The organism is Mesorhizobium sp. B2-3-2 (assembly GCF_006442295.1).
Taxonomy (GTDB): Bacteria; Pseudomonadota; Alphaproteobacteria; order Rhizobiales; family Rhizobiaceae; genus Mesorhizobium.
Genome location: NZ_VFWA01000006.1, coordinates 1 through 227936, shown reverse-complemented (window position 1 = coordinate 227936; position 227936 = coordinate 1). Strand labels below are relative to the sequence as shown.

Annotated in this window: 209 protein-coding genes and 4 tRNA genes (1 of these 213 running past the window's edge); 97 read left to right on the top strand and 116 right to left on the bottom strand. The window is 63.4% G+C overall.

The genetic code is table 11. From position 1 onward, the window contains the following. The 3 genes from FJ964_RS17320 to FJ964_RS17310 all read right to left on the bottom strand — a co-directional run. On the bottom strand, window positions 1–147 hold the 5' portion of the coding sequence (locus FJ964_RS17320) for a homoserine dehydrogenase (RefSeq protein WP_140551501.1). The gene continues 1167 nt to the left of window position 1, outside the view; the window shows 147 of its 1314 coding nt (coding positions 1–147); it begins with the start codon at window positions 145–147; its stop codon lies beyond the left edge, outside the window. A 48-nt stretch (window positions 148–195) separates the two neighbouring features. Next, window positions 196–1413, bottom strand: a complete 1218-nt coding sequence (locus tag FJ964_RS17315; RefSeq protein WP_140551500.1) for an LL-diaminopimelate aminotransferase — start codon at window positions 1411–1413, stop codon at window positions 196–198. Between the two features lie 74 nt (window positions 1414–1487). Continuing rightward, a complete protein-coding gene (locus FJ964_RS17310) occupies window positions 1488–1880 on the bottom strand; it encodes a hypothetical protein (RefSeq protein WP_140551499.1) in 393 nt (130 codons plus the stop codon). Between the two features lie 98 nt (window positions 1881–1978). Between FJ964_RS17310 and phaC the strand changes: the two genes are divergently transcribed. The 6 genes from phaC to FJ964_RS17285 all read left to right on the top strand — a co-directional run bounded on the left by phaC (window position 1979) and on the right by FJ964_RS17285 (window position 10571). Next, on the top strand, window positions 1979–3814 hold the full coding sequence (gene phaC / locus FJ964_RS17305) for a class I poly(R)-hydroxyalkanoic acid synthase (RefSeq protein ID WP_140551498.1): 1836 nt from the start codon (window positions 1979–1981) through the stop codon (window positions 3812–3814). Between the two features lie 216 nt (window positions 3815–4030). After that, window positions 4031–5275: a D-Ala-D-Ala carboxypeptidase family metallohydrolase gene (locus tag FJ964_RS17300; protein WP_140551497.1), complete on the top strand. Its 1245-nt coding sequence runs from the start codon at window positions 4031–4033 to the stop codon at window positions 5273–5275. A 294-nt stretch (window positions 5276–5569) separates the two neighbouring features. Continuing rightward, the gene (locus FJ964_RS17295) at window positions 5570–8956 is read left to right on the top strand and encodes a formylglycine-generating enzyme family protein (protein ID WP_140551496.1); all 3387 of its coding nucleotides are present in this window, start codon (window positions 5570–5572) and stop codon (window positions 8954–8956) included. Continuing rightward, window positions 8953–9087, top strand: a complete 135-nt coding sequence (locus FJ964_RS31670) for a hypothetical protein (protein ID WP_263493364.1) — start codon at window positions 8953–8955, stop codon at window positions 9085–9087. The genes FJ964_RS17295 and FJ964_RS31670 overlap by 4 nt, the downstream gene beginning before the upstream one ends. 98 nt (window positions 9088–9185) lie before the next feature. Then, window positions 9186–9260 (top strand) — tRNA-Glu (locus tag FJ964_RS17290). A gap of 168 nt (window positions 9261–9428) precedes the next feature. Continuing rightward, window positions 9429–10571, top strand: a complete 1143-nt coding sequence (locus FJ964_RS17285) for a hypothetical protein (protein ID WP_140551495.1) — start codon at window positions 9429–9431, stop codon at window positions 10569–10571. A gap of 43 nt (window positions 10572–10614) precedes the next feature. On the opposite strand, the gene FJ964_RS17280 is transcribed toward FJ964_RS17285, so the two are convergent. The 4 genes from FJ964_RS17280 to FJ964_RS17265 all read right to left on the bottom strand — a co-directional run bounded on the left by FJ964_RS17280 (window position 10615) and on the right by FJ964_RS17265 (window position 12237). Beyond that, complete coding sequence (locus tag FJ964_RS17280; protein ID WP_224713341.1) at window positions 10615–10974, bottom strand: DUF6074 family protein; 360 nt, start codon at window positions 10972–10974, stop codon at window positions 10615–10617. 44 nt (window positions 10975–11018) lie between these two features. Next, the gene (locus FJ964_RS17275) at window positions 11019–11315 is read right to left on the bottom strand and encodes a DUF982 domain-containing protein (protein ID WP_140551494.1); all 297 of its coding nucleotides are present in this window, start codon (window positions 11313–11315) and stop codon (window positions 11019–11021) included. A 178-nt stretch (window positions 11316–11493) separates the two neighbouring features. After that, window positions 11494–11730 carry a hypothetical protein gene (locus FJ964_RS17270; RefSeq protein WP_140551493.1) on the bottom strand — a complete coding sequence of 79 codons (237 nt, stop codon included), beginning with the start codon at window positions 11728–11730 and terminating at the stop codon, window positions 11494–11496. A gap of 108 nt (window positions 11731–11838) precedes the next feature. Beyond that, on the bottom strand, window positions 11839–12237 hold the full coding sequence (locus FJ964_RS17265; protein WP_140551492.1) for a hypothetical protein: 399 nt from the start codon (window positions 12235–12237) through the stop codon (window positions 11839–11841). A gap of 208 nt (window positions 12238–12445) precedes the next feature. On the opposite strand from FJ964_RS17265, the gene map reads away from it, so the two are divergent. The 9 genes from map to FJ964_RS17220 all read left to right on the top strand — a co-directional run bounded on the left by map (window position 12446) and on the right by FJ964_RS17220 (window position 21444). Beyond that, complete coding sequence (gene map / locus FJ964_RS17260) at window positions 12446–13273, top strand: type I methionyl aminopeptidase (protein ID WP_140551491.1); 828 nt, start codon at window positions 12446–12448, stop codon at window positions 13271–13273. Window positions 13274–13385: 112 nt separating this feature from the next. Next, the gene (radC, locus tag FJ964_RS17255; protein ID WP_246676193.1) at window positions 13386–14111 is read left to right on the top strand and encodes a DNA repair protein RadC; all 726 of its coding nucleotides are present in this window, start codon (window positions 13386–13388) and stop codon (window positions 14109–14111) included. 254 nt (window positions 14112–14365) lie between these two features. Further along, window positions 14366–15547 (top strand): PfkB family carbohydrate kinase, encoded by a 1182-nt coding sequence (locus FJ964_RS17250; protein ID WP_224713342.1) that lies wholly within the window; start codon window positions 14366–14368, stop codon window positions 15545–15547. A 36-nt stretch (window positions 15548–15583) separates the two neighbouring features. Further along, window positions 15584–16360, top strand: coding sequence for a glutamine amidotransferase (locus FJ964_RS17245; protein ID WP_140551489.1), 777 nt, complete (start codon window positions 15584–15586; stop codon window positions 16358–16360). Between the two features lie 27 nt (window positions 16361–16387). Then, window positions 16388–17158 carry an ATP-binding cassette domain-containing protein gene (locus FJ964_RS17240; protein WP_140551488.1) on the top strand — a complete coding sequence of 257 codons (771 nt, stop codon included), beginning with the start codon at window positions 16388–16390 and terminating at the stop codon, window positions 17156–17158. Between the two features lie 31 nt (window positions 17159–17189). Further along, window positions 17190–18176, top strand: a complete 987-nt coding sequence (locus tag FJ964_RS17235) for an autoinducer 2 ABC transporter substrate-binding protein (RefSeq protein WP_140551487.1) — start codon at window positions 17190–17192, stop codon at window positions 18174–18176. A 48-nt stretch (window positions 18177–18224) separates the two neighbouring features. After that, window positions 18225–19172 carry an ABC transporter permease gene (locus tag FJ964_RS17230; RefSeq protein WP_224713343.1) on the top strand — a complete coding sequence of 316 codons (948 nt, stop codon included), beginning with the start codon at window positions 18225–18227 and terminating at the stop codon, window positions 19170–19172. Beyond that, window positions 19169–20125 carry an ABC transporter permease gene (locus FJ964_RS17225; protein WP_140551486.1) on the top strand — a complete coding sequence of 319 codons (957 nt, stop codon included), beginning with the start codon at window positions 19169–19171 and terminating at the stop codon, window positions 20123–20125. Before FJ964_RS17230 ends, FJ964_RS17225 begins: the two co-directional genes overlap by 4 nt. Before the next feature lie 2 nt (window positions 20126–20127). Further along, window positions 20128–21444 (top strand): ArgE/DapE family deacylase, encoded by a 1317-nt coding sequence (locus FJ964_RS17220; RefSeq protein WP_140551485.1) that lies wholly within the window; start codon window positions 20128–20130, stop codon window positions 21442–21444. Between the two features lie 24 nt (window positions 21445–21468). Here FJ964_RS17220 and FJ964_RS17215 read toward each other — a convergent pair whose 3' ends face one another. The 7 genes from FJ964_RS17215 to FJ964_RS17185 all read right to left on the bottom strand — a co-directional run bounded on the left by FJ964_RS17215 (window position 21469) and on the right by FJ964_RS17185 (window position 29934). Further along, window positions 21469–22347 (bottom strand): SMP-30/gluconolactonase/LRE family protein, encoded by an 879-nt coding sequence (locus FJ964_RS17215; protein WP_140551484.1) that lies wholly within the window; start codon window positions 22345–22347, stop codon window positions 21469–21471. Between the two features lie 41 nt (window positions 22348–22388). Further along, window positions 22389–23351, bottom strand: coding sequence for a 3-keto-5-aminohexanoate cleavage protein (locus tag FJ964_RS17210; RefSeq protein ID WP_140551483.1), 963 nt, complete (start codon window positions 23349–23351; stop codon window positions 22389–22391). Continuing rightward, window positions 23348–24295: a 3-hydroxyacyl-CoA dehydrogenase gene (locus tag FJ964_RS17205; protein ID WP_140551482.1), complete on the bottom strand. Its 948-nt coding sequence runs from the start codon at window positions 24293–24295 to the stop codon at window positions 23348–23350. The genes FJ964_RS17210 and FJ964_RS17205 overlap by 4 nt, the downstream gene beginning before the upstream one ends. A 10-nt stretch (window positions 24296–24305) precedes the next feature. After that, the gene (locus FJ964_RS17200) at window positions 24306–25112 is read right to left on the bottom strand and encodes an SDR family oxidoreductase (protein WP_140551481.1); all 807 of its coding nucleotides are present in this window, start codon (window positions 25110–25112) and stop codon (window positions 24306–24308) included. Window positions 25113–25125: 13 nt separating this feature from the next. Beyond that, window positions 25126–27192 carry an ABC transporter permease gene (locus FJ964_RS17195; RefSeq protein WP_140551480.1) on the bottom strand — a complete coding sequence of 689 codons (2067 nt, stop codon included), beginning with the start codon at window positions 27190–27192 and terminating at the stop codon, window positions 25126–25128. Further along, window positions 27189–28730: a sugar ABC transporter ATP-binding protein gene (locus tag FJ964_RS17190; RefSeq protein WP_140551548.1), complete on the bottom strand. Its 1542-nt coding sequence runs from the start codon at window positions 28728–28730 to the stop codon at window positions 27189–27191. The genes FJ964_RS17195 and FJ964_RS17190 overlap by 4 nt, the downstream gene beginning before the upstream one ends. Before the next feature lie 76 nt (window positions 28731–28806). Further along, on the bottom strand, window positions 28807–29934 hold the full coding sequence (locus FJ964_RS17185; protein WP_140551479.1) for a sugar ABC transporter substrate-binding protein: 1128 nt from the start codon (window positions 29932–29934) through the stop codon (window positions 28807–28809). 213 nt (window positions 29935–30147) lie between these two features. On the opposite strand from FJ964_RS17185, the gene FJ964_RS17180 reads away from it, so the two are divergent. After that, entirely contained in the window at window positions 30148–30828 is a 681-nt protein-coding gene (locus FJ964_RS17180; protein ID WP_140551478.1) for a GntR family transcriptional regulator, read from the top strand. A gap of 43 nt (window positions 30829–30871) precedes the next feature. Here FJ964_RS17180 and FJ964_RS17175 read toward each other — a convergent pair whose 3' ends face one another. Together FJ964_RS17175 and tig are read right to left on the bottom strand one after the other, a co-directional pair. After that, on the bottom strand, window positions 30872–31390 hold the full coding sequence (locus tag FJ964_RS17175) for a hypothetical protein (RefSeq protein WP_140551477.1): 519 nt from the start codon (window positions 31388–31390) through the stop codon (window positions 30872–30874). A 163-nt stretch (window positions 31391–31553) separates the two neighbouring features. Further along, window positions 31554–33029: a trigger factor gene (gene tig / locus FJ964_RS17170; protein WP_140551476.1), complete on the bottom strand. Its 1476-nt coding sequence runs from the start codon at window positions 33027–33029 to the stop codon at window positions 31554–31556. A 456-nt stretch (window positions 33030–33485) separates the two neighbouring features. Here tig and FJ964_RS17165 point away from each other — a divergent pair. Then, window positions 33486–33570 (top strand) — tRNA-Leu (locus FJ964_RS17165). Window positions 33571–33637: 67 nt separating this feature from the next. Here FJ964_RS17165 and FJ964_RS17160 read toward each other — a convergent pair. The 3 genes from FJ964_RS17160 to FJ964_RS17150 form a co-directional block, all read right to left on the bottom strand. Continuing rightward, a complete protein-coding gene (locus FJ964_RS17160; RefSeq protein ID WP_140551475.1) occupies window positions 33638–33856 on the bottom strand; it encodes a hypothetical protein in 219 nt (72 codons plus the stop codon). Between the two features lie 200 nt (window positions 33857–34056). Then, the gene (locus FJ964_RS17155; RefSeq protein ID WP_140551474.1) at window positions 34057–34641 is read right to left on the bottom strand and encodes a GDYXXLXY domain-containing protein; all 585 of its coding nucleotides are present in this window, start codon (window positions 34639–34641) and stop codon (window positions 34057–34059) included. Next, window positions 34638–35756, bottom strand: a complete 1119-nt coding sequence (locus FJ964_RS17150) for a DUF2157 domain-containing protein (protein WP_140551473.1) — start codon at window positions 35754–35756, stop codon at window positions 34638–34640. The genes FJ964_RS17155 and FJ964_RS17150 overlap by 4 nt, the downstream gene beginning before the upstream one ends. A 236-nt stretch (window positions 35757–35992) precedes the next feature. Between FJ964_RS17150 and FJ964_RS17145 the strand changes: the two genes are divergently transcribed. The 5 genes from FJ964_RS17145 (at window position 35993) to FJ964_RS17125 (ending at window position 38798) form a co-directional block, all read left to right on the top strand. Next, the gene (locus FJ964_RS17145) at window positions 35993–36133 is read left to right on the top strand and encodes a DUF1127 domain-containing protein (RefSeq protein ID WP_013531315.1); all 141 of its coding nucleotides are present in this window, start codon (window positions 35993–35995) and stop codon (window positions 36131–36133) included. Window positions 36134–36181: 48 nt separating this feature from the next. Next, on the top strand, window positions 36182–36322 hold the full coding sequence (locus FJ964_RS17140) for a DUF1127 domain-containing protein (protein WP_013531314.1): 141 nt from the start codon (window positions 36182–36184) through the stop codon (window positions 36320–36322). 392 nt (window positions 36323–36714) lie between these two features. Then, complete coding sequence (gene trmFO, locus FJ964_RS17135) at window positions 36715–38124, top strand: methylenetetrahydrofolate--tRNA-(uracil(54)-C(5))-methyltransferase (FADH(2)-oxidizing) TrmFO (protein ID WP_140551472.1); 1410 nt, start codon at window positions 36715–36717, stop codon at window positions 38122–38124. Between the two features lie 67 nt (window positions 38125–38191). After that, complete coding sequence (locus FJ964_RS17130) at window positions 38192–38482, top strand: type II toxin-antitoxin system ParD family antitoxin (protein ID WP_140551471.1); 291 nt, start codon at window positions 38192–38194, stop codon at window positions 38480–38482. Further along, window positions 38469–38798, top strand: a complete 330-nt coding sequence (locus FJ964_RS17125; protein ID WP_140551547.1) for a type II toxin-antitoxin system RelE/ParE family toxin — start codon at window positions 38469–38471, stop codon at window positions 38796–38798. The genes FJ964_RS17130 and FJ964_RS17125 overlap by 14 nt, the downstream gene beginning before the upstream one ends. 17 nt (window positions 38799–38815) lie before the next feature. Here FJ964_RS17125 and FJ964_RS17120 read toward each other — a convergent pair whose 3' ends face one another. From FJ964_RS17120 to yajC, 6 genes are all read right to left on the bottom strand, one after another. Beyond that, complete coding sequence (locus tag FJ964_RS17120; RefSeq protein WP_181172505.1) at window positions 38816–39766, bottom strand: sterol desaturase family protein; 951 nt, start codon at window positions 39764–39766, stop codon at window positions 38816–38818. Then, window positions 39766–40200 (bottom strand): hypothetical protein, encoded by a 435-nt coding sequence (locus tag FJ964_RS17115; RefSeq protein ID WP_140551469.1) that lies wholly within the window; start codon window positions 40198–40200, stop codon window positions 39766–39768. The genes FJ964_RS17120 and FJ964_RS17115 overlap by 1 nt, the downstream gene beginning before the upstream one ends. A gap of 82 nt (window positions 40201–40282) precedes the next feature. Continuing rightward, window positions 40283–41098, bottom strand: a complete 816-nt coding sequence (locus FJ964_RS17110) for a phytoene/squalene synthase family protein (protein WP_140551468.1) — start codon at window positions 41096–41098, stop codon at window positions 40283–40285. Between the two features lie 25 nt (window positions 41099–41123). After that, window positions 41124–41513: an Mth938-like domain-containing protein gene (locus FJ964_RS17105; RefSeq protein WP_140551467.1), complete on the bottom strand. Its 390-nt coding sequence runs from the start codon at window positions 41511–41513 to the stop codon at window positions 41124–41126. 30 nt (window positions 41514–41543) lie between these two features. Then, entirely contained in the window at window positions 41544–44096 is a 2553-nt protein-coding gene (secDF, locus tag FJ964_RS17100) for a protein translocase subunit SecDF (protein ID WP_140551466.1), read from the bottom strand. Window positions 44097–44147: 51 nt separating this feature from the next. Next, window positions 44148–44486 (bottom strand): preprotein translocase subunit YajC, encoded by a 339-nt coding sequence (gene yajC, locus FJ964_RS17095; RefSeq protein WP_027024896.1) that lies wholly within the window; start codon window positions 44484–44486, stop codon window positions 44148–44150. Between the two features lie 278 nt (window positions 44487–44764). Between yajC and FJ964_RS17090 the strand changes: the two genes are divergently transcribed. Further along, complete coding sequence (locus FJ964_RS17090) at window positions 44765–45640, top strand: ATP-binding protein (protein ID WP_140551465.1); 876 nt, start codon at window positions 44765–44767, stop codon at window positions 45638–45640. Between the two features lie 85 nt (window positions 45641–45725). Here FJ964_RS17090 and FJ964_RS17085 read toward each other — a convergent pair whose 3' ends face one another. From FJ964_RS17085 to FJ964_RS17015, 14 genes are all read right to left on the bottom strand, one after another. Continuing rightward, window positions 45726–46031: a hypothetical protein gene (locus FJ964_RS17085; RefSeq protein WP_140551464.1), complete on the bottom strand. Its 306-nt coding sequence runs from the start codon at window positions 46029–46031 to the stop codon at window positions 45726–45728. Between the two features lie 238 nt (window positions 46032–46269). Beyond that, complete coding sequence (locus FJ964_RS17080) at window positions 46270–47802, bottom strand: LysM peptidoglycan-binding domain-containing M23 family metallopeptidase (protein WP_140551463.1); 1533 nt, start codon at window positions 47800–47802, stop codon at window positions 46270–46272. Window positions 47803–47980: 178 nt separating this feature from the next. Beyond that, window positions 47981–48634 carry a protein-L-isoaspartate(D-aspartate) O-methyltransferase gene (locus tag FJ964_RS17075; protein ID WP_140551462.1) on the bottom strand — a complete coding sequence of 218 codons (654 nt, stop codon included), beginning with the start codon at window positions 48632–48634 and terminating at the stop codon, window positions 47981–47983. Next, complete coding sequence (gene surE / locus FJ964_RS17070) at window positions 48631–49389, bottom strand: 5'/3'-nucleotidase SurE (RefSeq protein WP_140551461.1); 759 nt, start codon at window positions 49387–49389, stop codon at window positions 48631–48633. Before surE ends, FJ964_RS17075 begins: the two co-directional genes overlap by 4 nt. Before the next feature lie 229 nt (window positions 49390–49618). Then, window positions 49619–50926 (bottom strand): serine--tRNA ligase, encoded by a 1308-nt coding sequence (serS, locus tag FJ964_RS17060; RefSeq protein ID WP_140551460.1) that lies wholly within the window; start codon window positions 50924–50926, stop codon window positions 49619–49621. A gap of 375 nt (window positions 50927–51301) precedes the next feature. Beyond that, the gene (gene tatC, locus FJ964_RS17055) at window positions 51302–52165 is read right to left on the bottom strand and encodes a twin-arginine translocase subunit TatC (protein ID WP_140551459.1); all 864 of its coding nucleotides are present in this window, start codon (window positions 52163–52165) and stop codon (window positions 51302–51304) included. Continuing rightward, complete coding sequence (gene tatB / locus FJ964_RS17050; RefSeq protein WP_140551458.1) at window positions 52162–52917, bottom strand: Sec-independent protein translocase protein TatB; 756 nt, start codon at window positions 52915–52917, stop codon at window positions 52162–52164. The genes tatC and tatB overlap by 4 nt, the downstream gene beginning before the upstream one ends. A gap of 85 nt (window positions 52918–53002) precedes the next feature. Continuing rightward, on the bottom strand, window positions 53003–53224 hold the full coding sequence (locus FJ964_RS17045; protein ID WP_015317533.1) for a twin-arginine translocase TatA/TatE family subunit: 222 nt from the start codon (window positions 53222–53224) through the stop codon (window positions 53003–53005). A gap of 179 nt (window positions 53225–53403) precedes the next feature. Next, window positions 53404–54159, bottom strand: coding sequence for an SMC-Scp complex subunit ScpB (gene scpB, locus FJ964_RS17040; protein WP_140551457.1), 756 nt, complete (start codon window positions 54157–54159; stop codon window positions 53404–53406). Then, complete coding sequence (locus FJ964_RS17035; protein ID WP_140551545.1) at window positions 54156–54959, bottom strand: ScpA family protein; 804 nt, start codon at window positions 54957–54959, stop codon at window positions 54156–54158. The genes scpB and FJ964_RS17035 overlap by 4 nt, the downstream gene beginning before the upstream one ends. A gap of 60 nt (window positions 54960–55019) precedes the next feature. After that, a complete protein-coding gene (nagZ, locus tag FJ964_RS17030; RefSeq protein ID WP_140551456.1) occupies window positions 55020–56039 on the bottom strand; it encodes a beta-N-acetylhexosaminidase in 1020 nt (339 codons plus the stop codon). 126 nt (window positions 56040–56165) lie between these two features. Next, the gene (locus tag FJ964_RS17025; RefSeq protein ID WP_140551455.1) at window positions 56166–59564 is read right to left on the bottom strand and encodes an SPOR domain-containing protein; all 3399 of its coding nucleotides are present in this window, start codon (window positions 59562–59564) and stop codon (window positions 56166–56168) included. Window positions 59565–59667: 103 nt separating this feature from the next. Next, on the bottom strand, window positions 59668–61425 hold the full coding sequence (argS, locus tag FJ964_RS17020) for an arginine--tRNA ligase (RefSeq protein ID WP_140551454.1): 1758 nt from the start codon (window positions 61423–61425) through the stop codon (window positions 59668–59670). Window positions 61426–61487: 62 nt separating this feature from the next. Continuing rightward, entirely contained in the window at window positions 61488–62702 is a 1215-nt protein-coding gene (locus FJ964_RS17015; RefSeq protein ID WP_140551453.1) for a deoxyguanosinetriphosphate triphosphohydrolase, read from the bottom strand. Window positions 62703–62787: 85 nt separating this feature from the next. On the opposite strand from FJ964_RS17015, the gene erpA reads away from it, so the two are divergent. The 4 genes from erpA (at window position 62788) to FJ964_RS16995 (ending at window position 64719) form a co-directional block, all read left to right on the top strand. Beyond that, on the top strand, window positions 62788–63135 hold the full coding sequence (gene erpA, locus FJ964_RS17010) for an iron-sulfur cluster insertion protein ErpA (protein ID WP_140551452.1): 348 nt from the start codon (window positions 62788–62790) through the stop codon (window positions 63133–63135). A 7-nt stretch (window positions 63136–63142) separates the two neighbouring features. After that, window positions 63143–63535: a VOC family protein gene (locus FJ964_RS17005; protein WP_140551451.1), complete on the top strand. Its 393-nt coding sequence runs from the start codon at window positions 63143–63145 to the stop codon at window positions 63533–63535. 7 nt (window positions 63536–63542) lie between these two features. Next, window positions 63543–64337: an exodeoxyribonuclease III gene (gene xth, locus FJ964_RS17000; RefSeq protein WP_140495757.1), complete on the top strand. Its 795-nt coding sequence runs from the start codon at window positions 63543–63545 to the stop codon at window positions 64335–64337. A 64-nt stretch (window positions 64338–64401) separates the two neighbouring features. After that, window positions 64402–64719 carry a hypothetical protein gene (locus tag FJ964_RS16995; protein WP_181172504.1) on the top strand — a complete coding sequence of 106 codons (318 nt, stop codon included), beginning with the start codon at window positions 64402–64404 and terminating at the stop codon, window positions 64717–64719. A gap of 125 nt (window positions 64720–64844) precedes the next feature. Here FJ964_RS16995 and FJ964_RS16990 read toward each other — a convergent pair whose 3' ends face one another. The 5 genes from FJ964_RS16990 to FJ964_RS16970 form a co-directional block, all read right to left on the bottom strand. After that, on the bottom strand, window positions 64845–65693 hold the full coding sequence (locus FJ964_RS16990) for a tetratricopeptide repeat protein (RefSeq protein ID WP_140551449.1): 849 nt from the start codon (window positions 65691–65693) through the stop codon (window positions 64845–64847). Further along, window positions 65680–67404 (bottom strand): dihydroxy-acid dehydratase, encoded by a 1725-nt coding sequence (gene ilvD / locus FJ964_RS16985; RefSeq protein ID WP_140551448.1) that lies wholly within the window; start codon window positions 67402–67404, stop codon window positions 65680–65682. The genes FJ964_RS16990 and ilvD overlap by 14 nt, the downstream gene beginning before the upstream one ends. A gap of 304 nt (window positions 67405–67708) precedes the next feature. Then, the gene (locus FJ964_RS16980) at window positions 67709–68929 is read right to left on the bottom strand and encodes an OmpP1/FadL family transporter (protein ID WP_140551447.1); all 1221 of its coding nucleotides are present in this window, start codon (window positions 68927–68929) and stop codon (window positions 67709–67711) included. A 361-nt stretch (window positions 68930–69290) separates the two neighbouring features. Further along, window positions 69291–72074: a valine--tRNA ligase gene (locus tag FJ964_RS16975; RefSeq protein ID WP_140551446.1), complete on the bottom strand. Its 2784-nt coding sequence runs from the start codon at window positions 72072–72074 to the stop codon at window positions 69291–69293. 255 nt (window positions 72075–72329) lie between these two features. Further along, window positions 72330–72827, bottom strand: a complete 498-nt coding sequence (locus FJ964_RS16970; protein WP_140551445.1) for a MarR family winged helix-turn-helix transcriptional regulator — start codon at window positions 72825–72827, stop codon at window positions 72330–72332. A 43-nt stretch (window positions 72828–72870) separates the two neighbouring features. Here FJ964_RS16970 and FJ964_RS16965 point away from each other — a divergent pair, with 43 nt between their 5' ends. Both FJ964_RS16965 and FJ964_RS16960 read left to right on the top strand, forming a co-directional pair. After that, window positions 72871–74391, top strand: coding sequence for an FAD-dependent oxidoreductase (locus FJ964_RS16965; protein WP_140551444.1), 1521 nt, complete (start codon window positions 72871–72873; stop codon window positions 74389–74391). Continuing rightward, a complete protein-coding gene (locus FJ964_RS16960; protein WP_140551443.1) occupies window positions 74388–75641 on the top strand; it encodes an MFS transporter in 1254 nt (417 codons plus the stop codon). The genes FJ964_RS16965 and FJ964_RS16960 overlap by 4 nt, the downstream gene beginning before the upstream one ends. 43 nt (window positions 75642–75684) lie before the next feature. Here the strand turns inward: FJ964_RS16960 and FJ964_RS16955 are convergent, their stop codons facing one another. The 4 genes from FJ964_RS16955 to FJ964_RS16940 form a co-directional block, all read right to left on the bottom strand. After that, window positions 75685–76518 (bottom strand): PopZ family protein, encoded by an 834-nt coding sequence (locus tag FJ964_RS16955; protein WP_140551442.1) that lies wholly within the window; start codon window positions 76516–76518, stop codon window positions 75685–75687. Window positions 76519–76775: 257 nt separating this feature from the next. After that, window positions 76776–78155 (bottom strand): TolC family outer membrane protein, encoded by a 1380-nt coding sequence (locus FJ964_RS16950; RefSeq protein ID WP_140551544.1) that lies wholly within the window; start codon window positions 78153–78155, stop codon window positions 76776–76778. Between the two features lie 178 nt (window positions 78156–78333). Then, window positions 78334–79002, bottom strand: a complete 669-nt coding sequence (locus tag FJ964_RS16945) for a protein-L-isoaspartate O-methyltransferase (RefSeq protein ID WP_140495747.1) — start codon at window positions 79000–79002, stop codon at window positions 78334–78336. Between the two features lie 89 nt (window positions 79003–79091). After that, window positions 79092–79165, bottom strand: a tRNA-Cys gene (locus FJ964_RS16940). A gap of 221 nt (window positions 79166–79386) precedes the next feature. On the opposite strand from FJ964_RS16940, the gene FJ964_RS16935 reads away from it, so the two are divergent. Continuing rightward, entirely contained in the window at window positions 79387–79638 is a 252-nt protein-coding gene (locus FJ964_RS16935) for a hypothetical protein (RefSeq protein ID WP_140551441.1), read from the top strand. A 52-nt stretch (window positions 79639–79690) separates the two neighbouring features. On the opposite strand, the gene FJ964_RS16930 is transcribed toward FJ964_RS16935, so the two are convergent. Then, on the bottom strand, window positions 79691–79951 hold the full coding sequence (locus FJ964_RS16930) for a hypothetical protein (protein WP_140551440.1): 261 nt from the start codon (window positions 79949–79951) through the stop codon (window positions 79691–79693). Window positions 79952–80172: 221 nt separating this feature from the next. Between FJ964_RS16930 and FJ964_RS16925 the strand changes: the two genes are divergently transcribed. Beyond that, window positions 80173–80247, top strand: a tRNA-Asn gene (locus FJ964_RS16925). A 449-nt stretch (window positions 80248–80696) separates the two neighbouring features. On the opposite strand, the gene FJ964_RS16920 is transcribed toward FJ964_RS16925, so the two are convergent. From FJ964_RS16920 to FJ964_RS16910, 3 genes are all read right to left on the bottom strand, one after another. Then, window positions 80697–81383: an ABC transporter permease subunit gene (locus FJ964_RS16920; protein WP_140551439.1), complete on the bottom strand. Its 687-nt coding sequence runs from the start codon at window positions 81381–81383 to the stop codon at window positions 80697–80699. Window position 81384: 1 nt separating this feature from the next. Next, window positions 81385–82107 (bottom strand): ABC transporter permease subunit, encoded by a 723-nt coding sequence (locus tag FJ964_RS16915; protein ID WP_140551438.1) that lies wholly within the window; start codon window positions 82105–82107, stop codon window positions 81385–81387. 73 nt (window positions 82108–82180) lie between these two features. Further along, entirely contained in the window at window positions 82181–83212 is a 1032-nt protein-coding gene (locus FJ964_RS16910; RefSeq protein WP_224713344.1) for a transporter substrate-binding domain-containing protein, read from the bottom strand. Window positions 83213–83545: 333 nt separating this feature from the next. On the opposite strand from FJ964_RS16910, the gene FJ964_RS16905 reads away from it, so the two are divergent. Beyond that, window positions 83546–84808 (top strand): amidase, encoded by a 1263-nt coding sequence (locus FJ964_RS16905; protein WP_181172502.1) that lies wholly within the window; start codon window positions 83546–83548, stop codon window positions 84806–84808. 64 nt (window positions 84809–84872) lie between these two features. Further along, the gene (locus tag FJ964_RS16900; protein ID WP_224625463.1) at window positions 84873–85967 is read left to right on the top strand and encodes a LysR substrate-binding domain-containing protein; all 1095 of its coding nucleotides are present in this window, start codon (window positions 84873–84875) and stop codon (window positions 85965–85967) included. Window positions 85968–85973: 6 nt separating this feature from the next. On the opposite strand, the gene FJ964_RS16895 is transcribed toward FJ964_RS16900, so the two are convergent. Next, a complete protein-coding gene (locus FJ964_RS16895; protein ID WP_246676191.1) occupies window positions 85974–87179 on the bottom strand; it encodes an aminotransferase class V-fold PLP-dependent enzyme in 1206 nt (401 codons plus the stop codon). Continuing rightward, window positions 87121–88323, bottom strand: coding sequence for an ornithine cyclodeaminase family protein (locus tag FJ964_RS16890; protein WP_140551436.1), 1203 nt, complete (start codon window positions 88321–88323; stop codon window positions 87121–87123). The genes FJ964_RS16895 and FJ964_RS16890 overlap by 59 nt, the downstream gene beginning before the upstream one ends. A gap of 231 nt (window positions 88324–88554) precedes the next feature. Between FJ964_RS16890 and FJ964_RS16885 the strand changes: the two genes are divergently transcribed. The 4 genes from FJ964_RS16885 (at window position 88555) to FJ964_RS16870 (ending at window position 91321) form a co-directional block, all read left to right on the top strand. Then, a complete protein-coding gene (locus FJ964_RS16885) occupies window positions 88555–89691 on the top strand; it encodes an FAD-dependent oxidoreductase (RefSeq protein ID WP_140551435.1) in 1137 nt (378 codons plus the stop codon). A 65-nt stretch (window positions 89692–89756) separates the two neighbouring features. Beyond that, entirely contained in the window at window positions 89757–90107 is a 351-nt protein-coding gene (locus FJ964_RS16880) for a RidA family protein (RefSeq protein WP_140551434.1), read from the top strand. Window positions 90108–90214: 107 nt separating this feature from the next. Beyond that, window positions 90215–90646, top strand: coding sequence for a cupin domain-containing protein (locus FJ964_RS16875; protein ID WP_140551433.1), 432 nt, complete (start codon window positions 90215–90217; stop codon window positions 90644–90646). Between the two features lie 228 nt (window positions 90647–90874). Beyond that, window positions 90875–91321, top strand: coding sequence for a hypothetical protein (locus FJ964_RS16870; protein WP_140551432.1), 447 nt, complete (start codon window positions 90875–90877; stop codon window positions 91319–91321). 67 nt (window positions 91322–91388) lie between these two features. On the opposite strand, the gene FJ964_RS16865 is transcribed toward FJ964_RS16870, so the two are convergent. Next, window positions 91389–91844: a carboxymuconolactone decarboxylase family protein gene (locus FJ964_RS16865; RefSeq protein ID WP_140551431.1), complete on the bottom strand. Its 456-nt coding sequence runs from the start codon at window positions 91842–91844 to the stop codon at window positions 91389–91391. 117 nt (window positions 91845–91961) lie between these two features. Further along, entirely contained in the window at window positions 91962–92390 is a 429-nt protein-coding gene (locus tag FJ964_RS16860; protein WP_140551430.1) for an SRPBCC domain-containing protein, read from the bottom strand. 199 nt (window positions 92391–92589) lie between these two features. On the opposite strand from FJ964_RS16860, the gene FJ964_RS16855 reads away from it, so the two are divergent. Together FJ964_RS16855 and FJ964_RS16850 are read left to right on the top strand one after the other, a co-directional pair. Continuing rightward, entirely contained in the window at window positions 92590–93348 is a 759-nt protein-coding gene (locus FJ964_RS16855; RefSeq protein WP_140551429.1) for a copper homeostasis protein CutC, read from the top strand. Further along, on the top strand, window positions 93345–93839 hold the full coding sequence (locus FJ964_RS16850) for a GNAT family N-acetyltransferase (protein ID WP_140551428.1): 495 nt from the start codon (window positions 93345–93347) through the stop codon (window positions 93837–93839). Before FJ964_RS16855 ends, FJ964_RS16850 begins: the two co-directional genes overlap by 4 nt. A gap of 155 nt (window positions 93840–93994) precedes the next feature. Here FJ964_RS16850 and FJ964_RS16840 read toward each other — a convergent pair whose 3' ends face one another. The 5 genes from FJ964_RS16840 to FJ964_RS16820 form a co-directional block, all read right to left on the bottom strand. Further along, on the bottom strand, window positions 93995–95374 hold the full coding sequence (locus tag FJ964_RS16840) for an OFA family MFS transporter (protein ID WP_140551427.1): 1380 nt from the start codon (window positions 95372–95374) through the stop codon (window positions 93995–93997). 239 nt (window positions 95375–95613) lie between these two features. After that, on the bottom strand, window positions 95614–96636 hold the full coding sequence (locus FJ964_RS16835; protein ID WP_140551426.1) for an acyltransferase: 1023 nt from the start codon (window positions 96634–96636) through the stop codon (window positions 95614–95616). A gap of 192 nt (window positions 96637–96828) precedes the next feature. Further along, window positions 96829–97626: a xanthine dehydrogenase family protein subunit M gene (locus tag FJ964_RS16830; RefSeq protein WP_140551425.1), complete on the bottom strand. Its 798-nt coding sequence runs from the start codon at window positions 97624–97626 to the stop codon at window positions 96829–96831. Between the two features lie 113 nt (window positions 97627–97739). Then, on the bottom strand, window positions 97740–100088 hold the full coding sequence (locus FJ964_RS16825) for a xanthine dehydrogenase family protein molybdopterin-binding subunit (protein WP_140551424.1): 2349 nt from the start codon (window positions 100086–100088) through the stop codon (window positions 97740–97742). Window positions 100089–100200: 112 nt separating this feature from the next. Next, complete coding sequence (locus FJ964_RS16820; protein WP_140521053.1) at window positions 100201–100689, bottom strand: (2Fe-2S)-binding protein; 489 nt, start codon at window positions 100687–100689, stop codon at window positions 100201–100203. A 305-nt stretch (window positions 100690–100994) separates the two neighbouring features. Here FJ964_RS16820 and FJ964_RS16815 point away from each other — a divergent pair, with 305 nt between their 5' ends. Both FJ964_RS16815 and FJ964_RS16810 read left to right on the top strand, forming a co-directional pair. Next, on the top strand, window positions 100995–102131 hold the full coding sequence (locus tag FJ964_RS16815; protein ID WP_140551423.1) for an FIST signal transduction protein: 1137 nt from the start codon (window positions 100995–100997) through the stop codon (window positions 102129–102131). An 8-nt stretch (window positions 102132–102139) separates the two neighbouring features. Further along, on the top strand, window positions 102140–103480 hold the full coding sequence (locus tag FJ964_RS16810; RefSeq protein ID WP_140551422.1) for a hybrid sensor histidine kinase/response regulator: 1341 nt from the start codon (window positions 102140–102142) through the stop codon (window positions 103478–103480). Window positions 103481–103489: 9 nt separating this feature from the next. On the opposite strand, the gene FJ964_RS16805 is transcribed toward FJ964_RS16810, so the two are convergent. Further along, window positions 103490–104173: a response regulator transcription factor gene (locus FJ964_RS16805; protein ID WP_140495724.1), complete on the bottom strand. Its 684-nt coding sequence runs from the start codon at window positions 104171–104173 to the stop codon at window positions 103490–103492. Window positions 104174–104399: 226 nt separating this feature from the next. Here FJ964_RS16805 and FJ964_RS16800 point away from each other — a divergent pair, with 226 nt between their 5' ends. The 3 genes from FJ964_RS16800 (at window position 104400) to FJ964_RS16790 (ending at window position 106929) form a co-directional block, all read left to right on the top strand. Beyond that, the gene (locus FJ964_RS16800; protein WP_140551421.1) at window positions 104400–105098 is read left to right on the top strand and encodes a fumarylacetoacetate hydrolase family protein; all 699 of its coding nucleotides are present in this window, start codon (window positions 104400–104402) and stop codon (window positions 105096–105098) included. Between the two features lie 4 nt (window positions 105099–105102). Beyond that, window positions 105103–105753 (top strand): maleylacetoacetate isomerase, encoded by a 651-nt coding sequence (maiA, locus tag FJ964_RS16795; RefSeq protein ID WP_140551420.1) that lies wholly within the window; start codon window positions 105103–105105, stop codon window positions 105751–105753. 135 nt (window positions 105754–105888) lie between these two features. Beyond that, window positions 105889–106929, top strand: coding sequence for a zinc-dependent alcohol dehydrogenase family protein (locus FJ964_RS16790; RefSeq protein WP_140551419.1), 1041 nt, complete (start codon window positions 105889–105891; stop codon window positions 106927–106929). Here the strand turns inward: FJ964_RS16790 and FJ964_RS16785 are convergent. Then, a complete protein-coding gene (locus tag FJ964_RS16785; protein WP_140551418.1) occupies window positions 106926–107825 on the bottom strand; it encodes a DMT family transporter in 900 nt (299 codons plus the stop codon). The two genes, FJ964_RS16790 and FJ964_RS16785, sit on opposite strands and share 4 nt — an antisense overlap. A 108-nt stretch (window positions 107826–107933) precedes the next feature. Between FJ964_RS16785 and FJ964_RS16780 the strand changes: the two genes are divergently transcribed. Continuing rightward, window positions 107934–109334, top strand: a complete 1401-nt coding sequence (locus FJ964_RS16780) for a PLP-dependent aminotransferase family protein (protein WP_140551417.1) — start codon at window positions 107934–107936, stop codon at window positions 109332–109334. Window positions 109335–109357: 23 nt separating this feature from the next. Here the strand turns inward: FJ964_RS16780 and FJ964_RS16775 are convergent, their stop codons facing one another. Next, window positions 109358–110248: a LysR family transcriptional regulator gene (locus tag FJ964_RS16775; protein WP_140551416.1), complete on the bottom strand. Its 891-nt coding sequence runs from the start codon at window positions 110246–110248 to the stop codon at window positions 109358–109360. Between the two features lie 130 nt (window positions 110249–110378). Here FJ964_RS16775 and FJ964_RS16770 point away from each other — a divergent pair, with 130 nt between their 5' ends. After that, the gene (locus tag FJ964_RS16770; RefSeq protein WP_140551415.1) at window positions 110379–111875 is read left to right on the top strand and encodes an MFS transporter; all 1497 of its coding nucleotides are present in this window, start codon (window positions 110379–110381) and stop codon (window positions 111873–111875) included. A 34-nt stretch (window positions 111876–111909) separates the two neighbouring features. Here the strand turns inward: FJ964_RS16770 and FJ964_RS16765 are convergent, their stop codons facing one another. From FJ964_RS16765 to FJ964_RS16755, 3 genes are all read right to left on the bottom strand, one after another. Beyond that, window positions 111910–112407: a MaoC family dehydratase gene (locus tag FJ964_RS16765; RefSeq protein WP_140495716.1), complete on the bottom strand. Its 498-nt coding sequence runs from the start codon at window positions 112405–112407 to the stop codon at window positions 111910–111912. 219 nt (window positions 112408–112626) lie between these two features. Beyond that, window positions 112627–113055, bottom strand: coding sequence for a phasin family protein (locus tag FJ964_RS16760; protein WP_140551540.1), 429 nt, complete (start codon window positions 113053–113055; stop codon window positions 112627–112629). Between the two features lie 71 nt (window positions 113056–113126). Then, entirely contained in the window at window positions 113127–114422 is a 1296-nt protein-coding gene (locus tag FJ964_RS16755; RefSeq protein WP_140551414.1) for a DUF445 domain-containing protein, read from the bottom strand. Between the two features lie 396 nt (window positions 114423–114818). Between FJ964_RS16755 and rirA the strand changes: the two genes are divergently transcribed. Beyond that, complete coding sequence (gene rirA, locus FJ964_RS16750) at window positions 114819–115280, top strand: iron-responsive transcriptional regulator RirA (protein ID WP_140551413.1); 462 nt, start codon at window positions 114819–114821, stop codon at window positions 115278–115280. A gap of 58 nt (window positions 115281–115338) precedes the next feature. Here the strand turns inward: rirA and FJ964_RS16745 are convergent, their stop codons facing one another. Genes FJ964_RS16745 through hemP form a run of 5 tightly spaced genes read right to left on the bottom strand, consistent with a single transcriptional unit; the run spans window position 115339 to window position 119451 of the window. Next, a complete protein-coding gene (locus tag FJ964_RS16745; protein ID WP_140551412.1) occupies window positions 115339–116130 on the bottom strand; it encodes a heme ABC transporter ATP-binding protein in 792 nt (263 codons plus the stop codon). A 9-nt stretch (window positions 116131–116139) separates the two neighbouring features. Further along, the gene (locus FJ964_RS16740; RefSeq protein WP_140551411.1) at window positions 116140–117240 is read right to left on the bottom strand and encodes an iron ABC transporter permease; all 1101 of its coding nucleotides are present in this window, start codon (window positions 117238–117240) and stop codon (window positions 116140–116142) included. Between the two features lie 5 nt (window positions 117241–117245). Further along, window positions 117246–118154 (bottom strand): hemin ABC transporter substrate-binding protein, encoded by a 909-nt coding sequence (locus FJ964_RS16735; RefSeq protein ID WP_140551410.1) that lies wholly within the window; start codon window positions 118152–118154, stop codon window positions 117246–117248. A gap of 10 nt (window positions 118155–118164) precedes the next feature. Then, complete coding sequence (locus FJ964_RS16730; protein ID WP_140551409.1) at window positions 118165–119226, bottom strand: hemin-degrading factor; 1062 nt, start codon at window positions 119224–119226, stop codon at window positions 118165–118167. 18 nt (window positions 119227–119244) lie between these two features. Beyond that, the gene (gene hemP / locus FJ964_RS16725; protein WP_023757683.1) at window positions 119245–119451 is read right to left on the bottom strand and encodes a hemin uptake protein HemP; all 207 of its coding nucleotides are present in this window, start codon (window positions 119449–119451) and stop codon (window positions 119245–119247) included. 201 nt (window positions 119452–119652) lie between these two features. Between hemP and FJ964_RS16720 the strand changes: the two genes are divergently transcribed. From FJ964_RS16720 to FJ964_RS16710, 3 genes are all read left to right on the top strand, one after another. Further along, window positions 119653–121842 (top strand): TonB-dependent hemoglobin/transferrin/lactoferrin family receptor, encoded by a 2190-nt coding sequence (locus FJ964_RS16720; protein ID WP_140551408.1) that lies wholly within the window; start codon window positions 119653–119655, stop codon window positions 121840–121842. A gap of 2 nt (window positions 121843–121844) precedes the next feature. Then, window positions 121845–122288: a hypothetical protein gene (locus FJ964_RS16715; RefSeq protein WP_140551407.1), complete on the top strand. Its 444-nt coding sequence runs from the start codon at window positions 121845–121847 to the stop codon at window positions 122286–122288. A 107-nt stretch (window positions 122289–122395) separates the two neighbouring features. Next, window positions 122396–122710, top strand: coding sequence for an antibiotic biosynthesis monooxygenase (locus tag FJ964_RS16710; RefSeq protein ID WP_027043825.1), 315 nt, complete (start codon window positions 122396–122398; stop codon window positions 122708–122710). A 27-nt stretch (window positions 122711–122737) separates the two neighbouring features. Here the strand turns inward: FJ964_RS16710 and putA are convergent, their stop codons facing one another. After that, a complete protein-coding gene (gene putA, locus FJ964_RS16705) occupies window positions 122738–126349 on the bottom strand; it encodes a bifunctional proline dehydrogenase/L-glutamate gamma-semialdehyde dehydrogenase PutA (RefSeq protein ID WP_140551406.1) in 3612 nt (1203 codons plus the stop codon). 163 nt (window positions 126350–126512) lie between these two features. On the opposite strand from putA, the gene FJ964_RS16700 reads away from it, so the two are divergent. Continuing rightward, complete coding sequence (locus tag FJ964_RS16700) at window positions 126513–126965, top strand: Lrp/AsnC ligand binding domain-containing protein (protein WP_140551405.1); 453 nt, start codon at window positions 126513–126515, stop codon at window positions 126963–126965. Between the two features lie 4 nt (window positions 126966–126969). Here FJ964_RS16700 and FJ964_RS16695 read toward each other — a convergent pair whose 3' ends face one another. The 4 genes from FJ964_RS16695 to FJ964_RS16680 form a co-directional block, all read right to left on the bottom strand. Beyond that, on the bottom strand, window positions 126970–127284 hold the full coding sequence (locus FJ964_RS16695) for a helix-turn-helix transcriptional regulator (protein ID WP_140551404.1): 315 nt from the start codon (window positions 127282–127284) through the stop codon (window positions 126970–126972). Further along, window positions 127281–127430 carry a type II toxin-antitoxin system RelE/ParE family toxin gene (locus tag FJ964_RS31355; RefSeq protein WP_246676190.1) on the bottom strand — a complete coding sequence of 50 codons (150 nt, stop codon included), beginning with the start codon at window positions 127428–127430 and terminating at the stop codon, window positions 127281–127283. Before FJ964_RS31355 ends, FJ964_RS16695 begins: the two co-directional genes overlap by 4 nt. A gap of 228 nt (window positions 127431–127658) precedes the next feature. Beyond that, window positions 127659–128855, bottom strand: a complete 1197-nt coding sequence (locus tag FJ964_RS16685) for a cytochrome c peroxidase (RefSeq protein ID WP_140551403.1) — start codon at window positions 128853–128855, stop codon at window positions 127659–127661. Between the two features lie 7 nt (window positions 128856–128862). Beyond that, a complete protein-coding gene (locus tag FJ964_RS16680) occupies window positions 128863–129312 on the bottom strand; it encodes a FixH family protein (RefSeq protein WP_140551402.1) in 450 nt (149 codons plus the stop codon). 152 nt (window positions 129313–129464) lie between these two features. Here FJ964_RS16680 and FJ964_RS16675 point away from each other — a divergent pair, with 152 nt between their 5' ends. Then, window positions 129465–130385 carry a sugar kinase gene (locus FJ964_RS16675; protein ID WP_140551539.1) on the top strand — a complete coding sequence of 307 codons (921 nt, stop codon included), beginning with the start codon at window positions 129465–129467 and terminating at the stop codon, window positions 130383–130385. A gap of 3 nt (window positions 130386–130388) precedes the next feature. On the opposite strand, the gene FJ964_RS16670 is transcribed toward FJ964_RS16675, so the two are convergent. The 3 genes from FJ964_RS16670 to FJ964_RS16660 all read right to left on the bottom strand — a co-directional run bounded on the left by FJ964_RS16670 (window position 130389) and on the right by FJ964_RS16660 (window position 134132). Then, window positions 130389–131411, bottom strand: coding sequence for an aldose epimerase family protein (locus tag FJ964_RS16670; protein ID WP_140551401.1), 1023 nt, complete (start codon window positions 131409–131411; stop codon window positions 130389–130391). 84 nt (window positions 131412–131495) lie between these two features. After that, window positions 131496–132953, bottom strand: a complete 1458-nt coding sequence (locus FJ964_RS16665) for an NAD-dependent succinate-semialdehyde dehydrogenase (protein WP_140551400.1) — start codon at window positions 132951–132953, stop codon at window positions 131496–131498. Window positions 132954–133181: 228 nt separating this feature from the next. Then, the gene (locus tag FJ964_RS16660; RefSeq protein ID WP_140551399.1) at window positions 133182–134132 is read right to left on the bottom strand and encodes an AEC family transporter; all 951 of its coding nucleotides are present in this window, start codon (window positions 134130–134132) and stop codon (window positions 133182–133184) included. Between the two features lie 250 nt (window positions 134133–134382). Between FJ964_RS16660 and FJ964_RS16655 the strand changes: the two genes are divergently transcribed. From FJ964_RS16655 to FJ964_RS16630, 6 genes are all read left to right on the top strand, one after another. Continuing rightward, a complete protein-coding gene (locus FJ964_RS16655; RefSeq protein WP_140551398.1) occupies window positions 134383–134931 on the top strand; it encodes a histidine phosphatase family protein in 549 nt (182 codons plus the stop codon). A 302-nt stretch (window positions 134932–135233) separates the two neighbouring features. Then, entirely contained in the window at window positions 135234–135515 is a 282-nt protein-coding gene (locus FJ964_RS16650) for an acyl carrier protein (RefSeq protein ID WP_010909964.1), read from the top strand. Between the two features lie 17 nt (window positions 135516–135532). After that, window positions 135533–136720 carry a beta-ketoacyl-ACP synthase gene (locus tag FJ964_RS16645; protein ID WP_140551397.1) on the top strand — a complete coding sequence of 396 codons (1188 nt, stop codon included), beginning with the start codon at window positions 135533–135535 and terminating at the stop codon, window positions 136718–136720. Window positions 136721–136762: 42 nt separating this feature from the next. Then, window positions 136763–138034, top strand: a complete 1272-nt coding sequence (locus FJ964_RS16640) for a beta-ketoacyl-ACP synthase (RefSeq protein WP_140517231.1) — start codon at window positions 136763–136765, stop codon at window positions 138032–138034. Window positions 138035–138071: 37 nt separating this feature from the next. After that, the gene (locus FJ964_RS16635; protein WP_140551396.1) at window positions 138072–139100 is read left to right on the top strand and encodes a zinc-binding dehydrogenase; all 1029 of its coding nucleotides are present in this window, start codon (window positions 138072–138074) and stop codon (window positions 139098–139100) included. Between the two features lie 12 nt (window positions 139101–139112). Beyond that, window positions 139113–140081 (top strand): lipid A biosynthesis lauroyl acyltransferase, encoded by a 969-nt coding sequence (locus tag FJ964_RS16630; RefSeq protein ID WP_224713347.1) that lies wholly within the window; start codon window positions 139113–139115, stop codon window positions 140079–140081. A 46-nt stretch (window positions 140082–140127) separates the two neighbouring features. Here FJ964_RS16630 and FJ964_RS16625 read toward each other — a convergent pair whose 3' ends face one another. Then, window positions 140128–140556, bottom strand: coding sequence for a L,D-transpeptidase (locus FJ964_RS16625; RefSeq protein WP_140551394.1), 429 nt, complete (start codon window positions 140554–140556; stop codon window positions 140128–140130). Window positions 140557–140773: 217 nt separating this feature from the next. On the opposite strand from FJ964_RS16625, the gene FJ964_RS16620 reads away from it, so the two are divergent. The 5 genes from FJ964_RS16620 (at window position 140774) to FJ964_RS16595 (ending at window position 147374) form a co-directional block, all read left to right on the top strand. Next, window positions 140774–142048, top strand: coding sequence for an acetylornithine deacetylase/succinyl-diaminopimelate desuccinylase family protein (locus FJ964_RS16620; RefSeq protein ID WP_140551393.1), 1275 nt, complete (start codon window positions 140774–140776; stop codon window positions 142046–142048). 158 nt (window positions 142049–142206) lie between these two features. Then, the gene (locus tag FJ964_RS16615) at window positions 142207–143685 is read left to right on the top strand and encodes an ABC transporter substrate-binding protein (RefSeq protein WP_140551392.1); all 1479 of its coding nucleotides are present in this window, start codon (window positions 142207–142209) and stop codon (window positions 143683–143685) included. 256 nt (window positions 143686–143941) lie between these two features. Beyond that, window positions 143942–144889 carry an ABC transporter permease gene (locus FJ964_RS16605; protein ID WP_140551390.1) on the top strand — a complete coding sequence of 316 codons (948 nt, stop codon included), beginning with the start codon at window positions 143942–143944 and terminating at the stop codon, window positions 144887–144889. After that, a complete protein-coding gene (locus FJ964_RS16600) occupies window positions 144886–145755 on the top strand; it encodes an ABC transporter permease (RefSeq protein ID WP_140551389.1) in 870 nt (289 codons plus the stop codon). The genes FJ964_RS16605 and FJ964_RS16600 overlap by 4 nt, the downstream gene beginning before the upstream one ends. Continuing rightward, window positions 145752–147374 (top strand): dipeptide ABC transporter ATP-binding protein, encoded by a 1623-nt coding sequence (locus FJ964_RS16595; protein WP_140551388.1) that lies wholly within the window; start codon window positions 145752–145754, stop codon window positions 147372–147374. Before FJ964_RS16600 ends, FJ964_RS16595 begins: the two co-directional genes overlap by 4 nt. A 96-nt stretch (window positions 147375–147470) precedes the next feature. Here FJ964_RS16595 and FJ964_RS16590 read toward each other — a convergent pair whose 3' ends face one another. After that, window positions 147471–147902: a TerB family tellurite resistance protein gene (locus tag FJ964_RS16590; RefSeq protein ID WP_140551387.1), complete on the bottom strand. Its 432-nt coding sequence runs from the start codon at window positions 147900–147902 to the stop codon at window positions 147471–147473. A 185-nt stretch (window positions 147903–148087) separates the two neighbouring features. Here FJ964_RS16590 and FJ964_RS16585 point away from each other — a divergent pair, with 185 nt between their 5' ends. From FJ964_RS16585 to FJ964_RS16575, 3 genes are all read left to right on the top strand, one after another. Continuing rightward, a complete protein-coding gene (locus FJ964_RS16585) occupies window positions 148088–148873 on the top strand; it encodes a TSUP family transporter (protein WP_140551386.1) in 786 nt (261 codons plus the stop codon). A gap of 89 nt (window positions 148874–148962) precedes the next feature. Then, entirely contained in the window at window positions 148963–149802 is an 840-nt protein-coding gene (locus tag FJ964_RS16580; protein ID WP_140551385.1) for an AraC family transcriptional regulator, read from the top strand. 84 nt (window positions 149803–149886) lie between these two features. After that, complete coding sequence (locus tag FJ964_RS16575; protein ID WP_140551384.1) at window positions 149887–150309, top strand: VOC family protein; 423 nt, start codon at window positions 149887–149889, stop codon at window positions 150307–150309. Here the strand turns inward: FJ964_RS16575 and FJ964_RS16570 are convergent, their stop codons facing one another. Together FJ964_RS16570 and FJ964_RS16565 are read right to left on the bottom strand one after the other, a co-directional pair. Then, a complete protein-coding gene (locus FJ964_RS16570; RefSeq protein WP_140551383.1) occupies window positions 150310–151785 on the bottom strand; it encodes a cobyric acid synthase in 1476 nt (491 codons plus the stop codon). Window positions 151786–151788: 3 nt separating this feature from the next. Further along, window positions 151789–152403 carry a dimethylsulfonioproprionate lyase family protein gene (locus tag FJ964_RS16565; protein WP_140551382.1) on the bottom strand — a complete coding sequence of 205 codons (615 nt, stop codon included), beginning with the start codon at window positions 152401–152403 and terminating at the stop codon, window positions 151789–151791. 144 nt (window positions 152404–152547) lie between these two features. Between FJ964_RS16565 and FJ964_RS16560 the strand changes: the two genes are divergently transcribed. The 3 genes from FJ964_RS16560 to mmsB are packed head-to-tail and all read left to right on the top strand — an operon-like array spanning window position 152548 to window position 155058. After that, window positions 152548–153714, top strand: a complete 1167-nt coding sequence (locus FJ964_RS16560) for an isobutyryl-CoA dehydrogenase (RefSeq protein ID WP_140551381.1) — start codon at window positions 152548–152550, stop codon at window positions 153712–153714. A 47-nt stretch (window positions 153715–153761) separates the two neighbouring features. After that, the gene (locus FJ964_RS16555; RefSeq protein ID WP_140551380.1) at window positions 153762–154130 is read left to right on the top strand and encodes a four helix bundle protein; all 369 of its coding nucleotides are present in this window, start codon (window positions 153762–153764) and stop codon (window positions 154128–154130) included. 43 nt (window positions 154131–154173) lie between these two features. Beyond that, window positions 154174–155058, top strand: coding sequence for a 3-hydroxyisobutyrate dehydrogenase (gene mmsB, locus FJ964_RS16550; protein ID WP_140551379.1), 885 nt, complete (start codon window positions 154174–154176; stop codon window positions 155056–155058). A 271-nt stretch (window positions 155059–155329) separates the two neighbouring features. On the opposite strand, the gene FJ964_RS16540 is transcribed toward mmsB, so the two are convergent. The 7 genes from FJ964_RS16540 to FJ964_RS16510 form a co-directional block, all read right to left on the bottom strand. Beyond that, a complete protein-coding gene (locus FJ964_RS16540; protein WP_140551378.1) occupies window positions 155330–155974 on the bottom strand; it encodes a cytochrome c oxidase assembly factor Coa1 family protein in 645 nt (214 codons plus the stop codon). A gap of 137 nt (window positions 155975–156111) precedes the next feature. Next, complete coding sequence (locus FJ964_RS16535; protein ID WP_140551377.1) at window positions 156112–157491, bottom strand: aspartate aminotransferase family protein; 1380 nt, start codon at window positions 157489–157491, stop codon at window positions 156112–156114. 50 nt (window positions 157492–157541) lie between these two features. Continuing rightward, window positions 157542–157682 (bottom strand): capsid protein, encoded by a 141-nt coding sequence (locus FJ964_RS16530; RefSeq protein ID WP_140551376.1) that lies wholly within the window; start codon window positions 157680–157682, stop codon window positions 157542–157544. Between the two features lie 67 nt (window positions 157683–157749). Next, complete coding sequence (locus FJ964_RS16525) at window positions 157750–159810, bottom strand: prolyl oligopeptidase family protein (RefSeq protein ID WP_140551375.1); 2061 nt, start codon at window positions 159808–159810, stop codon at window positions 157750–157752. A 104-nt stretch (window positions 159811–159914) separates the two neighbouring features. Next, window positions 159915–161075: an MFS transporter gene (locus FJ964_RS16520; protein ID WP_140551374.1), complete on the bottom strand. Its 1161-nt coding sequence runs from the start codon at window positions 161073–161075 to the stop codon at window positions 159915–159917. A gap of 94 nt (window positions 161076–161169) precedes the next feature. Beyond that, window positions 161170–162345, bottom strand: coding sequence for an MFS transporter (locus FJ964_RS16515; protein ID WP_140551373.1), 1176 nt, complete (start codon window positions 162343–162345; stop codon window positions 161170–161172). A gap of 164 nt (window positions 162346–162509) precedes the next feature. Next, window positions 162510–164399: a phospholipase D-like domain-containing protein gene (locus FJ964_RS16510; protein WP_140551372.1), complete on the bottom strand. Its 1890-nt coding sequence runs from the start codon at window positions 164397–164399 to the stop codon at window positions 162510–162512. 212 nt (window positions 164400–164611) lie between these two features. On the opposite strand from FJ964_RS16510, the gene FJ964_RS16505 reads away from it, so the two are divergent. From FJ964_RS16505 to FJ964_RS16490, 3 genes are all read left to right on the top strand, one after another. Further along, a complete protein-coding gene (locus FJ964_RS16505) occupies window positions 164612–166189 on the top strand; it encodes a trimethylamine methyltransferase family protein (RefSeq protein ID WP_140551371.1) in 1578 nt (525 codons plus the stop codon). A gap of 474 nt (window positions 166190–166663) precedes the next feature. After that, window positions 166664–169234 carry an FAD-dependent oxidoreductase gene (locus FJ964_RS16495; RefSeq protein ID WP_140551370.1) on the top strand — a complete coding sequence of 857 codons (2571 nt, stop codon included), beginning with the start codon at window positions 166664–166666 and terminating at the stop codon, window positions 169232–169234. A 9-nt stretch (window positions 169235–169243) separates the two neighbouring features. Then, a complete protein-coding gene (locus FJ964_RS16490; protein WP_140551369.1) occupies window positions 169244–170599 on the top strand; it encodes a Xaa-Pro peptidase family protein in 1356 nt (451 codons plus the stop codon). On the opposite strand, the gene FJ964_RS16485 is transcribed toward FJ964_RS16490, so the two are convergent. Further along, the gene (locus tag FJ964_RS16485) at window positions 170564–171394 is read right to left on the bottom strand and encodes a PhnD/SsuA/transferrin family substrate-binding protein (RefSeq protein WP_140551368.1); all 831 of its coding nucleotides are present in this window, start codon (window positions 171392–171394) and stop codon (window positions 170564–170566) included. The two genes, FJ964_RS16490 and FJ964_RS16485, sit on opposite strands and share 36 nt — an antisense overlap. Before the next feature lie 91 nt (window positions 171395–171485). Then, window positions 171486–172493 (bottom strand): fatty acid desaturase, encoded by a 1008-nt coding sequence (locus FJ964_RS16480; RefSeq protein WP_140551367.1) that lies wholly within the window; start codon window positions 172491–172493, stop codon window positions 171486–171488. 228 nt (window positions 172494–172721) lie between these two features. Here FJ964_RS16480 and FJ964_RS16475 point away from each other — a divergent pair, with 228 nt between their 5' ends. Beyond that, complete coding sequence (locus FJ964_RS16475; RefSeq protein WP_140551366.1) at window positions 172722–173579, top strand: helix-turn-helix transcriptional regulator; 858 nt, start codon at window positions 172722–172724, stop codon at window positions 173577–173579. Window positions 173580–173694: 115 nt separating this feature from the next. Continuing rightward, window positions 173695–174717, top strand: a complete 1023-nt coding sequence (gene bmt / locus FJ964_RS16470; protein ID WP_181172501.1) for a betaine--homocysteine S-methyltransferase — start codon at window positions 173695–173697, stop codon at window positions 174715–174717. Between the two features lie 15 nt (window positions 174718–174732). Here the strand turns inward: bmt and FJ964_RS30995 are convergent, their stop codons facing one another. The 6 genes from FJ964_RS30995 to FJ964_RS16440 all read right to left on the bottom strand — a co-directional run bounded on the left by FJ964_RS30995 (window position 174733) and on the right by FJ964_RS16440 (window position 181265). Continuing rightward, entirely contained in the window at window positions 174733–175002 is a 270-nt protein-coding gene (locus FJ964_RS30995) for a hypothetical protein (protein ID WP_181172500.1), read from the bottom strand. 202 nt (window positions 175003–175204) lie between these two features. Then, window positions 175205–177319: a VWA domain-containing protein gene (locus tag FJ964_RS16460; RefSeq protein ID WP_140551364.1), complete on the bottom strand. Its 2115-nt coding sequence runs from the start codon at window positions 177317–177319 to the stop codon at window positions 175205–175207. A gap of 2 nt (window positions 177320–177321) precedes the next feature. After that, a complete protein-coding gene (locus FJ964_RS16455; RefSeq protein ID WP_140551363.1) occupies window positions 177322–177885 on the bottom strand; it encodes an RNA polymerase sigma factor in 564 nt (187 codons plus the stop codon). Window positions 177886–178068: 183 nt separating this feature from the next. Continuing rightward, window positions 178069–178806, bottom strand: a complete 738-nt coding sequence (locus FJ964_RS16450; RefSeq protein ID WP_140551362.1) for a dienelactone hydrolase family protein — start codon at window positions 178804–178806, stop codon at window positions 178069–178071. A 105-nt stretch (window positions 178807–178911) separates the two neighbouring features. Continuing rightward, window positions 178912–179601 carry a 4Fe-4S dicluster domain-containing protein gene (locus FJ964_RS16445; RefSeq protein ID WP_140551361.1) on the bottom strand — a complete coding sequence of 230 codons (690 nt, stop codon included), beginning with the start codon at window positions 179599–179601 and terminating at the stop codon, window positions 178912–178914. Window positions 179602–179690: 89 nt separating this feature from the next. Continuing rightward, window positions 179691–181265, bottom strand: a complete 1575-nt coding sequence (locus tag FJ964_RS16440) for a trimethylamine methyltransferase family protein (RefSeq protein ID WP_140551360.1) — start codon at window positions 181263–181265, stop codon at window positions 179691–179693. Window positions 181266–181554: 289 nt separating this feature from the next. Between FJ964_RS16440 and FJ964_RS16435 the strand changes: the two genes are divergently transcribed. The 11 genes from FJ964_RS16435 (at window position 181555) to FJ964_RS16380 (ending at window position 191856) form a co-directional block, all read left to right on the top strand. Then, the gene (locus tag FJ964_RS16435) at window positions 181555–182253 is read left to right on the top strand and encodes a B12-binding domain-containing protein (protein WP_140551359.1); all 699 of its coding nucleotides are present in this window, start codon (window positions 181555–181557) and stop codon (window positions 182251–182253) included. A 290-nt stretch (window positions 182254–182543) separates the two neighbouring features. After that, window positions 182544–183170, top strand: a complete 627-nt coding sequence (locus tag FJ964_RS16425; protein WP_140551358.1) for a DUF1638 domain-containing protein — start codon at window positions 182544–182546, stop codon at window positions 183168–183170. A gap of 254 nt (window positions 183171–183424) precedes the next feature. Beyond that, window positions 183425–184000: a DUF4893 domain-containing protein gene (locus FJ964_RS16420; RefSeq protein ID WP_140551357.1), complete on the top strand. Its 576-nt coding sequence runs from the start codon at window positions 183425–183427 to the stop codon at window positions 183998–184000. 93 nt (window positions 184001–184093) lie between these two features. Continuing rightward, window positions 184094–184876, top strand: coding sequence for a formyl transferase (locus tag FJ964_RS16415; protein WP_140551356.1), 783 nt, complete (start codon window positions 184094–184096; stop codon window positions 184874–184876). A 202-nt stretch (window positions 184877–185078) separates the two neighbouring features. Beyond that, window positions 185079–185381, top strand: coding sequence for a virulence factor (locus FJ964_RS16410; protein WP_140551355.1), 303 nt, complete (start codon window positions 185079–185081; stop codon window positions 185379–185381). Next, on the top strand, window positions 185374–185997 hold the full coding sequence (locus FJ964_RS16405) for a methylenetetrahydrofolate reductase C-terminal domain-containing protein (protein WP_140551354.1): 624 nt from the start codon (window positions 185374–185376) through the stop codon (window positions 185995–185997). The genes FJ964_RS16410 and FJ964_RS16405 overlap by 8 nt, the downstream gene beginning before the upstream one ends. Next, on the top strand, window positions 185994–187085 hold the full coding sequence (locus tag FJ964_RS16400; protein WP_140551353.1) for a methylenetetrahydrofolate reductase: 1092 nt from the start codon (window positions 185994–185996) through the stop codon (window positions 187083–187085). The genes FJ964_RS16405 and FJ964_RS16400 overlap by 4 nt, the downstream gene beginning before the upstream one ends. An 81-nt stretch (window positions 187086–187166) precedes the next feature. Then, on the top strand, window positions 187167–188141 hold the full coding sequence (locus FJ964_RS16395) for a methyltetrahydrofolate cobalamin methyltransferase (RefSeq protein ID WP_140551352.1): 975 nt from the start codon (window positions 187167–187169) through the stop codon (window positions 188139–188141). Then, window positions 188092–190221 (top strand): ASKHA domain-containing protein, encoded by a 2130-nt coding sequence (locus FJ964_RS16390; RefSeq protein ID WP_140551351.1) that lies wholly within the window; start codon window positions 188092–188094, stop codon window positions 190219–190221. Before FJ964_RS16395 ends, FJ964_RS16390 begins: the two co-directional genes overlap by 50 nt. Window positions 190222–190443: 222 nt before the next feature. Next, window positions 190444–190629, top strand: a complete 186-nt coding sequence (locus FJ964_RS30990; protein WP_181172499.1) for a hypothetical protein — start codon at window positions 190444–190446, stop codon at window positions 190627–190629. 246 nt (window positions 190630–190875) lie between these two features. Then, window positions 190876–191856 carry an alpha/beta hydrolase gene (locus tag FJ964_RS16380; RefSeq protein ID WP_140551350.1) on the top strand — a complete coding sequence of 327 codons (981 nt, stop codon included), beginning with the start codon at window positions 190876–190878 and terminating at the stop codon, window positions 191854–191856. Here FJ964_RS16380 and FJ964_RS16375 read toward each other — a convergent pair whose 3' ends face one another. Beyond that, a complete protein-coding gene (locus tag FJ964_RS16375; RefSeq protein WP_140551349.1) occupies window positions 191857–192756 on the bottom strand; it encodes a LysR substrate-binding domain-containing protein in 900 nt (299 codons plus the stop codon). It abuts the gene before it with no gap. A 217-nt stretch (window positions 192757–192973) separates the two neighbouring features. Between FJ964_RS16375 and FJ964_RS16370 the strand changes: the two genes are divergently transcribed. From FJ964_RS16370 to FJ964_RS16360, 3 genes are all read left to right on the top strand, one after another. Further along, on the top strand, window positions 192974–193159 hold the full coding sequence (locus FJ964_RS16370; protein WP_140551348.1) for a hypothetical protein: 186 nt from the start codon (window positions 192974–192976) through the stop codon (window positions 193157–193159). A gap of 358 nt (window positions 193160–193517) precedes the next feature. Further along, on the top strand, window positions 193518–193652 hold the full coding sequence (locus FJ964_RS31665) for a hypothetical protein (protein ID WP_127853696.1): 135 nt from the start codon (window positions 193518–193520) through the stop codon (window positions 193650–193652). Between the two features lie 261 nt (window positions 193653–193913). Continuing rightward, a complete protein-coding gene (locus tag FJ964_RS16360; protein WP_140495642.1) occupies window positions 193914–194915 on the top strand; it encodes a GlxA family transcriptional regulator in 1002 nt (333 codons plus the stop codon). A gap of 9 nt (window positions 194916–194924) precedes the next feature. Here the strand turns inward: FJ964_RS16360 and FJ964_RS16355 are convergent, their stop codons facing one another. From FJ964_RS16355 to FJ964_RS16285, 15 genes are all read right to left on the bottom strand, one after another. Beyond that, window positions 194925–195710, bottom strand: a complete 786-nt coding sequence (locus tag FJ964_RS16355; RefSeq protein ID WP_140551347.1) for an ABC transporter ATP-binding protein — start codon at window positions 195708–195710, stop codon at window positions 194925–194927. Further along, window positions 195707–196483, bottom strand: a complete 777-nt coding sequence (locus FJ964_RS16350) for an ABC transporter permease (protein WP_140495640.1) — start codon at window positions 196481–196483, stop codon at window positions 195707–195709. Before FJ964_RS16350 ends, FJ964_RS16355 begins: the two co-directional genes overlap by 4 nt. Window positions 196484–196545: 62 nt before the next feature. Continuing rightward, window positions 196546–197490: an ABC transporter substrate-binding protein gene (locus tag FJ964_RS16345; protein WP_140516347.1), complete on the bottom strand. Its 945-nt coding sequence runs from the start codon at window positions 197488–197490 to the stop codon at window positions 196546–196548. Window positions 197491–197633: 143 nt separating this feature from the next. Next, complete coding sequence (locus FJ964_RS16340) at window positions 197634–197978, bottom strand: peptidase inhibitor family I36 protein (RefSeq protein WP_140551346.1); 345 nt, start codon at window positions 197976–197978, stop codon at window positions 197634–197636. Between the two features lie 210 nt (window positions 197979–198188). Beyond that, window positions 198189–199034, bottom strand: a complete 846-nt coding sequence (locus tag FJ964_RS16335; protein WP_181172498.1) for a DUF1194 domain-containing protein — start codon at window positions 199032–199034, stop codon at window positions 198189–198191. A gap of 101 nt (window positions 199035–199135) precedes the next feature. Beyond that, entirely contained in the window at window positions 199136–201697 is a 2562-nt protein-coding gene (locus FJ964_RS16330) for an FAD-dependent oxidoreductase (protein ID WP_140551344.1), read from the bottom strand. Between the two features lie 147 nt (window positions 201698–201844). Then, window positions 201845–202603, bottom strand: a complete 759-nt coding sequence (locus FJ964_RS16325; RefSeq protein WP_140551343.1) for an FkbM family methyltransferase — start codon at window positions 202601–202603, stop codon at window positions 201845–201847. Then, window positions 202600–203832 carry a hypothetical protein gene (locus tag FJ964_RS16320; RefSeq protein WP_140551537.1) on the bottom strand — a complete coding sequence of 411 codons (1233 nt, stop codon included), beginning with the start codon at window positions 203830–203832 and terminating at the stop codon, window positions 202600–202602. The genes FJ964_RS16325 and FJ964_RS16320 overlap by 4 nt, the downstream gene beginning before the upstream one ends. 11 nt (window positions 203833–203843) lie before the next feature. Continuing rightward, entirely contained in the window at window positions 203844–205274 is a 1431-nt protein-coding gene (locus tag FJ964_RS16315; protein ID WP_224713350.1) for an aspartate aminotransferase family protein, read from the bottom strand. Between the two features lie 105 nt (window positions 205275–205379). Further along, entirely contained in the window at window positions 205380–206387 is a 1008-nt protein-coding gene (locus FJ964_RS16310) for an NAD(P)-dependent oxidoreductase (RefSeq protein WP_140551341.1), read from the bottom strand. Further along, window positions 206384–206833, bottom strand: a complete 450-nt coding sequence (locus FJ964_RS16305) for an EamA family transporter (RefSeq protein ID WP_140551340.1) — start codon at window positions 206831–206833, stop codon at window positions 206384–206386. The genes FJ964_RS16310 and FJ964_RS16305 overlap by 4 nt, the downstream gene beginning before the upstream one ends. Before the next feature lie 123 nt (window positions 206834–206956). Further along, complete coding sequence (locus tag FJ964_RS16300; RefSeq protein WP_140551339.1) at window positions 206957–208309, bottom strand: FAD-binding oxidoreductase; 1353 nt, start codon at window positions 208307–208309, stop codon at window positions 206957–206959. Between the two features lie 2 nt (window positions 208310–208311). Then, the gene (locus FJ964_RS16295; protein WP_140551338.1) at window positions 208312–209745 is read right to left on the bottom strand and encodes a UbiA family prenyltransferase; all 1434 of its coding nucleotides are present in this window, start codon (window positions 209743–209745) and stop codon (window positions 208312–208314) included. A 206-nt stretch (window positions 209746–209951) separates the two neighbouring features. Further along, complete coding sequence (locus tag FJ964_RS16290) at window positions 209952–210215, bottom strand: hypothetical protein (protein WP_140551337.1); 264 nt, start codon at window positions 210213–210215, stop codon at window positions 209952–209954. 153 nt (window positions 210216–210368) lie between these two features. Continuing rightward, the gene (locus FJ964_RS16285) at window positions 210369–212858 is read right to left on the bottom strand and encodes a mechanosensitive ion channel family protein (protein ID WP_140551336.1); all 2490 of its coding nucleotides are present in this window, start codon (window positions 212856–212858) and stop codon (window positions 210369–210371) included. 454 nt (window positions 212859–213312) lie between these two features. Here FJ964_RS16285 and FJ964_RS16280 point away from each other — a divergent pair, with 454 nt between their 5' ends. From FJ964_RS16280 to FJ964_RS16260, 5 genes are all read left to right on the top strand, one after another. Then, the gene (locus FJ964_RS16280) at window positions 213313–214572 is read left to right on the top strand and encodes a sarcosine oxidase subunit beta (protein WP_140551335.1); all 1260 of its coding nucleotides are present in this window, start codon (window positions 213313–213315) and stop codon (window positions 214570–214572) included. 50 nt (window positions 214573–214622) lie between these two features. Continuing rightward, window positions 214623–214919 (top strand): sarcosine oxidase subunit delta, encoded by a 297-nt coding sequence (locus tag FJ964_RS16275; RefSeq protein ID WP_140551334.1) that lies wholly within the window; start codon window positions 214623–214625, stop codon window positions 214917–214919. After that, window positions 214916–217909, top strand: a complete 2994-nt coding sequence (locus tag FJ964_RS16270) for a sarcosine oxidase subunit alpha (protein WP_140551333.1) — start codon at window positions 214916–214918, stop codon at window positions 217907–217909. Before FJ964_RS16275 ends, FJ964_RS16270 begins: the two co-directional genes overlap by 4 nt. Beyond that, on the top strand, window positions 217902–218489 hold the full coding sequence (locus tag FJ964_RS16265) for a sarcosine oxidase subunit gamma (protein ID WP_140551332.1): 588 nt from the start codon (window positions 217902–217904) through the stop codon (window positions 218487–218489). Before FJ964_RS16270 ends, FJ964_RS16265 begins: the two co-directional genes overlap by 8 nt. A 159-nt stretch (window positions 218490–218648) precedes the next feature. Continuing rightward, entirely contained in the window at window positions 218649–220091 is a 1443-nt protein-coding gene (locus FJ964_RS16260; protein ID WP_140551331.1) for an MFS transporter, read from the top strand. Between the two features lie 28 nt (window positions 220092–220119). On the opposite strand, the gene FJ964_RS16255 is transcribed toward FJ964_RS16260, so the two are convergent. Next, on the bottom strand, window positions 220120–220824 hold the full coding sequence (locus FJ964_RS16255; RefSeq protein WP_181172497.1) for a nitroreductase: 705 nt from the start codon (window positions 220822–220824) through the stop codon (window positions 220120–220122). 224 nt (window positions 220825–221048) lie between these two features. On the opposite strand from FJ964_RS16255, the gene FJ964_RS16250 reads away from it, so the two are divergent. From FJ964_RS16250 to FJ964_RS16235, 4 genes are read left to right on the top strand one after another with little or no spacing between them, the layout of a single operon-like run. Further along, on the top strand, window positions 221049–221591 hold the full coding sequence (locus FJ964_RS16250) for an XRE family transcriptional regulator (protein ID WP_181172510.1): 543 nt from the start codon (window positions 221049–221051) through the stop codon (window positions 221589–221591). Window positions 221592–221621: 30 nt separating this feature from the next. Then, a complete protein-coding gene (locus FJ964_RS16245) occupies window positions 221622–224075 on the top strand; it encodes an FAD-dependent oxidoreductase (protein WP_140551329.1) in 2454 nt (817 codons plus the stop codon). After that, entirely contained in the window at window positions 224075–225256 is a 1182-nt protein-coding gene (locus FJ964_RS16240; protein ID WP_140551328.1) for a pyridoxal phosphate-dependent aminotransferase, read from the top strand. The genes FJ964_RS16245 and FJ964_RS16240 overlap by 1 nt, the downstream gene beginning before the upstream one ends. Further along, window positions 225253–227709: an FAD-dependent oxidoreductase gene (locus tag FJ964_RS16235; protein WP_140551327.1), complete on the top strand. Its 2457-nt coding sequence runs from the start codon at window positions 225253–225255 to the stop codon at window positions 227707–227709. The genes FJ964_RS16240 and FJ964_RS16235 overlap by 4 nt, the downstream gene beginning before the upstream one ends. The last annotated feature ends 227 nt before the right edge of the window (window positions 227710–227936 follow it).

Below are 227936 nucleotides of genomic sequence, written 5' to 3'. Positions count from 1 at the left end.
CTTGGGATCACGCGCCGAAACCGCCGCCACGACGATGTCGCGCCCGCACTGCCGTGTCAGCTCCGCCGCCTTGTCGTGCAGCACGCGCGCCACCGACGCGCCGACCGTGCCGAGGCCGGCAATCCCAACACGCAGAGCTTCAGCCATGGCCGGCGATGTCCCCCGAAAGATCAAACGAAATTGTGTGCGGAAAGCTTACCGATGGGCGGAAAGCGGCACGACATTGTTGGGTTGCTTGGCGCTGGTCGCCAGGAAGCGCTTGATGTTGCGCGCCGCCTGCCGGATCCGGTGCTCGTTCTCGACCAGCGCGACACGCACGAAATCATCGCCATGTTCACCGAAGCCGACGCCTGGCGCCACCGCCACGTCGGCATGTTCGATGAGTAGCTTGGAGAATTCGAGCGAGCCGAGATGGCGGAACGGCTCGGGAATCGGCGCCCAGGCGAACATGGACGCAGCCGGAGCCGGAATGGTCCAGCCCGCGCGGCCGAAGGCGTCGACCATCACATCGCGCCGCTTGTGGTAGATGTCGCGCACTTCGGCGATGTCGGCGCCGTCGCCGTTGAGCGCGTGTGCGGCCGCCACCTGGATCGGCGTGAAGGCGCCGTAGTCGAGATAGGATTTCACCCGGGTCAGCGCCGAGATCAGCCGCTCGTTGCCGACGGCAAAGCCCATGCGCCAGCCGGGCATGGAAAAGGTCTTCGACATGGAGGTGAACTCGACGCAGACGTCGATCGCGCCCGGGACCTGCAGCACAGAGGGCGGCGGATTGCCGTCGAAATAGATCTCGGAATAGGCAAGGTCCGACAGGATGATGATGTCGTTCTTCTTGGCGAACGCCACCACGTCCTTGTAAAAATCGAGCGAGGCGACCAGCGCTGTCGGGTTCGACGGATAGTTGAGGATCAGCGCCAGCGGCTTCGGAATCGAATGGCGGATGCCGCGCTCGACCGCCGGGAGGAAACCGTCATCGGGCTCCACCTGCAGCGAGCGGATGACGCCGCCCGACATGATGAAGCCGAAAGCATGGATCGGGTAGGTTGGATTCGGGCACAGGATCACGTCGCCCGGCGCGGTGATCGCCTGCGCCATGTTGGCGAAGCCCTCTTTCGAACCCAGAGTTGCCACCACTTGCGTATCGGGATTGAGCTTCACGCCGAAGCGGCGCTGATAGTAAGCGGCCTGGGCGCGGCGCAGGCCCGGAATGCCGCGCGAGGAGGAATAGCGATGGGTGCGCGGATCGCGCACCACTTCGCACAATTTGTCGACGATTGCCTTCGGCGTCGGCAGGTCCGGATTGCCCATGCCGAGGTCGATGATGTCGGCCCCGCGCGAGCGGGCGCTGGCCTTCAGCCTGTTGACCTGCTCGAAAACATAGGGCGGAAGCCGGCGGACCTTGTGAAACTCTTCCATGGCAGTTCCAGACATCACTTGGCGTTTGGCAAGGCGCGCCGTGTCGGCAAGCGCCTTGGGCGCGCGCTATATACTTATTTGCAGGTGGGGTCGAGGGCAGGGTCGCATTTGCCTTCGATCTGCTTCAGCGTCTGCGCGCCGTGCTTGCTGGCCAGGTCCGTCAGCGCCGCCTGGTTGGTGACTTTGGGGGCGCCGCCATTGGCTGCCTGCGCGCTCTCGTCTCCCTTCAATTCCGCGAGCTTGGCGTTCCTCTCGGCATCGGTGAACTGTTTGGCCGCCACTTTCGGCGGGATGTTCAGGTTCGGAAAGGTTCCGGTATCCTTCGGCCCCGCTGATGTGGCGATGGGCACCGGGCCGCTGGTATCGGTGCTCGAGCAGGCCCCCAGGCACAACAGGGCCATTGCCGCACCGATGCGGCAAAAGCGACCGGCGCCGAAGAAAACAGTCTCGCCAATGTTAATCGTCATATTGTTTCCTTGGCAGCCGGGGTAGAGCGAGGTTGGACCCGTTCGGATGTCCCATGGTAATATGTCAAGAAAACGCTTCGGGAGGAACCCCGCGCACCATGTCCAAAACACCCGATTCGGGCAAAGCGGAAGATGGCGGACCTTCGACGGTCGAGCAATATCTGGTGAAGGACCCGGAGCGCTTCGCCCTGAACATGGCGCGCATGATCGAGCAGGCCGGCAAGGCGGCTTCCGCCTGGGCCGAGCCGCGCGAGAAGGGCGAAGTGCGCGACCATGTCGCCGAACCGGTCGTCGACATGGTGAAGACCTTCTCCAAGCTCAGCGAATACTGGCTTGCCGACCCGCAACGTGCGCTCGAAGCTCAGACGCGGCTGTTCGCCGGCTATATGACGGTATGGGCGAACGCCATCCAGCGCGTCAGCCCCGATGCCGAGCGAACCGAGGACGCGGTCAAGCCGGAGCGCGGCGACAAGCGTTTCCAGGATCCGGAATGGGGCCGCAACGCCTTCTTCGATTTCTTGAAACAGGCCTATCTCGTCACCTCGCGCTGGGCGGCTGAGCTTGTCGAGCACGCCGAAGGCCTGGACGACCACACCCGCCACAAGGCGAGCTTCTACGTCAAGCAGGTGTCCAACGCCATCTCGCCGTCGAATTTCATCCTGACCAATCCGGAACTGTTTCGCGAAACCATCGCCTCGAACGGCGAAAATCTTGTGCGAGGCATGAAGATGCTGGCCGAGGACATCGCCGCCGGCAAGGGCGACCTGAAGCTGCGTCAGGCCGACTACTCGCCCTTCGAGATCGGCCGCAACATCGCCACCACCCCCGGCAAGGTGGTCGGCCGCAGCGACGTCGCCGAGATCATCCAATACGATCCCACCACCGAGACGGTGCTGAAACGGCCGCTGCTGATCTGCCCGCCCTGGATCAACAAGTTCTACATACTCGATCTCAACCCGCAGAAATCCTTCATCCGCTGGGCGATCGAACAGGGCCACACCGTGTTCGTCATCTCCTGGATCAACCCTGATGAACGCCACGGCATGAAGAACTGGGAAGCTTATACAAGGGAGGGGCTGCAATACGGCCTCGACATTATCGAGAAGGCCACAGGCGAGAAGGAGGTCAACGCTATCGGCTACTGCGTCGGCGGCACGTTGCTGGCGGCGGCACTTGCCCTGCTGGCGCAGGAGGGTGACGATCGCATCAAATCGGCGACCTTCTTCACCACCCAGGTCGATTTCACCCATGCCGGCGACCTCAAGGTGTTCGTCGACGAGGAACAGGTCGCGGCGGTGGAAAAGGCCATGAACGAAAAGGGCTATCTCGACGGCACCAAGATGGCGACCGCCTTCAACATGCTGCGCTCGGGTGACCTGATCTGGCCCTATGTCGTCAACAACTACATGCGCGGCAAGGATCCCCTGCCCTTTGACCTGCTCTACTGGAATGCCGATTCGACACGCATGGCGGCGGCTAACCACTCCTTCTATTTGCGCAACTGCTATCTCGAGAACAACCTCTCGCGCGGCAGGATGGAACTTGCCGGCCGCACCGTTTCGCTCGCCGACATCAAGATTCCCGTCTACAACCTCGCCTCCAGGGAAGACCACATCGCTCCCGCGCTGTCCGTCTTCCTCGGCTCGAAATACTTCGGTGGCGAGGTCGAATACGTGATGGCGGGCTCCGGTCATATCGCCGGCGTCGTCAACCCGCCCGCATCGGGCAAGTACCAGTACTGGACCGGCGGCAAACCGGAGGGCGACTTCGGCGAGTGGATCGCCAAGGCCACCGACCATCCTGGTTCCTGGTGGCCGCACTGGCAGAGCTGGATAGAGGCCAAGGACAACAATCGCGTGCCTGCCCGCAAAGCAGGCAAGCATATGAAAACCTTTGGTGATGCCCCCGGCACCTATGTCAAGGTGCGTGTGTAACCGACTGTAATGTCTGGTGAGTTGACGGACCCGTAAAAGCGGGCGAAATGGTGTCGTCAACCATCTTGCCGCCTAAATTCGGCAATTGCCGCAAAAATACTTCCAGGCTTGCTGATTTGACACAGGTCTCGTTTCCGGATCGGAGACAAGGGGCACCTCGACGCAGCCGTTCGGACGCCGCGCCAAGGATATGCCGATCGGATATCGAGGGGGAATTTGACTTTGAAATCAGCAGGGTGGAGCCTCGCGAAGGGAGAACGCCGCACCATTGCGGCGGCGCTCTGTTCCGTGCTCCTGGCCTCCTGCACGTCGGCCGGCGACCCCACAATGTCGGTTGGCATGCCCGGCTACAATGCCTCCGCATCGGACATTAACGCAGCCTCGACAAACAAGCCGATCGTGGCCGGCGATTCGTCGTCGCAGACGGCGACCACGCAGACCACCGTGATGGCGGAAGGCGACACAGCGCTGCCCGAGACGGTCGCCTACGTGCCGATAGCAAACCCGCAAGCGGCCTTCCCGCTCACCGCGCCGGCTGGAGCTGAAACGATTGCCGGGAACACGCCGCAATCGCTGCAGCAACCGGCGCAGACGGCTCAACAGACTGAGGCGGCGGCGCAGAAGATTGCCGCCGCTGACGCGGCCGTGACGGCACCGAAGCCGGCCTCGGCACAGGCGATGAACAATCCCGTCTATGTGACCGCTGGCGAGGCACCGCAAGCGGAGGCGCCGAGGAAAAGAGGGTTCCTGGCCTCGATGTTTGGCGCCACGCCGGCTTCGGCGAAGCCTGCTCCACTAGTCAACACGCGCGCAGGCGAACCGCCGGCCGTGCAGGCCAAGCCCGCCCCGGCGGCAAAGCCGATCATTACACTGGCCTCGGCCGATTCCGCGGCGAAACCGGTGCAACTGGCTTCGCTCGGCGACGACTCAGGTCACATCACCGGTGGCGATGCCCTGCCGGGCGTCCGCCAGACGGCCCTGTTCGAGATCAAGCGCAAATCCGGCCTCGACGACGAAAGCGACGTCGACCTCAACGAGGATGAAGGATCGGGCGGCCTCTACCAGGTAGCCTCCGCCGCGGGCATGGCGCGCCTCGCGCCCAACGGGCTCTTGAAGCAGAACGAGAGCGTCGACGTGGCGTGCCTCAAGCCCTCGCTGGTGCGCGTGCTCAAGACGATCGAAGGCCATTACGGCCGCAAGATGGTCGTCACCTCCGGCTATCGCGACCCCGCCCGCAACCGCCGTGCCAACGGCGCCAAGAATTCGCTGCACATGTATTGCGCCGCCGCCGACATCCAGGTGCCGGGCGTCTCGAAATGGGAGCTGGCGAGCTACGTCAGGACGATGCCCGGCCGCGGCGGTGTCGGCACCTACTGCCACACCGAATCGGTCCACGTCGACGTCGGCCCCGAGCGCGACTGGAACTGGCGCTGCCGCCGGCGCAGCGGTGGCGAAGGCTGACCAGCGCCGGTTCGGCTGGACGCGCTAACACCGTGGTCCAAACCTCCGCGATTGCCCTCCTTCGCAACAGCGAGGTGAGTTCTGGGCTTGGCAAGAGCACACGCAATCTGTTCTTAAGGCTTAGTCATCTCCTTCTTGAGACCTAGCTTAATTATGGCGCGATAGCTTTTGATCCCCGCAGCAAGCAGCCGGGTTTCCCACCTTCCCGCTTACCTCTTTTCTTCAGGTTGACAGCGATATCCTTGAGGGGGAGCTTTTCACTCAGGATTTGTTAATCATGCTCGGGGGGGTGGAATGCACAAGGTCATCGCGGCGATTGCTGTGCTTGCCTTGGTGGCGGCCATGGGCTCGATATCGCCTTCCTTCGCTCAGCAACGCTGCACGGAAATTGAATTTCCGTCAGGCAAGGACACGGCCGTTCTGAGCGGCCTCGCGCCTGTCGATAATTTCAACTGCTATGAGATAGAGGCCCAGACTGGCCAGAAATCCGCACTGAACATCCTCGGTGGCGACAACACGATTTTCGGAGTCGTGGACGCCCAGGGTGCCATGGACGACTTCACATTAGCGGCTCAAAGAACGAACTATGAAATCCATGTCGGGCAAGCGGGCGGAAAGACCGCCGCAGGGGGAGGCTGGACCATTCGGATAGCGTTGGGCCTCCGCCGATTGATGGCCGATCAGGTAGCCGAGGACGGAAGTGCCCGCGTGCAACTTTCCTGCGCCAAGGCTTTCGGCACAGGCTTCATCGTTTCCCTGCACGGCTATGCCGGGGATGGGCTCGGTCGCGACGGCGCTTCCAAATATCCGGTCAAGCTGGTCGTCGCAGACTCCGATGCCGGAAGTCAGAGTTTCGATCTTCGGATGCGGTATTCCGAGCAGGATCAGGTCTGGACGTCCGAAGAAAGTGCTCCCCGCGGCTTCATAAGATCGTTCGAAGCCGGATCGCGGCTGACCCCTGTGAACGGCGACGGCGGCTTCCCCGTGGCGGCCTTCGACCTGCATGGTTCCTCGAAATATGCCAAGGCCGCGCTCATCTACTGTGGCGGCGACAATGCGGTCGTAGCGGCCGGCACGGCCGCTGCCGGGGATGGGAACAAGGTAATCGGTGCTGAGGCCATTTCCGCTGCTGCCGCTTCATCGGACGCCCGGGCCGGAACGCCATTTCGCGATTGCGAACATTGCCCTGAAATGGTCCCGCTGCCTCCGGGCAGCTTCATGATGGGCGCAAGCCAGAAGGAGATGAAGCGGCTCAGATATGTGCAATGGGCGACGCCTCAACATGAGGTAACGATCGGCTATCCGTTTGCCATCGGTCGCTTCGAGATCACCGTTGATGAGTTTGACACCTATGTGAAGGAAACCGGTGCTGGGGTCGGCGGCAAGTGCGGCATACGTATGATCGAAAGCGGCCCGAACAAATTCAAATATAGCGGCACTCCCGCCCCCGGCGGCGACAAGACTGAATCCGCGCCATACGCCATCTATATCGGCGACGGCTCCTACGCGCAGCCGGGATTACCTGTGACAGGACGGCAACCGGCCGTATGCATTTCCCGCAACGAGATGAAGGACTATCTCGACTGGCTCTCCATGAAGGCGAACAAGCACTACCGGCTGCCGACAGAAGCGGAGTGGGAATACGCCTATCGGGCCGGAACGGATACGTTCAATTATTGGGGCGATGACTTCAAGCAGACATGCGACTACGCGAATTTCGCAGACCGCAAGTCTGGTTATCAGGCAGGCATGGCTGCCTCCTGTTCGGAGAAAATACATCCTGACTGGACCGCCGAGGTCGGTTCCTACAAGCCCAACTCATGGGGTCTTTACGACATGGGCGGTAACGCCCAGGAAGCCGTCGAGGACTGCTTTCACAAGAGCTACCAAGGGGCGCCTGCTGACGGTTCGCCTTGGACGGAGCCCGACTGCGTTCTCTTCGCGGCGCGCAGCGGCGACTATGAGCTGACGCAGTTCTCCATGCGTGGGTCAGAGCGGTTGCTGTTCGGATACACCGACGACGCCGATGATGGCATGTGGAACCGGGACGAAGGGTCCGATGAACGCTTCAACGTCATGGGTTTCCGCGTGGCCTTGTCGCTCGACGACAAGAGCTGGGACAAGAGCGCGCGAGCTGCTGCGCCCGAAAAACCGGCAGAAGTGAAGGTTGCGGCCGCTGCATCACCGACCACAACAGACAGTGGTCCGCAATATGACCACCTGCCCGCCGCGGTCAAAACCTACGTCGAGGATATCCGCAACAGTTGCAAGGACTATGACCCGAGCGGCATCCCTGCCAACAAGATGTCGGGCGTCAGACCGATTTCGCTTGTCGACGGCACGCCAGCCCTTCTCATCGAGAATGAAACCTTATGTTCCGGCCATTACTCGGGCGCGAATTGCAGCAATCGCGGGTGCGACGTGGTGGTCATGGTCGAAGGGAACAGCGGTTGGAAGGAAATCTTCCACGAGCATCTATACGACGACACCTTCGACATCGGCGAGGACAAAAAGCTGAACTCGATTTCGGCGACGATCTATGCGGGCGACCCGCATTGTGGTCCCCCTCGGAACGCCAAATTCATGTCCAGCGACAGCTGCGATGTCGTGATTCACTATGAAAACAAGGGCTGGGTTTGGCGAAAAACCCAACATGCGGCGACGTCGCGCGTCACCGGCGGCCAGATAGGGGCGGACACCGCACCTTCGACCACTGAGAATTGCGGCGGCTCATATGTCTTCGTGCAATTGGTCACGTTCCTGTATGATCCTCTGCTCGGCCCGAAAGTGGATCGACAAATGCTCGAGGCAAAGGGTGACGCCGCCTCCTGGTACGACGTGGAATGCGATGCGGCTGGGAGGCCCTCGATCTTTACCCGCTACGAGTTTGGCAAGAAGACCGGTCTGACAGCCGTGGAATACGACGGTCAGTCGAACCATGTGGCGCGGCAGGTCGCCAAAGGTCCGGACGGAAATGTGCTCGATACCAGCGTGATTGCGCGCAATGCAAAGATGCGGCCTGCTAGAATCGAGGTCCTGAATGCAGATGGCGTAGCCGAAAAGGTCGGCCTCTTCAGCTATGGTGATGACTTCGTCGATCTGAACATTACGGAGGTGAAAAGCGGCGCATCACTATGGCATGCTCGTGAATGGTTCGATGACAGCGGAGCCCTTACCCGAGCATATTGGTACTATCCGAGGTTTTGGTACGACTATCACTACGATCCGAAAACGGGCCTTTATCCGGCGCACGACAAGTATGACGGCGACGTGAAATTCGCGACAACGAAGTACGAATACGACGAGTTCGGGAATACCCTGTCCCGCAGGTCTACATGCATTGTGGACACGTGCGACACGGTGACCAGTTTCGGAAAATACGACCACGGCCATCTGGCACACGAAGAGGCGGAACTCAAAAGCGGAGACCAGCTTGTCTGGGAGAACGCGTACGATGCCGAAGGCCGACTGGCGGTGTCGCATCTGAATGCGAACGGGCGTTTCGTTATCAAGTTCGTTGTTGAACGAGATGGACCCTTGGTCAAACAGACGGTTGCCTATTCCCCGAAGGGCAAGAAGCTCTTCGTCTATGATCGCGCGGAGACGGTATACATAACCAGAAACGGATCCCCGGTGAATGGCGGCAAATACAAGCGCTTTACGAAACACGATGTCTGGTGAACAAACCGGTGTCACTGTTGAGCGACATGCATTTGCATCAGGGCCGCTTCCGCAATCGTCTGAAAAGTGCCCGGAAATCCACGCAGCGGCTGGTGACGGCCGCCAGAAAAATTGCCGCCGGCGCTGCGTGAATCACTCGCTTCGGCAGGCAGGAAAAAAGTTGTCCAAGCCGGCACCTGACGGGTTGCCGGTTGCGCACAACGCCAGTATAAGCCGCTTTCATCTGAGCGCGCCCATCGTCTAGCGGTCAGGACACCGCCCTTTCACGGCGGTAACAGGGGTTCGATTCCCCTTGGGCGTACCAGCTTCACTCGATGTCCCCTACGCTCCCTTTCGGCGTCAAGAGCTATCGCGCCGGACAGGGTAACACCCCCTTCCGAAACGTCATTTTACGTGTTGACCATTCCGTCGCCTCGACCTTGTCGAGGGCAAGGCTCGATGGTTAAATCGGCTTTCCCAAGGGGGATGCTAGATGGCAGTTCACCTTTCGGCGGAGGATCGAGCGCCGGCGGCGACGCCGCCACAAAGATATCTCTTTGGCCCGCTGGCGGACTTCCTCATGCTTGGCGGCAGCGCGTTCCTGATTTTGCCAGCCCTGTTCTTCGTGCCGCTCAAATACGAAGGCGCCGTGGCTGCGGTGATGCTTTTCCTGGCTTATCTGATCAACTATCCGCATTTCGCCCACTCCTACCAGCTCTTCTATCGCAATTTTGGAAGCAAGGTGCGCGGCGATGGATACGACAGGGGCCTCCAGGTCCGCTATATCTTCGCCGGCATTGCCGTTCCCCTGCTCATGGGCGGGTTTTTTGCTTACGGCTCGATAACGGCGAACGCCCGGCTGCTCGGAAACGCAGCCAACGCGATGTTCTTTTTCGTGGGCTGGCACTACGTCAAGCAAGGCTACGGCATGTTGATGGTGGACGCCGTGTTGAAGCGCAGGTTCTTCACCAATCCGGATAAGAAAATCCTGCTGGTCAACAGCTATGCCGTATGGCTGTTTGCATGGCTCCAGACGAACACGGCGGTCAGCCAAGCAAAATACTACGGTCTGGAATATTACACGTTTGCCACCCCTGCGTGGCTCAATGCGATCGCGCTGTCGGCCGCGGCCGCTTCCACTGCCGCCACCGTTGTGATGCTGATCAATCGCTGGAGCAAAAATGGCGGCAGCCTGCCGTATAACGGCGTCCTCGCTTACAGCGCGTCCCTGTACCTGTGGATCCTGGTCGTGAGAATAAATCCGCTCTGGCTGCTCGTGGTGCCGGCACTCCATTCGCTGCAGTACCTGGCCGTGGTCTGGCGCTATCAAAGCAATGTCGAGCGTGACGGGCCCGATGCAGAAAGGGTTCCAGACTCCAGAATCCTGTCCATTCTTGGTCCGATCTACAGGATGCGTGTCCTGGGGTTCGTCATCGCCGGCGGGGTCCTCGGCGGTCTCGGTTTCTGGCTGGTCCCGGCGGCACTGACTGCCTTGATCCCTTACGACAAGGAAGTCCTGGGTTCGTCGCTGTTCTTCTTCATAGTGTTGATCTTCATCAACGTGCACCACTACTTCCTTGACAACGTCATGTGGCGACGCGGCAACCCCGAAGTATCAAAATATCTGTTCCGCTAGCGGTTGGCAGGGAGCGGGATGCAGGGACGCCCGCCAAGCACTTTCAGGCGGAAAGAATTGGCATCGGCTCAGTTGCCGCGCCAGCCGATATCTCTTTTTGCACGGCGAAGAAGAACCTGCGCACCTCGTCGCTCGCCGCCGCCCTGTCCCTGCCTGACCTGACGACGAGATCGAACAACTCCGTTGCCTTGGCCCTCCAGAACGAGGTGGCGCTATCGCCATGCAGACTGTCGAGCCTTGTGGCCACCTCCCGAACCAGGAATGCCTGACGGTCGATCGGGAATGCACGGATTTTTTCTGGGGACATCTTCTGAACCACGAGACTGACGCAACGAATCAACCATTGCCGAACAAGCATGGCGTAGCCGCGAAAGTGGAAACGGAAGCTTAATGGCATCGGCATCGATGCGCCGTTCGGCCACGGGAACAAAAGAGCGCAGCGCACCCTCAGGCTTGCAGCCCTCTCGCCTGACCACCGCGCTTGCGCGGTGCCATCATGTCCCGGGCCATCAGCCCGGTCACCCGGCAGAACGCCATGAACGCCCGGCAGGCATCCTCGGTCTTGACGACGTCCACGGTAGCGCCGAAGCAGGCGTTGAAGGCCTTCTGGTAAATCGGGCCTTGCCGGCGCAGCGGCCAGTCCTGGAGGAAATCAAGGGCCTGTTCGACGCTGTAGATCTCCTCGACAGGCAGGCCGGGTCCGGGCGCGATACGCACCGGCACCTCGAATTGCAGTCTGTCCATCCGCCATCTCCCGAACTGTCGTCACCAGCGGCAACGCCATCCGTCGTAAAAAGTTGCTTTGACCGGCCGCTACCGCAGGAATGTGGCGTCTCCGCGGTCATGGACGTTTTGCCGCAGCCGCCGCAAGCAAGCGCCAAGGCGCTCGACCGTGTCGAACGCGGGCGCCTTGGCGATCCGACTACTGGTTGGCGGGATCGGTCTCCGCATCGAAGGCCATGCGCACCGCCGTAAGCAGCACGAAGGCCGACGGCACAGCGAAAATCCCGCCAAGGACAAGCGCCCCTGTCGCCGAAAGGCCGAGCGTCTCCGTCAGCGCCCAATAGACGGTCCCGATACAGATGAGCGCCTGGACGGAAAGGAAAATGGCGGCGCAAGCCGCGCGTGAAAGGCTCTTGAGTGTCTTGATACGTTGCATGGAAACAATCCGGAAATGACGCGCCACACACCGCTGCGCGACCGAGGCCGCCGCACGGATCGCGACGCGAACAGGAAGTGATTTGGGTGAAGGAGCGGTTGAAACCGCTCAGGCCGGAACCGACGGCGGTGCGCGCGGCTGGTTGGCAGTCGCCCAAGATGTACGGGCCAACTCGCCAGCAGCGACGATCTCTGCCGGCGGAACCGACACCAACCAGGAAAAGACGGTGTCCCGAGCCGGCAGGGCCGGATGGCCGCCGGCGAACTTGACCAGAGCCGGCCGGCCGGAACGAACTTCCAGCGCCTGCGCCTTGCCGGTGATGCGCAGCAGCGCCGCCGCTTCGCCGGACCGCTCCACGCCGGCGGTGGCGACGTCGGAGGCTGCTCCGGCAAGGACGGGCACCTCCGCCCGGCCAAGGGACAGCATCGCCAGCAGCACCAGGCTCATCAGCAATGAACAGGCCAACTTCAACGGCGCTTCCGGCAATCTGGCGTGTTTGACCCTCATGAAATCTCCAAAAACCTCCCTCGCCCTACCGCACGGTCGATCGAAAGGGAAGAACGAGCGCGTCAAAGACACCGGGGCGCGCCGAATATCCCTGCCGCATGGTCGCGTCCGGGCAGTTCTTCCTTGAACCTTTTGTCCTCAAGTGCCAAATCTGGGGAGATTTTCACGCCGGCTCCCTTGCGGAGCCACACCGGCAAGACGGACACCAATGGTCACCTATCTCGACGCCGCCACGGCACCGCTCAGAAACACCGGCCAGATTCGCCTCTATGGCGAGGAAGGTTTTGCCGGCATGCGCAAGGCGTGCGATCTCACGGCGCGCTGCCTCGACGAACTGGTGCCGATGGTTGCGCCCGGCGTCACCACCGACACCATCGATCGCTTCGTTTTCGAGTTCGGCATGGATCATGGCGCGCTGCCGGCGACGCTCAACTACCGCGGCTACACCAAGTCTTCCTGCACCTCGATCAACCATGTCGTCTGCCATGGCATCCCCGACAACAAGCCGCTGAAGGATGGCGATATCGTCAACATCGACGTTACTTACATCCTTGACGGCTGGCACGGCGATTCCTCGCGCATGTACCCCGTCGGCACCATAAAACGCGCTGCTGAACGCTTGCTCGAAGTCACCCACGAATGCCTGATGCGCGGCATTGCCGCGATCAGGCCCGGCGCCCGCACCGGCGCCATTGGCGCCGCCATCCAGACCTATGCCGAGGGCGAGCGCTGTTCGGTGGTGCGCGACTTCTGCGGCCACGGCGTCGGCCAGTTGTTCCACGACGCGCCCAACATCCTGCATTACGGCAGCGCCAATGAGGGCATCGAGATGCGGCCCGGCATGATCTTCACCGTCGAGCCTATGATCAACCTCGGACGGCCGCATGTGAAAGTCCTGTCGGACGGCTGGACGGCGGTGACGCGCGACCGCTCGCTGTCGGCGCAGTACGAGCACACGATCGGCGTGACCGACACCGGCTGCGAGATCTTCACCCTGTCCCCCAAAAAGCTCGACCGCCCCGGCCTGCCGGCATAATGTTTCGTCCTGCCGGACCTCGCGGTCGGGAGAGTTGGGGGCAGACGATATGTCAGGTGACGACGACGAGCGCAGTTTCTTTGCAGAAAAGCCTGCGCAGCTTCTCGCGACCATGCACTCTCCTGCGAAAGCCGGGCCTCCCGCGAAGGCCAGGGGGATCGAGGAGAAGCCGCATTATCTCGGCCATCGCGACCGTTTGCGCGAACGCTTCGCCTCGGCAGGTCCGGACGCCCTGCCCGATTATGAGCTTCTGGAACTCCTGCTCTTCCGCCTGATCCCGCGTGCCGACACCAAGCCGGTCGCCAAGGCGCTGCTGGCACGCTTCGGTACGTTGGCCGAGGTGCTTGGCGCGCCCGTCGGCCTCCTCCAGGAGGTCAAGGGCGTGGGCCCGGCGGTAGCGCTCGACCTGAAGGTCATTACGGCGACGGCCCAGCGCATGGCCCGCGGCGAGGTCCATGGCCGCGAAATCCTCTCCTCCTGGCAGCAGCTTCTCGACTATTGCCGGTCAGCCATGGCCTTCGAGGCGCGCGAGCAGTTCCGCATCCTGTTCCTCGACAAGAAGAACACGCTGATTGCCGACGAGGTGCAGCAGACCGGCACCGTTGATCATACGCCCGTCTATCCGCGTGAGGTGGTCAAGCGCGCGCTCGAACTGTCGGCGACGGCAATCATCCTGGTCCACAACCACCCGTCGGGCGACCCTACCCCATCGCGTGCCGATATCGAGATGACCAAGGAGATCATCGACGCGGCCAAGCGGCTGGGCATTTCCGTGCATGACCACATCATCATCGGTCGCAAGGGCTATTCCAGCATGAAGGGCTTGCTGCTGATCTAGATGATGAACTCGCCGACATTGCCGGCGTCAGGCCAGGCCGGTCAATGGAATGAAAGCAGCGAATTCGCCGGCACGGTCTTTCGGCTCAAGAATTTGAAAATCGTTCAATTCTGGAATAATTGCCCGAAATTTGCGACCATGTCGCTATGCTTTTCCAAATACATCTCCAAATTCCCGGGCTTTTAGAAGATAATTCCGTTGAGGGGCGCCATTTCCGTTGATACCGTTTGAAACGCTTCAATTGGAACCTGCCATTGCAACGCAAGCGCCCGACCATAGCGGATGTCGCACGCACCGCCGGTGTCTCCATCGGAACGGTGTCGAACTTCATCAATGGGACTGCGGGCCTGAAGGAGGCCACGCGCGAACGCATCGAAAAGGCGATCGCCACGCTGATGTACCGGCCGAGTTCGTTTGCGCGTTCGCTGCCGGGCCGCGCGCCTCACAGGCCGAAGAATCTCGATCATCTGCCGAGGCTCCTGGTCGCGGGCCGGGTCAGCGTCGACTTTCTCTGCCGCGTGGACGTCCTGCCGCATCGCGACGACCGCATCACAGCCAGCCATATCGAGAAGGCGCTGGGCGGGCCTGCGGCCAATCTCGCGGTTGCCGCCGCCGGTGTCGGGGCGCCCTACGCTCTCGACGTGGAACTGGCGACGGCGGTCGGCGAAGACCCGGAGAGTGACTGGGCGCTCAGCGCGCTTTCCAAGCTGGGCGTCCACGCACTGCCGATCCGCAACACGCCCAACAACCGCCTTTCGCAGGCCATCGTGATCATCGAGCGCAATGGCAGCCGCACGATCATCAGTGAACCGTTCGAACTCGGCGAGATCGATCTGACCGCCAATCTGGACATCCAGCCCGAGCCGCGCCCGGCCTGTCTTCACATCGAAGGCTTCCACTACGAAACGATGACCGCTTCCATCGCACGCTTTCATCAGGCCGGCTGGAGGGTGAGCCTGCATTCGGCCGGCCTGCCCAAGAGTGCGCGCACGCCGGAAACCTTCACGCAGATGGTCAGGCATATCGATCTGACCTTCATCAACGATGTGATGATGCGGGAGATTTTCGACTTTCGCTCCAGGATGGCGACGATGATCGAAGAGGTGCGGCTGATGCTGGCCCGCATCAAGCCGCGCGGAACGGTCGTGCTCACTCTCGGCGAGTTTGGCGCGGTCGTCTTTCCGGCGAATGGCGGACCGCAGATCGAGGTGCCGGCACTGCCTGTCGACCGCGTCGATGCGACGGGCGCCGGCGACAGCTTCGCCGGCATATTCCTAAGCCTCTGGCTGCATGGTGCGTCGCTTGACGACGCCGCCCGCCATGCGGCGATCGGCGCGAGCCTGACGACCACGGTCGAAGGCGCACAGGGCTACATCGCGGATTTCGCGACTTTGAAGGCTGCCGCCTTGGCGAACAACGCCATGTTGGCAAGCTGAACCAACAACTTACGGGAACCCAGGAGAGTATTGATCATGGCGAAAACAAGAGTGCTTCTGGTCGGCGAGAGCTGGATGAGTTCGGCGACCCACTACAAGGGGTTCGATCAGTTCGGCAGCGTCACCTTTCACCTGGGCGCGACGCCGCTGGTCGATGCTTTGAAGAGCAGCGAATTCGACCTCGACTACATGCCGGCCCATGAAGCCGTCGAAAAGCTGCCCTTCACCATGGAGGGCCTGTCGCAATACAAAGCCATCATCCTCTCCGACATCGGCGCGAACTCGCTGCTGCTTCACCCCGATGTCTGGCTGCACGGCAAGACAGTGCCCAACCGGCTCAAGCTTCTGCGCGACTGGACCCGGGCCGGCGGCGGCCTGGTCATGATCGGTGGTTATTTCTCCTTCCAGGGCATCGACGGCAAGGCGCGCTGGCACCGCACGGCCGTCGAGGAGGCGCTGCCGGTGACCTGCCTTCCCTATGACGACCGGCTCGAGATTCCCGAAGGGTTCCGGCCTGAAATCACCGGCCCCAAGGATCACCCGATCTTTGCCGGCATCGAAGGCGAATGGCCGCTGCTGCTCGGCGCCAACGAGGTCATCGCTCGCGATCGCGATGACGTCGAAATCCTCGCACGGTTGCCGCAGGATCAGGGCGGCCATCCGCTGCTGGTCACCGGCCGCCATGGCCAGGGCCGCACGCTGGCCTGGACGTCGGATATCGGCCCGCATTGGCTGCCCAACAGCTTCGTGGAATGGCCGGGCTATGCGCGTCTTTGGACCAACGTGCTGCGCTGGGTCAGCAAGGCCGTCTAGCCGACCAGCAACCGCCGGGGAACCGCCATGACAGAACCGTTTCTTGTCGCCAGAAATATCGCCAAGCGCTTCGGCGCTCTGACTGCGCTTGCCGATGTCGACCTGGAAATCCGCTCCGGCGAGGTGCTGGCGCTTCTCGGCGACAATGGCGCCGGCAAATCCACCTTCATCAAGATCCTGGCGGGCGCCCATCCACCCAGCGATGGAAAGCTTCTCATCGAGGGCAATCCGGTGGCTTTCTCCTCGCCCAAGGATGCGGCGTCGTCGGGGATCGCGACGATCTTTCAGGAACTGGCGCTCTCGGAAAACCTGTCGATTGCCGAAAACGTCTTTCTCGGCCGCGAATTGAAACGCTCCATTTTGGGTATTCCCTTCCTGAAGCGCAAGGAGATGCGCCAGCGCGTCGATGGTCTGTTGAAAGAGCTCGACGCGCATATTTCCGATCCGGAAGCACCCGTCGGCAGCCTGTCCGGCGGCCAGCGCCAAGCCGTGGCCATCTGCCGGGCGCTCAATCTGAATGCGAAGCTGGTCATCATGGACGAGCCGACGGCGGCCCTTGCCGTCGCCGAGACCCGCAAGGTCCTGGCACTGACGCGGCGGCTTGCCGCGCGCGGCTGCGCCGTCGTCCTCATCAGCCACAACATTTCCGAAGTGTTCGAGGTTGCTGATCGCATCGTGGTGTTCCGGCGCGGCCGCAAGGTGGCGGAGCGGCTGGCGGCCGAGACCAGTCACGAGGAAGTCGTTTCGCTCATAACAGGCGCCCATCCCGACGTGCGGGCGCTTGAAAAATCAAACTGAAATGCACGTCCATTCCAGAGAGGATAAACCAATGCTTTCTCAACTCAAAAAAGCGCTCGCGGTTTCCGCGCTGTCATTCCTGGTCGCCACGGCAGCACATGCCGCCGACAAGCACAAGGTCGCCTTCGTCCCGCAATTGATCGGCATCCCCTACTTCAATGCCATGGAAACCGGCGGCAATCGCGCCGCCAAGGATCTGGGCGTCGATTTCATTTATTCCGGCCCCGTCGACACCAACCCGGTCGATCAGCTGCAGATCGTGCAGAACCTGATCGACCAGGGGGTCCAGGCGATCTCGGTCAGCGTGCTGGATGCGTCCAGCATCGCGCCCGTCGTCGAGAGCGCCAAGGCCAAGGGCATCAAGCTTTTCACCAGCGACAGCGATGCACCCGACAGCGGCCGTGCCGTCTATGTGGCGCAGGCGACCGACGAAGGGCTCGGCACGACGATCATCGATGAACTGGTCAAGCGCGTCGGCGGGGACGCCACGATCGGCATCGTCTCCGGCGAGGCGACGGCGTCCAATCTCAATGCCTGGATCGGCTACATGCAGAAAGAGGCCGCCGCCAAATATCCGAAGCTGAAACTGCTCGATCCGCAATTTGCCGGCGGCACGGCCGAGCGCGCCGCGCAGATATCAGGCGATCTCATGGCCGCCAATCCCGACATCAAGGCCATCATCGCCGTCGCATCCTCGACCTGTCCTGGCGTCGCCCAGGCCATCGAGACCGCCGGCAAGATCGGCTCCGTCATCGGCACGGGCTACTGCAGCCCGAACACGGCGCGATCCTACCTGAAGAGCGGCGCCTTCGGCTTCACTGTGCTGTGGGATCCCGAGCAGCTCGGCTATCTCACAGTCTGGGCCGGCAAGCAGCTGATCGACGGCAAGGCCTTCGAAGCGGAAAACAAGATCGCCGGCCTCGAAAAGCCCGCCACCTATGATGCCGCCAAGGGCATCCTGCTGCTCGGACCGCCGGCGGTCTTCACCAAGGACAATGTCGACAAGTTCAACTTCTGAAGCCTTGGGATGAACACGGTGCGACAGTTTGGAAACGACGTTTTGGCCATGAACGGGCGAGAGTGGTCCCTGCTTGCCGCCTGTCTCCTGGCGATCGTCATCTTTTCTGTCGCATCGCCCCACTACGCGACGCCAGGCAATGCGGCGACCGTCCTGCGTAACAGCGTCGAACTGCTGCTGATCGGCCTTGGCATGACCTTGCTGCTGGCCATGGGCGGCATCGATGTGTCGATCGGCATCGTCATGGGGCTGGCGGCCATCGCCATCGGCCGCGTGCTCGGTGCGGATGGCAGTCCGGCGCTGGCGATCATTGTCGGACCGCTGGTCGGTGCGCTGCTCGGCTGCGTGACGGCCGCCGTCGTCGTCCTCGGCCGCGTTCCGGCAATCGTGGGAACGCTGGGCCTGCTTGGCGTCTACCGCACTGCCGTCTTTGTCCTTCTCGGCGGGCAGTGGCTCTCGGGCCTGCCCTCGAGCCTCACCAATCTTCTTGCAACCGCCGTGCTCGGCGTTCCGGTTCCCGCCATCGTCATTGCCGTCGCCTATCTGGTCGTTTGGCTGGCGTTGCGGCGAACCCCCTACGGGCCGCACCTGCTGGCGATCGGCAATTCCGAGGAAAAGGCGCGGCTGTCGGGAATCCCCGTGGTCAAGGTACGCTTCATGACCTTCGTCATCAGTGGCGTCCTGACCGGCATTGCCGCCACGTTCTACGTCGCCACCTACCGCAATGTGGAGATGACGATCGGCAGCACGCTGGCGCTCGATGCCATCGCCGCGGTCATTCTCGGCGGCACGAGCATATTGGGCGGCAGATGCAGCCTGATCGGCACGGTCTTCGGCGTACTGCTTCTGAGAATTCTCCAGAATGGATTGCTCTTGATCGGCGTTCCCTCGCTTTGGCAGCCTGTGGTCACCGGCGTTCTCATCATCGGCGTGCTTGGCTTCGAAGCCGTCTCCAACCGGCTGCCCCTGGCCCAATTCCTGCGAGCCCGCGCATGAACAGGATCCGGAACCTGCAGGGCCCCGCCCTCACCTTGGCTCTGCTGTGCGGTCTCTGGCTGCTCGTCATTGCCGGCCTGCTGGCGCTCAAGCCTTCCGTGTTCAGTCTCGGCACCGTCACCACAATCCTGCAATTCTCGACGATCCTGGCCCTGGTCGGTCTTGGACAGGGCCTGGTCGTCCTGGCTGGCGGCGCGGGCATCGACCTGTCCGTCGGCGGCGCCGTTTCGCTGTCGGCGATCGTTGCCATGCTTTCCCTGAAGCTGGGGTTGCCACCCCTCCTGTTGCCGGTCGTCTGCATCCTGGCCGGCGCCATGCTCGGCGCCCTGAACGGATGGCTGGTGAACGGCCTTGCCCTTCTCCCCTTCATCGCGACGCTCGGAACATTCTTCGTCTATTCCGGCCTGGCGTTGGCGGTCACCGGCGGCGCGGCGCAGTCCGGCGTGCCGGCCTGGCTGCTCGTTTGGGGGCGCGGCGTGGTCATGGGCATCCCCGTGCCTTTCCTTACGCTCGCCGTCCCCTGCTTCGCGCTTGCCGGTCTCGTGCTGCTCTCGACGGCTTGGGGACGCTGGATCTACGCCATGGGCTTCAATGAACGCTCGGCCAAACTGGTCGGCATTCCGGTCGATCGCGTACGCTTCATCCTTTATGTGCTGAGCGGCGCGCTTGCCGGTGCGGCCGGCCTCGTCTCCCTCGCCTGGCTCGGCAGCGGCAGGCCCAATATCGGCCAGAACCTCGAACTGGAATCCCTGACCGCGGCCATGCTGGGAGGCATCGTCATCACTGGCGGGCGCGGTGGCGTCGGTGGCGTGTTCGCGGCCGTCCTGCTGCTGGTCACGCTGAAGACCGGCCTTCTGCAATTGAACATCAACACGGTCTGGCAGGTGGGGATTGTCGGCGCCCTTCTGGTTTTCGTGCTCCTCGCCGACCGACTTTCCCAACGTTGGAGATAAAAATGCCTTCCATGGAAGAGACCATCGCCGCGCGCGTCGAGGCGGCCGCCGAGCGCATCGTCAAGACACTGAGTGATCTCGTGGCCTTCCCTTCGATCGTGAAATCCAATCCCAAAGAGGCTGGCCCTGGCGAGCGTGATTGCCAGCTCTATCTGCAAAAGCGCATCGAAGCGCTCGGCTTCTCGACCGATCTCTGGGATCCGGACGGTCCGGCGCTCTACGAAAAATACAAGGGTCGTGCCGGCGCCAACAAGGGCAGGACCTTCGAGGGCAGGCCCAATCTCGGCGGCGTTTTGAAGGGCAATGGCGGCGGACGCTCCATCATGCTGACCGGCCATATCGACGTCGTCCCGCCGGGTGCCGCCGGCCACTGGACCACCGATCCCTTCCAGCCTGTCCTGAAGGATGGATTCCTGCACGGTCGAGGCACGGTCGACATGAAGGGCGGCGTCGCCTGCATGCTGATGGCCGTCGAGATCCTGAAGGAACTCGATGTTCCCCTGTCCGGAGACGTCGTCTTCACCACCGTCGTCGACGAGGAAATCGGCGGCATGGGGTCGCTCGCCATGGTCGATCGCGGCTTTCGCGCTGACGCCGGGATTATGACCGAACCGACAGCGAACAGGATCGCACCGCTTTGTCACGGCATTCTGTGGGGCAAAATCATCATAGACGGCATAGGCGGCCATGCCGAACTGACGCCCAACGCCTGGTATTCGAGCGGCCCGGTCGACGCCGTCCAGCTCTGCCGGCAGATACTCGACGGCATCGACATCCTCAACCGGCGCTGGATGTTCGATCCCAGGAAGAACCACCCGCTGATGGACCTGCCAAACCAGATCATCGTCACCCAGATCAATGCCGGAGAACATCCGTCCTCCATGGCGGGACGCGGCGAGATCATCATCGACGCACAGTACCTGCCGAGCGAGCATGACGAGTTCAGGCTTGGCGGCAACGTCAAACGCGAAATCGAAGAGCACATCGCCAATGTCTGCCAGGCGGATCCTTATCTGCGAAAGCACCCTGCCCGTGTCGAATGGATCCTCGATGCCGATTGCGCCGAGATCCCGTCGGACAACCCCTTTGTCGGCCTGTTTCAGGAGGCCGTCAAAGCAGCCGACCTGTCGCCGGCCCTGAGCGGCTTCGGCGCGCACAGCGACATCGGCCTGCCGACTGGCTTGGGCAACACCCCGACCGTCAACTTCGGCCCTGGCGATCCGGCGCAGGCGCATCAGCCGAACGAGCGCGTTTCGGTCCGCGATCTCGTCGATTGCACGAAGGCGATTGCGATTGCGGTCGAGAAATGGTGCCGCTAGCAGGCCACAGGCCCGAGCGGCAGATCACCCGCCAAAGCGCGGTTCGGGAACGCCGGTCACGCCAAGGCCGGTGATGGCGAACAGGCTGCCGCGCAGGACGCCGTCGCCGGGGAAGCGTGGCAGCGGCGGCTTGGCCATCGAGGTGACGTAGAGCGTGTCGAGCTTCGGCCCGCCGAACATGACGCTGGTGATCTTTTTCACCGGCATGTCGATGATGCGGTCGACGCTGCCGTCCGGCGCATAGCGCACCAGCTTTCCGTCATAGACCAGCGCGTTCCACAGATAGCCCTGGGCATCGACGGTCGAGCCGTCGGCGGCGCCACCGCGGCTGGTGTCGACGCGCACGAAGGTGCGGCGGTTGGTGGCCGCACCGGTCTCGATGTCGTAATCATAGGCCCAGATCTCGCCGGTCCAGGTGTCGGCGAAATAGAAGGTGCGGTCGTCGGGGCTCCAGCATGGACCGTTGGAGCAGATGATGCCGGAATCAATCCTGGTGACGGAAAAATCCGGGTCGAGCCGATAGAGACCGCCGGACGGCCCCTCCTCCATCGTGTCCATCGAGCCGGCGAAGAAGCGGCCGCGCCGGTCGACCTTGCCGTCGTTGAGACGGTTCATCGGCTTGTCCGGCTCCGGATCATGGATCAGCGTCACCTCGCCGGTGGCGAAATCGAGCAGATGGAAACCGCGCTGCAAGGAGACGACAGCGCCGCCGCCATCCTTGCGCAGCGCCATCGAGCCGATCTTCATCGGCACGTCCCAGGAGCGGATCTCGCACCCGTCGGCGGTCGCGCGGAAGACGCGCCCGTCGAAACTGTCGATCCAGTAGAGACGCTCCTGTTCGACGTCCCAGAGCGGTCCCTCCCCCAGCGTGGTCTTCACGTCCACCACGACTTCGATCTTCATGCCGTCCTCCTCTTTGTTGGCTCGCGCGGCGATTGGCTGTGTCAGAAAGCGACCTTGTCGCCGCCCTTCAGCGAAAGGATCTCGCGCGCTTCGTCCGGCGTTGCCACCTCCATGCCGAGCCCCTCGATGATCTTGCGCGCCAGCACGACCTGCTCGGCATTCGATTTGGCAAGCTTGCCCCTGCCGGCCCACAGGCTGTCCTCCAGCCCGACCCGGATGTTGCCGCCAAGCGCCGCCGATTGCGCGGCGATGCGCAACTGGCTCGCGCCAGCGCCGAGCACCGACCAGCGGAACTGATCGCCGAACAGCCGCTCGGCAGTGCGCTTCATATGCGCGACATCCTCCGGATGCGTGCCGATGCCGCCCAGCAGCCCGAAAACCGACTGCACGAAGAAAGGCGGCTTCACCAGCCCGCGGTCGGCGAAGTGGGCGAGATTGTAGAGATGCGCAATGTCGTAGCACTCGAACTCGAACCGCGTGCCGTTGTCGTAGCAGGTGGCAAGGATGTACTCGATGTCCTTGAACGAGTTGCGGAAGACGAGGTCACGCGTCGCTTCCAGATGCGGCTTTTCCCAGTCGAACTTGAAGGTCTCGTATTTGTCGGCCAGATGGTAGAGTCCGAAATTGATAGAGCCCATGTTGAGCGAGGCCACCTCCGGCTTGAACTGGGCGGCCGGACGCACCCGCTCCTCGACCTTCATATAGGGGCTGCCGCCGGTGGTGATGTTGATGGCGGCATTGGTGCCTTGCTTGACGCGCGGCAGGAAGCGGGCAAAGGCCTCCGGCGTCTGGTCGGGCTTGCCGGTTTCCGGGTCGCGTGCATGGAGATGCAGGATCGCGGCGCCCGCTTCCGCGGCGGCAATCGCCTCCGAAGCGATCTGGTCCGGCGTGATCGGCAAATAGGGCGACATGGTCGGCGTGTGGATCGCCCCCGTCACCGCGCAGGTGATGATGACCTTGCCCCTGGCCGCCGTGGCGCCGGGCTTGCGGCTGGTTTCTTTCATTGTCCGAACTCCTGATCCGATTTCTTCTTGTGCGCCGCCAGCGCCATCAGCCGGCGATCCCGCCATACCTGCCGATCGCCCAGCTTCTCCCTGGGCAAGCGCCTGCTACGCTCGGCCTCGACGGTTTCCATCACCTCGCCCGCCCAGTCGACGCGGCGCAGCATCTGCGGAAAAATGTTGGAATAGATGCCCTGGTAGCGCTCGGCATAGTCGCGCACGCCGCCCGGCGCGTTGAGGTCGATGGTCTCGAACGGCCCCATGAACGACCAGCGCAGCGCCAGCCCGTCGCGGATGCCGATATCGACATCCTCGACGCTGGCATAGCCATCGGCGACAAGCCGGAAAGCTTCCTCCAGCAGCGCCCCTTGCAGCCGGTTCATGATGAAGCCGTCGAGCTCGCGCTTCATCACCAGCGGCGCGTGGCCGGCATCGATGAGGAAGGCGCGCGTCCTTTCGAGCGTCTCGGCGGACGTCCACGGCGCCGGCACCACCTCCGCCGCCGGAATGAGATAGGGCGGGTTGATCGGATGCACGACCAGGCAGCGGTGCCGCCCTGGGAGATGATCGGTGAATTTCGACGGCAGCAGCGCCGAGGTGGAGCTGGCGATCACCGCGTGCGGGTCAGCGAGGAGGTCGATCCGCGAGAACACCTCGCGTTTCACATCGAGGTTTTCCGGCGTGTTCTCCTGGATATGCACGGCACCGGCCAGCGCCGTTTCCATATCTCCCACGACGGCGATACGCTCGAGCACCGCGTGCGGGGACTGGCCGCGCAGCAGGTCGTTCGAAGCGAGATCGCCGAGCACGCCTTCTATGTAGTCGCGGGCACCACCGCTCGCGGCAGGCGATTGATCCCACATCCGCACGTCATGGCCGGCGCGCGCGAAGCTGATCGCCCAGGCCCGTCCGATGAACCCGCTTCCGACGATTGCAACCTTGGTCATGGTTTGCTCCTCAAAGCGTTTCGACGTTGCCGTCGACGCCGAGCGACTGGCCTGAAATGTTGATGCCCGCGTCGGACAGCAGGAAGGCGACCATCGAAGCCACATCATACGGGCTGGTCATGCGACGCAACGAGATGTTCTGCAGATAGCGTTCGGTCATTTCCTGGTGGCTGACGCCGACCTGTTTGGCGCGTGCCGCGATGACGCTCTCGATACGCGGCCCCTCGATGATGCCCGGCAGGATGGCGTTGACCCTGATGCCGTGCGGCCCAAGCTCCTTGGCAAGGCTCTGCGTGAAGCCGATGACGCCGAACTTGGCCGCCGAATAGGGCGTGCGGAACGCATAGCCGTGGCGGCCGGCCGCCGACGACATCGAGACGATCGAACCGCCGCCGGCCGCCTTGATGAGCGGCACGGCGCGCCGTGCGCACAGGAACTGGCCGGTCAGGCCGATGTCGAGACAGCGCCGCCAGTCGGCCGGATCGATTTCGTCGACGCCGCCGGTCGGCCCGGCGATGCCGGCATTGTTGATCAGTGCGTCGAGGCCGCCCAGTTTCTCCTTCACCGCCTCGAACAGCCGGTCGACATCGTCGTCGCGCGACACGTCGGCCTTGACCGCTGCGACAAGCGTCATTTTCTGCGGGGCCGCCGCCAGGGCTTCGTCGGACACATCGCAAACGACGATGCGCGCACCGAGCCGCGACAGGGTTTCGGCAATGGCGAAGCCAATGCCTCCGGCGCCTGCCGTCACCAGGACACGTTGCCCTTTGAGCCCTGCCAGGAATTCGTCGGGCGATTTGGGTGCGCTCGTGCTCATCATTCCATTCCCTTCATTGAATGCGTCTTTCGCGCAGCGCCATGACGGCGCCGAGCACCACCAGCCCGAACAGGATCGCCCGTGTGGCGTAGGGCAGCGTCGTGCCGGCCAGCAGCATCTGCAGCGCCGTCAAGAGCAGCACGCCGCCGAGCATGCCCAGATAATGGCCGCGTCCGCCGGTGATCAGCGCGCCGCCGACTACCACGACGGCGATGGACGGCAGGAGATAGTCGTCGCCCATGCCGAGGCTCGCCTGGCCGGAAAAGCCGGTCAGCATGACGCCGACGAGCGCCGCGCACAGCGCCGACAGAATATAGACGAAGATCAGCGTCCGTCCGACGGCGATGCCCGAAAGCTGGGCCGCGCGCGGGCTGTTGCCGATGCCGTAGACCTTGCGACCGAAGGCGGTGCGGCCGAGCAGCAGCACCGCAAGGACCACGAAGGCGACCATGAACGGCACGACGGGCGTTACTACCCATATCTTGCCGGTCATGAACCAGCGCAGCATCGGCGACGAGAAGCCGGCTGGAGTGCCTTGCGAATAGAGAAGCGCGAAACCTTGCAGGATGCCGTTGGTGGCGAGCGTCATGACGATCGGCGATATGCCGAGGAAAACGATGCCGATGCCGTTCGCCAGTCCGATAAGACAGGCGATGGCGAGCACCACCGGCAGCGCATAGACGAGTGCCGCGTCCGATCCGTTGACCATGCCGGCAAGGAGGATGCCCGACAGGCCGATCGTCCACGGCACCGACAAGTCGAGCCCGCCGGTGAGGATGACGCTGCCCTGCCCGAGCGCAAGCACGGCGAGGAAACTCGACAGCACGAACAGCGAGTTCCAGTAGGTGGGATTGAAGATGGCCCGGCCGAGCCAGATCTGGGTGACGATCATGACGACGGCCAGGCAGACATAGGCCGGCAGCGCGTAGCGAAGCGCCTCGGCATTGCGCACGCGAAAGCCGGGCGCTTGTCCCGGAACGGCGGCCTTGTGTCCGAGGCGCAGCCTGCGGTCGGTTGGATCGAGCTGCGACGGCAGCATGCCGGCTCGCCAGGCGGCGAGCCGCGCGCGCAAGGCGCGAACCTGGTAAGCGAGCACGGAGCCATGCGACAGCGAGCCCGCGAGCACGGCAAGGATCAGGATGGTGCCCTCGGCGATAGTCGAATAATAGGCCGAAACGTTGAGCACGAGCAGGACGTTGACGACCATCATCAGGATGTAGGCGCCGAAGACGGTGCCGAATGGACCGCCCTGCCCGCCGCCGAGCCGCGTGCCGCCGACCACGACGGCGGCGAACATCGACAACAGCAGCGGATTGCCGACCAGCGGGTCGCCGCTGCCGGTCTGGGCGCTGATGAACACGCCGGCAAGCCCGTAGCAGCCGCCGGCGATGACATAGACGAAAAAGCGCACGAGGACGACGCGCACGCCGACCGCGGCAGCGGCGTCCGGATCGCTGCCGACCGCGTAGAGCGCCGTGCCGAACCGTGTGCCCTTCAGCCAGAACCATGCCAGCAGGACCACGCCGATGACGACCAGCGGCATGGGCAACCAGCCCGGGATCGCATCGCCGAGATAGAAGGCGCCGAGATCGGGCGAGACGAAGCCGCCGGGCTTGTCCATGACCAGCAGTGTGATGCCTTGCAAGATGAACATGGTCGACAGCGTGACGACGATGGGCTGCATGCGCAGCACCGCGATGAAGAAGCCGTTGAACGCCCCGACGAGCATGCCGACGCCAATGCCGGCCAGCGTCCACAGCCAGACGCTCGTTCCGGTCGCCATCGGATCCATCGACGTGGCCAGCACCACATTGACCAGCGAAACCACGGCGCCCGCCGACAGGTCGAAGCCGCCGGACAGGATGACGATGGTCTGGCCCATCGCGGCCAGCGCCGAGGTGGCGCCGCCGCTCGACAGGAACGAGATGTCGAAATAGGTGAGCCGCCCGGCGCTGATCAGGTCGACGACGACGAGCAGCACTGCAAAGACGATCGCCGCGATAATAGCGCCGCGATGCCGCGCCAGGAGGCGCACCAGAAATCCGGCCTGTCCGGTTGTTAACGAACCGACCGCGCTCACTGTGCCGCCTCCAGCATATTGCCGCCATGTCCCAGCGCCGGCCGCATGATCGCGCTCTCGGTGATCTCGTCGCCGGCGAGCTCGGCCACCAGCCGTCCATCATAGAGAACGAGCACGCGGTCGCATTGATGGACGAGTTCGGGAATTTCGGTCGAATGCAGCAGGATCGACCCGCCGGCCGCCACATAGTCGCGCATCATCACGTAGAGCTCGTGCTTGGTGCCCACATCGATGCCGCGGGTCGGGTCGAAGAGCAGCAGGATGCGGCTTTCGGCAACCAGCCATTTGGCGATGGCCATCTTCTGCTGGTTGCCGCCGGAAAAGGCGCCTGCCCTTGTCCACAGCGCACGCTTGTCCACCTCGACCGTCGAGAAGGCCGCCTGCACGGCGCGCGCTTCCTCTTCCTCGCGGATCAAGCCGAGTCGGGTGAAGCGGCCGACCACCGGCAGCGATGCGTTCTGCCGACCCGACAATTTCAGGAACAGGCCTTCGGTCTTGCGATCCTCCGGCACCAGCCCGATCGCCATGTTGGGTCTCAGCGCATCGGTCGGCGAGCCGAGCCACACTTTGCTGCCGTCGACCATGACGTGGCCGCGTTCGATCTCGGCCATGCCGAAGCAGGCAAGGAGCAGGTCTAGCTGGCCCATGCCCTGAAGTCCGGCGATGCCGAGGATTTCGCCCTTGCGCAAGTCGAAACTGGCGCCGTCGAGTTTTCTGCCCGCCTTGAGATCGCGCACGCCGAGCACCGGCGGACCGAAGACCGCCGCACCCTCGGGCTTTGGCGGAAAGGTCTGCGCGAGGGCGCGGCCGATGATCTTCTCGATCACATCCTCGTCCGAGATGTCGGCCACCGGTGCCGTGACGATGTGGCGGCCATTCCGAAGGATGGTCAAGGTATCGCAGAAAGCTCGCACCTCGCGCATGCGGTGGGTGATGAACACGACCGTTGTTCCGGCGGCCTTGAGCCGCGCGATGATCGTTCCCAACCATTCGACGTCGCCGCCCGAAAGCGTCGAGGTCGGCTCGTCCAGCAGCAGGATGCGCGGGTTCCGGTAAACGGCGCGCGCGATCTCGATCTTCTGGCGGACTGCGAGATCGAGCGTCGCAACCTCGGCGTCGAGATCGACCGAAAAACCGAGATCGGCAATGTGCCGGCCAACCGCCTTGCGCGCGGCCGACCGCCTGATCAATCCGGTCGGGCCGGATGGCGCATAGGGCAGCAGCATATTGTCGAGAACGCTAAGGTCGCGGACCAGCGTCATCTCCTGGAACGCCGTCTGCACCCCGCGATCGTGCGCGGCGCGCGGCGAACCGAGCGCGGCCGGCGCGCCAAGGATGCTGATCTGGCCCTGATCGGGCCGCACCAGTCCCGATAGGAGCTTGACCAGCGTCGACTTGCCGGCGCCGTTCTCTCCCAGCAAGGCGTGCACGCTGCCGGGCGCGATCGCGAAGGAGACGTCGTCAAGCGCGACGGTCGCTCCAAACGCCTTGCGTATGCCGTTGACGGCAATAGCCGGCACATGCGTTGTTGAAGTCATCATTCCCGGTTCCGGCATGCCATGCCTGCATGCGCGCGGAGCCACACAGCGCCCCACGCGCACGGACTGCTGAAGCTTACTCTTCGGGTTGACCGACGAGCGCCGCGTTGAGACCGATCTCGGGCGTCTGGTCGGAGAAGATCGACGCGAACCAGCCTGGGTTGGAAACCAGCGACGGTTTGAAGGTGTTGCATCCGGCCTTCATTTCCGCCCAGGTGCCCTCGTTGCAAAGCTTGATCGTCTCGTTGGTGACGACCGGCAGCGGCAGGATCGTCGCTTTAGGCACATCCTTGCCCTCGACCGCCTCGATGGCGAGCTTCAAGGCGAGCGCGCCGGAATAAGGCGGCGAGGCATAGGAAATGCGCGGCGCGCCGAGCGGCGCGTAGGGAGAAGCAGCGCCCTCGACCTCCGTGCCTTCCGGCAGCATCTGGATGCGGCCGCCATTGGAGCCTTCGCCGGCGCAAGGCAGAAGCTCGCTGGCCTTCTTGCCCGCCTCGAGCTGCATCGAATTGGCGGTGAAGCAGCCGACCTGCATCCACAGCCCGTTGATATCGCTCCAGTTGCGCGTGGCGAGAATCTTGGAAAGTTCGGTGCGGGCGACCGCCTGGCTCCACATGCCGACAGCCTCGCCGACGATCTTGATGTCGGGGTACTTGGCGAAAACCTCCTTGGCAGCCTTCGTCCGTTGGTCGTCGACGGATGTTCCGGGAACGCCCGTGACGGCGATGATGTTGCCCTTGCCATTGAGCTTCTTCACGAGCCATTCGGCGGTCACCCGGCCCGCTTCCAACTGGTCGATATGGACGTTGTAGGCGCAGGGTTCCGTGATCTCGGCGTCGTAGGCGAAGACCTTGACCCCCTTGTCGCAGGCATTCTTCACGACCTGATTGAGCGCGGTCGGCGAGATCGGATAGACGACGATCGCCTCGGCGCCGCTTTGCACCATGGCGTTGATCTGCTGGATCTGGCGTTGCGCATTGGGCCCGGCGACCTGGACTTGCAGGTCGACCTTGTCGGCAAGGCTTTTGTGAGCGGCCATGGCCTTGACCATGTTGGCCGCCTCGGCCTGCCAATCGTTGCCGATGTAGCTCATGCTGAGAAAAATCTTGTGTTTTTCGGCGGCCTCGGCCGCGGAGATGCCAAAAGCGCAGACAGCCATGCCGGCCAGCAGCGCAAGCCGCCGGGCTTTCAATCCGATACCCATATGAAACTCCTCCCGATCCGAACGATCGGATGCCTCCCAAGGGCACGAGACGTGACCTTGCCATCCGATATGACAACCGTACCACCATTTGATCAAAGATCAATGATGAAATATGCTCAAGACAGGCGACGGCCGGGCGCTTGACGCCGCAGCCGGAAGCCTGCATTCCGGATACGGGCTATGGCGCAGCTTGCGCGGGAAGGTTGAGGGGAGATGGCTGGAGCGGCGTTCAGGAAGCCGGGTGTCGAGATCGCGCCCCTGTCCAAGGAGACCTTGCAGGACAGGGTCTATCGCCATGTCACCGAACTGATCCTCGACGGCAGCATCGTGCCGGGCGAGATGGTAACGGTGCAAAGCCTCGCCGACGCTTTCGGCGTCAGTCCGATGCCGGTCAGGGAGGCGCTGCGGCGGCTGACCGCCGCCAACGCGCTGATGGTGGTTTCAGGCCGCTCGATCGGCATTCCCGCACTCAGCCGCGCACGCCTCGTCGATCTGAGAAACGTCCGCTTCGAGATCGAAGCGATCGCCGCCGCATGGGCGGCCGAGCGCATGGACGAACAAGCCATCGCCCGGCTGCGCCAGCATCTGGACGAACTCGAACAGGCCAACGCGGCGGGAGACGTCAAGTCCTATCTGCGCGCCAACTACGCCTTTCATTTTTCCATCTACCGGGCGGCCGGCTCCGAGAATATTCTCAACATCATCGAGAACCTGTGGCTCCAGATCAGCCCTTATTTCAACATGCTGCACGATTCCGGAAACTATTCGACCGCCAATGCGCACCATCAGGAGATGTTCGCCGCGTTGCGTGACCGGGACGCGGAAGCGGTCAAGGCCGCGGTCCGCGCCGACATCGACGCCGCCTTCGACGTTCTGGTCGGCTTGCTGAAATAGCCAAACGGGTTCCGTCGGCGCCCGAAGCGCGCAGCGGACACGTTCAAGGCATGGCGGCGTTGCAACTGCCGGCTAGCTGGCTGACCGCTTCATCGACGCCGGTCAAGTCGAAATCGGCCTGGCCGCGTCCCGACAGCAGCCCGAAGCGCCACGAAAGTTGGAGCCGGTTCGCGGCGGCAAGGCGCTTTATGCCGTCGGCGCCATCGCGCACCAGCATGCGGCCGCGCGGGCCGACCAACCAGCTCTCGTCGAACTTGTTGTCGCCGTCGACGGTGACCGACATGGTGATCTTGCGATTGGCCGAGACGGTGTCGTTCAATTGCAGCCATTCGGTCCAGCGCGGTTGGCTGTCCGGGCGACAGGCGATGGTCAGGATCGGGCTATAGCTCAGGGCGCCACCGCCGGTGATCAGCTTGTTGGTGGCATGGACCGAAGCCGTGACGAGGCCGTCATCGTCCGTGCCGATGCGCCAGGTGCCGGCATCGGCCTGGGCAAAATCGCAGGCAAAGGCCAGGGCGATCGCCAAGGCGACCACGCGTCGCGTTTCGAAGAATAGGCTCAACCGCCCCTCCAACAACCCTGTGGTTTGCAGCAGAAGCGCAGATAGTGATCAATGCTTGGTATCGACAATGGTCACCATCCGCGAAACGGATCGGCTGTTGCAGTTTCGCAACGAAAAAGGCCGCCTCGAGGGGCGGCCTTCGTCAGTTCCATCAAGTCGGGATTTATTCGGCGTCCTTCGCGGCCTTTTTCTTCGGCGCTGCCTTCTTCTTCGGCTCTTCCGCGTCGTCGCTCTTCTTGTCTTCAGTCTTCTTCGACGCGGCCTTCTTCGCCGGCTTCGCCTTGGTCGCGGTCTCGGCTTCCTCGTCGTCCGCCATCAGCTCTTCCTTGCTGACCTTGACGTCGGTGACCGAGATCTGCCCGAGCAGGTGATCGACGACCTTCTCCTCGAACATCGGCGCGCGCAGCGCATTCAGCGCCTCGGGATTGTTGCGGTAGAACTCGAAGGCTTCCTGCTGCTGGTTGGCCGGGAAGCGGCGAACCTGCTCGAACAGGCCGCGCTGCAATTCCTCGTCCGAGACGGTGACGCCGGCCTTCTCGCCGATCTCGGCCAGCACGAGGCCAAGGCGCACGCGGCGCTCGGCGAGCCGCATATATTCGGCGCGGGCTTCTTCCTCGGTCGTCTCTTCATCGGCGAAGGTGCGGCCGGCCGCTTCCAGATCGCGGTTGACCTGCGCCCAGATGTTGTTGAACTCGGCCTCGACGAGCTTCGACGGCGCCTCGAACGAATAGGCCGCATCGAGCTGGTCGAGCAGCTGGCGCTTGACCTTCTGGCGCGTCATCGAGCCGAACTGGCTCTCTATCTGGCCGCGCACGATCTCGCGCAGGCGTTCCAGCGACTCCAGACCGAGATTCTTCGCGGTCTCGTCATTGATTTCCAGCTCACCCGGCTTGGACACTTCCTTGACCGTGACGTCGAAGGTCGCTTCCTTGCCGGCCAGATGCGCCGCCTGGTAGTTTTCCGGGAAGGTCACGGTGACCTGCTTTTCGTCGCCCGCCTTGCTGCCGATGAGCTGATCCTCGAAGCCCGGAATGAATTCCTTGGAGCCAAGCACCAGCGGCTGATCGGTGCCGGCGCCGCCGGCAAAGGCCTCGCCGTCGATCTTGCCGACATAGTCGATGCTGACGCGGTCGCCTTCGGCCGCCTTGCCGGTCTTCGGCTCGTAGCTGCGCGCCGATTCAGCGACGCGCTTGACCTGCTCGTCGATCTCGGCCTCAGGCACGTCGAACACCTGGCGTGTCACCTTGATGTCGGAAAAATCCTTGATCTCGATGGCCGGGATGATCTCGTAATTGAGACGGAATTCGAAGTCGGCGCCGCCGGCCAGGATCTTCTCGGCTTCCTTCTCGTCCTCGGTCATGATGACTTCGGGCTGCATGGCGGCTTTTTCGCCGCGGCCCGAAATGATCGACCGGGTCGAATCGTTGAGGATCTCGTTGACCACCTCGGCCATGAACGACTTGCCATAGACCTTGCGCAGGTGCTGCACCGGCACCTTGCCGGGACGGAAGCCGTTGATGCGAACCTTGTTCCTGGCGTCGGTCAACCGCGCCATCAGCTTGGCTTCCATGTCACCGGCCGGCACGGTGATCTTGATCTCGCGCTTGAGACCGGAATTAAGTGTTTCGGTGACCTGCATCGTAAAACCTTTGTTTCCACCAATGAGGCTGCCAAACGGCTCTCCGCCGTTCACAGCCTGCCGGTATAATCTTGCCGGGAATGGCTTTTGGTACGGAACCTGGCGATTTGACCGGAAATACGGCTCAAACCCTTCCAAACTGCGTTCCAAAATGTGAATAAGTCTTTGTTTTTCCTACTTCTTATCACATTTTGCAGAAGCGGATCGTCGCGTCCCGTCACATTCGACACGCCTTTTGTCACAGGCGAGGCCAATTTTCAACCATCTTCGCGTTTAGGCGAATAACCATCATTTCGGCCCTGACATTGACAGAATGATGGCTATCGCCGGAACCATGCGGACGTGACGAACCGGCAGGGATGGCGGCCGCCGCGATGTTCAGGGAACGATGCGGTATCTCACCTCACTCCCAAGACCTCGACAAGTCCGGCGAGGCTCTGCTACAGCCCGCCTGAGGCGCGTGTGGTGGAACTGGTAGACACAGCAGGTTTAGGTCCTGCCGCCGCAAGGCTTGGGGGTTCGAGTCCCTTCACGCGCACCACTGAATGCCGGCATGACGATGTTTCGCGGCTAGTCCGCGGCGCCCGGCAAAAAATCAGGAAACCGTCTTAGGCGAGCTTCTTGATGCGCCCCTTGTCGAGGCGGAAGATGCCGTCATTGCCGCCTTGGCGCTGGAAATCATCCTGCAATTCGTCCCATGTGCCAAGATACTGGCCGCAGTCGTCGCACCGGATGCTGGTCGAAGGTTCGGCATCGGCAGGAATCCGCAGTCTTATCGTGCCGCAAAAGGGGCACTCCAACTGGTGGTCCAAGTACCCCGTCGCCATCGGCTTCCATCTTTCTGAATGCCACCGCCAGCGTTGAGCGTATACCCATCATGCAACACAATCCAGTGGCGAGACGCGAATGCCGGAAATGGCCCCTGAGATCGATCGACGTTCAGGACGTTCCAGCCATTCCAAGGCGTGAGCTTCGAGGCCCCCCTTGGCTCTTCAAGCCATGGATGGCGGCCACCCCGTAGCACAGCTTAATATAGCGGCTCCTGAAACAGCGTCTTGTCGCCGTCCACCAGCGCCTTGATCTGGGCGGTGCCGTCGCGGGCCAGCGCAAGACGGATCCCGAACGGGCGCACCCGCATGTCGTTCTGGATTGCCATCCCCTCGCCTTCCGGCAGGTAGAACCGTTCGATGCCGTAATCCGGCGCGATCGTCATTCCCTCGCCGCGAAGATCCCAGCCTTCGGCGACATGACCGCGAATGTCGGCCTCGTCGGCACCGGCCGGTGTCGGCGCCGTGCCGAACCAGGCGGTGCTCGGCGTCCAGTAGCCGTCGGCGTCCTTCTTCAGGCGGACGACGATCGAGGTGTCGTCGCTGGAGAGTTTTCCGGGCGGGATGTTGGCGATCATCTTCACCGGTATGCGCGAGATGTCGTAGCCGAGCATCACATAGTCGCCGCGCAGCAGGTCGCGCGGATCGACCGGCTCGATCTTCAGCAGCACGTCCTTGCCATTGCGCAGGATCGCCGCCCGGCCGGCGATGATCCAGCCCAGGAAGCCGACCTGGACGAGCGCCAGCACCAACGCCGAGATAACAAGCCTCTTTCCGGTGATCATGCCGTGGCTCCTCCGGTGGCCGGACCCTTCATGCGTTTCTCCACTCGGATGATGACGATCGCAAGGATGCCAAGCAGCACCGCCGCGGCAAGGAAGAAGCCGGCCGTGTCGAGCATCGATTGCAGGGTCACGACATAGATCATGGCGAGTTCGAAGGCGAAGCCGAGATAGGCAAGCCAGCGCAGGCCACGGCTGTCGCGCCCTGCGAGCACAATGGCGGCGACGATGCCGGCCAGCGCGACGACCGAGGCAATGGCGAAACCGCTGTTATAGCTGCTTTCGTCGGCCAGTTCGAACTGGATGATGGCCAGCCCGGTGAGGAAGCCAAGCAGGGCATGTAGCGGCAAGCGGCCGCCAAGCTGCACGATCCGGTCGACCGGTTCCGGCGCGAAGACGGCGGCCACGAACAACAATACCGACACGACGACCAGCGGGATCGCCACCGGCAGCGTCTCGTGATCCACGGCGACCAACACAAGATAGAAGAGCAGCGACAGGATGATCAGGTGCCGCGCCGCCTGGCTGCGGGTCCAGAAAGAGACGGCGAACAGCACGAGCGCCATGACGAGGAAGAGATGCGGAAATTCGCTGCGACTGAAATAGTCGAACCCTTTCAGGAACAGCCAGGCGTCGGCGATGCCGACTGCGGCGACGGTCAGCGGATTGGACCGCAGCACCACCGCCGCCAATGCGGTGCCGGCGCCCCAGGTGATCAAGGCCGAGGCCTCGTCGCCCGACAGATGGTACATCTGGCCGATCAGCGCGATCGAACCGCCGAAAGCAGCCGCCGCCACGATCCACAGAGCCTCGCCGGTCGCCGCATGGTCGCGCGTCTTCAGCACAGCACCGCCGACATAGCCGCCAAGGATGACGGCAAAGAGCGCGGCCACCCGCGCCAGCCGCGGAATGGCTTCCCAGTTGGCGGCGACGAAGATCAGGATGGCCGCGCCGAACAGCAGCGCCGCCATCATCGCCAGGATCGAACCGAAGCTCAACGACTGGCGCGCGTTGGCCTCGACGTCGCGCCTCAATGCATCGGCCGTCGGGGCGTCGATCAGTCCGGCCTCGAACCATCGCGCAATGTCCGACCTGACCCGTGTCGCGTAGCCCGCCATGTCTTCCCCCCGCTGCTTGGTCGGTTTTTCAGCTGGAGCTGCCAAACCGTTGACGTCACGGCACTTTCTGATTCTGGCTTCTTTGTGTCAGGTCCGTGAAGGCTTGTTAATGTTGCATTGCACAATTTGCATTGCTGCCATGCAGCCATAGCGCTTTTAAATCGATATGAGCCCGCCTATTTATGGTTCGTACACAAACGGAATGATCCGCAAGAAAAGACGAAACGAGAACTACCATGAACCTGATCCGCAACTACCGCAACTGGCGCCGCTACCGGGACACCGTTTCCGAGCTGAGCCGCCTGAGCAACCGTGAACTGACCGACCTCGGCATCAGCCGCAGCGACATTCCTTACGTCGCTCGCAAGGCGGTCTAATCCTTCGGACCGCGAATGGTCCGAACCAGTTTTGAGAAGAGCATGACAATGAACCTGATCCGCAACTATCGTAACTGGCGCGTTTATCGCGAGACGGTTACCGAGCTGGGTCGCCTTTCCAACCGCCAGCTGCATGATCTCGGCATCGTCCGCGACGAAATCAAGATCATCGCTCGCCAGGCGATCTAACCAACGGAATTTCGCCAGGGTCGACCTCCTCCCCGACCCTGACGAATACGGTCACCCCTTACCTCCTCCCAAGGGTTGACCACCAAAACGGCGCCCGCCGCACCTCCTCCCGCGGCGGGCGTTGTTTCCCCGGAGCAAAATGAATTTTGCTCCAGAGGGTTTGCCCCCTTTCAAATGGCAAAAAGAATTTCGTCAGAGCCGACCTCCTCCCCGGCGATGACGAATATGGTCGGCCTTCACCTCCTCCCGAGGGTCGACCCCAAAAACGACACCCGCCGGACCTCCTCCCCCGGCGGGTGTTGTTGTTTTCGGGGGCAGCTTTCGCCGTCACGGCCACGTCGCCTCAGGAGCGGCAATTGCAATCGTTCCCCCAAGCGATTATTCCGGCGCTCATGAGCAAAAATCCCATCCACATCGTCGGCGGCGGCCTCGCCGGATCCGAAGCCGCATGGCAGGCGGCCCAAGCCGGCGTTCCCGTTGTGCTGCACGAAATGCGGCCGGTTCGCGGCACCGAGGCGCACAAGACCGAGGGCCTGGCCGAACTCGTCTGTTCCAATTCCTTCCGCTCCGACGACGCCGAGAACAACGCCGTCGGTCTTTTGCATGCCGAAATGCGGCTGGCCGGCTCGCTGATCATGAGCGCGGGCGACGCCAACCAGGTGCCGGCCGGCGGCGCGCTGGCCGTGGACCGCGACGGATTTTCCGACGCGGTGACGGCCAGGATCGAGGCACATCCGCTGATCTCCATCCAGCGCGAGGAAGTTCCCGGCTTGCCGCCGGTCGAATGGGACCAGGCCATCATCGCCACCGGCCCGCTGACCGCACCCTCGCTCGCACAGTCGATTGCCGAAGCGACGGGTGCCGATGCGCTCGCCTTCTTCGATGCGATCGCGCCGATCATCCATTTCGACACGATCGACATGGACACCTGCTGGTTCCAGTCCCGCTACGACAAGGTTGGGCCCGGCGGCACCGGCAAGGACTACATCAACTGCCCCATGGACAAGGACCAGTATCTTGCCTTCGTGCAGGCACTGGTGGACGGCCAGAAAACCGAATTCAAGCAATGGGAAGGCACACCCTATTTCGACGGCTGCCTGCCAATCGAAATCATGGCCGAGCGTGGCGTCGAGACGCTGCGCTACGGGCCGATGAAGCCGATGGGCCTCACCAATGCGCACAATCCGACCGTCAAGGCCTATGCCGTCGTGCAGCTGCGGCAGGACAATGCGTTGGGCACGCTCTACAACATGGTCGGCTTTCAGACCAAATTGAAGCATGCCGAGCAGGTGCGCATTTTCCGCACGATTCCTGGCTTGGAGAACGCCGAATTCGCCCGCCTCGGCGGCCTGCATCGCAATACCTACATCAACTCGCCGACCTTGCTCGACGGCTCGCTGCAGCTGAAGTCGCGCCCCGGCTTGCGTTTCGCCGGCCAGATCACTGGTTGCGAAGGCTATGTCGAAAGCGCCGCCATCGGCCTGCTGGCCGGCCGCTTCGCCGCCGCCGAGCGGCTCGGCCACGCGCCGTCGCTGCCGCCGCTCACCACGGCGTTCGGAGCGCTGCTCAACCACATCACCGGCGGTCATATTGTTTCGGATGACGAGCCGGGAAAGCGCTCTTTCCAGCCGATGAACGTCAATTTCGGACTGTTCCCGCCTGTCGAGGTGGTGAAGATCGAAGGCAAACGCCTGCGCGGCAAGGACAAGACAGTTGCCAAAAGGCACGCGATCACGTCGCGTGCTCTGGGTGATTGCCGGCAATGGCTGGGGTTGCCGGCGCAAGCTCAAGCGGCGGAATAACCTTTCAGATTGGCCTGCCGCGGAAAGTAGGATAGTATCCTACTCGCTCGATCATGGGAGTCATCGCATGGAACCAGCCGAGAAACTGTCCGTCACCGTCACGCCCGCCATGGCGCGCATGATCCGCGAAAAAGTCGAGGACGGTTCCTTCGGCTCGGCGAGCGAAGTCATTCGCGCTGCGCTTCGCGCTTTCCAGCGCGAAGAGGACGAGCATGCCGAACGCATGGCGTCGATCCGGGCGCGCGTGAAGGCGTCGCTCGAGGACACGAGGCCGAACCTTTCTGGAGAACAGGTTCGCGACCGGCTTAAGAAATTCGCTGAGCAATATTCGAGCCGTGACGACGATTCGGCGGCTTGAAGTTCAGTATCGCGAAAGCGCCAATAACGATCTTGCTAACATTTTCAAATACATAATCGAATCTGGCGGAAGTCCCGACGTAGCGCTGAGATTCGTGCTGCGCATCGAAGACCGTTGCCAGAGCATCGGCAATGCACCTCGCGGCGGCCGTTCCCGCGATGATATCGTGCCGGGCCTGCGAACCGTTCCGTTCGAGCATTCCGCCCTTATCGCCTATGTGATCGAGAGCGATGTCGTCCACATCCTCAACATCTTCTACGGCGGCCGCGATTACGAGACATTGATGCGCGACGGCGGTTCGAGTGACCCTTCTTAGCTACCGCGACGAAACAGCTACTCCGCCGGCCCGGCGCCCGCCATCGGCAGTCCCGGCTTCCCTGCCTCGCCAGGATTTCGCCTGACATAAGCCGCCTTCAGCGTCTCGGAGGTTTCGCGCGAGCCATCATGACTCCAGCCGGGCGGCTTGATCAGGTAATTCAGCCGGTCGCTCAGGGTCAGATCAGGTGCGAAGGCATCCCTGAACATGCCGATCCATTCGTGGAAAGCCACTTTCAGCGGATTGAAGGTGCCAAGGTTTTTCACGATGCCGTAGCGCGGCCGATCCTCTTCCAACTCCTCGACGAAGGTGCCGAACATCCGGTCCCAGATGATCAGCGTGCCGGCGTAGTTGGCGTCGAGGTAGCGCGGATTGGTGGCGTGGTGGACGCGGTGATGCGAGGGCGTGTTGAAGACGAATTCGAACCAGCCCCACGTCTTGCCGATCGTCTCGGTGTGGATCCAGAACTGCCAGACCAGGTTGAAGCCGAAGGTGAAGGCAATCACCGCCGGATGGAAGCCGAGCAGTACCAGCGGCGCCTGCAGCACGAACATGAAGGTGAACAGACCCGTCCAGCTCTGCCTGAGTGCCGTCGACAGATTGTAGTGCTGGCTGGAATGGTGGTTGACGTGCTCGGCCCACACCCAACGCACCCGATGCGCAATGCGGTGGTAGACATAATAGCGCAAATCATCGAGCAGGAAGGCCGCCAGGAACACCCAGATCGACAGGCCGAGGTCGAAGAAACGGAACTGCCAGAGCCACAGCAGCGCCCAGTAGGAGACGACGCCGAGCAGCAGCCCGGCGACGACATTGCCGGTGCCCATCATCAGGCTGGTCAGCGTGTCGCGCGTCTCGAACGAGCCCTTGGCCCGGCCGGTACGCACCAGCCACAGCTCGATCAGGATCGCGGCGACGAAGAACGGGATGGCAAGCTGAGTAACCTGCGGAAAATTGTAGTCGTCCATCACGCGGCCTCCCTCGTCGAACTCGGATGCTGCGGCTGAAGAATTTTGAGCACAGCGTGCGCGTCGGCAGCGTTGGCGAAGGCGAAGCGGCCGCCTTTCCAAGTGAAATCGGCAAGGCGCAATGCAATCGTGCCGGCACCATCGTCACTCTGTGCCAATACATCGCGCGGCGTGACGATACGCGTCAGGAAACGGTCTCCGATGGTCTGGACGATGCCGAGGCGCCCGCACCCAAGTTCCAGGAACGCGGTCCGGCCATCGGATGCGAGGTGGATGGCGGCCGCCGGTTCATCCGGAAAATCCTCGGCAAAACGCTCGCGCGCCTGCTCCGCATCGGCGAGCCTGGCCTCGCGGCTGCCGCCGGTGAAATGAACGGCGGCGACCGACAGCGCGATGCCGAATACGACGATCACGACCAGCACGGGCAGGCTCATGGACAGGCATCTCCTCCATCCGGCCTGTTGTCTTGGCAACAGTTCCCGGTTGAGCGATTCCTTAGCATAATTGACGTTTACGTCAAAGTGCTGGCCAGCCCACCATCGCGCGACGCAGCATGAGCCAGTGGCGGCGCATGGTCGAGAGTCGCACCGTGCCGTCGAGCGGCGAACCGCGTTCCATTTTCGTCAGATAGGCTTGCGACAGGGCCAGCGGCAGAAAGGCCGGGCGCAGCGAGGCCGGCAGACCCGATGCGCCTTTCTCGAAAGCCGAGAGATGCTCCCGCGCCAGCGCGATCATGGCGGCGACGGCGCGCTGCGCACCTGGCCCACCATCGTCGGTGACGAATTCCTCCGGAGACGAACCCGCCGCGGCCAGGATGTCGGCCGGAACAAAACACTGCCCGCGCCTGCGATGCAGCGGCAGCAGGAGCAACAGTCCCGTAATCGCCTGCGCGCAACCAGCCCTGCCCGCCAGTTCGGCGAAACGTGGCGCTTCTCCCGGATCCAGCACCATTGCCGCCAGTTGAATGAGCGCGGCTGCCGTTTCACCGCAATAGCCTTCGAGATCGGTTCGCGACGGCATCGGGTCGTCATAGAGGTCGAAGATCCGGGCCTCGAGCATATTCTCGAATGCCGGCTTCGGCAGGCTGTACCTGGAAATCGTGGCCTTCAGCGCATCAGCGATCGGATGGCCCGTCTCGGCCCCTTCGGCTGCGATGACATCGCGCCACCATTGCAACCGCACCTCGCCCGGCAAGGCCTCGCGGATACGACCGCGAATGCCCGCTAGTTCGGCATTGAAGGCGTAGAGCGAAAACAGCGCGTCGCGCTTGTCGGTTGGCGCATAGAGCGCGCTGAGATAGCGGTCATGGTCGGCGGCGCGCACGGCGCCCATGACGATTTCGCCCCTGTGGTCCACGTCAGTCGACGGCGATCAGCGCGGCGGCGACCGCGCGATCCTCGGCGAGCAGGACATTATATGTCCGCACCGCTGCACCGGTCGCCATCGGGTCGGCGGCTATGCCCGCGGCCTTCAAGGCGGCGCGAAGCTGCGCCGGCAAGGGTCGTAAATCATTGCCCGTGCCGACCAGCAGGATTTCGATCTTCTCGGCCTGGGCCAGCAGCCGTTCGAAATCCGCCACCGTCAGCGCAGATGGGTCCGCCGGCTCCCAGCCATGGATACCCGACGGCAGGCACAGAAGCGAACCGCGATGCGACATGTCGGCGAAGCGGAAGCCGCCATTGCCATACGCCTCGATAGGGGCGCGGCCGGGGAAATGCGCCTCGCGGATGACGATGCCTTTGGCCATCCTCTGCCTATCCGCCCTTCGGGCCGCGCGTCAGGTCGCAACCGCCTTGCCGCCGCCGACCGGCTTTTCCTCGTCCGAGCTCGTCGCCTGCGGCCGCAGCTTGAACAGGATCAGCAGCGGCGCGGCGATGAAGATCGACGAATAGGTGCCGAACACCACGCCGAACAGCATTGCCATCGTGAACGAGCGGATCACCTCGCCGCCGAACAGCACCAGCGCCAGGAGCGCCAGGATCGTCGTCACCGAGGTCAGCGTCGTTCGCGACAGCGTCTCGTTGATGGCGTTGTTGAGGAGCTGCGGCAGCGGCATCTTCTTGTATTTCCTGAGGTCCTCACGAACGCGGTCATAGACCACGATCGTGTCGTTCAGCGAATAGCCGATGATGGTCAGGATCGCCGCCAGCGACGATTGGTTGAACTCCAGCCCGGTGATGACGAAGAAGCCTATGGTCATGACCACGTCGTGAACGGTCGCCACGATGGCGCCGACCGCGAACTGCCATTCGAAGCGGAACCAGACATAGATCAGGATGCCCACCAGCGCGACCAGCATGGCGATCGTACCTTGCTTGGCCAGTTCCCCCGACACGGTCGGTCCCACCACCTCGACGCGGCGGAAATCGTAATTGTCCTGCAACTCGCCACGAACCTTGTCGATGACGGTCTGCTCGGCATTCTCGCCGCCGTCCTGCGTGCCGACACGGATCAGCACGTCGTTCGGCTCGCCGAACTGCTGCACCTGCACTTCGCCGATATTCAGTTCCGAGAGCCTGGCTCTGATGTCGGCAAGATCGGCATTGCCGCTCTTGGACTTCACCTCGATCAGCGATCCGCCCTTGAAATCGATGCCATAGTTGATGTCGACGGTCATGAACAGCACCACCGACAGGACCGACAGCAGGCTCGACAGCGCGAAGGTCCAGCGGCGGATACCCATGAACGGGATCTTCGTGCCGGGCGGGATGAAGGTCACCGGCGCCCGCGGCAATTCCTTCGGGCGGGCGCGGCGCAGCCAGATGGACACCAGCAGCCGGGTAAAGGTGAAAGCGGTGAACACCGTGGTCAGGATACCGATGGCGTAGGTGATGGCAAAGCCCTTCACCGGACCGGTTCCGAGATAGAACAGCACCACGGTCGCGATCAGTGAGGTGACGTTGGAATCGACGATCGTCGCCAGCGCCTTGCTGAAACCGGTATCGATTGCCTGGATCACGGAGCGGCCGTTTCGCCGCTCCTCGCGGATACGCTCGTAGATCAGAACGTTTGAATCGACGGCCATGCCGATGGTCAGCACGATACCGGCAATGCCCGGCAAGGTCAGCGTCGCGCCAAGCAGCGACAGCAACCCGACGATCATCGCCACGTGCACCGCCAGCGCGATATTGGCGAGGAAGCCGAGGAAGCCGTAGGCAACAAACATGAAGGCGACGACAAGGATAGAGCCGATGATGCCGGCGACCTTGCCGGCATGGATCGAATCCTGGCCGAGGCCCGGGCCCACCGTGCGCTCTTCGATCACGGTCAGCTTTGCCGGCAGCGCGCCGGCGCGCAGCAGGACCGCGAGGTCGTTGGCGCTCTCGGCCGTGAAATTGCCTGATATCTGGCCGGTGCCGCCCAGGATCGGCTCGCGGATCTGCGGCGCCGAAATCACCTGGTTGTCGAGGATGATGGCGAACAGCTTGCCGACATTCTGCGATGTCGCCTGCCCGAACCGTGTCGCGCCGCGCGAGTTGAAGGTGAAGGAAACCACCGGCTCGTTGGTCTGCGAATTGTAGGTTGCGGTCGCCTTGGAGAGGTCTTCGCCGGAAACGATGACGCGGTTTTCGATCAGGTAGGGAACCGGCGGATCGTCCTGCGAATAGAGGATCGACGAACCGGCCGGCGGACGGCCCTTCAGCGCATCCTGCACCGGCATCGACTCGTCCACCATCTGGAAGGTCAGCTTGGCGGTCTGGCCGATGATTTCCTTCAGCCTTTGCGGGTCCTGCAAACCGGGCACCTGCACCAGGATGCGGTCGTCGCCCTGCCGCTGCACGATCGGTTCGGTGGTGCCGAGTTCGTTGACGCGGCGTTCCACGACCTCGATCGACTGCGCCAACGCAGCCGAGGTGCGATACTTTATGCCGGCGTCGGTCACGCTGAACTTGAGCAGGCCGGGCTCGGAATCGTCCAGCGCCATCTCCTGGACGGAGCCGCCGGTGAACAGGCTGGCGGCAACCGGCTCGGTCAGCGGCTTCAGTGCCGTCTTGGCCGCGTCGAGCTGGTTAGGATCCTGTATGCGGACCTGCACGGTCCTGCCCGTGCCCGCCAGGCCCGTATAGCCTATCTTGGCCTCGCGCAGCAGCGTCCGGATCTCGTCGCGCGTCGTCTCCAGCTGCGCCTTGACCAGGTCGTTCTGATCCATCTGCAGCAGGATGTGCGAGCCGCCCTGCAGGTCGAGGCCAAGCGTCATCTGCCGCTTGGGCACCCAGCTCGGAAGCTGCGCCAGCGTGCTTGCAGGAATGAGATTGGGCGCGGCGAGGACCACTGTGGCGGCCACGGCCAGCCAGATCAGGATCATCTTGAAGCGCGAGAAATAAAGCATATAGCGTCGTCCGTCAGAGCGTGTCCGCGGATCGCTCCGCCTGGAATTTGGTTATTTCTTGGCGTTCTGGTTCGCCACCGGCTCGCCCTTGACGCGCACATCAGCGATCGTCGAGCGCAGCGCCGTCACCTTGGTGCCGCCGCCGAGATCGATCTCGAGCTCATTGTCGTCGATCACCTTGGTCACCTTGCCGACGAAGCCGCCGCCGGTGACGACCGTGTCGCCGCGGCGTACCGCGGCAAGCATCTCGCCGCGCTTCTTCAGCTGCGTGCGCTGCGGCCGGATGATGAGAAAATACATGATCACGAAGATCAGGACAAACGGCAAAATGCTGATGAACATATCGGGTGAAGCCCCAATGCCTTGGGCATATGCCGGTGTCACGAACATCGAGGTACTCCTGAATTTTGAAAACAGCCGCCAAAGGGTTCAGTGGATTTGGCAGCCCCGCGAAATTTGGCCGGAATATAGTCGGTAAAGTTGCCAATGCAACTGCGTGGCCGGGCAAATCGGCTGCTTTTCCGGCTTGTTCGCCCGTGTTAGAGCATGGCCGCGAAAAGCGCGAGCGGGTTTTCGCAAAAGATCACGCTCGAACAAACGGTTGCAGCCGATTTCGAAACCGCCGGGGTCGAACCTGCCCCACGCAAGAACCGAAGCAAAGACCAGAGATGACCGATATCAGCATCGACGCCTTGAACCAGAAACTCGACCGTCTGATCGAGGCGGTCAGCCGCCTCGCCCCGTCGCCTGTGCCCGAAACCGACCTTGGCGGGGCCGATTGTTTCGTCTGGCAGGCGGATCCGGGTTACCTGGAGCCGGTGCGCAAGGTGAACCGCGTCGATATCGGCCTGATCCGCGGCGTCGACCGCGTGCGCGACATCCTCGTCGACAACACAGAGCGCTTCGCCGCCGGCTACGCCGCCAACAACGTGCTTTTGTGGGGCGCGCGCGGCATGGGCAAATCGTCGCTGGTCAAGGCTGTGCATGCCGCAATCAACGCCTCGCCGGAACCCGACCGCCCGCTCAAGCTGATCGAGATCCATCGCGAGGATATCGATACGCTGCCGAAGCTGATGACGCTGCTGAAGGCCGCGCCTTACCGCTTCATCCTGTTTTGCGACGACCTCTCCTTCGACCATGACGATACCTCCTACAAATCATTGAAGGCAGCGCTCGAAGGCGGCGTCGAGGGCCGCCCGGCCAATGTCATCTTCTACGCCACATCGAACCGCCGCCATCTTCTGCCGCGCGACATGATCGACAATGAGCGCTCCACCGCCATCAATCCGTCCGAGGCGGTCGAGGAGAAGGTTTCGCTCTCCGATCGCTTCGGCTTGTGGCTTGGCTTTCACAAATGTTCGCAGGACGAATATCTCGAAATGGTCAACGGCTATGCCAACCATCATGGGCTCGACATCGACCCCGAGCAGTTGCGAGCCGAGGCGCTGGAATGGGCGACGACACGCGGCAGCCGCTCGGGCCGCGTCGCCTGGCAGTTCACGCAGGACCTGGCTGGCCGGCTCGGCAAGCCGTTGAAGGACTAGGCGGGATCGACCGAGTGACGGCAGGAGCCGGCCACAAAAGTTTCGTGGCCGACCCCGTCCGGGGACGCTGGTTTCTATATCGTGTTCATTCCCGCACAGGCTTTATGCTTCCCAGGACCATGGGAATATCGGTTTGTATGCCGAGTGTATCGGTCGCCCAGGCTTGCATTTCCGGTGAAGCATCGCCTGATTTCAGGATGGAAATGGCCAGCTTGGACATGTCCGTGGGCGGCTTGGTATTGATCACCGCATAGGAGAAATAACCGGCCAGAGCGGCACATCCGATCGAAATGACCGGCGCGACAATTAAAGCAGTCGCTCGCACATGCGATTGCCAGCGATGGGTTGGACTGGCAGACGGAAGTTCATCCTCTTCGACAAATTCAGTCATTCCACTCTCCTTGCAGAGCGCCGAAAATGACTTTCCTCTATATTAGTTAAAATGCAGATAACCGCTTTTCTGACGGCGCCCCCGAATTTGGAACCGCGACATGTATGGAAACAACGACGTGGATCCCGCAACCAACTGAAAAAGCCCGCTCCTTGCGGGGCGGGCCGAGCCGGCGGGCCGGACTGGAGGTCAGGCGGCCCGCAAATCGCTTTTTTTATTCTATTCGAAATAACCCCGACTATTCGAGATAGCCGGAGGGATCGACCGGGGCCGAGTTCTTGCGCACTTCGAAGTGCAGCTTCGGCGAGTCCGTCGTGCCGCTCATGCCCGACAGCGCGATCTCCTGGCCGCGCTTGACCTTCTGGCCGCGCTGAACCTCGATCGAGCTGGCATGGCCATAGACGGTGACCAGGCCGTTCTCGTGCCGCACCAGCACCGTATTGCCGAATTCCTTGAGGCCGTCGCCGGCATAGATGACGACCCCATTCTCGGCCGCCTTGACCGGCGTGCCCGTGGGCACGGCGATATCGACGCCGTCCTTGCCGGAACCGAAACCGGAGATGACGCGACCACGCACCGGCCAGCGCATCTTGCCGATGCCCGTGGCGTCGGGTGCCGCAACATCGTCGTCCTCGGCCTGCTGAATGACTTTCGCGTCTTTCTTCGGCGGCGTGTAGGACGCCAACGTTTCCGACGGCGTTGCCTTCACGGGAGGCTGCGTGGTGGCCGTGGTTACCGGATCGACCTTCGCCGGCTTGGCGGCGGCGACGGTCGCTGTTCCACCCGCCGGCACCTTCAGGGTCTGGCCGATCTTCAGCAAGCCGTCCTGCATGCCGTTCGCCTGCTTGATGGCGACAACGCCGACGCCGGTCTTCCTGGCGATCGAGGAAAGCGTATCGCCCGATTGCACCGTATAGGTACCGCCGGCGCCGGCCTTGGGCGCGGCGGCGGCCATTTGCGGGGTGGGCTTGTTGTCCTTCGGCTTGTTCGCCGCGGCCGAAGCATCGACCTGCGCGGCCGACTTGCCCTCCTTGAGCTTCGGCTGCTGCGGCAGCACGGCGACCTTGTCCGGCGCGGTGGCCGGCAAGTCGCGCTTGCCGTTGGCGGGCTTGGCATCGGCCATCTTGGGCTCGGCCTTGCTGGAATAGGCGTAGGCCGGAATGATGATCTTCTGGCCGGTCTTCAGTCCCTTGGTCGTGCTCAGCCCGTTGACCTTCATGATCACGTCGGCCGGCACCTTGTAGTGTTGCGCCAGGCCGGAGATCGTTTCACCGTCCCTGACGACGATTTCGGTAGCGTGCCGCGTGCCGGCCATCTTGGCGTCGGGCTGGGCATCCTTGAACGGCTTGGCCGCGGGAGCAACCGTGCCGGTCGTCGTCCGGTCGACATGCGGTGCCGGGCGCACCACAGCGGGCGCCGATGCAACACGCACCGGATTGGCGGCGGGTGCCAGCGCCGGAGCCGGCTGCGCCTGGGCGACCGGCGGCGGCAACGGCCGCGTCGAAACAGGTTCGAGGCTGGAGCGGCTGACCGACTGCGTGTGGCTGCCATCGAGCGGCGCGGCGGCGACATCCCCCGGATAGGGCTGTTGCACGGCATCCTGCTTGTTGATGATGGCGCGCTGGTTGTTTGTCGAGGAGGTGAAGACGTCGTCGACGCCGTTGAACCGCGATACTTGCGAGCTGCACCCAGCCGCAGCGCCCGCGATCATGAGAACAGCGCACCCCCGCGCCAAATTGCGACTGTTTGCCTTCAAAACACTGAGTTGCATCGCACTAACCCGCACAAACTCTGCACCAACTGGACAGGATTAAAGCGCGTTAATGTTACTGGTCGGTTAACCCATTAGAATCAGACGCAAATTTTCTTAAAATATTTGGGGCCGTTCAGACCGCCCACAGAGAGGCACGCGCAGCCGCGGTTGCAGGCCGGCTGAACATGGACAATCCCTAGATAACGGCCGCCAGGCTGCGCAATACCGGCTGCAGGCGCACGAGGCCGATATCCTCTCGCTCGAAACGGCTGCCGACCTTGGTGAGCTTGGCCAGCACCTGCTCGCCCTCCTCCGGTCCGATCGGCGCGATCACGATGCCGCCGCTCGACAATTGGTCGAGCAGGAAGCGCGGCAGGCTGTCGAAGGCGGCCCAGGCGACGATCCGGTCGAACGGTCCTTCGGCAGCCAAACCGGAGGAACCATCCACCTGGCGCGCGATGACGTTGCCGATGCCGAGCGCCTCGAAACGCTGCCTGGCCTGTTCGACCAGCGTCTTGTAGCGGTCGATGGTGACGACCCGGCCCGCCAGGCGCGACATCACCGCTGCCGTATAACCGGAGCCCGTGCCGATCTCGAGCACGCGGTTGCCGACTTCGATGGCGAGTGCGGCGATCACCGCCGCCTGCATGTCCGCACCCTCGATCGCTTCGCCGCACTCGATCGGCAGCATGCGGTCCGACCAGGCGATGGAATGGAATTGGGCGGCGAGGAAGCCGCGCCGCGGCGTCGCCTCGAAAGCCGCGATCAGCGCCTTCGGCACGGTCCCCCTGCCGCGCAGGCGCAGCAGGAAGGCCGCAAATCCTTCTCGGTCATCGATTGGCAGGTTCATGCAAGGGCCTTGCTCAGTTGGTCACGAATCTCATGCGCGGTGAGGTCGAGCTGCAACGGCGTCACCGATACCAGGCGATTGCGCAGGGCAAAAAGGTCGGTGCCTTGCTTGCCCTCGACCGGCTCGCGGCCGAAGCGCAGCCAGTAGTAAGGCAGGCCGCGCCCGTCGCGGCGTTCGTCGACCCACAGGCTGTGCACGAGCTTGCCCTGCGAAGTGACCACCGTGCCGGCGACCTCTTCAGGCAGGCAGTTCGGAAAATTGACGTTGAGCAGCACGCCATCCGGCAACGGCGTCGCGACGAGTTTCTTGAGCAGCGCCGGCGCCAGCGCCTCGGTGGTTTCGTAAGGGACCACGCGGTCCTCGCCGACAGTGCTGTAACCCTGGCTGAGTGCGATCGAGCGTATGCCGAGCAACGCGCCCTCCATCGCGCCGGCGACAGTCCCCGAATAGGTGACGTCGTCGGCGATGTTGGCGCCGGAATTGATGCCAGACAGGATCAGGTCGGGCGCGCCGGGCAGGACCTTCTTGACGCCCATGATGACGCAGTCGGTCGGCGTGCCGCGGACGGCAAAATGCTTCTCGCCGATTTTCCTCAGCCGCAGCGGCTCCGAGATCGACAGCGAGTGCGCATAGCCGGACTGGTCCTGCTCCGGCGCTACCACCCAGACATCGTCGGACAATGTGCGCGCGACGCGCTCGAGCGACGCCAGGCCCTCGGCATGAATACCGTCGTCATTGGTCAGGAGAATGCGCATGAAGCCGCCTTCGCAGAATTGGATTGACGGCAGCGCTCTATGGCGCCCCCCTCTGGCCTACCGGCCATCTCCCCCACAAGGGGGGAGATCGGCAGTTCCATGACCGCCGACTTCCTTGTTACGCCAATAATTGGCGAAAGCCGGGATGAGAGGGCGATCTCCCCCCTAGTGGGGGAGATGGCCGGTAGGCCAGAGGGGGGCGCGAAGGAATGCGACACTGCCAAGCTAGTCACTTCGATGATTCGATCTTTTCCAGCCCGCCCATGTAAGGCCGCAGCACTTCAGGAATGGTTACGCTGCCATCCTCGTTCTGGTAGTTTTCGATGACGGCGATAAGTGCGCGCCCGACAGCGGTGCCCGAGCCGTTCAGCGTATGGACGAAGCGATTGCCCTTGCCATCCCTGTCCTTGTAGCGGGCGTCCATGCGCCGCGCCTGGAAATCGCCGCAGACAGAGCAGGACGAGATTTCGCGATAGGCGTTCTGGCCGGGCAGCCAGACCTCGATGTCATAGGTCTTGCGCGCGCCGAAGCCCATGTCGCCGGTGCACAGCACCATGGTGCGGAAAGGCAGGCCGAGCCGCTTCAGCACTTCCTCGGCGCATTGCGTCATCCGCTCGTGCTCTGCCAGCGAGGACTCCTGGTCCGTGATCGACACCAGCTCGACCTTGTAGAACTGGTGCTGACGCAGCATGCCGCGCGTGTCGCGCCCGGCCGAACCGGCCTCCGACCGGAAGCACGGCGTCAGCGCCGTATAGCGCAGCGGCAATTTCTCATGCGCGGTGATCTCCTCGCGCACCAGGTTGGTGAGCGGCACTTCCGCGGTGGGGATCAGGCCAAGCCTGCCATCTCCATGCGGCGTGAAGAACAGATCCTCCTCGAATTTCGGCAGCTGGTTGGTGCCGAAAAGAACATCGTCCTTGACCATCAGCGGCGGAATGACTTCCTCATAGCCATGCTCGGTCGTGTGCAGGTCGAGCATGAACTGGCCGAGCGCGCGTTCCATCCGCGCCAGCCCGCTCTTCAGCACGGTGAAGCGCGAGCCGGACAGCTTTGCCGCACGCTCGAAATCCATCATGCCGAGCGCTTCGCCGATCTCGAAATGCTCCTTCACCCAGTTCGGGCGAGTCGGCACCTCGCCGACGATATGCTTGACCACATTGTCGTGCTCGTCCTTGCCGACCGGCACGTCGTCGAGCGGCACGTTGGGCAGCACCGCCAGCGCGTCGTTCAGCGCCTTGTCAAGCTCGCGTTCGCGCGCCTCGCCATTCTGGATGAAGGTTTTTATCTCGCCGACTTCGGCTTTCAGTTTTTCGGCAAGGGCCGCATCGCCCGAGCGCATGGCGTTGCCGATCTCCTTCGAGGCGGCGTTGCGGCGTTCCTGCTTGGTCTGCAGCTCGGTGACATGTTCGCGCCGCGCCTCGTCCCTGGCGATCAGGTCCTCGACGGTGGACTGCGCTTCCTCGGCCGACCATGAGCGCTTCGCCAGCGCCTCGACAAGGGCCTTCGGGTTGTCGCGAATCCATTTGATGTCAAGCATGGTCTGAAAGCTCCTGCGGTAGCTTGCCGCCCAAAGCGCACGGCGGTTTGCGCTACGATATGCTCAAGAATATAGCCTCAAACGCATCGCCGGTTCGCGATGCGTTTCAGGCCAGAGGGGGTAAACCGCATCTCTGATCGATGCAAGATCGGGCTTGGGTGACGGCAGGGCCGCGAGCCCGCTTTCGACTGGTGAGGGATAGCGCGACAGTCCAAAAATAAAAAACCCGCCTCGGCGGCGGGTGGTTGGCGCAAATCAGCACCATAGGCAAATATCTACCATAGTGGCGGGCAGGAAGTCAAGAAAAAATTCCTATCGGCGCCGGCCGTGCACCGATTCTGGGCCCGGCAGCCCGCAGGGGCGACGCGGCCTTGCCTATGTGGAGGATGCGTCCGCCGGCTTTTCCGCCACCTCTTCCTCGGACTGCTGCTTCTCTCGCGCCAGGCGCTCGCGCTCCTGGCTGCGCTCGATCAGCCTGGCCGACCAGATGGCGACCTCGTAGAGCAGGATGGTCGGGATGGCGAGCCCGATCTGGCTCATCGGATCGGGCGGCGTCAGCACCGCCGCGACGACGAAAGCGATGACGATCGCCCATTTGCGTTTCTCGGCCAGCGCCTTGGACGACAGCATGCCGACGCGCGTCATAAGGCTGGTCACCACCGGCAGCTGGAACACCAGCCCGAAGGAGAAGATCAGCGTCATGATCAGGCTGAGATATTCCGACACTTTCGGCAGCAGCGAAATCTGCACCTGGTCGTTGGTGCCCGACTGCTGCATGGCGAGGAAGAACCACATCACCATCGGCGTGAAGAAGAAATAAACCAGCGAGGCGCCCATCAGGAACAGGATGGGCGACGCGATCAGGAACGGCAGGAAGGCGTTGCGCTCGTTCCTGTAGAGGCCGGGTGCAATGAACTTGTAGATCTGCGTGGCGATCAGCGGAAAGGCGATCACCATGCCGCCGAACATGGCAAGCTTGACCTGGGTGAAGAAGAATTCCTGCGGCGCGGTGTAGATCAGCTCGACCTTGTGCGGGTCGAGCCCCGCCCATTGGGTCGCCCATTTGAACGGCACGACCAGCAGGTTGAACAGCTTCTTGGCGAAGAAGAAGCAGACCAGGAAGGCGACGAAGAAACCGCCGAGCGACCAGATCAGCCGCCGGCGCAATTCGATGAGATGCTCCATCAGCGGCGCCGACGATTTCTCGATCTCGTCCTTTTCCTTGTCCGAAACGCTCACTTGGCGGCTCCCGCCGTCTTTTTGGCAACCGGCTTCTTCGCCGGAGCCGGTTTCGCCTCGGCCTTGGTCGTGGCCGCCTTGGCTGTTGCCGGTTTGGCAGCCTTGGAGCTTTCAGCTTTTGAAGCCGCTACGGGCTTCGCCGGCGTTTTGGGTGCTGGCGCGGCCTTGGCGGTCGCCGCTTTCCCAGGCGCCGAGGCTTTTGCGCCATTCGCCGAAGCCCTGGCAGGCGCAGGCTTTGCCGCTTTCCCTGCCGCGGGTGCCTTTGGCGTCAGCTCTGTCGGCACTGAAGACGCCACCACCGATTCGTCGGTCATGACCGGGAAGATCGGCGCGGCCGGCGTGGTAGCGGGGTCATTGGGCCCCGCCATGGTGGTCGCGCCGTTCTTCAAAGGTTCGGCCGACTGCGGTACCGAGCCGGCGGGCGCTGCCGTATCGGCGGCCGGCTTCGGCTTCATCGCCGCGTCGACGCCGGAACGCACATCGGCGGCCGCCTGCTCGAACGGATTGAGCTGCTTCCTGATCTCGGCAACCGGGCTGAGCCCCCTGAGCTCGTCGACCGACTTCTTGACGTCGTCGAGCTCCGCTTCCTTCAGTGCCTCGTTGAACTGCTTCTGGAAATCGGCGGCCATGGCACGCAGCTTCGCCGTGGTGCGGCCGAATGTGCGCAGCATGTTGGGCAAATCCTTCGGCCCGACGACCACGATCATGACGATCGCGATCACCAGCATTTCGGTCCAGCCGACTTCAAACATGGCTATCCGTTCCGACTAATGCATGCCGCCCAAAAGTGCGAAGCGGTTTTGGGACAACGACACGCACAAAGCAACAACCCTTGGCTCAGCTCTTGCTGGCCTTTTCCTTCGCTGCCGAAACGGTTTCGTCGGCGCGATGTTCGACGGTCCGCTTGTCATCGGCAACGTCGTCGTCGGCCATGCCCTTCTTGAAGCTCTTGATGCCCTTGGCCATGTCGCCCATCAGCTCGGGTATCTTGCCGCGGCCGAACACCAGAAGCACGATGACCAGCACGATCATCCAGTGCCAAATCGAAAATGAACCCATAGCAACTCTCTCTCGAATGGTTTCCCTGACGATGATCTATGCGTTTTCGCGTTGGGATTCAAACACAACCGCGACAGAGTTTATGAAAGGGTGTCGGATGTCACGCATTTTCGGCGATGCGGTCCGCTACCAATCGGCGCATCTAGCCCGGGAAAGCCTCCAGGAACAGAGGCTTGCGGTCAATCTTCCGTGACGCGCGGCGTCAGCAGGCCGAGTTCCTCGAGATCGATATCGGTCAGCGGATCCTCGTCCTCGGTCAGCGCATCCGGATCGGCCGGCGGCTGCGGAATGGAGAAATTCGACGGCATGCGGCCCGAAAGCAGGCCGGCGCCCTTCAACTCCTCCATGCCGGGGAGATCGCGGATTTCCTCGAGCGCGAAATGGTCGAGGAAGGTTTCGGTGGTGCCATAGGTGACGGGACGGCCGGGCGTCTTGCGCCGGCCGCGCATGCGCACCCATTCCGTCTCCAAGAGCGTATCCAGCGTGCCTTTCGAGGTTTCGACGCCTCTGATGTCCTCGATCTCGGCGCGCGTCACCGGCTGGTGATAGGCGATGATCGCCAGAACCTCGAGCGCCGCGCGCGACAGCTTGCGCTGTTGCACGGTGTCGCGGCTCATCAGGAAGGCAAGATCGCCGGCGGTGCGAAACGCCCAGGCATCGCCGACCCGCACCAGGTTGACGCCGCGGCGCGCATAGATCTGCTGCAGCTCGGCCATCGCAAGCGCGATGTTGATGCCATCGGGAAGGCGCGCGGCCAACTGCTTTTCGCTGACGGGCTCGGCGCTGGCGAAAACGATCGCCTCGGCCATGCGCACCGCCTCCGCCATATGCAGCCGCTCGGCCGGATTCTGAACCGAAGCCTGGTCGATCTCGCCCTCCTCCGGTTCGTTGTCCATCTTGAACGGGATAACCGAAGCGTTGGCGCGTTCGCTCATGATGCCACCTCGACTGCCTTGATTGCCTGTGCGCGGTGGTCGCGCAGATAGATCGGCGCGAACACCTCGTCCTGCCGCACATCCATCTTGCCCTCGCGCACCAGTTCCAATGTCGCCGCGAACGAGCTGGCGATCGCGGTGCGCCGCTCTTCGGGGCTGGACAAGTATCGGACGAGAAAACTGTCGAGCGCCGTCCAGTCCCGCAAGCTTCCGATCAGCCTGGTCAGGATGTCGCGCGCGTCCTTGAGCGACCAGACGCCGCGCCTGGCGATCGTGACATTGGTGATTGCCTGCTTCTGCCGCTGCTGGGCATAGGCGGTGAGCAGATCGTAGAGCGACGCCGAATAGGCATTGCGCTTCTCGATGATGACCATTTCCGGCATGCCGCGCGCGAACACGTCGCGGCCGAGGCGGTTTCGGTTGACCAGGCGTGCCGATGCATCGCGCATGGCTTCCAGCCGCTTGAGCCGGAATTGCAGCACCGCCGCCAGTTCTTCGCCGCTTTCGCCTTCCTCTCCCGGCTGCTTTGGAATCAAAAGCTTCGATTTGAGGAAGGCGAGCCACGCCGCCATCACCAGATAATCGGCGGCGAGCTCCAGTCTCAGTGCCCTCGCCGTCTCGACGAAAGCCAGATACTGCTCGGCCAGCGCAAGGATTGAAATGCGCGCGAGATCGACCTTCTGGTTGCGGGCAAGATGCAGGAGAAGATCGAGCGGGCCTTCGAAGCCCGCGACGTCGACGACCAGCGACGGATCGCCGGTCAGCCGGCTCTCATCGCTTTCGGCCCACAGGCGGTCCATCGGTGCAGCCTTCCCGGCGTTGCTTTCCAATGCTTCCGCCACGTCCCGTTCTTCCCTTTGTCAGGCCACCGCATCGAAATAGGTGGCGAATTCGGCGCGTATCTCGGTTTCTTCAGCCGCGTCGCGTTTTTCTATATAGGTCATTGCCCGGTTTGCGCGCTCCAGCGACTTGCCCTCAAGCCCTTTGGTTCGCGATGCGATGCCCGCCATCTCCTCGAAAACGCCGTTGCAGTGAAGGACCAGATCGCAGCCGGCCGCAAGGATCGAGGCCGCCTTTGTCGGGAAATCCCCAGAAAGTGCCTTCATCGAGGTGTCGTCGCTCATCAAGAGCCCATCGAAGCCGATCTCGCGGCGAATGACCTCGTCGATGACCTTGCCGGAAGTGGTTGCCGGGTTCTTGGGATCGATCGCGCTGTAGACGACATGCGCGGTCATCGCCATCGGCAGGTGGTTGAGTTCCCTGAACGGCGCAAAATCGTGCCGCTGCAGCTCGCTCATCGAAGCGTCGACGACAGGCAATTCGAAATGCGTGTCCGCGAAGGCCCGGCCATGGCCGGGAATGTGCTTCATGACCGGCAGCACGCCGCCCGACATCAGGCCTTCCGCCGCGGCACGACCGAGCTCGATAACCGGGCGCGGCTCCTTGCCATAGGCGCGCGCGCCGATGACGTCGCTCGCCCCTTCGATCGGCACGTCGAGCACCGGCAGGCAATCCGCCGTGATGCCGTAGCGCAGAAGGTCGAAAGCGTGCAGCCGCGCCATCAGCCAGGCGGCGCGGGCTCCGGCGTCGTGGTCGTCGCGCCACAGCGCACCGAGCGCGCCGCCGGCTGGATAGTTCGGCGCCAGCGGCGGCCGCAGGCGCTGCACCCTGCCGCCTTCCTGATCGATGAACACCAGCGCGTCCGGGCGCCCGATGCAGTCGCGCATCTCGGCGACCAGATCGCGGATCTGCTCGGTCTCGCCGATGTTGCGGGCAAACAGGATGAAGGCCCACGGGCATTCATTGCGATAGAAACTGATTTCTTCGCGGGTGAGCGATTTCCCGGCACAGCCGAGGATCATGGATTTTGATTCGGTCATGCCGACGAGTCTAGAATCTTCCACGGCCAAAGGGAATCACGTCGAAAAATCAAAAGAAAACCGGCGCGGCGTTGAGGCCGCGCCGGTTTTCGCACTGCTCTCCTCCAGTACGGGAGAGGTGAATGACTACCTCGACACGAAGCAGTTGCCGCCGGCAGCCTTGTAGCTGGTGCACAGATTGATGGCATCGTTGCGCGACTGCGCAGGCACGCGGACGCGGTAGAAAGTCCCCTTGCCGGCGATCTCCGCCTTGACGATGTTGGCGGTGCGGCCGGAAAGCACGCCGCCGTAGCGGCGCTGCAGGTCCTGATAGGTCGACTGCGCGCTTTCGACCGTCGGCTGCGAGGCGATCTGCATCGACCAAGAACCGCCGCCGGTCGAGGGCGCCGCCGGACTGATGGAGGCAACCTGATCGGGCTTGACCTCGCCGACCACGTCGACCGGCTGGTCGGACGGACGCTGCGGCGCGACCGGAACCTTGGCCGGCGTGTTGGCCGACTGCGCCTTGGCTTCGGTCTTGGGCTCGGCCACCGGTTTCAGGGCCGGCTCATCGTCCGCCTGTGCGGCGGCCGGCGCCACCGTGCCGGTCTGATCGGCATCGGCCTGAGCCGACGGCGCGACATGTTGCGGCGCCGGATCGACCGGCTCCACGGCAGCCACTTGCGGTGCGGCGGGCGCCGGATCCTCACGCGGCACCAGCGACCCGTCCGATTTGACCACCATGGTCCTGACCTTGCGCGGCGCCACGGCGACGACGTCGGGATTCGTTCCCTTGTCGGCATCCTGGAGAACCTGCGCGATGCGATCCTCGGACTTGGCTGCGGGCGCGGCGTTGTCGGCTGGCGCCGCAACGGCGGTTGAAGCATTGCCGCTGTCGCCGTCCGTCACGGCGGCTGCGGTCTGGTCGGGCGAGAGATCGACGGCGCGAGTCGGATCTTTCGCCGCCACGTCGACCGGCTCCTCGACATTGGTGACGAGCTTCTGCTGGACCGGCTCGGCGGGTCTGGCACCCTTGGCCACCGCGTCGTAGACCTTGTTGTCCTGGTTCGGCACCACCGCACCACCCGGGTTTTCCGGCTTGACCTTGATCGGTGCGTTGTCGGCCTTGACCAGGACCGGGGCGTCACTGCCGCCCTCGCCGCCCAGAGACAGCGCGAACGCGCCGAGACCACCGGCGACAACGACCGCACCGACAATGGCGGCGATGAACAGGCCGCGCCTGCGAGACGGCCCGCCGGCCTCGCGTTCGGCGAGACCCGGAACCGACATCGCCTCGTCCAGCTCGGGATCGTAGTCGAGCTCGTCGACGGCAAACTCGTCGGCTTGTGAAACCGGCTGGCTGCCGGGCAAGTCGTCGACGTCGAAGCCATTGGTCGCGTCGGCATAACCTGCCGGCGCTGTCGCGCGGGCAGACATTTCCGCCGGCCGTGCCGCGTAGGTGCGCGCCTCGGGCTGATAGCCCGGCTTGAGCCCCTCATAGCCCGGCTTGAGCGTCTCATAGCCCGGCTTGAGCGTCTCATAGCCCGGCTTGAGAGCCTCATAGCCCGGTTCAAAGGCATCGTATCCCGACTTGAAGCCGGGATTGTAGGAGTCGTCGGCATAGGACGCGCTGGCGTTTGCGGGAGCCGCGGCGACATCCACTGTATTCATCTCGGTCAGCAGATTGGAGAATTCGGCGTCGAGGTCGTCGTAGCCGGGCGCGGCCGGCTCGTCCTCTTCGAAGTGCAATTCCGGAATGTCGAGATCATCCTGAAGCGCCACGACGCGCTCCGGCACATCGACGGTCTCGACGTCGGGCATCTCGTCATCGAAAGGGGACTGCTCGCGCTGCGCCGCGGCCGGCGCCGCATAAGCGGCAGGCTCAGCCGCACGATAGGTCGGGACCGCGGCAGCCGGCGCCGCGGCCATGGGGGCCGCCGAAGCCATCGGCTGGGCGGTAAAACTCGCCTGTTGCGGCTGCGGGACCGGCGTAACCCGGCTCCACGAACGGGCCGGCTCGGGCGGCGTGGACTGCGTCGTCAGCCAATCGAGGGGATCGTCGCGGAAAGTTTCCGGCGCGGCGGGATCCGTGGCGACGCCTTCATCCAGGTCGATGCCTTCGGCCAGGTCGATGCTTGCGGCGAGTTCCGCTTCGAAATCATCGTCCTCAGAGGCAGTGGCATGCGCGCCGAGGTCCTGGTCCTGAAGCTCATCGAGCATGAGATCGTCAAGATCGACGTCAGCGGTCGAGACCGCCTGATGCTGCTGCGCCGCCGCAGGTTCGTCCAAGTTCCAGTCGAGGTCACCGGCCGCCGGTTCTTCGTCGGGTTTCGCGGTCGCGGCGATAGGCTGCTGAACCGCGACCTCCTCCTTAGCCACCGGCACCGGGCGTGCGCTCATAGCGCCCAACAGCGCGTTCAACTCGTCTTCAAGGCTACGCTCGTCGGCAGCGGCATGGACCGGTTCGGCCATAGCCGGGGCGGTCGGCTGAACGGTGGCAGCCTCAGGCTCGGCAGCCGGCTCGTCCGTCGCTTCGGCAAGCGCGTCGTTGAAGTCCTGCTCGAAAGCATCGTCGAGTGGCTCGTCGGCGGCCAGGTCTGCCGCCTCGCCTTCCGCATCCGTCGCCTTGGCGAACACGTCATCCATTTCGTGCGCATCGGCCGTCTCGGCGGTCACGTCGTGCGCGTCAAGCGCATCCGTCTCCGCAGCCACGGGCGCATCGGTCGCGACCGAGTGATCGGCAGCCAGATCGAAATCGATATCCGCCAAAGCGTCGTCGAAAGCCGTGGCGTCATCAAAGCGATCGCCAAAATCCTCTTCGGAAAACGCCTGGTTCGCGTTCAGCGCCGCCTCGACGGGAGGCTCGACCGGAGCCGCGGCCGCTTCAGGCTGCTGCTCCGCCACGTGACCATCGAGCATCAGTTCGTCTTCGCGCGAAAGAGCAAAGCCATCGTCGAATTCATGGTCGACGGCCGGCTCCGCGACAGGCTCCGCCACTTCGGCGGCCAGGGCGGGTTCGGCCGCATCGATCGCGTCATCAAGCCGGAAGTCCTGATCGAGCGATGCCGCAAGCTCGTCCGCCATGGGCAGATCGTCATCGAGCGGCGAAACGCCATCGAGGGAGCTGGCTACCGCATCGTCGAAATCCGTATCGAAAGCGGGATCGACAACTGGCGCGGCCTCGGCGACGACAGCTGCGTCATCGACGCCATGCGCATCGTCGAGCTGCATGTCGTCGAACGCCATGGCGAGTTCGTCATCCGTACCGTCGGTAGCGGCGGCATCGAAGGCCGGCTCATCAACATCGGCCACGGTCGCTGCGTCGCCTTCGGCAAAGTCGAAGTCGCCCATCAATTCCTTTTCGAGATCGATGTCGAAATCGGCCTCCTGCGCCTGCTGATCAGCGGCGGCTTTCGGCTGGGCGGGCGCCTGGGGCCTGACCGGCTGGCGCGGGTCGAACCCCATGATCCTGGTCAGTTCCGCGAACGGATCATCGTTGGCGATGTCGTTGTTGTCGGCTATTCTCAGCTGGGTTCTGTCTGCCATTATTGTTCCCGAACTCGCACTCATTCGGACGCCATGGACGTCGCGCAGGGTTGGCCCTTACCAGCGCAATGTGGGCAAAAGGTGACAGGTTTTTTAGTCAAACCTAACGCATTTCGGTGGGCGCGGCGGCGCCGATCAGCGTCAGGCCGGACGTCAAGACATCCGAAACAGCCTGCACCAGCCCTAGTCTGGCATGCGTCAATTGTCGGTCGTTAACCTTAACAAAACGTAAGTCCGGATTATCGGTGCCGCGGTTCCAGTGCCCGTGGAAGCTTGAGGCCAGATCGTAGAGGTAGAATGCCAGCCGATGCGGCTCGAGCGCAAGTGCCGCCGACTCGATCAACCGTGGATATTCAGCGAGTTTCCTGATCAGGCCGATCTCGCCTTCATCGGTCAGCAACGCCACGGCAGCCGCCAGGCTGTTGCGATCGAAATTCGCTTCGCCCAATTGCTCGCTCGCCTGCCGGAACACCGAATGGCAGCGCGCCGAAGCGTACTGCACATAGAACACCGGATTGTCCTTGGACTGCTCGGTCACCTTGGCGAAGTCGAAATCGAGCGGCGCATCGTTCTTGCGATAAAGCATCATGAAGCGGATGGGGTCGCGTCCGACTTCCTCCACCACTTCGCGCAGCGTCACGAAATCGCCGGACCGCTTGGACATGCGCACCGGCTCGCCATCGCGAAACAGCTTTACCAGGTTGCACAGAAGAACCGTGAGCTTCACATCGTCGCCGGCGATCGCCCGCGCCAGCGCTTCCAGCCGCTTGACATAGCCGCCATGATCGGCGCCGAGCACATAGATCAGCTCGACGAAGCCGCGATCGACCTTGTCCTTGAGATAGGCGACGTCGGCGGCGAAATAGGTGAACGAACCATCCGACTTGACCAGCGCCCGGTCCATGTCGTCGCCGACCGCCGTCGACCGGAACAGGGTCTGTTCGCGATCTTCCCAGTCGTCCGGCCTCTCGCCCTTGGGCGGCGGCAGCTTGCCTTTGTAGATATGGCCCTTCAGCGTCAGGTCGTTGATCGCCGAGCGGATCTTCCTGGCATTGTCGGCGTGCAGCGTGCGTTCGGAGAAGAACACGTCATGATGCACGTTGAGCAGCGCCAGATCCTCGCGGATCATCGCCATCATGGCGTCGATGGTGCGGTCCTTGACGATGGCGAGCGCCTCTTCGTCCGGCATCTGCAGCAAGGACCGGCCGAATTCCTTGGCCAGCGCCTGCCCGACCGGGACCAGATAGTCGCCGGGATAGAGCCCGGCCGGGATCTCGCCGATCTCGTCGCCAAGCGCTTCGCGATAACGCAGCATCACCGAGCGCCCAAGAACGTCGATCTGCGAGCCGGCGTCGTTGATGACATATTCCTTGGTCACGTCGAAACCGGCAAAGGCCATCAGATTGGCAAGCGCATCGCCAACCACGGCGCCACGGCAATGGCCGACATGCATTGGTCCCGTCGGGTTGGCCGATACATATTCGACATTGGCCTTCCTACCGCCGCCGATGCTGGAGCGGCCGTAATTGCGGCCCTCGCCCAGAAGCGTCGTGAGATGTGCCTGCCAAAAACCGTCCTTGAGCCGCAAATTGACGAAGCCAGGGCCCGCAACTTCGGCGGCCGCGACGTCCTTGTCGTCCCGCAGCGCGAGCGCCAGGCGCTCAGCCAGCGCCCGCGGGTTCTGGCCGGTGGGCTTGGCCAGCACCATGGCCGCATTGGTCGCGAGGTCGCCATGGCTGGCATCGCGCGGCGGCTCGACGGCGATGCGCGACAGGTCGGGCGGAACACCGTCATTGTCTTTCAGATCAAGCGTTTCGACGGCTTTTATGATTCGCGCGGTGAAGTCGGCGAAGATGTTCATGGGTATGACTCTGGCGGCTTTGCAGGGAATCCGGCTTGTTGGCCGGCAAAATCGAGCCCGCCCTAGCTCAAATCCGGCGTACGGTCAAACAAACGCCGGTATTCCTTCAGCGCGTAGGTGTCGGTCATCCCCGCCAGAAAGTCGGCCACGCTGCGCGCCTTGATGCGATCCTCGGCCCGGTCGAGCCCCTCGCGCCAGCCGTCCGGCATGGCGCGCGGGTCGGCGAAATAGACATCGAACAGGTCCCTGACGATCCGCTCGGCATCGGCGCGCACGCGCATGACTTCCTTGTGGCGGTAGAGGTGCTTGTAGAGAAAGGCCTTCAGCTCTTTCTCGGCGACGGCCATTTCGGCGGAAAAGGTCACCATCGTCTCGCCCGCCGCCCTCACCGCATCGGCGCTCCGCGGCCCGGTGCGTTCCAGATTGGCGGTGGTCGACCTGATCACGTCCTCGACCATGGCAGTGATCTGGCGCCGCATCAGCTCGTGACCGGTGCGCACCTCGTCGAGATTGGGATAGCGTGCGCGCACCCCCTCCAGGATCGTCCCCGGCAGCGAGACGGCCTTCAGCATGTCCAGCGTCAGCAGCCCCGCCCTCAAACCGTCGTCGATGTCGTGGGTGTTGTAGGCGATATCGTCGGCGATGGCAGCACACTGCGCCTCGATGCCGGCGAACCGGTCGAGTTCGAGGTCGTGCAGTTCCGAATAGTCGCGGATCGCCTGTGGCACCGGACCCTTCAGGCCCTTGCCGTCTGCATCGGTCAGCGGACCATTGTGCTTGACCAGGCCTTCCAACGTTTCCCAGGTCAGGTTCAGTCCGTCAAACTCCGCATAGCGCGCTTCCAGCCTTGTCACGATGCGCAGCGATTGCGCGTTGTGGTCGAAGCCGCCCCAATCAGCCATCTTCTCGTTGAGGGCGTCCTCGCCGGTGTGGCCGAAGGGCGTGTGGCCGAAATCATGGACCAGCGCCACCGCTTCAGCCAGATCCTCGTCGCCGCGCAGCGCCCGAGCCAGGGCGCGTGCGATCTGCGCCACCTCGATCGAATGGGTCAGCCGGGTGCGATAATGATCGCCTTCATGGGCGATGAAGACCTGCGTCTTGTGCTTCAGCCGCCGGAACGCGGTGGAATGGATGATGCGGTCGCGGTCGCGCTGGAACGGTGTGCGGGTCGGGCTTTCGACCTCTTCGAACAGACGCCCGCGCGAGCGCGCCGGATCGCTGGCGTAGGCCGCGCGGGGCCTATACCCGAATCCGATGTCGCCCAACTCGTTGGTCATGGTCGATGCCGCCTGACTTTGGCCGGTTGACTTGGCCCTTCGCGCTTCATACCTATCATGTGAAACTGAAAGCAAGGTGACGCCCATGGGCGCGGATGCCAAGACTGCCATGAAAGTCGAGATGACCGATGCCGCCGCCAGGCGGATCGCCAAGATTGTGTCGGGCGAGGCCGGCAAGACGGCGTTGCGCGTTTCCGTCGAAGGCGGCGGCTGCTCCGGCTTTTCCTACAAGTTCGATCTGGTCGATGCGCGCAACGACGACGATGTCGCCATCGAGAAGGACGGCGCCACGGTTCTGATCGATGATCTGTCGCTGGTCTATATGGGCGGGTCGGTGATCGATTTCGTCGACGACCTGATGGGCCAGTCGTTCCAGATCCGCAACCCGAATGCGGTCGCCTCCTGCGGCTGCGGCACAAGCTTCTCCATTTAGGAACAACATGCCTGCCATTGGCGCGGTCCGTCAGGTCGCACTCTCGGCCGGGCGAGACCTCGACGCGACCCTGGCCTTCTGGCGCGACGTGCTTGGGATGAGCGTGCATGCGCGTTACGATCCGCCGGGCATCGCCTTCATCATGGCCGGGAGCGTGCGGCTGCTGTTCACCGACGGCATTCCGGCCGGAACCGTCTATCTCGACATATCAGGTCTCGAGGATTTCCACGCCGGCGCGAAAGCTGCGGGCGTTCCCTTCACCGCGCCTCCGACGCTTGTTCATCGCGACACCGAGGGCCAGTTCGGCCGGGCGGGGGAAAGCGAGTGGATGGCCTTTCTAAAGGATCCCGCAGGCAATACGATCGGTCTCGTCGAACGTCTTGCCCCGGAAGAACATTGAGGCCGCCATGAAGATCGTCACCTGGAACATCAACGGCATTCGCGCCCGCATCGGCAACCTCACCCATTGGCTGACCGAAAGCGCCCCCGACATCGTCTGCCTGCAGGAGATCAAGACGGTCGACGAGCAGTTCCCGCGCGCCGAGATCGAGGCGCTTGGCTACAATGTGGAAACCCACGGCCAGAAGGGGTTCAACGGCGTCGCCCTGCTGTCGAAACTGCGCTTCGACGAGGTTATCAGAGGCTTGCCCGGCGATGACGCCGACGAGCATGCGCGCTTCATCGAAGGCGTGTTCTCGACCGACAAGGGCGCGCTGCGTGTCGCCTCGCTCTATCTGCCGAACGGCAATCCGATCGATGACGAGAGGAAATTCTCCTATAAGCTGTCCTGGATGGCGCGGCTGGAGCGCTGGGCCGAGGAGCGCCTGAGGCTGGAGGAAGCCCTGGTGCTGGCCGGTGACTACAATGTCATTCCCGAACCTGTCGACGCGAAATTCCCGGAGAACTGGCTGAATGACGCGCTGTTCCAGCCGCAGACGCGGCAGGCGTTCCGCAGGCTGAAGAATCTCGGCTTCACCGAAGCGGTGCGTTCGGTCACCGATGCGGGTGACACCTTCACCTTCTGGGACTACCAGGCCGGCGCCTGGCAGAAGAACAACGGCATCCGCATCGACCACCTGCTGCTGTCGCCCGAGGCCGCCAACCGGTTTTCATCGGCCTCGATCGAAAAGCATGTGCGCGCCTGGGAAAAACCGTCCGACCACGTGCCGGTGGCCATCGATCTTGATTTGCTGCCGGCCTGACGGAGACCCCGAGCCCGCGCTGGACCTCCTATCGCCACAATCAGGCGCATGATGGAAGATCATCATGGCGGCTGGGGTTCCCATGACCATACGACTTGTCCTTTGTCCGATCGGCCTGGCATTCGCCGTGGCCGCTCCCGCGGCGGCTTTCGCCGCTGAGGAATGTCTCGCCAATGGAAAATCCTACCCGGTCGGCCAGGTCGCCTGCCTGACGGTCGCCGACAAGAGCCATCTCGCCCGCTGCGAAATGGTGCTCAACAACACCTCATGGACGAAGGTCGGGGACAGCTGCCCGCAAGACATGTTGGCACCCCACCCGCCGATGACGCCGATCTCGGCGCCCGCTCCCAGCATGGTGCCGACGGAGCCGACCGAGAATTGAGCCAATCTCCCCCTTGTGGAGGAGATTGGCTGTCGCGATCGTTTGCCAATCTCCAATGTCGCGCGGGCAGCCAAGCTGCCAATTCCCCGTCCAAACACCCCTGGGGAGATCAGCAGTCGGACCGCCTACTGGTCCGCGTTGGTACCCTTGGTCAGGATGTCGTCAGCGAGCGAGATCGCGGTGCGGCGGTCGGCTTCGCCGGCGGCGGCAAAGGCCTCTTCCTGCATGCCGCGGATCCAGGGCTGGTCGGCGGGCGCCGCACGTTCGAGTGCTGCCGTCATCATCGCCAGGCCGCGCACGATCTTGCCGCTCTGGAACAGGAGATGGCCGAGCGTCGCCTGCGCGCCGGCATGGCCTTTTTCGGCGGCGAGCTGGAACCAGCGTCCGGCCTGCTTGACGCTGGCCTTCACGCCGCCCTCGCCCTTCAGGAACATCTGCCCCATCTCGAACTGGGCATTCGGATTGCGGTAGTTGGCGGCGGCGCGCATGTAATATTCCTGGGCCGCCACTTCGTTCTCGGTCACCGGGCTGCCGGGAATGCCCTTGCGCAGGTAGTCGCCCAGCGCCACCAGCGCGTCGGAAACGTAGCTTTCTTCCGGTGAGCCGGGCTCGACGTCCTGATCGACGATCTCCGAGAAGAACTTGAACGCCTCGTAATCGTCGCGCGCCACGCCGTCGCCCTCGGCATACATGCGGGCAAGCTTCCAGGTGGCGCCGATCTGGCCGTTTTCGGCGGCGTATTTATAGGCCTCGGCGGCCTGTTCCTTGTGGCCGTTCTTGTAGGCGGAGAAACCGAACTGGAACACCGCCCAGGGGCTCGACTGCGGCTTCACGCCGGTCTTGTCGTCGAACACCTTGTCGTCGAAGGCCATGGCCTGGCCGACGGCGCCAAAGATCGCCAACGCGACCAGTGCCGGAAGGACAGACGACCTCAACAACTCTGGCGTTGACTTCAACAACTCAGATGTCCGCATAGCAGTGTGTTTCTTTCGCACCGCCCGGATGGGTGACCGCGCCGTCGCGGGCGGAACCTACCGTCTGTGCGTATTTCCATATCGCGCCCGACTGATAGTCGGTCGTGCGCGCCTTCCAACTCTTTGCCCTCGCAGCCAGTTCCCTATCGGACAACGCCACATCGATCGTGCCGTTCACGGCATCTATAGAGATCACATCGCCGTCCCTGATGAGGCCGATCGGACCGCCAACGGCTGCCTCCGGCCCGACATGGCCGATGCAGAAGCCGCGCGTCGCGCCCGAGAAACGGCCGTCTGTGATCAGCGCCACCTTGCCACCCATGCCCTGGCCGTAGAGTGCCGCCGTCGTCGACAGCATCTCGCGCATGCCAGGTCCGCCGCGCGGCCCTTCGTAGCGGATGACGAGAACTTCGCCTTCCCGGTAGTTGCGATGCGTCACCGCTTCGAAACATTCCTCTTCCGAATCGAAACAGCGCGCCGGGCCGGAGAATTTCAACTCCGTCATGCCCGCGACCTTCACGATCGCGCCTTCGGGGGCAAGGTTTCCCTTCAAGCCCACGACACCGCCGGTTTGGGTAATAGGTCTGTCGGCCGGGCGGACCACATCCTGGTGTTCATTCCAGGCAACATGCTCCATATTTTCGGCCAAAGTGCGGCCAGTGACCGTCAGGCAGTCGCCATGCAGGTAGCCGTGGTCGAGCAGCGTCTTCATCAACAGCGGGATGCCGCCGGCCTCGAACATGTCCTTGGCGACATATTTGCCGCCGGGCTTGAGGTCCGCGATGTATGGCGTCTTCTCGAAAATCCGGGCGACGTCGAACAGGTCGAACTTGATGCCGGCCTCATGCGCTATGGCCGGCAAATGCAGCGCCGCATTGGTCGAGCCGCCAGTGGCCGAAACCACCGTTGCCGCGTTCTCCAGTGCTTTCAGCGTGACGATGTCGCGCGGCCGGATATTCCTGGCGATCAGTTCCATGATCTTTTCGCCGGAGGCGAAGTTGAAACGATCGCGCATTTCATAAGGCGCCGGCGCGCCGCAGGAATAGGGCAGTGCCAGGCCGATCGCCTCGGCCACGGTCGCCATCGTGTTGGCGGTGAACTGGGCGCCGCAGGAGCCGGCCGACGGACAGGCGGCCTGCTCGATTTCAAGCAGTTCGGCATCGCCGATCGTGCCGACCGAGTGCTGGCCCACCGCCTCGAACACATCCTGCACGGTGATCTGGCGGCCGCGATAGCTGCCGGGCAGGATCGAGCCGCCATAGATGAAGATCGACGGCACGTTGAGCCGCACCATGGCCATCATCATGCCGGGCAGCGACTTGTCGCAGCCGGCGAGCCCGACCAGCGCGTCGTAGCAATGGCCGCGCATGGTGAGCTCGACCGAATCGGCGATGACTTCGCGCGACACCAGCGAAGACTTCATGCCCTGGTGGCCCATGGCGATGCCGTCGGTGACGGTGATGGTGCAGAATTCACGCGGCGTGCCGCTGGCGGCCGCGACGCCCTTCTTGACTACTTGCGCCTGGCGCATCAGCGAAATGTTGCAGGGCGCCGCTTCATTCCAGCAGGAGGCGACGCCGACCAGCGGCTGTGCGATCTCGGCCGCCGACAGGCCCATGGCATAGAGATAGGAACGATGCGGCGCACGCGCCGGACCGACGGTCACATAGCGGCTGGGGAGCTTGGCCTTGGAGATGACTTTGGCGTCCATACTCTTCCTTGCCCCACATCTTCCTCGCAAGGGGCGGTGCGGCCTGCCTCATCGCCGAGCCTTTTGGCGCGTATCCCGAGACAAGATCGAGGTGCGCCGGGTTTATGGCGGGAAATGGGCAATTTCCTCGGCCTGACTTCTAGCGCAGGGGTTGTTCAGAAAGTGTTGCCAAAACATCACAACGACACGAGGCGGAGCCGGCGCGGTTTATCTGCAACGCAGCCCTGGGGCCGACAGGCTCGGCCATAGCCCGCAACGAAAAAGGCCGGGCATTGCCCGGCCTTTCATTCGATTTTACAGAGACTTAGAACTTGATCTTCACACCACCAGAGATCGCCGTGATCAGATCATTCCCGAAATCGTAGCTGGCATCCTCGCCTGCAACATAGCCGTTCTCACCAGCCAATGTCCCCGAATGGCCGCTGGTCAAAACGCCGACCGCTCCAGCGAGCCGCACTTCGATGTTGGGCTGCGGCGTATAGGCGACGCCGCCGCCCAGGGTCCACGTATCGGTCTGCGCACCATAGCCATGCGAGGTGCCACGATCCCAAGTCAATTGACCGGCGGCACTCCATTGATCATTGAACTTGTGGCCGATACCACCTGAAACGGTCCAGCCGTCACGATACATCAGGTCGAGCGACGTCACTTGACCCGGACCGTTCGTGAAGCAAGCCGCCCCAGGCGCAATTGTTGGGCAGATCGGAACGCTTTGCAGCACGCTCCAGTTGACCCACTTGATTGAACCGAAGGCGAGCCAGCCAGGTGCAATACCGGACTGCAGTTTCAGTTCCAGCGAATCCGGCATCGACTCCTCTGCGCCATAGATCGGCCGAGAACCTCCAAGAATAGCTGGTAAGGTGAGTGTGCCCGAAATGTTGTCGAGCTTGACCTTCGAATTGTAGACCAAGCTGGCGCGGAGCGCGATGTCAGGGATTTCGTAGGCAACGCCGGCGCGCCAGCCCCAACCGCTAGCCTCCAGATCGACACGACCCGTCAATACGGGAGCAAGATTGACCAAGCTTTCCTTGAAGCCCGAGATATCCTGGTAAAACAACCCGCCGATAAAGCGGAGCTGGCCCTTGCCTGCATCAAACTTGTAGGAACAGGTGCCGGCGTAGTTGTTGCTCTTGATATCGGTCTCGATGTTAGAGAGCGCGCCGTTCCACATACCAGGCGCTGTATGCGCACCCCAAGGCTGCGAATAATCGACCATGCAGTCGACGCCCTGCACAATCTGGGCCTTCATTCCTATGCGCGGTACCCAATAACCCTCGGCTCCGTCGGCCGAGGTACCCAGGCCGAGATTGGCTCCGCCGGGACCACGCGCATTCTCGTACTTGCGATCCGGCATCACGTAGGTCGCTTCCGCGTCCGTCGTGAACGGAGCCGGATCGAACAGGAGGTCGATATCGTAGCCGCCGCGCTCCAGGCCGCCGGCATGTGCCGAGCTCATTGCCGTCCCCAGCAAAGCCAGCGAAAAGCACCCTGCCCCCAGCAGTGCTTTCAGACGCAGATTGTTCATGGATGTCCTCCCCGAATAGTCAGTGCATCCAGCTAGAACCAATTCAGGTTAACGGTGCAACAACGAATTCTCGGGGCGTACATGTACATGTCCACCGGACGCATTCCGGACAAAATGCAGACCAGCGCGGCAAGGCAAAAAAAACGGTCCGCCGGGGGCGTCGCACTCAAAAAAGCGGGAGAAAATCGGCCAAAAGGGCCAAAAATAAGTAGTTTTGAGCAGTCAGACGCCCCATTGTTACATTATGGCAACAATGGGGCAAAAACTTCCGTTTACGTCAACATTAACGCTACGGAATGCCGGTTTTCGAGGCAAAAAGCCACCCCATTTTAGAGGGTCCTAAAGCCTCCCGAATCTGCCTTCAACCCGCTTCGCGAACCCTGGCCAACGCAACCGAAAGCTTGCCCTGCGCCTCGCGGTATTCGGCCAGCTTTTCACGCTCGGCTTCCACGATCTCGGCCGGTGCGCTGGCGACGAATCTTTCGTTGGACAGCTTCTTGTGCAGGCGTGCGATCTCCTCGGTCACCTTGGCCAGTTCTTTCTGCAAGCGCGCGGCCTCGGCGGCGAGATCGATCAGGCTGCCGAGCGGCAGGCAGACCGTTGCCTCGTTGAGCACGATCTGCGCCGAGCCCTTGGGTGCGGCGTCAACCTGCGAGATGTCGCCGACGCGCGCCAGCCGCTTGATCGCGGCGGCGTGGCGCTCCAGCCGTTCGCGGGTAAGCGTGTTGGCTCCGATCACCATCAGCGGTGCGATGGCTGCCGGCGGCACGTTCATTTCCGAACGCACGGAACGAATGCCGGAGACGAGATCAACCAGCCAGTTGATGTCGGCGGCCGCTTCAGCGTCCTCGAAATCCGGCGACGGCCATGCGGCGTGGCAAAGCAGCGAAGCGCGCTCCTTGCCCTCACCCGCGGTCTGCGCCCAAAGTTCCTCGGTCATGAACGGCATCATCGGATGCAGGAGCTTGTAGATCTCGTCGAGCACGAAGGCGACGCAGGCGCGGCTTTCGGCCTTGGCCGCCTCGTCCGTGCCCATGAACACCGGCTTCAGCAGCTCCAGATACCAGTCGCAGAACAGGTTCCAGACGAAGCGGTAGGCCGCCCCCGCCGCCTCGTTGAAGCGGTATGAGGTGATGCCTTCCGTGACCTCTCGCGCGGCGCGTGTCAGCTCGGTCAGGATCCAGCGGTTGACCGCCAGCTTGGCGTCGTTCAGCCAGAAATCGTCGTTGCGCGCGACTTCGTTCATTTCGGCGAAGCGCGTCGCGTTCCACAGCTTGGTGCCGAAATTGCGGTAGCCGGCGATGCGGGCGGGATCGAGCTTCACATCACGACCCTGCGCCGCCATCACCGTCAGCGTGAAGCGCAGCGCGTCGGCGCCATATTCGTCGATGAGGTCGAGCGGGTCGACGACGTTGCCTTTCGACTTCGACATCTTCTGCCCGTTCTTGTCGCGCACCAGCGCGTGCATGTAGACGGTGTGGAACGGCTCCTCGTCCATGAAGTGCAGGCCCATCATCATCATGCGGGCGACCCAGAAGAAGATCAGGTCGAAGCCGGTCACCAGCACGTCGGTCTGGTAGTAGGTCTTCAGTTCCGGCGTCTCATCCGGCCAGCCCAGCGTCGAGAACGGCCACAGCGCCGACGAAAACCAGGTGTCGAGCACGTCCTCGTCGCGGCTCAGGATCTCGCCCGGCTGGAAATTCTCGAGCTTGTCCTCGACCCAGGCCTTCCAGGGTCCTTCGAGCGCCAGATAATATTCTATCGCGGCACTCAGCGCTTCTTCCTCGGTCTTCTCGACGAAGACGCGGCCGTCCGGCCCATACCATGCCGGAATCTGGTGACCCCACCAAAGCTGGCGCGAGATGCACCAGGGTTCAATGTTTTCCATCCACTGGAAGTAAGTCTTTTCCCAATTCGCGGGTATGATCTTGGTGCGCCCCTCTCGCACCGAGGCGATGGCCGGCTTGGCGAGTTCCGCCGCGTTAGCATACCACTGCTCGGTCAGGAACGGCTCGATCGGCACGCCGCCGCGATCGCCATGCGGCACGGCGTGGCGATGCGGTTCCACCTTGTCGAGGAAGCCGCCTTCTTCCATCAGTTCGACGATCTTCTTGCGCGCGACAAAGCGGTCGAGGCCGTTGAGTTCGTCCCAGACCGCCTGGCGCTCCGGCGTCACCTCGAGGCCGGCGAGGAAATCCTCATTGTCCCTGAGGTTTAGCGCCGCCTCGACGGTGAGGATATTGATCGCCGGCAGCTTGTGGCGCTTGCCGACCTCGAAGTCGTTGAAGTCGTGCGCCGGCGTGATCTTGACCGCGCCAGAGCCCTTCTCCGGATCGGAATACTCATCCGCCACCACGGGAATCTTGCGGCCGACGATCGGCAGGACGACATTCTTGCCGACAAGGTGCCGGAAACGCTCGTCCTCCGGATGCACGGCGACGGCCGTGTCGCCCAGCATCGTTTCCGGACGCGTGGTCGCAACCGTGATGAAGGTCTTCGGGTTTTCCGGATCGAAGGCCACGCCTTCAACGGGGTAGCGGAAGTGCCAGAGATTGCCGTTGACCTCCTGCTGCTCGACCTCGAGATCGGAAATCGCCGTGAGCAGCTTGGGATCCCAGTTCACAAGGCGCTTGTCCTTGTAGATCAGGCCTTCCTTGTAGAGCGTGACGAACACTTCGAGCACAGCCTTGGACAGGCCCTCATCCATGGTGAAGCGTTCGCGCGACCAGTCGGCCGAGGCGCCGAGCCGCTTCAGCTGGTTGAGGATCGCGCCCCCGGATTCGGCTTTCCACTCCCACACTTTCTCGATGAACTGTTCACGGGTGAGGTCGCGGCGATGGATCTGCTTTTCCATCAACTGCCGCTCGACCACCATCTGCGTGGCGATGCCGGCATGGTCCATGCCCGGCTGCCACAGCACATTTTTGCCGCGCATGCGCTCGAAGCGCACGAGAATGTCCTGCAACGTGTTGTTAAGCGCGTGCCCCATATGCAGCGAGCCGGTGACGTTGGGCGGCGGGATGACGATGGTGAAGGCCTCAGCCCCCTCCTCGGCGCCGGCGCCGGCGCGAAACGCGTCGGCCTCTTCCCACACCTTGGCAATCTTCGGTTCGACGGTTTTGGCGTCGTAGGTCTTTTCGAGCATGGGAAAATGGTCCGCGCTGTCGGATTTTTGCTGGTCCGGTGTAAATCGGAAGGCTTTGATCGAGTCAACCGTGGGGCCGCCTCGGCAACCGGCACAACAGAAAGAGGATCACCGTTCAGATAGTGTCTGTCCGGTATGCGACAATCCCTGGTGGCGTCGGCACTGTCACCGGCTCCAGCCGGAGAGGCATTGCACGCCGACGCCGCCCAATCCCAATCAGCTCGGGTCGTGCGAAACGGGGAATAGCGCGACGTCTCAGGGCGCGCTGGAGTCCTCCGGCTTTTCTTTCATAGCGTCGGCGAACTTGCGCATAAGCCGCACGAGTTCGGCGATGTCGTGTGCGTCCCAGCTTTCGAAAATGGCGCGAGCGTTTCTCTCTCGTGCAGCGTCGATCTTGTCGGTCATCGCCTTGCCCTTTGGCGTGACGACGGCCTCGTTCACGCGGCGGTCTGTCTCGCTCTGCCGGCGCACGGCCAGGCCAAGGCTTTCGAGCTTCGCCACCTGACGGCTGACAGTGGTGTAATCGCGGCCAGCCCGGTCGGCGAGGTCCACTATCCCGATCGGCCCAAGCCGCTCTATCCCGACCAGCAGAGGAAACAGTGCGCGGTCGAGCGCAATTCCGGCCTCCTTTACCATCTGCTCATCGCGCTGAGGCCGGTTCATAAGGCTGGCAATCTCGATCAGCGCTCCGTGGAGCTCGCGAATCTGATGACTTCCAATATGTGTATTTTTCACATTTTTCATTGACGGCACTCCGACTCTCCATTATGTGCATTTTACACACAAGGAGATCGACATGACAAACGGTTTTGCGGCAGATGTGCTCATCTGCGGCGCGGGAGCGGCTGGCCTGACGCTGGGGATCGAGCTTGCACGGCGCGGTATATCTTTCCAGCTCATTGAGAAGATGAGCGAACCTTTCCGTGGCTCGCGCGGCAAGGGCATCCAGCCGAGGACACAGGAGATTTTCGAAGACCTCGGCATTCTCGACAGGGTCGTTGCCGCAGGCGGCGTCTATCCGCCGATGCGCGTGTATGGCGATGACGGCAGCTATATCGAAAAGGACACCGGCGAGCGCCCCGATCCGACGCCGGCAGAGCCTTACGCTATCGCGCTGATGATTCCGCAATTCCTCACCGAGCGGATCATGCGAGAGCGGCTGGCAGAACTAGGCCATAGGGTCGAGTACGGATGTGAGTTGGTTGGGTTCGAGCAAGGCGAAAACGGTGTCATGGCACGTCTTGCGGGGCCGAATGGCGAGCAAACCGTTCGCGCACGCTATCTTGTCGGAGCGGACGGCGGGCGCAGCTTCGTGCGCGGCGCGCTCGGCTTGAATTTCCCCGGCAAGACGCTTGGCGTGCGTGCGGTCGTAGCGGATGTGCTGTTGACCGGGCTGGACCGCGATGCGTGGCACCAGTTCAACGACGGTGACATGGAGCGAATGGTCGCGATTTGCCCGCTCGCCGGAACCGATCTCTTCCAGATTCAGGCACCCATTCCGCTGGACGGCGAAGTGGACCTCTCGGCAGAACAACTGGGGCGCTTGATTAGTGAGCGGACAGGCCGCGCCGACGTGCAGGTGGATTCGGTCGCCTGGGCATCGGCCTACCTGATGAACGCCCGGCTTGCCGATCGCTACCGGGTCGATCGGGTATTCCTCGTCGGGGATGCGGCTCATATCCATCCGCCAACCGGCGGCCAAGGCCTGAACACCAGCGTGCAGGATGCCTATAACCTGGGCTGGAAACTCGCCGCCGTGCTCGGCGGCGCGGATGATTGCCTGCTCGACACCTATGAGCAGGAACGGCGTCCGGTCGCGGAATCGGTTCTCGGCCTTTCGACGCGGCTGCTCGACGCCCAGAAACAGGGTGGAATGCACCGCGGCCGCGAGGTGCGCCAGCTCGATATCGGCTATCCGGACTCGTCGCTCTCCAGGGAACTGGCCGAACGCAGCAGCGGCCCGCGTGCGGGGGACCGCGCGCCGGATGCCCAAATCAGGGGCGCGGCGGGCCAACCATGGCGACTGTTCCAACTGCTCAAAGGGCCGCATTGGACGCTGCTTGTTCATCGAGCCGGGAGAGAGACGGTTGCGCCACGCCAGGGGCTGCATGTCCACTACATCGGCCCGCAAGGCGATGTCATCGATGCCTGGGGACACCTTCGCGATGCTTATGCACTGGCACCGGGCGACTGTGTGCTGATCCGGCCGGACGGGTATGTCGGTGCGATCGCGATTCTTGGCGCGGACCGGACCGCGGAGCTCGAAATCTATTTGGCCCGCATGGGCCTAGTCCAACCCGAAGAAGAACCGAAATGAGCGTCGAGATGTCTTCGAAGAACGAAGTTGGCGCGCCGGACAGGCTCGACTGGCGGTTGATGCTGCCTTTATTCGCTGTCGTCACCCTCTATGCCGCCGGGATCGGTGCGGTTCTACCCGTCCTGCCTTTCTATTTGCGTGAGATGGGGGCGAGCCCTTTCGTCTTTGGCCTCGTCCTTTCCACCGAGGCGCTGAGCCAGTCCGCTGCATCGCCTTTGCTCGGCCAGCTTTCCGACCGTTTCGGACGCAAGCGGGTTCTTCTGGCTAGCCAGATGGTGGCAGTCGTCAGCCTGCTGCTGCTCGCCCAGGCGCAGAGCATCCTGGCCGTCCTGCTTGCTCGCTTCCTGTTCGGTTTCACCGCCGGCAACTTCTCGGCTGCGGCGGCCTATGCAGCAGACAATAGTTCGGCGATGACCCGACGCCAGGCGATCGGCGTCGTAAACGCCGGTCTCGGTCTCGGAGGAACCATCGGTGCAGGTTTTTCAAGCATTCTGTCGGAGATATCGCTGACCACCCCGATCTATATGGCACTGGCCTTGTCGGCTTCCGGTGTTGTCGTGACGACCTTCGGCCTGAACGGCGGCAAGGTGATGGGACAGGGCGCGGACGGGGCCGATCGGGAGAAAGTCTCATTGCGGGCGGTAACCAGTTCTCCGGTGATCCGGGTGCTCATGGTGGTGATGTTATGCCATTTCCTCGCCTATGGAATGTACACCTCGCAGCTTCCGATCTTTCTTGCCGACAGGTTCGTCTGGAACGGCCACGCTCTCGGACCAAGCGAGTTCAGCTACATCATCGCGGCAGACGGTGTGATCAACATTCTCGTTCAGCTTTTCCTGCTCAGACGGCTCGGCCGGTTTTTCTCAGAGCGTCGACTGATCATCCTGATCTTCGCCCTCATTTGCACAGGTTTCGTCAGCGCCGGGATGGCGAGCACAATTCCCGTCCTCGCCTTCGCCGTGCTCTGCATCAGTACGGGCGACGCTCTTGCCAAGCCCACCTATCTCGCGGCGCTGTCAGTCCATGTCTCGTCCGAGCGACAGGGGGTCGCCATTGGAACGGGTCAAGCCCTGGTCGCGGTAACCGATATCGCTTCACCGGTTTTGGCGGGCTTTATCCTTGGATTGGGCTTATATGAAGCCTGGAGCGGCGTGGTCGTGGCAATCGCCATCGTCGGAGCTATCATTGCAGCCACCCGCCTTCCTCGCCATGCCGACCCCGAGATTGCCGTGCCTGCGCCGCCAGTGTGAATGCGCAACGGTGTCCAACTAGCTGCCTAAAGCGTCCGGAAAATCATTGTCCTCCGCGCGCTACGCGCTCGATCTCCTCGCGCACCAAACGCTCGACCAGCGTCGGCAGGTTGTTGTCCAGCCAGTCCTGCAGCATCGGCCGCAGCATCTCCTCGGCCATCTCGTCGAATGTCTTCTTGCTGCGGCTGGCAAAGGCGTCGGAGAGTTCGCCAAAGGCCGCGGCGACCTGCCGGCCCGTATGCTCGGAAAGGATTGCCGGACGGGCCGCAGGCGTTTCATCCGCCGCCTTGCGCGCCTCGTCGGTGCTCGCCGGGGCGGCGATCGAAGGGGCCCGCTCGAACGCCGGCTCCGGTATCGGCTCGTCTACCGGCGCTTCGGGCTGGGCAACCGGTTTGCGAATGCCCGGTATCGCCTTCGCCTGCTCGCCGACCGCCGCGATCTCGCGGCGCCAATCGGCGACGATGGCATCGCTTGCCGCGCCGGCTTCGGGCGCCGCGGGCCTGTCGGTCCTTTCGGCGGGAAGCGGCTCGGCGGCGATCCGGGCGCTCACCTCGGCAAGCGTCATCGATGCCCTTGGCGCCACGGGATCGGTTCGCTCCGGTGCTTCCATGCGCGCGACCGTCGGGTCGGCCGCCGATGTCTGTGCCTGCACCTCCGCCAACGTGACCGGCTTCCTGACCTCGGGAGCGGCATGCAATTCGGCGCGGAACGCATCGACGTCGGGAGCAGCACCCGCCGCCGGCTTCAGATCCTGCCGCAAGTCATCGGCATCGTCCGGCTGCTTGCGGCCGCTGTCGCTGTCCTCGATGATCCTCCTGATGGAAGCCAGTATCTCTTCCATGGAAGGTTCGCGCTGTGCGCTGCTTGCCGTCGCCATCGTCACATCCGCCGCCCTTGTGACCTGTTGCAGATTTCCGCTCCGGAAAAAGCCGGATTCGAATCATGGCGACAGCGTAACCGACGGATCGCCGTACGAGAATCCCCATTCTGGGGACATGTGGGATTTCAACAGATTAGCGAAATTCGTCGAAAAGCATGTGACGGCTTGCCGGCGCGGTTGCGCAAACAATGAAGCGGCCCGGCGTTTCGATCGACGCCGGGCCGCTTCTAGAGAACTACTCGAATCTGTGGAGCTTAGCGGCCGTCCGGCGTGCGCAGGCCGATCCACTTGTCCTTGACGGCGTTGTAGTGCTCTTCAGGCCTGTACTTCGTCGCCTGCAGCGCAAGGCGCTCGGCCGAGAGGCGGCCGATCGCCGACAGGATGGCATAGCTTGCCACCACCACGTCGTGCTCGGAATTTGCCTGGTTGATCTTGGCGGTGATGACGGTGGCCTGCGCGTTGAGCACGTCCAGCGTGGTGCGCTGGCCGACATTGCGTTCCTCGATGACACCGTTCAGCGCCAGTTGCGCGGCGTCGATCACCTGCCTGTTGGCGGCGACGCTCTGCTGTGCGGCGGTGTATTGCGACCATGCCGAGGCGACGGCCTGGCGCACCTGGTCGCGGCTGACGTCGACCTGGATGCGGGCCTCGCCAAGCGATTCCTTGTTCTGTCGCACGACCGCCGAGGTGCGGCCGCCCGAATAGATCGGGATCGTCAGTGTCGCACCGATGTTAGCCGAGGTCGAACCGCCGTTGCTCCCCTGGAGGTCGGGATTGCGATGCAGATAATCCTCCGAAATGCCGGCCGACGCGGAAAGCTGCGGCAGCAATGCGCCCTCGGACGATTTGACCGAAAACGCGGCCGCATCGACCAGATGCTGGGTAGCAAGGATCGCCGGATGCTCGGCCGAGGCGATGGCAATCGCCGAATCGAGGCTCGGCGGCAGCAGCCTGGCCAATGGCGAGGCAGGCCTGAGCTTGCCCGGCTCGTCACCGACGATCTGGTGATAGCTCGCCGCACTTGCCAGCGCCTGCGCGCGAGCGGCGCTGAGCGACGCCACGGCGGAAGCGCGCGACGCATCGGCCTGCGCAACGTCGGTGCGCGTGCCTTCGCCGACCTCGAACCGCGAGCGCGCGGCGCGCGCCTGCTCGGTCAGGAACTGCAGATTCTGCTCCGTCAGCACCGCGATCTGCCGGTCGCGAATCACGTCCATATAGGCCGTGGCCGCGCTCAACAGCGTGTTCTCCTCGGTGTTGCGCAGGCTTTCGACGGATGCCTTGACCCGCGATTCGGCTGCCGCCACATTGTTTCTCGTCTGGAAGCCGTCGAACAGGCTCTGGTTTATGACGATGCCCACACTGGCCGACCCCGTCTTGACGTTGGCGCCGCTGGCACGGGTATTCACATAATTCGCGTCGGCCGTCCCGGTGATGGTCGGGCGCCAGCCGGACTTGGCGATGGCCACGCTCTCGTCGGTGACGCGTACGCCGGCTCGGGAGGCATTCAGCGAGGAATTGTATTGATAGGCCTTTGCAAGCGCGCCGGAGATGGTTTCGGCCGAGGCGGCCAGCGGGGAAAGCGCGGTCGCCGAAACGAGGACGGCGGTGAAAAGTGACTTGCGTAGAGACGGCACCATTAAACCCTCATTCGTTTTCCATGGGAACCACACCGCACCGGCTTCTCCTTTGAGAACCGGAGCGGCGTGTCAGAATGTTCCCTGTCGCTCGGCCCAAAGTGCCCCCATTGGGATCAGCAACGATTGTTCAAATGCAAGCGACCATGACAAAGCCTCTGCTGCAAGGCCAAATCATTCAGAATTCGAAAGCATGCTCACGTTCGAACCCGGGTAGTGGCTTAATTGCCGCATTAAATGCCCGTCTACCGGTTACAACCCCCCCTGCTTTGAAAAAAAGCCGCGCCACGCCGGAATTACCCTGGCCTTCGACCGCGACGAGACGGCCGCCTTCGGCGAGCTGGTCGAGCAGCGCCGCCGGCACTTTGCCGACGCTGCCGCCGACGAAGACGACATCGTAGGGCGCCTTGGCCGCATATCCCTGCGGCAGCGGGCCCTGGACCACGGTCACATTGCCGCAGCCCAGCGATGAGAGCACCGACTTTGCGGTTTCGGCCAGCGCCGAATCACTTTCAAGCGCCACCACGGATCCCGCCAGTCGCGACAGGATGGCCGAGGCATAGCCGGTGCCGCAGCCGACATCGAGGACCGAATCGGCCTGACTGATCTCGGCCAGTTGCATCAGCTTGGCCAGCGGCGAAGGCTCCATCAGATATCGCGCGCCGCCGGGGCCGTCCGCGATGCGGATGTCTTCGTCGATGTAGGCGAGATTGCGCTGGCGTTCGTCGACGAAAAGCTCGCGCGGCACGGAAAGCATGGCGTCGAGCAGCGGTGTGCTGGTCACGTCGGTGGTGCGGATCTGACCATCGACCATCTTGACGCGAAGCTCGGAGAAATCAGCGCTCATGTCCCAACCAATCCGCTTGCCGCGCCACATCGCGGTTCATCTAGACGGGAACGGCGAGCCCCTGCGCTGACGCGCGGGAGCCCGGAGATTGGAGGCCTCGCCCGGAATCGAACCGGGGTGCAAGGATTTGCAGTCCTCTGCGTAACCACTCCGCCACGAGGCCTCGTTGCTCCCGGCGTTCCACCCGGTTCCAATAGGTTGCGGCGAAAAAGCCGTCAAGCGGCGACAATGCATTCGCGACGGTTTCGCCTGCGCCAGTTCCCGCACCCCGCCCTAAATGCGAGACAGGGCGGTTCGAGCTGCGTTAGCAAGCCGTTAAGCATGGCGGATGATCGAGAGAAACTCCGCGCACCGGGCTGCGTTGAAGCCGAGGAGGACTGCGCCATGCAGCTGGCCAAACCGGACGAGTCGACCAACAATGCGGACAGCTCGCCGCTGCTGGGGTGCGAGGAGCTGGTGCGCTACGCCATGGATTGCCTCAAGATAGAAGGCACCGGCCGGCTTTCGCCGCGCGACCGCGCGCGCCTTGCCTCGGCTTCCGCCGTCCTGAAGGAAATCAGCGAGGATCTGAAAGCAGGCCAGCAGGACGCCCCGGAGGAGGCGAGCACTGGAACGCAGGATAGCGCTGCGATTTGATTCGGCCCCAAAGGTCGCCGCGACGAAGCCGGGCAAGGCCCCGCGTGGCCGATCAATCCGGCCGGCGCCGCCGTTCCCACCAGACGACGAACCGGCGCCGATGGCGGCGCACCATGGCGAATTCGTAGGAGAGCACCAGAAGTCCGAGCGGCACCATCCAGAAACCGAGAACAGGCAAGAACCCCAGAATGCCGCCGATCGTCAAAAGCACGCCGATCGCAATCCTGAGGCCGCGCGAACGCGGCATGGTGAACTTGCGCCCGAAGACCGATATCTTTCGCGCCGTTGCCTGGTTTTCTTCTGCTGCCGTCATCTCGAATGGCTGGTCCGTCTGGTGGCTTGAGGGTGTCACTTGAGGAAAGCCGCGACCGCGCATTCGGTTCCGCGCCCCTCGCAAGGAGGCTAATATGAGGACGAACGCCGCCGATTGCGAGAAACGCCTGAGCGAAAAAGTCTCGGAAAAATGCGAAATGGTTCTTTGCAAAGCCGAAAAGGGTTTGCTATAGGCTGCGCCACTCGCATGAGAGCCTCTGTTCCCCGGTAGCTCAGTGGTAGAGCAACCGGCTGTTAACCGGTTGGTCGCTGGTTCGAATCCGGCCCGGGGAGCCACTTAATCCAGAAATGTCTTTAAACCCAAGCACTGCAAGGGTTTCGGCTCCCAGAGGTACACTGCGGGGTACACTGGGCTATGAAGATCCACGTGAACCACATTCAGAATGCGGCAAAGCCGGATGGCGCTACATGCGCAAAAATCCCTGAAGAACTTCGGGCCATTTTGGGCAAGCGAGAACACCTCGTGCGCGCTTGGTGCCACTGACCAGGAGGCCCTAAAGAAATACCCTGGGGTTCATGCAGAGGCCGAGAAGTTTTTTGTCCGACGCGGTCAAGCGCGCCAACGGCCCCGACAGAATGGGATCAGTTCCGCGACGAAATAACCGCTGCTCGCAAAATGGGATTTGGCGAGGTCATCGACGCGGCGCGATCCTATGGCGAATTCGGCATGGCCTGAAGGTCACGTCGCCTTCCACGCGGCGGCTCGATACACCGATCCGTTCCGCTCAATGGTGTCGAGCAAGCCGTCTCTCGAAGAAACCAAAGCCGATAGTGATCAATGCCGCCAGCAGGAAATATCCTAGCGCGGCCGCGAACAGAGGCTCGTAGACCCGAAATGTCTGCGCGCGAACGAGGTTCGCCGCACCCATGAGTTCGAAGACCGTGATCGTCGACGCCAGTGCGGTCCCCTTCAAAAGCAGGATGTTCTGGCCGCCGATCGCCGGCAAAGCCAACCTGAAAGCCTGCGGGAGAAGGACGGAAATCATGATCCGTGTTTTCGACAGGCCAAGCGATTGGCCGGCCTCCCGCTGCCCTTCTGGAATGGCCTGTATCGCCCCTCTCCAAATCTCGCCACAGTAGGCCGCGGTGTTCAGGGAAAGGGTAAAAAACGCATAGAAGTCTGCGCCTCGCAAAATGGGCCACAGCGGGCTGTAGCGAATCGAGGGGATACCCGAGAGAATTTGGCCGATACCGAAGTAGCAGAGGTAAAGCTGGACCAGGAGCGGGGTCCCCCGGAACGCGAGGATAAACGCAACCGCAGGATATCGCAGCCATTTGCTGTTGGATAACCGGGCCAGTGCAACCGGGATGGCAAGCAAATTGCCGACCGCCGCACAGCCGAGGAACAGGATTATGGTGACCTGGACGCCGGCCAGAAGCTGATTGGCAAGGTACGCTCCAAACTCAGTCACGCTAGCCCCGCCTCCCGCCACGGACGGTGGCTGTTTCGAGGGCATGGAAAAGCATCGCCGATATGCCCGACATGGCGAGGAATACGAACGCGATCGCGCAATAGAACATGAAGTAGTCGCGCGTCGCGCCGGCAGCCATCTTGCCGGCGAGAACGAGCTCGGTAAAGCCGATCAGGCTGACCAGTGAGCTTTCCTTCAAGACGACCAGCCACAAATTGCCAAGCCCCGGCAAGGCCAGGGGAACCATTTGCGGCACGGTCACCAGGAAGAACGTCTGTCGCCGTGTCAGACCGAGTGCGTGGGCTGCCTCGACCTGACCTCGCGGGATGGCCACGATCGCGCCACGCAGGACCTCCGTGCTGTAGCCGCCTTGAACGATCCCAAGCGACAGCGTCGCGGCGACAAACCCATTGACCTGGAATTCGGAAGTCAGTCCCGCCAGGCTCACGGCCCAGCGCAACGCGTCCGTCGCGGTATAGTAGACGAGAAATATGATGAGAATGTCCGGGACGGACCGGATGATTGTCGTATAGGCAACGGCTGCGGAGGCGGCCACGCGGCTCTTCGAGATCTTGGCCACCGCACCCATGAGGCCTAGGGTCAGGCCCACGAGATAGGCGCTGATCGAAATTCCAAGGCTCAGGCAAGCGCCAAGAAGCAATTCGTCGCCCCAGCCCTTGTCCCCGAAGCTGAGCAGGGTTGCCCAAGACACGGTCGAGTTCATACAGCGCGTTCCAGTTCAATGAAGATGGCGACGGCCGCCCCGTGGCGGCCGTCCCCGGGCCTGAACCAGACGATCAATCGCCGTAAATGTTGAAATCGAAATAGCGCTTGGTGATGGTGTCATACTCGCCGCTGGCGCGCACCGCCTTGAGTGCTGCATTGAGGCGGTCCCTCAGAGCGCTGTCTTCCTTGCGCAGGCCGCCGCCGTCGCCGTATCCAAACATTTTCTCATGCGGCAGCGTCACCTTGATTTCATAAGCCTGGCCCTCCGGCTTCTTCAAGAAATCCTGGATCTGGATGCCTGCCGCCGCCATGAGATCCACGCGTCCGGCCTGGATATCGGCGATTTCGTCATCGAGTGTTGGATATATCTTCACTTCGGCAATGCCGTTGAACTTATCCTGCATATAGGTCGCCTGCAGACTGGCACTCTGTGCCGCGACGGCGATCCCCTTGAATGTCTCCGGCTTGGTCACGTCGAACTGCCGCGTATCCGCCTTGGCACCGACAAGCACGTTGGGCGAATAGTAGTACTTGTCGGTGAAATCGATCACCTCCTTGCGCTTGTCCGTGATCGACATCGAGCTCCAGATAACGTCGAACTTCTTGGCCAACAGCGCGGGAATGATGCCGTCCCAGGCGATATCGACGATCTCGCATTTCGCCTTCATCTCTTTGCAAACGGCATTCATCAGGTCGATTTCCCAGCCTTGCCAGGTGCCGCTGGCATCCTTGACGGAGAAAGGCGGGTATGGCTCCGCGGCGACACCGAAACGGATGACATCATCGGCCGCCGACGATGGGTTGGCGGCGCCAAATACCGCCACGATCAGTGACAAGGCGAGTGCAAGCTTTTTCATGATTGTTCCCCTTTTTTGTTTCTGTGGATTTGTATCTTCCGCAATAATGATGCTGGTCGCCGGGCATTTGCCGATCTTTCGGCGTCGGCCCGTGGCCAGCCGGCAGCATCGAGCATCGTGGACTGGTACGGATGTCGGCGATGCGAACTTGGCCATTCGGCTCAGTCGACCTTCTTTCAGGGCGGTGTTTGAAAACGCTAACAGTTCAAATGATCTCGATCTAATGCCCCCTGCCGTGCGGTTCATCACCAATAGTTATGACAGCGATAGCCCCTTCGAGTGACGCAGTCCGGCGACCGGCAAACGATCGGCGCTCCTTGATCGGCGCGTGCGAGGACAGGCTTGAACGGTTCACGACGCCGCCATTGGTCGCGACTATGAGTTTTCAGCGATAGTCCCGCGTCCACGGGAATAAGCTCGCGACTGTCCAGCAAATTTCTGATGTGGCATCGTCGGCTGGTTCCGGCCGGCCGCAATGCAGTCGGTCAGGCCCGTTCGCTCTAAGGTCGTCATATGAATAGCAGCCCTTGCCGATCGATCGAGGAGATGAGCGAAAAGATCGCCGCCGGCTTGTCGCCCGTGGAAATCGTGGAGGATTGCCTCGAGCGCATCCAGGAACTGAATGAACACATCAAGTCGATGATATTCGTGGACGAAGCTGGCGCCCTGGACGCCGCGCTTCAGGCCACACGCGAAATCAGATCCGGTCTATGGCGCGGTCCGCTGCATGGCGTGCCGATCACGGTCAAGGACGTTATCGATGTCAAGGATTGGCCGACAACGGCTGGCTCCCGGCTGTTTCGGGACCACGTCGCGACGGAAACGGCAACGTGCATTGCCAATCTTCAGGCGGCCGGCGCCATCATCATCGGCAAGACGAACCTGCACGAACTGTGCGTCGGGGGTCATGATAACCCTTGGTTCGGCAAGGTCGCCAACCCGCTTGATCCGGACCGTGGGACAGGTGGGACGAGCAGCGGCTCGGCCGCAGCGGTTGCAGCCGGTTTTTGCCTGGCGGCGGTTGGCACGGACAGCGGCGGGTCAAACCGATCCCCGGCTGCTGCAACCGGCTTGTTCGGTTACAAGCCGACCAATGATCTGATCGCCGTGCAGGGCGTCATGAGCATAGCGCCTTCGCTGGACTGCGTCGGCGTTCTTGCACGCTCGGTCAGGGACGTTCGCCTGATGACCGAGGCGCTTGCCGGAAAACGGCTCGTCTCGTCGGCAAGCGGGGGCAGCAGAACGACAACCGGCATCACCGTCGGCATCTGCCCAGAGCTGGTTGGCACTCACGTCGACACGTCAGTCGATATCGCGATGGCTACCATGCTCGATCGTCCCGAAGTGTGCACGGTCGAGATCTCCTTCGACGACAGGGAGGCGTTCGTCGCCGCGGGGCTGACAATCCTCCAATTCGAGTTCGCGCGAATCCACCGCAATGCCATCGATCAGAAGCCGGACATGGTCGGCGACGCGGTTCGCTCATTCCTGCAGGACGGCATTCGTGTCCATGCCGACGCCTATGATAGCGCCATCGCAATCCGTAACGACGTCCGAGGCCGGTTTCTGGAGAAAATCGCGGGCCTGGACGCTCTTGCCATCCCTACGGCGCCTGGATCGGCGCCGCGGCTTTCCGACGAACTTACCGAGGTGAATGGGGAAATGGTGCCGTGGGGAATGGCCGGCGGCCGCTTCCGCCGCTGGGCAAATATGCTTGGCATGCCGGCGCTGGCTATTCCTTTGCCGGTTCCTGGCGGGCTTCCGGTGTCGGTGCAACTTGCCTCAGGTCCGCGTCAGGACGCCGGTTTGCTCGACCTCGCCGAAATGTTGACAAGCAACTGAAATCAGTTCCGCCAAATCGCTGAAAGTTCATAACCTCCAGGAATAAACTTCCTTCGCGCGCCTCTTGGAACATCCGGCCCTTCCCATTAATCTTGGCGTTCGCAGCTGGCTGTTTCGGCACAGCGATCCAGCTGCCTGGCAAGGTAACGCGGGCATGAAATTTGGCGAAAAGGACACCGTCACGAAGGAGGCAGAGTTTACGCCTCGCGAGATCGAGGTCTTCGCTTCGGTCATGCTGCACGGAACGACCACGAAGGCGGCCGACGCACTCGACATCACGCAGCCGGCTGTCAGCAAGATGCTCCAGCAACTCAGCGAGAAGGCGGATTTCCAGCTGTTCAGGAAAAGCCGGCAGCGGCTGATCCCCACCCCTGAAGCACACATGCTCTATGCCGAGGTGAAGCGCGTTTTCGAGTCCGCGCGCGGCATCTCGCGCGCCGCGAGGGAGATACGCGAGTTGCGCAGTGGCAGGCTGAACATCTGCGCGCTCCCGGCTTTCGGGTCCACGCTGCTGCCGTCCATCATCACGAGCTTCTCAAAACAGCATCCGTCGGTGTCGATTTCCCTGGATATCCGCAGCTCCGCCACGGTGGTGCAGCGGGCGAGCCGCAATCAGCTCGACATCGGAATAGGCGTAACGGCATCGGACGAGAATTCTTCAATCGTCAGACGAGCGCTGACAGCGACGCCGCCTGTTTGCGTCATGCCGGCGGGTCACCGTCTGGCCGAACTCGACGTGGTGCAGGCGGAAGATCTCGACGGTCTCGATTTCATCTCGATGGGTTCTGCCGATCCGATGCGGCAGCAACTCGATGCCTTGTGCGAAGAACGCGGGGTGGGACGTCTGTTGAAGGTAGAGGCCAGCCTCTCCAGTGCGTGCATCGCCCTTGTCGCGTCCGGTGCGGGCGTGAGCGTCGTCGACAGGCTTTCGGCGTGGCTGGCGCGCGACCTGCCGATCGAGATCAGGGATTTCCGGCCACGTCTCGATCTGAATCTCAGCGTCTACCGGCCGTGGGGTGTCATTGCATCGACGGCGGCGGACGCCTTCACCGAGCATCTCATCCAGACGACGCGAACCTTTATGAACAGCGTTGAGGCCGGAATCACCGCGCTGGGTCCTCGCCGTCAGGCCGACAGAACTGTTTCCATTCACCGCTGAGAGCCTCTAGCGGAGCGGCAGGCATTCGAACAGGCGGCCGATATCGGCTTCGTCATTGTAGACATGCGGCGACACGCGCATCTTCGTGCCGCGCAGCGTGACGTGCACGTCACCCCGCTTCAGCTCTTGTGCCGCGTCCGGCGCAAGACGGTCGCCTATATCGAGGATCGCGATATGGGGCGTTGGGTGTCGCGGACGCGCGACCGGCAGCCCTCTGCTTTCCGCCTGCGCCCAGACAAGCTCGTTAAGGTGACGCAGGCGCTCAAACACGCGTTCGATGGTCCATCCGCGGATGAGCTTCATTGCGGCGATCGCGATGGGCAGGACCGCGAAATCGGAGCGTTCCCCCATGTCGAACCGCCGCGCGCCGGGAAGAAACTCGGCCACGGCCACCTTGTAGAAGTCCGACTTGTCCCCACCCATCCGGTTCCATGAATGATGCTCCAGAGTGCGCCCCTCTGTGTGCCAGTGCCGGTCGGCGTAAAGGAATGCGAGGCGATATGGCCCCAGAAGGAACTTGTAGGTGGCAAAGACGAGAAAGTCCGGTCGGACGCGCCGGACATCGAAGGGTATCGCGCCAACCCACTGGGTTCCGTCAACGACGAGACTGGCGCCCGCTGCCCGTGTGGCGGCGGCCACTGCCTCCAGGTCGATTGCCATGCCCTCGAACCAATGCACCAGCGTCCCCGCGACGACCGCGATGGCACGGCTCGAGTTTTGGATTGCCGATACGATCGCGCTGGTCCAGTCGCCGTCGGCTGGTTGCGGGACGATATCGACGCAGGCGCCGGCGCGTTGCGCGAGGTCGTACCAGACATATCTGTGCGAGGTGTGTTCGTTCTCCATCAGGAGGATGGCCGAACCTGCCGGAACCGGAACGTTGGCGGCTGCGATAGCCATGCCATAGCTGGTGGCGGCCACAATGGCTATTTCGTCGGCATCGGCGCCCACCATTGATGCGGCGAGCTGCCGCGCCTCTTCCACCTCGTCGTAATAAGAGGCGATGGTCATTTTCCAGGGCTCGGCTTTCACCCTGACGCCAGCCTCGCCGGCCGCGACGGCGGCGATCGGGATCGGAGACATGTATGCGGCATCCAGATAAGCTGTATCGCGGGGAATGGAGAAGAGATCTCGTTGGCAGCTCAGCATGGCATCACAACCTGAAATCAATTGAGGTGCCGAGTCCGGCGTTGCGGACGCAGATATAGACAAGATTGGCAAGCTCGATGTCTTGCGCGGGAACGCCGAGAGATCGGAAAAGCGTGATCTGATCGTCGCCGGAGCGGCCGGGTTTCGCACCTGCCAGCACGTCGCCGACCTCGCCACGGATATGATCGACGCCGATCACGCCGGTTTCAATCGCCTCGACCAGTTCTCCCGCAGCCGTCAGCGCCATAGGCAGGTAGTCGACCCAGATCTGCGCTCTGCGCACACAGTCGAGGTCGAGCTCGCGGCATGAAGCGACGCTCGCCCCGACCGCATTGATATGGACACCAGGCGGAAGCCACTCGCCGCACAGCACCGGCTTTTCGGAAGATGTCGTGGTGCAGATGATGTCGGCCTCGCGAACGGCCTCGCCAGGGTCGCGATGTGCCTTCGCCTGGAATCCGGCGGCTGACTGCTCCTCGACGAAGCGCTGTGCCTTTGCAAAATCGCGGCCCCAAACATGGATCGTATGGATTGGCCGGACGCCTGCAATAGCCGCGACATGCCGGCGCGCTTGCTCGCCATATCCGAACAGTGTCAACGTGGTGCTGTCTTCGCGCGAAAGTGCCCTCGTCGCGACAGCACTGGCCGCCGCGGTCCGCCAAGCCGTAAGCTCTCCCCCATCGATCAAGGCTACAGGCCGTCCATGATCCTTGTCGAACAGGAAGACACCGCCGCGGTGAGACGCGAATCCATGCGCGAAATTGTCAGGAAACACGGAAAGCACCTTCGCCCCGAACAGTGGCCGGTCATCCAGCGCAGCATACATGAGCGACAGACAACTCCCGGCTGCACCCGGAAGTTCGAGCGTGCGCCTGATCTGCTGGCGCGCCATGCCGCTCGATGTTTTGCGCAGTGCGGCCTCGGTCGTGTCAAGAGCCAGGGAGAGGCTCAAAATGTCCCGGATCGCGTTCTTGTCGATCAGGAGGAATTCCGGCTCGCCATTCACTCCGCAGTCTCTCCCGTTCCGAGATCGCTGATACGCCGATCTTCGCCAAGCGTAGCATTGCCCTCGCAAACGGTTGCGCCCGAATTTGATAACCTCGCGCGGGAAGTTGCCCGCGCGGACTAATGGGCCGACCGATGCGGCTGGAGGTGGTCGGGACACTGGTTCATAACTTTTGGCCATGAACGGCAGCGACCAGTTCAATTGACCCTAGTTGGCACCCATTGCAATGTTTTCAGGCAACCGAGGATGTTGTGCGGGATTGCAAACACACCGCAGGCGTCGATCGAATTAAGCGAGCGGCGTCAGCAGTACTGTCAAAAACTCCAGCAACATCCCTCAACGATATAACGGCATTTGCATCGATTCGTCTTTCAGGGATTACTCGCATCGGATGGCGTCATTAGCTCGGTAATTTATTGGAGGTCATCTTTTATGCGTGTCGTGGTCATCGGTTCCGGCATTATCGGCAGTTCCACCGCCTATGAGTGCGCCAAGGCGGGAGCAAGCGTCGTCGTGCTGGAGGCCGGAAGGATAGCAGGCGGCACGTCGGCGGTAAGCTTTGCCTGGACAAATGCGACGACCAAGCGGCCCCGGCCGTATTTCGATCTGAACGTCTCGGGAATGCGCGCCCATCTTGAACTCAAGCGCGACTTCGGCATCGTTCCCTGGCTCACCCAGACCGGCAGTTTCGATTGGCGAACGGAACCGGAGTCGATGGACGATTATTTCGAGAACTTCAGGCAGATGAAGGAATGGGGCTACGGCGTCGAGTGGATCGACAAGAAGCGTGTTGCTGAGATGGAGCCCGATATCGATGTCTCCGCCTTCGGCGATTGTCCAATCTCCTACTATCCGGAAGAAGGCTGGGTCGATCCGGTGCTCTACTCAGCCTGGCTTTTGCGGGCGGCGAAGGAGCGCTGGGGAGCACAGGTCAAACTCGGTTCACGCGTGACCGAGATCGAGACCGAAAGCGGGCGCGTACGGGCAGTTCGCACGGCGGATGGAGACCGGCACGCCGCGGATGCCGTCGTGAGCTGCACCGGCGGCTGGTCTAGTGAGAGGCTCGGCGATGCCCAGGGCATCCCACTTTCCTCGACCATAGGCGTGCTCGCCTTCACCCCGCCGGTGGCGTTGACGCTCCGGAGCCAACTGCATGCCGACGATCTGGATATCCGTCCCGACGGAGCGGGCCGCATCATGATCCATAAGGTCTCGGTGGACATGACCCTGGAGAAGCCGGAGGCGCTCAGCCCAACGGGGGGCGAGGCGTCGACGCTCCTGGATGCGGCGGCCAAGGTCCTGCCGTCGCTCCGCGATGCAGGTGTGGAAGCCATTCGCACCACTGTCCGGCCGTTCCCGGAGGACGGCTACACCGTCGCCGGCGCCATGCCGGACATCGTCGGCCACTACATGGCCGTAACGCACAGCGGTGTGACCATCGGCCCGCAATTGGGCAAGGTGGTCGCCGACGAAGTCGTGCGCGGCAAAATCCATGATGAAATGGAGACGTTTCGCCCGCAACGCTTCTTCCAGGTCCACGCTCAGCGCTCCGCAGTCGCGCACGTTTGATCCCCGCAGGCTGCGGGATCGCCTGCAGCGGCCTGCTTTTGACCAATGCAGTTAGGACCTCCGCCATGGCGAACATCGAAAGATTCGACAAAAACGAACGGCTTAGCCGGATCGTCGTTCATAACGGCACGGTCTATCTCTCGGGCTTGACGGCCGATAACAAGAAAAACGGCACGCCGGACCAGACGAAGGAGATATTGGAAAAGGCGGAGCGCCTCCTGGCGAGCGTCGGTTCGGATAGATCGAAGCTGCTGTTCGCGCAGATCTGGTTGAAGGACGTCGAAGACTTCGACGCCATGAACAAGGCTTGGGTCACATGGCTCGACGGCGCGGAGCCACCGGCACGCGCGACGGTCGGAGCAAGCTTCGCGCTGCCCGAGATCCGCGTCGAGATTCAGCTTACCGCAGCGATCTGACACGTCGCACGCAACGTCGAGGTCAACGAGTCCGATCAGATTCGTCAGCGGCATGCTTGCGCGCGGGCCTTCCCGGCGCGATAGATGCGGCGGTTCGGGGAGGAATCATGCGAAAAATCCTGGCATCGGCCTTGCTGCTGGCGGCTGCAGCGTTCGCAACCGGCGCTCATGCGCTGGACAGCAGCGGCACGCCCGTCGTCGTGACACCCCTCGCCTCGCGCACGACCACCGCTTCCGGCCAGCCGATCACGCTGCCGCAGAAGAACGTGCAGGTGCTGGTGTCGACCTACGACATAGCGCCGGGCGCGACCTTGCCGGTGCACAAGCATCCGTTCCCGCGCTACGCCTATGTCGAAGCCGGCACGTTGAAGGTCACCAATGTCGAGACCGGCAACAGCAACACCTACCAGACTGGCGATTTCATCATCGAGATGATCGGGCAGTGGCATCAGGCCACCAATATCGGCGACAACCCGGTCAAGCTTCTGGTGATCGACCAGGTCGAACAAGGCGCCAAGAACACGGTTTTGCGCCAGTAAGCCACCGCTGCTCTGGCTCCTCGACTGCCTCGCCACAGGAGCGCGCCGCGCGAAGTCGTTGGCACAGCTCTTCACATCCGGTTCCGCACGACCGGGCTGACGATGCTATGCCGGTTGCCGCCTTACCGGCGGAACCGGATTCCCTCTGTTGGGTTTTCCGCGGAATCCCTTTGCTTGGTGAATGCCTTTTCCTGGAGCAAACTCCCTGCCGGGGCTCAAGGAGCAGAAATGAGAGCACGAACAGCGACGGTCGGCGATCTGGAAGACGTGTTTCGCCATCTGTCCAAGCGGATGTCGGACGAATACATCGCCGCCGGCAAGGACAGCAAGGTCGCCTACGACAATCTGATGATGAACCTGAAGGAGGGCCGCGCCCATGCCCTTGTCGACAGCGACGGGACCGTGGCGATCATAGCCTGGCACGAGCATGGCGACGCCGCGGACACGTTGTTCGCCGCGCGCGAGGGCTTTTTCAGGGCCGCGACCGTGCGTTTCTGCAGGCGGCATATCAGGCAGATCCAGGCGCTCGCCGGGAATCTCCCTATTCACTCCCGCAGCTGGCTCACGGGACCGGAAATCGCAAAATGGTTTCGCACCATCGGCTATGTCGAGCGCGGCGAGGAAAATGGCGCCAAACTGTTCGAACTGCCACCGGCCGCGACCCGGCCGGGCTAGGCAAGCGGCTTCGGTGCACCGCGATTCCAGCGTCCATTGCACCGGGGCACGGCTCGCCTTCGCGGCCCTAGCCCCAGGCGCCGACCATCTGCCGCGTCGTGGCGTTCAGCCGGTTGAAGGCGTTGATCGCGGCGATCTGGATGACGAGCCCGGCAAGCGCCTTTTCGTCATAGTGCCGGGCGGCCTCGTCCCATACCTCGTCCGTCACTGCATCCGTTCGGTCGGCCAGCCTTGTGCCGGCCTCGGCAAGGGCAAGCGCGGCGCGTTCGGCATCGGTGAAGTACGGCGTTTCCCGCCAGGCCGACAAGGCAAAGATGCGTTCGTCCTTCTCGCCGGCCTTCTTGAGTTCGCGCGCATGCATGTCGACGCAGACCGAGCAGCCATTGATCTGGCTGGCGCGCAGATGGACCAGCTTGCGTGTCACATAGGGCAAATCGGCCGCCTCGGTCGACTTATCCAGCGCCAGCAGTGCTTGCAAAGCGCCGGGAATGAGCATCACGGGGTTCTTGAGCCTGGCTTCCATAGTCTTTCTCCATTTGAAACGTTTGGTCGCGGTTTGCCATTGCCCGGAAGCGGCCCATCGGGAGACTTATTGTGGTTCGCCGGCCATGCCCGCCAGCTGATCGAGGAGAGTCGGCGCTCAGCCTTGCTTCGCAGCCACGTGCTCAAGCCGCTCAAGAATACGCGGCCAGCCGCTTCCCATGCCGACATATCCACGCTCGTCGGCCGGACGGAATCCAGAGTGCTCCATCCGCACCCGGGTCGCCGCGCCCTCAGGCGTGAGCGACCAGGTCACCACGGTTTTCAGCCCGCTGTCGGATTCGCTTCCGTCGCCCCAGCTATAGGCAAGCAGGCGTGGCGCCTCGACTTTCAGCACGACGCAGTTCGTCACCCCCGACCAGCCCGGTACCGGTGAAGCGCGGAAGGTGAAGCAATGCTCCTCTTGCGGCGCGAAGTCGTTCTGCATGAGCCATTCTGCGACAAGTTCGGGCACCGTCAGCGCACGCCATATCTTCTCCGCCGAATGCGGAATCAGCCGTTCAACGACGATCGATTTGGTCTGTGTCATGCCCTGCTCCTCTTTGTCGTTGTCGAGCGGCCGCTCGCGATCAATAACCTTATGGCTATGGATTAATTCATAACCATGTAGTTATAAAACTGTCAAGCAGGGAAATGCCCCCTGGTCCAATGCGACGTGCCGTTCCTGCTTTCGCGCCGGCCGCCCGGGTGCTACGGGCTTCTCACAACATCATGGACAGGATCACACCTTGACCGAAGAAGTCCGCCCGCCGCTGATCGAAATCTGTGTCGAGGGCATTGATGGCCTTCTGGCCGCGCAGGCCGGCGGCGCCGACAGGGTCGAACTGTGCGCCAGCCTCGTCGAAGGCGGCATCACGCCGAGCCTGGGAACCGTGCGCGCCGCCCTCGACCAGGCGATTGTGCCGTTCCATGTCATGGTGCGGCCGCGTGGCGGCGATTTTCTCTACAGCGAAACCGAGTACCGTTCGATGCTGGCCGACGTAGCCGCCCTGCGCGACCTCGGCGTATCAGGCGTGGTATTCGGCTGCCTCACCGCCCAAGGCACCATCGACGAGCGCCGCATGAGCGAATTGACGGAGGCCGCCGGCGGCCTCAACGTCACTTGTCACCGCGCTTTCGACATGACGCGCGACCCGGCCGAGGCGTTGGAAGCGCTGATCCGTTGCAAGGTCGGCCGCGTGCTGACCAGCGGCCAGCGCGACACGGCGATGGAAGGCCTGTCGCTGTTGGCGGACCTGGTGCGACAGGGAGGCGATCGCATCGTCATTCTCGGCTGCGGCGGGCTCGATCTCGGCAACATTGCCGAGGTGCGGCAAAGGACTGGACTATCCGAAATGCATTTCGCCGCCCTCAAGGAGGTGCCCAGCGCCATGCGCTACCGCAATCCCAAGGTCGGCATGGGCGGCTCCGACCTCGACCGCGAGTATCGCAATACGCTAACCGATACGCCGCTTGTGGCAGCGACGATCGCGGCGGCCAAGGCATGACCGCTCTCTCCCCGATCAGCCCTGTCTCGCAAAGCGACGAAGCGGCCATACTCGCGCTCAACAACGAGCATGCCGCCGAATTGTCGTGGCTTGAGCCCGAGCGCCTGTCTTTCCTGCTTGGCGAGGCGTTCTATGCGCGCCGCATCGGCGCGCTCGACGCCTTCATCATGACCTTCGATCAGGGGGCCCGGTACGACAGCCCGAATTTTCTCTGGTTTCGCGGACGCTACGAGCGCTTCGTTTATGTCGATCGTGTCGTGGTGGCGGCGCAAGCCCGTGGCCGCGGCCATGCCCGCCTGCTCTACAAGGACCTGTTTGAGCACGCCACGCGCGCCGGCCACGCACTGGTCACATGCGAGGTCAATGCCGACCCGCCCAATCCGGCTTCGGACGCCTTCCATGCCGCGCTCGGCTTCACCGAGGTCGGCGACGCGGTGATCCACGGCGGCAAGAAGGCGGTGCGCTACTACGTCAGGCGGATCATCGCCTGAGCGCTGCTCCTTTCCAGGTCTCTGCCACTACTGGAACAACGCTGCCGCACTGACCAGCGTCGTCCAGAACCCCCACAACAGCGGGATGCCGACCAGCAGCCAGGCAAGGACCAATTTGACAGAATTGCTGTTGTCTTGCGCCATGATCACTCTCCTTAAGCTGCAGCCGGTTCAGCCTTCATGTGGAACCGTGCATTCACCGGCCGCATCATCAGGTTGAGCAGGAAACCGACGACGAGCAGGCCGGCCATGATATACATGGTGACCGTGTAGGCATCGGCTTTCGCTACTCCTGCATCGATCTGGTACTGCCTGATGTAGTTGACCAGGACCGGCCCCAGCACACCCGCCACCGACCACGCCGTCAGCAGGCGGCCATGGATGGCACCGACATACCGCACGCCGAAGACATCGCGCAGATAGGCCGGAATGGTGGAAAAGCCGCCGCCATACATGCTCAAGATGACGCCATAGAACAGCACGAACAGGAACACGTTGCCCGACTGGCCCGTCCACGGCACCACCGCATAAAGGATCACGCCCAGCACGAAGAAGACCGCGTAGGTCGTCTTGCGGCCGATATAGTCGCTGGTCGATGCCCAGAAGAAGCGGCCGAGCATGTTGAAGATCGACAGCAGGCCGACGAAGCCGGCGGCAGCCGCCGGCGTGATGCGTCCCGGGAACATCTCCTGGCTCATGGCGGAGGCTTGGCCGAGGACGCCGATGCCGGCCGTCACATTGAGGCACAGCACGCCCCACAGCAGCCAGAACTGCGGTGTCTTCAACGCGTCGTCGAGATGGACGTTGGCGGTTGTGACCATCGTGTTTTGTGTCGCCGGCGGCGTCCAGCCGGCCGGACGCCAGCCATCGGGCGGCACCCTGACGATGACAGCGCCGATCAGCATGAAGATGAAGTAGACGATGCCCAGCACGATGAAGGTTTCGGCGACACCGATATGCTGCGGGGTCGAAAACAGCTTCAACAGATAGACCGAAAGCGGCGAAGCGATGAAGGCTCCGCCGCCAAACCCCATGATCGCCATGCCTGTCGCCATGCCCGGCCGGTCGGGAAACCAGGTGATCAGCGTCTTGACCGGCGAGATGTAGCCGAGCCCGAGGCCGATGCCGCCCAGGACGCCGTAGCCGAGATAGATGATCCACAATTGATGCAAGGTGACGCCGAGCGCCGACACGATGAAACCACCGCCGAAACAGCAGGCGGCCGCGACCATCGCCTTGCGCGGGCCGACGCGATCCAGCCAACCGCCGCCGAAAGCTGCCGCGAGGCCAAGGAACAGGATCGCGATCGAAAAAATCCAGCCGAGTCCGGTCAGCTTCCAATCATCGGGCGCCGAATCGGTGATACCGATCAGTTTCGACATCGGCAGGTTGAAGACGCTGAACGCGTAGGCCTGACCGATGCAAAGATGAATGCACAATGCCGCCGGCGGCACCATCCATCTGCTGAAACCGGGCTCGGCGATCGTGCGCGACCGGTCGAGCCAGCCGCCGGCGTTTTCCCTGGTCGTTGCCATTCCATCCTCCCATGCAATGTTCTGTTTCGAACAAACTAGGCGGAGCACGGGGCGGGACAACAAGGAATAGCTGCCATAGTACCAATGTCTAAGGACATTGGGCTGTCCGGCAAGCAGATCGCCAGGTCACCCCTGGATAGATTAGGATGAACTTACCAAACAAGCTGCCGAACAGGCGGCATCGAGCGAGGCTGACCTTGGCCGCTATGCAACGCAAGGGAAGGACGCTGCGGCGTCACTCACCAGTTGCGGTTCAGCCACTCACGCGACGGCCGCTCGATGACATAATAGCTGCAGAGCGCGCAGGCAAAGACCCCAGCCAGCATCAGCCACGGGTCGCTGCCTCGCTCATAGACGAATTTGTAGAATGGCTGCTGCCACAGATAGAGCGAATAGGACCATAGGCCCAGCGTCGCCATAGGCCAGGACGACAGCAGTCCGGAAAACAACCTCGTGCTGAAATCGAGAGCGTTGACGGCAACCGCCAGCAGCGGCACGGCGACCAGATAGTGGATCGGGGTCGGTACCGGGTCCATGAACAGAAGCACCGCCGCGACGGCTGCCGCCACCGCCACATAGCGGCCATTCAACAGGGCCGGCAGCTTGCCGTCGGCCTTCAGCAGGCAGATGGCGGCGGACAGCAGGATCGACGCAATGTGCACGTCGGTGCGCCAGTATGTGGTTTCGTAATCCATATGCAGGAACCAGTACGAAACGGCACCGTTTGCCATGGCCAGCACCGCCAGCACCAGGAGCAGCGGGATGACGCGGCTGCGGCTTGCGACGAACGCGCTGATCGCGGCCAGGATTATGTAGGCATGCTCTTCGACGCAGAGCGACCAGATGTGGTCGAGCGCGCCGGCGCGGTTCACGAGAATTCCGGCATAGTTGTAGGTGAATGTCAGCGCCGTCAGCGCCGCCTTCCATTTGAAGGCGACGAACGTGCCCGACAGCGCAATCATCGAAACGATCACGAACACCAGCAGTGCGGGATAGATGCGGGAGAAGCGGCGCTTGAAGAATTTCTTCAGCGGGTAGCGCTCGACGAACAGGATCTCGGCCATCAGCCGGCCGCTGAGCACGAAGAAGAATTCGACGCCCAGCACGCCAAGATTGATCCCTGCAACGGGAAAGAAATGGCCGATGAGCACCAGCGCGATCGAAAGTCCGCGCCAGCCGTCGAGATAGGCCAGTCTTGTCCTGGCGGATCTGTCGGCGACGGGTCTTGGCGGCACAACATGCGTCGCGGAGATGTCGGTCATGCCGCTCCCTTCGCATTGAAACATGCGAATAGGGTCGCAGGTCGTGATGAACACGCCGAACCCGGCTCGCGTTTGATCGCCGGCATAGTGCAGTGCAATATCGCTTTGTGCAAGTGCGAGATTGCCACAATGCGCCCGTCTAAGGAAGAGGGGCGCGAAGTCCCTCTCCTGCCTGACAGGACCAGAAAGGAATCAGGCGTTGGCGGCGGCCACCGCGCGCTTGGCCATGACCGCGACCAGATTGGCACGGTATTCGGCGGAAGCGTGGATATCGCTCATCAGCTTGGTCGGCGGCACCTTGACGCCGTCGAGCGCCGAAGCCACGAAGTCCTTCGCAAGCGCGGCCTCGATCTCCTTCGAGCGGAAGACGCCATCGTCGCCGGCGCCGGTCACGGCCACCCTGACGCCGTCCTCACCCTTGGCCACGAACACGCCGACAATGGCGTAGCGGGAGGCCGGATTGCGGAACTTTTCATAGGCTGCCTTTGCCGGCGCGGTGAAGGTGACGGCGGTGACGATTTCGCCATCCTCCAGCGCCGTCTCGAACAGGCCTTTGAAGAATTCGGCGACCGCGATCTGGCGTGTGTTGGTAATGATTGTTGCACTTAGCGCCAGCATGGCCGCCGGATAATCGGCCGCCGGGTCGTTGTTGGCGATCGAGCCGCCGATCGTGCCCCTGTAGCGCACTGCCGGATCGCCGATCATCGATGCCAGATGGGCGAGCGCCGGGCAGGCTTGTTTCAACGTGTCGTCGCTGGCAACATCGAAATGCGTGGTGGCGGCGCCGATCGTGACCGTCCTGCCGGACACGGTCACGCCTTGCAATTCCTTGATCCGCGACAGGTCGACGACATCGGAAGGGGCCGCCAGCCGCGTCTTCATGGCCGGGATCAGGGTCATGCCACCCGACAGCAACTTGGCGTCGCCGCTCGTGACGAGCTTCGCGGCATCGGCGACTGAGGCGGCGCGGTGGTAATTGACTGCGTACATTGTCTCTCTCCCTTCGGGAAAGAGCGAATAGGCAATAGCGAGTAGCGAATTAGGACCTTCCCTTCGCATCACGCTTTTCCCCTACTCGCTACTCCCTACCTCCTATTCGCTTTTCAATGCTTCGTCGCACGGATCGCGGCCCACACCGTGGACGGCGAAGCCGGCATGGCGATATCGGCAATCCCTATGGCGTCGGTGATGGCGTTGATCACCGCCGGCGGCGAGCCGATGGCGCCGGCCTCGCCGCAGCCCTTGATGCCGAGCGGATTGCCCGGACACGGCGTGTTCGAGGTCGAGACCTTGAACGAAGGCAGGTCGTCGGCGCGCGGCATGGTGTAGTCCATGTAGCTAGCAGTCAGGAGCTGGCCGTCGGCGTCATAGTGGGCGCCTTCGAGCAGCGCCTGGCCGATGCCCTGCGCGATGCCGCCATGCACCTGGCCCTCGACGATCATGGGGTTGATGATGTTGCCGAAATCGTCGGCGGCGACGAACTGGATGATCTCGGTCGTTCCGGTCTCCGGATCGATCTCGACCTCGCAGATGTAGCAGCCGGCCGGAAAGGTGAAATTGGACGGGTCGTAAAACGCCGTCTCCTTCAATCCCGGCTCCATGCCACCGGGCAAATTATGAGCGGTATAGGCCGCCAGCGCCATCTGGAACCACGGCACGTTTTTGTCGGTGCCGGCGACCTTCAGCGCGCCGTTCTCGATGACGATGTCGCCCTCGTCGGCCTCGAGCAGGTGCGCGGCGATCTTCTTGGCCTTGGCCTCGACCTTGTCCAGCGCCTTGGCAATCGCCGACATGCCGACCGCGCCCGAGCGCGAGCCGTAGGTGCCCATGCCCATCTGCACCTTGTCGGTGTCGCCATGGACGATCGAGACGCTGTCGATCGGCACCCCAAACCGCTCGTTGACCAGTTGCGCGAAGGTCGTCTCATGGCCTTGGCCATGGCTGTGCGAGCCGGTCAGTACCTCGATGGTGCCGGCGGCGTTGACGCGCACCTCGGCCGATTCCCAAAGGCCGACGCCGGCGCCGAGCGAGCCCACCGCCGCCGACGGCGCCAGGCCGCATGCTTCGATGTAGCAGCTCATGCCCATGCCGCGCAGCTTGCCGTTCCTGGCGGCCTCCGCCTTGCGCCCGGCAAAGCCGGCATAGTCGGCGACCTCCATCGCCGCGTCGAGCGAGGCGCCATAGTCGCCGGCGTCATAATTCATGATGACCGGTGTCTGGTGCGGAAACGTGGTGATGAAGTTGGTCCGCCGAAGCTCCGCCGGCGACAGGCCGAGTTCCCGCGCCGCGGTCTCCATCGTGCGCTCGATGAGATAGGTGGCTTCGGGACGCCCTGCCCCGCGATAGGCGTCGACGGGTGCCGTATTGGTGTAGACCGTGCGGACATTGGCATGGATCGCCGGGATATCGTACTGACCCGACAGCAGCGTCGCGTAGAGATAGGTCGGCACACAGGACGAGAACAACGACATGTAGGCACCGAGATTGGCCAACGTGTCGACCTTGAGGCCGGTGATCCTGTTGTTCTTGTCGAAGGCCATTTCCACTGTCGAGACATGATCGCGGCCATGTGCGTCGGAAAGGAAGCTTTCGGTGCGGTCGGCCACCCACTTCACCGGCACGCCGGTTTTCTTGGACGCCCACAGGCAGACGATCTCTTCCGGATAGATATAGATCTTGGAACCGAAGCCGCCGCCGACATCGGGCGCGATGACGCGCAATTTGTTTTCCGGCGCGATATTGTAGAAGGCGCTCATCACCAGCCGCGCGACATGCGGGTTCTGCGAGGTCGTCCAGCAGGTATAATGGTCTTCCGCTCTGTCGTAGTGACCCAGCGCTGCCCGCGGCTCCATGGCGTTGGGCACCAGCCGGTTGTTGACGATTTTCATGCGGGTGACGTGGGAAGCCGCCTTGATCGCCGCGTCGGTCGCCTTGGCGTCGCCGATCTCCCAGTCGAAGATCAGATTGTTTTCGGCTTCCGGATGGAGTTGCGGAGCGCCCTTTTCGAGCGCCTTCGTCGCATCCACCACCGCCTCGAGTTCATTGTAGGTGATCTCGACCGCTTCGGCGGCGTCGCGCGCCTGCGCCTTGGTGTCGGCGACCACGACGACGACCGCATCGCCGACATAGCGAACCTTGTCGACCGCCAGCGGCGACCAGGCTCCCATCTTCATCGGGGAACCGTCCTTGGAATGTATCATCCAGCCGCAGATGAGATTGCCGATGCCATCGGCCTTCAGTTCCTTGCCGGTCAGCACACCGATGACGCCCGGCATGGCTTGCGCCTTGTCGACGTCGATCTTCACGATCTGGGCATGCGCGTGCGGGCTGCGCACGAAGGCCGCATGCTTCATGCCGGGCACCACCATGTCGTCGACATAGCGACCGGCGCCGGTGATGAACCGCTTGTCTTCCTTGCGCGCCACGCGAGCGCCAACACCTTCAATGCCCATCAGAAATTCCTCCCGAAATAGTGAGTAGGAAGTAGTGAGTAGTGAATAGTGAAGATCGGCGCCGGTTCGGGCCGACTACTCACTACTCACTACTCACTACTCACTCCTTTTCTCACGCCGCTTGCCTGACCTTGCCGCTCATCCCCTCGGATGCGGCAAGGATCGCCTTGACGATGTTGTGGTAACCGGTGCAGCGGCAGATGTTGCCTTCGAGCTCTGCGCGCACCGTCGCTTCGTCGAGGCCTTCGGGGTGGCGCTTGATCATGTCGGCCGCCGTCATGATCATGCCCGGCGTGCAGAAGCCGCATTGCAGCCCGTGATGCTCCTTGAACGCCGCCTGCACGGGATGCAGGTCGGCACCGTTGGCAAGCCCCTCGATCGTCACCACACTCGATCCGGACGCTTGCACCGCGAGCATCGTACAGGATTTCACCGCCTTGCCGTCGACATGGACGACGCAGGCGCCGCATTGCGAGGTATCGCAACCGACATGGGTACCGGTGAGGCCGAGATTCTCCCGCAAGAAGTGAACCAGCAGCGTCCGGTCCTCGGCCGCGCCGCGGACCTGTTTTCCGTTCACCATCAACGAAACGTCCGACATGAATCCTCCCTGGGTATCACCTTGGTCATCACGCTGCCGAGGCGGTGTTGGCTTCGGCCATGCGTTATTCGTACACCGCACAAGCCGTAAAAAACAGCGCAGCGCAAAAGCCGGATCATTGTACTTTCGGCCATGGGAGGGCGAAACACGCATTCCCCTCGCCCCATTGCCAAAATGCCGATTGGCGGCAACAATGACCTTCGACGTTGGCGCGCAAGAAGCACATAAACAGCGCGCACAGACAGCGTCGGAGGAAATGCGGGAGAACGTCGCTGACCGTTTCACGGACGCGCTACGCATGCGGCTTGTCGGCGCTGACCACGGACGAGCCCGACCCGGACGTCTTCGCACGCGCGGTAGCGGCGGAGGCCGCCGCCATCGAGGCCGGCTTCGCCCTGTTGTTCTTTTCCCAGCGCCTTGTCGAGGCCGGCGCCCTTACGCGTGCAATCGCGGCCCATGCGCCGGCGCTCCACTACGCCGGCTGCTCGACCGCCGGCGAAATCACGCCGCAGGGCCTCGAGGAAGGCCATATCCTCGCCATGCTGCTCCCTTCGGCGTCATTCACCGCGGTCAGCGCCACGGTGGCCAACCTGTCGTCATCCGGCTTGGACAGGGTCACTGGTGATGTCGAGGATCTGAGACGCGCGCTGCAGGGCCGCATCGGCGAAGAGCGGACCAGGAACACCTTCGCGCTCTGTTTCATTGACGGACTGTCCTATGCCGAGGAAGCGGTGAGTTCGGCCATCCATTGGGGCCTCGACGACATACCGCTGCTCGGCGGTTCCGCCGGTGACGACCTGAAATTCGAGACGACGAGCCTGATCTCCAACGGCAAGGTCACGTCCGACAGCGCCATCATCGTGCTGGTCGCTACGGAAATCCCTTTCCATGTCTTCAAGACCGACAATTTCGTTCCCACCGACGAAAAGCTGGTGGTCACCGCGTCCGATCCCGATCACCGCATCGTGCGCGAGTTCAATGCCACCAATGCGGCCGAGGAATATGCCGCTTCGGTCGGCATCGTCGCGCAGACGCTGACGCCGCTGAGCTTCGCCTCGCATCCGGTGGTGGTGAAGGTAGGCGGTGAATATTACTGCCGCTCCATCCAGAAGATGCACGCGGACGGCTCGCTGTCGTTCTTCTGCGCCATCGACGATGGTGTCGTGCTGTCGATCGCCCAACCCAAGGACATGGTGGAATCGACCCGCGCGGCCCTGCTCGACGTCGAGGCGAGGCTTGGCGGCATCGACATGATCATCGGCTTCGACTGTGTCCTGCGCCGGCTGGATGCGCGCAACCGGCAGGTCTTTCGCGAAATTTCCGAACTCTACCGGGTCAACAACGTCATCGGCTTCGGCACTTATGGCGAACAATACCGGTCGATGCATCTCAACCAGACCTTCACCGGCATCGCCTTCGGCGAGCGCCCGGCCGCCGAGTGAGCGCTGCGGTGCCCCTCAAGGACATAGACGATCCCGACAGGCTGAAGAAGATCAACGCCGCGCTGGTCAGCCGGGTCGAGCGCTCGATGGATCAGCAAGGCAACGCCTTCTCGCTGTTCCAGACCGCGATCTCGCTGGAAAGCAGGGTGCGCGCGCGCACCGAGGAACTGCACTCGACCCTGCGGCGGCTGGAACAATCGAACATCGACCTCAGCGCCGCCAAGGAAAATGCCGAGCAGGCGAACCTGTCCAAGACCCGCTTTCTCGCCGCGGCCAGCCACGACGTGCTGCAGCCGTTGAATGCGGCGCATCTGTCCGTCTCCGCCCTTGCCGAAGTCCAGACCAGCGACGAGGGCCGGAAACTGGTGCGGCAGGTCGAGCGCTCGCTGGAGACGATGGAGGACCTGCTGCGCACGCTGCTCGACATCTCCAAGCTCGACGCGGGCGTGGTCCAGCCCGACATTGGCGACGTCAGCCTGGAGGCGCTGTTCTCGTCGCTGCGGTCGGATTTCCAGCCTGTGGCCGAACTGAAGGGCCTGTCGCTGAAATTCCGCGCTGTCAACGCCGTGGTCCGCTCCGATCGCACGCTGCTGCGCCGCATCCTGCAGAACATCCTCTCCAATGCGCTGGGCTACACCCGCTCGGGCGGCGTCCTTGTTGGCACCAGGCACCGCGGCGATGCCATCCGCATCGATGTCGCCGACACCGGCTGCGGCATTCCCGACGACCAGCGCGAGGCGGTGTTCGAGGAGTTCCATCGCGGCATCATGCCAGCCAATGCCGAACTCGCCGGCGGCGGCCTCGGCCTTGGGCTGGCCATCGTGCGGCGCATCGCCGGCGCGCTCGGCCATCCCGTGACGTTTTCCTCGAAGGTCGGCCGCGGCACGATCTTCCACATCGATGTCCCTGTCGGCATCGGTGCCACGGCCGACGCCATTGCCAGCGCTGCAAGCCTGGAGCGGCCGCGCGGCTACGGCTTGTTCGGCACCAAGGTTCTGCTGGTCGAGAACGATGTCGAGGTGCTGCAGGCGATGACCTCGTTGCTCGAACGCTGGCAATGCCTGGTGCGCGCCGCGACCTCGACCGACCACGCGCTCGACATGCTCGGCGACACGGACTGGGTGCCCGACATCGTCATAGCCGACCAGCACCTCGACGGCGGCGATCTCGGCACCACCACCATATCGAAGGTCCGCCGCTATCTCGGCCGCGCGGTGCCGGCGCTGATCGTCACCGCCGACAGTTCCGAAGCCGTCGCCAAGGCGGCGCGGGCCGGCGGCATCGAGCTGATGCGCAAGCCGCTCAAGCCCGCGCAGTTAAGGGCGCTGCTGGCCCATCTGCTGGCTTAGACCTGCCCCTCAAAACCCCGCTTGGTCCCGAAACAGCTCCGCATTGTCCAGCTTCGAAACCTCGATCACCGCTTGCGTGCGGCTGTAGACGTTGAGCTTGCGCAGGATCTCCGAGACGTGCGCCTTGACCGTGGTCTCGCCCACCTGCAGCTCATAGGCGATCTGCTTGTTGAGCAGGCCTTGGCGCAACATCTGCAACACGCGCAATTGCTGCGGCGTCAATGTCGACAGGCGCTGCACCATGTCGGCGCGGTCGGTGCTGTCGGCGTCGGGCGGGCGGCCCTCATAAGTTTCCGGAACATAGATGGCGCCCTCCATCACCGAGCGTATAGCGTTGGCCAGATCGCTCTTGCGGGCCGATTTCGGAATGAAGCCGGCAGCACCGTAGGACAGCGCCTCGGAGATGATCTTGGGCTCCTCGTAACCGGACACTATGACCACGGGCAGGCGCGGATAGCGGGTCCGAAGCTGCAGCAACCCCTCGAAGCCGTGCACGCCGGGCATGCTGAGATCGAGCAGGGCAAGGTCGAACGGCTTTGTCCCGGCCAGCAGGTCGAGTGCCTCGGCGATCGAGCGCGCCTCCACCGTGTCGACCTCGGGATAGGCCATCTGCACGGCGCTGTGCAGCGCCTCGCGAAACAGCGGATGATCGTCGATGATCAGGAACCGGGCGCTGTCAGTGGCTGCTGTCATGTGGCTCGTTTCGGTTTGCCGGCCGCAGCATAATCCTGCGACCATGGCCGACTTATTGGCAAATAGTCTATCCCGGTCGAGGATGCATCGGCGCGAAAGTGATGGAAACTCGGGATTCGTTATACGGGCGGGCCGGCCAATGCTTTATGAAAAGCGACGCCTTGCCCGGCCCCTCAATTCGGCCGAAGGTGCCCGCCGGCCCGACATCCAACCGCAGAGACAGACCATGACCGCCTTTGTCCTCCCCGCCCCCCCAACGCCCTCGGTCGCAGTGGCCGGTTCGAGCGAGCGCTTTGCGGTGCGCCGCATCTTCTGCGTCGGCCGCAATTACGCCGCGCATATCAGGGAGTTCGGCAATGACGAGCGCGATCCACCCTTCTTCTTCACCAAGCCGGCCGATGCTGTGGCAGACTCCGGCGTTACGGTCCCCTACCCGCCCCTGACGACCAACCTGCACCATGAGATCGAACTGGTGGCCGCGATCGGCAAGCCGGGCTTCCGCATCCCGCGCGCCCAGGCGCTGGATCATGTCTGGGGCTATGCCGTCGGCATCGACCTCACCCGCCGCGACCTCCAGGACGACGCCAAGAAAGCGGCGCGGCCATGGGACTGGTCGAAGGCTTTCGACCGCTCCGCGCCGTGTGGTCCTCTGGTTCCCGCGCAAAAATCCGGCCATCCGAGCCAGGGCCGTATCTGGCTGGCCGTCGACGGCAAGGTCCGGCAGGACGCCGATCTCGCCGAGTTGATCTGGCCGGTCTCCGACATTGTCTCGATCTGCAGCGAAGGCATGGAATTGCAGCCAGGCGACCTCATCTTCACCGGCACGCCGGCCGGTGTCGGCGCGGTCAAGCCTGGCGAGACGATGACCGGCGGCGTCGACGGCATCGGCACGATCGAAGTGACCATCGGCCCGCCAAATCGGTGAGTGCATGAGCGACATCGTCCTTCACAACTACTACCGCTCCTCCACCTCCTACCGGGTGCGGATTGCGCTGGAGATGAAGGGGCTGACCTATGACTACGTGCCGCATCACCTACGCCATGGCGAACATCTCGAACCGGCTTATCTTGCGGTGAATCCCCAAGGGTTGGTGCCGGCGCTGATCCTGGGTGACGGCACCCTGCTGACGCAATCGCTGGCGATCATCGAATTCCTCGACGAGACGACGCCGGAACCGCCTCTGCTGCCGAAGGACGCAGTTGGGCGCGCCCGCGTCAGGATGCTGGCGCAGATGATTGCCTGCGATATCCATCCGGTGAATAATTTGCGTATCCTGACCTCACTGCGAACCCTGTTCGGCGCCGGCGACGAGGATGTCGCCAACTGGTTCCGGCACTGGGTCAAAGAGGGTTTCAAGCCACTCGAAGGCCTGCTGATGGCTTCGCCCGAGACCGGCACGTTCTGCCACGGCGACACGCCGGGGCTGGCCGATATCTGCTTGGCGGCACAGGTCACCAGCAATGCCCGTTTCGGCGTCGATATGGCGCCCTACCCGACGATCTCGCGCATCAATGCCGCCTGCATGGCCCTGCCGGCCTTTCAGAAAGCCGCGCCGCAGAACCAGATCGATGCCGAGTAACCTTCATTCGGCGACGCGCAGCGTCACCCTCGGCGCATGCGCAAAGGGCCGACTTGTCTGGCGGAATCGATTTCCGCTTGACCGGCCAGGGAATCGGCTATCGTTTCCCGAAGTGCGCGCAAGGTGGAGTTGCCGATGAAAGCCGTCGTCTTCGAAAAATTCGGCGAAGCGCCGACGATCCAGACCGTTCCCGATCCGAAGCCGGCCCCGGACGGCGTCGTCATCAAGGTCGAGGCGACAGGTCTGTGCCGCAGCGATTGGCACGGCTGGATGGGCCATGACGCCGATATCCGCTTGCCGCATGTCCCCGGTCACGAACTGGCCGGCGTCGTGGTAGCCGCCGGCAAGCAGGTGACCCGCTGGAAGGCTGGCGAGCGCGTCACCGTCCCGTTCGCCGTCGGCTGCGGCCATTGTTTCGAATGTACGTCCGGCAATCACCAGGTCTGCGAGCATCAGTCCCAACCGGGCTTCAACGCCTGGGGCTCGTTCGCCGAATATGTCGCCATCGAGCACGCCGACACCAATCTCGTGCGCCTGCCCGACGAGATGGAATTCGCCACTGCCGCCAGCCTCGGCTGCCGCTTCGTCACCTCGTTCCGCGCCATCGTCGACCAGGGCCGGGTGACGCCGGGCGAATGGGTGGCGGTGCATGGCTGCGGCGGCGTCGGCCTGTCGGCGATCATGATCGCCAGCGCCATGGGCGCCAACGTGATTGCAATCGACCTCACCGAAGAGAAGCTGGACTTCGCCAGGAAGATCGGCGCGGTGGCGACCATCAACGCGGCGACGACCCCGAACGTCGTCAAGGCGGTCAAGCAGATTACCAATGGCGGCGTGCACATGTCCATGGATGCGCTCGGCCACCCCACGACATCGTTCAATTCGATCGCCAATCTGCGCCGGCGCGGTCGCCATGTGCAGGTCGGCCTGATGCTGGGCGATCACGCCCGCCCGCAGGTTCCGATGGACAAGGTGATCGCCTTCGAGCTCGAAATCCTCGGCAGCCACGGCATGCAGGCCTACCGCTACCCCGCGATGATGGAGATGATCCGCACCGGCAAGCTGCGACCCGAGCTGCTGGTCGGCAAGAAGATCAGCCTTGAGGAAGCGCCGGCCGCGCTGATGGCGATGGGCGGCTTCGAAGGCATCGGCATCGGTGTGGTGACGAAGTTTTAGCCAGCGGCGCTGGTCGCGCGCCATGGCAAATCCCGCTTGGCAAACTTTTTGGCGCCGAACACGCACAGCACCACGCCGAGCGTGATGACGACCATAAGAGGGCTGACCTGCTCATGCAGCAGTGTCGCCGCCAGCGCGAGGCCAAAGAAGGGCTGCAGCAGTTGCAACTGTCCCACGGCGGCGATGCCGCCTTGCGCGAGGCCGCGATACCAGAACACGAAGCCGATCAGCATGCTGAACAGCGAGACATAGGCAAGCCCGATCCAGGCATTGATCCCGACCGTGGTGAAGGACGGTGGCAGGGTTACCACGGTCAGCACCAGCATGACCGGCAGTGACAGCACCAGCGCCCAGCAGATCACTTGCCAACCGCCCAGCCTGCGCGACAGCGCAGCGCCTTCGGCGTAGCCCAGGCCGCAAACGACGATGGCGGCGAGCATCAGTGCATCGCCAACCGGCGAGGCCGTCACGCCTTGCGCTAGCGCAAACCCGCCCACCAGCGCGCTGCCGAGGCATGAGAACAGCCAGAAGGCCGGCCTCGGCCTCTCGCCCCCGCGCAGCACGCCGAAGATCGCGGTCGCCAGCGGCAGCAGGCCGACGAAGATGATGGAGTGGGCAGAGGTGACATGCTTCAGCGCCAGTGCAGTCAGCAAGGGAAAGCCGACCACCACACCCAATGCGACGATGACAAGCGACATCAGGTCGTGACGCTCCGGGCGCTTCTCGCGGAACACGAGCAGCAACGCGAGGCCAAGCAAAGCTGCTATCACCGCGCGCGCCGACGTCAGGAATGTCGGATCGAAATCCATCACCGCCACGCGCGTTGCCGGCAAGGAGCCGCTGAAAATCAACACGCCGATGAATCCGCTCACCCAGCCGCTCGTCGTCTTGTCCATTCCAGGCGCTCCATCCGTTGCCCCCTCTATCGGGCCCATACCCATGGCGCGACCAGAGACAATGCAGTACAATTCAACAAAACTGTCATGGTTTGTCGGAAGGTACAGATGGACGAATCAGCGAGATTCGACAACAGCGGAACCCTTGTCGAAGGCATCATGTCCACCATCCGCCAGCGAATTGCCGCGCGTAGCCTCACGCCCGGCGCCCAATTGCCCTCGATCCGCGCCTTCGCGAAATCCATGCAGGTTTCCAAATCCACGGTGGTGGAGGCCTATGAACGCCTGGCGGCGGAAGGCGCGATCCGTTCCCGGCCAGGCTCCGGCTTCTACACCGCCGGATCGCTGGCGCCGTTGTCGCTCGCCGAGATCGGCCCCCGGCTCGACCGCGCCGTCGATCCGCTCTGGGTTTCGCGGCAGTCGTTGGAAGCGGGCGACGATATGCTGAAGCCCGGCTGCGGCTGGCTGCCTGCCTCGTGGATGCCGCAGGCGGCGCTGCGCCGCGCGCTGCGCACCGTGGCGCGCGCCGATGATGTGGCGCTCGCCGACTACGGCACGCCGCTCGGGCTGCCGCCGCTGCGCCAATTGCTGGCGCGGCGCATGGCCACGCATGGCATCGAGGCTTCCCCCGAACAGATCATGCTGACGGAATCGGGCACGCAGGCCATCGATCTCCTGTGCCGGTTCCTGCTCGAACCCGGCGATACGGTGCTGGTCGACGATCCCTGCTATTTCAATTTCCACGCCCTGTTGCGCGCCCATCAGGCCAAGGTCGTCAGCGTCCCCTATACGCCATCGGGGCCGGATATCGACTTGTTCGCGCAGGCGCTGGCCGAGCATCGGCCGCGCCTCTACATCACCAACTCCGCCATCCACAACCCGACCGGCGCGATCCTGTCGCCGGTCGCCGCGCACCGGCTGCTCAAGCTCGCCGATCAATCGGACCTGACCATCGTCGAGGACGACATCTTCGCCGATTTCGAACACGCCCCTGCCCCAAGGCTCGCGGCTTTCGATGGTCTCGAGCGTGTCGTCCATATCGGCAGTTTCTCCAAGACGCTTTCGGCCTCGATACGCTGCGGCTTCATCGCCGCGCCCCGTGACTGGATGGAAGGGCTGGCCGACCTCAAGATCGCCACCACCTTCGGCGGCGGGCGGCTCGCGGCCGAATTGGTGCTGACCCTGCTCAGGGATGGCAGCTATCGCAAGCATATGGACCTGCTGCGCGCCCGGCTTTCGCGTGCCATGGGCGAGACAGGCGCCCGGCTGAAGGCGATCGGCATCACGCCCTGGATCGAGCAGCCCGCCGGCCTGTTCCTCTGGTGCAGCCTGCCGGATGCAGTGGACGCAGCCGAGGTTGCCCGCCGAGCGCTTGCGGCCAATGTCGTGCTGGCGCCCGGCAACGCCTTCAGCCTGTCGCAATCGGCCAGCCGCTTCCTGCGCTTCAACGTTGCCCAGTGCGAAGACGAGCGAATCTTCCGGACGCTGGAGGCTGCCATGCCGCGCTGAAGGCCGCGGCGAGGCTTGCGCGATCAGGACTTCATGCAAATCTCGCGCACGCAACTGCGCAGCCAGCGCTGCGCCGGATCGGCATCGAGCCGCGGATGCCAGAGCATGGAAATGGTGACCGCCGGGATGTCGACCGGCAGCGAGAAGCTCCGCATGCCGGCGCGCGCGCCTTGCGTATGCCGCTCGGGCACGCTGGCGATCAGGTCCGAGGCGCGCGCCATGGCGAGTGCGGCCGAAAAACCGGAAGCCATGCACACGACCGTCCGTTGCAATCCGAGCCGGCTCAAGGCCTCATCGATCGGTCCTCTTTCGCGGCCCCGCCGCGAGACGTTGATGTGACGGCCTGCCACATAGCGTTCCGGCGTCATCGCGCCCTGGCCCAGCGGGTGGTCGTTGCGCACGGCGCCGATGAAACGGTCGCGAAAAAGCGCCTGGATGCGCACCTCCGGCCCGCTTTCATCGGCCACGCCTACCTCCAGATCGATCGCAGCTTCGCGGAGCGACGCCATATCTTTCTCCGACTTCGGCGCGAAACGCAGCCTTACGCCCGGCGCGTCGGCCTCGATGCGGGCGATCAGCCGCGGTCCGAACTCCTCGACGAAGCTTTCATTGGTGCGCAGCGTGAAGGTCCTCTCCAGGCCCGGCAGATCGAGCAGTCTGGCCGGGCGCAGCAGCGTTTCCGCATCCTGAACCACACGGCCGACCTTTTGGCGCAGTTCCTGCGCGCGTGGCGTTGGGACCAGGCCGCGACCGGCGCGCACCAGCAGCGGATCTCCCGTCGCCGCGCGCAGCCGCGCCAGCGTGCGGCTCATCGCCGAGGGGCTGAGCCGCAACCGCGTCGCGGCACGCGCCACACTGCCTTCGGCCAGCAGGACATCAAGGGCAACGAGCAGGTTGAGATCGGGCGATGTCATCGGCGGATTATAACATGATGTGGCGTTCAATGCACTGATATCATGCAAATGCTGCGTCTTCCGCCATATCAGCCGCAAGATTAGATCTCTGGCGGCTCCGGTTTCCGGAGTGGGCAGAAAGGAGATCGCCATGGCAATCGCGGAGCAGGATCGGGATGTGCTGATATCAGCGCCGCAACAGAGAGGATCGGCAGGGTGGGCGCTGGCGAGCCTGTCGCTGGCCACGCTGCTGTCGTCGCTCGGCACCAGCATCGCCAGTGTCGGCCTTCCCTCGCTGATGCAGGCATTCGACGCTTCGTTCCAACAGGTACAATGGGTCGTGCTCGCCTATCTGCTCGCGATCACCATTCTGATCGTCAGTGCCGGGCGCCTCGCCGATATGCTCGGGCGGCGACCGCTGCTGCTTTTCGGCATCGCGCTGTTCACATCGGCGTCGGTGCTCTGCGGCCTCTCGCCGGCTTTGTGGCTGCTGATCGCGGCGCGGGCGGTGCAAGGGCTTGGCGCGGCGCTGATGATGGCGTTGACATTGGCCTTTGTCGCCGAGACGGTGAGCAAGGCCAGAACCGGCAGCGCCATGGGCCTGCTGGGCGCCATGTCGGCCATCGGCACCACGCTCGGCCCTTCCTTGGGCGGCCTGCTGATCGCCGCTCTCGGCTGGCGTTCGATCTTCCTGGTCAACGTGCCGCTCGGCGTCCTGACCTTTGCCATGGCCTGGCGCGCTTTGCCTGCCGGCAATCGGATGACGCGGACCGGTCAAGCCGGCTTCGATGGTTTGGGCACGGGCCTGCTGGCCCTGGCATTGGCGGCTTATGCGCTTGCGATGACACTGGGTAGAGGCAGTTTCGGGCTCATCAATATCGGCCTGCTGGTCGCGGCTGGCATCGGCATCTTCCTGTTCGCCACGGCGCAAAGGATGGCGAAAAACCCATTGGTCGAGCTTTCCGCCTTCCGTGATCTCTCGCTGAGCGCCAGCCTGGCCATGAACCTGATCGTCGCCACCGTGATGATGGCGACCTTGGTGGTCGCGCCGTTCTATCTCTCGCGCGGGCTCGGACTGGACGCGGCAAACGTCGGACTGGTGCTCTCGACAGGCCCGCTGGTCTCTGCGCTGTCGGCTTTACTGGCCGGACGCCTTGCCGACCGCTTCGGAGCCCATAGGATGATGGTCGCGGGCCTGCTTGGCCTTGCCACGGGGACGTTTCTCCTGTCCCTGGCAATGACGGCACTCGGCATCGCCAGCTATGTCGTCCCCATCACCGTCACCTGCTTCGGCTATGCCCTGTTCCAGACGGCGAACAATGCCGCCGTCATGAGCAGCGTCGGCGCCGGTCAACGCGGCCTCATCTCCGGCCTGCTCAACCTGTCGCGCAACCTTGGCCTCATTACGGGCGCCTCGGTGATGGGCGCCATATTCGCCACCGCATCAGCCGGAGGACGCGAAGGCATCGGCCAGAGCATGCTGACGTCAGCGGCGGCGGCCAGCGGAATGCAGGTGACCTTCCAGACGGCAACGGCCCTGACGCCGGCGGCGCTGGTGCTGGCGCTGGTTTCGGCTCGCGCCGTCGGCCGCGCTGCGCCCGAAATGCGCGCTCAGCCTTTTGCCGAACCGGCAGGCAAAGAACCGTGACAAAGATCGATTCAGGGGCCTGACGGACTCCCGTTCAGGCCCCTGCCCGCTTGCGGCGCTCATAGAGCATGACCAGCGTCTCGGCCGTCAGCGCCGGCTTTTCCTCGCCTTCGATCTCGACGGTGTTGGCGGCCTTCATCAGGTATTGGCCCGGCCCCCTGTCCTCCATGGACAGCAGCGTGGTGCGCAGCCGGATGCGTGCGCCCACCTTGACCGGCGCCAGGAACCGCACCTTGTCGAAGCCGTAGTTGAAGGCGGCCTGCGTGTTCTCGGGCACGATTCCCATGCCGAGCGCCAGCGCGCCGATGATCGACAGCGTCAGGTAGCCATGCGCGATCGTCGTGCGGAATGGGCTTTGTCGCCGCGCCCGTTCGGGGTCGACATGGATCCACTGATGGTCGCCAGTGCATTCGGCGAACTGGTTGATACGGTTCTGGTCGACTGTCGTCCATTCCGAGACGCCGAGCTCCTGCCCGGACATCGTCCTCAACTGCTCGTAGGTCGGCGGCGTCTTAGGCCGTATTTCGGTCATTCCTGTTTTCCCGATGGCTTCCAACGCTTCCGGACCACGAACCGGCGGCTCCTGTCAATTCGCCCTGCATGATTCCGTTCCCCCAGGATCGACGTGAATCCTGGCATCGCGTCAAGCCGTATTTGCCCGGTGCAACAGCGTGGCGGGCCGATGAGAGAGCATGCGAACAAACCTTCGCCGAGTGCAGGGCTGGCAGGCAATCAGTCTTTGGCACGCGAGCTACTTCTTCTCGAAGCCGGCGCGGATTTCCTCCATCGCCTCCTTGATGCGCATGCGCAGGATGTCGACCGATTCGGTGCCGGATTTCCTGGCCAGCTCGGCCACTTCGCTGGCATTCTTCAGCGTGGTCTCGAAGGATTTCCTGGCGAACTCAGTCTGTTTGGCCATCAGGTCCTGCGGCGTGCCCGGCGCTCTGTAGCTTTGCGTCATGTCGGCGATTTCGCGCAGCGTGTCCTGAAGCATCTCGCGTTGCCTGGAAAACAGCGACGACGCGCCGGCGGCACTTGCCCGCGCCGATTTCTCCAACGCTTCGAGGTTCTTGCGGTGGTGCGCGAGGATCGCCTCGACATCGACATTGGGCAGTTTCAGGTCACGGCCGAACCGACCGAACATGTCCGTGAAGGAATCGGAATCCGGTCGTTTGGCCACGCTCATCTGCTCCCCTGTTGCCGCGACTGCTGATGCCCGGCCCCATGAGAATAGGGCATGGCGTGCGCCCGTCAATTGACGAGAAACAGCCGCTCCGCGGTGTAAAGCGCGATGCCGGCCAGACCGCCGATGATCATTCCGTTGAAGCGGATATATTGCAGGTCCCGGCCGATGTTCATCTCGATCAACCGCGTCAGTTGCGCCAGGTCCCAGCGCTTGACCTGGTCGGCGATGAATTTCGATACGCCGCTCTTCTGGCTCTCGACGAAAGAGGACAGCGCCACCACGAATCCCTGGTTCATGTCGGCCCTGATCTTGGCGTCTCCGGCCAGATGCCTGCCGACCTCGACGAACATGTTGGCAAGATGCGCGCGGATGATCGATTGCGGCGCCTTGGCATCCTGCTCGATGAACAGGCTGAGACTTTCCCACATGTCGCCGGCCAGCGCCTTGACTTCGGGCCTGGCGAGGAAATCGCGCTTCAGCTTCTCGGCGCGCCTTGCATATTGCTTCGACGTTCTCAGCCGCTCGACGAAGCCCTGCGCGAAACGGTCGAATTCGGCGCGCATCGGGTGGTCGGGATCGGCTCTCACCTCGTCGAGCAGCGAACCGGCCGAGGCGACGATCTTCTTCAGGAGATAGGCGTCGGCCCGGAACAGGTTGAACAGCGACGGCAGTTCCTCGCGGATCTTTTCGCGCATGGTCGTCAGCGCCTGTTCATCGTTGAGGAACCGGCCGATCACCTTGATGAACTCATCGAACAGCCTCTGGTGGCGGCGATCGTCGGTCAGGGCCGAGAGCAATTCGGCCGCCAGGGGCGCCAGCGGCACTTTTTCGATCTGCTCCAGCATCCGGCTGGTGACGAAGCCGCGCAGCCCCGATTGCTCGACGGCGGCAAGCGTCTGCGGAATCAGCCGCACGACGAAACGCGACAGGCCCGCGGCGCGCTCGGAATCGGCCAGCCAGTCGGCGACAAGCGCCGAGAAATCGACTTCGGCCAGCTTTTCGCGCACCGGTTCGGGGGCAAGGAAATTGACTTCGATGAAACGGCCGAGATTGTCGGCGATGCGGTTCTGGTTCTCGGGGATGATCGCGGTGTGAGGGATCGGCAGACCGAGAGGCCGCTTGAATAGCGCGACCACAGCATACCAGTCGGCCAGGCCGCCAATGGTCGCCGCCTCGGCAAAGGCGGCGACGAAGCCGAGCCATGGATGTGTGCCCTCGAAGGACTTGGCCAGGGCGAACACTGCGACGCAAAGCGCAAGTGCCGACGTGGCGACGAATTTGGTCCGCCGCAGCATGGCAAGCTTGGCACGCGAGTCGGCATCGTATCCGGCGGAAGCCAGGACCGTGGCTGGTTGTGACATGTCGGAGCCGCTCCTCGTCGATCTCGGGCCTATTAGAGCATTCCAGGAAAGGGTGTGTCATGGTGTTCCTGGGAAAAGCGCGTGGCGCTTTCCCAAGGGAATTGCGTAAAAAACAAAGAGTTGGAGCGGTCGACCATTCTGCCAAACGTTGGACCGCTCTGGTGTTTCACCCGAGGAAATGCGCGTGACAGCCGAATCGGCCGCGTCTTGCTGCGTGGCGCACACAAAGTTGACGAGAATGTTCAGCTATTATGCGAGGCTAGTCTGGAATTATTCCAAGGTATAGGCCATATTCCGCAGGGGCCGGTGTGGCGAATCCGAACGCTCGGAGCAAGCCGCACCAGCAAAGTTCCAATCCGGCGTGATCGCAGCTCGCCAGCGCTTTGTGAGGACAAGATGCGGCTTACCCGCCAGACCAATTATGCCATGCGCATCCTGATGTATTGCGCCGCCAATACCGATCGGCTGAGCCGCATTCCCGAGATCGCCGCCGCCTATTCGGTGTCGGAGCTTTTCCTGTTCAAGATCCTCCAGCCGCTGGTCGAGAATGGCCTTGTCGAGACGGTGCGCGGCCGCAATGGCGGCGTCAGGCTTGGCCGTGCCGCGGAATCGATCAGCCTGTTCGACGTCGTGCGCGTGACGGAGGAAAGCTTCGCCATGGCTGAGTGCTTCGAGAACGACGCCGCGGAGTGCCCATTGGTCGACAGCTGCGCGCTGAATTCGGCGTTGCGCGAAGCGCTCAACGCCTTCTTCGCCGTGCTTGCCCGCTATACGATCGCCGATCTCGTGGCGGCGCGTCCGAACGTGCGCAGCCTGCTCGGCATCGACATGTTGGAGCGCCGTGCGCCGGCGGCCTGACCACATCGCGATATTGCTCGGCAGGTCGAGATTAGGCTATTTGCGCCTCGCCTGAATATCAACTGACCGACGATTGCGGCAGCACGAACGGTGTATTGCCGGCCGGCAGGACTCCGACCCTCAAGCGGCAACCGAACACCCTTTCGATCAGATCGTCGTTGAGCACATCCTGCGGCGAACCGGTGGCGGCAAGCCGGCCGCGGTGCATGACGAAAATACGGTCGGCATACATCGCCGTCAGGTTGAGATCATGCAGGATGGCGATCACGCCGCCGCCCCTTCTGGCGAAGTCGCGGGCGATGTTCATGATGATCAACTGGTGCTTGATGTCGAGGCTGGACACCGGCTCGTCCAGGAACAGATAGCGCGGCTTGCCGTCGAGCATCGGCGCCCAGACCTGGCACAGCACCCGGGCGAGTTGAACGCGCTGCTGCTCGCCGCCGGAAAGCTCCTGGTAGAAGCGACCGGCGAAACCGGCGAGGTCGACACGCGCCAACGCCCGTTCCGGCAGGCGTTCGTCCTCGCCCGGCAGCACACCCGAGCGGCCTCCGACAAGGCCGAGCCTGACAATCTCGCGCACGGTAAAGGGAAACGACAGGGTCGTCGCCTGCGGCAGCACCGCGCGCAGCGTCGCCGCCTCGACTGGCGTCATGGTCGAGAGTTCGCGGCCGTCGATGGCAATCCGGCCAGTATGCGGGAGTTCCCCCGACAGCGCCTTGAGGAAGGTCGTCTTGCCCGACCCATTGGGCCCGACAATGGCCGAAATCTCACCCGGCCTGACCTCGAAATCGACGCCGGCGACGATGCCTTTCCTGCCGATCGCCACCGAAACATCGCGCGCTTCGATCATGAAACATCCCTAAAGGTCGATGACGCCGCGCTTGCGCAGCAGAATCCAGAGGAAGAACGGCGCCCCGGCGATCGCCGTGACGATGCCGATCGGCAGTTCTGCGGGCGCAACAATGGTGCGCGCGACCGCGTCGGCCAAAAGCAGCAGCGAGGCGCCGAGCAGCGCCGAGGCCGGCAGCAGATAGCGATTGTCGGGGCCGATCAGCAGGCGCAGCAGATGCGGCACCACGATCCCGACGAAACCGATACCGCCGCTGACCGCGACGGACGCGCCGACCGCCGCCGAGACGCCGACGATGGCCGTGTACTTAAGCCGCTGCACCGGAATGCCGAGATGGCCGGCGGTCGCCTCGCCCAGCGCCAGCGCATTGAGGCCGCGCGCCAGGAACGGCATCGCCGCCAGCGAAAGCGCGATGACGGGCCCGACTGAGCCGATCTTCTGCCATGTCGCGCCGGCCAGCGAGCCGAGTTGCCAGAAGGTCAGGTCGCGCAATTGCCGGTCGTCGGCCATGAAGATCAGGATGCCTGTCAGCGCCATGGCAAGCGCGGCCAGCGCGAGGCCGGCAAGCAGCATGGTGGCGACGGATGTGCGGCCCTGCCGCGTCGCGACCCTGTAGAGCAGCAACGTCACCGACAACCCGCCGCAGAAGGCCGCCAGAGGAAGGGCCAGCGCGCCCAACCAGGCGGTCACCGGAGACAGCACGGTCGTGCCGAGCACGATGACGGCCACCGCGCCGAGGCTGGAGCCCGCCGAAACGCCTATAAGTCCGGGATCCGCAAGCGGATTGCGGAACAGCCCCTGCATGACCGCGCCGGACACCGCGAGGGCGGCCCCGATCAGCACGCCGAGCACGACGCGCGGCAGCCTTATGTCATAGACGATGAGGCGATCTCGCGCGCTCATCGCCACGTCGCCAGGCGCTGCGCCGAACAGCCAGTCGCCGACGACCTTGACCGCGGACGCATCCGAGGCGCCGGAGGTCAGCGACAGCAATACCGCTGCCGCAAGCATGACGCAGGCGAGCGCGATGACCAGACGGGCGCGCCCGGAACGGTCACCGTCGCTGGCCATCTTCCTTTCCGCCGGCCCGGCGATCGACTGGTCGACCATGCCGCTCAGTCCGTAATCTGCGTGCCATAGAGCGCGACGGTAAGGTCGTGGACGGCGTCGGCCGTCCGTGGTCCGAAGCCGAGCAGGTACCCGCCGTCGATGCGGATCAGCTTGTGCGCCGTTCCGGCCGGCGTCGAGGCGATCGACGCATTGCCGAACAGTTCGTCGTCCGATACCGGCGGCCCGGCATTGCTCATCATCAGGATCGCGTCCGGCCTGGCGGTGACGACAGCCTCGTCGGACAGTTGCTTGTAGCCGGAGAAGCCTTCGATCGCGTTGACGCCGCCGGCCAGCTTGATGATGCCGTTGGCCGCGGTGTCGCTGCCGGCCGCCATGATCTTGCCGCCCTGCATCGACAGCACGAACAGCACGCGCTTGCGCTGCTTGATCGAGGCCGTCTGCTTTTCCGCCGCCTGCAGCTTGGCATCGATCTCCCTGGCCAGCGCTTCGGCCTTGGCGTCGGCGCCGAGCGCCTTGCCGACCACGCGGACCTTTTCGAGGATGCCCTCACGATCGTACCGGTCAGGCACCTCGATGAAGGGGATGCTCGTCTTTTTCAGCACATCGAGCGCCTCCTTGGGGCCGCTGCCGTGCAGCGCCAGCATGCCCGAAGGGTTGACCGACAGCACACCCTCTGGCGACAGCTGACGCATGTAGCCGACATCCGGCAGGTCGAGAGCGGCTTTCGGATAGCGGCTGGTGGAATCGCGCGCCACAAGATGCTTTTCCTCGCCGAGCGCGTAGACGATCTCGGTGATCGAGCCGCCGATGGACGCGATCCTGGTGGGATCGGAGAAGACGGAGACACCGTCGCTGGCGTCGGCCGGCTGCAGCGCGCCGAGGGCAAGGGAAAAGCCGAGCATCGGGCCAAGCATCGATCCGCGCGCGGCCGTCAAGCCGGTGAGAAGACCCATCATCGTTTCCTCAGGCTGCCGTCGGGCTTGGAATGCGCGGCAGGTTTTCGGCCAGGAAGCGCCAGTCGTCGCGCTCACCCTCTCCTTCATGGCGCTTGCCGAAGAACTGGATGATCATGGTGCCGACGGCGTCGTAGACCTCCAGCGACGTGACATGACCGTCCTTGGTCGGCTTGCGCACGGCCCAGACCTCATGGATGTGGTCGGTGCGCAGGTGCAGATGGAAGGTCTCGTCCAGCACATTGATCCATGGCCCCATCGGCTTGATCGACTTGACCGGACCGGAATGGATCTGGATACAGCCGCGGTTTCCCACAAAGCACATGATCGGCATTTCGCCCGCGGCGGCATGATTGAACATGGCTCTCACCGCATCATTGTCGAGCAGCCAGGCGTAGTCCTGGCCCACCATGCGCACAGCCTGGCGGCGACTGAGCTTCAACGTCTTCAGCATGCCGAAGAACTGATGCACGTCGGTCAGCCGGCTCCAGCGATCGCGCAGATCGTCAAGATTCGCGGTCGTTGCCGCCGCCTCGCCTTCGTCTTCGGAGGCTTGCCCCGAAATGGCGACCATCGGTTCCTGGTTCGACGATTCCAGCGAAGCGACCAGTTTCTGATAGGCATAGAGATTGGATCCCGGCCGCAGATGCACCTTGTGCACCGCCTCGCCCGCCGCGTCGAAGAATTGCAGGCTGCGGCGGATGTCGTCGCCGTCGCGCTTTTCCACGGCAAAGCCGTGCGCCCAGATTTTCGGGAAAATGCGCAGGTCGATGTTCTCGCCCAGCACCATGGCATTGTGATTGCCGGTGACGACCTTGTCATAGACGCCGATCTTCTCATGCACGGCGCTTTCGTTGCGGGTCAGCGCCATCACCTCGCCGACGGCTTCGAGGCCGATCAGGAGGTCGTTGACGCGTGGCTCGACGCGAACGACGCCGTCGCCGCAATGCGCGGCGACCAGCTCGGCCTCCGAAATGCCAAGCTGCGCGGCCAGATCGCGCTCGCGCGTTTTCGGATTGTCCGTCCGCGCCCGCCGGATTTCGTGCGGGGCGGGTTTCACGCGCTGGTCCATTGTCCTGACCCCTTCCGCTTACTTGTTGAGGATGAGCTTGCCCTGGCGGGTGATCTTGAGCCGGTAGAGCGCGCCGTGATGCTCGATGCCGATCTCGTGCTCGCCCTGGAACAGCGTGTTGCTCGACAGCGTGCGCACCGCCAGCGGAACGCGGTCGAAGCGGGCGGAGGCATCGTCGGAACGGCGGACGCGATAGCGGAAGTCGTTGGGATTGTGCGTGTTCATGTGGATCGGTCCCTTTCCTGTGCCGGGCGTCTGGCTAGGCGTTTGCGTAATCCGATTCATTCTTGACTCGAATAATCATGTTTACTAGTCAGTGCAATACCGGATTAAATTAGTCAAGATTTAAGACGCTGAATACGATCACAAATGCCAGCCAGCCCCAGGCCAGCCCGCATCAACCTGGAAACTTTGGAGTTGGGGCATATGGGGTTAGCGATTTGGGAACGGCGCGGCTGGTCGGCGGCGAACGGTGCAGCGGCTTTGCTGGCGGGCGTGGCGGCGATTGCCTTGTTCGCGCCACCCGCCAACGCTCAGCAATCGGCACAGGCGGCGGGAGAGCAGGCCGATCAATCGAAGCAGGCTGAGCAGGAAAAGCCGGCGCTGGCGGGCGCAACGCTGCTCGACAAGGTCCTGGTCATCAGCCGCACGGGGGAAACGGCGATCCAATCGCTGGCCTCGGCCAGCCATGTCGACCAGGAACAGCTCGACCGCCGCATGGCGACGACGCCGAACGAAATACTGTTCGGCGTGCCCGGCGTCGCGGCGCAGGCCGATGCCAGACGCGTCAGCACCAGCGTCAACATCCGCGGCCTGCAGGATTTCGGCCGCGTCGCGGTCATAGTCGACGGCGCGCGGCAGAACTTCCAGCGTTCCGATCACGGAACCCAATCGACTTTCTATGTCGACCCCGAACTTATCAAATCCGTCGACGTCATCCGTGGTCCCGTCGCCAACACCTATGGCTCGGGCGCGATCGGCGGCGTGGTTTTCTTCGACACCAAGGATGCCCAGGACTTCCTCAAGCCGGACGAGACATGGGCTGGTTCCGTCACCGGACGTTACGAGAGCAACGGCAAGGGCTGGACCACCAGCGCGTCCGGCGCCTATCGCTTCAACGAGAACTGGGATGCGCTGGGCAACATCGTCTACCGCGACTACGATGACTACAAGGATGGCGGCGGCGACACCGTCAAGGGCACCGGCTTCGACGTATTGAGCGGATTGCTCAAGACCACAATCCGCCCGAGCGACAATAGCGAACTGAAGCTCGGCTGGGTTGGTTCGAGCGACGGCTGGAACGAGATCAGCGGCGGCATGCCGGCCAATGACGTCGACCTGAAGTCGGACACCTTCACCGCGCGCTACAATATCACGGACGAAGACAGGAGCTGGCTCGACCTCCACGTCAACACCTCCTACAACAAGACCAATCTCGACCTGACCAGCCTTGTTCCTCAGCGCCGCTTCGATCCCGTCACCGGCCTTCCCGTGATATTGCCGGCAGGTTCGACATCGACCTTCGATGTCGGCACCGCCGCCATCGACATCTGGAACACGTCGCGATTCGAGACAGGCGGCCTCGCGCATGAACTGACCTATGGTGGCGACTGGGTGAATGACGACGTCGAGACTGGCGGCACGGCAGGCGGCGACAGCTTCTACACGCCTTCCGGCAAGCGCAATGTTTCCGGCGCCTACGTGCAGGACAAGCTCAGCTGGGATTGGCTCGAAGTCATCGCCGGGCTGCGTTACGACAACTACAGCCTCAAGGACGGCACGCACGAAGCGTCGGGCGACCGCCTGTCGCCGCGCATCACCGTCGGCGTTTCACCTTTCGAAAGCGCCAGCCTTGCCGGCCTGCAATTCTACGGCACCTATGCCGAGGGCTACCGGTCGCCGTCGCTGACCGAAACCCTGATCAGCGGCAACCACCCGGCGGGGGTGAGCTTCCCGTTCCTGCCCAATCCCAATTTGAAGCCCGAAACCGGCAAGACCGTCGAATTCGGCGTCAACTACAAACAGAACGACATTCTCGAATCCGGCGACGCGTTTCGGCTGAAGGCCGCCTATTTCAACAACGACGTCGAAGACTATATCGAGGGCGTTACGCTGTCGGCCTTCGACCCGACCAGCGGCTGCCCCTTCGGGCCGGGCATTCCGATCTGCTTCCAGTACCAGAACTTCGCCAAGGCAAAGATCAACGGCTTCGAGATGGAAGGCGTTTATGATGCAGCATGGGGCTACGCCGGACTTTCCGCCTCCATTATCAATGGCCACACCATATCCTACGAAGGCGATCGGGCGGACCTTGCCACGATCCCGTCTGCGCAGGTCACCGCGCAGCTCGGCCTGCGCTTCCTCGAGGACAAACTCACTGTCGGCGGCGAGGTGCAGTACAATGGCAAGCCCAAGGGCAACCCGATCACCGAGGACTATACGCTGGTCAACGCCTTCGCCAGCTACCAGGCGACCGACAATCTGAAGGTTGATTTCCGCGCCGACAATCTGTTCGATGTCAAATACGCCAACCCGTTGAACGGTAGCACGACGGTCGCGGTCTATGAACCGGGCATAACGCTGAAGCTGGCGGCAACGATGCGATTTGGAGGATGATGATGACGAGCTTGACGGCATCCCTTCGCCTGCTGACCTCGGCGCTGGCGATGTCGCTTGCAGCGGTTCCGGCGTGGGCACAAGAGTCCGCGCCGGCGCCTGCTCTCGCCCTAGAACTCAATGGCGCGCAACCCTCCGAAAAGGGCTGCCGCCTGACCTTCGTGGTCACCAACAATCTCGGCGCCGACCTTTCCAGGGCGGCGTTCGAGATCGCGCTGTTCAACGACGCCGGCGTCGTCGACCGCCTGACCGTGCTCGATTTCAAGGACTTGCCGGCCGGCAAGACCAAGGTGACGCGCTTCGATCTCGCTGGTACCAACTGCGCCAAGGTCAGCCGCGTGCTGATCAACAGCGCGACCGAATGCGTCGGCACCGGCGTCGAGCCGAACACCTGCATGCGAAAACTCAAGACAGATGCCAAGACCAGCATCGCCTTCGGGGTCTGAGCACGGTGTGGACTGCGTGCGGCATTCCTGCGGCACGCAACCAGGCCTTTCTGAACGTACCCAATCGGGAACCACCCGTCTCAGTCCAGGAAATCGAAAGGAACTCCATGTACATCGCCATGAACCGCTTCAAGGTGCAGAACGGCTCGGAAGCCGATTTCGAGGCTGTGTGGAAAAACCGCGATTCCAGCCTTGCGGAAATGAAGGGGTTCCGCGAATTCCATCTGCTGCGCGGCCCGGTCAACGAGACCGAGGGCTATACGCTGTTTGCCTCGCACACGGTCTGGGCAAGCCACGAGGATTTCGTCGCCTGGACCAAGTCGGAGAACTTTCGCGCCGCCCACAGGAACGTCGGCACGACAAAGGTCCATTATCTCGGCCATCCCCAATTCGAGGGCTTTTCGGTCGTCGAGGGCGCCTGAAGCGACCTCGCCCGCCGGATAGGATCCTTACGCCGCCGCAAGCAGGCTGGCATTGCCGCCCGCGGCGGTGGTGTCGACACAGACGGCCCGCTCATGCACGTAGGCCGCCGGATTGAGCACCTCGCTGACCAGCGGCACGATCGGCCCTGAGCGTTCGGCGATCACCTTGCGCACGATGCGCGCCGCTTCCGGCGTCCCCGAGAAGGCGACGACGTCGACGCGCAACGACCGAGCCTCGACCGGATCGGGGCGGCCGTCGATTGCCGCCAGCGGGAGGCCCTTGCCGGTAAGCGCCGAAAGCGCCGCCGGCGCGCCTGGCGCCACCGCCAGCACCGCGTTGCCGGCGGCAAGCGCCTGGATCGTCTGCGCAAGCAGCGTGTCGCCGTCCGGTCCCAGGCACAGCACCCGGCCGCGCGGCGCCAGTGACAGCGTGTTGGCCTCGCCGGTCGGCCCGGGCAGGTCGACCTGGCCGAAATCGATACCGGCGGCTGCTCCGATCGCCGCGGCACCTTTGCCGCGCAGGTGCTTGCGCAGAATGGCGACGCGGTCCGGCCGCGTCGACCAGCCGCCAAGCGCGGGATCGGGCAGGTTGTCGGCGAGCTCGGTCGCCGTCACCTTGTGACCGTCGGCAAGCGGCGTACCTGCCTCCGGTCCCTTGCGAAAGCGCCGGAGATAATGCGGTCCGCCGGCCTTGGGCCCTGTGCCGGACAGCCCCTCGCCGCCGAACGGCTGCGAGCCGACGACCGCGCCGATCTGGTTGCGGTTGACATAGATGTTGCCGGCATGGATCCCGTCGACGAAGTGCTGAACCCTGCCCTCGATGCGGGTGTGCAGGCCGAAAGTCAGGCCATAGCCCTTGCGGTTGATGGCGGCGATCACCGCGTCGATCTCGTCGGCATCGAAACTGGCGACATGGAGCACCGGCCCGAACACCTCGCGCTCCATCTCCTCGATACCCTTGACCCGGAACACATGCGGCGCGACGAAGCGGCCCTCCCTGGGTGCTTCGAGCTTGGCGATCAGCCGGCCCTGCAGACCCATTTTGGTGCAGTACTCGCGGATCGAACCCCGCGCCTCGTCGTCGATGACGGGACCGACATCCGTCGAGATAGCCCAGGGATCGCCGACCTTGAGCGCTTCCATGGCGCCCTTCAGCATCTCCAGCATCTTCTTCTCGACGTCCTTCTGCACATAGAGGACGCGCAGCGCCGAACAGCGCTGGCCCGCACTCTGGAAGGCGGAGGCGAGGATATCGCGCACCGCCTGCTCGGGCAGCGCGGTGGAATCGACGATCATGGCATTCAGGCCGCCCGTCTCGGCGATCAGCATGGCGTCGGGCGCGGCTGTCTCGGCCAGTTGCTTCTCGATCAGCTTGGCGACCTCGGTCGAGCCGGTGAAGCAGACGCCGGCAATGCGCGGATCTGATGTCAGCGGTCCGCCGACCGAGGGGCCGTCGCCCGGCAGAAGCTGGATGACGTCTTCCGGCACGCCGGCTTCGCGCAGCATTTCGACGGCCCGGAAGGCGATCAGCGGCGTCTGTTCGGCGGGCTTTGCAATCACCGAATTGCCGGTGACGAGCGCTGCCGCGATCTGGCCGGTGAAGATGGCGAGGGGAAAATTCCACGGCGAGATGCAGACAATGACGCCGCGCGCCTCGGTGCCCGCCTCGGCATTGCTCGCCTCGGCGGCGTAATAGCGCAGGAAATCCACGGCCTCGCGCACTTCAGCGACGCCGTCGGCCAGCGATTTGCCCGCCTCGCGGGTGGCCAGCGCGAAAAACTCGACCGCATTGGCCTCGTAGAGGTCGGCGGCGCGATTGAGGATGGCGGCACGTTCGGCAACCGGACGCTTTGCCCAGGCCGGCTGCGCTTCGACAGCGATGCGCACGGCGGTTGCCACCTGCTTGGCGGTGGCTTCGCTTACCGTGCCCACCACTTCCGAAGGCCTGGCCGGATTGACGACCGGGCGTTGCTCGCCATAGCCGGCGGCGCGCGTGATGGGCTTGGCGTGCCAGCGGTCGGGGCCAGCGAAGGCTGTCCTCTCCTTGTCGATCGCCGCCAGCGTCACCGGATCGGTGATGTCGAACCCCTTTGAGTTGCGGCGGCCGGCGCCGAAGATCACGGCAGGCCGGGGGATCGCGGGATTGGCGGCGGGACCCTGGCTCTCGACCGCCTCGAGCGGGTCGCGCGCAATGTCTTCGGGCTCGACATCCTCGTCGGTGAGTTGGTGGACGAAAGACGAATTGGCGCCGTTCTCCAGCAGCCGGCGCACCAGATAGGCGAGCAGGTCGGAATGCGCGCCGACAGGCGCGTAGATGCGGCAGCGCGTGCCTTCGGCCTTGCGCACCGTCTCGTGCAACGCCTCGCCCATCCCGTGCAGGCGCTGGAACTCGAAGCTATCACGGTTCTTCGTCATCGACAGGATGGCGGCGACAGTGTGGGCATTGTGGGTGGCGAATTGCGGATAGATGCGATCGGTCATCGACAAAAGCTTTCTCGCGCAAGCGAGATAAGAAACGTCGGTGTTGACCTTGCGGGTGAAGACGGGGTAGCCGGCGAGCCCCAGCGTCTGCGCCCGCTTGATCTCAGTATCCCAATAGGCACCCTTGACCAGTCGCACCATGATGGTGCGGTCGTGTTTCCTGGCAAGCGCATAGAGCCAGTCGATGACGAAGGCCGCGCGTGGTCCATACGCTTGCACCACCACACCGAATCCGTTCCAGCCTGCGAGCTCCGGCTCGGCAAGCACGCGCTCTATGACGTCGAGCGAGAGGTCGAGGCGGTCGGCCTCCTCCGCATCGATGTTGAGGCCCATGCGCGAATGGCGCGCCGCGAGTGCCAGCGAAAGGAGCCGCTCGGCCATGACGGGCAGCATCTCTTCCTTCTGCGCTTCCTCGTAGCGCGGATGCAGCGCCGAGAGCTTCACCGAGATGCCGTGGTTATGGCGAATGTCAGGCCCGTTTGAACCCGCATCGAGTGACGAGATGGCATCGGCATAGGCCTTGTGGTAGCGCAGCGCATCTGCCTCGGTGCGAGCCGCCTCGCCCAGCATGTCGAAGGAATAGAGATAACCCTTCTGCGTCATCGGCCGGCCGCGCTTGACGGCTTCGGCTATGGTGCGGCCGAGCACGAACTGCTCGCCCATTTCGCGCATCGCGGCCGCCACCGCCTTGCGGATGACGGGCTCGCCCAGCCTGCGCACCATGGCGCGCAACGTGCCTTCGATGCCGCCCTCGCCTTCGTCAAGCACGCGGCCGGTCAGCATCAGCGCCCAGGTCGAGGCATTGACGAAGATCGAGCTCGAACCGCCCGAATGCGCAGACCAGTCGTGCGGCGCGATCTTGTCGGCGATGAGGTCGTCCATCGTCTCGGTATCGGGCACGCGCAGCAGCGCCTCGGCCAGGCACATCAGCGCCACGCCCTCCTTGGTGGAGAGGCCATAGGCGGACAGGAAAACCTCCATCAGCCGCGGATCGGACGAGCCGCGCACCGCCCGCACCAGATCGGCGGCACGAGCCGAGATCGCCCGGCGGTCCTCCACCGAGAGGCCGCTCGCCTCGGCCAGCCGCTTCACGGCCTGGTCCTCGTCGGGCAGATAGTTGGCGCGGATCTGCTGGCGGATGGCATCGAGCGCTGGCATGGCGGGTCCTACGGGCAAGCACAAGGGAGCGGGCCGGCGGTCACCGGACCGAATGGCGCAAGCTAGCACAGGTGCCGATTTTCAGGCGGTCTGAAGAAATCGACATTGCAGTCCGATCGATCTATCATACGACCAAAAATTACTTAAGCAGGCTGCATTTTCGATGACAGAAGACCAATTGGACCGCATTGACAGGAACATCCTGTCGGCGCTGGCAAGCGACGGCAGGCTTTCCATGTCGGAGCTCGCCGCCAAGGTCGGCCTGTCCAAGACGCCGGTACAGGCGCGGGTGAAGCGGCTGGAGAAGGACGGCTATATCAGGGGTTACCAGGCGATCATCGACCGCGAGCGCATGGGCGAAGGCCATGTCGCCTTCGTCCAGGTGAAATTGTCCGACACACGTTCGGCCGCGCTCGATGCCTTCAACCGTGCCGTACAGGCCGTGCCCGAGATCGAGCAGTGCCACATGATGGCGTCGAGCTTCGACTACCTCTTGAAGGTGCGGACCCGGGACATCGCCGCCTACCGCCGCGTGCTCGGCGAACGCATCTCCGCCCTGCCCCATGTCGCCCAGACCTCGACCTTCGTAGCGATGGAGACGGTGAAGGACCGGTAGGCTTTCAGTGACCGGCGCGTGACTTCGGCTTGCCGGACTCGAAGCTGATGCGAAGCTTCGAGCCGGTCGCCTTGGCGAAACGCTGCAAGGTTCGGGTCGAGGGCATGTTTCGACCACTCTCCAGGCGAGCAATCACGGCCTGCGTCGTCCCCATCGCCGCTGCGACCTCTTCCTGCGTCATGTCGGCTTCGCCGCGAGCCTTGATCAAAGCTTCGGCGATCGCGAATTCCTCCTCCAACGCTTCATATTCAGCAACGAACACCGGATCCTTGAACCAATCCTTGGCGGCTTCCTCGACGGGAATTGCTTTCCGGTTCATAGAACCTCCTTTGCTCTCTTCAGAGCCAGTTCGATCTCGCTTCGTGGCGTTTTCTGGGTCTTCTTGGTGAACACCCGCACGATAACTACACGGCGTTCGGTCGCCGTCACATAGACCGCCCGTGCAATGCCGTCGCGGCCCTTCATCCGCATTTCCCAAGCCTGCCTTCCAAGTGTTTCACATAAGGCTCATGCACTTTCTGCAGGCCATGAGCCTCGATCAAGCGCGATATCCGCAGAAAGCTAGCAAGAATGTCTTTCGGCTGAGCCTCGAGTTCCTGCCGAACTTCGATATTCAGAAACTCGACCACCCAGCCCATCAACCGGAGTATATCTTTTTTGCAATATTCTTCAACGGCAAATTGTTGGCCGAACTCATTCCGATAGCGTCTTCAAAAACGCCACCAATGCCGCGCGCTCGCGGTCCGACAGCTCCAGCGGATGAATTTCGGATGTCCCCTCCACACTGGGGGCAGCCTTGGCATAATGCGCCACCACCTCGTCGAGCGACGCAAACTGACCGGCATGCATGTAGGGCGGCCGCGTCGCCGCGCCACGCAGCGAAGGCGTCTTGTAGGCACGCACCAATTCCGGCGTATCCTTGACCATGAACCGCAATTCGCCGCAGGCGCCGACATCGCCATCGCGGTAAGCGCCGAAGCAGTTGAACGGGTCGGCCTGAACTTGGGCCACCGCATCGACGCGGCCGCGATCCGGCGGCAGGCCCTTGACCGGCGGCACGCCGGTGTTGTGGAACCCATTGTCGGTAAAGCGCGGCCCATTGTGGCAGGTCACGCAATTGGCCTTGCCAATGAACAGTTTCAGGCCGAGGATTTCCTCCCGGGAGAAGGCGTCGCCTTTCGGCTCGGCGCCGGTCACCAGGTCCAGCGCGAACCGGTCGAAGCGGGTCTGCGGCGGCTCGATCGAGCGTTCGAAGGCAGCAATTGCCTTGCCGATGTTGGCGAACACCCGGTTTGTCGCGTCGCGCTGCTGGTCGCTCATGGCGCTCCATGCAGCCTTCTCGGCATCGCTGCCGAGCGGACTGGCATTGGCTGGTATGCCGGACAGATCGGGCAACGGGCCGAAGATGCGCTCATAGCGCTCACCGAATCGCGCCTTGATGTAATGCGCATAGGCGGCACGGTTTCCCGCCTGCTCCAACGGGTTCTCCAGCGGCGTCAGCGCCTGCGCCCACAGGCTGTCGCGCCGTCCGTCCCAGAAAAACCAGGGATCGCGAGCGATGCCGGCGAGCGGCATGGTACGCCGGTTCGTGCGGCCAACGCCAACCGCCTGCGGCAGGCCGTCCTGGAACTGCCGGTCGATCTTGTGGCAGGTCGAGCAGGACACAGTGCCGTCGCGGCTCATGCTGGCGTCGAAGAACAGCGTCGAACCCAGGGCGGCGGCGGCCGGGACATCGGCGAAACGGTTCGTGGTGTCGGGTTTCAGGGCCGGCAGCCTCGACAGCGCCAGCGAGGCGATGGTCTTTTTCTCGGCATCGGAAAAATCCGGCTTGCCGCAGCCGGCAAGAACAGCCATCGCCGTCACGACGAAAAAGCGCGCAAGACGCCTCATCCGCGGCTCACAGCACGACGTTGAAGACGACCGTATCCGACCCAGCCGTCGCGGAGATGGCAAAATGCAGCTGCCACCAGCCGCTCATGGTGAATTTCACTCCTTCGATGCGATAGCGCCCGTCGCCGAGATAGTCCGTCGCCTGCGGGCTGGTCGGCAGGCCGTGGCGGTGTTGCGGCATGCCTCCGGATACCGCGATGGCGGCCCCTTCCACCGGCGCCCCGGCTACCGTCTTCAACGTCAACAGCCAGGATTCCAGCTCGCCTTGACGGACAACGCCGCGTTCCGGCGCGAAGCTCGCCATGAACAACCCGTTCTCGGTCTTTTTGGTTCGGGACATATCCGGGCCGGCAACCTGCGCGGTTCGTGGTGCGGTCAGATAGACCACTGCCAGGATGCCAGCCAGCAAGGCTGCCAGACCAAGACCCGCCAAAAGATAACGCCATATCGAAGCCAAGCCGGTTCCTCTTCAGGGGATAACGTTTTGCCGCACGGATCGCATCCCGCCAAACCTGTTGGAATCGCCGGTGACGGAAAAAACCGCCCTTGCCAACCATGGCGCTCTACTCTCCAAAAAGCTACAGCAGCATCGTAACAGGGGAATGGATGATGATCGGCAAAGGTGTCGCCTCGATCGGCGAATGCATGATCGAGCTTTCGGGCCAAACGGGTTCGAACTGGCGCATGGGATTTGCCGGCGACACGTTCAATACGCTGTGGGCCCTGCATGCGCTGAGTGGAAGGCCTGCGACCTACGTGTCGGCTTTCGGAGACGATCCTTTCTCGCAAGACCAGATCGGCTTCTTCGCGGACAACGGCATCAGCATTGGCGAAAGCCCTGTTATCCCGGGGGCCCGGCCCGGCCTCTATGCCATCACGCTGACCGGCGCTGAGCGCTCCTTCACCTATTGGCGTGGCGATGCGGCTGCCAGGCAGCTTGCCTCCAATCCGGCTGCGTTAGCAAAAAGCCTTGAAAAACAGTCGCTTGTCTACTTTTCCGGAATCACTTTGGGGATTCTGGACTCCGCTGCGCGCGCCACGTTGCTATCGGCCGTGGCCGAGGCGCGATCCGCGGGGTCGCTGATCGCCTTCGATCCCAACTACCGGCCACGGCTGTGGCGCGATCGCGAGGAGGCGCAAACCGCGATCCTGGAGGCGCTCGCCGTCACCGACATCGCATTGCCGACTTTCCCGGACGAGCAGATGCTGTTCGGCGATGAAGCGCCGCAGGCAACGGCTGGGCGGCTCGGGCAACTGGTCGGCGAAGTCGTGGTCAAGAACGGCGAACAGCCGGCGCTGATCGTCGAGGACGGGACGCTGCGGGAGGTTCATGCGATCCATGTGACCACGCCCGTCGACACGACGGGCGCGGGCGATTCCTTCAATGGCGGCTATCTCGCCGCGCGTCTCGCCGGGCACGCCCCCGTGGAGGCTGCGAAACGCGCGCACCGTGTCGCGGCCAGCGTGGTGCAGGTGCGCGGCGCGTTGGCGCCGTTCGAGACTTTGCGGGCTGCATTCGAGATGGATTGAGGGTCAGGGCAGCCGGAACCGATATTCCGTCACGTGATGATAGATTGCGCCAGGCCACAGCGTCGCCTGCGGGAAATAGGGCCGGTTCGGTGCGTCCGGCCATATTTGCGGCTCCAGGCAGAAACCGCAGAAAGCTTTGTGGTTTCGCCCCTCCAGCCCCGTGCGCGGCGTCACGTATTGGCCGGTATAGAGCTGGACGCCGGGCTCCGTGGTCCACAACTCCATCTCGACGCCGGAGCTCGCTCCTTGCACCCACGCCGCCTGTTTGAGCGGCCCGCGCGCCGAGGCGAGGCAGAAATTCTGGTCATAGGCAAGCTGCTCGCCTTCGGTCTCCATGCGCAGCGGCCGTGCCTGGCGGAAATCGAAAGGCGTGCCGTCGACAGGCTTCACCGTACCCGTCGGAATCATTTCGCCATCCACGGGCAGATAGGCGCCGGCATTAAGCATCAGCCGGTGATCGAGGATGTCGCCCGTCCCGCCATCATCGAGGTTGAAGTAGGAATGCTGCGTGAGATTGCACAGCGTCGGCTCCTCGCATGTGGCTGATATCTCGACGCTGAGCGTGCCGGGGATCTTCAGCCGGTAGGTGCAGGTGACGTCGAGCGCACCAGGAAAGCCCATCGTGCCGTCGGGATCGTGCAGCGTCAGCGTGACGAAGTCCCGGCCGTGCAGCGAAACCGTCCACGGCCGATGGAAAAAGCCTTGCGAGCCGCCATGCAGCGTGTGCTTGTCGAGAAAATTGCGTTCGGTCTGGTAGCGCTTGCCGGCGATGGTGAAACGGCCGTCGCGGATGCGGTTGGCATAGCGGCCGACGACCGCGCCGAAGAAAGCCGTGTCGGTTTCATAAGATGATAGATTGTCATAGCCGAGCACCAGAGGCGCATCGTGGCCGGCTAGGCGCAGGTCCTGGATGATCGCGCCGAGCCCGAGGATATTGGCGCTAAGCCCGCCGCCTCTGATCGTGAACCGGCGAACCGGTTCGCCCGCCTGGGTGGTGCCGAAAACCTCGCCGTCCTTCATTGCCATGCCCGCAAACGTCAGTTGATCCAGACGGCCCGTTTCGTAGCCGGGACAGGCAGATCACAGGCTGCCTGTCCCGGCGACACTCTATCAGAGGCCGAGGCCGCCGATGCAGACATATTTGGTATCGAGGTAATCCTCGATGCCCTGATGTCCGCCTTCCTTGCCGAGCCCGGACTCCTTGACGCCGCCGAACGGCGCTTCCGGCGTGGTGATCAGGCCTTCATTGACGCCGACCATGCCATATTTCAGCCCTTCCATGACGCGGAAGGCGCGGCCAAGATCGCCGGTGTAGAAATAGCAGGCGAGGCCGAATTCGGTGTCGTTGGCAAGCGCGATCGCCTCTTCCTCGGTCTCGAACCTGAAGACGGGCGCCACCGGCCCGAATATTTCTTCCTTCATGAAGCGCATCTTGGGCGTCGCATCGGCGATGACGGTCGGCTGGAAGAACGAGCCGCCGAGCGCATGGCGCTTGCCGCCGGCGACGATCTTGCCGCCCTTCGAAGTCGCGTCGGCGATCAGTTCCTCGACCTTCTCCACGGCTTTCTCGTCGATCAACGGTCCCTGCTGCACGCCTTCCTCCAGCCCGGAGCCGACCTTCAGCCTGTCGCTGGCGGCAGCCAGCTTCTCGACGAACCGGTCATAGACGCCGGCCTGGACAAGGAAGCGGTTCGTACAGACGCAGGTCTGGCCCGAATTGCGATACTTGGCCGTGATCGCACCGGCGACGGCGCGATCGATGTCGGCGTCGTCGAAGACGATGAACGGCGCATTGCCGCCGAGCTCCATCGACACCTTCTTCACGGTGACGGACGACTTCTGGATCAGGATCTTGCCGACCTCGGTCGAGCCGGTAAAGGTGATCTTCTTGACCAGCGGATTGGCGCAGATCTCATCGCCGATCTCGCCGGCCGCGCCGGTCAGGATGTTGATCACGCCCTTGGGGAAGCCGACCTCCTCGGCCAGCGCACCCCAGGCGAGACCGGAGTAAGGCGTCTGCGAGGCGGGCTTGACCACGGCGGTGCAACCCGCGGCGAGCGCCGGGCCGAGCTTGCGGGCCAGCATCGAGGACGGGAAATTCCACGGCGTGATGGCGGCGATGACGCCGACCGGTTCCTTGGTGACCAGGATGCGGCGGTCCGCCCATGGCGACGGCACGACATCGCCATAGGTGCGACGGCCCTCTTCGGCGAACCATAGGATGTAGGAGGCGGCCGAGCCGATTTCGCCCTTCGATTCGAACAGCGACTTGCCCTGTTCGATGGTCAGGAGCTCCGCCAGAACGTCCTGATTGTCCATCATCGCATCGTGCAGCTTGCGCAGCAGCTTCGAGCGCTCGAGCGCGGTGGTCTTGCGCCAGGTCTTGAAAGCTTCGTCGGCGGCTTCGATGGCGCGGCGGGTCTCGACCTTGCCTGCCTTGGGCACGGTGCCGATCTTGAGGCCGGTTGCCGGATTGGTGACGTCGACCGTCTGGCCGCTGTCGGCCTGTACCCATTCGCCGTTGATGAGATTGGCCTGGCGCATGAAATGGCTGGTCTTCTGAAGCATGGTCTAGCCTCCGTTCGGCGCACTGACGGGCCGCTATCTGGATGTCTTCGATTAGCGCATCTGGCGCTGGGGCCATTGCTCTTAACCTAGGGAAAGCCCCGCAAGCAATCGCAAGATGGCATATAGGGGTTATGCCAGTACAAGGCGAGGTCCGGGGCCTGATTTCACCGCCAACACCTCGCGTCGAACCAGATTCACGCCGAACGGCTCAGACCCTGGTCATTCATGTCAGCCGAAGACGTGCACGCTCACCGCCAGCCAGAAAGCAGTGGTGACGACCGCGCTCGCGGTCGCGATGGTCATCTGGTTCGAAGCCAGCGCCTGGCCTGTGTTGAACTGCACGGCAATGAGATAGGAATTGATGCCGGATGGCAGCGCCGCCACCACGACCGCTACCTTGGCGGTCAAGGGCGGCAGGCCGAGCAACCAGACGAAGATCAGAACCAGCGCCGGCATCAGGAACAGCTTCAGCGTCGATAGCGCCAGCGCCGGGCGGACATTACCCGATATGCCGAAGCGGCGCAGGCTGAGCCCCATGGCGAACAGCGCCACCGGCCCGGCGGTGTCGGCCAGCGCATCGACCAGCCGCATGACAAGTTCGGGCAGCGGCATGCCGCTGAAACGCCATGCGAGACCCAAAAGGATGCCGATGATCAGTGGATTGATGAACAGCCGCCTCAGGAAATTGCGGATGATGCGCACGGGATGCACATGCTCGCCGCCGCCGCGGCCGAACATCTCGAACAACACGATCGAGGCCATCATCATGACAGGCAGATGCACGGAAACCAGGAGCGACAGCACCTCGAATCCGTCCCGCCCGAATATGCCGAGAATGAACGGCGCGCCAAGCAGGACAACATTGGAATAGGCCGACGACACGCCGCCGACGACTCCGGCGCGTGCGTCCCGTCCGAATATCCGCGTGGTGACGACATGGCCGACGGCCCAGGTGATTGCCACCGCCGCGAAATAGGCTCCCCATAGGGACCATGGCGCCACACCGTGGAAATCGGCATTCACCATCGTCTGGAACAACAGCAGCGGCATCGCAACGCTGACCGCGAAGTCGGCTATCCCCTCGCCGCTCGCCGGCTTCAGATAGCCGGTGAGCCCGGCGAGGTAGCCGAGCGCGACAAGGCTGAAGACGAATAGGACGGTTTCGGTAAGCGGAGACATTTTTCCAGGGATAGGCGAGCCACGGTCGCTGCGCAATCGCGCCCGAATTTCTTCGATAATGCCAGGCAGGGCTTCGCCGAAGCGGGCTACACGATCCCCATCCCGCTCACCGGCCGGAAGATCGATCTTCTGACGCCGTGATGACGAAGACGTGAGGCCGCGGAGGGCCGCAGGCCTTTCGCTTGTCTTTGTACCTGCTTTCCGATCCCTATATGCGGGTGGCCGGTGCCCGGCTTCTGGAAGGATTACGATGATCCGATTTGCCTTGGCGTTGTTCCTGTTTGGCGTGCCCGTTGCAGCGCATGCGACGGACGCCGGCTGGGCGCTGCTGCGCGATGGCGGCCATGTCGTGCTTCTGCGCCATGCCATGGTCACCGGCACCACGGATCCCGCCAATTTCGATATCGACCGCTGCGCCACCCAGGTCAATTTGTCGGCACGCGGCAAGCAGCAGTCGAGCAAGATCGGCGCCTTGCTTGCCGCCCGTGCCGCCCCGGTCGAGCGCGTGCTGTCCAGTCGCTATTGCCGCTGCCTCGACACCGCGCGCATCGCCTTCGAGACCGAGCCGGAGCCTTTCGCGCCGCTCGACCTGCTGAAGGGCGACGCGGCGCAGAAGGCGGCGCAACTCGCCGCGATCGTGAAGGAAATCCGTGCCTATTCCGGCTCCGATAACCTGGTCATGGTCACTCATCTGGAAAATATCACGGCGTTGACGGGTGTCTCGCCGCGCGAGGGCGAAGCCGTTGTCGTCGAGCCGCAGGGCGATGGCCTGCGCGTGCTCGGCCGCGTTACGTTCTAATCGGGGCCGAGCGGCGCATCAGCGAACTGCCACGCGTCGATGAGGACTTGCGACAGAGGTAATGTTGCCAAAATACCAACGAAAAAGGATGCCACGCTCGGGCCGCGACAATGAGGCCAACATCATCCGCCGCCGCCAGCCATGGACGGGCCGCCGGGTTGACCGGCGGCCCGTCTTGCGTTTCTTGGGCACGCTACCCATCTGCACCCGGCGTATCAGGCCTTTTCCTGCCGGGAAAAACCGATTAGACAGCGCCCAAACAAGATGCGGACAGATTCCGCCCGCAACCGAAGGAAAAGCCCTTGTCCACCACGTTCGACAAAGTCGCCAAGATCATTGCCGACACCAGCGAGATCGACATCGACACCATCACGCCCGAGAGCCACACGATCGACGATCTCGGCATCGACAGCCTCGATTTCCTCGACATAGTCTTTGCCATCGACAAGGAATTCGGTATCAAGGTGCCGCTGGAGAAGTGGACCCAGGAAGTCAATGACGGCAAGGCTTCGACGGACGATTACTTTGTTATGAAGAACCTGTGCGCCAAGATCGACGCACTGGTCGCCGCCAAGACCGCCTGATCCGTACCCGATCATCCATGAGCCCCCGCGACGTCGTCATCACCGGCATTGGCCTTGTCTCCTCGTTGGGAGAAGGCCCGGATGAACACTGGCGCAAGCTCACTCAACCGGGTCAGAAGCCGGTGCTCGAAGCCGAGCGTTTCGCGCCCTACACCGTCCATCCGCTGCCGGAGATCGACTGGAACCTGCAGATCGCCAAGCGCGGCGACCAGCGCCAGATGGAAACCTGGCAGAGGCTCGGCACCTATGCCGCGGGTCTTGCGCTGGACGATGCCGGCATCAAGGGCAATGACGAACTCTGCACGACCATGGACATGGTCGTGGCCGCCGGCGGCGGCGAGCGCGACGAAGCGGTCGACGCCGCGATCCTGGCCGCCTCGGAAAACCGCAATGATCGTGACGTGCTGCTCAACGAGAAGCTCACCACCGAACTGCGTCCCACCCTGTTCCTGGCGCAGCTTTCCAATCTGCTCGCCGGCAACATCTCCATCGTCCACAAGGTGACGGGATCGTCCAGGACCTTCATGGGCGAGGAAGGCGCCGGCGTAGCCGCCGTCGAGACGGCTGCCGCGCGCATTCGTTCCGGCCAGTCGACGCATATACTGGTAGGCGGCGCCTTCCAGACCGAACATTCCGATATGTTGCTCGGCTATGAGCTTGCCGGCTACCTGCATCGCGGCGCCTGGAAGCCGGTCTGGCAGCGGCAAGGCGCCGAAGGCGGCGGCGTTGTGTCGGGATCCGGCGGCGCCTTCCTGGTGCTGGAGCAGCGCGAACACGCGGCAAGCCGGGGGCGCAGGATCTATGCCGAACTCGGCCCGGTCGTCTCCGGCCGTGCCAGGCGGCGGCAGGGCGAGCTCGATTCCGAAATCGCCGCGCTGCTCAAGAAGACCGCCGTACCGGATGGCGGCTTGCTTTCGCTATCGGGCGCGTCGGGCGCTCACGCGGCCACCGTCGCCGAGAAGTCGGCATTCGACGCCAATCCGGCGATCGCGGCGCGCGGCTTCGCGACGCTGACCGGCCACATGAAGGAAGCGCAGTTTCCCTTCGCCGTGGCGCTGGCGGCGCTCGCAGTCGACCGCAAGGCCGCCTACCCGGTTTTCGATGCCGCTGCCGAGAAACCGTTTGAAGGCATTCCAAGAAGCGTCCTTGCAACGGCGATCGGCTACCACCAATTCGAGGGCATGGCGCTGGTCAACGCCGCATAGAGCGGCCAGCCACATTACAACGATAAAGGTTAGGGCTTCCGAATGGCCAATCTCAGAGATCACATGGGCAGGCCGATCGTTGCCGTCACAGGCATCGGCGTGGTTACTTCCCTTGGAGCCGGGAAATCAGACAATTGGGCGGCGCTGACCTCGGGCAGATCGGGCATCCACCCGATCACCCGCTTCCCTGTCGACCACCTCAACACCCGCATTTCCGGCATGGTCGATTTCCTTGCGTCGAGTTCGAAGGGCGCCAGCCCCCTCACCTATGAACTGGCGGAGACCGCCGCGCAGGAAGCTGTTGCCGAAGCCGGCCTCAATTCCAGCGACTTCGGCGGACCGCTGTTTCTGGCCTCGCCGCCGGTCGAACTCGACTGGCATGAGCGGTTCGCGCTCTACAATTCCGACAAGCACGACGCCGGTGCCGAAAGGCTGCTTCGGGTGGCGCGCGGATTGAAGGAGCTCGATACTTTCGAGACCACGCAGTTCGGCTCGATCGCCGACCGGCTCGCCGACCGTTTCGGCACGCGCGGCCTGCCGATCACGCTGTCGACCGCTTGCGCCTCCGGCGCCACCGCCATCCAGCTCGGCGTCGAGGCGATCCGCCGCGGTGAGTGCGATCGGGCGCTGTCGATCGGCGCCGATGGTTCGGCGACCGCCGAGGCGCTGATCCGCTTCTCGCTGCTGTCGGCGCTCTCGACCCACAACGACATCCCGGAAAAGGCCTCCAAACCCTTCTCCAAGGACCGCGACGGCTTCGTGCTGGCCGAAGGTTCCGGCGCTCTGGTGCTGGAATCGTTGGAAGCAGCGCTCGCCCGCGGAGCGAGCGTTCTGGGCATTCTGCGCGGCTGCGGCGAAAAGGCGGACGATTTCCACCGCACTCGCTCCAAGCCGGATGGTTCGCCGGCCATAGCGGCGGTGCGCGCCGCCCTTGCCGATGCCGGCCTGGGCGAGGACGAGATCGACTATGTCAACGCGCACGGCACCTCGACGCCGGAAAACGACAAGATGGAGCACCTCTCGCTGTCGACGGTGTTCGGCGAACGGATCGGCTCGATGCCGATCTCGTCCAACAAGTCGATGATCGGCCATACGCTGTCCGCCGCCGGGGCCGTGGAAGCGGCGTTTTCCCTGATGACCATGCGCGAAGGCGTCATTCCGCCGACCATCAACTACGACAATCCCGATCCGGCGATCGTGCTCGATGTCGTGCCGAACAAGAAGCGCAATGCGCAGGTCGGCACCGTGCTTTCGAACTCCTTCGGCTTCGGCGGCCAGAACACTTGCCTTGTCATGGCGCGGGAACCGGTCTAAGCGAGCCGCTTCCGCTAGAACAGAACCGACAGGCTCCATGCGCGCACTGCAACTTATCGAGGACCGCCGTCTTGAAACGGTGGACCTGCCGCCCCCGCCGCCGCCCGCGCTCGGCGAAGTGACGCTGCGCATCAAGGCAGTGGCGCTGAACCACATCGACGTCTGGGGCTGGCGCGGCATGGCTTTCGCCAAGCGCAAGCTGCCGCTGGTCGTCGGCGCGGAAGCCTCCGGCGAGGTCGAGACCGTCGGCCCCGGCGTTTCAGGCCTGCTGCCGGGGCAGATGGTATCGATCTACGGCGCGCGCACCTGCGGTCTCTGCCGCGCCTGCCGCGAAGGCCGCGACAATCTTTGCGAACACGTCTCGGGCGTTCACGGCTTCCATCTCGACGGCTTCGCGCAGGAGAAGATCAACCTGCCTGCGCGCCTGCTGGTCCCCGCCCCCCCGGGCGTGAGCGAGATCGGCGCGGCCGTCGCCCCCGTCACTTTCGGCACCGTCGAACACATGCTGTTCGACAATGCCAGGCTCGAGCCCGGCGAGACGATCCTTGTCCATGCCGGCGGATCCGGCATCGGCTCGGCCGCAATCCAGCTGGCGAAGCGGATGGGCTGCACGGTCATCACCACGGTCGGCTCGGACGACAAGATCGACAAGGCCAAGGCGCTCGGCGCCGATCATGTCATCAACTACCGTGACGACCGGTTCGAGGGCGTCGTACGCAAGCTGACCAGGAAGAAGGGCGTCGACGTCGTGTTCGAACATGTCGGCGCGGACACTTTTGCAGGCTCGATGCTGTGCCTGAGGCGCGGCGGCCGGCTCGTCACCTGCGGCTCGACGTCGGGCGTGTCGACGCAGGTCAACCTGATGCAGCTCTTCCAGCAGCAGTTGAAGCTGCTCGGTTCGTTCGGCTGCCGCATGGAGAACATGGCCAACGCCATGCAGAAGATGGCGGCGGGACAGGTCGCACCCGTCATCGACACCGAAGTCGGCTTCGACGACATCGACGCCGCGCTGAAGCGCATGGAAGGCCGCGACGTCTTTGGCAAGATCATCCTGCGCGTCGTCTAGGCCCTGACTTCTGTGTTGAAGAAGCTTCGCCGCGACCTGATGTTCCGCTACGGCCGGCAGTTGCGCCGGTTCGAGCACTGGCTGGTTGCGCGCATTGCGATGATCATCATCTCGGTGCTGCGCCTGCTGCCGCCCGACAGCGCGCTGAATTTCGCCGACCGCGTCGCCCGCCGCATCGGTCCATGGGTCGGACGCCATAATGTGGCCGTCGAAAATCTGCGCAAGGCCTATCCGCAGAAGAGCGAAGCCGAGATCCAGGCCATCGCCTCCGACATGTGGGGCAACATGGCGCGGCTGGCCGCCGAATACATCTTCCTCGACGCCTTGTTCGATTACGATCCAGCCGCCGCCAGTCCCGGCCGCGTCGAGGTCAAGGGAGTAGACCACTTCGTGGAGATCGCGGCCGAAAAGAAGCCGCATATCGTCTTCACCGGGCATCTCGGCAATTTCGAATTGCTGCCGGTGGCGGCAGCCACGTTCGGCATGAATATCACCGCGCTGTTTCGCCCGCCCAATAATCCCTATTTGGCCGACTACATTCTCTCGACGCGCCGCGCGACGATGGGATCTTTGCTGCCCTCGATGGCGGGCGCTTCATTCGCGCTCGCCTCGGTATTGGAAAACGGCGGCAATATCGGGGTTCTTGTCGACCAGAAATTCACGGGCGGCCTGGAAACGACATTCTTCGGCCGCCCCTGCCAGAGCAATCGCGTGCTCGGCACACTTGCCCGTCACTATGATTGCGACGTCTACCCGGCGCGCTGCGTCAGGCTGCCGGGCAACCGCTTCAGGCTCGAGATAGAAGAGAAGCTGACATTACCGCGCACCGCCGATGGCAGCGTCGACGTGCGCGCCACCACCCAGCTCCTCAACGACGTGGTCGAGCGCTGGGTGCGCGAGGATCCCGGCCAGTGGATGTGGTTCCACAAGAGATGGGATATCAGCCGCAAGCGACGCAAGGCAAAGACCCGAAGCGCCTAACCTGAATCCGTCCGATGCGCCTCAGGCACAATGGCCGGCGTAGCAGTCAGTTCCTCACGACGATGCGCGTGTTGCCGAAGCCGACTTCTCGCACCATCGAGTAGAAAGCCGCCGCATTGGCCGTATGCAGCCGCACGCAGCCATGCGAGGCCGGTCGGCCGAGCTGCCTCACCGCGCCCGTTCCATGGATGGCATAGCCGCCGTGGAAGAACACGGAATAAGGCATCGGCGACATGTCGTATTTGCGCGAATACCACATCCGGGCCGTTCGCTGCGGCCGGTAGGTGCCGCGCGGCGTGAAGTAGCCGGGCCGGGCCGTGGACACGTTCCACCGGTAAACCTCCTGGCCGTACCTGACCGTCATTGTCTGCGACGACACGTCTATATTTGCAATGAGGCTGGCTGCCCAGCTCTGCACCGAAGCACCAAACAGCATCGTGACAAGTGCTGCTGCCATGAGAACTGTCTTTTTCATGCGATCAAACCCCCTTGATTGCCCCTTGCCTGCCTTCATGTCGTTTTTCATCTCTTTAATGGCAGGTGAACAGCATAACATATACCTTTGACCAATTCGCGAATCCAAAGCAGCGAATTTGAACGAATTCCCGCAGGAGTTGCCGTAACGACACGCCGCAACGGCCTAATTGCCAGCGGACTTGCAAAACGACGCCGATCGCTGCTCAACTCGAGCCATGAACGAGCGACTCTTGCAAGCGATCGACGGCCGGCGTGACGATCTCGTCGCGCTGACCGCCGAGCTGATCCGTTTTCCCACCATCAACCCGCCCGGCGAAGCGTACCGGCCATGCGCCGAATTTCTTGGCGCGCGGATGAAGAAGAGCGGCTTTCAGGCCGAGTTCATCCGTGCCGAGGGCACGCCCGGCGACACCGACCGCTACCCGCGCGTCAACGTCGTCGCTCGCTTCGACGGCCGCTCGCCTGGCGCCTGCGTCCACTTCAACTCGCATATCGATGTCGTCGAGGCCGGCGACGGCTGGACCGTCGATCCTTTCGGCGGCGTCGTCAGGGACGGCAAGGTCTACGGCCGCGGCGCCTGCGACATGAAAGGCGGCCTGGCTTCCTCGATCATCGCGGCCGAAGCCTTCATGGAGGTATTTCCCGATTTTCCCGGTGCCATCGAGATATCAGGCACGGTCGACGAGGAATCCGGCGGCTTCGGCGGTGTCGCGCATCTGGCGAGGCTCGGCTATTTCTCGAAACCCAGGGTCGACCACGTCATCATTCCCGAACCATTGAACAAGGACCGCATCTGCCTTGGCCATCGCGGGGTCTGGTGGGCCGAGATCGAGACCAAGGGCGAGATCGCGCATGGCTCGATGCCGTTCCTTGGCGACAATGCGGTGCGCCATATGGGCGCCGTGCTGCAGGCATTCGAGGACGAATTGTTCCCCGCGCTCGACCGCAAGATGACGCGCATGCCGGTCGTGCCCGAAGGGGCGAAGCGCTCGACCATGAATATCAACTCCATCCATGGCGGCCAGACCGAGGATTTCCGGCCCGGCCTGCCCTCGCCCAACGTGCCCGATTCCTGCCGGCTGACCATCGACCGCCGGTTCCTGCTCGAGGAAGACCTGAACACCGTCAAGAGTGAGGTGACCGGGATCCTCGACCGGCTGAAGCGCGAGCGGCAAAAATTCGACTACGAGATCCGCGACCTGATGGAGGTGCTGCCGCTGATGACCGAACGCGACGCTCCCGTCGTCAAGGCAATCGCGCAAGGCATCCACGCGATCTTCGACCGCGAGCCCGATTACGTCATTTCACCCGGCACCTACGACCAGAAGCACATTGCCCGCATCGGCCATGTCTATGATTGCATCGCCTATGGTCCGGGCATTCTCGATCTCGCCCACCGGCCGGACGAATGGGTCGGCATCTCGGATATGGTGGAATCGGCCAAGGTGATGGCGATTGGGCTCAACGTGCTATTGCGCGGCGCCCGATAGCGCCGCACGGACAAGAGCCAATGATCGACGCGGCCGTCCGGAGAAAAACATTCCCGGCTACGCCGCCGCGCCGCACGAAACGCAATTTACTCCCGTGCGAAATCACGCTTCTATTCGCCCGGTTTGAGCGCATGTTTGACCACACGGGGAGTCGCACGATGAAATTGTGGAAAACCATCCTGGCAGCCGCCGTCCTGGCGCTGGCCGCCGGCACTCCCGCGTTCGCGGCGCGCACCGATCTGGTCATCGGCATCCCGCTCGAACCGCCGCATCTCGATCCGACCGCCGGCGCCGCCGCGGCGATCGACGAGGTCCTCTACGCCAACGTGTTCGAAGGCCTGACCCGCATCGGCCCCAACGGCGAGGTGCTTCCGGACCTGGCCGAAAGCTGGACCATCTCCGATGACGGCAAGACATACACCTTCAAGCTGCATAGCGGCGTGAAGTTTCATGATGGCGCCGGCTTCAGCGCCGAAGATGTGAAATTCTCGCTCGACCGCGCCCGCGCCGACAATTCGGTCAATGCGCAAAAAGCCCTGTTCGCGGCCATCGACACGGTCGAGGTGATCGACCCGGCAACGATCAAGGTGACGTTGAAGAACCCGCAAGGGTCTTTCCTTTACAATATGGGCTGGGGCGACGCAGTCATCGTGTCCCCGAAATCCGCTGACGCCAACAAGGAAAAGCCGGTCGGAACCGGCCCGTTCAAATTCCAGAGCTGGGCCAAGGGATCCTCGATCACGCTGGTGAAATCCGACAGCTATTGGGGCACGCCGGCTTACCTCGACAAGGTCGAATTCCGCATCGTGCCCGATGCCGCCGCTAGCGTACCGGCATTGCTTTCCGGCGATATCCAGGCGTTCCCATTCTTCGATCCCGACAGTCTCGCGCAGGTCAAGGACGATCCGCGTTTCAAGGTGGTAATCGGTTCGACCGAAGGCGAAACCATCCTGTCGATCAACAACAAGAAGCCGCCCTTCGACAAATTGCGGGTCAGGCAGGCGATCTCCTACGCGCTCGATCGCAAGGCGATCATCGACGGTGCCTCGGCCGGCCTCGGCCTGCCGATCGGCTCGCATATGTCGCCGGCCAACAAGGACTACGTCGACCTCACCGGCCGCTATCCGCACGATGTCGCCAAGGCCAAGGAACTCTTGAAGGAAGCAGGCCTGGAGAACGGCTTCAAGGCGACGCTGAAGCTGCCGCCGCCCACCTATGCCAGGCTCGGCGGCGAGATCATCGCCTCGCAGCTCCGTGACGTCGGCATCAACCTCGAGATTATTCCCGTCGAGTGGGCCCAATGGCTGGATCAGGTGTTCACCAAGAAGGACTACGACCTGACCATCGTCTCCCATACCGAGCCCAACGACATCGGTATCTACGCGCGCAAGGATTATTACTTCAACTACGACAACCCGGCCTTCGACAAGGTGATCGCCGATCTGGACGTCACCTCCGACGAGGCCAAGCGCAAGGAGTTGCTGGGGCAGGCACAGAAGATTCTGGCCGACGACGCCGTGGTCGGCTTCCTCTACGAACTGCCCAAGGTCGGCGTCTGGGACGCCAAGCTGCAGGGCCTGTGGGAAAACGCGCCGATCCAGGCCAATGATCTCACCAAGGTGAAGTGGAGCGAGTGAGATTGTTGCGCAACAGGCGACGATTGCATTCCTTCGCGCCCCCCTCTGCCCTGCCGGGCATCTCCCCCACAAGGGGGGAGATTGGCAATTTCAGCGCCGCCGCCGACCATGCCATGCTAGCGATTGGCGAAAGCCGTGATGAACGAGCGATCTCCCTCCTTGTGGGGGAGATGTCCGGCAGGACAGAGGGGGGCGCCGTAGGGCTATACCGTCGCCGGCTGTTCGCCCCAGGCAACACGCCGGCCTCCCACCTCCCATGACCGCCTACCTCCTCAAACGCCTCGCCATCGCCGCCGCCACGCTGGCGCTGGCCTCCATGGTTGTGTTCGCCGTGCTGGAGATCCTGCCCGGCGATCCGGCGCGGCTGATGCTGGGCATGAACGCCAGCGCCGACCAGGTCGAGCTGTTGCGCAACCAGATGGGCCTCGACGCGCCGCTGGCATGGCGCTACCTGCACTGGGCCGGGGGCCTGCTCAGCCTGGATTTCGGCCGCTCCTACACCTATTCGGTACCGGTCATCGATCTTGTGCGGGAGCGTCTCGTCGTCTCTTTGCCGCTGGCGCTGATCGCGCTCGCCCTATCCACCCTCATCGCCATTCCGGTCGGCCTGTTTTCAGCGAACCATCGCGGCCGGATGGGTGACACGGCAGCGATGGGCGCGGCGCAGCTCGGCGTCGCCATCCCCAATTTCTGGTTCGCGCTGATGCTGATCTATGTTTTCGCAGTCTGGTTGCGGCTGGTTCCGGCCGGCGGCTTTCCCGGCTGGGGGGCCGGTGCCTGGCCGGCACTGAAATCTCTGCTTTTGCCCGCGGTAGCGCTCGCGCTGCCGCAGGCCGCGATCCTGGCACGCGTCACCCGTTCGGCGCTGATCGAGGTGCTGAACGAGGATTATATCCGCACCGCCCGCGCCAAGGGTCTGCCCTATCGCGCGGTCCTGTGGCGGCACGCGCTGCGCAATGCCATGATCCCCGTGCTGACCATCCTTGGCCTGCAATTCGCCTTCCTGCTCGCCGGCACCATCATCATCGAGAACGTCTTTTACCTGCCCGGCCTCGGCCGACTGGTGTTCCAGGCGATCACCCAGCGCGACCTGATCGTCGTCGAAAGCGTCGTCATGCTGCTGGTCGCCGCCGTCATCGCCGTCAACCTCATCGTCGACCTTTCCTATGCCGTCGTCGATCCGCGCCTCAGGAGCCGGCAATGACGCTGCATCCGGACATCCCCGAAGAGACGTTGGGCAGCATCCTCGTCAAGGCGTTCGGCAATCGCTCGTTTCTCGCCGGCTTCGTCGTCACGATGTTCGTGGCGGCGGTGGCGATCCTCTCCTATGTCTGGACGCCTTATGACGTGACCCGGCTGGTCATATCCGACAAGACGCTCGCGCCGTCCTGGGCGCACTGGTTCGGCACCGACCATTTCGGTCGCGACATCCTGTCGATGATCATGGTCGGCGCCCGCAATTCGATCGCCGTGGCGCTGGTCGCGGTCGGCATCGGCATGGGCGTCGGCGTGCCGCTCGGCGGTTTTGCGGCGGCGCGCGGCGGCCTCGTCGACGAGGCGCTGATGCGCATCAACGATCTCGTCTTCGCCTTCCCTGCCCTTTTGTCGGCCATCATGATCACCGCCATCTTCGGCCCCGGCGCCGTCAATGCCATCATCGCCATCGGCATCTTCAACATCCCTGTCTTTGCCCGCGTCGCCCGCGCCGGCGCCTTGGCGATCTGGCCGCGCGAATTCATCCTCGCCGCCCGCGCCGCCGGCAAGGGCAAGGCGCTGATATCGATCGAACATGTGCTGCCCAACATCGCTACCTTGCTCCTGGTGCAAGGCACTATCCAGTTCGCGCTCGGCATATTGGCCGAGGCCGGGCTTTCCTATCTGGGCCTTGGCGCCCAACCGCCAATGCCGAGCTGGGGCCGCATGCTGTTCGACGCCCAGACCCGCATGGTGGTGGCGCCCTGGATGGCGATCTTTCCCGGCATGGCCATCGTGATCACCGTGCTTGGGCTGAACCTCCTGGGCGACGGCATCGCCGACATCCTCGATCCGAAATCGCGGCGGCAACGATGAGCCTGCTGGAAATCGACAATCTGTCGCTGGCGATCGGAGACACGCCGATCCTCCGGAATGTCGAGCTTTCCATCGCGCCCGGCGAGGTGATGGGGCTGGTCGGCGAATCCGGCTCCGGCAAATCGATGACGGCGCTGAGCGTCATGCGGCTTTTACCATATGCCGCGCGTGCCAGCGGGCGCGTTACCTTCGACGGCATCGACATCCTCGCGGCAAGCGAGGATCAGATGTGCGCCCTGCGCGGCGACGATATCGGCATGGTGTTCCAGGAGCCGATGACCGCGCTGAACCCGCTCAAGACCATCGGCGAGCAGGTCGCCGAAGGCATACGCTGGCATGCCAAGGCAACACGCGCCGAGGCGGAAGAGCGGGCGCGAAAAATGCTCGACCGGGTCGGCTTGCCATCGGCAAAATTCCCGCTGTCGCGCTATCCGCACGAACTGTCCGGCGGCCAGCGCCAACGTGTCGTCATTGCCATGGCCTGCGCGCTGAAGCCGAAACTGCTGATCGCCGACGAGCCGACGACGGCGCTCGACGTGGTGCTGCAGGCGCAAATCCTCGCCCTCTTGCGCGACCTGGTCGCCGAGAGCGGCATGGGCCTGCTGCTGATCTCGCATGACCTCGCCGTCGTCACCGAGATGGCGGACCGCATCACCATCCTTCGTCGGGGCGAAGTCATGGAAGCCGGCGATACGGCCCGCACGCTCTCCGAGCAGCTCCACCCCTATACCCGTCAGCTGGCGCTGGCCTCGATGCACGTGCCCGCACGCGCCCGGCCGCATGGCGCCACGGCAGCCAGGCCCTTGCTCGAGGTCGAGGGCGTGACGCGCGACTATCCCGGCCGGCGTACCTCACTGTTCAGGCGCGCCCCTGATATCCGCGCCGTCGACGGCGTGTCGCTATCGATGGAGCCGGGCCAGTCGGTGGCGCTGGTCGGCCGCTCCGGCTGCGGCAAGTCTACCTTGGCACGCATGATCCTGGCGCTGGACCGGCCGAGTTCGGGGACCATCCGCTTTCGCGGCGAGCCCCTCACCGGCAAGAGCGAGGCGGACCTGAAGCCGGCGCGGCGCGACATGCAGGTGGTGTTCCAGGACCCGTATGGCTCGTTCGATCCGCGCCAGAAGGTCGAGAAACTGGTCGCCGAGCCGCTGTACGTGCTGGACAGGAAACCGGGGCGCGCCGAGCGCCGCGAGATGGTGGCGCAGGCGCTGCATGAGGTCGGCCTCGACCAGCACGACATGGAAAAGTATCCGCACGAATTTTCCGGCGGCCAGCGCCAGCGCCTGTCGATCGCCCGCGCCATCATCACCCGCCCGAAACTGGTCGTCGCCGACGAGCCTGTTTCGGCGCTCGATGTTTCGATCCGCGCTCAGATCCTCGACCTGTTCGCCGAGCTCAACCAGAAACTCGGCATCGCCTATCTCTTCATCACCCACGACCTCACTGTCGCCCGTGCCATCACGGACGAGGTGCTGGTCATGCATGACGGCATGATCGTCGAGCGCGGCAAGACGAACGAGGTGCTGGATCACCCGCAATCCGAGGCAGCCAAGGCGCTTGTCGCCGCAGCGCCGGACCTGCACAGGGCAATTGCACGCCGTATGCAGGAGCAGGGGTGAGCGATCGGTTCGCGAAGCGAATCCGCCGTGTGAGTGAAAGGGAACAAATGCCGGAGGGTGCCGTGGGCAGCCGGCGCCGGCCGGGATCCCATCAACCTACGGCTCCGATTTCACCACGTCGACCGGGCTGATGTCGAGCAGGTCGAGCGTGCGGCGCAGCAGGCGTACCTCGGTCTCGGCCAATTGCGCATCCGCCTTGGCGATCTCGGCCATATGCTGCGCCAGTTGCTTGCGCCGCTCGATATCGAGGTCGCGAAACAGCGCAATGGCCTGCGAGCCATTGGTCTCGTAGCCGAATTCGTTTAGATATTCGATGACGGCGTCGATGCTGGTTTCCGGAATGCCGAAGGCATCCTTGCAGATGCGTCGGAAGGCAACCATCTCGCTCTCGCTCACCGTTCCGTCGGCCAGGATCATGCGGAACAGCATCAGAAGTTCCGCCGACAACACGGGGTCGTCCGCCACCTTGCGCACGCCCGGGTCGCCGTCGAAGATCGAGCGTATCTGGTCGAGCAGTTCGAATGCCATCGGGAGCCCCTTTGCCGATTCCTCTAATCCATGTAGCCCAAAAAGCGCAGCGGTCGGGATAACGACAGCACAAACACAAATCCAGGCGCGACGCTTGGGATAGAAGTAGCGTGAAATCGGTCTTGCGCAAACGGGGTGTTCGTGATCGAAGCCGGAGCGTCTTTTGGCTTGATACTTCCCACCTGATGATCGACCTCACCTTACAATCCGTCGCCATGCTTGCCTTCGCCGGTTTTGCCGCGGGTTTTGTCGACTCGATCGCTGGCGGCGGTGGGCTGATCACCATTCCCGCACTGCTGCTGGCCGGCTTCTCGCCGGTCGAGGCGCTGGGGACCAACAAGCTGCAGGGCATGTTCGGCTCGGGATCCGCAACCATCCACTATGCCGCGAAAGGCCATGTCGACCTTCGCCGGCAACTGCCTTCTGCGCTGCTGGCGCTTGCCGGCGGTGCCGTCGGCGCCTTGCTGGCAACGGTCGTGCCCGGCGATCTGCTGCGGGCGCTTCTGCCGCTGGTGCTGATCGCCATCGCGCTCTATTTCGCCCTGAAGCCCAACATGACCGACGTCGATCGCGCCGAGCGTATGACGCCCTTCCTGTTCGGGATAACGCTGGTGCCGGCCATCGGCTTTTACGACGGCCTGTTCGGGCCGGGTGCCGGCTCCTTCTACATGTTGGCCTTCGTCGCGCTTGCCGGCTACGGCGTGCTCAAGGCGACGGCCCACACCAAGCTGCTCAATTTCGCCTCCAACATCGGCGGCTTCGTCGTCTTCGCCGCGGTCGGTGTCATCTCCTGGAAGATCGGCCTGATGATGGGCGTCGCCCAGTTCCTCGGCGCCCGCCTCGGCGCCAGCCTGGCCATGCGCATCGGCGCCAGGCTGATCAAGCCGCTGCTTGTCATCGTCTGCGTCGCATTGGCGGCGAAGCTCCTGGCCGACCCGGCAAACCCGCTGCGCGTCCTGATTGGTGTGTGACCCGCGCGCTTGATGGAATGCCACTCGGAGCGCCCGGCCAAAAGCCGGGCGCTTTTGATTCCGGTCCGGGCTCTGCTAGAGTCCAGTCGATGTCAATCGAGATGCCATGCCAGCAGGAACAGGACCAGTCAGTCCCCGGGCGGTTCGAGATGCGCCGGCGCCGTCCCAACCCTGCCCTCGCGGGCATTGTGTCAGACATTTGCGGTTATCGCGAAACGGCGCCCGGCCATTACCGCAATGTAGAATATGCCTCCCTTACCGTGCCTCTGGTCATCAGCTTCGCCGAACCCTTCGCCATCGGCCTTGGCAAGCCGCCCGGCGACAATGATCGCTTCGCCAGTTTCGCCGCCGGCCTCTATGCGGGACCCGTGATGATCGAATCCTTCGGCGGCGCCTGCTGCATTCAGGTCAATTTCACCCCGCTTGGCGCAGGTCGGTTCTTTGACCAGCCGATGAGCGGGTTGACGGACCGCATGATCAGCCTGGACGATGTGCTCGGCCCCGAAGGTACCGCCTTGCGCGAGCGGCTTGGCAACGCGGCGGACTGGAGCAAGCGTTTTGCACTTGTCGAGATGTTCGTCGCCGCCCGGCTGGCAGCTGCGCCGGAAACGCAGGTCGGAATTGCCTGGGCCTACGACAGGATCGTCGCCTCGGGCGGCCGCATGCGCATCTCGTCGCTGGCCGACAGGCTGGGCTGGAGCCGCAAGCATCTGGCGGGGAAATTCGCCGACGCGACCGGCATCGGCCCGAAGAAGCTGTCGCGCATCGTCCGCTTCAACCGTGCGCTTGGCCTGTCGAGGCAGCAAGCCGGCGATTGGGCCGACATCGCGGCCGATTGCGGCTATGCCGACCAGGCGCATCTGGTGCGTGAGTTCCGCGTCCTTGCCGGCGAGACACCGACAGCGCTCCCGGTTCCAGCACAGGCCTGAAGCCCGGGTAACATTTCTTCAAGACGCCGGCACAGCTGTCGCTCAGACTGGGTTCATCGATGAGCCCGAATGAAGGAGGTTGCCATGCCCGCATCACCTGAAGCCCCCCGCCTGTACCCCGCCTTGCGTTACAGGAACGCGGCGACAATGATCGACTGGCTGTGCGATGCCTTCGGCTTCAGCGTCCGTGCCCGCTACGGCGAAGGCGATGTCGTGCATCACGCCGAACTGGTCTTCGGCTCCTCGATGATCATGCTCGGCAGCGCGCGCGACGATGACTACGGCAAGATGGTCGGCGAACCTGGCTCAGGTGGCGGCAAGTCGATCTACATCGCCGTCGACGACGCAGACGCCGCCTACGTCAAAGCGAAGAAGGCAGGCGCCACGATCCTCCAGGAATTGACGGACCGCGACTATGGCAGCCGCGAATTCATCTGCCGCGACCCGGAGGGCAATGTCTGGTCCTTCGGCACCTACTGGCCGAAGGCGGGCGAAATGGCCAACTAGCTACCGCGCCAGCGAAAAGATCGCGTCGCAGTCGAGATGGCTTTCCAACTGGGCCGCGACCTCGTCGAGAGCCCGCTCGACCTCGGCGCGATAGTCGATGCCGCCGCCCTTGACGCCAAGGCTTTCGAGGAATCTCCCTCGAAAGGCGTCGGCGCCAAACAGGCCGTGCATATAGGTTCCGACCACCTTGCCATCCGCCGAGACCGCACCATCCTCGGCGCCGTTGATGATCGCCGACGGCCGCAGCATGTCCGGGCCGGTGGTGCGGCCGAGATGGATCTCGTAGCCTTCGAGCGGCAGGTCGAACGGCACCGAGCGGGCGCTGACGTTGCGCACCGTCTTTTCCGGTTCCATCACCGTTTCAATGTCGAGCAGGCCAAGCCCTTCCGCTTCGGTGACGCTGCCTTCGATGCCGTCGGGATCGCGCACGACACGGCCAAGCATCTGGAAGCCGCCGCAAATGCCGACGACATGGCCGCCGCGCCTGCGATGGGCAAGAAGATCACGGTCCCAGCCATTTTCGCGAAATTTCAGCAGATCCCCGATCGTCGACTTCGAGCCGGGAATGACCACCAGTCCCGCATCCTGCGGCAACGGCTTTCCAGGCGGCACGAACACCACTTCCACCTGCGGCTCGGCCTTGAGCGGGTCGAGATCGTCGAAATTGGCGATGCGACCGAGCATCGGCACCGCCACCTTCAGCGCACGCGCCTCCCCGGAGGCAAGCCGTTCCAGCACCACCGAATCCTCCGAGGGCAGCCGCGCTGCCGCCTTCAGCCACGGCACGACACCGAAGCAGCGCCAGCCGGTGAACCCTTCGATCGCCTTGATGCCGTCGTCGAACAGCGAGACGTCACCACGGAACTTGTTGATGAGATAGCCGACGATCATGCGCCGGTCTTCCTCCGACAGGATTAGATGGGTGCCCGCGACCGAGGCGATGACGCCGCCGCGATCGATGTCGCCGACCAGTACGACAGGCACATCGGCCCGCGTCGCAAAGCCCATATTGGCGATGTCGCGGCTTCTGAGGTTGATCTCCGCCGGCGAGCCGGCGCCCTCGACGATGACGAGATCGGCGCCCTCGCCAACCTTTGCCCAGGAGTCCAGCACGGCGTCCATCAGCCGGCCCTTCAACGCCTGGTAGTCGCGCGCCCGCGCCTCGCCGAACACCTTGCCTTGCACGATGACCTGCGCACCGACATCCGTCTGCGGCTTGAGCAGCACCGGGTTCATGTGAACCGATGGCGACACGCCGCAGGCGATCGCCTGCAGCCATTGCGCGCGGCCGATCTCGCCGCCGCCAGCCCTGTTGTCGCCGGGAATGTCGGCGACGGCGGCATTGTTCGACATGTTCTGCGGCTTGAACGGACGCACCTTCAGCCCACGCTTTTTAGCGGCGCGGCACAGCCCGGCGACCAGCACGGTCTTGCCGACATCCGAGCCCGTGCCTTGCAGCATGATGGCTTTAGCCATGGCTCAGCCCCTGCCCTGCGTCGCGGTCCCGGTGATCGTGGATTTCTGCGCCAGCGGCCCGCCGCGCCAGATATAGAGCGCCAGCAACGGCTCCTTGCCGGTGCGCATGGCGTGATTGACCTCGGAAGCGTGGTACACGACCTCGCCGGCCTCTCGCTTCTGAAAGCTGCCCTCGCCCATGCGCCATTCCGTGCCGCCTGTGAGCGGGATATAGATCTCCTCGGCGACATGGTGGTGGTCGGGGTAGACGATACCGGGCCCAAGGATCAGCACGCCGGCGGCGACCTCGTCATTGGCGAAGTGGCCGCGGGTGCCGAATACTTCGAGCCAACCATAATTGTCGATGAACGCCTTGCCGAAATCCGACTCGCCGTATGTCTGGCCCCAGCGCAATTCGCCGCGCTCCTGCGCCAGAAATTGCACCAACTGCTTGGCCCGCGCCGGCGTCAATTCGGCGGCGCGATCGAGATGGCGTAGGCAGCCGAGCGGATGCGGCTCAAGCTCGCGGGCCGGCATATCCCACTCTATGCGCGCCACCGCATCCTGCACCCGGACTTCATCCACGGAAGCGAGATAGGCGTGGAACCGATCTAGCAGCTCATCGAATTTTGTCGTCACATCTTGCTCCGGACATGCATTGACGCACAACCGCTCCGCGGCGGCTCGGGTTGCGCGGCGGCATCATTGGTCTAGATTGGTGCGCGCGCAAAGCCAAAAACGACAGGCCAGCGAGCCCGCTGGCCAGCATATAGGGAGCACGCCATGGACGCCGCGGTCGATGCGAGCACCAGCCAGTTCGAACTCAACGAGGACCAGCGCGCCATCCAGGAAATGGCTCAGGCCTTCGCCGCCGACCGCGTCGCGCCGAACGCGCTAGACTGGGACCGCAACAAGCATTTCCCCGCCGACGTGATCCGCGAGACTGGCCCGCTGGGCCTCGGCGGTATCTATGTCAGGGACGATGTCGGCGGCTCCGCGCTCGGCCGGCTCGACGCCGTGCTGATCTTCGAAGCGCTGTCCCACGCCGACCCGGCCTTTTCCTCCTTTATCTCGATCCATAATATGGTGGCTTCGATGATCGACCGTTTCGGCGATGACGACCAGCGCCGGCGCTTCCTGCCGAAGCTGACCTCCATGGAATGGCTGGCGAGCTATTGCCTGACCGAGCCGGGTTCCGGCTCCGACGCCGCTGCCCTGAAGACGCGGGCGGTGAAGAGCGGCGGCAACTACGTGCTTAACGGCGCCAAGCAGTTCATCTCCGGCGCCGGCGACAGCGATGTCTATGCCGTTATGGTGCGCACCGGCGCCGAGGGACCGAAAGGCATTTCCACCATCGTCGTGCCGAAAGATGCGCCGGGCCTTTCCTTCGGCGCCAATGAGCACAAGATGGGCTGGCACATGCAGTCGACCCGCCAAGTCATCTTCGAGGACTGCAAGGTGCCGGCGGAAAATCTCTTATCGGGTGAAGGCGCCGGTTTCGGCATCGCCATGGCCGGGCTCGATGGCGGTCGGCTGAACATCGCCGCGTGTTCGCTGGGCGGGGCCCAGTCGGCGCTCGACAAGGCGCTGTCCTACACATCAGAGCGCAAGGCGTTCGGCTCCAGGATCAACCAGTTCCAGGCTTTGCAGTTCCGGCTGGCCGATATGGAAACCGAGTTGCAGGCGGCACGCATCTTCCTCTACGCCGCCGCTTCCAGGCTCGACCGCAAGGCCCCGGATGCGGGCAAATGGTCGGCAATGGCCAAGCGCTTCGTCACCGACACCGGTTTCAACGTCGCCAACGATGCGTTGCAACTGCTCGGCGGCTACGGTTACCTGCACGATTACGGCATTGAGAAACTGGTGCGCGACCTGCGCGTCCACCAGATCCTCGAAGGCACCAACGAGATCATGCGCGTCATCATCGCCCGCGCGTTGATTGGGCGATAAAGTAGGCAGTAGGTAGTAGGCAGTAGGCAGTAGGCAGTAGGCAGTAAATGACCGGCAAAATCGATTCGTACAAGGATCTTATTGTATGGCAGCAAGCGATGGATTTGGCTGTCGCCACCTATTCTTTGACAAAGGCATGGCCAAAAGAAGAATTGTACGGGTTGACCAGCCAAATCCGCCGCTCAGCAACCTCTATTCCTGCAAACATCGCGGAAGGTTATGGCCGAGACAACAGAGGCTCTTACCAGCAATTTCTCCGGATTGCCCAAGGCTCGCTGAAGGAGTTCGAGACACATCTTCAGATTGCCGACCGAATTGGCCTTACCACGCCGGGTCAAGCTGATCACTTGCTGACATCGACCGAAGGCATCGGCAAAATGCTGCGCCAACTCATTTTCAGACTTACGCCAGAGTAGCCAGCCCTACTGCCTACTGCCTACTCAATCACGGAGCACCACCATGACCACCATCGCCTTCATCGGCCTCGGCAATATGGGCAATCCGATGGCCGCCAATCTGGTCAAGGCCGGGCATGCCGTGCACGGCTTCGATCTGGTGCCGGAGAACCTTACCGTCGCGCGCGAGCATGGCGTTGTCGTCATGGCCAATGCGCCGGCCGCGGTGATGGATGCCGACGTCGTCATCACCATGCTGCCCGCCGGCAAGCATGTCCTGTCGGTCTACGAAGAGATCGCGTCCAAGGCAAAGAAGGGCGCGCTGTTCATCGATTCCTCCACCATTGACGTCGATTCGGCGCGCAAGGCGCATGCCATTGCCGCAAAGCACGGCTTGCTGTCGGTCGATGCGCCGGTCTCGGGCGGTACGGGCGGTGCCACGGCCGGCACACTGACCTTCATGGCCGGCGGCTCCGACGATGCCTTCGCCGCCGCCGAGCCGATCCTGAAGCCCATGGCCGGCCGCATCGTCCATTGCGGCGGCGACGGCGCCGGACAGGCGGCCAAGATCTGCAACAACATGATTCTCGGCATTTCGATGATCGGCGTCGCCGAGGCCTTCGTGTTGGCCGAAAAGCTCGGCCTGGCGCACCAGGCGCTGTTCGACGTTGCCTCGACCTCTTCAGGCCAGTGCTGGTCGCTGACCACCTATTGCCCGGTGCCCGGCCCGGTGCCGACCTCGCCCGCCAACCGCGATTACAAGCCCGGCTTCGCCGCCGCACTCATGCTGAAAGATTTGAAGCTGTCGCAGGAAGCCGCTCAAGCCGCGGGCGCGGTAACACCGCTTGGCGCCGAAGCGACACAGCTCTACGGCCTGTTCAACGCGCAAGGGAATGCCGGCGCCGATTTTTCCGGGATCATAAATTTTCTGCGCGGCGCCAATCAATAAGTGGTTGATAAAGCTCGTTTTTCTTTCGTTCGCTTCGCCGAAGAACCGCAAAATTTAGGTTTGCTTAAGCTCTCGATAACTCCGCGGTAACGATGTCCCTGTAAAACGGATTGCGAGGCGGATGTCGCGTCCGCCCGGCGCTCCGGATCAGGTCTCGCGTACCGGAGCCCGTAAGTTTCGCCAAGTGTTTGCGTAGCGAAACGCCAAGCGTACCTGGCAAAGCCGCGTTCCCGGTGGGGCGCGGTTTTTGCGTTCCAGGATCCGACATCCCTCATATTCCGATTGCAGCGTTCGGGATCGGCACGTGATCTTCATTGGTCAGCACGATCGGCGCATCGGCGCCATCGACCCGGACCACGAGCAGGCGCGTGCTCCACGTGCCTGCATTGCGAACCAGGTGCGAAAACACCGTGCCCTTTCCCTTGGCGCCGTGGATGGGAATGCTGAACCGCGCGTCACCCGTCCCATTCGCGTCGACGTTGAGATGGCCGCCGACCCAGAAATTGGCGGTCAAGTCGTCGCCGATAGCGGCTTTCACCCGGGTGTCGGCGCGAATGGCATCCATGGTCATGTGATAGGCGTCACTGTTCTTGATCATAAAAGGGACGCTGCCGACCATCGTCGCGCAGCCCCCGATACTGAGCACCCAGACGGCAAGACCGGCGATCGCCCAGTTGCGCTGCGTTCTGCGGAACTGCTCGGCATCGCGCCATGCACGGTTGCGCCATGCCCAGCGGCTGCCCCGCGCACCAAGCACGAAGATCATGACGATGTTGACGATCGGGATCAGCGCCAGCAGCGCGATGAAGGTGGAGTTGCCGATGCCCCAGATCCAGTTGAGGAAGAAGGCGCCCCAATTCCAGCGATCGAGCTCGGCCGGGATTTCGGCGGGCTGGTTGAGCGGTTGTCCGGCCATGGCATCCCCCGTCGGCAAAACTGCCTTGGCGGTTGTAGCCGATGGCGTCGGCGACCGGAACCCTCCGGTGCGCCTGGGACCGGCAATTGGGTCATCGACGGCCGGACGTCTCGGTCACGAACGCCCGGCCATTTCTTTTACCGCTTGCGCAGATCCGCTTGCGCCAGGTCGAGCGCCTTGCCGATACGCTCGCAGGCCATGTCGATCGTATCCCGGGTCCAGATCAGCGGCGGCGACAGGATCATCGTGTCACCGGTAGCCCGCAGCATCATTCCGTTGGCGATCGCATGGTCGCGCACCGTCACCGCGGCACTTCCCGCCGGCAGGAACCGTTCCTTCGTCGCCTTGTCCTTGACGATCTCGATCGCGCCCATCAGCCCGATCGAACGCACCTCGCTGACCAGCTCGTGCCCAGCGATGCGCTCTTGCAGCGCCTTGGCGAAATAGGGCCCGGTGTCGGTCCTGACGCGATCGACCAGACCCTCCTGCTCCATGATCTCCAGGTTCTTCAGCGCCACGGCGCAAGCCACGGGATGGCCGGAATAGGTATAGCCGTGATTGAACTCGCCGCCCTTCTCGATCAGCGTCGAGGCAATGCGATCGCCGACCAGCAGCGCCGACAGCGGCTGGTAGCCCGACGTCAGCGCCTTGGCGGTGGTGATGGTGTCGGCCTCGATGCCAAGCGTCTGCGCGGCAAACCATTCGCCGGTGCGGCCGTAACCGGTGATGACCTCGTCCAGCATCAGCAGCACATCGTATTTGCGGCAGATGCGCTGTACCTCGGGCCAATAGCTTGCCGGCGCTATCTTCACGCCGCCGGCTCCCATCACCGGCTCGCCTATGAAGGCGGCGACCTTGTCGGCGCCGGCTTCGAGGATGGCGTCCTCGACCGCCTTTGCCGCGCGCAGGCCGAAATCATGATCGCTCTCGCCCGGCAGCGACAGCTCGTAGGCGTACGGCGTCATCACATGGACGATGTTGGGCACCTCTCCGTTGAGCTGCTTGTGCATGGCGTCCATGCCGCCGAGCGACGTGCCGGCGATGGTCGAGCCGTGATAGGCCATCTTGCGCGAGATGACGCGGTTCTTCTGCGGCTTGCCTTCGAGCGCCCAATAGTGGCGCACGAGCCTGAGCGCGGTGTCGTTGGCTTCCGAACCGGAGGAGCCATAGAACACCTGGTTGATGGTCTTCGGCGCGATCTCCGCCAGCTTCTTCGACAGAAGCACGGGCGTCGGCGTCGAGCATTTGAAGAAGGAGTTGTAGTAAGGCAGTTCCTTCATCTGCGCATAGGCGGCCTCGGCGAGCTCGTCGCGGCCATAGCCGATATTGACGCACCACAGCCCCGCCATGCCGTCGAGCAATTCGTTCCCTTCGGAATCGTAGATGAAGGGACCATTGGCGTGGGTGATGATGCGCGATCCGGCCTCGCGCAATTCCCTATGGTCGGTGAACGGATGCAAATGATGCGCGGCGTCGATCTGCTGAAGCTGCTTCAGCGAATAATTCTGATAGGTCATGGATTTGATCTTTCCTCTGGAACCAATCCGGCTGCGCCGGGGCGGATTCTTCAGAGGATGGCGGGTGGCGAATAGCCGATGCGGGCGCAAAGCCGCAAAAGCTCGGCGCGCAAGGTGCGCGGCGACGGCGTCACCGCGCCCCCAAACACCCGAACCCCGAAAAGGCCGGCCAATGTCACCACGGGAGCCATGCGGGCACCTTAGAGCAAAGAAGGGTCAAGGTGAACCACCCTTTGCTCTGGTCCGATGGCTTTCGGTTCAGCCCTTCCTGCCCAGCGCCCTTTGCAGGAAAACGTACTTCATCGCGGCCTGCGCCGCCTGCGGCCGGCGGTCGCCGCGGCCGCCATGGCCGCCTTCGGTCTCCTCGAAGAAAAGCGTCCCGGCATGGCCGGCCTCCTGCAGGCGGGCGGCCATCTTGCGCGCATGGCCCGGATGCACCCGGTCGTCGGCGGTCGAGGTGGTGAGCAGCACCGGCGGATAGTCACCGGCCCCGACATGCTGGTAAGGCGAGTAGGCGGCGAGCCAGGTCGCATCTTCCGGCTTGGACGGATCGCCATATTCGGCCATCCACGACGCGCCGGGCGGCAATTCGGTGTAGCGCAGCATGTCGAGCAGCGGCACCTCGATGATGACGGCGCCGAACAGCTCAGGATGCTGCGTCAGCGAGACGCCCGTCAGCAGGCCGCCATTCGAGCCGCCTTGGATGCCGAGCGAGGCGGCTGTCGCAATGCCGCGCCTGACGACGTCCTCAGCCACGGCGGCGAAATCGTCAAAGGCGTTCTGCCGGTTTCCCTTCAGCGCTGCCTGGTGCCAGGCCGGACCGAACTCGCCGCCGCCGCGGATGCAGGCCTGCACATAGGCATTGCCCTTCTCCAGCCACAGCCTGCCGCGCACACCGGCATAGCCGGGCAGCAAAGGCACTTCGAAGCCGCCATAGCCGTAGAGCAGTGTCGGCACCGGGCCCTTCTGGTCACGCCGCCTGACGACGAAATAGGGGATCATCGTGCCGTCCTTCGAGCGCGCCTCGAACTGTTCCGAGACGAGCGGCGAAGCATCGAATCGCGACGGCTGCGACTTCACGGTGGCGAGCGTCTCGCCATTGTCGTCAGACCAGATGATCGAGCTCGGCGTCAGGAAATCGGTAAAGGAGAAGGACACGCTGGAGCCGAAATGCTCCGCATGGCTGATGCCGACATTGCCGTTTTCGGGCAGCGCGACAGGCTTCAGCGACCAGCCGCCCTTTTCGCGCGCGCAGACGACGACCTTGCCGCGCACATTGTCCATCAGGTTGATGAACAGCCGGTCCTGCGTGCGGGCCATGCCTGCGATGGACACCCGATGCGTCGGTTCCAGCAAAGTCTGGACGGGTCCGAGTGCGCCGGTTTCTACCCAGCGCGCCAGGTCCAGCGAATAGAGACCGTCGGGCTTGCACAGCGTGCCGTCCGGCGCCGTCCACGGGCTGCGCACACTGAAGACGAGTTGATCTCTGAAGATCGCCGTATCGGTCATGTCGTCAGGCAGCGGCAGACGCCTGTTCTCGCCCGAAGGCAGCCGCAGGAAAATATGCGAAGCGAAGAAATTGAGCGTTCGTGCCAGCATGAGATAGCGCCGGTCGCCATCGAACTCGAGCGCCGCGCCAACGGCGAGGTCTTCCTTCTGCGCCTCGAAGATCAGCGTCGCGTCTTCCAGCCTGGTCCCGCGCTTCCAGAGCTTGACCACGCGTGGATAGCCGGATTCGGTCTTGTCGGCCTCTTCGAACGCTGCCGAGACGATCACCGTGTCCTTGTCGAGCCAGCCGAAGCCGGATTTGGAAGCGGGCGCGCGAAACCCGTCCTCGACGAAGGATCTGGCCGCGATGTCGAATTCGCGCATCTCGCTGGCGTCGCCGCCATCAGGCGACATCGAAACCAGGCAGCGGTTGAAATCGGGGTAGAGCCGGCTGGCGCCGCCGAACACCCACTTCACTCCCTCCTTCGCCGCGAGCTGGTCGAAGTCGATGATGGTTTCCCAGTCCGGTCTGTCGGTCTTGTAGGAAGCTACCGTCGTGCGGCGCCACAGGCCCAACACATTGGTCTTGTCCTGCCAGAAATTATAGACGTGGCCGTTGAGCGCGGAGCCGACGGCGATGTTGTCCTCGGCGGTCATCAGATCGAGCGCGGTTTCGAACGATGCCTGGTAGGATGGATCGCCCTGCAATTGCGCCACCGTTATTTCGTTCTGGCGATGTACCCAGTCGAGCGCCTCCTTGCTCGTCCTTTCCTCCAGCCAAAGAAAGGGATCATCGGTCGCCAAGCCAGGCTTTGTCGTCGAAATGGTCATGCGGGTCTCCGGGAAATCGGGGGGCGGCCCTGCCTACATCGCGTCAAAGGGCGCCGGATTCAAGGTGTCGAAGCCGCGTCATCGCGGCAGATCGCTTCAGGCGGTCACACGATCCGCCGCCGGATAACGGTCGCGGCCGTCAGCGCCAGGCAGATCGCGCCGAGCGTCACCGGCAGGCCGCTCGCGCCGATCCCGTCCATCACGCCGCCCGCAAGCGGTGGGACGAGGATGCCGCCGACGCCCCACATCAGGGAGAAAGCGGCATTGCCGGCAACCAGCGCCGAGCCGCTGAAACGCTCGCCGAGTTCGATGATCGCCATCGTATAAATGCCGTAGGACACCGCGCCCCAGACGAAGATCATCGACCAGACCAGCTGCGTTTCGATCAATAGCGGCAGCAGCAGACAGCCAAGCAGCGTCAGCACCAGGCAGATGAACCGCACCAGGCGCGCCGTGAGCCGCTCGGCCAGCAGGCCGAGCGGCACCTGCATGGCGATGTTGCCGGCGATCATCGTCGACAGCAGCGCCGACATGCGGGTCTCGGCGATGCCATAATGCGTGCCGTAGACGGGCAACAGCGCCAACACCGCCTGCTCGAATCCGGCAGCCACGACCACTGCCGACAAAAGCAGCCATGCCAGCGGCATGAAGCCCATCACCGAAAGTCGATGCCCGGCCTCGTCGACCTTGGGAAGGCGCCCGACCACCAGGGCCAGGCAGCCGCCGCAGAAGATGAAGGCGCAAATGCCGACCAGGAATGGCGGCCAGCCCTCCGTACCGACGGCCAGCAGGCAAAGCGGCCCGGCGGCGAATCCGGCCGAGATGATCGTGGAATAGACGCCCATGATGCGGCCGCGCCGGGCCGGCGGCGCCAGTGCGATCACCCAGATTTCGCTGAGCACGTAAAGCGGATTGGTCACCGCGCCGATCAGGAACCGCAGCGGAAACCAGAGATAGAGATTCTGCGTCCAGCCGATCAGCGCCAGCACGACCGCCGAAAGCGCCGCGCAGGTCAGCGCCGTGCGCCCTGCCCCGAACCGCTGCGCCAGTGACGGAATGAGCGGCGACGAGACGATGAAGCCGATCGGCGTCATTGCCGCCGACAGGCCGATCATGACAGGCGAAACGCCCTGCCGCTGCAGGATGAAGCTCAAGAGCGGATAGGACAATCCCTGCGCGATCGCGAACACCGACACGGTCGCGATCACACCGGTGATCGCTGCCCACTGCATCGTCTCGTCGCGCTTCGGTTCCACCCGGTCCATGATCCACATCGCCTCTCGGCTGCAGGCTTAGCGTTTCGACCTGACAGCCGTAAGCCCCAAAGCCCGAACCCACGCTTGTTCCGGCCAAACCCTGTCAGGAGCCTCTGCGGCTGGCCGATCTGTAGAGCGCGAAGGCGACCAGCAGCGCGTCCAGGCCGACGATCACCGCAGGCAATCCCAAAGGCCCGATCGCCTGCATCAGCAGGCCGGCGCTAGGCGGACCGACAATGCCGCCAACGCCCCACAACAAGGCGAAAGCGGCGTTGCCGGTGACCAGCAGCGAGCCCTTGAACCGGCTGCCGAGTTCCACCAGCGCCATCGTGTAGACGCCATAGCCGACCGCTCCCATCACCAGCAGCACCGCCCAGATCAGCGGCGTCGTGATCAGCAGCGGCAGCAGAAGCGCACAAACGGTGGTCGCCACCGCGCAAACCAGGATCATGGAGCGGCCGCCGAAGCGTTCGGCGAGCAAGCCGAGCGGGATCTGCAGCAGGATATTGCCCAGGGATAACGCCATCACCAGCGCGGCGAGCACGGCTTCCGGCAGGCCATAGCCGGCGCCGAAGACCGGAACCAGCGCATAAGTGCTTTGCTGGACCGCCGCCGAGACCAGCACGGCAAGCAGCAGCGCCGGCGCCAGCCGGGCAAAACCGACAAAGCTGCCGGCTGGCTGGCCGTCGTCCTCGAAACCGGTGAGCTTTGAGGAGACAAGGCGCAGAATGACAGCGCAGAGCACGAAACCGCCAATGCCGACGCTGAAGGGAGCCCAGCCCGACGTGCCGACCAGGGTCAAGGTGAAAGGCCCGGCCGCGTAGCCGGCCCCCATCAGCGTGTTGAACACGCCCATCACCCGGCCGCGTCGCGCCGGCGGCGCCAGCGACAGCGCCCACACCTCGCCGAGGATATAGAGCGGGTTGATGACCACGCCGATGATGAAACGGAGGACGAACCACGCCACCCAGTCCTGCAGATAGCCGATGCCCAGGAAACACAGCGCACCGATCAGCGAGCAGCCGACGGCGAGCGTGCGGGCGCCGACCAGCCGCACGGCAGCCGGCACGAAGGAGGCAGACAAGATCAAGCCGACCGGCATCATCGCCGCCGACAGCCCGATCAGGCCCGGCGACATGCCTTGCTTCTGCATCAGCAGCGTGAACAGCGGGGAGCTCAGCCCTTGCGCGGCGCCGAACATCGCCAGCGCCGCGGTAACGCCGGCGAGCGCTGCCCACTGCGTTGCCGCTTCGCCTTGGCTCGAGCCGGTCGCGACCATGCTGCCGTTCCGTGAGTGAATCGCCGACCTGCGGATCGGCAAGCCATCAGCTAGCGGTTCGATCCCGGGAAAGGAAGGGCCGGACAGCGAAATCCGCTTGCGCCAAGGGCTGGCGCCGTGCAGCGGAAGGCTCGCGTCAAAAGCCGTTGGCACCTGCCACAGCGCTACGGAAAATACCTTGCGATCGCACCTTTCCTGCCTTGCGCGTAAGGCTTCAGCCACTTGTCATCGGTGGATAGCCCATCGTCATCCGAAGGTCCCTTGCCGATGGTCCTGCGCCAGGCGCGGAACTTGTAGTGGTCGAACACGTCGAGCATATGCACGGCATAGGCCGCGGCGAAAGTCTTGTCGCCTTCGACGATCACCATGTTCTCGTCGTTCTCGTACGAAGCCTTGTAACCGAGATTGTGGCTGCCGGTGACGACCGTCGCGTTGTCCTCCATCGGATCGATGATGACGATCTTGTCGTGCACGATCGCATGGCCGACGGTCAGCACCTCCGCCTGGAAATCCCGGGCGATCGTGGCGCCGGTCAGGTTCGCCGCCCGCACGATGGAAACGTTCGGCGCCTCCCAGACCTTCTCCGGATAGACGAAGGGCGACTTGCCGTCCCTGTTCGACTTATGGGTGACCGGATCCTTGGTCGACGCGACATAGTTGGGCATGGCGGTCTCATCGCTGATCGCCCCTTGCACGATCAGCTTCGGATCGGCTTTTGCCGCCGCCACCGCCTGGTCGACGATCGAATTGTCGCCGAGCCGCGAAGGATTGAACACCAGGAACAGCACGGCGCGCTTGGCCGCCTTGATGCGGGCGAAAAGGTCCTCGAGATCGACCGGCTGCACCGAGATGTCCTTCTTGTTGCGCTCGGGATCATTGGGCGAGAACCACACCGTCATGCCGTCCAGCGCCGCCGTGGCGCCATTGAGCGGATTTGGCCTGTGGTTCTCCCTGCGGAACGGCACGCCTTGCGTCTGCGCGACGTGGCCGGCAGCACTTTCCGTGGCCGGCGGCGGGAACAGGTCGGCCTTCATGCGCTGCCAGTAGGCGTCGAATATCTCCGCCATCGTCGGGTCGTCGCGGACAAAGGCGTTGTTGGATTGCCCGCAAATGCCCGTCGAGGTCCAGTTGGTGCTGCCCGTCATCACCGATTGCGGCTTGCCCTGGGCATCGCGATAGACGGCGAACTTGTTGTGGCCGATATGGTTGTTGTTGAACAGGCGATCCGTCACCTCGACGCCCGCGTCGTGCAGCCGCTTCCTGTAGGGTGCGTTGCCGGCGTCCCAGGCCTTCGTCTGCTCATCCCTGCCCGAATTGGAAAGAATGACCTCGACGACATCCTTTGCGGCGATGATTGCGTCGCACAGTTCGTCGTCGCCAAGCTCGTAGAGCGCAAGCCTGACCGTGCCGCCTTCGGCCTTGGCCCGTTTCAAGAGGCTGGTCAGCACGTCGGGCACGTCGCCATGCAGGTAGGCGCGTATCTTGCTGGTCGGGTCCTGCAGCACAGCCCTGATCTTGTCGCGTTGTCCGACCTTGATGCCGGCCTCGGCCAGCGCGCGCGACATCCATTGCGTCGACAGCACGCCATTGGTGAAGGCGACGCGCGCCTTGCCGAACATTTGGCCGAGGAAGATCGGCGGACTGACCGCGCCCCGGCCGAGGTAGCCGAGAGGCCGCGCCGGCCCCGTATAGGTCTTTTCGGGGCGCACCGGCACGGGATCGAGCCCCGCCTTCATGTCGCCGACCGGACGCACCCGGTAGGCGATCATTTCACCGTCGGGCCTGACATCGAGGCTGTCGCGGCGTCGCCGGACAGTGAGATCGCGCCAGAATGTCTTCTGCACCGGCCAGACGCCGGTATCCTGGGGGATCCAATCCTTGTTGCGCTGTCCCTTGAACGGCACCCAGGACGCCAGGCAACGCTCCTCGCCGGTGTCGGGATAGAGGCGGACGATCTCGAAGCCCAGGCAGCCCGGGATCATCCCGTCGATATCCCAGGAGAGGAACGCGACTTCGTTGTTGGTGGCGGCACGCACTTTGACGACGTCAGGCATGGCTCTCCCTCCAGAGATATTGGACGCACAAGCTTATCAGAAGCAAAAGACGATACTGCAACGCATGGCCCCCATCCGCCGGCCTGCCTAGGGACCACGCAGCTCCCGTCCCGGCATGTCGCTTCCCTCGCTCTAGTGGTCGCCGCCTCCGCAATGGCCGGACAGCCGCCGGTCCATTATGCCGCCCACTTTCGCATCGTACGAGGCCCCTCATGACCGCCGCCCTTCAACCCGCCGAACCGGCATTGGCAACCGATCGTGCCCGCCGCGGCGGCCGCGCCGGAAAACGCGCAGGCGGCTCGGCCGCGTTCGAGCAGCCGCCGTTCCGCCAGCTGAAAATCCCGCTCCAGCCGACCAAGCTGGTCTCCGACGACGAGCTGGAATCGATCCATCTGGCCTCGCTGCGGGTGCTGAAGGAGATCGGTGTCGACGTCCTGCATGACGAAGCCCGCCGCATCATGAAGGAACATGGCGCCGACGTGCGCGAAGGCAGCGAGCGCGTGCGCTTCGACAGCGACATGATCCTCGATCTGGTGTCGCATTGCCCGTCTGAATTCACCATCCATGCCCGCAACCCCGCGCATAATGTGCGCTTCGGCGGCGATAATCTGATCATCTCGATGATGGCCTCGGCGCCCAATTGCTCGGACATCGATCGTGGCCGCCGGCCCGGCAACCAGCAGGACTATCGCAATTTCCTGCGCCTGGCGCAGATGCACAACATACTGAACTGCACGGGCGGCTATCCGGTCGAGCCGATCGACATCCATCCCTCCGTCCGCCACCTCGAATGCATCCGCGATCTCGCCACGCTGACCGACAAGGTGTTCCACATCTATTCGCTCGGCAAGGAACGAAACGTCGACGGCATCGAGATCACCCGCATCGCGCGCGGCATCAGCCACGAGCAGCTGCTCGAAGAGCCGTCCGTCTTCACCATCATCAACACCAATTCGCCGCTCAAACTCGACGTGCCGATGATGGAAGGCATCATCCAGATGTCGAGCAAGGGCCAGGTCGTCATCGTCACGCCGTTCACCCTGTCAGGGGCCATGGCGCCGGTGACCATTGCCGGCGCGCTGGTGCAGCAGAACGCCGAGGCCCTGTCCGGCATCGCGTTTGCCCAGATGGTCCGGAAGGGCGCGCCGGTCGGTTATGGCGGCTTCACCTCAAACGTGGACATGAAGTCCGGCGCGCCCGCCTTCGGCACGCCCGAATACATGAAGGCGCAACTCGTCGGCGGCCAGCTCGCCCGCCGCTACAACATCCCCTACCGCACCTCCAACACCTGCGCGGCCAACACGGTCGACGCGCAGGCCGCCTATGAAAGCGTGTTCTCGCTGTGGGGCGCCATCCAGGGCGGCGGCAATCTGATGATGCACGCCGCAGGCTGGCTCGAAGGCGGCCTGCGCTGCTCCTACGAGAAGACCATCCTCGACATCGACCTGTTGCAGATGGTGGCGGAATTCTTGACCCCGCTCGACCTGTCCGAACAGGCGCTTGGCTTCGACGCCATCCAGTCGGTCGGTCCCGGTGGCCACTTCTTCGGCACCCAGCACACGCAGGATCGCTACAAGACGGCCTTCTACTCGCCGATCCTGTCCGACTGGCGCAATTTCGAGACCTGGGCGGAAGCCGGCTCGCCGACGGCGCTCGAAAAGGCCAACAAGGTGTGGAAGGAGCGGCTGGCCTCCTATGACGAGCCCTACATGGACCCGGCGATCCGCGAAGAGCTCAACGCCTTCGTCCAGAAGCGCCGCGCCGAAGGCGGCGCGCCGACCGATTTTTGATCTGTATTGGCTTCATGAACAGTCGACTCTCACTCCGTCGAGCTGCGCTCGACACCTCTCCCCCGATCGACGGGGGAGAGGAAGGGCGCGAGCTTATGCTGGGAGGCTCACTTCCTCGCCCTCCCGAGGGGAGAGAGGTGGCGCTGCGAGCCAGCGACGGAGCGGGGGATGGCGCTGGCGAAACGCGCAGTCGCCAGGATTGGGCGGCTTTGGAGCGAACTCATCCGCGCCGTCATCCTCGGGCTTGTCCCGAGGATCTAACCACTTATCAATTCCGATCGCACTACACTGGCGAGGGACGGCAGATCCTCGGGACAAGCCCGAGGATGACGCAGGCTTGTGATATCCCGTCTGCGAAACCATCCATGCCGCGCTTGATGGCAGGCTGGCCGAAGACATCGCTGCCTCCGACCTCCGCTTTGTCTTCGCGCCCCGCTCACCCGATTCAATTTCTCTAAAAACGGACCTACCTTCATGAAATCCCATGTAAAAGCGGTTGTCATCGGCGGCGGCGTCGTCGGCTGCTCGGTGCTCTATCACCTGGCCAAGGCCGGCTGGACCGACATCATGCTGATCGAGCGCTCGGAGCTCACCTCCGGCTCGTCCTGGCACGCGGCGGGCGGCTTTCATACGCTCAACGGTGACCCCAACGTCGCCAAGCTGCAGGCCTACACCGTGCAGCTCTACAAGGAGATCGAGGAGCTTTCCGGCCAGTCCTGTTCGCTGCACCTGACCGGCGGCGTGATGATGGCCGACTCCCCCGAGCGCATGGACTTCCTGCGGCTTGCCCATGCCAAGGGCCGCTATCTCGGCATGGATACCGAGCTGATCACGCCATCCGAGGCCAAGGCGATGTTCCCGCTGATGGATGAGACGAATTTCGTTGGCGCCATGTGGGATCCGGTCGAAGGTCATCTCGATCCATCCGGCACCACGATTGCGTACTCAAAAGCGGCGAAAAAGCTCGGCGCCGAGATCGTGCTGCGCAACCGCGTCGTCGAGCTGACGCAGCAGGTCGACGGCACCTGGAACGTCATCACCGAACAAGGCACGGTTCACGCCGAGCATGTCGTCAACTGCGGCGGCCTGTGGGCACGCGAGATTGGCCGCATGGTCGGCCTCGAACTGCCGGTGCTCGCCATGGAGCACATGTATCTTCTCACCGAACCCATGCCGGAGGTCGAGGAATTCAACAAATCGACCGGCCGCGAGATGATCGGCGTGATGGATTTCAAGGGCGAGATTTACACCCGCCAGGAGCGCAACGGCATCCTGCTCGGCACTTACGAAAAGGCGTGCAAGCCGTGGTCGCCGGTCAACACGCCCTGGGATTTCGGCCACGAGCTGTTGCAGCCCGACCTCGACCGCATCGCGCCGTCGCTGGAGGTCGGCTTCAAGCATTTCCCCGGCATCGAGAAGGCCGGCATCAAGCAGATCATCAACGGTCCCTTCACTTTCGCATTGGACGGCAATCCGCTGGTCGGCCCGGTACAGGGCCTGACCAACTTCTGGTGCGCCTGTGCCGTCATGGCCGGCTTCAGCCAAGGCGGCGGCGTCGGCCTGGCGCTGTCCAACTGGATGGTGCATGGCGATCCCGGCTTCGACGTCTGGGGCATGGACGTCGCCCGCTTCGGCGAATGGGCCAGCCTGCGCTACACCAATGCCAAGGTCCGCGAGAACTATTCGCGCCGCTTCTCGATCCGCTTCCCCAATGAGGAGCTGCCGGCAGCGCGCCCGGCGCAGACGACGCCGCTCTACGACACCATGCTCGCCAACAACGCCGTCATGGGCGACTCGTGGGGCCTTGAGACCCCGCTATGGTTCGCGCCGAAGGGCAAGGAGCCCAAGGATATCGTCTCCTTCCACCGTTCCAACGATTTTGGGCCGATCGGCGAGGAAGTGCGCGCCACGCGCGAGCGCGTCGGCGTCACCGAAATCGCCAACTTCGCCAAATACGAGGTCTCCGGACCGGGGGCGGAGGATTTCCTCAACCGGCTGATGACCAACCGCATGCCGAAGGCGGGCCGCATCGTGCTGACCCCGATGATCAACGAATTCGGCAAGCTGATCGGCGACTTCACCATCGCCAAGGCCGCGGAAGAACGCTTCATGATCTGGGGCTCTTCGGCCGCGCAGAAATATCACATGCGCTGGTTCGAAAAGCATCTGCCGAAGGATGGTTCGGTGCGGATTCACCGCTTCGACCAGACGCTGGTCGGCCTGTCGATTGCCGGACCGAAGTCGCGGGACCTCCTGCAGAAGCTGGTCGATGTCGACATCTCGACCAAGGCCTTCCGCTTCATGGATTTCCGCGAGATGGCGGTCGGCGGCGCGCCCTGCATGGTCAACCGCATTACCTATACCGGCGACCTCGGCTACGAGATCTGGATGGCGCCGGCCTATCAGCGCTTGGTTTACAAGGCGATCAAGGATGCAGGCGAAGAATTCGGCCTGGTCGATTTCGGCATGCGCGCCCTGCTGTCGATGCGCCTGGAAAAGAACTTCCCGACCTGGTTCCGCGAACTCAGGCCGATCTACGGACCGTTCGAAGGCTCGATGGACCGCTTCATCAAGCTGGAGAAGAACGACTTCATCGGCCGCGACGTGGCCGCCAGGGAACGGGCCGAGGGACCGAAGCTGCGCCGCGTGTCCTTCATCGTCGAGGCGGCCGACGCCGATGTGATGGGTGACGAGCCGATCTGGGCCAAGGTCAGCAAGGACTACGGTACGGTGGAAAAGCCGCATGGCTTTGGCGCGCCGCGCTTCGATGCAGCGGGCAAGGAACTGCGTGGTTCCAAGGCGGCGCAAGGCGCGTCCGCCGTGCGCGGCATCGTCGACGGCGACTGGCGCGTGGTCGGTTGGGTGACCTCTGGCGGCTATGCACACTACGTCCAGAAATCGATGGCGCAGGGCTATGTGCCGGCGGCGCTGGCCGAGGATGAAAGCGCCGGCGTGTTCGAGATCGAGATTCTCGGCCATCGCCGTCCGGCCCGCATCAATGTCGAGCCGCCGTTCGACCCGAGCGGCGAGAAGATGCGGAGCTGAGGTTTCGCCATGGACAGCGCGGCGCCAAAGGGGAGCTTCGGCCGCCACCGCAAGATCATGCCGTTTGTATCAGGCTCGATCGAGGCGCTGCGCGACGCCTCCCGCCAGAAGGCGGCCGATCTCAACCAGCATGTGCTGGGCTACGGCGCGATAGCCGAAGCGGAATGGGCGGCGGCGGGCATTGCCGCCCCCGACTTGGCCGAAATGCGCCAATACCGGCTGGGGCGCATCCGCGCCGAGCTGAGGCGCCGCGGCTATGCCGGCGCGCTGCTCTACGATCCCGTCAACATCCGCTATGCCACCGATTCCACGAACATGCAGCTTTGGGTGGCGCACAACCCGACACGGCATTGTTTCGTTGCCACCGAGGGGCCGGTGGTGCTGTTCGACTATTTCTCCTGCGAGCATCTGTCGGACCATTCCGGCGTTGTCGACGAGGTTCGCCCCGCCGTCTCGTGGATGTATCTCTACAGTGGCGAGCTCACCGAGCAGAAGGTCCGCCGCTGGGCGGCCGGGATCGCCGATCTGGTGCGGGAACATGGCGGTGGCAACGGCCGCATCGCGGTCGACCACATCAACCCGGAAGGCGTCGAGGAACTTGCCCGGCTTGGCATCTCCATCGGCAATGGCGAAGCGGTGATGGAGAATGCGCGGCTGGTCAAATCCCCGGACGAGATCCTTGCCATGCGCCGCGCCATCCTCGCCTGCGAGGCGGCAATGGGCGAAATGGAACAGGCGCTGAAGCCCGGCATCTCCGAGAATGAATTATGGGCCGAACTGCATCGCGGCAACATTGCCCGCGGCGGCGAATGGATCGAAACCCGGCTGCTGGCCTCCGGCCCGCGCACCAACCCGTGGTTTCAGGAATGCTCCTCGCGCCTCATCGAGGCAGGCGATCTCGTCGCCTTCGATACCGATTTGATCGGCCCCTATGGCTTCTGTGCCGATCTGTCGCGTACCTGGCTGTGCGGGGATGTGAAGCCAACCGACGAACAACGCGACCTGTTCCGCATCGCCGCCGACCAGATCGCCCACAACACGCAACTGATGCGGCCGGGCATCTCCTTCCGCGATCTCGTCGAGCGCTCGGCGGTGCCGCCCGGCGACTGTTTCCCGGCCCGCTATGGCGTGCTCTACCATGGCGTCGGGCTGGCCGACGAATACCCGACCTTGCCTCATGCCGACGACTGGACATCGGACACGCCGGACGGTGTGATCGAGCCAGGCATGGTGCTGTGCGTGGAAAGCTATATCGGCAGGCTCGGCGGGCGCGAGGGCGTCAAGATCGAGGAACAGATCCTGATCACCGGCACCGGCAACGAAAAGCTTTCAACCTATCCGCTGGATGCGAGGCTGCTCGGCTAAGCCGGCAAGGGCCTCGCGCATCGCGGCAACCGCTTTTTCCGGCGTCGCTTTCGCGGTGATGAAGGGCAGGCCCTTGCGAAGGCCCGTCCAGCCGACGACCTTCACTTGCCGGGCCGCCGGTTCGAAGCGCTGCGCCAACGCCCAGCTCTCGCAGTCGATCGCCGCGACATCGGCCCTGCCCTCGGCCACGGCGACGATCGAAGCGCGATGTCCGCCGCTTTCGCTGCGCGAGGAAAACACATCGAGGCTTTCGCCCAGCGCCTGTAGATCGCGCGTCGGCGCGATGATACCGGACATGGAATCGAGGCTGTTGAAAGTGAAGCGTTTGCCGCGGATCAGATCGAGCGGGATGACGGGCCTGCCATTGGCAGGCGCAGGCACGGACGCCTTGCCGTCCGCCCGCATCACCAGCGCGCTCGAATAAAGCTCGCCCTGGCCGCCTTCGTAGAGGTCATAGCTCGGCTGGCCGACAAGCTGCACATGGCTGGTCAGGCCAAGCTCCATCGGCCCCCAGCAAGTCTGCGCGAACAGCAGTGCGGGATGCAGCCAGAGCTGGTGAAAATCGAGCGCGTCCGGCGGCAGTGTCGCTGGATCGGGCGCGATCAGGACGCCGGCGTCGTCAAGGATGCCGCCCGGCACCGGCGGCAGATCGCCGTTGCGGCGAATGACGGACTCCGGCGCATCGATTATCCCCCCTTGCCGGAAGGCATCGCGCAGCAGTGCCCATTGGGCGTCGACCTCGCGGCGCGCCTCAGGCCAGTCATACATCGGCAGCGCTGCAACGAATTCGCTCATGCCGGGATTTGACCATCAAATCTGGAGAGAGGTTCGCAAAAACGCGGCGCCGGATTTGAGATAGCCGACACCGTCGGTCGTGTCGCAGGATTCATTCCTTGGGCGGCTCGGCCGGGACCGGCGCCGTGCCGAGCCCACTGATGCTGCGCGCCCTGATGCGCGGCTTGAATGCCCTGCCCGGTTCCGGCTGACGCCGCAACACCGGATGCACGATCGGCTCCTTGGCCTTGAAAGCATAGGACCTGATCAGCGCGAAATAGTTGGGATAGGCATAGCCATTGTTCATCCGCAGCCATTCCTCGCGACGCTCGCGAAACAGCTGAGGCAGCCGGTACCAGGCCACCGTCGGGGTCTTGTGGTGGACGAAGTGCAAATTGTTGTTGAGGAACAGGAACGACAGCGGCGAGCGCTCGATGATCACCGTGCGGCCTTCCGGATGCTCGGACCATTGATGCTCCGCAAAGGTGCGGATCGCGATCAGCGACTGGCCGAGCCACACAGGCAGAATATAGAGCCAAAGCGGAATGCCGAAGCCGAACTGCACGATCGGCGCCACGATGGCGAGGCCGATCGCATGCAGCAGCCAGGCTTTGCGGATGGCCTTGTCGCCGGCCACCATATGTTTAGCGTCGTCGATGAAGAAGCCGATGCAGGACAGCCAGGGACCGAGGAAGAACCGGCCGGCCATGGTGTTGTTGATCTTGAGCAGGAATTTCATTGCCCGCGGCAGGTCGTCATGCTGCCACAGCGCCTGGTAGTAGCTCTCCGGATCGTCGAGCGGATCGGTCAGGCGCTCGTCGGCATGGTGGCGCAGGTGAAGCGTCTTGAAACGGCGGAACGGCCAGACCAGACCGATCGGCAGGAAGACGAAAGCCTCGTTGATCAGCGCATTGCGCGTCGGATGGCCGTGCAGCACTTCGTGCATGATCGACGACTGGAGTGCCAGGATGAAACCGAGGAGAGCGAGTGCGGGGATCGGGTAGGACGGCCAGAGCAGCAGACCGGTGGCGAGCCATGCTCCGTAACAGAAGAAAGCGAGGGCTACGGTCGGCCACTCGATGGCCGGTGTGTTGCGTCGCCTTATGCTCTTGCCAGTCATGCTATCGACCACCGCCCCTCAGTCGCCGGAACCCCAGTGGCTCCTGACAGCATAGTGTCAGGAGAAACGATTCGACTCAACGAGACAAAGTGTACAAAATGTTGCGATTGCGCATTTTCAACCGCACCTGTTACAGATTGTAAACATACCTAGAGATTCATTTGCGCCAGAAGCGCCTCGTGGGGGGGTTCCGGCGAAAATTTTTCCTCATGATTCGGGAGTTGGGAGATGGACAAACGAGATCTGTCAGCAATCTTTCGGGAGCGTCTCAAGCTGCTCCTGACAAGGTCCGACCTCAACCAGTCCGCCTTCGCCACCGCCGTCGGCATCGATCGGTCGGCGCTGTCGCAGCTGATGTCGGGCGCGTCGACGCGCCTGCCGCGGGCCGAGACGCTGCTCAACATCGCGGCCGAGTTCAAAGTGTCGCTGGACTGGCTGCTCGGCCTCAGCCAGGACGAGGGCGTCACCGGTGAAATCCGCGAAAGCCTGGAGATCGAGGAAGCCCCCGACGGTTTTGACCGCACGCTTCTGGCCAGATGGTTCGCCGAGGCCGCCGGCACCAAGATCCGCTACGTGCCGGCCGGCATCCCCGATCTTCTGCGGACGCACGCGCTGGTCGACTATGAGGCAAACATCACCAACAGGAGCCGGCTCGCACAGGCAAATGAGACGCAATACCGCATCGAATACAACCGGCGCCCGGAAACCGACATGGAAGTCTGCATGCCGCGACACACGCTGGAGATTTTTGCGCGCGGCCTCGGCGTCTGGGACCGCTTCCCGGAGGCCGACCGTCGGCAGCAACTCGCCCATATGGCGACGTTGCTTGACGATCTCTACCCGACTTTCCGCCTGTTTCTCTACGATGGCCGTATGCGCTATTCGATCCCGCTCACCATCTTCGGGCCCTACCGTGCCGCCATCTATGTCGGCGACATGTATGTCGTGCTGAACGCCACCCAGCCGGTCCAGGCATTGACCCGGCATTTCGACAATCTGATCCGGGCCGCCGACGTCAATCCGCACGAGGCGGCCGCGTTCGCGCGCAATCTGGCCGACATGTCGTTTTCCGCTGGTTCCGCATGACCACTGGCGACGGTTACGGCGCCTTTGGCTGCGACGCTGCCGTCGCTATTTCATTGACTAGATATAAAGACTTCTTTATATCCTTATCCGAATTCAGAATATGAAAGCCAATCCGATGACGACGACCAACCCGATCGACGCGCTGCTGGCGCAAAAAGGCGTGCTTTTGGCTGACGGCGCCACCGGCACCAATTTGTTCGCAATGGGTCTGGAGGCCGGCGAGGCGCCTGAGCTGCTGAACGAGACCGCCCCGGACACCATCACCAGCCTGCACCAGAATTTCGTCGACGCCGGCGCCGACATCATCCTGACCAATTCGTTCGGCGGCACCCGTCACCGGCTGAAGCTGCATCATGCGCAGGACCGCGTGCACGCGTTGAACAAGCGCGCCGCCGAGATCGCCCGCGCGGTTGCCGACAAGGCCGGTCGCAAGGTGATCGTCGCCGGCTCCGTTGGCCCCACTGGTGAGTTGCTGGTGCCGCTTGGCGCCATGACCTATGACGAGGCGGTAGACGCCTTCGCCGAGCAGATCGAAGGCCTCAAGGAAGGCGGCGCCGAGGTCGCCTGGATCGAGACCATGTCGGCGCCCGACGAGATCCGCGCCGCCGCCCAGGCGGCGATCCGCGTCGGCTTGCCCTATACCTATACCGGTTCCTTCGACACCGCCGGCCGCACCATGATGGGCCTGCTGCCGAAGGACATACACGGCGTCGCCGACGGCTTGTCGCAAGCACCGCTCGGCGTCGGCGCCAATTGCGGCGTCGGCGCTTCCGACATCCTCGCCTCGCTGCTCGACATGACGCAGGCGAAGCCGGAGGCGACGGTGATCGTCAAGGGCAATTGCGGCATTCCCGAATTCCGCGGCACCGAAATCCACTATTCCGGCACGCCCGAATTGATGGCCGACTATGTGCGCCTTGCCGTCGATGGCGGCGCGAAAATCATCGGCGGCTGCTGCGGCACCTCGTTCCAGCACCTGGCCGCCATGCGCAAGGCGCTCGACGCCCACACCAAGGCGGATCGTCCGACCGTCGAGACGATCGTCGAGCGCATCGGTCCGATGCGCAACAAGGTGGCCACGGCGAACACCGCCGAGACCGGCGAGGCCCGCCGCGAGCGTCGCCGCGGCCGGGCCTGACTTGGTCGGGTTAGATCACTCGCTGTTGTCGGCGTAGCTCGACTGCGCCGATTTGAGATCGACGACATTGTCGCCGCGCATCGTCATCAGCGCTCCGGATGAAACCGGATCGGTGATCTGCTCCAGCATGATGCGGAAACGCTCGTTGGTCAGAGCCGACATGGCGGTGTGGCGCGCCTGCGCGACATCGTCGCCGATGCGCCTGGATTCGGCCGATTGGGCTGGTGAACCCGCCGAAGCGTCCCGTGCCGGTGGTGTCGAGTTGGCGGTAGTCCTGATCTGCAATTCCGGCTCCCTCAAGCCCCTATATCTGTCCGGCGTAGCAACAGGAAATTGCGATCCGGTACCGGAAATGCCGCGCAATTTAACGATCGCAGATTCCGAAAAAAGGCCGGCAAGGGTGAAATCCCTCGCCGGCCTGCCTCACCCGCCCGTGGGTCGGTTCCTCCGTCGGAACGATCTCATCTGAAGAAACCGGCCGTCATCACTACCGATTGCCGCCCAGCGCGGAGGCAAGGCGCACAAGCGACAGGAACTCGGACCTGTACCCAAACGGGTCGGCTCCCCGGGCTCCAGTGGCGATCTCCATGATCTTGTCATAGCCGAACTTCGCCGTCGCATCCTCGTCGCGCAGCTTCTGGCCGAACGCCGCGACGGCGACGGAGAAACGTTGGTCGGCGCTGGCCTGGTCGAAGGACGCCACCTCGTTGGCCGACGTCACCGGCGTGGTGATCAGCTTCGAGACGTCCTCGTTGGGCAGCTTGTAGCGGATCTTGACGAAGGCGTATTCGTCCGCATTGGCGACGCCGCCATTGTTCACCGCGGCCTGACCATAGCGCAGCGGTTCGATCCGTTCGCCGCCGCTACCCTTGGGGGTGATCTCGTAGATGGCGGTGACCGAATGGCCCGAGCCGATCTCGCCGGCATCGACGCGGTCATTGTTGAAATCCTCGCGGTTCAAGGCGCGGGTCTCATAGCCGATCAGCCTATATTCCGAGACCTTGGCGGGATTGAACTCGACCTGAATCTTGACGTCCTTGGCGATGGGGAACAGCGTCGAGGAGGAATCCTCGACCAGCACCTTCTCGGCCTCGGCCAGGGTGTCGATATAGGCGGCGGTGCCATTGCCGTTCTGCGCGATGGTCTGCATCATCTGGTCGTTCAGATTGCCGCGGCCGAAACCGAACACCGAAAGGAAGACGCCGCTCTTGCGCTTTTGTTCGATCAGGCGCTTGAGATCGTCGTCGTCGCTCTGGCCTACATTGAAGTCGCCGTCGGTGGCGAGCATCACGCGGTTGACGCCGTCCTTGATGAAGGACTGCTCGGCCAATTTGTAGGCCTCCTTGATGCCCGCCTCCCCGGCGGTCGAGCCGCCGGGTTGCAAATTGTCGATGGCGTTGAGGATCTTGTCCTTCTCTGCAACCTTCGTCGGCATCAGCACCGTGCCGGCATCGCCCGCATAGGTGACGATCGAGATGGTGTCGTCGGACTTCAGCTTGCTGACCAGCAGCCGGAATGCCGACTTGAGGAGCGGCAGCTTGTCCGGCTCGTCCATCGAGCCCGAGACGTCGATCAAAAACACCAGATTGGCCTTGGGCTGCTCGGCCGGCTTGACGTCGAAACCCTTGATGGCGACATGCATCAGCTTGCTGTGTGCGTTCCACGGCGTCGGCATGACGCTGACGGTCGAATTGAACGGCGTCGACGCGGAGGCCGGCCCCTTCCAGTCATAGGGGAAGTAGTTGATCATCTCCTCGACCCGCACCGTGTCGGCCTGCGGCAGGAAGCCCTCCTTCAGCGAACGGCGCACGAAGGAATAGGAAGCGGTGTCGACATCGATCGAAAAGGTCGAAACCGGGTCCTCGAGTGCCGAATGCACCGGATTGGTCTTGAAATCCTGGACGCGATCGCGGTTTTCCTCCGGTGGTGCGATCTGGTCCGCCGGCGCCATGGCGGGCTGCTGCGGTACCATCGTTTTGGACATGCGTGCGGCTCGCGACGTGCTGGGCGCGGCAGTGCTATCCAGGGCGAACTCGCCCGTTGGCGCAGGTGGTGCAGGTTCCGCCGGCGCAACCTGTTCCTGCGCATTCTGCGGTGCCAAGCCTCCGGCAACGGCCGATTCGGATTTGCTCGGCGCCGCCAAGGCGTCTTTTGCGTCGCGGCTTTCCGCGTCGGCCTTCTTGTCTTTCTCAGGCGCGCTCGTTGCGAGCGGTTCGTTGATCGCCTGATCGCCCGTCGCCTGTTTGGCCAGCGGCTTCACCGTGGCGGGCTTGTCGGCTAGCGTCTCGGTGATCTTCTCGCCACCACCGAAAGTCGACGGCTGCTCCCTCAGCATATGGAAAGTGGCGTATCCGGCGATCGGCAGGGCGACGAGCCCGGCAATGGCCGGCGTGGCAATGAGTTTCTTTTGCATGATTTCGCTCCAGAGCTTTCGTGCTCGCTCTGTGAGACGAAGACCGCCGACCGATCCTTGGGCGGCGGCGGAAATATTTTCCTCATCATAGGCGCGCATGGCGGCTTCGAAGGCGCGCGCCTTCGCGCTCTCGCCGGGTGCTGGTGCTGCGATGTCGTGCAGCCTTCTAAGGTCCTTGTCGTCGACCATGGTCACACTTCCCCGGCCGAGCGCATCAACGTCTTCAGCCGTTTCTTCGCTTCATGGATGTGCCAGGAAACCGTCGCCTCCGAGATCGCCATCGCCTCGGCGGCGGCGGCGTGGCTCAGGCCCTCGCCATAGACCAGCAGCACGGCGTCGCGCTGCTTGTCCGGCAGTCGCCGCACCGCGGCCCACAGCGCCTCGGCAGGGTCTTCCGGCTCTTCGCAATTCTCGCCCGAAATCAGCGCATGGACGCCATAGGCTTCGGTCTTGACCGTCTCGCGGGCGCTCTTGCGCATCATGTCGCGCGCGGCGTTCAGCGTCATGGCATAAAGCCAGGTGGTGAAGGCGCTGCCACCGCGATAGTCGCGGATCGACTTGCCGAGCCGGACGCAGACTTCCTGGGCGATGTCTTCGGCATCGGCCTTCCGGCCGCACCAGCGATAGGCGGCGCGATAGACGAAGTCGTAGTGCCTTTCGAGCAACGCGCCGAAAGCCCCCTTGTCTCCGCCCTTCGCCCGCCCGATCAGCTCGGCGTCGGAGGCTTCGCTCCCATCCAGCATCATCGCCGTCATTTGCCTGTTGGACGAAGGCTAATGGCCAGTCCTTGGGGTGAGGGAAAGATTTTTTTGGAAAGCAGTTTTCCTTCACCCCGTTTACGGGATGAAGGTGCCCAAGGATGGGCGGCGCGAGCTCATGAAAGTTTGGGTCCACTGCGTCCAGCAAATTGGGCTGGGTTTGCGTTTGGGCCGAAGGAGCTACCCGAGTGTCTCGGAAAACAGGGTGATCAACCGGTTCCAATGCCGCTCGGCGCCAACTTCATTGTAGACGCTGTGGTCCGGCACGCACCAGCCATGCGCCATGCCGACATAATTCTCCAGCACGTAATCGATTTCCGCCACCCTGAACGCCTCGGCGAGCCGCGCCGACTGTTCGGGCGGAAAACTCCTGTCGACGCCGGCCATGCCGACATGGACGCGTGCCTTGACCGACCCCGCCTTGCGGTGCGGACTGTCGGCCGCGTCGCTGGCGAGATTGCCGCCATGGAAACTGGCCGCCGCCCTGATACGATCCGGATAGAAGGCGGCTGCGTTCAGCGCCCGCGCGCCGCCCATGCAATAGCCGACAACGCCGATCGGCCCGGTGACGCCTTCGGCAGCGAGTGCGTCGAGGAAGGCGCCGCTGTCGGCAATCGTCATTTCCTGCGTCGTGCCGCTGATCAGCGCCATCAGCGGCACTTTGGTTTTTTCCTCGACGAAGGCGGTCTTGGCATCGAACGGACCGTAGGGCGCGTTGCGATAGAAGAGATCGGGCACCAGAACCGCGTAGCCCTCCTCCGCCAGCCGCTCGGCCATGCCTTCGAGCGCGGGGCGCGGGCCGAAAGCATCCATGTAGAGGATGACGCCGGCCTTGGCCGGGGAAGCGTTGACCGGGCGGAACAGCCCCGCCCTCGCCATACCGTCCCTGGTCTTGATCTGAAGGTCCTGTTTCGCCATCGCCAACTCCGTTCGGTTGCTGGGCGATACATATCCGGGCAGGCCGGCAGGGCAAGCTGTTGCCTGATTTTGGCAGTCAACATTTCGTGCGGCAGCGCGACGAGCTTACAGGCCTGCGAACGCTGACATGTGAAAGACCTGCACGTCCGGGGGGTAGCGATAGGCCACGCCATAGGGACAGGCATTGCGGTCAAGGCAGCCTCCGTCACGGCAGGGGTCGCCACTCGGCCCGCGCACATGCGCCAGGCAGGCTTGATGGGCGAACCCCTCTGCGGAATAGGCGTCGACCGGGCAGGCTTTCAGGCAGGGTTTATCGACGCAGGCGTCGCAGAGATGGATCGCCTCGCGAGTCTCCGGAAGCGCGATCTCGTCCGCGAACAGCAGCGCGCCGCGATAGGCATGCCAAAGCCCATATCGCGGATGCATGAGGATGCCGAGCGGTGACGGCTTCAGGCCCTCGGCCCGCGTCGCCCATTGCTGGAACGGCAGATAGGGCTTGTCGGAAGGCGACACGGCGCGTGCGCCGAATTCTTCCGCGACCGCGCCAATGACCTGCCGGGACCAGGTATCGAGGGGATCGGCGATGGCCTGTGATTGACTGTCGCGCCAGCGCAGGAAATGCGGCCAGGGTGCCGCCCCCGCCTGCCCTATCAGGAGCGCCGACCTGGCCGGTGCACCGGAGCGGCCACAAGGCGCCGCCTCGCCATCGGCAAAGGTGAAGCCGCCACGCAGGATGAGGCCGTTGGCGCCAAGCGCGGCCGCAATCTCCTCCATCCTGCCGCGTGAAAGAATCATACCTTGTTGACCGGATCGGAGAAGGCGCTCCGCCAGACTTCCTTGTGGATGATGTTGGCGACTTTAGCCCCGCCTGACTCGGGCTCCTTTCACGTGAAGGCGTCGGGCATCGACCCCTTCTTCTTGGCGATGAAGTCCTTCAGCGCTTCATCGATCGCCGGATCGAGATGCGGCGCCTCATAAGATTCCAGCCAGCGGCGGGCGAGTTCGTTGGCGCGCTGCGGCGCGGTCTTCTCGCCTTCGGCCAGCCACTGCTCGTAGGAATTATTGTCGGCGATGTTGGAGCGATAGAAGGCGGTCTGGAAATTCGCCTGCGTGTGGTCGCAGCCGAGATAATGGCTGCCCGGCCCGACCTGGCGGATGGCGTCCATCGCCTGGCCGTTTTCCGACAGGTCGACGCCTTCGGAGAACTTCTGCGTCATGCCGAGCTGGTCGATATCCATCATGAATTTTTCGTAGCAGGACGCCAGTCCGCCCTCGAGCCAGCCGGCCGAGTGGAGGACGAAATTGGTACCGGCAAGAATGGTCGAGTTCAGCGTGTTGGCACTTTCATAGGCTGCCTGTGCGTCGGGGATTTTCGAGGCGCAGAGCGAACCGCCGGTGCGGAATGGCAGGCCGAGGCGCCGTGCGAGCTGTGCGGCGCCGTAGGATACCAGCGACGGCTCCGGCGTGCCGAAGGTCGGCGCGCCCGACTGCATCGAGATCGACGAGGCGAACGTGCCGAACAGCACCGGCGCGCCCGGCCGGATCAGCTGCGTGAACGAAGCGCCGGCAAGCACCTCGGCCAGCACCTGGGTTAGCGTGCCGGCGACCGTCACCGGGCTCATCGCGCCGGCGAGGATGAATGGCGTGACGATGCAGGCCTGGTTGTGGCGCGCATAGACCTTCAGCGCGCCAAGCATGGTCTCGTCGAACACCATCGGCGAGTTGGCGTTGATCAGGCTGGTCAGGACCGTGTTGTTTTCGACGAAGTCGTCGCCGAACACCAGCTTGGCCATGGCGACCGTGTCCTCGGCACGTTCCGGCGCGGTGACCGAACCCATGAACGGCTTGTCGGAATATCTGATGTGCGCGTAGATCATGTCGAGATGGCGCTTGTTGACCGGCACGTCGACCGGCTCGCACACGGTGCCCCCCGAATGGTGGATGGAAGGCGCCATATAGGCGAGCTTCACGAAATTCTGGAAATCCTCGATCGTTGCGTAACGCCTGACGCCGTCGAGGTCGCGCACGAAGGGCGGTCCGTAGACCGGGGCGAAGACGGTAGCATTGCCGCCGATCTGCACCGAGCGTTCGGAATTGCGGGCATGCTGGGTGTAGATGGAGGGCGCGGTCTTCAAGAGCGACCGGCAGAGCCCCTTCGGGAAATGCACGCGCTCGCCCTTGACGTCGGCGCCCGCCTCTTTCCACAGCTGCAACGCCTCCGCATCGTCGCGGAAGATGATGCCGATTTCTTCGAGCACCGTGTCGGTGTTCTTCTCGATCAGTGCCAGGCCTTCCTCGTCGAGCACTTCATAGACGTTGATCTTGCGCTTGATGTAGGTGAGCTGGGTGCCGGGACCGCCGCCCGAACGCGCCGCCCGCCTTGCCGCCGCCCCGCCGCTGGCGCCGCGTCCACGTCGCGCGTTTGACGCTTCCTGGTCCACTGCCGCGTGTTCGCTCATGATCGTTCTTCCCTGAATTTGGACCGGCTTGATTAGCGCCCGGCCCGGAACCGTTGTGGCCGCCTATCGCGGCTTCCGGCGGATCGTAGCCATGCACCCTATTCGAAACGGCCCGTCCGCGCCAACGCCTGTCGCAAAATCGACAAGAAAACCGATAGATTTTTCAGTCGCTTTCCTTTTGCGGGAAGTCGCAAATCAGCTATGGATACCCGCCCCTCGCGGGTTAGGTATTGGCGCGTTGATTTTAAGCTGCCATGGTCGTTCCCGGCAGCAAGGAGCCTGAGAAACAATGTCCGACGACGAGATCATCCTCTCCGAGCTTTCCGACGACGAGTTGGTGCAGCAGATGCACGACGATCTCTATGACGGTCTGAAAGAAGAGATCGAGGAAGGCACCAACATCCTTCTCGAGCGCGGCTGGGCGCCTTACAAGGTGCTGACCGAGGCGCTGGTGGAGGGCATGCGCATCGTCGGCGAGGATTTTCGCGACGGCATCCTGTTCGTTCCCGAAGTGTTGTTGTCGGCCAATGCGATGAAGGCCGGCATGGCCATCCTGCGCCCGCTGCTCGCCGCCACCGGCGCGCCCAAGCAGGGCAAGATGGTGATCGGCACCGTCAAGGGCGACATCCACGACATCGGCAAGAACCTCGTCGGCATGATGATGGAAGGCGCCGGCTTCGACGTCATTGACCTTGGCATCAACAATGCGGTCGAGAAATATCTCGATGCCATCGAGCAGCACCAGCCGGACATTATCGGCATGTCGGCGCTGCTGACCACGACCATGCCCTACATGAAGGTCGTCATCGACACGATGAAGGAAAAGGGCATCCGCGACGACTACGTCGTCCTCGTCGGAGGCGCGCCGCTGAACGAGGAATTCGGCAAGGCGGTCGGCGCCGACGCCTATTGCCGCGATGCCGCTGTGGCGGTCGAGACGGCCAAGGACTACATGAAGCGCAAACACAATGTGCGCGCTTCCGCCTGATAGAAGGCAAGGCAGACGCTCGACAAAGGAAGAGCCGCGCCTTGCAGCGCGGCTTTTTTGTTCCCAGATGTTGGGAGCAGCGGCGGTCAGGGTTTCTTGACGGTATCGTCAACGGCCTTGGCGGTAGACTTGATATCCCTGCCGACGCCGCGAACGGTGTTGGCACAGGCCGAAAGGGCCAGGGCACAAGCCAGGATTGCGATTGGCGCAATGCGTAACAGTTTCATCGACGGTTTATCCCTCTCTCGGTAGATCGCCCCACAGCAACGAAAGCCGGCTCGGCTGGTTTCATGAAGATGCCCAGACCCCAGCAGAATCAAGCGGACAAGCTGCTCATCATCGCCTGCGGGATGATTGCGCGCGAGGTGTTGGCCGTCAAGGAACAGCTCGGGCTTCATCACCTCGAATTGACATGCCTTCCGGCCGAGTTTCATTTCTATCCGGACCGCATCGCGCCGGCGATGGACAAGGCCATCGAAAAGGCTAAGGCGGAAGGCTACAGCAACATCTTCGTCGGTTACGCCGATTGCGGCACCGGCGGCCTGCTCGATCGGGTCTGCGAGAAGCATGGCGTCGAACGCATGGCCGGTCCGCATTGCTTCGCCTTCTACCAGGGCATGGATGCCTATGCGAAGGTCGCCGACGACGACATGATGTCCTTCTACATGACCGATTTCCTCTGCCGCCAGTTCGACGCCTTCTTCATGAAGCCGCTCGGCCTCGACAGGCATCCGGAGCTGATCAAGGACTATTTCGGCAATTACGAGAAGCTGATCTACCTGGCCCAGACCGACGATCCGGAGCTCGACAAGGTCGCGGAAAAGGCCGCGAAACTGCTTGGCCTCGTCTATGAGCGGCGCGCAACAGGCTATGGAGACCTGACGGCCGGGCTAGCCAAGGCCGCGGCTGACATCTGACGCCGGCTGGGCTGCGGCCCTCCTGCGCGGCGATTGGCGATTATCGCCCTTCCCAAGGCAAAGACAGGACGGATCGCCGCCTCCTACTGGAGAATGGCCTTGATCTGTTCCCAGGCCAATTGCCTTAATTTGGATCGCAGCGTCGTTTCATTGCTAAGCACTGATGACAGCCTGCCGCGAATGGGTAAATTGCGCGCCAGCCATCTAAAGGCGCCGTCCAGCGGTCGGCTGCCGGACACCGACGAGGAATGCCGATGACCCTTCGCCCGATGCTTGCCGTTGCCGGCCTTCTCTGCTGCACCTTACCCGCCCTTGCCGACGGCGAGGTGCAGAAGCTGATCACCGCCGCCGACAAGGCGCGGCTGGACAAATATGGCGAGACGCGCAAGGCGGCTCTTGCCGAGGCGAAGGCGGGCAATCCTGGCGAGGTCAGGCAGCTCGATGCCTTGCTGGCCAAGCCGCTGGTTGCTTTCTCCGACAAGGACCTCACCGGCAAATGGCAATGCCGCACCATCAAGGTGGGCGGGCTGGGCCCGCTCGTTATCTATGGCTGGTTCAAATGCAGGGTGACCGACGACGGCTCCGGCTGGCGGCTGGAAAAGCTCACCGGCTCGCAGCGCACCAAGGGCCGCTTCTTCGACGACGGCGAAAAGCGCGCGATCTATCTCGGTTCCGGTTCCGTCAACAACGACCAGGCAAAACCCTATGGCAGCGGTCCTCGGACAGACCAGGTCGGCTACGCCTTCCGCAATAGCGACGGGGAATGGCGCATCGAGTTCCCCGCTCCCTATTACGAATCGAAGCTTGACATCATGGAGTTCAAGCGCTGAGCGGAGCCTTCCTGCCGGCTCCGGCATACCAAGGATTAACCCGCCTCGCCTAAGGTCCGGCCGTGGCAGTTGGTCCCAGGGGTGGCAAGATCAATGGCAATACCGGAAACCAATCCGAGACCGATCGTGGTCGTCACCGGGGGTGGCGCGCATGTATGGGCAATGGTCAACGCCATTGCCGACCGTGTCGGCCCTGTCAGCGTCATCCTGGAAGTCCCTGAATCGAAAAAGCGATTGCTGCTTGGCCGTGCCCGCCGCCAGGGCTGGTTGCAGGCCATCGGCCAGCTCGGCACGATGGTGCTGAGCAGGCTGGGCAAGCGGCTCTACGCCAGCCATGCCGCCCGGTTGATTGCGCAGGAGAAGCTCGAGACCGAGCCACGGCCGGGCCAGGAGATCATCCATGTTGCCTCGGCCAACGGCCCGGAGTGCCTCGCGGCGATCCGGAAGATCCAGCCCGGTGTTGTCCTGCTTAACGGCTGCCGGCTGTTGTCAAAGGACATGTTGGGCAGGATCCCATGCCCGGTGCTCAACTACCACGCCGGCATCACGCCGAAATATCGCGGCATGAATGGCGGCTATTGGGCGCTGGCATCGGGAGATGCCGCGAATTTCGGTACCACTGTGCATCTGGTCGATGCCGGCGTGGACACGGGCGGCGTGCTGAAGCAGGCGCGCGGCAAGCCCAAACAAGGCGACACGATCTCAAGCTATGCGCTGCGCCAGACGGCGTTTTCGCGCGACATCTGCGTCGAGGCGGTCAGCGATGCGCTTGCCGGAAAACTGACGACGTTCGATCCAGGCCTGCCGTCGAAGCAATGGTACCATCCGACGATCTGGTATTACCTCTGGACGGGGTTCAGAACCGGCATCTGGTAGCGCATTCCTCGTCCGGCGCCGCGTGCCGAAGGCAGGGCTATCCCAACGTCTCGAGCCTGCCGACGCGCAAGCCGGTACGAATAAACGCGCCTTTCATTTTACGACATCCAAATGCGTCGCTTTTGAATGCGCGCGCGTCGTCCCATAACAAGCGACCCAATTGCGCATGCGGCAATGCTCGCAGATCGAGGAGTGAGAATTCATGGCCGATCTGATCGTCGTCTACTGGCGCGATATCCCTGCCCAGGTCATCGTCAGGAAAGGCCGCCAGAACGCCAAGCGCGAACTGCCGTTGCGCTTTACCGAGGCGATCGACATGTGCGCCATGCGGACCGGCGCGGGCGGCACGGACGACTATCTGGCCGAATGGCGCAAGGCCGATCCGGTTCCGGTCGGCGACGACCTCGAAGCCGAGGTCGAGAAGGCATTCCAGGAGATCGACGCGAAATATGACCGCGAGCGGCTGGTCGCTCTGGTGAAGGCGGGCGGCAAAGAAAATGTCTGAAACCATTCCCGCCAAGGAGAGCCCGGCGGCGCTCCAGCCGGTCACCCAGGCCACCCTGGTCAAGAAGGCAGCACCGAAATCGGACTACAAGCCGGCCGACGTGTCGCCGCAGCGGCGCGTGCAGCGCTCCTTCGCGGTGAGATTGTGGTCGGTCCGGCACTCGCGCCTGCTCGAATGGTTCTATGCCCGCTTCGCCGACACGTTCCTTCTGCTGCATCCCTTGTGGAAAGGCATCGGCTACAGCCGTGTCGAGGCCCCGGTGAAATTTGTCGAAAAGCGCGTCAAGGGCTTCATGTTCGACTGCCGCATGTGCGGCCAGTGCATCCTGTCCTCGACCGGCATGTCGTGCCCCATGAACTGCCCAAAACAGCTGCGCAACGGCCCCTGCGGCGGCGTGCGCGCCAACGGCAATTGCGAGGTCGAGCCTGACATGCCTTGCGTCTGGGTCAAGGCCTGGGAAGGCTCGCGCAACATGGAGCACGGCGACAGGATTCTTGCGGTGCAGAAGCCGGTCGACCAGTCGCTGCGCGAAACGTCCGCCTGGCTGCGCGTCACCGCGCAGGCGGCAGCGGCCCGTGAAGCCGCCGCCGATGCGAAGACCGGAGCGACCGCATGATCGCCCGCCAGCGTGACGAGAACCCGGCCGGCATCCATCTGCCGCTCGACCCCTTGCCCGGCCACACCTCGCGCGGCCGGCTCGAACGCGTCCTGCGACGCGGTGAATTCGCGGTCACCACCGAGCTCAACCCGCCCGACAGCGCCGATCCCGAAGACGTCTACAACAGGGCGAAGATATTCGACGGCTGGGTCGACGCCATCAACGCCGTCGATGCGTCGGGCGCCAATTGCCACATGTCGTCGGTCGGCATCTGCGCGCTCCTGACCCGCATGGGCTATGCCCCGATCATGCAGATCGCCTGCCGGGACAAGAACCGCATCGCCATCCAAGGCGACGTGCTGGGCGGGGCTGCCATGGGCGTCGCCAACATGCTGTGCCTGACAGGCGATGGCGTACAGGCCGGCGACCAGCCCGGCGCCAAGCCGGTGTTCGACCTCGATTCCATGTCGCTGCTCGAAACCATCCGCATCATGCGCGACAACGGCAAGTTCCTGTCCGGCCGCAAGCTCACCACGCCGCCGCAGCTGTTCCTCGGCGCGGCCGTCAATCCGTTCGCACCGCCCTTCGACTTCCGCCCGATCCATCTCGGCAAGAAGATCGCCGCCGGCGCTCAGTTCGTTCAAACGCAGTATTGTTTTGACGTGCCGATGTTCAGGACCTTCATGCAGAAGGCACGCGATCTCGGCCACACGGAGAAAGTGTTCGTCCTGTGCGGTGTCGGACCGCTCGCCTCGGCCAAGACCGCCAAATGGATCCGCTCCAACGTGCCCGGAATCCATATTCCCGATACCGTCATCAAGCGGCTGGAAGGCGCCCAGGACCAGAAGAAGGAAGGCAAGCAGCTCTGCATCGACATCATCAACGAGGTGAAGGAAATCCCGGGCGTTTCGGGCATCCATGTGATGGCTTACCGCCAGGAGGAGTATGTCGCCGAGATCGTCGATGAATCGGGCGTGCTGAAGGGCCGGCAGCCCTGGAAGCGCGAGATCCGCCGCGACGACCAGATGGTCGCCGACCGGCTCGACCATATCCTGCACGACGATGTTACCGAAACCCAGGTGGACATGGTGAAGACCGCGCATTGACTTGCGCGGAGAACCACCATTCGCTTGATCGACAAGAGATAACGATATAAAGAACTCTTTATATCACGACGGAGAGATTTCATGACCCGGACCATCGTTGCCTCGGCGACACGAGAAATCATCATCGGCTTCGACCAGCCCTTCTGCGTGATTGGCGAGCGCATCAACCCGACCGGCCGCAAGAAACTCGCCGCCGAGATGGTCGCCGGTAATTTCGAAACCGTCATCAACGACGCGCTGGAACAGGCCGCTTGCGGCGCCACCATGCTCGACGTCAATGCCGGCGTCACCGCCGTCGACCCCAACGCGACCGAGCCGGCATTGCTGGTGCAGACGCTGGAGATCGTCCAGGGCCTGGTCGACCTGCCGCTGTCGATCGACTCCTCGGTTACGGCCGCTATCGAGGCGGCACTCAAGGTCGCCAAGGGCCGCCCGCTGGTCAACTCCGTCACCGGCGAGGAGGAAAAACTCGAAGCCATCCTGCCGCTGATCAAGAAATACAACGTGCCGGTCGTCGCCATCTCCAATGACGAGACCGGCATTTCGATGGATCCGGACGTTCGTTTCGCCGTCGCCAAGAAAATCGTGCAGCGCTGCGCCGATTTCGGCATTCCCGCCCATGACGTCGTCGTCGATCCGCTGGTCATGCCGATCGGCGCGCTGGGAGATGCCGGCCGCCAGGTGTTCGCGCTGCTGCGGCGCCTGCGCGAGGAACTGAAGGTCAACACCACATGCGGCCTGTCCAACATCTCCTTCGGCCTGCCGCACCGCCACGGCATCAACGCCGCCTTCATCCCGATGGTGATCGGCGCCGGCATGACATCGGCGATCATGAACCCGGTGCGCCCGCAGGAAATGGAGGCCGTGCGCGGCGCCAACGTTCTGAACGGCACCGACGAGAATTGCACCAACTGGATTCGCACCTATAAGGATTACAAGCCGGCCGAAGGCGGCCAGGCGGTCGCCGCACCGACGGCGGTCAATGCACCAGGCGAAGGCGGCGGCAATGGCGGTCGCCGTCGTGGCGGCCGTGAAGCCCGCATGGCAAGGGGATAAGCGCGCAATCGTGAATTCGCATACCAACATCACCGATCCGCTCGTGCTGTTCATGCCGTCGGGCAAGCGCGGGCGGTTTCCGGTCGGCACGCCGGTGCTCGACGCCGCGCGCCAGCTCGGCGTCTATGTCGAAAGCGTGTGCGGCGGGCGCGCCACTTGCGGGCGCTGCCAGGTCGAGGTTCAGGAAGGCAATTTCGCCAAGCACAAGATCGTCTCCTCCAACGACCACATCTCGCCCAAGGGCCCGAAGGAAGAGCGCTATGAGCGCGTGCGCGGCCTGCCGGAACGGCGCCGCCTCTCCTGCTCGGCGCAGATCCTCGGCGACCTCGTCATCGACGTGCCGCAGGACACGGTCATCAACGCACAGACCATCCGCAAGGATGCCGACACCAGGGTAATCGCGCGCGATACGGCGATCCGCATGTGCTATGTCGAGATCGAAGAACCCGACATGCACAATCCGTCAGGCGACCTCGACCGGCTCAAGATCGCGCTGATGAAGGACTGGAACTTCAAGAACCTCGAATTCGATTTCTATTTGCTGCCGCAGGTGCAGGGCATCTTGCGCAAGGGCAACTGGACCGCGACCGCCGCCATCCACAAGGATGCCGACAGCGACATCGCGCGCGTCATCGCTTTGTGGCCTGGCCTCAAGAACGAGGCCTATGGGCTGGCTTGCGATATCGGTTCGACCACCATCGCCATGCATCTGGTGTCGCTGCTGTCGGGCCGTGTCGCCGCCTCCTCCGGGACGTCCAACCCGCAGATCCGCTTCGGCGAGGATCTGATGAGCCGCGTCTCCTATGTGATGATGAACCCGGATGGCCGCGAGGGCATGACGGTCGCCGTGCGCGAGGCGATCTCCGGCCTTGTCGACAAGGTCTGCGCCGAAGGCAATGTCCAGCGCAACGACATCCTGGATTCCGTCTTCGTCGGCAATCCGATCATGCACCATCTGTTCCTCGGCATCGATCCGACCGAACTCGGCGGCGCCCCCTTCGCGCTCGCCGTCTCCGGCGCGGTGCGCATCAAGGCCTCGGATATCGGCCTCAAGCTCAACCCGGGCGCACGCCTCTACATGCTGCCCTGCATCGCCGGCCATGTCGGCGCCGACGCGGCGGCGGTGACGCTGTCGGAGGGCCCGCATCGCCAGGACGAGATGATGCTGATCGTCGACGTCGGCACCAATGCCGAGATCGTGCTCGGCAATCGTGCGCGGGTCGTGGCCGCTTCCTCGCCCACCGGTCCGGCCTTCGAAGGCGCCGAAATCTCCGGCGGCCAGCGCGCCGCGCCCGGCGCCATCGAGCGCGTGCGCATCGATCCCGAGACGCTGGAGCCGAAATACCGCGTCATCGGCTCTGAACTGTGGTCCGACGAGCCGGGGTTCCTCGACAGCGTGCAGGCGACCGGCGTCACCGGCATTTGCGGCTCCGGCATCATCGAGATCGTAGCGGAGATGTATCTGGCCGGCATCATTTCCGAAGACGGCGTCGTCGACGGATCACTCAGCATGCGCTCGCCGCGTATCATCGCCAACGGCCGCACCTTCTCCTACGTGCTGAAGGAAGGCGAGCCAAAGATCACCATCACCCAGACCGACGTGCGCGCCATCCAGCTCGCCAAGGCAGCGCTTTATGCCGGCACCAAGCTGTTGATGGAAAAGCAGAACACCGAGCATGTCGACCGCATCCACTTCGCCGGCGCCTTCGGCTCCTTCATCGATCCGAAATACGCTATGGTGCTGGGCCTGATCCCCGATTGCGACCTCGACAAGGTCTCGGCCGTCGGCAACGCCGCCGGCGCGGGTGCGCGCATGGCGCTGCTCAATCGCGGCTATCGTCGCGAGATCGAGGAGACGGTTAGCCAGATCGAGAAGATCGAGACCGCACTGGAGCCCAAATTCCAGGAGCACTTCGTCTATGCGATGGCGCTGCCGAACAAGGTCGATCCGTTCCCGAAACTGTCGGCGGCGGTGAAACTGCCGCCGCGCAAGACAGTGAGCGAAGACGGCATCGCCGGCGACGCCACCCCGCGCCGGCGCTCGCGCGAAGGCCACGCCGCGCGACGTGGCCGGGAATAGCATGGGCATGCGAGCAGGATGACAGGCACTATCTGACGCCCATCTTCCGCCGGCATCGAACGCCCATTTCATTTGTATGCAAATGTTTCCGGATTGACTGATCCGGAAACCAAATCACCGTTTTCGCGAAATCCGACCGATACATGGCAGGCGCATTTACCCGGCATCGAACGGCGGCCGAAGATAATCCTCGGCCGCCGCCGTTCTTCAAGGGAGATGAAAATGTCGATGTTTGAAAATCTCGGCCGCTACGGTGCGACCATCAGGCAGGCCCGTGCCAGGAACAAGGCCGTCCGCGCCCTGAACAGCCTGCCGGCGCACGTCCAGAAGGACATCGGCTGGCCGGCCTCGCCGCCCAGCGACCCGCAGGCGGCGCTTTCCGCTCTGCTTTTGGGCTTTGCGCGCTGATGACCTTCGCCGAAAAGTGCAAACTGCTCGGCACGCGCCGGAGCCCGCGCGGGGCTCCGGCCGTCACCAGCAACCGCCTGCGCGCAGCCCTTCTGCCGCAGCGCTGATCCCTCCCGCGAGAAATGCGGGGCCGATCACAGCGACGTGTGCACACAGCGCAAATCTTGACATCTTCGACCAGGGCACGATCTTCAAATATGAAGGGGACTTCTCTTAGTCGGCTGCCGCCGAAACCCGTGTATCCGCATGCCAAGTTTGAAAAGCCACGTCGTGTCCTTCGTGCTCAGGCACAGTCGCAAGAAGGCGTTTTCCAGCCCGGAAAACCTGCAGCGCTGGATCGCTGCGGCGCGCCGGACGGAGGACCATCACCCTCCGGCGTCAGTGCAGCAGCGCTTCAACATCGAGACACGCACCGTCGACGGCTTTCCCGTCTACGAGATCGCCCCAAAGGCCGGCGAGCGGAAGCGGATTCTCTATCTGCACGGCGGCGCCTATGTCTTTGAAATCACACCCTATCATTGGCACCTGATCGCCGACATGGCCGACCGGCTGGGCTATGCCTTTACGGTGCCCATCTATCCCATCGCGCCCGAGCATGACTTCCACGCCATGTTCGGCATGGTCGGCGACGTCTATCGCCGGATGCTCGGCGAGACGGAGGCGGAAGACATCATCTTCATGGGCGATTCCGCCGGCGGCAACATGGCCGTGGTGCTCACCATGATGGCCGCCGAAGAAGGCCTGCCCTTGCCGTCGCGCCATGTGCTGATCTCACCCGGGCTCGACGTCTCGCTTGCAAACCCCGAGGTGTTCGAGGCGGAGCGGAACGATCCCTGGCTCGGCATCGCGGGCGGACGGGAGGCTATCCGGCTCTACAGTGCCGGAATACATCCGACGGACTGGCATATCAGCCCCGTCTATGGCGACCTCTCGGTGCTGCCCAGGACATTGCTCCTGACGGGCTCTCGCGATCTTCTCACGCCCGACAATCTGATCTTCGCACAAAAGGCGCGGGCCGCCGGCGTCGAGGTAGAGCTCGTCCACGAGGAAGGCATGTTCCACGTCTGGCCGCTGATCGACATGCCGGAATCACGCCGCGCGCGCGAACGGATCGTGGCGTTTCTGACCGAGAACCCCTCGCCCCTTGTTGAAGGCGCCGGCGCAAGCTTCGAAGCGCCGTCCGCCGAGGCTTCGGGGCTGAGCCTCCAGTCGGAGCACCCTAGCTGATCAGAACTTGCCGGTTTCCCGGAAGACTTCGAACGTCGCGCGAATGTGGTCGGCCACCGCCTTGACCGGCGCGCTGGCATCCGGCGCTACCACCATGGCGAGGTTATAGGTGCCGATATCGGGCATGCCGTCCTTGGGGCAGAGCTCGACCATGTCGTTGCCGAGGAAAGACTTTGGCAGCGGCGCCACCGCCAGATCGGACATGATGGCGGCGCGCTGGCCGGCCGTATGTGCGCTCATATAAGCGATGCGGTAGTTGCGGCCCTCGCGGCTCAGCGCTTCGAGCGCCCCTGCCCGCCAGGCGCAGCCCTCCTCCCACAGCGACACCGGCAAGGGTTCGCGCAGATGCGCGCAGCCGCCCTTGGCGCCGGCCCAGACGATCGGCTCCGTCAACAGCACCTCGGCGCCGAGCGCGCTGGTCTTGTAGGAATTGGTGAGCAGCGTGATGTCGAGCGCCCGGTCATCCATGCGCCGGCGCAGATTGCTGCTCTGGTCGATGGTGACGTCGACGGCGATCGACGGATGCGACTGCGCAAAACGCTTCAGCACATGCGGCAGCACGCGCTCGCCATAATCATCCGGCGAGCCCAGCCGCACCACGCCGACAATGTCGGGAACGATGAACTTGGACACCACCTCGCGGTTGATCGACAGCAGACGGCGGGCATAGCCCAGCAGCATTTCCCCATCTGTGGTCAGCGTCACCGAGCGCGCATCGCGCGCGAACACCGAGCGGCCCAGAATATCCTCCAGCTTCTTGATCTGCATGGAGACCGCCGACGGCGTGCGGAAGACGGCATTGGCCGCGGTGGTGAAGCTGCCGGTTTCGGCAATCGCCACGAAAGTGCGCAGCACGTCGAGGTCCAGCAGCGGCAGCGGATGATTGAGTGGGGCGTTCATGACGATCGACCTTCAATTTTTCTGATGCAAACTATCATTCCATTTCGTTTGATTGAACATCAATTCAGGCGCATAGTCAACTCCATCGAAGCAGGATGCTGCCAAGGCAGCCACGAAACGATCACGACACAGACCTGCCTTCGACATGAAATGAAGCTGAAACAGACCTGACGTAACGCATTTCTGGGCACTTCCGCCCCGACATGAGGAGATCGAAATGTCTATCCTGTCATCCATCGGTCGGCTTGCGACCGAAATCAGCGCGGCCCGCGCCCGCTACCAGACCGAACGCGCCATCCGCTCCCTGCCGATCGAGCTGCAGAAGGATATTGGCTGGCCTGAAGCGGCCGACACGAAGGCCGGCACGCGTACCGGCGTCGGATCCTGGGCTGGAGCAAAGTAAACCGTGTGTATCATGCATTGAAGGCCTGCCGCGCAAACCGCCCGGCAGGTCTTCTTGTTTTACCGACCTGTTTTGCCGTTTTATTTGCGTTCACATGAATTTCGGAGCCATGCTACCGCTGCATGGCGCATATGAACAAGCCGCATAGCGGCTTGGTTTTGAGCTAACCATCTGTAAATTATCGAAAAATCCGGGAGCGCCTGAAAAGTCTCCCGCCTTGCGTGTCGCTTTTCATATCAAGTGCTTCGCTTTTGCGATTTAGTTTTTACTTACACAAGCCTATATCCACGCCAGCAAACGAGCTGCCCCACTCCATCAAGCGAAGGCGACCCGTCTGAGCAACCGATTGGAGATGAACATGAAGCTTTTTGCCCGCCTTTTCCCTCGCCGCGAAATGAACCTGACCACGGCCCTCGAGCGCCAGCGCCTTGCCAACACCATGCCCGGCCAGACCGGCGCCATGGCTGCCGCCCGCCTTGGCTTCGTCGCCTGAACCGATGCAGGCAGCGCTCCCTCGCGCTGCCTGAATAGATGACGTCGCCCGGTTCCGCCGAGGCGGCGTTTTGTTTGTACACTCTTTGCCAGCGCTTGCGCCATGACGGCGGTGCGGCGCGGCGGCGGATTGCCCATTTGCGACGCATGTCGCAAATTAAATCTTGCTAAAGCTCCTTAGCCGATTGACAAGGATGATTTTTCCTGTTGTCGCTATGCTATTCGCGACATTCTGTTCGCGCCATGGCTGCGTGAGGTTCCCGTGAACGCCGTTAAGCATCCGATCAAGCGATCGTTTGTATTTTTCCTCATCCCCGACTTCACCATGATCGCCTTTGCGACGGCCCTCGACCCGCTGCGCTCGGCCAATCGCATGCTCGGCTACGAGGCCTATCGATGGCGCCTCGCCAGCATCGACGGCAAGCCGGTGCGCGCTTCGAACGGTGTCGAATGCGCGGTCAACACCTCGCTGGAGGAGGAGCGCAGGAAGATGGGAGGGCCGGATCGCCCCAACATGGCCATCGTCTGTAGCGGCACCAATGTCGAGCGCTACCAGAACAAGTCCGCCTTTGCCTGGCTGCGCGAGGAATACAATCGCGGCGTCTCCGTCGGCGGCCTGTGCACCGGAGCGCATGTCCTGGCCGCTGCCGGCCTGTTGTCCAACAAGCGCTGCGCCATCCATTGGGAGAACCTGCCAGGCTTTTCCGAGGCATTCCCGAAAGCCAATGTCTTTGCCGACCTGTTCGAGATCGACCAGAACATCTACACCTGCGCCGGCGGCACCGCCGCGCTCGACATGATGCTGAAGCTGATCGGCGACGATTTCGACGAGAATCTCGTCAACCGCGTCTGCGAACAGGTGCTGACCGACCGCGTGCGCAGCCCCACCGACCGCCAGCGCCTGCCGCTGCGCGCCCGGCTCGGCGTACAGAACTCGAAAGTGCTGACCATCATCGAACTGATGGAAGGCAATCTGTCGGAGCCGCTGTCGCTGATCGAGATCGCCGACCATGTCGACCTGTCGCGTCGCCAGATCGAGCGGCTGTTCCGCACCGAGATGGGACGCTCGCCGGCCCGTTATTACCTCGAAATCCGCCTCGACCGTGCAAGGCATCTCTTGATCCAGTCCTCGATGCCGGTGGTCGAGGTGGCGGTCGCCTGCGGCTTCGTCTCGGCCTCGCATTTCTCGAAATGCTACCGCGAGCTCTACGCCCGCTCGCCGCAGCAGGAACGCGTCGACCGCAAGCAGCTGCTGGCGGCGTAGAGGCGCGCCTCAGAGCACTTCTGCCGTTCGCATCGCCTCGACGCGGATGTCCTCGGTCAGCCGCGCCTTCAACACGGAGAATTCCGGACTGGTCTTCAGCGTGTAGTGGCGCGGGTGCGGCAGGTCGATGGCGACATCCGACTTGATTCGGCCGGGCCTGGCCGTCATCACCACCACGCGCGACGCCATGAAGATCGCCTCTTCGATGTCGTGTGTGACGAACAGCACCGTCTTCTTGCGCCGTTCCCATATGCCAAGCAGCAGTTCCTGCATCAGCCCGCGCGTCTGGTTGTCGAGCGCGCCGAACGGCTCGTCCAGCAATAGGATCGCGGGGTCGTTGGCCAGCGCCCTGGCGATCGCCGTGCGCTGCTGCATGCCGCCCGAGAGTTGCTTCGGCCAGTGATTCTCGAAGCCCTTCAGCCCGACGAGGTCGATATAGGAGGCGACGATTTCGCCCCTCTCCCGCTCGGCCATGCCGCGTTCGCGCAGGCCGAAGGCGATGTTTTCGGCGACCGTCAGCCACGGAAACAGCGTATAGGACTGGAACACCATGCCGCGATCCGGCCCCGGCCGGGTCACCGCCTTGCCGTCGAGCAGCACGCGCCCTTCGCTCGGCGCCTCAAGCCCGGCGACGATGCGCAAGAGGGTCGACTTTCCGCATCCCGAAGGTCCCAGGATGGTGATGAAATCATTGGCCGCGACCGCCAGGTCGACAGGCATCAGCGCCTGGACCGGTGAGCCGCCGCGCACGCCGGCGAACGTGCGCGAGACGCCCTCGATGAGAAGCTTGCTCATGCCAGGCTCCATGGAAAGAGCCAGCGATTAAGCGCCTTGAAGGCAAGGTCGGACAACAGGCCGATCAACCCGATGACGATGATGCCGAAGATGATCTGGCCGGTTGCCAGTCGCGATTGGCTGTTGATGATCATGTAGCCGATGCCAGACGACGAGCCGATCAGCTCGGCGACGATGACATAGGTCCAAGCCCAGCCGAGCACCAGCCGCAGCGTCTCGGCGATCTCGGGCGCATTGGCGGGCATGATCACACGCTTGACGATGCCGTTGTCCGTGGAGCCGAGCGTGTAGGCCGCCTCGACGAGATCGCGGCGCGTGGAGCCGACCTTTACGGCGATGATCAGGATGATCTGGAACACGGAGCCGACGAAGATGACCAGCAGCTTCTCCAGTTCGCCTATGCCGGCCCAAAGGATGAGCAGCGGAATGAAGGCCGAGGCCGGCAGATAGCGGGCGAAGGAGACGAACGGCTCCAGGAACGCCTCGACTGGTTTCCACGCGCCCATCGCAATGCCCAGCGGCACGGCGACGGCCGATGCCAGCACGAAGCCGCCGAAGACCCTCCAGATGGTGATCAGTATGTCGAGCCAGAACCGGTCCTCGACCAGCAGCCGCCAGCCATCCCGCAGCATCGACAGCGGATCGGCGAGAAAGATGCGGTTGACGTGACCGCCAAGCGTGATCCACGCCCAGAAGACGACGAACAGCACGAAGAAGGAAATGCCGAGCACGGTTCGCGTGCCCGGCGAGATCGGATGCAGGGGGCGCGGCATTCACAACGGTCCTTGTGGAAGCGAAACGGCGGCGCGGGGCGCCGCCGCGAGACAGCGGCCGGTCAGTTCGCCACGGCGCTGGTATCGGCCAGCGTGGAGACGTCAGGCGCTTCCTTGATCAGCCCCATCTGCAGCAGAAGCTCGCCGGCGGTCTTGGAAAAATCCTGGAACTCCTTGGTGAAGAACTGCTTGTTCTCCGCCCGGTCGGCCCATTTCAGGTACTTCGCCGAATCCTCGAACTCCTTGGCCGACTGTTTTACGTCCGCGCCCATGATGCCGTAGGATTTCTGCGGGTCTTTCTTGATCAGGTCGAGCGCGTCGAAATAGCTGTCGGCAAGCGCTTTGGCGGCGTCCGGATTGGCTTTGAGGAATTCGGGCGTGCAGCCGACCGTGTCGAGAACCATCGGGTAGTCGAGCGTGGTCGCCAGAATGTGGCCCTGGTCGGCCTTGTCGCGCACCGCCGAGATGAACGGTTCATAGGTGACGGCGGCGTCGTTCTGGCCGGCAAGGAAGGCTTGCGCCGCCGCATCCGGCTCCAGGTTGACGACCGTGACATCCTTGGTCGACATGCCGTTCTTGTTCAGCACCCAGGCCAGCAGGAAATAGGGCGAGGTCCCCGGCGCCGAGGACGCGACAGTCTTGCCCTTGAGGTCGGCGACGGTCTTGATGTCGTTGCGCACGACGATGCCGTCGGCGCCGTAGGACTTGTCGAGCTGGAAGATCTGCTTGGTGGTCACGCCGCTGGCGTTCCACACCTGCCACGTCTCGACCGTGGTGGCGGCGCATTGCAGGTCGCCGCTGGCGATGGCGAGCGGCCGGCTGGCCTGCGGCACTTTCTTCAAGGTCACGTCGAGACCGTGCTTCTCGAAGAGCCCCGCCTGTTTGGCGAGCGTGAGCGGCGCGAAGCCGGTCCAGCCGCTGATGCCGATGGTGACCGAAGTGGCGGCCATCGCCGGCGCGGACAGGCCGGCGGCAAGCGCCAGCGTAAGGATAATCGTCCTGTTCATGTCAGTTCCCCTTTGTTTTCTCTGGGGGAATGTTCACGGACGCCGCCCGGCTGTCAATGAACAGGGCCGTGTTTGCCCACATCGTCTGCGACAAAGGTCCTCGGCCTTGCCGCGATAAAGCGGCAAGGCCGAGGACCTTGTCGTCAATACTGGTCGCAGTAGCACTCCGCGGACGAGATGCGGTCGTTCCAGTCGCTGCCGCCGAAATCGCGGACCCTGCGCCTGATCTCGATCGAACGGCCTCCCCTGCGCGAATCCTCATAGGCAACGAGAGTGCAGCCCCGGCGAACGATCACCGACGACACGCGGTCGTTCCAGAACTCGCGGCCGCGAAAATTGACCGAATCGTCGGCCCCGAGCGCGATCGACCGCCCGCGAAAATTCGCATTTTCGAACATGATGCAGGCGGCCTGATCATCGTATTGGGCGCTGGCGCCGTCGGCGTAAAGCATGGACGCGACCGCAGTCAGGATAGCTAGACGTCTCATCTGGTGTTTCCTCGGTTTGACCGCGTCACCCCGCCCGCCGGGTGGCGCGGCAAGTTCAGTTTGCCACTGCTTCTGCCGGACTGGCAAGCCTGGAGCGGTTCGGCATTTCACGGAACCGCCGAACCGCTTTAACTATTTTTTTCAATCACTTCCAAAGGGAAAGCGTTACGCGCGTACCGGCAAAGCGCTATGCGCTTTTTCTGGAATTTCTCAGCGGCTGTCGAGCATCCAGTTGCGGTTGCGCCACATCTTTTCGCCGACAAGGCAATCGCTGGCTCGTTCGGCCTGCACCAGCACCACCGGCGGACGATCGGCCTCTTCACCCGAGCGCGGCGAGGCCGAGCCGGCGAGCTCCAGCACAAGCTTGCGGCGGATGGCTTCGGGGAACTGCGTCCAGTCGTTGACCGGAACCATGAAGGCTCCGGGACCGCCAATGACGCAGTCGCTGTAATAGCGGTCGAGATCGTTGACGTCATAGGCGCTGGTGAAACCGCCGCGAGTCATCAGCGGCAAGCCGTTGATGACGATGCCTTGCTTGACCACCTCGTCGCGGATGATGTCGACCGGCGCGCCCTGGTTGTTGGGGCCATCGCCGGAAATATCGATGACCCGCTTCGTCCCTTGAAAGCCACTTTCGGCGAAAAGATCCGCGCCGAATTCCAGCGCGCCGGAGATCGACGTGCGCCGCGCGCTGTTGGGCGGCTGGGCGGACAGCCGCGCCACCACCCGCTCGGCGTCGGCGCGAGTGGCGATCACCGTCCACGGCACGATGACGTGCTGCGAGTTGGTGCCGGCCCATTCGACATAAGTGACGGCGATCCTGCCATAAGCGCCGGCGGCGATGGCTTGCAGCACATGATCGTGCGTCAATGCAGCCGCGTAACCGCGACGCTGGATCTCGAGCTCGTCAGCCGACATCGACAGCGAGACGTCGACCGCCAGCACCAGCTCGACGTCGACCGGCTCGTCCGCGAGCGACGCGGGCGCCAGCCACAGCATCAGCGCCAGGGCGGCGGCGCCTGAAAGCAGATGTCTTGCGCGAGCAAAAGCAGACATGCCGCAGGGTAAGCCAGAATCGCCAGCCGAAAAAGAGAAAAGCCCGACCATCGCCGCCGGGCTTATCCAAAATTTGCTCAGGAGCCCTGCTGGGAGGTTGCCTAGCTTCTCGGCTTCAGATTCTCCGGGTCGTAGAGCGGCTTGTAGCCGACCCCGGCGACCTCGACCGGATAGGTCTCGCCGAAATACTCCACCTTCAGCTTACGGCCCTCTTGGGCATAGGCCCAGGGCAGATAGGCGAGCGCGATGTTCTTGCCGATGGTCGGGCCGTAGGCGACCGACGTGGTGAAGGAACGGCGGCCGAGTTCATCGACCAGCGTCTCGCCGGTCTCGGGGTCCAGTACCGGCATCGTGCCCACCGGATAGCGCGCCACGCCCTTGGAATCGGTGTTTTCGGTCATCACCAGCGTGCACAGCATCGCCGGCTGGTGCTCGCGGGCGCGGTATTCCAGGTGCTTGGCCTTGCCGCAGAAGTCGTTCTCCTTGACTTTCGGGCGGGCAAGATCGGCCTCGAGCAGATTGTATTCGGTCAGGAGATCGGCGTTTTGTAGGCGCAGGCTCTTTTCCATGCGCCGCGTGTTGGCATAGGTCTCGACGCCGAACGGCATCACGCCGGTCGAACGCAGCGCGTCCCAGACGGCCAGGCCGTCCTCGTAGCGCATGTGCAGTTCCCAGCCCTGTTCGCCGACATAGGAAATGCGGAACGCGGTGACGTCCTTGCCGCCGATCCGGATCGGCTTGATCGCGGCGAAGGGGAAATTCTCCAGCGCGAGGCCCTCGGGTTTCTCGACCACCTTCTGCAGGGTTGCTCGCGCGTTCGGGCCCCAGATGCCGATGGTGACGAATTTTTCCGTCACATCGGTGATGGTGACATCGAAACCTTTATCCTGCGCGGTGCGGCGCATGTACTGGAAGTCGCGCGGGCCGGCGTCCGCGCCGTCGATCAAACGGCAGCGGTCGGCCATGCGGATGACGGTGAAATCGGCGCGCACCATGCCTTCCTCGTCGAGGAAGTGGGTGTAGATGCCCTTGCCGATATTGTTGTCGCCGCCGATCTTGGCCGCGCACAGCCACTCCAGCAGCGCGACGTGGTCGGGTCCCTCGACGTCATACATCGAGAAGTGCGACAGGTTGACGATGCCGCAGTCTTCGCTCATCGCCAGATGCTCTGCATTGGAGACGCGCCAGAAATGGCGGTTGTCCCATTCGTTCTCGCGCACCGGTACCCGGTTGGCGTATTTCTCCAGAAGATGCTCGTTGGCGGCATAGCCGTGCGCGCGCTCCCAGCCGCCGAGCTCCATGAAGTAGCCGCCGAGTTCCTTCTCGCGCTCCCAGAACGGCGAGCGCCTGATGTTGCGGCCCTTGGAGAAGGGCTCGCGCGGATGCACGGCGGGATTGTAGACCTTCATCGCCGTCTCGGTGCAGCGATCCCAGATGAACTGCTCCTTGGTCTGGTGCGGATAGAAGCGCGCATAGTCGATGGCGTGATGGTCGATCGAGGTGCGGCCGTCCGTCATCCAGTCGGCGATGAGCTTGCCCATGCCCGGGCCGTCCTTGACCCAGATGGCAACGGCATACCAGAGACCCCTCACCTTCTGGCTCTCGCCCATGGACGGGCCGCCATCCGCCGTCACCTGCAGCAGGCCGTTGAAGGAGTGGCTTTCGTTATAACCGAGTTCGCCCAGGATCGGCGTCAGTTCCATGGCGCGCTCCAGCGGCGCCAGGATCTGCTCCATGTCGAGGTCGCGCTGCGAAGGCGAAAGCCGGGCCTGGTCCTTCTCGAGCAGGTCGCGCGGATGGCAAAGGCGCGGATTGGTCTCTTCGTAATAACCCCACTCGATCTGCCCGCCCTCGGCGGTCTTGGGGTCGCCGGTGTCGCGCATATAGGCCGAGTTGCCCTGGTCGCGCAGCAACGGCCAGCCGATCTCCTTGCCCGTGCCGGCGAACTCGTTGTAGGGGCCGAAGAAGGTGAGCGGATGGTCGATCGGCATGACGGGCAGGTCCTCGCCCACCATCTCGGCGATGAGCCGGCCCCATATGCCGGCGCAGACGATGACGTAGTCGGCCTCGATGGTGCCGCGGTCGGTCACCACGGCGCTGATGCGGCCGTCCTTGACGACGAGCGACCGGGCCGGTGTGTTGGCGAAGGATTTGAGCTTGCCGGAGGCTTCAGCCTGGTCGACAAGCTTGCCGGCGACCGTCTGCGAGCGTGGGATGACCAGGCCGGCGTCGGGATCCCACAGGCCGCCCTGCACCATTCCCTCTTCGATGAGCGGGAATTTCTCCTTGATCTCGGCCGGTTCGATCAGCCGGGCGCGCGTGCCAAAGGCCTTGGCCGAGGCGATCTTGCGCTTGATTTCGTCCATGCGGCCGTCATCGCCGACGCGCGCGACTTCGAGACCGCCGATGCGTGCGTAATGGCCCATCTTCTCGTAGAAATCGATGGAGTAGAGCGTCGTCCAGCAGGACAGGAAATCGTGGCTGGTGGTGTAGCAGAAGTCGGAAGCGTGCGCCGTCGAGCCGATGTCGGTCGGGATCCCTGATTTGTCGATACCGACAATGTCGTCCCAGCCGCGTTCGATCAGGTGATGGGCGATCGATGCGCCGACAATGCCACCCAGGCCGATGATGACGACCTTCGCCTTTTTCGGAAACTCTGCCATTGCCCGCGACTCCAGGTGCTGTTGCGGGCGGCGTCGGCGCCCGTCGATCGGCGCACAATATGCAGAGGACGGTGAGCGCGCTACCGCCTGTTTGCGACACGCCGCGGATGCGCCGCGACCCGATTTGGATCAGGAAAATCGCTGCCGTCAGGCGAAGGCCCAGATGTCCTCGGCCTGGAAACCGACCTGGTAGCCGGCGGTCTTGAGCTTGACCACGACTTGGCCGATTTCCGCGGCGGGCAGTGCGCCGACCTCGACCTTGATCATCCCCGGACGGTAGCGTTGGAGATCGAGTTGCTCGAAGACCATCCAGTCTGCGCCCTCGCAATCGACGAGGAAGGCGTCGATATGGCTGATGCCGTTGCGGTCGAGCAATGTCTGCAAGGTCTCGGACGGCACTTCGATGTCCCTGAGATAGGGCGCGAACTTATTGAAATTCACGTCATCCTCGCCCCAGGCATTCTTGCCCGACATCAGGTTCGTGTCGGTGACCGAGGAGCAGCCGATAAACTCGATCGGCAGCGTGCCCGCCTCGAGGGCTGCGGCATCGAAGGTGTGGACGGTGATCGTCCCCCTTGTTTTCGTGACGGCAACCGGCTCGATGATGAAGCGGCTGGTATCGGGATAATTGGCGCGCAGGCGCTTCTGGTTATAGGGGATCGGCTCGACCAGCAGGGCACGGGCGCCGGATATGCGATGCAGCCACGGCGTGACGTCGTCGAACAGCGCGCCGTCGCAGGCGCCGATATTGACCATCTGGAAAGGCCGCCTTGTCCCGCCGAAGCGCGCTTTCAGTGCCGCCCCGGCCAGGAATTTCGTGCCGCGCAGCGACGGACCGCGGTCGAGCAAACCAGCCGGAAGGCCAAGCGACAGCGCGATGCGCGTCAGGCTTGATAGCGAACTCATGGCGTGTCTCCGGGAATGGCATGCAAGGCGGCGCGGTGCTGGCCACGGGCGATCGTCGCCCACAGCGCCATGAAAGGGGTGGCCAGCAGCAGGAATGGCGGGACCAGATGCGGGAAATAGATGCGCGTGTCATGGATCGGGAAGACGGTGAATTTAGCCAGCGCGCCGAGCACGAGCGCCGCGAACAGAATGCCGGCGCGTCGGTCGAGGCGGAAGCCGGCCCGGCCGGCCGCGTACCAGCCGGCCAGCGCCAGCACCGAGACGCCAATCCAGCTGTTCAGGCTGACGGCGCGCAGCAGCGATGCGGCAAACGCCTTGAGATAGGCAAGGACCGAGAAGGGCGGCTCGAACCCCTCCATATTGTAGTGCTGCGCGACGCTGGAGAACCACAGATGCGGCCACCAGCCAGGATGATGCGCCCAGTGCGAGATGGCGAAATAGGCGACGAAGGACGCCGCAAAACCGGCCAGCGCGCCCCATGCCTGCTGCCGGAAGGCGGTGAGCAGAACGGCGAAAACGGCAAGAAAGACAATATTGTCCGGCCGCACCATAAAGGCGAGGAAGAGCAGGATCGCCGTCGCCGCCTCGCGGCCGCGGACATAGGCATAGAGTCCTGCGAGTAGCAGTGCCGAAGTCAGCAGATCCGGCGTCGAGGCGCGCGCCGCATCGCCGAAATCGGCCATGATCAGCACCGCGCCGATCACCGGCGCCAGCGCCAAGGCCTTTTCCGAGCGCAGCCAGAGCAGCGTGGTCGCGCCGAACAGCAGCACCGAGGCCACCTGCACCAGGCGCATCGCTTCGACCGGCGACATGACCGCGCTCAGCGTCGACAGGAGCTCGGCGTAGAGGAACTTGATCCGGTACATGCCGAGCAGCGAATGGAAGTCGGCGGCATTCTGCGCCATGTGGCTGCGGAAGCCGCCGCCATCATCGGTCAGCGTCTTGTAGTCACCTGCCGATACTCCGGCCTTGACGGTGTTGTAGGCATAGTCATGCAGTGCCTGCGCATCGGGATAGGTGCCTTCCTCTGATATGGCGAGATAGGGCAGCATGTCCCAATTGGCATCGGGCATCACCCAGGCCGTCAGCGCCGTCAAAAGGATGTAGAGCGCGAAAGCCGCCGCGCCGATGGGTGCCGCCAGCCGCGCATAGGTCCCCTCACCCCACGCCAGGCCGGCCGCTGTGAGCCGGTCGAGCGGGTTTTGCGGAGCGGGCGACTTGGTCAGCATCGTGGTGGTGCTCAACGAACCTGGCTTTTGACGAAATCCTTCACGATTCCCACAATGCCGCGCGACAAAAGGCTGTCGAAAGCATCGACGAACCGGTCGACATGCTCGCGCCGGCAGATCAGCGGCGGCTCGAGCCGGATGACGTTGCGGTTGTACTCGGTGAAGGCGACCAGCACGTCGTAGTCACGCAGCAGCAGCGCTCCGACGAAGCCCGACAGTGAACCCTTCAGCTTGTCGTCAAGCACGCTGACCACCGGCCGCAACACCGTCGGCAAGGTCTGCGAAAAATCATGGAACTCGAGCCCGATCATGAGCCCCTTGCCGCGCACGTCCTTAATGATCTTCGGGTATCTGTCCTTCAGCGCCCGCAGGCGCTGCAAAAGGTACTCGCCGATGGCGGCGGCGTTGTCGATCAGGCTCTCGTCGTAGAGAACGTTGAGCGCTTCGATCGAGGTGACGCAGGCCTCGCCCATGCCGCCGAAAGTCGCCATGGCATGGATCATCGCCGTTTTCGGCGTGCCGTAGGCCTTCATATAGATCTCGCGCCGGGCGACCATCGCGCCGACCGCCGCCTTGCCGCCGCCGAGCGACTTGGCGAGCGCCGTCACGTCGGGAACGACGCCATAATGTTCGAAAGCATAGAAGCGGCCGGAGCGGCCATAGCCGCACTGCACTTCGTCGGCCACCCACAGCACACCGTACTGATCGCACAATGCGCGCAGCTTCTGCCAATATTCCGCGGGCGCCTGGATGATGCCGCCGCCGCCCTGGATGGTTTCCAGCACGATGACGCCGATCTCGGGATCGGCGCGGAATGCGCGCTCGGCCGCTTCGATGTCCGCGAACGGAATGCGGACCGCATTGTCGGCCACCTTGAAATCGGCGCGGTAGAGCTGGCCGTCGGTGATCGCCAGCACACCCTTGGTCTTGCCGTGGAAGGAATTCTCGGCATAGACGATTTTGGGCCGCTTCGGACCGGCGGCACGCTCGGCGAGTTTTACCGCCGCTTCCATCGCTTCCGAGCCGGACGAGCCCAGAAACACCATGTCGAGATCGCCCGGCGAACATTTGGCGATGTTGTGCGCCAACGCGGCCGCATATTGCGACATGAAGGCAATGGCGATCTCCTGGCGCTTCTCCTCCTGGAATTTCTTGCGCGCTTCGAGGATGCGCGGATGATTGTGGCCGAAGGCCAGCGAACCGAAGCCGCCGAAGAAATCCAGGATCTTGCGGCCGTTCTGGTCGATATAGAACATGCCTTCGGCGCGCTCGATCTTGATCTTGTGGAAGCCGAGCAGCTTCATGAAATGCAGCTGGCCCGGGTTGAGATGTGCCTTGAACAGGTCCGTCATCGCAGCGACGTCCATCGCCTTGGCCTGCTCGACGCTGATCAGGTCAGGCTTGGCGATGGTGGCTGGCGACAGCGCCGGCGCGCTGACCATGGTGCGCGCGCTCGCCTGATCGGGCTTGGCCATGACGGTCATTTTCAATCTCCTGTCCGCGCGCAGGATCGGGGATCGTGCGCAGATGAAACTGTTGGCGGGCTGCTATTCGGCGGGCACATGTTTGGTGGCGACGGCATGGCCGGCCTTCCTGGCGCGGTATTCGCTGTAGGCGGCGATTAGCATGTCCTCGTCGCGATGTTGCGGCACCCAACCGAGCTGGCGTCCCGCTTTGGAGACGTCGAGCACGCAGTCCTCGTCGGCGATCAGATATTGCTCCGGATCCATGATCGGCAGGTTCATGAGGTCGAGCAGGTCGAGCGTGCGCTTCACCGCCCAGCCCGGCGTCGGAATCAGGATCGATTTCGAACCGGCATGCCTGATCAGGTCGCCGAGCAATTTCCTGACCGGCGGCGGGTTGAGCGAACCCAGATTATAGGCCTCATCAGGTACGCCGGCTTTCCAGGCCGCGCGGGCAGCTTCCGCACAATCGAAAACAGAAATGAACTGGTATGGATTCCGGCCCGAGCCGATCATCGGCACTGGAAGGTTCCAGTCGATCAGCTTGAACAGCTTCTCAAGGATGCCGAGGCGGCCGGGACCGATGATCAGGCGAGGACGAAACAGCGAGATCGACATGCCGCGCTTGCGCCATTCGCCAGCCAGTTCCTCCGTCTTCTGCTTCGACCAGCCATATTCGCCGAGCGGCGCGACCGGATGCTCTTCGGTCATCGGCTGGGTGACCGTGTGGCCGTAGATCATGTCGGTCGTGTAATGCACGAGCCTGGGCGCGCCGGCCCTGTCCATCGCCTGCATGATATGCTCGGTGCCATGGAAGTTGACCGGAAAGAAGAAATCGTGGCGCTTTGCTCGCACCTGGATCGGCGACAGCATCTTGGCCGACAGATTATAGACCATGTCGTCCGCCTTCAGCCCAACCGCCACCACCGATGCTGGATCGGTCACGTCGCAATGGATGAAGCCGACGTTGCGGTAATGCGCCAGGTCGCTCTTCACGATGTCGGCAACGACAACCTCTTCGCCATCCGCCACGAGCTTCGGGGCAAGGTGGCGACCGACAAAGCCGTCGCCGCCGAAAATCACATGTCTCATCGAACGATCTCGCTGGTGCCGATCTTGTCGGGAGTGATGGAAACGGTCTGCTCGTCATGCCCGCGGGCACCCAAGTCTCGGCCGCTTTGGGCGATCAGCACCGTGCCCACGCAGATGCAGGCGATACCCGCGACGCGCCAGCCATTGAGGTCCTCTCGGAAGACGAAATAGGCGAAGACCGCGACGGCGACATAGGCGAGGCTAAGGAACGGATAGGCAAAGGAAAGCTCGACCTTCGACAGCACATAGAGATGCGAGGCCATGGAAATGACGAATGTGCACAGGCCGAGGAACACCCAGGGGCTGAAGACGATCTGCAAAAGCTTGATAAGCGGGTTGGCGCCTTCGAACGAGATCGGCCCAAGCGACATCATGCCTTGCTTCAGCATCAGCTGCGCGGCCGCATTGGTCATGACCGTAAAGAGAATGAAGACGATATATTTCATGTCAGCTCACCCACCCGTGAGGCCTTCTATTACAAACCCGAAAAGATTTCGTGAATTCACAAGGATATTTTGAGTAAATCTCCTCGTTAACCACTCGCTAACCAAGATCCATTTCAATTTTATCTATTCGGCGGCCTCGGCGCCCCGTCTTCGCAAGTCGATGTCTTTTGCGGTGCGCGCCCAGAAATTGGACATGAAGGCGGGATCGCGCTGCGCCTCCAGCCGTGACCACTCCGGAAAGGACGCGGCGAAGGTTGCGGCGCTCATGCGCGCATCCTTGTAGGGGTTGACCGCTCCGCCGGCTCCGATGGCGATGCGGTCAAGTTCGTCCAGCAACGCCAGGGTCGCGGCTCCCCTGTTGGGGAAATCCAGCGTCAGCGTGTAGCCAGGCCGCGGGAAGGAGAGCAGCGCCGGGGATCGGACGCCGCCGAAGCGTTTCAGGACAGTGAGGAACGAGCCCTGCCCGGCCCGCCTGGCAGCCGCGAGCAGCGTCGGCACCGCTTCACGCGCGGCTTCTTCCGGCACGACGCTCTGATGCTGGAACAGCCCGTTCGGGCCGTAAAGCCGGTTCCAATCGCGCACACCGTCCAGCGGGAAGAAGAAGCCCTGGTAACCGACCTGGCGCGGCGCGACAGAGCGGCCCTTCCTCCATCGGTAGGCCGCATTGAAGGCGCTCAGGAACGGTCGGCTGAGCACATTGAACGGCGGCTGGAACGGCACCGCGAAATTGCCGCCGGCGCGCGCGGCGGTATGCGAGCCATGCTCGGCGTGATTGCCCGTGAACAGCAGGCCGCGCCCGCTGCCCCGGCCGCCGGCGAGCTGATCGATCCAGGCGACCGCATATTCATTGGCCTGGTCCGCCGCCTCGGCCAGGTCGAAGAACTCGCCCAGGTCGCGAAACGGCGCCACCTTCTCGATGATGTCGAGGGAATGCACCCGCATCAGCCGGATCGAGGCCGACAGGATCAGGCCTGTCAGCCCCATGCCGCCGATCGTCGCCCGGAACAACCGCGGATTGTCCGTCGCGGAGCAGCGGTAGGTCCGTCCATCGGACCGCAGCAGCGTGAGGCTTTCGACATGGCAGCCGAACGTGCCGCGCCGGTGATGGTTCTTGCCGTGGACGTCGTTGGCGATGGCGCCGCCGAGCGTGACGAACTGCGTCCCCGGAACGACTGCCGGGAAGAAGCCGTAGGGCGCGGCGTGGGCAATGATGTCGGACAGAAGAACGCCCGTATCCGCTTCGAGAAGGCCGGTCTCGGCATTGAAGGCGCGGATGCGGTTCAACGGCCGCATGCCGACGACCGCGCCGGCCTCGTTCTGGCAGGAATCGCCATAGGATCTGCCATTGCCATAGGCAAGCAGCGAGGCGTGCCTGGCCTGGCCGCCCTTCAGCAGCACAATAGCATCATCGACGCCGATGGCGCGCCGCGCGGATGGCGTCGCGCGCCCGAAGCTGTCGAAGCGCTCGCCGGCCATATCTACCAGCCCCCGATCACCAGCAGCACGGCGCCGATCAGCACCACGATCTGGCTGCGCCAATCGCGGATGATGAACACGACCGGATCGTCATGCATCTCATCGCGACGCGCCAGGATCCAGACCCGCATGGTGAGATAAAGCACGATCGGCGGCAGCGGCCAGATCAGCCAGGGATGCGGGTAGAGCTCACGCACCGCGACACTGTCCATGTAGAGCGCCAGCACCAGTGCCGAGGAAAAGGCCGAAGCCATGCCGGCCTGGGCGACGATCTCCTGGTCCTCGGTGCGATATCCGCGCCCGGCAATGCGCTCGCCGGGTGGAATGGCCGTGGTGCGCAATTCGACGAAGCGCTTCACCAGCGCCAGCGACAGGAAGAAGAAGATCGAGAAGGCGAGCAGCCAGAACGAGACCTCGACGCCGGTCGCGGCCGCGCCCGCCAGAACGCGGATCGTGTAGAGGCCGGCCAGCGTCAGCACGTCGACCAGCAGCATGCGCTTGAATGACAGCGAATAAGCCGTGGTGACAGCCATGTAGCCGCCGAGCACGGCGAGGAATTCGGGCGACAGAAACAATCCTGTGCCGATGCCGATCGCCAGCAGCACCGCGATCGCGCCGATCCCGAACGGGATGGAGAGCGCGCCGCTGGCGAATGGCCTGTTGCGCTTGGTGGCATGCTTGCGGTCGAGCGCCAGGTCGAAGAAATCGTTGAGGATATAGATGGCCGACGCCACCGCGCTGAACGAGATGAACGCCAGCAGGCATTCCCAGATCATGCCGGTGTTGAAATATTCGTGCGACAGCACCATCGGCACCGCGATCAGCGAATTCTTCAGCCACTGATGCACGCGCAGCATCTTGACGATGGTCCGAAATGTCGGTTTCGGCGCCGACATGGTTTCGGCGCCATGCGCCGCCTGCCAGCGAGCGGCGTGGCGATCCGGCGCCACCACGATCGCGCTGCGTGCCGCATCGAAAACCTTGAGATCATGGCGGCTGTTGCCGGCATAGTCGAAGCCGCCATCGCCATAGGCCGCGATAAGCGAGGCACGCTTCTTGCCGGAAGTCAGATTGTCGACCCCGTCCGTCGCCAGCACCCGGTCGAAGACACCGAGGTGGCGAGCGATGGCGTCGGCGAATTTGCGCGGCGTGCCTGTCGCCAGCACGATCTTGCGGCCTTCGGCATGCTCGGCCCGGATGCGGTCGAGCAATGGCGCGCGGTAAGGCAGCGACGCGGGATCGATATCGACGCGCTGGGCGATGGCCTGCTTCAGCCGGGCCGGCCCGGCGGCGGCCCAGAAAGGCACGAGGAAAATGTAGAGCGGGTTCTTCTTGAGAAGGATGAACAGCCCTTCCCATAGCAGGTCGGTCGCGATCAGCGTGCCGTCGAGATCGACCGCAAGCGGTATTGCGTTTCCGTCCGACCGCGCGTCCATGTCGTCCTGCCCTGCCTCGAACCCGTCGCGCCGTTTGTCGGCGTCTTGGCGAAGACGTATAGCGGGGAGATGGCGTAACGAACGTTAAAACGCCCGGTTGTGGGCGGCTGTCGCCGCGGTATTTCCCGCGTCATTGTTAAACAACCGCTACGGGAAACAATAAAAGGCCGGACAAATGTCCGGCCTTTCAAGGCATGCCGTCGAAATTACTTGATGCGGGCGACGCCGCCCGAGATCTCGACCGTTTCCGATCCGGTCAGGGCTTCGAGGTCGCCATTGGGCAAGGTGACGAAGCAGCCATTCGGGCAGAATTCCACGGTTTCACCCGCGGCCAGCGCCAGGTCGGTCTTGCTGCCACCTTCCGTCACGATCAGCGTGCGGGTCTCGGCGTCCTTGTTGACCGCGCTGGCGGAATGGGCCGGGCCGCTCACGGCGAGCAAGGCGACGGCGGCGACGAGCGACTTCCACATGTGCAGTATCGGTGTTCCCACCGCCTCTGTTGCATTTCGCAAGGCATCCTCGCCTTTGCATGGGAGCTTATATGAGATGGAAGCTGAACCGCAACTGAATGCCGCATTCATGCCGCAATTGGTTTGACCGCCTGAAACCTTCCGATCGCCAATCTAATCCGGGTCAGGCTTCTTCGCCTTGCGTCCCGATCTGGCTAGACGTTTGGCCTCGGCCGCGGCCTCCAGCTTCGCTTGTTCCTGTTCGGCGAAATCGGCCTCGATCTTGTCGTCGTCGGTCGGCCAGGCCTTCGCATGCTTGGGCTCGACGACCGCGCGTGGCGTCGAGGGTATCTCGATATGCTGGTCGCTGAATGTTTCCAGCACGGTGAAGCGGATATCGTTCTGCACGATGTTGCCGTTCATCACATCCGCCAGGAAAATCCGGATCTCGAATTCCAGCGCGGCAGGCCCGAAATTGGAAAACAGCACGAAGGGTTCGGGGTTCTTCAGCACCAGCGGATGACCGCGGGCGATCTCGAGCAGCACCGCGTGCACCTGCTTGACGTCGCTGCCATAGGCGACGCCGACCTTGATGTCGATGCGGCCGAGCTTGTTGCGGTGCGTCCAGTTGCCGACGGCGTTGTTGATCAGGTTCGAATTGGGCAGGATCACCGACTGCCGCTGGAAGGTCTCGATCTCGGTGGCGCGCACGCTGATCTTCTTGACGGTGCCGCTGATGTCGCCGGCGACGATCCAGTCGCCGACCTTGAACGGCCGCTCGGCCAGCAGGATCAGGCCCGAGACGAAGTTCGACACCACGTTCTGCAGGCCAAAGCCGATGCCGAGGGAAAGGGCGCCGGCGACCAGCGCGAGGCTGGACAGGTCGATGCCCGCCGCCGAGATGCCGATCAGTGCCGCAAGTGCCACGCCGGCATAGCCGACGGCCAGCCGAATCGAGTTGCGCACCCCCGTGTCGACCTTGCCGCGCGCCATCACCGAACCGTCGAGCCAGCCCTGGAACCAGCGCGTCAGGAAATAGCCGATGATGAAGACGACGATGCCCGACAGGATGCCGGTGACCGAAATTGTCACCGAACCGATATTGATCCCGGTCGCCAGCTTGTAGGCCCAGGCCTGGATGTCGCCCAGTTGGAAGCCCCACATCAACAGGATCAGCGGCAGAAAGACCAGCACGATCATCACATTGATGGCCACGCTGACGACAAGGCCGAGCTGGTCGAGCGCGGTGTCCTCGTAGCTGGAATTGGCCGACAGCCAGCGTCCGACCGATGTGTTGGCGAAGGCGCCCTCGTCGCCGATCGCTTGTGCCGACAGGAAGCCGATATAGGCAGTGACCAGGGCGGTGCCCGTGACCACGACCTGCAGCGACACGAAGAGCGCAAGGCCGATATAGCCGAGCAGCGCCGCGATGATGGTGAAGAACCCCAAAGCCAGCGCCAGGTAGCGCAGCCATGCGGGCCAAGGCCGCCAGCTGCCGTCACGGGCCTTGAACGGCCGCAGCATCGCCATCAGGATCAGGATGATGCCGACGACGATGGTGGCCACGAAACTGCGCGCGATCGTCAGCGACAGCGGCGATCCCATCTTGTCGTTGATGACGGACAGGAAGGTGTTGACGCTGATGACCACGGCCATGGCGGTGGTGAGCCGCACCAGCCAGCGCGCCGGCCCGGTTTCGACCGGGATCAGGCGCCAGTTCGGCAGCCGCGGCTCGAGCGCCGCATTGGCCAGCCGGTTGACGCAGAACACCACCCCGATGACGGTCGCCAGCGCATTGAGGAAGAGGCCAATGTCGCCGCGCAAAACGTTGTAATAGTTGAAAAAGAAAATCGTCGATCCAAGAAAAGCGCCGACCGCCAGCGTCGGCAGCAATGTCGACCAGAAAGCCACCGACAGACGGCTGAGATAGGACGGATCCTCGTTGGACGGATCGGCTTCGAACACGCGCCCGAACAACCGCCTGCCGCCGACCAGAAGCACCAGGGCCAGCCCGAGCGCCACGAAGGTAGCCGCCAGAACGGCCTGGAACTTGAACCTGAAGGCGAAGCTCAGCCAGGACGAGACCGCCTTGTAGAAATTGCCGAATTCGTCGCGGGCGTCGGAAAAGACCTGTGGGCTCAGCGCATCCGACAGCACATAGCGCTTGGTCAGGAGATTGCGGAAGAGCGCGCTGCGCATATTGCCGATCTTGTCGATCAGCCCGCTGATGCGGATCGACAGCGTCTGCGCCTGCGCGATGACGGCGTTGATCTCGGCCTTTTCGGAGACCAGCGCCTGGCGCTCGGCGCTGACGATGTCGGGTTCCGGCGGCTGGCCGGCGGCGGGTGCCGGACCAAGCTGCTCGAGCCGGCTGTTGATCTCGCTAAGGCGCGTGCGGAAGGCCAGCGCGCTGTTCAGCGATTGCCGCGACAGTTCCTCGAGCTGCAGGCGGATATCGACGAGCGTGGCGTCGTCACCGCCATCCTGCTGGATCTTCTTGTCGAGATTGTCGGTCTTGGTCGTCAGGTCCTGGAGGATTTTCTGCTGGTCGGCGACCAGTCCGGCAGGCGCCTGGCCAAGCCCCTGCGCCGACGCGTCGAAGGAGAGCGGCGCCGAAACGACAAGCGTCAGGATCAGAACGAGGCGAAGCAATTTGAAAAACATGATTTGTCGGCGACTCAAGGCGGCAATAGCAATGAATTTGCCTGTCCTTGATAAAGACGGCCATATCATGGGGCAAGCCGTCGCATCCGACCGCCAGGGCTCCGAACTCGGGGCAACCAAGACCTGACGACGGCCAGTCCCTCTGCGCCGGCAGCTTTTACGATAGGAATTTTTTCTTGACTGGGTGAAGGCAGCTATGGTAGATATTCAGCCATGGTGCTGACTCGCGCCAGCGACCCGTCGCACAGGCGGGTTTTTTCGTTCAAGGCTCCATCGACAGCGCACCGTCGAAGGAACCCGTTAACCCGGATTCGTTTGCCCTGAGCCGACCCACCTGCGCTGATCTGGCGGTGGCCGGAGCGTCGGCCAGTCGAAAGGCGATGGCGCAATATTGGCTTTGCGCGTGCGGCCTGCTCTATAGTCTGCCGCATCGCCCGAAACGGACATCATATCCATGGCAGAGTACTCGGCCCTTTCGTTGCTCGCGAACGCGCTCAAGGGAAACAAGGACTGGAAGCCGGCCTGGCGCAAGCCGGACCCGAAGGCATCCTACGACGTCATCATCATCGGCGGCGGCGGACACGGACTGTCGACCGCCTATTATCTCGCCAAGGAACACGGCATCACCAACGTCGCGGTGCTGGAAAAAGGCTGGCTCGGCTCCGGAAATGTCGGCCGCAACACCACCGCCGTGCGCTCCAACTATCTGCTGCCCGCCAACACCCGCTTCTACGAGCATTCGATGAAGCTGTGGGAGAACCTGTCGCACGATCTCAACTACAACGTCATGTTCTCTCAGCGCGGCTGCCTGAACCTGGCGCACACGCCGGCCCAGTTCGACGACTATGCACGGCGCGGCAACGCCATGCGCCATCTCGGCGTTGACGCCGAACTGATGACGCCGGCGCAAATCAAGCGCCTGATCCCCGCGCTCGACATTTCCAATGATGCACGCTTCCCTGTGGTCGGCGGCCTGATGCAGCGGCGCGCCGGCACCGCCCGCCACGACGCCGTGGCCTGGGGCTATGCGCGGGGCGCCGACCGGCGCGGCGTCGACATCATCGAGAATTGCGAGGTCACCGGCTTCCTGCGCGACGGCGACCGCGTCACCGGCGTCACCACATCACGCGGCGACATCCGCGCCAAGAAGGTGGCGGTCGCGGTGGCCGGCAGCACCGGTCGAGTGATGCAGCTTGCCGGCATCGAGACGATGCCGATCGAGAGCCATGTGCTGCAGGCCTTCGTCACCGAATCGCTGAAGCCCTTCATCGATACGGTCGTCACGTTCGGCATGGGCCATTTCTACATGTCGCAGTCGGACAAGGGTGGCCTTGTCTACGGCGGCGACATCGACGGCTACAACAGTTACGCCCAGCGCGGCAACCTGCCCATCGTCGACGAGGTGATGAGCGAGATGCTGGCGCTGTTCCCGGGGCTTGCCCGCGTGCGCATGCTGCGCTCCTGGGGCGGCGTCTGCGACATGTCGATGGACGGCTCGCCCATCATCACCACCGGCCCGCTGCCGGGCATGTATCTCAACTGCGGCTGGTGCTATGGCGGCTTCAAGGCGACGCCTGCCTCCGGCTGGTGCTTTGCCTGGACCATCGCCAAGGACGAGCCGCACGACCTTAACGCCCCCTTCACGCTCGACCGCTTCCATCGCGGCCTGGTGATCGACGACAAGGGCCAGGGCGCCAACCCCAGACTGCACTGAACAAAATCTCACTAAGGCTCCGTTGAGCAAGGCTGCACCAGGAATATCCGATGTTGATCACTTGTCCCTATTGCGGCCCGCGCGACGTCATCGAGTTCACCTACCAGGGTGACGGCAACCGCGAGCGTCCCGATCCCGCATCGCAAAATTTCGAAGCCTGGAATGCCTATGTCTATGACCGGCTGAACCCGGCCGGAGACCACAACGAGATCTGGCAGCATTCCGGCGGCTGCCGCGTGCATCTCAGGGTCGTGCGCAACACGTTGACGCACGAGATTTCCAGCGTCGCCTTCGCACGCGGCGATCACGGCTCGGTCGCGCGTCGCAAGGCGGAGGGCAAATCGTGAGCCCGCGCCGCACCGAGACCGGCGGCCGCATAGACCGGCTGAAAACCATCCGCTTCACCTTTGATGGCGAGCCCTACACCGGCCATGCCGGCGATACGCTGGCTTCGGCGCTGCTGGCCAACGGCGTCACGCTTTACGGGCGCTCGTTCAAATACCACCGCCCGCGCGGTCTCCTGACATCAGGCGTGGAAGAGCCGAACGCGCTGGTGACGGTGCTGAAGGGCGAGGTTCGCGAGCCCAACATTGCGGCGACCATGGTCGAGCTTCATGACGGGTTGGTCGCCGTCAGCCAGAACCGTTTTCCCTCGCTGGCCTGGGACGTCAGCGCCGTCAACCAGCTCGGCGGCAAGCTCCTGTCGGCCGGCTTCTACTACAAGACCTTCATGGGTCCGGTGATCGGGCCGCTGAAGGGCACGCGCTTCTGGATGTTCTGCGAGCATTTCATCCGCCGCGCCGCCGGGCTCGGCCGTGCCGGCTCCGCAGCCGACCCGGCGCGCTATGAGCGCATGAACGCCTTTTGCGACGTGCTGGTGGTCGGCTCCGGCCCCGCCGGCCTGATGGCAGCCAAGGCCGCCGCTGACCAGGGAGCGCGTGTCATACTTGCCGAACTCGATCCGCGTTTCGGCGGCTCGGCCAACTGGTCGAACGAGACGATCGATGACCTGCCGGCGGCCGACTGGGCCAGGCGAACCGTGGCCCAGCTCGAGGGTTACGACAATGTCCGGCTTCTGCCGCGCACCACGGTCTGGGGCTACTACGACAGCAATACGCTCGCCGCCCTTGAGCGGGTCACCGATCACAAGGAGACACCTGGCAAGGGCGAACCGCGCCATCGCTATTGGGCGATCCGCGCCCGATCGGTGGTGCTGGCCACCGGCGCTTTCGAACGGCCGCTTGTATTCCCGGGCAACGACCGCCCGGGCGTGATGCTGGCGCATGCCGCGGAGCGCTACGCCAACGAATTCGGCGTGCTGGCGGGGCAGACGGTCGCGCTGTTCACCAACAATGACAGCGCCTATCGCTGCGCCCTGGCGCTGAAGAAGGCCGGCGCAAGAATTGCCGCGATTGTCGATGTCCGCCCCGAGCTTTCGGGCGAAATGCGCGAGCTGGCCGAGGAAACCGAAGCCGAGATCTTTCCCGGCCATGCCGTGATCGCCACCGAGGGGGGCAAGGCGCTCTCGGGCGTCAAGCTGCAGCGCTTCGACATGGCCAACGGCGCGCTCACCGGCGACGCCCGCAGCATCCATGCCGATTGCCTCTTGATGTCGGGCGGCTGGTCGCCAACCATCCATCTGGCCAGCCAGGCCGGCGCCAAGGCGGAGTGGAATGCCGCCCGGCAAGCCTTCCTGCCGCCGAAGCCGACGCAAAACTGGATTGGCGCAGGCGCCTTCACCGGCAGCTTTTCCACCGCCGAAGCGGTGAGCGAGGGCCGCGCCGCGGGCCTTGCCGCGGCAGGCGCGCAAGCCACGCCGGCCGCGCTGCCCTCGGTCGAAGCCGTACCTTGCGATCCCGATCCGGCGCCGGTGTTCGAGATCAAGGCCAGCGGCAAGAGCTTCGTCGACTTCCAGCACGACGTGACGTCGGAGGACGTGCGGCTGGCGCACCGCGAAGGCTTCGTCTCGGTCGAGCATCTGAAACGCTACACCACGCTCGGCATGGCGACCGACCAGGGCAAGAATTCCAACGTTGCCGGCCTTGCCATCATGGCCGAGGCGCTGGGCAAGCCGATCCCGGAAGTCGGCACGACGCGCTTCCGGCCGCCTTTTGCGCCGGTTTCGATCGGATCGCTGGCGGCGGAGCGCTTCGGCGACCTGAAGCCCGAACGGCTGACGCCGATGCATGACTGGCATGTCGCCAATGGCGCGACCATGTATTCCGCCGGCCTGTGGTACCGGCCGATGATCTATGGCCTTGCCGGCGAGACGGTCGAACAGGCCTATGTGCGCGAGGCCAGGGCGACGCGCGAAAGCGCCGGCATCGTCGATGTTTCGACGCTGGGCAAGATCGCCGTGCAAGGTCCGGACGCCGCCGAATTCCTCGACCGTGTCTACACCAATATGTTTTCCACGCTGGCCGTCGGCAAGGCCCGCTACGGGTTGATGCTGCGCGAGGACGGGCTGGCCTTCGACGACGGCACCACATGGCGGCTTGGCGAACAGGATTTCCTGATGACCACCACCACGGCCAATGCCGGCAAGGTGATGCAGCATCTGGAATATTTCCTCGATGTGATCTGGCCGGAGCTCAAGGTTCATGTCACCTCCGTGACCGACCAGTGGGCGGGTGCAGCGATCGGCGGGCCTAAAGCCAGGCAGATCCTGGCCAGTTGCGTCGCCGGCACCCCTGTCGACAACGCGGCGCTGCCGTTCATGGGCATCGTGCATGGCCAGATCGCTGGCGTGCCGGTGATGATCTGCCGGCTGTCCTTCTCCGGCGAAATGGCGTTCGAGGTTTATTGCGGCGCCGACCATGGCACCCATGTCTGGGAAGCGCTTGTCGAGGCCGGCAAGCCGTTCGGCCTGGTAACCTACGGACTGGAAGCCCTGGGCACGATGCGCATCGAGAAAGGCCATGTAACGGGCGCCGAGATCGACGGCCGCACCACGGCGCGCGACCTGCATCTCGACTGGATGCTGTCGAAGAAGAAGCCGTTTATCGGCTCGGCGATGATGGACCGCGAGGGCCTCATCTCCCCCGACCGGCTGGAACTTGTCGGCCTGGTCGCGCTCGACAACAGGCCGCTCAACGGCGGCGCGCATATCGTCGAGGAGCTTGACGAGTCCAACCCGCACGGCTCCATCGGCCACATCACGGCCTGCTGCTATTCGCCGGCGCTCGGCAAGCACATCGCATTGGCGCTGGTCAAAGGCGGCAAGGCCAGGCACGGCTCGCGCGCCCATGTCTCCGATCCGCTGCGCAACCGGTTCGGGCCGGTCGAGATCGTTTCCAACCACTTCTACGATCCGGACGGGAGCCGCATGCATGGTTGAGCGTCTTTCACCGCTGGAGCCGGAATTCCATGTCGGCTCGCACGGCGATTTCGAACATGGTGTCGAAGTCATCCTGACCGAGACGCGGCCGGGCTCGATCGTGCAGCTCGCTGCCTGGCCGGGCGAAGAGAAGAAACTGATATCGGGCATCCGCGCCGTCACCGGGCTTACGTTGCCCGACGGTGCCGGCGGCGGCGCCACCAATGGCGTTAAATCGGCATTCGGTTTTGCACCGGGAAAGTTCACCGTAGCCGACGAAGCCGAGGGGCTGGCCGCGGCTTTCGCGGGCGTGGTGACCCCCGCCATCGGCACGGTGACCGATCTTTCGCATGGCCGCAGCGTGATCCGCATCGCCGGACCGAAGGCCGAGTGGGTGCTGGCGAAGTTCTTCGCCATCGATTTCGCGCTGCCGGCCTTCCCGCTCGGCGCCGGCCGCTCGACCACCCATCACGATGTCTTCGCCCAGATCCAGCGCACCGGTGGCGACCAGTTCGACATCTACGTCTTCCGTTCGTTCGCGCGCTCATTCTGGAAGGCGCTGTGTCACGCCAGCGAGGAAGTCGGTTACGAGGTGCAGTAGGCGCGCCTCGACGGATTCTGGCATCAAGGCCGGCCGGCTCTGACGCTACAGCAATGCGCCGGCGGCCGTCATACTGGCAGGATACGACCGTCAAGCCGGTCCGAAGGGTAACAAAACCCGTCTCAAAAGTCCGCGCATCCGTTTGGTTCGAACATCTCCATGACCGCAGAAATATCCGCCGGCGCCACCGATCGCGCCGATGTGTCGGCCAGGGCCACGCTCCTGCTGCCGCTGACGGTTGCGTGCGGCGTGTTCATGACCAGCCTCGACCAGAACGTCGTGGTGACCGCGCTGCCCGGCATCAGCGAAAGCCTTGGCCGTCCACCAAGCCAGCTTGGCCTGCTGATCACGGTCTATGTCGCCAGCCTGATCATCTCGATGCCGCTCGGCGGCTGGGCCGCCGACCGCTTCGGCCTGCGCAACGTCTACTGCTTTGCGCTGCTGGTCTTCGCCGCCTCGTCGGCGCTGTGCGGCCTGTCGAACAATATCTGGACGCTGGTCGGCGCCCGCGCGCTGCAGGGGTTCGGCGGCGCGCTGATGGGCACGCTCGGCCAGGTCGTCATCCTGTCGACCTTCCCTCGAAGCCGGACGCTTAAGATCAATATGTACATCTCGCTGGCCGGCCAGTCCGGCCCGCTGGTCGGTCCGCTCGTCGGCGGCGCGCTGACCACCTACATCTCCTGGCGCTGGATCTTCTTCATCAACGTGCCCTTCGCGCTGGCGGCGGCTGTCCTTGCCGCCTCGCTGTTTCCGACGGTGACCAAACCCGTGCGCACGCCGTTCGATTTCCCGGGCTTCCTGCTGGTCGGCAGCGGCATGGTCCTGCTGGTCTTCGGCATGGATTCGCTGGCGGCGAAAGATGCGGCCGCCGGCGTGATCGCGGCCGAGCTTGCCCTGGGGCTGGTCGTCCTGACGGTCGCCTCGTTCTATTGCCTGCGCGTGCGCAACCCCCTGCTCGACCTCAAGCTCCTGCGCATCCGAACCTTCCGCATCTCCTTCCTCACCGGCGGCGGTCTGGACACGATCGGCCTCAGCTCCGTCGTCTTCCTGCTGCCGCTGATGTTCCAGCTCGGCTTCGGCATGAGCGCGGTGCAGGCGGGCTCGCTGACATTCGTCGCCGCGGTCGGATCGGTGGTCATGCGTGTCTTCATGCCGCGCCTCCTCAACCGCTTCGGCTTCCGCCGCGTGCTGGTCTTCAATACCCCAGTCGTTGCCGCGATGGTTGCGGGCTTTGCCCTGATGCAGGCGACCACACCGGTGTGGATCGTGCTTGCCTATATCTTCATCTTCGGCGTCTTCCGTTCCGCGCAATGGGCGTCGACCGGCAACCTTGCCTATTCCGATATCGCGCCCGAGCAGCTCGCCCGCTTCAGCGCGCTCTATTACATATTGTGGCAACTGGCGGTGGCGATCAGCGTCGGCCTCGCCGCCGCGGCACTATCGTTTCTGGCCGGCGGCGGTCCGGCCGTCGCCAATGACTTCCGGATACTGTTCGTGATCGAGGGTGTCATCACGCTGTGCGCGCTATCAGCCTATCTCAAGCTGACGCCGCAGGATGGCGCCCATGTCAGCGGCCATGGCGCCCAGATGAACACGGAATAGCGGATGTCGCAGCGCAGGCACAATCGGCCTACTCGCTGAACGTCACCCATTCCTCCAGCGGCACGCGGTCGGTGCGAAAGGCGTTTTCGGGCTTCGACGTATCTTCATAACCGAGCGCCATGCCGCAGACGACGATCTCTTCGTCGGGGATGCCGAGCACCGGCCTGATCTGCCGGTGATAGGGCGCGAACGCCGCCTGCGGACAGGTGTGCAAGCCCCTGCCCCGCGCGGCAACCATGATGTTCTGCAGGAACATGCCGTAGTCGATCCAGGAACCCTGGTTGAGGCGGCGGTCGATGGTGAAGATCATGCCGACCGGCGCGTCGAAGAAGACGAAGTTGCGGTCATGCTGGGCGCGCATCTTGTCGACCTCGCGGCGGCCGATGCCGAGTGCGCCGTAGAGCCCGAAACCGTTGGCGCGGCGGCGGGTCAGATAGGGTTCGAAGAACTGCGTGGGATAATAGCGATATTCGTCCCAGTCGGCCTTTTCGGCGCGGATGCCGGAATTCAGGATGGCATCCGATATGCGCTGCTTGGTGTCGCCCTTGGTGACATAGACCCGCCATGGCTGCATGTTGGTGCCGGAGGGCGCGCGCGCCGCAACCGCCAGTATGTCGCGGATCGTATCGTCGTCGACCATGTCGGGCAGAAAAGCGCGCACCGACCGGCGCGATACGATCGCGTCGTCGACGATATCGGCATCGTCAGCGATTCGAGCCTTCTTTTCCAGCATGGGCCGTCCCTTACCCTGTGTCCCGATCGGACGTCCCCACTCGCCGTTCGCGGCCGAGCCTTTGCATGAACCGCCAAAATCGCGCAAGCAAATCTTGTGCACCCGTGAAAATCCGCTTGATTTTTTCACCGCTCCGGCATCTCATGAAATTTGATTGGATTTTTTCACGAGAGCACGATTTGCCTCCAGCTACAGCGAAAGCATTGCAGGGAAATTACGAACGATTGCTGGCCGGCGATATCAGGGCGCTGCGCAAGGCGCGCGGCCTGACGCTTGCCGAGATCGCCCTGAAACTCGGTCGGTCGGTCGGCTGGGTCAGCCAGGTCGAACGCGGCTTGTCGACACCGTCGCTCAGTGACCTCAGGGCCTTCGGCGAACTGTTCGGCGTGCCGGTCAGCCTGTTCTTCGGCCACGACGTGCCCGTCGAAAGCGAGCGCGGCGCGGTCGTGCGCGCCGGCAGCCGCCGCACCCTTGGCACAAGCGAATCCGGCCTCATGGAGGAGCTTCTGTCGCCCGATCTCGGCGGTAGCTTCGAGATGCTGCGTTCGGTCTTCGCCCCGGGCGCCGAACTCAGGACGGAGGCGCGCCGGCCAACCGAAGAGGCTGGATATGTCGTGTCGGGGACGTTCGACATCGAAATATCGGGGACATGGCATCGCCTCGGCGAAGGCGATTCCTTTCGCTTCGAGGGCAAGCCTTTCCGCTGGCGTAATCCGGGAATGGAGCCGGCGGTCGTCATCTGGGTGGTTTCGCCGCCGGTTTATTGAATGAAATTGGACCAAGGGTTGGAGAAGAACATGGCCGGTTTGCCGAGCACGGCACGCGTGGTGATCATCGGAGGCGGTGTCGTCGGCGCCTCCTCGCTTTACCATCTCGCCAAGGCGGGCTGGACCGACTGCGTTCTCCTGGAAAAGAACGAACTCACCTCCGGCTCGACCTGGCATGCCGCCGGCAATGTGCCGACCTTCTCCTCGTCCTGGTCGCTGATGAACATGCAGCGCTATTCGACCGAGCTCTATCGCGGGCTGGCCGAGGCCGTCGACTATCCCATGAACTACCATGTCACCGGCTCGCTGCGTCTTGCCCACACGCAAGAGCGCATGCAGGAGTTCCAGCGCGCCAAGGGCATGGGCCGCTACCAGGGCATGGACATCGAGATTGTCGGCCCGGACGAGATCAAGCGCCGGTATCCCTTCATCGAGACGCATGAGCTGAAAGGCGCCCTCTACGACCCGAGCGACGGCGACATAGACCCGGCGCAGCTGACCCAGGCTCTGGCCAAGGGCGCGCGCGACATGGGTGCCCGGATCATACGCTTCTGCCCGGTGACAGGCGTGCGCCGCGACAAGGACGAGTGGGTGGTTGCAACAGCGCAAGGCGAGATCCGCTGCGAGATCGTCGTCAACGCCGCCGGCTACCGTGCCGCCGAAGTCGGAAAAATGTTCGGCCGCGAAGTGCCGATGATGGTGATGAGCCATCAGTACATCTTGTTCGAGGAGATCCCCGAACTCGCCGCATGGTCGAAGGAACAGGGCAGGAAGCTGCCGCTGCTGCGCGACGTCGACACCTCCTACTATCTGCGCCAGGAAAAGAACGGCATGAATCTGGGCCCCTATGAGCGCAATTGCCGTGCGCACTGGGCAACCCACAACGATCCGATGCCGGAGGATTTTTCCTTCCAGCTTTTCCCCGACGATCTCGACCGGCTGGAGCATTATCTGGCAGATGCCGTTGCCCGCGTGCCGATCCTGGGTACCGCCGGCCTGTCCAAGGTCATCAACGGCCCGATTCCCTATGCGCCGGACGGCAATCCGCTGATCGGGCCGATGCCGGGAGTCCCCAACGCCTTCGAGGCCTGCGTCTTCACCTTCGGCATCGCGCAAGGCGGCGGTGCAGGCAAGGTGCTGGCCGAATGGGTCACTGAGGGCCAGACCGAATGGGACATGTGGTCCTGCGACCCGCGCCGCTTCACATCCTTCGCTTCGGCGCCGGATTATTGCGTTGCCAAAGGCATGGAGATCTACGGCAACGAATACGCCATCCAGTTTCCGCGCCATGCCTGGCCGGCGGGACGCGACAGGAAATTGTCGCCGATCCATGAGCGCATCAAGGCGTTCGGCGCCCGCTTCGACGCCTATAATGGCTGGGAGCGCGCCACCTGGTATGCGCAGGATGGCGACGACGTCTCCGAAGAAGGAACGCTCACCTTCCGTCGCGACGGGCCGTGGCAGCACCGCGTGCGCGAGGAATGCCTGGCCGTTCGCGACGCCGCCGGCATACTCGACCTGCCGGGTTTTTCGCGCTTCAACCTCGAAGGTCCGGGCGCCGCCGAATGGCTGAGCCGGCAAGTGACCGGCCTCGTGCCGAAGCCCGGCCGCATCGGTCTCGTCTATTTCTCCGACGACAAGGGCCGCATCGTCACCGAAATGTCGGTGGTGCGCCATGGCGAGGAGTCCATGACGCTGATCACTGCGGCAGTAGCGCAATGGCATGACTTCGAATGGCTGAAATCGCACATGCCCAAGGATGCGACTTTCAAGCTGATCGACCGGACCGAGGAATTCTCCACCCAAATCCTGGCCGGACCCAAGTCGCGGGAAATCCTCGCCACCGTCTGTGAGGCCGACCTGACCTTGCCGTGGCTGACGCATCAGGAAACTGATATCGCCGGACGCTGGGCGAAGCTGGTACGCGTCTCCTTCGCCGGCGAACTCGGCTGGGAAATCCACACCAGGGTTGACGACACCGCCGCCGTTTTCGACACCATCTGCGGGGCGGGACAGCCGCACGGCCTGAAACCGTTCGGCATGTACGCGCTGGATTCGTTGCGGCTTGAAAAGGGCTACCGCACCTGGAAAGGCGACCTCTCGACCGACTACTCGATCCTGCAAGGCGGGCTCGAGCGCTTCGTCAAATGGGACAAGCCCGATTTCCGCGGCAAGGCGGCGCTGCAGAACGAGAAGCAGCAGGGCGTCAGGAAGCGCTTCGTCACGCTGGTGGTCGAAAACCCCGGCGATTGCGACGCACCCTACATGTCGACGCTGTGGCATGACGGCCAGATCGTCGGCGAGACGACGTCAGGCGGCTGGGGCCACCGCGTCGGCAAGTCGATCGCGCTCGGCATGCTGCGCGCCGACCTGGCGGAGCCCGGCACATCGGTCGAAGTCGAGATCTTCGGCGACCGCTTCAAGGCGGTCGTGCAGAAGGACGAGCCCTTGTGGGATCCGAAGAACGAAAGGTTGAGAGCCTGATGCCAAAACCATCATCGCGCATTTCAGGCATCGTGCCGTCGGGCAAGGATGGCTGGGAAGTCCACTTCGCCGCATGGGCCCGCAAGGAGGCCGGCGAGGACATCATCATGCTGTCGGTCGGCGATCACGATTTCGATACGCCTTCCGAGACGATCGAGGCCTGCGTGACCGCGGTTCGCGGCAGCAATCACCACTACACCCCCCTGCCCGGCCTGCCGCGCTTGCGCAAGGCCATGGCGGCCGCCTCGGGCGCCTGCACGGGAATCGAGACGACGCCGGACCAGGTCATCGCCACGCCGGGCGGCCAGGCGGCGCTCTACGCCGCCGTGCAGGCCGTGCTCGACCCGGGCGACCACGCCATCGTGGTTGCGCCATACTACGCGACCTACCCCAACACCTTCAGCGCCGCGGGCGCGACCTTCACGGTTGTCGAGACGCCGGCCGAGGATGGTTTCCAGCCCCGCGCCGACATGATCCGCGCGGCATTGCGGCCGAATACGCGCGCCATCCTGATCAACACGCCGAACAATCCGACCGGAGCCGTCTATTCGCGGGAACGGCTGGAACAGCTGGCCGAGGTCTGCCGCGAGCACGATTTGTGGCTGCTGTCAGACGAAGTCTATTGGACGCTCGGCGGCGGCGAGCACATCTCGCCGCGTTCCCTGCCCGGCATGGCCGAGCGCACGCTGGTCGTCAATTCCATGTCCAAGAGCCACGGCATGACCGGCTGGCGCATGGGCTGGCTGACCGGTCCCAGCGAGATGATCTCGCTGCTGACCAACCTCAATCTGGTGACGACCTACGGCCTGCCGGCCTTCATCTCGATCGCCTGCACCGAGGCGCTGGAGAAGGGTTATGGCGTGAAGGAAATCGCCGAACGCTATGCGGCGCGACGCGCCGTCCTGCTCGACGCCGTGCGCGGCATGAACGATGTCGGCGTGCGCGGCTCCGAAGGCGGCATGTATGTCATGCTCGACATATCGGCCGTCGAATCCGACGACGAGAAGTTCGCCTTCGCCTTCCTCGACAAGGAGAAGGTCGGCGTCATGCCCGGCTCCAGCTTCGGCGAGGCCGCAGCCGGCCATATCCGCGTCAGCCTGTGCCAGCCGGAACCGGTCCTGCGGGAAGCAGCACTCCGGCTGCGCCGCTTTGTCTCCAGCTACCGCCGCGAGGCCGCATGAACATCCCTTCCCCTCGGACCATTCCCGCCAAAGCCCGCGCGGTCATCATCGGCGGCGGCGTTTCCGGCTGCTCGGTCGCCTACCACCTGGCCAAGCTCGGCTGGACCGACATCGTGCTTCTGGAGCGCAAGCAACTGACCTCGGGCACGACATGGCACGCCGCCGGCCTGATCGGCCAGTTGCGCGGCTCGCAGAACATGACGCGGCTGGCGAAATATTCGGCCGACCTCTACGTCAAGCTGGAAGCCGAGACCGAGGTCGGTACCGGCATGCGCCAGGTCGGCTCGATCACCGTCGCGCTGACCGAGGAGCGCAAGCACGAGATCTACCGGCAGGCTTCACTCGCCCGCGCCTTCGATGTCGACGTGCGCGAGATTTCGCCCAGGGAAGTCAAGGAGATGTACCCGCATCTCAACGTGTCCGACGTCGTCGGCGCCGTGCACCTGCCGCTCGACGGCCAGTGCGACCCGGCCAACATCGCCATGGCATTGGCCAAGGGCGCGCGCCAGCGCGGCGCCACCATCGTGGAGAATGTGAAGGTCACCAAGGTCCACACCAGGAACGGCCGCGTCACCGGTGTGTCCTGGGCCCAGGGCGAGGAGCAAGGCACGATCGAGGCCGACATCGTCGTCAACTGCGCCGGCATGTGGGCGCGCGAACTGGGCGCCCAGAACGGCGTCACCATCCCGCTGCACGCCTGCGAGCATTTTTACCTCGTCACCGAGCCGATCCCGGGGCTGAGCCGCCTGCCGGTGCTGCGCGTGCCCGACGAGTGCGCCTACTACAAGGAAGATGCCGGCAAGATGATGCTCGGCGCCTTCGAGCCGGTGGCCAAGCCGTGGGGCATGGACGGCATAAGCGAGGATTTCTGCTTCGACCAGTTGCCCGAGGACATGGACCATTTCGAGCCGATCCTGGAAATGGGCGTAAACCGCATGCCGATGCTGGCGACAGCCGGCATCCACACCTTCTTCAACGGTCCGGAGAGTTTCACCCCCGACGACCGCTATTATCTCGGCGAGGCGCCGGAACTGCGGGGCTACTGGATGGCGACCGGCTACAATTCGATCGGCATCGTCTCGTCAGGCGGCGCCGGCATGGCGCTGGCGCAGTGGATCAACGACGGTGAGGCACCGTTCGACCTGTGGGAAGTCGACATCCGCCGCGCCCAGCCTTTCCAGAAGAACCGCCGCTACCTCAAGGAGCGTGTCTCCGAAACGCTCGGCCTGCTCTATGCCGATCATTTCCCCTATCGCCAGGTGGTAACGTCGCGCGGCGTGCGCCGTTCGCCCCTGCACGACCATCTGAAGGCGCGCGGCGCCGTGTTCGGCGAAGTCGCCGGCTGGGAGCGCGCCAACTGGTTCGCGCGCGAAGGCCAGGAGCGCGAATACCGCTATTCCTGGAAGCGGCAGAACTGGTTCGACAACCAGCGCGAGGAGCACCTCGCCGTCCGCAACAAGGTAGGCCTGTTCGACATGACCTCGTTCGGCAAGATCCGCGTCGAGGGCCGCGACGCCTGCGCCTTCCTGCAAAAACTGTGCGCCAACGACATGGACGTGGCGCCCGGCAGGATCGTCTACACGCAGATGCTCAACCGGCGCGGCGGCATCGAGAGCGATCTCACGGTGTCGCGCCTGTCGGACACCGCCTATTTCCTCGTCGTGCCTGGTGCGACGCTGCAGCGCGACCTCGCCTGGCTGCGCAAGCACCTTACGGACGAGTTCGTCGTCATCACCGATGTCACCGCTGCCGAAAGCGTGCTCTGCCTGATGGGTCCGGATGCGCGAAAATTGATCCAGAAGGTCAGCCCCAACGACTTCTCCAACGAGAACAACCCGTTTGGCACCTTCCAGGAGATCGAGATCGGCATGGGCCTCGCCCGCGCCCACCGTGTCACTTATGTCGGCGAACTTGGCTGGGAGCTCTATGTTTCGACCGACCAGGCGGCCCATGTCTTCGAGGCAATCGATGCGGCCGGTGCCGATGTCGGGCTGAAGCTGTGCGGCCTGCATACACTCGATTCCTGCCGCATCGAAAAAGCCTTCCGCCATTTCGGCCACGACATCACCGACGAGGATAACGTGCTGGAAGCCGGTCTCGGCTTCGCGGTGAAGACGGCCAAAGGCGATTTCATCGGCCGCGATGCGGTGTTGAAGAAGAAAGAAAGCGGATTGAACCGCCGGCTGGTCCAGTTCCGGCTGAAGGACCCGCAGCCGCTGCTCTTCCACAATGAGGCGATCCTGCGCGACGGCAAGATCGTCGGCCCGATCACCTCAGGCAATTACGGCCACCACCTCGGCGGCGCGATCGGGCTGGGCTATGTGCCCTGCCAGGGCGAGAGCGAGGCGGATGTGCTGGCCTCGTCCTATGAGATCGAGATCGCCGGCGAGCGCTTCGCGGCGGAGGCGTCGCTGAAGCCGATGTATGACCCGAAGGCGGAGCGGGTGATGTAGCGGCGCTTTTTCCTTCTCCCCTTGTGGGAGAAGGTGGATCGGCGCGCAGCGCCGAGACGGTTGAGGGGTGTTCCAGCGGAGTGAGACGCTGGCGTTCCCTGGAACACCCCTCATCCGACCTCGCTGCGCGAGGCCACCTTCTCCCACAAGGGGCCTGTTGCGTTATTAGGGTCGGAGCGCAAGAGGAGAAGTAAGGGCCAATGCGGGGTGCCCTTCGGCGCGGGTTT

What these genes read in the sequence shown, in the direction of transcription:
- FJ964_RS16420 (WP_140551357.1), top strand. Translation starts at nt 183,425, where the DNA reads ATGACCCTTCGCCCGATGCTTGCCGTTGCCGGCCTTCTCTGCTGCACC.
- FJ964_RS16540 (WP_140551378.1), bottom strand. Translation starts at nt 155,974, where the DNA reads ATGGCCGGACAACCGCTCAACCAGCCCGCCGAAATCCCGGCCGAGCTC.
- FJ964_RS16605 (WP_140551390.1), top strand. Translation starts at nt 143,942, where the DNA reads ATGACCGCCTACCTCCTCAAACGCCTCGCCATCGCCGCCGCCACGCTG.
- FJ964_RS16340 (WP_140551346.1), bottom strand. Translation starts at nt 197,978, where the DNA reads ATGAGACGTCTAGCTATCCTGACTGCGGTCGCGTCCATGCTTTACGCC.
- FJ964_RS16380 (WP_140551350.1), top strand. Translation starts at nt 190,876, where the DNA reads ATGCCAAGTTTGAAAAGCCACGTCGTGTCCTTCGTGCTCAGGCACAGT.
- FJ964_RS16755 (WP_140551414.1), bottom strand. Translation starts at nt 114,422, where the DNA reads ATGTCACAACCAGCCACGGTCCTGGCTTCCGCCGGATACGATGCCGAC.
- FJ964_RS16425 (WP_140551358.1), top strand. Translation starts at nt 182,544, where the DNA reads ATGAAGATGCCCAGACCCCAGCAGAATCAAGCGGACAAGCTGCTCATC.
- FJ964_RS16295 (WP_140551338.1), bottom strand. Translation starts at nt 209,745, where the DNA reads ATGGACGCGCGGTCGGACGGAAACGCAATACCGCTTGCGGTCGATCTC.
- FJ964_RS16775 (WP_140551416.1), bottom strand. Translation starts at nt 110,248, where the DNA reads ATGACATCGCCCGATCTCAACCTGCTCGTTGCCCTTGATGTCCTGCTG.
- rirA (WP_140551413.1), top strand. Translation starts at nt 114,819, where the DNA reads ATGCGGCTTACCCGCCAGACCAATTATGCCATGCGCATCCTGATGTAT.
- FJ964_RS16835 (WP_140551426.1), bottom strand. Translation starts at nt 96,636, where the DNA reads ATGACCGACATCTCCGCGACGCATGTTGTGCCGCCAAGACCCGTCGCC.
- FJ964_RS17110 (WP_140551468.1), bottom strand. Translation starts at nt 41,098, where the DNA reads ATGGGCGCCGTGCGCGCCGCCGACCATGACCGCTATCTCAGCGCGCTC.
- FJ964_RS17200 (WP_140551481.1), bottom strand. Translation starts at nt 25,112, where the DNA reads ATGAGCACGAGCGCACCCAAATCGCCCGACGAATTCCTGGCAGGGCTC.
- FJ964_RS31665 (WP_127853696.1), top strand. Translation starts at nt 193,518, where the DNA reads ATGAAGCTTTTTGCCCGCCTTTTCCCTCGCCGCGAAATGAACCTGACC.
- FJ964_RS16785 (WP_140551418.1), bottom strand. Translation starts at nt 107,825, where the DNA reads ATGGACAAGACGACGAGCGGCTGGGTGAGCGGATTCATCGGCGTGTTG.
- FJ964_RS16720 (WP_140551408.1), top strand. Translation starts at nt 119,653, where the DNA reads ATGGGGTTAGCGATTTGGGAACGGCGCGGCTGGTCGGCGGCGAACGGT.
- FJ964_RS17245 (WP_140551489.1), top strand. Translation starts at nt 15,584, where the DNA reads ATGGCGAAAACAAGAGTGCTTCTGGTCGGCGAGAGCTGGATGAGTTCG.
- FJ964_RS17005 (WP_140551451.1), top strand. Translation starts at nt 63,143, where the DNA reads ATGCCTGCCATTGGCGCGGTCCGTCAGGTCGCACTCTCGGCCGGGCGA.
- FJ964_RS16765 (WP_140495716.1), bottom strand. Translation starts at nt 112,407, where the DNA reads ATGACCGAAATACGGCCTAAGACGCCGCCGACCTACGAGCAGTTGAGG.
- FJ964_RS16435 (WP_140551359.1), top strand. Translation starts at nt 181,555, where the DNA reads ATGTCCGACGACGAGATCATCCTCTCCGAGCTTTCCGACGACGAGTTG.
- FJ964_RS16695 (WP_140551404.1), bottom strand. Translation starts at nt 127,284, where the DNA reads ATGAACCGGAAAGCAATTCCCGTCGAGGAAGCCGCCAAGGATTGGTTC.
- FJ964_RS16575 (WP_140551384.1), top strand. Translation starts at nt 149,887, where the DNA reads ATGCCCGCATCACCTGAAGCCCCCCGCCTGTACCCCGCCTTGCGTTAC.
- FJ964_RS16235 (WP_140551327.1), top strand. Translation starts at nt 225,253, where the DNA reads ATGAACATCCCTTCCCCTCGGACCATTCCCGCCAAAGCCCGCGCGGTC.
- FJ964_RS17090 (WP_140551465.1), top strand. Translation starts at nt 44,765, where the DNA reads ATGACCGATATCAGCATCGACGCCTTGAACCAGAAACTCGACCGTCTG.
- FJ964_RS17315 (WP_140551500.1), bottom strand. Translation starts at nt 1,413, where the DNA reads ATGGAAGAGTTTCACAAGGTCCGCCGGCTTCCGCCCTATGTTTTCGAG.
- bmt (WP_181172501.1), top strand. Translation starts at nt 173,695, where the DNA reads ATGACGACGACCAACCCGATCGACGCGCTGCTGGCGCAAAAAGGCGTG.
- argS (WP_140551454.1), bottom strand. Translation starts at nt 61,425, where the DNA reads ATGAACATCTTCGCCGACTTCACCGCGCGAATCATAAAAGCCGTCGAA.
- FJ964_RS16945 (WP_140495747.1), bottom strand. Translation starts at nt 79,002, where the DNA reads ATGAGCGCTGATTTCTCCGAGCTTCGCGTCAAGATGGTCGATGGTCAG.
- tatB (WP_140551458.1), bottom strand. Translation starts at nt 52,917, where the DNA reads ATGTTTGAAGTCGGCTGGACCGAAATGCTGGTGATCGCGATCGTCATG.
- FJ964_RS17145 (WP_013531315.1), top strand. Translation starts at nt 35,993, where the DNA reads ATGAACCTGATCCGCAACTACCGCAACTGGCGCCGCTACCGGGACACC.
- FJ964_RS16285 (WP_140551336.1), bottom strand. Translation starts at nt 212,858, where the DNA reads ATGTTTTTCAAATTGCTTCGCCTCGTTCTGATCCTGACGCTTGTCGTT.
- FJ964_RS16915 (WP_140551438.1), bottom strand. Translation starts at nt 82,107, where the DNA reads ATGAACTCGACCGTGTCTTGGGCAACCCTGCTCAGCTTCGGGGACAAG.
- FJ964_RS16315 (WP_224713350.1), bottom strand. Translation starts at nt 205,274, where the DNA reads ATGGTCAGCGCGCCGGCGCTGTCGCCAGCCACCATCGCCAAGCCTGAC.
- putA (WP_140551406.1), bottom strand. Translation starts at nt 126,349, where the DNA reads ATGCCAGCGCTCGATGCCATCCGCCAGCAGATCCGCGCCAACTATCTG.
- FJ964_RS17115 (WP_140551469.1), bottom strand. Translation starts at nt 40,200, where the DNA reads ATGAGCCTGCCCGTGCTGGTCGTGATCGTCGTATTCGGCATCGCGCTG.
- scpB (WP_140551457.1), bottom strand. Translation starts at nt 54,159, where the DNA reads ATGAGCGAACGCGCCAACGCTTCGGTTATCCCGTTCAAGATGGACAAC.
- FJ964_RS30990 (WP_181172499.1), top strand. Translation starts at nt 190,444, where the DNA reads ATGTCGATGTTTGAAAATCTCGGCCGCTACGGTGCGACCATCAGGCAG.
- FJ964_RS16825 (WP_140551424.1), bottom strand. Translation starts at nt 100,088, where the DNA reads ATGGGCATTGAAGGTGTTGGCGCTCGCGTGGCGCGCAAGGAAGACAAG.
- FJ964_RS17130 (WP_140551471.1), top strand. Translation starts at nt 38,192, where the DNA reads ATGGAACCAGCCGAGAAACTGTCCGTCACCGTCACGCCCGCCATGGCG.
- FJ964_RS16870 (WP_140551432.1), top strand. Translation starts at nt 90,875, where the DNA reads ATGAGAGCACGAACAGCGACGGTCGGCGATCTGGAAGACGTGTTTCGC.
- FJ964_RS16350 (WP_140495640.1), bottom strand. Translation starts at nt 196,483, where the DNA reads ATGCCGCGCCCCCTGCATCCGATCTCGCCGGGCACGCGAACCGTGCTC.
- FJ964_RS31355 (WP_246676190.1), bottom strand. Translation starts at nt 127,430, where the DNA reads ATGAAGGGCCGCGACGGCATTGCACGGGCGGTCTATGTGACGGCGACC.
- FJ964_RS16455 (WP_140551363.1), bottom strand. Translation starts at nt 177,885, where the DNA reads ATGACGGCGATGATGCTGGATGGGAGCGAAGCCTCCGACGCCGAGCTG.
- FJ964_RS16510 (WP_140551372.1), bottom strand. Translation starts at nt 164,399, where the DNA reads ATGCCTGACGTCGTCAAAGTGCGTGCCGCCACCAACAACGAAGTCGCG.
- tig (WP_140551476.1), bottom strand. Translation starts at nt 33,029, where the DNA reads ATGCAGGTCACCGAAACACTTAATTCCGGTCTCAAGCGCGAGATCAAG.
- FJ964_RS16960 (WP_140551443.1), top strand. Translation starts at nt 74,388, where the DNA reads ATGAGCGTCGAGATGTCTTCGAAGAACGAAGTTGGCGCGCCGGACAGG.
- FJ964_RS16735 (WP_140551410.1), bottom strand. Translation starts at nt 118,154, where the DNA reads ATGGGTCTTCTCACCGGCTTGACGGCCGCGCGCGGATCGATGCTTGGC.
- FJ964_RS16320 (WP_140551537.1), bottom strand. Translation starts at nt 203,832, where the DNA reads ATGCTGACCAAGTCGCCCGCTCCGCAAAACCCGCTCGACCGGCTCACA.
- FJ964_RS16445 (WP_140551361.1), bottom strand. Translation starts at nt 179,601, where the DNA reads ATGATTCTTTCACGCGGCAGGATGGAGGAGATTGCGGCCGCGCTTGGC.
- FJ964_RS17120 (WP_181172505.1), bottom strand. Translation starts at nt 39,766, where the DNA reads ATGGACGACTACAATTTTCCGCAGGTTACTCAGCTTGCCATCCCGTTC.
- FJ964_RS16980 (WP_140551447.1), bottom strand. Translation starts at nt 68,929, where the DNA reads ATGAACAATCTGCGTCTGAAAGCACTGCTGGGGGCAGGGTGCTTTTCG.
- xth (WP_140495757.1), top strand. Translation starts at nt 63,543, where the DNA reads ATGAAGATCGTCACCTGGAACATCAACGGCATTCGCGCCCGCATCGGC.
- FJ964_RS17015 (WP_140551453.1), bottom strand. Translation starts at nt 62,702, where the DNA reads ATGACCAACGAGTTGGGCGACATCGGATTCGGGTATAGGCCCCGCGCG.
- FJ964_RS16405 (WP_140551354.1), top strand. Translation starts at nt 185,374, where the DNA reads ATGTCTGAAACCATTCCCGCCAAGGAGAGCCCGGCGGCGCTCCAGCCG.
- FJ964_RS16860 (WP_140551430.1), bottom strand. Translation starts at nt 92,390, where the DNA reads ATGACACAGACCAAATCGATCGTCGTTGAACGGCTGATTCCGCATTCG.
- map (WP_140551491.1), top strand. Translation starts at nt 12,446, where the DNA reads ATGGTCACCTATCTCGACGCCGCCACGGCACCGCTCAGAAACACCGGC.
- FJ964_RS16625 (WP_140551394.1), bottom strand. Translation starts at nt 140,556, where the DNA reads ATGAAAAAGACAGTTCTCATGGCAGCAGCACTTGTCACGATGCTGTTT.
- FJ964_RS17140 (WP_013531314.1), top strand. Translation starts at nt 36,182, where the DNA reads ATGAACCTGATCCGCAACTATCGTAACTGGCGCGTTTATCGCGAGACG.
- maiA (WP_140551420.1), top strand. Translation starts at nt 105,103, where the DNA reads ATGAGCGACATCGTCCTTCACAACTACTACCGCTCCTCCACCTCCTAC.
- FJ964_RS16660 (WP_140551399.1), bottom strand. Translation starts at nt 134,132, where the DNA reads ATGTCTCCGCTTACCGAAACCGTCCTATTCGTCTTCAGCCTTGTCGCG.
- FJ964_RS16955 (WP_140551442.1), bottom strand. Translation starts at nt 76,518, where the DNA reads ATGGCGACGGCAAGCAGCGCACAGCGCGAACCTTCCATGGAAGAGATA.
- FJ964_RS16330 (WP_140551344.1), bottom strand. Translation starts at nt 201,697, where the DNA reads ATGGCAGAGTTTCCGAAAAAGGCGAAGGTCGTCATCATCGGCCTGGGT.
- FJ964_RS16335 (WP_181172498.1), bottom strand. Translation starts at nt 199,034, where the DNA reads ATGTCTGCTTTTGCTCGCGCAAGACATCTGCTTTCAGGCGCCGCCGCC.
- FJ964_RS16780 (WP_140551417.1), top strand. Translation starts at nt 107,934, where the DNA reads ATGGACGAATCAGCGAGATTCGACAACAGCGGAACCCTTGTCGAAGGC.
- FJ964_RS16300 (WP_140551339.1), bottom strand. Translation starts at nt 208,309, where the DNA reads ATGGCCGGCGAGCGCTTCGACAGCTTCGGGCGCGCGACGCCATCCGCG.
- FJ964_RS16440 (WP_140551360.1), bottom strand. Translation starts at nt 181,265, where the DNA reads ATGAGCGAACACGCGGCAGTGGACCAGGAAGCGTCAAACGCGCGACGT.
- FJ964_RS16965 (WP_140551444.1), top strand. Translation starts at nt 72,871, where the DNA reads ATGACAAACGGTTTTGCGGCAGATGTGCTCATCTGCGGCGCGGGAGCG.
- FJ964_RS16740 (WP_140551411.1), bottom strand. Translation starts at nt 117,240, where the DNA reads ATGGTCGACCAGTCGATCGCCGGGCCGGCGGAAAGGAAGATGGCCAGC.
- FJ964_RS17225 (WP_140551486.1), top strand. Translation starts at nt 19,169, where the DNA reads ATGAACAGGATCCGGAACCTGCAGGGCCCCGCCCTCACCTTGGCTCTG.
- FJ964_RS16655 (WP_140551398.1), top strand. Translation starts at nt 134,383, where the DNA reads ATGATCCGATTTGCCTTGGCGTTGTTCCTGTTTGGCGTGCCCGTTGCA.
- FJ964_RS17240 (WP_140551488.1), top strand. Translation starts at nt 16,388, where the DNA reads ATGACAGAACCGTTTCTTGTCGCCAGAAATATCGCCAAGCGCTTCGGC.
- FJ964_RS16840 (WP_140551427.1), bottom strand. Translation starts at nt 95,374, where the DNA reads ATGGCAACGACCAGGGAAAACGCCGGCGGCTGGCTCGACCGGTCGCGC.
- FJ964_RS16325 (WP_140551343.1), bottom strand. Translation starts at nt 202,603, where the DNA reads ATGAGTTCGCTATCAAGCCTGACGCGCATCGCGCTGTCGCTTGGCCTT.
- FJ964_RS16395 (WP_140551352.1), top strand. Translation starts at nt 187,167, where the DNA reads ATGACCCGGACCATCGTTGCCTCGGCGACACGAGAAATCATCATCGGC.
- FJ964_RS16280 (WP_140551335.1), top strand. Translation starts at nt 213,313, where the DNA reads ATGGCAGAGTACTCGGCCCTTTCGTTGCTCGCGAACGCGCTCAAGGGA.
- FJ964_RS16770 (WP_140551415.1), top strand. Translation starts at nt 110,379, where the DNA reads ATGGCAATCGCGGAGCAGGATCGGGATGTGCTGATATCAGCGCCGCAA.
- FJ964_RS17205 (WP_140551482.1), bottom strand. Translation starts at nt 24,295, where the DNA reads ATGACCAAGGTTGCAATCGTCGGAAGCGGGTTCATCGGACGGGCCTGG.
- FJ964_RS16390 (WP_140551351.1), top strand. Translation starts at nt 188,092, where the DNA reads ATGGCGGTCGCCGTCGTGGCGGCCGTGAAGCCCGCATGGCAAGGGGAT.
- FJ964_RS16700 (WP_140551405.1), top strand. Translation starts at nt 126,513, where the DNA reads ATGACAGAAGACCAATTGGACCGCATTGACAGGAACATCCTGTCGGCG.
- FJ964_RS16310 (WP_140551341.1), bottom strand. Translation starts at nt 206,387, where the DNA reads ATGAGACATGTGATTTTCGGCGGCGACGGCTTTGTCGGTCGCCACCTT.
- FJ964_RS16830 (WP_140551425.1), bottom strand. Translation starts at nt 97,626, where the DNA reads ATGTACGCAGTCAATTACCACCGCGCCGCCTCAGTCGCCGATGCCGCG.
- FJ964_RS16910 (WP_224713344.1), bottom strand. Translation starts at nt 83,212, where the DNA reads ATGAACCGCACGGCAGGGGGCATTAGATCGAGATCATTTGAACTGTTA.
- FJ964_RS16490 (WP_140551369.1), top strand. Translation starts at nt 169,244, where the DNA reads ATGGACAGCGCGGCGCCAAAGGGGAGCTTCGGCCGCCACCGCAAGATC.
- hemP (WP_023757683.1), bottom strand. Translation starts at nt 119,451, where the DNA reads ATGAACACGCACAATCCCAACGACTTCCGCTATCGCGTCCGCCGTTCC.
- FJ964_RS17230 (WP_224713343.1), top strand. Translation starts at nt 18,225, where the DNA reads ATGAACGGGCGAGAGTGGTCCCTGCTTGCCGCCTGTCTCCTGGCGATC.
- yajC (WP_027024896.1), bottom strand. Translation starts at nt 44,486, where the DNA reads ATGTTCGTGACACCGGCATATGCCCAAGGCATTGGGGCTTCACCCGAT.
- FJ964_RS16585 (WP_140551386.1), top strand. Translation starts at nt 148,088, where the DNA reads ATGATCGACCTCACCTTACAATCCGTCGCCATGCTTGCCTTCGCCGGT.
- mmsB (WP_140551379.1), top strand. Translation starts at nt 154,174, where the DNA reads ATGACCACCATCGCCTTCATCGGCCTCGGCAATATGGGCAATCCGATG.
- FJ964_RS16600 (WP_140551389.1), top strand. Translation starts at nt 144,886, where the DNA reads ATGACGCTGCATCCGGACATCCCCGAAGAGACGTTGGGCAGCATCCTC.
- FJ964_RS16580 (WP_140551385.1), top strand. Translation starts at nt 148,963, where the DNA reads ATGTCAATCGAGATGCCATGCCAGCAGGAACAGGACCAGTCAGTCCCC.
- FJ964_RS16515 (WP_140551373.1), bottom strand. Translation starts at nt 162,345, where the DNA reads ATGGTCGCGACCGGCTCGAGCCAAGGCGAAGCGGCAACGCAGTGGGCA.
- FJ964_RS16245 (WP_140551329.1), top strand. Translation starts at nt 221,622, where the DNA reads ATGGCCGGTTTGCCGAGCACGGCACGCGTGGTGATCATCGGAGGCGGT.
- FJ964_RS16530 (WP_140551376.1), bottom strand. Translation starts at nt 157,682, where the DNA reads ATGGCTCCCGTGGTGACATTGGCCGGCCTTTTCGGGGTTCGGGTGTTT.
- FJ964_RS16290 (WP_140551337.1), bottom strand. Translation starts at nt 210,215, where the DNA reads ATGTGGAAGTCGCTCGTCGCCGCCGTCGCCTTGCTCGCCGTGAGCGGC.
- FJ964_RS16275 (WP_140551334.1), top strand. Translation starts at nt 214,623, where the DNA reads ATGTTGATCACTTGTCCCTATTGCGGCCCGCGCGACGTCATCGAGTTC.
- FJ964_RS16370 (WP_140551348.1), top strand. Translation starts at nt 192,974, where the DNA reads ATGTCTATCCTGTCATCCATCGGTCGGCTTGCGACCGAAATCAGCGCG.
- FJ964_RS16595 (WP_140551388.1), top strand. Translation starts at nt 145,752, where the DNA reads ATGAGCCTGCTGGAAATCGACAATCTGTCGCTGGCGATCGGAGACACG.
- FJ964_RS17045 (WP_015317533.1), bottom strand. Translation starts at nt 53,224, where the DNA reads ATGGGTTCATTTTCGATTTGGCACTGGATGATCGTGCTGGTCATCGTG.
- ilvD (WP_140551448.1), bottom strand. Translation starts at nt 67,404, where the DNA reads ATGGACGCCAAAGTCATCTCCAAGGCCAAGCTCCCCAGCCGCTATGTG.
- FJ964_RS17235 (WP_140551487.1), top strand. Translation starts at nt 17,190, where the DNA reads ATGCTTTCTCAACTCAAAAAAGCGCTCGCGGTTTCCGCGCTGTCATTC.
- erpA (WP_140551452.1), top strand. Translation starts at nt 62,788, where the DNA reads ATGGGCGCGGATGCCAAGACTGCCATGAAAGTCGAGATGACCGATGCC.
- FJ964_RS16885 (WP_140551435.1), top strand. Translation starts at nt 88,555, where the DNA reads ATGCGTGTCGTGGTCATCGGTTCCGGCATTATCGGCAGTTCCACCGCC.
- FJ964_RS17080 (WP_140551463.1), bottom strand. Translation starts at nt 47,802, where the DNA reads ATGCAACTCAGTGTTTTGAAGGCAAACAGTCGCAATTTGGCGCGGGGG.
- FJ964_RS16995 (WP_181172504.1), top strand. Translation starts at nt 64,402, where the DNA reads ATGGCGGCTGGGGTTCCCATGACCATACGACTTGTCCTTTGTCCGATC.
- FJ964_RS17185 (WP_140551479.1), bottom strand. Translation starts at nt 29,934, where the DNA reads ATGGGTATCGGATTGAAAGCCCGGCGGCTTGCGCTGCTGGCCGGCATG.
- FJ964_RS16670 (WP_140551401.1), bottom strand. Translation starts at nt 131,411, where the DNA reads ATGGCAATGAAGGACGGCGAGGTTTTCGGCACCACCCAGGCGGGCGAA.
- FJ964_RS16590 (WP_140551387.1), bottom strand. Translation starts at nt 147,902, where the DNA reads ATGGCATTCGAACTGCTCGACCAGATACGCTCGATCTTCGACGGCGAC.
- FJ964_RS16880 (WP_140551434.1), top strand. Translation starts at nt 89,757, where the DNA reads ATGGCGAACATCGAAAGATTCGACAAAAACGAACGGCTTAGCCGGATC.
- FJ964_RS17035 (WP_140551545.1), bottom strand. Translation starts at nt 54,959, where the DNA reads ATGGACCGCCTGTGGGCCGAAAGCGATGAGAGCCGGCTGACCGGCGAT.
- FJ964_RS17270 (WP_140551493.1), bottom strand. Translation starts at nt 11,730, where the DNA reads ATGCAACGTATCAAGACACTCAAGAGCCTTTCACGCGCGGCTTGCGCC.
- FJ964_RS16935 (WP_140551441.1), top strand. Translation starts at nt 79,387, where the DNA reads ATGCAGCTGGCCAAACCGGACGAGTCGACCAACAATGCGGACAGCTCG.
- FJ964_RS17075 (WP_140551462.1), bottom strand. Translation starts at nt 48,634, where the DNA reads ATGAACCTGCCAATCGATGACCGAGAAGGATTTGCGGCCTTCCTGCTG.
- FJ964_RS16635 (WP_140551396.1), top strand. Translation starts at nt 138,072, where the DNA reads ATGCGCGCACTGCAACTTATCGAGGACCGCCGTCTTGAAACGGTGGAC.
- FJ964_RS16710 (WP_027043825.1), top strand. Translation starts at nt 122,396, where the DNA reads ATGTACATCGCCATGAACCGCTTCAAGGTGCAGAACGGCTCGGAAGCC.
- FJ964_RS16560 (WP_140551381.1), top strand. Translation starts at nt 152,548, where the DNA reads ATGGACGCCGCGGTCGATGCGAGCACCAGCCAGTTCGAACTCAACGAG.
- FJ964_RS16410 (WP_140551355.1), top strand. Translation starts at nt 185,079, where the DNA reads ATGGCCGATCTGATCGTCGTCTACTGGCGCGATATCCCTGCCCAGGTC.
- nagZ (WP_140551456.1), bottom strand. Translation starts at nt 56,039, where the DNA reads ATGACCGAATCAAAATCCATGATCCTCGGCTGTGCCGGGAAATCGCTC.
- FJ964_RS17160 (WP_140551475.1), bottom strand. Translation starts at nt 33,856, where the DNA reads ATGGCGACGGGGTACTTGGACCACCAGTTGGAGTGCCCCTTTTGCGGC.
- FJ964_RS17215 (WP_140551484.1), bottom strand. Translation starts at nt 22,347, where the DNA reads ATGAAGATCGAAGTCGTGGTGGACGTGAAGACCACGCTGGGGGAGGGA.
- FJ964_RS16820 (WP_140521053.1), bottom strand. Translation starts at nt 100,689, where the DNA reads ATGTCGGACGTTTCGTTGATGGTGAACGGAAAACAGGTCCGCGGCGCG.
- FJ964_RS16850 (WP_140551428.1), top strand. Translation starts at nt 93,345, where the DNA reads ATGACCGCTCTCTCCCCGATCAGCCCTGTCTCGCAAAGCGACGAAGCG.
- FJ964_RS17105 (WP_140551467.1), bottom strand. Translation starts at nt 41,513, where the DNA reads ATGGCCAAAGGCATCGTCATCCGCGAGGCGCATTTCCCCGGCCGCGCC.
- trmFO (WP_140551472.1), top strand. Translation starts at nt 36,715, where the DNA reads ATGAGCAAAAATCCCATCCACATCGTCGGCGGCGGCCTCGCCGGATCC.
- secDF (WP_140551466.1), bottom strand. Translation starts at nt 44,096, where the DNA reads ATGCTTTATTTCTCGCGCTTCAAGATGATCCTGATCTGGCTGGCCGTG.
- FJ964_RS16345 (WP_140516347.1), bottom strand. Translation starts at nt 197,490, where the DNA reads ATGAACAGGACGATTATCCTTACGCTGGCGCTTGCCGCCGGCCTGTCC.
- radC (WP_246676193.1), top strand. Translation starts at nt 13,386, where the DNA reads ATGCACTCTCCTGCGAAAGCCGGGCCTCCCGCGAAGGCCAGGGGGATC.
- FJ964_RS16355 (WP_140551347.1), bottom strand. Translation starts at nt 195,710, where the DNA reads ATGAGCAAGCTTCTCATCGAGGGCGTCTCGCGCACGTTCGCCGGCGTG.
- FJ964_RS17275 (WP_140551494.1), bottom strand. Translation starts at nt 11,315, where the DNA reads ATGGACAGACTGCAATTCGAGGTGCCGGTGCGTATCGCGCCCGGACCC.
- FJ964_RS17265 (WP_140551492.1), bottom strand. Translation starts at nt 12,237, where the DNA reads ATGAGGGTCAAACACGCCAGATTGCCGGAAGCGCCGTTGAAGTTGGCC.
- FJ964_RS16305 (WP_140551340.1), bottom strand. Translation starts at nt 206,833, where the DNA reads ATGAAATATATCGTCTTCATTCTCTTTACGGTCATGACCAATGCGGCC.
- FJ964_RS16645 (WP_140551397.1), top strand. Translation starts at nt 135,533, where the DNA reads ATGAGCCCCCGCGACGTCGTCATCACCGGCATTGGCCTTGTCTCCTCG.
- serS (WP_140551460.1), bottom strand. Translation starts at nt 50,926, where the DNA reads ATGCTTGACATCAAATGGATTCGCGACAACCCGAAGGCCCTTGTCGAG.
- FJ964_RS16990 (WP_140551449.1), bottom strand. Translation starts at nt 65,693, where the DNA reads ATGCGGACATCTGAGTTGTTGAAGTCAACGCCAGAGTTGTTGAGGTCG.
- FJ964_RS16400 (WP_140551353.1), top strand. Translation starts at nt 185,994, where the DNA reads ATGATCGCCCGCCAGCGTGACGAGAACCCGGCCGGCATCCATCTGCCG.
- FJ964_RS16790 (WP_140551419.1), top strand. Translation starts at nt 105,889, where the DNA reads ATGAAAGCCGTCGTCTTCGAAAAATTCGGCGAAGCGCCGACGATCCAG.
- FJ964_RS17285 (WP_140551495.1), top strand. Translation starts at nt 9,429, where the DNA reads ATGGCAGTTCACCTTTCGGCGGAGGATCGAGCGCCGGCGGCGACGCCG.
- surE (WP_140551461.1), bottom strand. Translation starts at nt 49,389, where the DNA reads ATGCGCATTCTCCTGACCAATGACGACGGTATTCATGCCGAGGGCCTG.
- FJ964_RS16475 (WP_140551366.1), top strand. Translation starts at nt 172,722, where the DNA reads ATGGACAAACGAGATCTGTCAGCAATCTTTCGGGAGCGTCTCAAGCTG.
- FJ964_RS16505 (WP_140551371.1), top strand. Translation starts at nt 164,612, where the DNA reads ATGACCGCCGCCCTTCAACCCGCCGAACCGGCATTGGCAACCGATCGT.
- FJ964_RS16875 (WP_140551433.1), top strand. Translation starts at nt 90,215, where the DNA reads ATGCGAAAAATCCTGGCATCGGCCTTGCTGCTGGCGGCTGCAGCGTTC.
- FJ964_RS17190 (WP_140551548.1), bottom strand. Translation starts at nt 28,730, where the DNA reads ATGACTTCAACAACGCATGTGCCGGCTATTGCCGTCAACGGCATACGC.
- FJ964_RS16375 (WP_140551349.1), bottom strand. Translation starts at nt 192,756, where the DNA reads ATGAACGCCCCACTCAATCATCCGCTGCCGCTGCTGGACCTCGACGTG.
- FJ964_RS16745 (WP_140551412.1), bottom strand. Translation starts at nt 116,130, where the DNA reads ATGATCGAAGCGCGCGATGTTTCGGTGGCGATCGGCAGGAAAGGCATC.
- FJ964_RS16800 (WP_140551421.1), top strand. Translation starts at nt 104,400, where the DNA reads ATGACCGCCTTTGTCCTCCCCGCCCCCCCAACGCCCTCGGTCGCAGTG.
- FJ964_RS16570 (WP_140551383.1), bottom strand. Translation starts at nt 151,785, where the DNA reads ATGGCTAAAGCCATCATGCTGCAAGGCACGGGCTCGGATGTCGGCAAG.
- FJ964_RS16415 (WP_140551356.1), top strand. Translation starts at nt 184,094, where the DNA reads ATGGCAATACCGGAAACCAATCCGAGACCGATCGTGGTCGTCACCGGG.
- FJ964_RS16460 (WP_140551364.1), bottom strand. Translation starts at nt 177,319, where the DNA reads ATGGTCGACGACAAGGACCTTAGAAGGCTGCACGACATCGCAGCACCA.
- FJ964_RS17280 (WP_224713341.1), bottom strand. Translation starts at nt 10,974, where the DNA reads ATGCCGATGCCATTAAGCTTCCGTTTCCACTTTCGCGGCTACGCCATG.
- FJ964_RS16665 (WP_140551400.1), bottom strand. Translation starts at nt 132,953, where the DNA reads ATGCTTCAGAAGACCAGCCATTTCATGCGCCAGGCCAATCTCATCAAC.
- FJ964_RS16620 (WP_140551393.1), top strand. Translation starts at nt 140,774, where the DNA reads ATGAACGAGCGACTCTTGCAAGCGATCGACGGCCGGCGTGACGATCTC.
- FJ964_RS16730 (WP_140551409.1), bottom strand. Translation starts at nt 119,226, where the DNA reads ATGGACCAGCGCGTGAAACCCGCCCCGCACGAAATCCGGCGGGCGCGG.
- FJ964_RS16865 (WP_140551431.1), bottom strand. Translation starts at nt 91,844, where the DNA reads ATGGAAGCCAGGCTCAAGAACCCCGTGATGCTCATTCCCGGCGCTTTG.
- FJ964_RS16520 (WP_140551374.1), bottom strand. Translation starts at nt 161,075, where the DNA reads ATGGACCGGGTGGAACCGAAGCGCGACGAGACGATGCAGTGGGCAGCG.
- FJ964_RS16495 (WP_140551370.1), top strand. Translation starts at nt 166,664, where the DNA reads ATGAAATCCCATGTAAAAGCGGTTGTCATCGGCGGCGGCGTCGTCGGC.
- FJ964_RS17085 (WP_140551464.1), bottom strand. Translation starts at nt 46,031, where the DNA reads ATGACTGAATTTGTCGAAGAGGATGAACTTCCGTCTGCCAGTCCAACC.
- phaC (WP_140551498.1), top strand. Translation starts at nt 1,979, where the DNA reads ATGTCCAAAACACCCGATTCGGGCAAAGCGGAAGATGGCGGACCTTCG.
- FJ964_RS16255 (WP_181172497.1), bottom strand. Translation starts at nt 220,824, where the DNA reads ATGCTGGAAAAGAAGGCTCGAATCGCTGACGATGCCGATATCGTCGAC.
- FJ964_RS16685 (WP_140551403.1), bottom strand. Translation starts at nt 128,855, where the DNA reads ATGAGGCGTCTTGCGCGCTTTTTCGTCGTGACGGCGATGGCTGTTCTT.
- FJ964_RS17155 (WP_140551474.1), bottom strand. Translation starts at nt 34,641, where the DNA reads ATGATCACCGGAAAGAGGCTTGTTATCTCGGCGTTGGTGCTGGCGCTC.
- FJ964_RS16485 (WP_140551368.1), bottom strand. Translation starts at nt 171,394, where the DNA reads ATGAGCGAATTCGTTGCAGCGCTGCCGATGTATGACTGGCCTGAGGCG.
- FJ964_RS16715 (WP_140551407.1), top strand. Translation starts at nt 121,845, where the DNA reads ATGACGAGCTTGACGGCATCCCTTCGCCTGCTGACCTCGGCGCTGGCG.
- FJ964_RS16675 (WP_140551539.1), top strand. Translation starts at nt 129,465, where the DNA reads ATGATCGGCAAAGGTGTCGCCTCGATCGGCGAATGCATGATCGAGCTT.
- FJ964_RS16555 (WP_140551380.1), top strand. Translation starts at nt 153,762, where the DNA reads ATGACCGGCAAAATCGATTCGTACAAGGATCTTATTGTATGGCAGCAA.
- FJ964_RS16535 (WP_140551377.1), bottom strand. Translation starts at nt 157,491, where the DNA reads ATGACCTATCAGAATTATTCGCTGAAGCAGCTTCAGCAGATCGACGCC.
- FJ964_RS16640 (WP_140517231.1), top strand. Translation starts at nt 136,763, where the DNA reads ATGGCCAATCTCAGAGATCACATGGGCAGGCCGATCGTTGCCGTCACA.
- FJ964_RS17025 (WP_140551455.1), bottom strand. Translation starts at nt 59,564, where the DNA reads ATGGCAGACAGAACCCAGCTGAGAATAGCCGACAACAACGACATCGCC.
- FJ964_RS16480 (WP_140551367.1), bottom strand. Translation starts at nt 172,493, where the DNA reads ATGACTGGCAAGAGCATAAGGCGACGCAACACACCGGCCATCGAGTGG.
- FJ964_RS16260 (WP_140551331.1), top strand. Translation starts at nt 218,649, where the DNA reads ATGACCGCAGAAATATCCGCCGGCGCCACCGATCGCGCCGATGTGTCG.
- FJ964_RS17220 (WP_140551485.1), top strand. Translation starts at nt 20,128, where the DNA reads ATGCCTTCCATGGAAGAGACCATCGCCGCGCGCGTCGAGGCGGCCGCC.
- FJ964_RS16930 (WP_140551440.1), bottom strand. Translation starts at nt 79,951, where the DNA reads ATGACGGCAGCAGAAGAAAACCAGGCAACGGCGCGAAAGATATCGGTC.
- FJ964_RS17180 (WP_140551478.1), top strand. Translation starts at nt 30,148, where the DNA reads ATGGCTGGAGCGGCGTTCAGGAAGCCGGGTGTCGAGATCGCGCCCCTG.
- FJ964_RS16240 (WP_140551328.1), top strand. Translation starts at nt 224,075, where the DNA reads ATGCCAAAACCATCATCGCGCATTTCAGGCATCGTGCCGTCGGGCAAG.
- FJ964_RS16450 (WP_140551362.1), bottom strand. Translation starts at nt 178,806, where the DNA reads ATGGCGAAACAGGACCTTCAGATCAAGACCAGGGACGGTATGGCGAGG.
- FJ964_RS17210 (WP_140551483.1), bottom strand. Translation starts at nt 23,351, where the DNA reads ATGAAAGAAACCAGCCGCAAGCCCGGCGCCACGGCGGCCAGGGGCAAG.
- FJ964_RS16615 (WP_140551392.1), top strand. Translation starts at nt 142,207, where the DNA reads ATGAAATTGTGGAAAACCATCCTGGCAGCCGCCGTCCTGGCGCTGGCC.
- FJ964_RS16805 (WP_140495724.1), bottom strand. Translation starts at nt 104,173, where the DNA reads ATGACAGCAGCCACTGACAGCGCCCGGTTCCTGATCATCGACGATCAT.
- FJ964_RS16265 (WP_140551332.1), top strand. Translation starts at nt 217,902, where the DNA reads ATGGTTGAGCGTCTTTCACCGCTGGAGCCGGAATTCCATGTCGGCTCG.
- FJ964_RS16525 (WP_140551375.1), bottom strand. Translation starts at nt 159,810, where the DNA reads ATGACCATTTCGACGACAAAGCCTGGCTTGGCGACCGATGATCCCTTT.
- FJ964_RS17150 (WP_140551473.1), bottom strand. Translation starts at nt 35,756, where the DNA reads ATGGCGGGCTACGCGACACGGGTCAGGTCGGACATTGCGCGATGGTTC.
- FJ964_RS17310 (WP_140551499.1), bottom strand. Translation starts at nt 1,880, where the DNA reads ATGACGATTAACATTGGCGAGACTGTTTTCTTCGGCGCCGGTCGCTTT.
- FJ964_RS16975 (WP_140551446.1), bottom strand. Translation starts at nt 72,074, where the DNA reads ATGCTCGAAAAGACCTACGACGCCAAAACCGTCGAACCGAAGATTGCC.
- FJ964_RS17295 (WP_140551496.1), top strand. Translation starts at nt 5,570, where the DNA reads ATGCACAAGGTCATCGCGGCGATTGCTGTGCTTGCCTTGGTGGCGGCC.